This is a genomic window from Pseudomonas fortuita, from assembly GCF_026898135.2.
Lineage (GTDB): Bacteria > Pseudomonadota > Gammaproteobacteria > Pseudomonadales > Pseudomonadaceae > Aquipseudomonas > Aquipseudomonas fortuita.
The window spans coordinates 763,837-994,522 of record NZ_CP114035.2 but is presented as its reverse complement, the minus strand read 5'-3'; the positions used below and the strand labels follow the sequence as shown (position 1 = coordinate 994,522).

At 63.0% G+C, this 230,686-nt stretch carries 197 protein-coding genes, 3 tRNA genes, 2 pseudogenes and 1 riboswitch (2 of these 203 running past the window's edge); of the genes and pseudogenes, 85 read left to right on the top strand and 117 right to left on the bottom strand.

Features of this window, described 5'->3' with window-relative positions; all coding sequences use genetic code 11:
• On the top strand, window positions 1–963 hold the 3' portion of the coding sequence (locus OZ911_RS04510; RefSeq protein ID WP_016485003.1) for a peptide ABC transporter ATP-binding protein. It extends 6 nt beyond the left edge of the window; only the last 963 of its 969 coding nucleotides appear in the window; its start codon lies beyond the left edge, outside the window; it ends in the stop codon at window positions 961–963.
• A 223-nt stretch (window positions 964–1,186) separates the two neighbouring features.
• Here the strand turns inward: OZ911_RS04510 and OZ911_RS04505 are convergent, their stop codons facing one another.
• Complete coding sequence (locus OZ911_RS04505) at window positions 1,187–2,086, bottom strand: hypothetical protein (RefSeq protein ID WP_023048006.1); 900 nt, start codon at window positions 2,084–2,086, stop codon at window positions 1,187–1,189.
• A gap of 211 nt (window positions 2,087–2,297) precedes the next feature.
• Here OZ911_RS04505 and OZ911_RS04500 point away from each other — a divergent pair, with 211 nt between their 5' ends.
• The 4 genes from OZ911_RS04500 (at window position 2,298) to OZ911_RS04485 (ending at window position 6,076) form a co-directional block, all read left to right on the top strand.
• The gene (locus OZ911_RS04500; protein ID WP_024717618.1) at window positions 2,298–3,098 is read left to right on the top strand and encodes a helix-turn-helix domain-containing protein; all 801 of its coding nucleotides are present in this window, start codon (window positions 2,298–2,300) and stop codon (window positions 3,096–3,098) included.
• A 64-nt stretch (window positions 3,099–3,162) separates the two neighbouring features.
• Complete coding sequence (locus tag OZ911_RS04495) at window positions 3,163–4,569, top strand: NAD(P)/FAD-dependent oxidoreductase (protein WP_070086797.1); 1,407 nt, start codon at window positions 3,163–3,165, stop codon at window positions 4,567–4,569.
• A gap of 33 nt (window positions 4,570–4,602) precedes the next feature.
• Window positions 4,603–4,944 (top strand): cupin domain-containing protein, encoded by a 342-nt coding sequence (locus tag OZ911_RS04490; protein ID WP_016484999.1) that lies wholly within the window; start codon window positions 4,603–4,605, stop codon window positions 4,942–4,944.
• 52 nt (window positions 4,945–4,996) lie between these two features.
• Window positions 4,997–6,076: a polyamine ABC transporter substrate-binding protein gene (locus OZ911_RS04485; RefSeq protein ID WP_031311967.1), complete on the top strand. Its 1,080-nt coding sequence runs from the start codon at window positions 4,997–4,999 to the stop codon at window positions 6,074–6,076.
• A gap of 34 nt (window positions 6,077–6,110) precedes the next feature.
• Here the strand turns inward: OZ911_RS04485 and OZ911_RS04480 are convergent, their stop codons facing one another.
• Window positions 6,111–7,694 carry a peptide chain release factor 3 gene (locus OZ911_RS04480; protein WP_016484997.1) on the bottom strand — a complete coding sequence of 528 codons (1,584 nt, stop codon included), beginning with the start codon at window positions 7,692–7,694 and terminating at the stop codon, window positions 6,111–6,113.
• A 557-nt stretch (window positions 7,695–8,251) separates the two neighbouring features.
• On the opposite strand from OZ911_RS04480, the gene OZ911_RS04475 reads away from it, so the two are divergent.
• From OZ911_RS04475 to OZ911_RS04460, 4 genes are read left to right on the top strand one after another with little or no spacing between them, the layout of a single operon-like run.
• Complete coding sequence (locus tag OZ911_RS04475) at window positions 8,252–8,971, top strand: ABC transporter permease (RefSeq protein ID WP_016484996.1); 720 nt, start codon at window positions 8,252–8,254, stop codon at window positions 8,969–8,971.
• Window positions 8,972–8,978: 7 nt separating this feature from the next.
• Window positions 8,979–9,893, top strand: a complete 915-nt coding sequence (locus tag OZ911_RS04470) for a glycine betaine ABC transporter substrate-binding protein (protein ID WP_016484995.1) — start codon at window positions 8,979–8,981, stop codon at window positions 9,891–9,893.
• Window positions 9,890–10,543 (top strand): ABC transporter permease, encoded by a 654-nt coding sequence (locus tag OZ911_RS04465; protein WP_016484994.1) that lies wholly within the window; start codon window positions 9,890–9,892, stop codon window positions 10,541–10,543. The genes OZ911_RS04470 and OZ911_RS04465 overlap by 4 nt, the downstream gene beginning before the upstream one ends.
• Window positions 10,540–11,697, top strand: a complete 1,158-nt coding sequence (locus tag OZ911_RS04460; RefSeq protein ID WP_016484993.1) for an osmoprotectant ABC transporter ATP-binding protein OsmV — start codon at window positions 10,540–10,542, stop codon at window positions 11,695–11,697. The genes OZ911_RS04465 and OZ911_RS04460 overlap by 4 nt, the downstream gene beginning before the upstream one ends.
• A 141-nt stretch (window positions 11,698–11,838) precedes the next feature.
• On the opposite strand, the gene OZ911_RS04455 is transcribed toward OZ911_RS04460, so the two are convergent.
• The 3 genes from OZ911_RS04455 to OZ911_RS04445 form a co-directional block, all read right to left on the bottom strand.
• Window positions 11,839–14,268 carry a TonB-dependent siderophore receptor gene (locus OZ911_RS04455; RefSeq protein WP_023047859.1) on the bottom strand — a complete coding sequence of 810 codons (2,430 nt, stop codon included), beginning with the start codon at window positions 14,266–14,268 and terminating at the stop codon, window positions 11,839–11,841.
• 107 nt (window positions 14,269–14,375) lie between these two features.
• A complete protein-coding gene (locus tag OZ911_RS04450) occupies window positions 14,376–15,338 on the bottom strand; it encodes a FecR family protein (protein WP_031311966.1) in 963 nt (320 codons plus the stop codon).
• 20 nt (window positions 15,339–15,358) lie between these two features.
• Window positions 15,359–15,856 (bottom strand): sigma-70 family RNA polymerase sigma factor, encoded by a 498-nt coding sequence (locus OZ911_RS04445; protein WP_016484990.1) that lies wholly within the window; start codon window positions 15,854–15,856, stop codon window positions 15,359–15,361.
• A gap of 494 nt (window positions 15,857–16,350) precedes the next feature.
• Between OZ911_RS04445 and OZ911_RS04440 the strand changes: the two genes are divergently transcribed.
• Window positions 16,351–17,514, top strand: coding sequence for a type III PLP-dependent enzyme (locus OZ911_RS04440; RefSeq protein ID WP_012270610.1), 1,164 nt, complete (start codon window positions 16,351–16,353; stop codon window positions 17,512–17,514).
• Between the two features lie 51 nt (window positions 17,515–17,565).
• On the opposite strand, the gene OZ911_RS04435 is transcribed toward OZ911_RS04440, so the two are convergent.
• The 3 genes from OZ911_RS04435 to OZ911_RS04425 all read right to left on the bottom strand — a co-directional run bounded on the left by OZ911_RS04435 (window position 17,566) and on the right by OZ911_RS04425 (window position 19,603).
• Window positions 17,566–17,982 (bottom strand): hypothetical protein, encoded by a 417-nt coding sequence (locus OZ911_RS04435; RefSeq protein ID WP_054833427.1) that lies wholly within the window; start codon window positions 17,980–17,982, stop codon window positions 17,566–17,568.
• 169 nt (window positions 17,983–18,151) lie between these two features.
• Window positions 18,152–18,919 (bottom strand): tetratricopeptide repeat protein, encoded by a 768-nt coding sequence (locus OZ911_RS04430; RefSeq protein WP_016484988.1) that lies wholly within the window; start codon window positions 18,917–18,919, stop codon window positions 18,152–18,154.
• A gap of 3 nt (window positions 18,920–18,922) precedes the next feature.
• Window positions 18,923–19,603 (bottom strand): Fe2+-dependent dioxygenase, encoded by a 681-nt coding sequence (locus OZ911_RS04425; protein WP_019472663.1) that lies wholly within the window; start codon window positions 19,601–19,603, stop codon window positions 18,923–18,925.
• A gap of 221 nt (window positions 19,604–19,824) precedes the next feature.
• Here OZ911_RS04425 and OZ911_RS04420 point away from each other — a divergent pair, with 221 nt between their 5' ends.
• Both OZ911_RS04420 and OZ911_RS04415 read left to right on the top strand, forming a co-directional pair.
• The gene (locus OZ911_RS04420; protein WP_016484986.1) at window positions 19,825–22,116 is read left to right on the top strand and encodes a TonB-dependent receptor; all 2,292 of its coding nucleotides are present in this window, start codon (window positions 19,825–19,827) and stop codon (window positions 22,114–22,116) included.
• A gap of 97 nt (window positions 22,117–22,213) precedes the next feature.
• The gene (locus tag OZ911_RS04415) at window positions 22,214–24,769 is read left to right on the top strand and encodes a PepSY domain-containing protein (RefSeq protein ID WP_023047856.1); all 2,556 of its coding nucleotides are present in this window, start codon (window positions 22,214–22,216) and stop codon (window positions 24,767–24,769) included.
• Between the two features lie 128 nt (window positions 24,770–24,897).
• On the opposite strand, the gene OZ911_RS04410 is transcribed toward OZ911_RS04415, so the two are convergent.
• The 21 genes from OZ911_RS04410 to trmJ all read right to left on the bottom strand — a co-directional run bounded on the left by OZ911_RS04410 (window position 24,898) and on the right by trmJ (window position 43,596).
• The gene (locus OZ911_RS04410) at window positions 24,898–25,689 is read right to left on the bottom strand and encodes an amidohydrolase (protein WP_016484984.1); all 792 of its coding nucleotides are present in this window, start codon (window positions 25,687–25,689) and stop codon (window positions 24,898–24,900) included.
• Window positions 25,677–26,825: a pyridoxal phosphate-dependent aminotransferase gene (locus tag OZ911_RS04405; protein ID WP_016484983.1), complete on the bottom strand. Its 1,149-nt coding sequence runs from the start codon at window positions 26,823–26,825 to the stop codon at window positions 25,677–25,679. Before OZ911_RS04405 ends, OZ911_RS04410 begins: the two co-directional genes overlap by 13 nt.
• Before the next feature lie 210 nt (window positions 26,826–27,035).
• A complete protein-coding gene (gene der / locus OZ911_RS04400) occupies window positions 27,036–28,499 on the bottom strand; it encodes a ribosome biogenesis GTPase Der (RefSeq protein ID WP_016484982.1) in 1,464 nt (487 codons plus the stop codon).
• Between the two features lie 116 nt (window positions 28,500–28,615).
• A complete protein-coding gene (bamB, locus tag OZ911_RS04395) occupies window positions 28,616–29,758 on the bottom strand; it encodes an outer membrane protein assembly factor BamB (RefSeq protein WP_003248513.1) in 1,143 nt (380 codons plus the stop codon).
• Window positions 29,759–30,400, bottom strand: a complete 642-nt coding sequence (locus OZ911_RS04390) for a tetratricopeptide repeat protein (RefSeq protein ID WP_023047855.1) — start codon at window positions 30,398–30,400, stop codon at window positions 29,759–29,761.
• A 39-nt stretch (window positions 30,401–30,439) separates the two neighbouring features.
• Complete coding sequence (gene hisS, locus OZ911_RS04385; RefSeq protein ID WP_016484980.1) at window positions 30,440–31,729, bottom strand: histidine--tRNA ligase; 1,290 nt, start codon at window positions 31,727–31,729, stop codon at window positions 30,440–30,442.
• A 25-nt stretch (window positions 31,730–31,754) separates the two neighbouring features.
• Entirely contained in the window at window positions 31,755–32,864 is a 1,110-nt protein-coding gene (gene ispG, locus OZ911_RS04380; RefSeq protein ID WP_016484979.1) for a flavodoxin-dependent (E)-4-hydroxy-3-methylbut-2-enyl-diphosphate synthase, read from the bottom strand.
• 3 nt (window positions 32,865–32,867) lie between these two features.
• The gene (locus OZ911_RS04375; protein ID WP_016484978.1) at window positions 32,868–33,884 is read right to left on the bottom strand and encodes a RodZ domain-containing protein; all 1,017 of its coding nucleotides are present in this window, start codon (window positions 33,882–33,884) and stop codon (window positions 32,868–32,870) included.
• The gene (gene pilW / locus OZ911_RS04370; RefSeq protein WP_016484977.1) at window positions 33,881–34,642 is read right to left on the bottom strand and encodes a type IV pilus biogenesis/stability protein PilW; all 762 of its coding nucleotides are present in this window, start codon (window positions 34,640–34,642) and stop codon (window positions 33,881–33,883) included. The genes OZ911_RS04375 and pilW overlap by 4 nt, the downstream gene beginning before the upstream one ends.
• A 14-nt stretch (window positions 34,643–34,656) precedes the next feature.
• Window positions 34,657–35,802 (bottom strand): dual-specificity RNA methyltransferase RlmN, encoded by a 1,146-nt coding sequence (rlmN, locus tag OZ911_RS04365; RefSeq protein WP_016484976.1) that lies wholly within the window; start codon window positions 35,800–35,802, stop codon window positions 34,657–34,659.
• Between the two features lie 28 nt (window positions 35,803–35,830).
• The gene (ndk, locus tag OZ911_RS04360; protein WP_012316140.1) at window positions 35,831–36,256 is read right to left on the bottom strand and encodes a nucleoside-diphosphate kinase; all 426 of its coding nucleotides are present in this window, start codon (window positions 36,254–36,256) and stop codon (window positions 35,831–35,833) included.
• 88 nt (window positions 36,257–36,344) lie between these two features.
• Window positions 36,345–36,545, bottom strand: coding sequence for a Fe-S cluster assembly protein IscX (gene iscX / locus OZ911_RS04355; protein WP_016484975.1), 201 nt, complete (start codon window positions 36,543–36,545; stop codon window positions 36,345–36,347).
• Between the two features lie 10 nt (window positions 36,546–36,555).
• Window positions 36,556–36,897, bottom strand: a complete 342-nt coding sequence (gene fdx / locus OZ911_RS04350) for an ISC system 2Fe-2S type ferredoxin (RefSeq protein WP_016484974.1) — start codon at window positions 36,895–36,897, stop codon at window positions 36,556–36,558.
• 3 nt (window positions 36,898–36,900) lie between these two features.
• Window positions 36,901–38,763: a Fe-S protein assembly chaperone HscA gene (hscA, locus tag OZ911_RS04345; protein WP_023049496.1), complete on the bottom strand. Its 1,863-nt coding sequence runs from the start codon at window positions 38,761–38,763 to the stop codon at window positions 36,901–36,903.
• 42 nt (window positions 38,764–38,805) lie between these two features.
• Window positions 38,806–39,327 (bottom strand): co-chaperone HscB, encoded by a 522-nt coding sequence (gene hscB, locus OZ911_RS04340; protein WP_016484972.1) that lies wholly within the window; start codon window positions 39,325–39,327, stop codon window positions 38,806–38,808.
• A gap of 8 nt (window positions 39,328–39,335) precedes the next feature.
• Window positions 39,336–39,659 carry an iron-sulfur cluster assembly protein IscA gene (gene iscA / locus OZ911_RS04335; RefSeq protein ID WP_003248536.1) on the bottom strand — a complete coding sequence of 108 codons (324 nt, stop codon included), beginning with the start codon at window positions 39,657–39,659 and terminating at the stop codon, window positions 39,336–39,338.
• A 28-nt stretch (window positions 39,660–39,687) separates the two neighbouring features.
• Window positions 39,688–40,074, bottom strand: coding sequence for a Fe-S cluster assembly scaffold IscU (iscU, locus tag OZ911_RS04330; RefSeq protein WP_003248539.1), 387 nt, complete (start codon window positions 40,072–40,074; stop codon window positions 39,688–39,690).
• 46 nt (window positions 40,075–40,120) lie between these two features.
• Entirely contained in the window at window positions 40,121–41,335 is a 1,215-nt protein-coding gene (locus OZ911_RS04325; protein WP_016484971.1) for an IscS subfamily cysteine desulfurase, read from the bottom strand.
• A 46-nt stretch (window positions 41,336–41,381) separates the two neighbouring features.
• Window positions 41,382–41,873, bottom strand: a complete 492-nt coding sequence (gene iscR / locus OZ911_RS04320; RefSeq protein WP_008092572.1) for a Fe-S cluster assembly transcriptional regulator IscR — start codon at window positions 41,871–41,873, stop codon at window positions 41,382–41,384.
• 178 nt (window positions 41,874–42,051) lie between these two features.
• Complete coding sequence (gene cysE / locus OZ911_RS04315; RefSeq protein WP_016484970.1) at window positions 42,052–42,837, bottom strand: serine O-acetyltransferase; 786 nt, start codon at window positions 42,835–42,837, stop codon at window positions 42,052–42,054.
• 3 nt (window positions 42,838–42,840) lie between these two features.
• Window positions 42,841–43,596: a tRNA (cytosine(32)/uridine(32)-2'-O)-methyltransferase TrmJ gene (gene trmJ, locus OZ911_RS04310; RefSeq protein ID WP_023049495.1), complete on the bottom strand. Its 756-nt coding sequence runs from the start codon at window positions 43,594–43,596 to the stop codon at window positions 42,841–42,843.
• A 151-nt stretch (window positions 43,597–43,747) separates the two neighbouring features.
• On the opposite strand from trmJ, the gene suhB reads away from it, so the two are divergent.
• Complete coding sequence (gene suhB / locus OZ911_RS04305) at window positions 43,748–44,566, top strand: type III secretion system regulator SuhB (protein WP_019472646.1); 819 nt, start codon at window positions 43,748–43,750, stop codon at window positions 44,564–44,566.
• Between the two features lie 169 nt (window positions 44,567–44,735).
• Here suhB and OZ911_RS04300 read toward each other — a convergent pair whose 3' ends face one another.
• The 6 genes from OZ911_RS04300 to queA all read right to left on the bottom strand — a co-directional run bounded on the left by OZ911_RS04300 (window position 44,736) and on the right by queA (window position 50,803).
• Window positions 44,736–45,278: a glycine zipper 2TM domain-containing protein gene (locus OZ911_RS04300; protein WP_033732617.1), complete on the bottom strand. Its 543-nt coding sequence runs from the start codon at window positions 45,276–45,278 to the stop codon at window positions 44,736–44,738.
• Window positions 45,279–45,400: 122 nt separating this feature from the next.
• Window positions 45,401–46,309: a protein translocase subunit SecF gene (gene secF, locus OZ911_RS04295; RefSeq protein ID WP_016484966.1), complete on the bottom strand. Its 909-nt coding sequence runs from the start codon at window positions 46,307–46,309 to the stop codon at window positions 45,401–45,403.
• 10 nt (window positions 46,310–46,319) lie between these two features.
• Window positions 46,320–48,182: a protein translocase subunit SecD gene (gene secD, locus OZ911_RS04290; RefSeq protein WP_268968579.1), complete on the bottom strand. Its 1,863-nt coding sequence runs from the start codon at window positions 48,180–48,182 to the stop codon at window positions 46,320–46,322.
• A 63-nt stretch (window positions 48,183–48,245) separates the two neighbouring features.
• Complete coding sequence (gene yajC / locus OZ911_RS04285; protein ID WP_016484964.1) at window positions 48,246–48,581, bottom strand: preprotein translocase subunit YajC; 336 nt, start codon at window positions 48,579–48,581, stop codon at window positions 48,246–48,248.
• A gap of 42 nt (window positions 48,582–48,623) precedes the next feature.
• Complete coding sequence (gene tgt, locus OZ911_RS04280) at window positions 48,624–49,739, bottom strand: tRNA guanosine(34) transglycosylase Tgt (RefSeq protein ID WP_016501406.1); 1,116 nt, start codon at window positions 49,737–49,739, stop codon at window positions 48,624–48,626.
• 14 nt (window positions 49,740–49,753) lie between these two features.
• Window positions 49,754–50,803, bottom strand: a complete 1,050-nt coding sequence (gene queA, locus OZ911_RS04275; protein ID WP_016484962.1) for a tRNA preQ1(34) S-adenosylmethionine ribosyltransferase-isomerase QueA — start codon at window positions 50,801–50,803, stop codon at window positions 49,754–49,756.
• Window positions 50,804–50,910: 107 nt separating this feature from the next.
• On the opposite strand from queA, the gene OZ911_RS04270 reads away from it, so the two are divergent.
• The 4 genes from OZ911_RS04270 to OZ911_RS04255 all read left to right on the top strand — a co-directional run bounded on the left by OZ911_RS04270 (window position 50,911) and on the right by OZ911_RS04255 (window position 53,735).
• A tRNA-Leu gene (locus tag OZ911_RS04270) sits at window positions 50,911–50,995 on the top strand.
• Between the two features lie 308 nt (window positions 50,996–51,303).
• Window positions 51,304–51,951: a trypsin-like peptidase domain-containing protein gene (locus OZ911_RS04265; RefSeq protein ID WP_031312492.1), complete on the top strand. Its 648-nt coding sequence runs from the start codon at window positions 51,304–51,306 to the stop codon at window positions 51,949–51,951.
• A gap of 115 nt (window positions 51,952–52,066) precedes the next feature.
• Complete coding sequence (locus tag OZ911_RS04260) at window positions 52,067–52,546, top strand: GNAT family N-acetyltransferase (RefSeq protein ID WP_070086650.1); 480 nt, start codon at window positions 52,067–52,069, stop codon at window positions 52,544–52,546.
• 295 nt (window positions 52,547–52,841) lie between these two features.
• Complete coding sequence (locus OZ911_RS04255; RefSeq protein WP_016484959.1) at window positions 52,842–53,735, top strand: bestrophin family protein; 894 nt, start codon at window positions 52,842–52,844, stop codon at window positions 53,733–53,735.
• 16 nt (window positions 53,736–53,751) lie between these two features.
• On the opposite strand, the gene phnE is transcribed toward OZ911_RS04255, so the two are convergent.
• Genes phnE through OZ911_RS04235 form a run of 4 tightly spaced genes read right to left on the bottom strand, consistent with a single transcriptional unit; the run spans window position 53,752 to window position 56,997 of the window.
• A complete protein-coding gene (phnE, locus tag OZ911_RS04250) occupies window positions 53,752–54,519 on the bottom strand; it encodes a phosphonate ABC transporter, permease protein PhnE (protein WP_023049121.1) in 768 nt (255 codons plus the stop codon).
• Window positions 54,516–55,343, bottom strand: a complete 828-nt coding sequence (locus tag OZ911_RS04245; RefSeq protein ID WP_060517650.1) for a PhnE/PtxC family ABC transporter permease — start codon at window positions 55,341–55,343, stop codon at window positions 54,516–54,518. The genes phnE and OZ911_RS04245 overlap by 4 nt, the downstream gene beginning before the upstream one ends.
• Window positions 55,337–56,146: a phosphonate ABC transporter ATP-binding protein gene (locus OZ911_RS04240; protein ID WP_060517652.1), complete on the bottom strand. Its 810-nt coding sequence runs from the start codon at window positions 56,144–56,146 to the stop codon at window positions 55,337–55,339. Before OZ911_RS04240 ends, OZ911_RS04245 begins: the two co-directional genes overlap by 7 nt.
• Complete coding sequence (locus OZ911_RS04235; RefSeq protein WP_023047736.1) at window positions 56,143–56,997, bottom strand: putative selenate ABC transporter substrate-binding protein; 855 nt, start codon at window positions 56,995–56,997, stop codon at window positions 56,143–56,145. The genes OZ911_RS04240 and OZ911_RS04235 overlap by 4 nt, the downstream gene beginning before the upstream one ends.
• Before the next feature lie 126 nt (window positions 56,998–57,123).
• Between OZ911_RS04235 and selD the strand changes: the two genes are divergently transcribed.
• Both selD and mnmH read left to right on the top strand, forming a co-directional pair.
• A complete protein-coding gene (gene selD / locus OZ911_RS04230) occupies window positions 57,124–58,158 on the top strand; it encodes a selenide, water dikinase SelD (protein ID WP_016484954.1) in 1,035 nt (344 codons plus the stop codon).
• Window positions 58,158–59,270: a tRNA 2-selenouridine(34) synthase MnmH gene (mnmH, locus tag OZ911_RS04225; protein ID WP_023047737.1), complete on the top strand. Its 1,113-nt coding sequence runs from the start codon at window positions 58,158–58,160 to the stop codon at window positions 59,268–59,270. Before selD ends, mnmH begins: the two co-directional genes overlap by 1 nt.
• A 123-nt stretch (window positions 59,271–59,393) precedes the next feature.
• Here mnmH and OZ911_RS04220 read toward each other — a convergent pair whose 3' ends face one another.
• The 15 genes from OZ911_RS04220 to hmpA form a co-directional block, all read right to left on the bottom strand.
• Window positions 59,394–59,780 (bottom strand): lysozyme inhibitor LprI family protein, encoded by a 387-nt coding sequence (locus OZ911_RS04220; RefSeq protein WP_016484952.1) that lies wholly within the window; start codon window positions 59,778–59,780, stop codon window positions 59,394–59,396.
• Between the two features lie 20 nt (window positions 59,781–59,800).
• Window positions 59,801–60,340 carry a hypothetical protein gene (locus OZ911_RS04215; RefSeq protein ID WP_023047738.1) on the bottom strand — a complete coding sequence of 180 codons (540 nt, stop codon included), beginning with the start codon at window positions 60,338–60,340 and terminating at the stop codon, window positions 59,801–59,803.
• Between the two features lie 105 nt (window positions 60,341–60,445).
• The gene (locus tag OZ911_RS04210; RefSeq protein WP_016484950.1) at window positions 60,446–61,009 is read right to left on the bottom strand and encodes a GNAT family N-acetyltransferase; all 564 of its coding nucleotides are present in this window, start codon (window positions 61,007–61,009) and stop codon (window positions 60,446–60,448) included.
• 222 nt (window positions 61,010–61,231) lie between these two features.
• Window positions 61,232–61,483 (bottom strand): DUF3077 domain-containing protein, encoded by a 252-nt coding sequence (locus OZ911_RS04205; protein WP_023047739.1) that lies wholly within the window; start codon window positions 61,481–61,483, stop codon window positions 61,232–61,234.
• Window positions 61,480–61,701: a hypothetical protein gene (locus OZ911_RS04200; RefSeq protein WP_172455932.1), complete on the bottom strand. Its 222-nt coding sequence runs from the start codon at window positions 61,699–61,701 to the stop codon at window positions 61,480–61,482. Before OZ911_RS04200 ends, OZ911_RS04205 begins: the two co-directional genes overlap by 4 nt.
• Before the next feature lie 480 nt (window positions 61,702–62,181).
• A complete protein-coding gene (locus OZ911_RS04195) occupies window positions 62,182–62,565 on the bottom strand; it encodes a YkgJ family cysteine cluster protein (RefSeq protein WP_016501425.1) in 384 nt (127 codons plus the stop codon).
• A 126-nt stretch (window positions 62,566–62,691) separates the two neighbouring features.
• Window positions 62,692–63,819, bottom strand: a complete 1,128-nt coding sequence (locus tag OZ911_RS04190; RefSeq protein WP_060517657.1) for a hypothetical protein — start codon at window positions 63,817–63,819, stop codon at window positions 62,692–62,694.
• Window positions 63,820–63,934: 115 nt separating this feature from the next.
• Window positions 63,935–65,143 (bottom strand): alanine transaminase, encoded by a 1,209-nt coding sequence (alaC, locus tag OZ911_RS04185; RefSeq protein ID WP_019473730.1) that lies wholly within the window; start codon window positions 65,141–65,143, stop codon window positions 63,935–63,937.
• Between the two features lie 334 nt (window positions 65,144–65,477).
• A complete protein-coding gene (gene cyoE / locus OZ911_RS04180) occupies window positions 65,478–66,365 on the bottom strand; it encodes a heme o synthase (protein ID WP_016484944.1) in 888 nt (295 codons plus the stop codon).
• Between the two features lie 11 nt (window positions 66,366–66,376).
• Complete coding sequence (gene cyoD, locus OZ911_RS04175) at window positions 66,377–66,709, bottom strand: cytochrome o ubiquinol oxidase subunit IV (protein ID WP_016484943.1); 333 nt, start codon at window positions 66,707–66,709, stop codon at window positions 66,377–66,379.
• Complete coding sequence (gene cyoC / locus OZ911_RS04170) at window positions 66,709–67,335, bottom strand: cytochrome o ubiquinol oxidase subunit III (RefSeq protein WP_016484942.1); 627 nt, start codon at window positions 67,333–67,335, stop codon at window positions 66,709–66,711. The genes cyoD and cyoC overlap by 1 nt, the downstream gene beginning before the upstream one ends.
• A 3-nt stretch (window positions 67,336–67,338) precedes the next feature.
• Window positions 67,339–69,357 (bottom strand): cytochrome o ubiquinol oxidase subunit I, encoded by a 2,019-nt coding sequence (gene cyoB, locus OZ911_RS04165; protein WP_016484941.1) that lies wholly within the window; start codon window positions 69,355–69,357, stop codon window positions 67,339–67,341.
• A 3-nt stretch (window positions 69,358–69,360) separates the two neighbouring features.
• Window positions 69,361–70,302, bottom strand: a complete 942-nt coding sequence (cyoA, locus tag OZ911_RS04160) for a ubiquinol oxidase subunit II (protein ID WP_016484940.1) — start codon at window positions 70,300–70,302, stop codon at window positions 69,361–69,363.
• Window positions 70,303–70,862: 560 nt separating this feature from the next.
• Window positions 70,863–71,369: a disulfide bond formation protein B gene (locus OZ911_RS04155; protein ID WP_016484939.1), complete on the bottom strand. Its 507-nt coding sequence runs from the start codon at window positions 71,367–71,369 to the stop codon at window positions 70,863–70,865.
• A 388-nt stretch (window positions 71,370–71,757) separates the two neighbouring features.
• Window positions 71,758–72,936 (bottom strand): NO-inducible flavohemoprotein, encoded by a 1,179-nt coding sequence (gene hmpA, locus OZ911_RS04150; protein WP_023047741.1) that lies wholly within the window; start codon window positions 72,934–72,936, stop codon window positions 71,758–71,760.
• A gap of 154 nt (window positions 72,937–73,090) precedes the next feature.
• Here hmpA and norR point away from each other — a divergent pair, with 154 nt between their 5' ends.
• The 15 genes from norR to OZ911_RS04075 all read left to right on the top strand — a co-directional run bounded on the left by norR (window position 73,091) and on the right by OZ911_RS04075 (window position 112,890).
• Entirely contained in the window at window positions 73,091–74,647 is a 1,557-nt protein-coding gene (gene norR / locus OZ911_RS04145) for a nitric oxide reductase transcriptional regulator NorR (RefSeq protein ID WP_016484937.1), read from the top strand.
• 189 nt (window positions 74,648–74,836) lie between these two features.
• Entirely contained in the window at window positions 74,837–95,311 is a 20,475-nt protein-coding gene (locus OZ911_RS04140; protein WP_268968577.1) for a BapA/Bap/LapF family large adhesin, read from the top strand.
• A 63-nt stretch (window positions 95,312–95,374) separates the two neighbouring features.
• On the top strand, window positions 95,375–96,811 hold the full coding sequence (locus OZ911_RS04135; RefSeq protein WP_016484935.1) for a TolC family outer membrane protein: 1,437 nt from the start codon (window positions 95,375–95,377) through the stop codon (window positions 96,809–96,811).
• Window positions 96,808–98,976 carry a type I secretion system permease/ATPase gene (locus OZ911_RS04130; protein ID WP_070086937.1) on the top strand — a complete coding sequence of 723 codons (2,169 nt, stop codon included), beginning with the start codon at window positions 96,808–96,810 and terminating at the stop codon, window positions 98,974–98,976. Before OZ911_RS04135 ends, OZ911_RS04130 begins: the two co-directional genes overlap by 4 nt.
• A complete protein-coding gene (locus tag OZ911_RS04125; protein ID WP_023048372.1) occupies window positions 98,973–100,157 on the top strand; it encodes an HlyD family type I secretion periplasmic adaptor subunit in 1,185 nt (394 codons plus the stop codon). The genes OZ911_RS04130 and OZ911_RS04125 overlap by 4 nt, the downstream gene beginning before the upstream one ends.
• A 364-nt stretch (window positions 100,158–100,521) precedes the next feature.
• Window positions 100,522–101,421 carry a chemotaxis protein gene (locus tag OZ911_RS04120; protein WP_016484932.1) on the top strand — a complete coding sequence of 300 codons (900 nt, stop codon included), beginning with the start codon at window positions 100,522–100,524 and terminating at the stop codon, window positions 101,419–101,421.
• Window positions 101,422–101,509: 88 nt separating this feature from the next.
• Window positions 101,510–101,821, top strand: a complete 312-nt coding sequence (locus tag OZ911_RS04115) for a hypothetical protein (RefSeq protein WP_016484931.1) — start codon at window positions 101,510–101,512, stop codon at window positions 101,819–101,821.
• Entirely contained in the window at window positions 101,818–102,552 is a 735-nt protein-coding gene (locus OZ911_RS04110) for a YkgJ family cysteine cluster protein (RefSeq protein WP_016484930.1), read from the top strand. Before OZ911_RS04115 ends, OZ911_RS04110 begins: the two co-directional genes overlap by 4 nt.
• Before the next feature lie 256 nt (window positions 102,553–102,808).
• Window positions 102,809–103,972, top strand: coding sequence for an efflux RND transporter periplasmic adaptor subunit (locus OZ911_RS04105; RefSeq protein ID WP_016484929.1), 1,164 nt, complete (start codon window positions 102,809–102,811; stop codon window positions 103,970–103,972).
• Window positions 103,969–107,061 (top strand): multidrug efflux RND transporter permease subunit, encoded by a 3,093-nt coding sequence (locus OZ911_RS04100; RefSeq protein ID WP_060517664.1) that lies wholly within the window; start codon window positions 103,969–103,971, stop codon window positions 107,059–107,061. Before OZ911_RS04105 ends, OZ911_RS04100 begins: the two co-directional genes overlap by 4 nt.
• Before the next feature lie 9 nt (window positions 107,062–107,070).
• Window positions 107,071–107,745 (top strand): heavy metal response regulator transcription factor, encoded by a 675-nt coding sequence (locus tag OZ911_RS04095; protein WP_023047985.1) that lies wholly within the window; start codon window positions 107,071–107,073, stop codon window positions 107,743–107,745.
• Entirely contained in the window at window positions 107,720–109,123 is a 1,404-nt protein-coding gene (locus tag OZ911_RS04090) for a heavy metal sensor histidine kinase (protein WP_016484927.1), read from the top strand. Before OZ911_RS04095 ends, OZ911_RS04090 begins: the two co-directional genes overlap by 26 nt.
• Window positions 109,124–109,410: 287 nt before the next feature.
• Window positions 109,411–109,635: a hypothetical protein gene (locus tag OZ911_RS04085; protein WP_023047986.1), complete on the top strand. Its 225-nt coding sequence runs from the start codon at window positions 109,411–109,413 to the stop codon at window positions 109,633–109,635.
• A 206-nt stretch (window positions 109,636–109,841) separates the two neighbouring features.
• Entirely contained in the window at window positions 109,842–111,176 is a 1,335-nt protein-coding gene (locus tag OZ911_RS04080) for an OprD family porin (RefSeq protein ID WP_023047987.1), read from the top strand.
• 223 nt (window positions 111,177–111,399) lie between these two features.
• Window positions 111,400–112,890 carry a sensor domain-containing diguanylate cyclase gene (locus OZ911_RS04075; protein ID WP_016484924.1) on the top strand — a complete coding sequence of 497 codons (1,491 nt, stop codon included), beginning with the start codon at window positions 111,400–111,402 and terminating at the stop codon, window positions 112,888–112,890.
• Here the strand turns inward: OZ911_RS04075 and OZ911_RS04070 are convergent.
• Window positions 112,887–113,363, bottom strand: coding sequence for a ferritin-like domain-containing protein (locus tag OZ911_RS04070; RefSeq protein WP_016484923.1), 477 nt, complete (start codon window positions 113,361–113,363; stop codon window positions 112,887–112,889). The two genes, OZ911_RS04075 and OZ911_RS04070, sit on opposite strands and share 4 nt — an antisense overlap.
• A 201-nt stretch (window positions 113,364–113,564) precedes the next feature.
• Between OZ911_RS04070 and OZ911_RS04065 the strand changes: the two genes are divergently transcribed.
• Window positions 113,565–113,786, top strand: coding sequence for a DUF3820 family protein (locus tag OZ911_RS04065; protein ID WP_016484922.1), 222 nt, complete (start codon window positions 113,565–113,567; stop codon window positions 113,784–113,786).
• Between the two features lie 122 nt (window positions 113,787–113,908).
• Here the strand turns inward: OZ911_RS04065 and OZ911_RS04060 are convergent, their stop codons facing one another.
• The 3 genes from OZ911_RS04060 to ptsP are packed head-to-tail and all read right to left on the bottom strand — an operon-like array spanning window position 113,909 to window position 119,445.
• A complete protein-coding gene (locus OZ911_RS04060; RefSeq protein WP_060517665.1) occupies window positions 113,909–115,648 on the bottom strand; it encodes a PTS fructose-like transporter subunit IIB in 1,740 nt (579 codons plus the stop codon).
• Complete coding sequence (gene pfkB, locus OZ911_RS04055; protein ID WP_060517667.1) at window positions 115,645–116,592, bottom strand: 1-phosphofructokinase; 948 nt, start codon at window positions 116,590–116,592, stop codon at window positions 115,645–115,647. Before pfkB ends, OZ911_RS04060 begins: the two co-directional genes overlap by 4 nt.
• A complete protein-coding gene (gene ptsP / locus OZ911_RS04050) occupies window positions 116,593–119,445 on the bottom strand; it encodes a phosphoenolpyruvate--protein phosphotransferase (protein ID WP_070086867.1) in 2,853 nt (950 codons plus the stop codon).
• 284 nt (window positions 119,446–119,729) lie between these two features.
• Here ptsP and cra point away from each other — a divergent pair, with 284 nt between their 5' ends.
• Together cra and OZ911_RS04040 are read left to right on the top strand one after the other, a co-directional pair.
• Window positions 119,730–120,725, top strand: a complete 996-nt coding sequence (gene cra, locus OZ911_RS04045) for a catabolite repressor/activator (protein WP_024717667.1) — start codon at window positions 119,730–119,732, stop codon at window positions 120,723–120,725.
• A gap of 2 nt (window positions 120,726–120,727) precedes the next feature.
• Window positions 120,728–121,516, top strand: a complete 789-nt coding sequence (locus OZ911_RS04040) for a TatD family hydrolase (protein ID WP_023047699.1) — start codon at window positions 120,728–120,730, stop codon at window positions 121,514–121,516.
• 79 nt (window positions 121,517–121,595) lie between these two features.
• Here the strand turns inward: OZ911_RS04040 and ampE are convergent, their stop codons facing one another.
• The 3 genes from ampE to OZ911_RS04025 all read right to left on the bottom strand — a co-directional run bounded on the left by ampE (window position 121,596) and on the right by OZ911_RS04025 (window position 125,240).
• Entirely contained in the window at window positions 121,596–122,426 is an 831-nt protein-coding gene (ampE, locus tag OZ911_RS04035; protein WP_024717666.1) for a regulatory signaling modulator protein AmpE, read from the bottom strand.
• Window positions 122,423–122,995, bottom strand: a complete 573-nt coding sequence (ampD, locus tag OZ911_RS04030; RefSeq protein ID WP_016484915.1) for a 1,6-anhydro-N-acetylmuramyl-L-alanine amidase AmpD — start codon at window positions 122,993–122,995, stop codon at window positions 122,423–122,425. The genes ampE and ampD overlap by 4 nt, the downstream gene beginning before the upstream one ends.
• Before the next feature lie 88 nt (window positions 122,996–123,083).
• Window positions 123,084–125,240 (bottom strand): DUF1631 domain-containing protein, encoded by a 2,157-nt coding sequence (locus OZ911_RS04025; RefSeq protein ID WP_023047698.1) that lies wholly within the window; start codon window positions 125,238–125,240, stop codon window positions 123,084–123,086.
• Window positions 125,241–125,480: 240 nt separating this feature from the next.
• Here OZ911_RS04025 and nadC point away from each other — a divergent pair, with 240 nt between their 5' ends.
• Window positions 125,481–126,329 carry a carboxylating nicotinate-nucleotide diphosphorylase gene (gene nadC, locus OZ911_RS04020; protein WP_016484912.1) on the top strand — a complete coding sequence of 283 codons (849 nt, stop codon included), beginning with the start codon at window positions 125,481–125,483 and terminating at the stop codon, window positions 126,327–126,329.
• 59 nt (window positions 126,330–126,388) lie between these two features.
• Here the strand turns inward: nadC and trxB are convergent, their stop codons facing one another.
• On the bottom strand, window positions 126,389–127,351 hold the full coding sequence (trxB, locus tag OZ911_RS04015; protein ID WP_016484911.1) for a thioredoxin-disulfide reductase: 963 nt from the start codon (window positions 127,349–127,351) through the stop codon (window positions 126,389–126,391).
• Between the two features lie 331 nt (window positions 127,352–127,682).
• Here trxB and cysZ point away from each other — a divergent pair, with 331 nt between their 5' ends.
• Window positions 127,683–128,411 carry a sulfate transporter CysZ gene (gene cysZ / locus OZ911_RS04010; protein ID WP_016484910.1) on the top strand — a complete coding sequence of 243 codons (729 nt, stop codon included), beginning with the start codon at window positions 127,683–127,685 and terminating at the stop codon, window positions 128,409–128,411.
• A 176-nt stretch (window positions 128,412–128,587) separates the two neighbouring features.
• Here cysZ and OZ911_RS28925 read toward each other — a convergent pair.
• Window positions 128,588–129,001 (bottom strand): annotated as a pseudogene (locus tag OZ911_RS28925) (methyl-accepting chemotaxis protein); the annotation flags it as partial.
• Window positions 129,002–129,175: 174 nt separating this feature from the next.
• A pseudogene (locus tag OZ911_RS28920) lies at window positions 129,176–129,775 on the bottom strand (PAS domain-containing protein); the annotation flags it as partial.
• A 307-nt stretch (window positions 129,776–130,082) separates the two neighbouring features.
• Between OZ911_RS28920 and OZ911_RS04000 the strand changes: the two are divergent.
• Window positions 130,083–131,273: a glycosyltransferase family 4 protein gene (locus OZ911_RS04000; protein ID WP_016484908.1), complete on the top strand. Its 1,191-nt coding sequence runs from the start codon at window positions 130,083–130,085 to the stop codon at window positions 131,271–131,273.
• Between the two features lie 64 nt (window positions 131,274–131,337).
• On the opposite strand, the gene OZ911_RS03995 is transcribed toward OZ911_RS04000, so the two are convergent.
• Entirely contained in the window at window positions 131,338–131,820 is a 483-nt protein-coding gene (locus tag OZ911_RS03995) for a glutathione peroxidase (RefSeq protein WP_016484907.1), read from the bottom strand.
• 144 nt (window positions 131,821–131,964) lie between these two features.
• Complete coding sequence (locus OZ911_RS03990; protein WP_016484906.1) at window positions 131,965–132,450, bottom strand: FKBP-type peptidyl-prolyl cis-trans isomerase; 486 nt, start codon at window positions 132,448–132,450, stop codon at window positions 131,965–131,967.
• Here OZ911_RS03990 and OZ911_RS03985 point away from each other — a divergent pair.
• Both OZ911_RS03985 and pta read left to right on the top strand, forming a co-directional pair.
• Window positions 132,449–132,751, top strand: a complete 303-nt coding sequence (locus OZ911_RS03985) for a DUF3565 domain-containing protein (RefSeq protein ID WP_024717665.1) — start codon at window positions 132,449–132,451, stop codon at window positions 132,749–132,751. The genes OZ911_RS03990 and OZ911_RS03985 overlap by 2 nt on opposite strands.
• 31 nt (window positions 132,752–132,782) lie before the next feature.
• Window positions 132,783–134,870 carry a phosphate acetyltransferase gene (gene pta, locus OZ911_RS03980; RefSeq protein ID WP_016484905.1) on the top strand — a complete coding sequence of 696 codons (2,088 nt, stop codon included), beginning with the start codon at window positions 132,783–132,785 and terminating at the stop codon, window positions 134,868–134,870.
• A 117-nt stretch (window positions 134,871–134,987) separates the two neighbouring features.
• On the opposite strand, the gene OZ911_RS03975 is transcribed toward pta, so the two are convergent.
• The 8 genes from OZ911_RS03975 to OZ911_RS03940 all read right to left on the bottom strand — a co-directional run bounded on the left by OZ911_RS03975 (window position 134,988) and on the right by OZ911_RS03940 (window position 147,494).
• Window positions 134,988–135,710, bottom strand: coding sequence for a YiaD family glycine zipper/OmpA-like lipoprotein (locus tag OZ911_RS03975; RefSeq protein ID WP_016501466.1), 723 nt, complete (start codon window positions 135,708–135,710; stop codon window positions 134,988–134,990).
• 109 nt (window positions 135,711–135,819) lie between these two features.
• On the bottom strand, window positions 135,820–136,464 hold the full coding sequence (locus OZ911_RS03970; protein ID WP_024717664.1) for an MBL fold metallo-hydrolase: 645 nt from the start codon (window positions 136,462–136,464) through the stop codon (window positions 135,820–135,822).
• A 144-nt stretch (window positions 136,465–136,608) separates the two neighbouring features.
• The gene (locus OZ911_RS03965; RefSeq protein WP_016484902.1) at window positions 136,609–137,301 is read right to left on the bottom strand and encodes a sensor histidine kinase; all 693 of its coding nucleotides are present in this window, start codon (window positions 137,299–137,301) and stop codon (window positions 136,609–136,611) included.
• Complete coding sequence (locus OZ911_RS03960) at window positions 137,298–138,905, bottom strand: tetratricopeptide repeat-containing response regulator (protein ID WP_016484901.1); 1,608 nt, start codon at window positions 138,903–138,905, stop codon at window positions 137,298–137,300. The genes OZ911_RS03965 and OZ911_RS03960 overlap by 4 nt, the downstream gene beginning before the upstream one ends.
• A 159-nt stretch (window positions 138,906–139,064) precedes the next feature.
• The gene (locus tag OZ911_RS03955; protein WP_016484900.1) at window positions 139,065–141,782 is read right to left on the bottom strand and encodes a winged helix-turn-helix domain-containing protein; all 2,718 of its coding nucleotides are present in this window, start codon (window positions 141,780–141,782) and stop codon (window positions 139,065–139,067) included.
• A 420-nt stretch (window positions 141,783–142,202) separates the two neighbouring features.
• The gene (locus OZ911_RS03950) at window positions 142,203–143,567 is read right to left on the bottom strand and encodes a DUF1329 domain-containing protein (RefSeq protein WP_016484899.1); all 1,365 of its coding nucleotides are present in this window, start codon (window positions 143,565–143,567) and stop codon (window positions 142,203–142,205) included.
• Between the two features lie 25 nt (window positions 143,568–143,592).
• Window positions 143,593–145,479, bottom strand: coding sequence for a DUF1302 domain-containing protein (locus OZ911_RS03945; RefSeq protein ID WP_016484898.1), 1,887 nt, complete (start codon window positions 145,477–145,479; stop codon window positions 143,593–143,595).
• A 332-nt stretch (window positions 145,480–145,811) separates the two neighbouring features.
• On the bottom strand, window positions 145,812–147,494 hold the full coding sequence (locus OZ911_RS03940) for a fatty acid--CoA ligase (protein WP_016484897.1): 1,683 nt from the start codon (window positions 147,492–147,494) through the stop codon (window positions 145,812–145,814).
• A 161-nt stretch (window positions 147,495–147,655) separates the two neighbouring features.
• Between OZ911_RS03940 and OZ911_RS03935 the strand changes: the two genes are divergently transcribed.
• The 3 genes from OZ911_RS03935 (at window position 147,656) to OZ911_RS03925 (ending at window position 150,524) form a co-directional block, all read left to right on the top strand.
• Window positions 147,656–148,621 carry a 2-hydroxyacid dehydrogenase gene (locus OZ911_RS03935; protein ID WP_070086912.1) on the top strand — a complete coding sequence of 322 codons (966 nt, stop codon included), beginning with the start codon at window positions 147,656–147,658 and terminating at the stop codon, window positions 148,619–148,621.
• A gap of 52 nt (window positions 148,622–148,673) precedes the next feature.
• Window positions 148,674–149,672: a methyltransferase gene (locus OZ911_RS03930; RefSeq protein ID WP_023049459.1), complete on the top strand. Its 999-nt coding sequence runs from the start codon at window positions 148,674–148,676 to the stop codon at window positions 149,670–149,672.
• A gap of 39 nt (window positions 149,673–149,711) precedes the next feature.
• Window positions 149,712–149,852: riboswitch (yybP-ykoY riboswitch) on the top strand.
• An 87-nt stretch (window positions 149,853–149,939) separates the two neighbouring features.
• Window positions 149,940–150,524, top strand: coding sequence for a TMEM165/GDT1 family protein (locus OZ911_RS03925; RefSeq protein ID WP_016484894.1), 585 nt, complete (start codon window positions 149,940–149,942; stop codon window positions 150,522–150,524).
• Window positions 150,525–150,560: 36 nt separating this feature from the next.
• Here the strand turns inward: OZ911_RS03925 and OZ911_RS03920 are convergent, their stop codons facing one another.
• The 5 genes from OZ911_RS03920 to OZ911_RS03900 all read right to left on the bottom strand — a co-directional run bounded on the left by OZ911_RS03920 (window position 150,561) and on the right by OZ911_RS03900 (window position 154,352).
• Window positions 150,561–151,376 (bottom strand): M48 family metallopeptidase, encoded by an 816-nt coding sequence (locus tag OZ911_RS03920; RefSeq protein WP_016484893.1) that lies wholly within the window; start codon window positions 151,374–151,376, stop codon window positions 150,561–150,563.
• A 202-nt stretch (window positions 151,377–151,578) separates the two neighbouring features.
• The gene (locus OZ911_RS03915) at window positions 151,579–153,168 is read right to left on the bottom strand and encodes a M60 family metallopeptidase (RefSeq protein ID WP_083283754.1); all 1,590 of its coding nucleotides are present in this window, start codon (window positions 153,166–153,168) and stop codon (window positions 151,579–151,581) included.
• Window positions 153,169–153,273: 105 nt separating this feature from the next.
• Window positions 153,274–153,894 carry an SOS response-associated peptidase gene (locus tag OZ911_RS03910; RefSeq protein WP_016484891.1) on the bottom strand — a complete coding sequence of 207 codons (621 nt, stop codon included), beginning with the start codon at window positions 153,892–153,894 and terminating at the stop codon, window positions 153,274–153,276.
• 15 nt (window positions 153,895–153,909) lie between these two features.
• Window positions 153,910–154,170 carry a putative signal transducing protein gene (locus tag OZ911_RS03905; RefSeq protein ID WP_016484890.1) on the bottom strand — a complete coding sequence of 87 codons (261 nt, stop codon included), beginning with the start codon at window positions 154,168–154,170 and terminating at the stop codon, window positions 153,910–153,912.
• Window positions 154,170–154,352, bottom strand: a complete 183-nt coding sequence (locus OZ911_RS03900) for a CPXCG motif-containing cysteine-rich protein (RefSeq protein ID WP_023047680.1) — start codon at window positions 154,350–154,352, stop codon at window positions 154,170–154,172. Before OZ911_RS03900 ends, OZ911_RS03905 begins: the two co-directional genes overlap by 1 nt.
• 121 nt (window positions 154,353–154,473) lie before the next feature.
• On the opposite strand from OZ911_RS03900, the gene OZ911_RS03895 reads away from it, so the two are divergent.
• Entirely contained in the window at window positions 154,474–155,643 is a 1,170-nt protein-coding gene (locus OZ911_RS03895; protein ID WP_080640993.1) for a 1-acyl-sn-glycerol-3-phosphate acyltransferase, read from the top strand.
• A gap of 121 nt (window positions 155,644–155,764) precedes the next feature.
• On the opposite strand, the gene OZ911_RS03890 is transcribed toward OZ911_RS03895, so the two are convergent.
• Window positions 155,765–156,025 (bottom strand): hypothetical protein, encoded by a 261-nt coding sequence (locus OZ911_RS03890; protein ID WP_016484887.1) that lies wholly within the window; start codon window positions 156,023–156,025, stop codon window positions 155,765–155,767.
• A gap of 159 nt (window positions 156,026–156,184) precedes the next feature.
• On the opposite strand from OZ911_RS03890, the gene OZ911_RS03885 reads away from it, so the two are divergent.
• Complete coding sequence (locus OZ911_RS03885) at window positions 156,185–156,391, top strand: hypothetical protein (RefSeq protein WP_016501484.1); 207 nt, start codon at window positions 156,185–156,187, stop codon at window positions 156,389–156,391.
• Window positions 156,392–156,558: 167 nt separating this feature from the next.
• On the opposite strand, the gene OZ911_RS03880 is transcribed toward OZ911_RS03885, so the two are convergent.
• Window positions 156,559–157,143: a YajG family lipoprotein gene (locus OZ911_RS03880; RefSeq protein ID WP_016484885.1), complete on the bottom strand. Its 585-nt coding sequence runs from the start codon at window positions 157,141–157,143 to the stop codon at window positions 156,559–156,561.
• Between the two features lie 145 nt (window positions 157,144–157,288).
• Between OZ911_RS03880 and OZ911_RS03875 the strand changes: the two genes are divergently transcribed.
• Both OZ911_RS03875 and mqo read left to right on the top strand, forming a co-directional pair.
• Window positions 157,289–157,522: a hypothetical protein gene (locus OZ911_RS03875; protein WP_016484884.1), complete on the top strand. Its 234-nt coding sequence runs from the start codon at window positions 157,289–157,291 to the stop codon at window positions 157,520–157,522.
• 600 nt (window positions 157,523–158,122) lie between these two features.
• The gene (gene mqo / locus OZ911_RS03870) at window positions 158,123–159,631 is read left to right on the top strand and encodes a malate dehydrogenase (quinone) (protein WP_016484883.1); all 1,509 of its coding nucleotides are present in this window, start codon (window positions 158,123–158,125) and stop codon (window positions 159,629–159,631) included.
• 56 nt (window positions 159,632–159,687) lie between these two features.
• Here the strand turns inward: mqo and OZ911_RS03865 are convergent, their stop codons facing one another.
• From OZ911_RS03865 to OZ911_RS03855, 3 genes are all read right to left on the bottom strand, one after another.
• Entirely contained in the window at window positions 159,688–159,978 is a 291-nt protein-coding gene (locus OZ911_RS03865; RefSeq protein ID WP_016484882.1) for a PA4642 family protein, read from the bottom strand.
• A 68-nt stretch (window positions 159,979–160,046) separates the two neighbouring features.
• Entirely contained in the window at window positions 160,047–160,517 is a 471-nt protein-coding gene (locus OZ911_RS03860) for a hypothetical protein (protein ID WP_016484881.1), read from the bottom strand.
• Window positions 160,518–160,567: 50 nt separating this feature from the next.
• Window positions 160,568–161,125 carry a hypoxanthine-guanine phosphoribosyltransferase gene (locus OZ911_RS03855; protein ID WP_012270498.1) on the bottom strand — a complete coding sequence of 186 codons (558 nt, stop codon included), beginning with the start codon at window positions 161,123–161,125 and terminating at the stop codon, window positions 160,568–160,570.
• A gap of 160 nt (window positions 161,126–161,285) precedes the next feature.
• Here OZ911_RS03855 and upp point away from each other — a divergent pair, with 160 nt between their 5' ends.
• Both upp and OZ911_RS03845 read left to right on the top strand, forming a co-directional pair.
• Window positions 161,286–161,924, top strand: a complete 639-nt coding sequence (gene upp, locus OZ911_RS03850) for a uracil phosphoribosyltransferase (protein ID WP_016484880.1) — start codon at window positions 161,286–161,288, stop codon at window positions 161,922–161,924.
• A gap of 2 nt (window positions 161,925–161,926) precedes the next feature.
• Window positions 161,927–163,201 (top strand): uracil-xanthine permease family protein, encoded by a 1,275-nt coding sequence (locus tag OZ911_RS03845; protein WP_016484879.1) that lies wholly within the window; start codon window positions 161,927–161,929, stop codon window positions 163,199–163,201.
• 132 nt (window positions 163,202–163,333) lie between these two features.
• Here the strand turns inward: OZ911_RS03845 and hemH are convergent, their stop codons facing one another.
• Together hemH and OZ911_RS03835 are read right to left on the bottom strand one after the other, a co-directional pair.
• Window positions 163,334–164,350 (bottom strand): ferrochelatase, encoded by a 1,017-nt coding sequence (gene hemH / locus OZ911_RS03840; protein ID WP_070086764.1) that lies wholly within the window; start codon window positions 164,348–164,350, stop codon window positions 163,334–163,336.
• Window positions 164,351–164,363: 13 nt separating this feature from the next.
• Complete coding sequence (locus OZ911_RS03835; RefSeq protein WP_268968576.1) at window positions 164,364–165,269, bottom strand: TIGR01777 family oxidoreductase; 906 nt, start codon at window positions 165,267–165,269, stop codon at window positions 164,364–164,366.
• 187 nt (window positions 165,270–165,456) lie between these two features.
• Here OZ911_RS03835 and OZ911_RS03830 point away from each other — a divergent pair, with 187 nt between their 5' ends.
• The 5 genes from OZ911_RS03830 (at window position 165,457) to OZ911_RS03810 (ending at window position 170,529) form a co-directional block, all read left to right on the top strand.
• Window positions 165,457–166,443, top strand: coding sequence for an NAD(P)/FAD-dependent oxidoreductase (locus OZ911_RS03830; RefSeq protein WP_016484876.1), 987 nt, complete (start codon window positions 165,457–165,459; stop codon window positions 166,441–166,443).
• 100 nt (window positions 166,444–166,543) lie between these two features.
• On the top strand, window positions 166,544–167,512 hold the full coding sequence (locus OZ911_RS03825; protein ID WP_016484875.1) for a YbgA family protein: 969 nt from the start codon (window positions 166,544–166,546) through the stop codon (window positions 167,510–167,512).
• Window positions 167,502–168,401: a MerR family transcriptional regulator gene (locus tag OZ911_RS03820; RefSeq protein WP_070086763.1), complete on the top strand. Its 900-nt coding sequence runs from the start codon at window positions 167,502–167,504 to the stop codon at window positions 168,399–168,401. The genes OZ911_RS03825 and OZ911_RS03820 overlap by 11 nt, the downstream gene beginning before the upstream one ends.
• Window positions 168,392–169,819 (top strand): deoxyribodipyrimidine photo-lyase, encoded by a 1,428-nt coding sequence (phrB, locus tag OZ911_RS03815; RefSeq protein WP_197888474.1) that lies wholly within the window; start codon window positions 168,392–168,394, stop codon window positions 169,817–169,819. The genes OZ911_RS03820 and phrB overlap by 10 nt, the downstream gene beginning before the upstream one ends.
• Before the next feature lie 11 nt (window positions 169,820–169,830).
• The gene (locus tag OZ911_RS03810; RefSeq protein ID WP_023047683.1) at window positions 169,831–170,529 is read left to right on the top strand and encodes an SDR family oxidoreductase; all 699 of its coding nucleotides are present in this window, start codon (window positions 169,831–169,833) and stop codon (window positions 170,527–170,529) included.
• A 108-nt stretch (window positions 170,530–170,637) separates the two neighbouring features.
• Here the strand turns inward: OZ911_RS03810 and OZ911_RS03805 are convergent, their stop codons facing one another.
• The 6 genes from OZ911_RS03805 to hemA all read right to left on the bottom strand — a co-directional run bounded on the left by OZ911_RS03805 (window position 170,638) and on the right by hemA (window position 175,986).
• On the bottom strand, window positions 170,638–171,156 hold the full coding sequence (locus OZ911_RS03805; RefSeq protein ID WP_024717663.1) for an acyloxyacyl hydrolase: 519 nt from the start codon (window positions 171,154–171,156) through the stop codon (window positions 170,638–170,640).
• 104 nt (window positions 171,157–171,260) lie between these two features.
• Window positions 171,261–172,058, bottom strand: coding sequence for a glutamate racemase (gene murI / locus OZ911_RS03800; RefSeq protein ID WP_016484870.1), 798 nt, complete (start codon window positions 172,056–172,058; stop codon window positions 171,261–171,263).
• Window positions 172,051–172,806 carry a molybdopterin-synthase adenylyltransferase MoeB gene (locus OZ911_RS03795; RefSeq protein ID WP_016484869.1) on the bottom strand — a complete coding sequence of 252 codons (756 nt, stop codon included), beginning with the start codon at window positions 172,804–172,806 and terminating at the stop codon, window positions 172,051–172,053. Before OZ911_RS03795 ends, murI begins: the two co-directional genes overlap by 8 nt.
• The gene (gene prmC, locus OZ911_RS03790) at window positions 172,800–173,630 is read right to left on the bottom strand and encodes a peptide chain release factor N(5)-glutamine methyltransferase (RefSeq protein WP_016484868.1); all 831 of its coding nucleotides are present in this window, start codon (window positions 173,628–173,630) and stop codon (window positions 172,800–172,802) included. Before prmC ends, OZ911_RS03795 begins: the two co-directional genes overlap by 7 nt.
• On the bottom strand, window positions 173,630–174,712 hold the full coding sequence (prfA, locus tag OZ911_RS03785; protein WP_016484867.1) for a peptide chain release factor 1: 1,083 nt from the start codon (window positions 174,710–174,712) through the stop codon (window positions 173,630–173,632). The genes prmC and prfA overlap by 1 nt, the downstream gene beginning before the upstream one ends.
• Window positions 174,709–175,986: a glutamyl-tRNA reductase gene (hemA, locus tag OZ911_RS03780; RefSeq protein ID WP_016484866.1), complete on the bottom strand. Its 1,278-nt coding sequence runs from the start codon at window positions 175,984–175,986 to the stop codon at window positions 174,709–174,711. The genes prfA and hemA overlap by 4 nt, the downstream gene beginning before the upstream one ends.
• Before the next feature lie 1,002 nt (window positions 175,987–176,988).
• Here hemA and OZ911_RS03775 point away from each other — a divergent pair.
• The 9 genes from OZ911_RS03775 (at window position 176,989) to OZ911_RS03735 (ending at window position 184,960) form a co-directional block, all read left to right on the top strand.
• Complete coding sequence (locus OZ911_RS03775; RefSeq protein ID WP_016484864.1) at window positions 176,989–178,710, top strand: tetratricopeptide repeat protein; 1,722 nt, start codon at window positions 176,989–176,991, stop codon at window positions 178,708–178,710.
• A 4-nt stretch (window positions 178,711–178,714) separates the two neighbouring features.
• A complete protein-coding gene (gene lolB, locus OZ911_RS03770; protein WP_016484863.1) occupies window positions 178,715–179,332 on the top strand; it encodes a lipoprotein insertase outer membrane protein LolB in 618 nt (205 codons plus the stop codon).
• Window positions 179,333–179,336: 4 nt separating this feature from the next.
• The gene (ispE, locus tag OZ911_RS03765) at window positions 179,337–180,197 is read left to right on the top strand and encodes a 4-(cytidine 5'-diphospho)-2-C-methyl-D-erythritol kinase (RefSeq protein WP_023048694.1); all 861 of its coding nucleotides are present in this window, start codon (window positions 179,337–179,339) and stop codon (window positions 180,195–180,197) included.
• A gap of 20 nt (window positions 180,198–180,217) precedes the next feature.
• A tRNA-Gln gene (locus tag OZ911_RS03760) sits at window positions 180,218–180,292 on the top strand.
• A gap of 48 nt (window positions 180,293–180,340) precedes the next feature.
• Complete coding sequence (locus tag OZ911_RS03755; protein WP_003247410.1) at window positions 180,341–181,282, top strand: ribose-phosphate pyrophosphokinase; 942 nt, start codon at window positions 180,341–180,343, stop codon at window positions 181,280–181,282.
• Between the two features lie 118 nt (window positions 181,283–181,400).
• Window positions 181,401–181,994: a 50S ribosomal protein L25/general stress protein Ctc gene (locus OZ911_RS03750; protein ID WP_016484861.1), complete on the top strand. Its 594-nt coding sequence runs from the start codon at window positions 181,401–181,403 to the stop codon at window positions 181,992–181,994.
• A gap of 79 nt (window positions 181,995–182,073) precedes the next feature.
• The gene (pth, locus tag OZ911_RS03745; RefSeq protein ID WP_009686183.1) at window positions 182,074–182,658 is read left to right on the top strand and encodes an aminoacyl-tRNA hydrolase; all 585 of its coding nucleotides are present in this window, start codon (window positions 182,074–182,076) and stop codon (window positions 182,656–182,658) included.
• A 23-nt stretch (window positions 182,659–182,681) separates the two neighbouring features.
• Entirely contained in the window at window positions 182,682–183,782 is a 1,101-nt protein-coding gene (gene ychF, locus OZ911_RS03740; RefSeq protein WP_016484859.1) for a redox-regulated ATPase YchF, read from the top strand.
• Window positions 183,783–183,955: 173 nt separating this feature from the next.
• A complete protein-coding gene (locus OZ911_RS03735) occupies window positions 183,956–184,960 on the top strand; it encodes a SulP family inorganic anion transporter (protein ID WP_023048693.1) in 1,005 nt (334 codons plus the stop codon).
• A gap of 144 nt (window positions 184,961–185,104) precedes the next feature.
• Here the strand turns inward: OZ911_RS03735 and ppk2 are convergent, their stop codons facing one another.
• Window positions 185,105–185,923: a polyphosphate kinase 2 gene (ppk2, locus tag OZ911_RS03730; protein ID WP_023048692.1), complete on the bottom strand. Its 819-nt coding sequence runs from the start codon at window positions 185,921–185,923 to the stop codon at window positions 185,105–185,107.
• 105 nt (window positions 185,924–186,028) lie between these two features.
• Window positions 186,029–186,649 (bottom strand): isochorismate family cysteine hydrolase YcaC, encoded by a 621-nt coding sequence (gene ycaC, locus OZ911_RS03725; protein WP_016484856.1) that lies wholly within the window; start codon window positions 186,647–186,649, stop codon window positions 186,029–186,031.
• A gap of 268 nt (window positions 186,650–186,917) precedes the next feature.
• On the opposite strand from ycaC, the gene OZ911_RS03720 reads away from it, so the two are divergent.
• From OZ911_RS03720 to OZ911_RS03705, 4 genes are all read left to right on the top strand, one after another.
• On the top strand, window positions 186,918–187,307 hold the full coding sequence (locus OZ911_RS03720) for a YybH family protein (protein ID WP_016484855.1): 390 nt from the start codon (window positions 186,918–186,920) through the stop codon (window positions 187,305–187,307).
• A 93-nt stretch (window positions 187,308–187,400) separates the two neighbouring features.
• Window positions 187,401–188,900 (top strand): purine-cytosine permease family protein, encoded by a 1,500-nt coding sequence (locus OZ911_RS03715; RefSeq protein ID WP_268968573.1) that lies wholly within the window; start codon window positions 187,401–187,403, stop codon window positions 188,898–188,900.
• A 13-nt stretch (window positions 188,901–188,913) separates the two neighbouring features.
• On the top strand, window positions 188,914–190,344 hold the full coding sequence (locus tag OZ911_RS03710) for an aldehyde dehydrogenase family protein (protein WP_070087060.1): 1,431 nt from the start codon (window positions 188,914–188,916) through the stop codon (window positions 190,342–190,344).
• A 217-nt stretch (window positions 190,345–190,561) separates the two neighbouring features.
• Window positions 190,562–191,779, top strand: a complete 1,218-nt coding sequence (locus tag OZ911_RS03705) for a DUF3422 domain-containing protein (protein ID WP_070087059.1) — start codon at window positions 190,562–190,564, stop codon at window positions 191,777–191,779.
• A gap of 132 nt (window positions 191,780–191,911) precedes the next feature.
• On the opposite strand, the gene OZ911_RS03700 is transcribed toward OZ911_RS03705, so the two are convergent.
• From OZ911_RS03700 to OZ911_RS03690, 3 genes are all read right to left on the bottom strand, one after another.
• Entirely contained in the window at window positions 191,912–194,323 is a 2,412-nt protein-coding gene (locus OZ911_RS03700; RefSeq protein ID WP_016484851.1) for a DUF3772 domain-containing protein, read from the bottom strand.
• Between the two features lie 56 nt (window positions 194,324–194,379).
• On the bottom strand, window positions 194,380–195,432 hold the full coding sequence (gene ada, locus OZ911_RS03695; protein WP_016484850.1) for a bifunctional DNA-binding transcriptional regulator/O6-methylguanine-DNA methyltransferase Ada: 1,053 nt from the start codon (window positions 195,430–195,432) through the stop codon (window positions 194,380–194,382).
• Between the two features lie 135 nt (window positions 195,433–195,567).
• Window positions 195,568–196,194 (bottom strand): DNA-3-methyladenine glycosylase family protein, encoded by a 627-nt coding sequence (locus OZ911_RS03690; protein WP_070087041.1) that lies wholly within the window; start codon window positions 196,192–196,194, stop codon window positions 195,568–195,570.
• Between the two features lie 171 nt (window positions 196,195–196,365).
• Between OZ911_RS03690 and OZ911_RS03685 the strand changes: the two genes are divergently transcribed.
• Entirely contained in the window at window positions 196,366–196,881 is a 516-nt protein-coding gene (locus OZ911_RS03685) for a sigma-70 family RNA polymerase sigma factor (protein WP_016484848.1), read from the top strand.
• Window positions 196,874–197,824, top strand: a complete 951-nt coding sequence (locus OZ911_RS03680) for a FecR domain-containing protein (protein ID WP_016484847.1) — start codon at window positions 196,874–196,876, stop codon at window positions 197,822–197,824. The genes OZ911_RS03685 and OZ911_RS03680 overlap by 8 nt, the downstream gene beginning before the upstream one ends.
• 29 nt (window positions 197,825–197,853) lie before the next feature.
• Here OZ911_RS03680 and OZ911_RS03675 read toward each other — a convergent pair whose 3' ends face one another.
• The 3 genes from OZ911_RS03675 to OZ911_RS03665 form a co-directional block, all read right to left on the bottom strand.
• Complete coding sequence (locus tag OZ911_RS03675; protein ID WP_023049191.1) at window positions 197,854–199,014, bottom strand: MFS transporter; 1,161 nt, start codon at window positions 199,012–199,014, stop codon at window positions 197,854–197,856.
• Between the two features lie 83 nt (window positions 199,015–199,097).
• Window positions 199,098–199,235: a hypothetical protein gene (locus OZ911_RS03670; protein WP_016484845.1), complete on the bottom strand. Its 138-nt coding sequence runs from the start codon at window positions 199,233–199,235 to the stop codon at window positions 199,098–199,100.
• A 190-nt stretch (window positions 199,236–199,425) separates the two neighbouring features.
• A complete protein-coding gene (locus OZ911_RS03665) occupies window positions 199,426–200,640 on the bottom strand; it encodes an MFS transporter (protein WP_023049192.1) in 1,215 nt (404 codons plus the stop codon).
• A 191-nt stretch (window positions 200,641–200,831) separates the two neighbouring features.
• Here OZ911_RS03665 and OZ911_RS03660 point away from each other — a divergent pair, with 191 nt between their 5' ends.
• Window positions 200,832–201,755, top strand: a complete 924-nt coding sequence (locus OZ911_RS03660) for a FecR family protein (protein ID WP_016484843.1) — start codon at window positions 200,832–200,834, stop codon at window positions 201,753–201,755.
• A 95-nt stretch (window positions 201,756–201,850) separates the two neighbouring features.
• Window positions 201,851–201,927, top strand: a tRNA-Met gene (locus tag OZ911_RS03655).
• 107 nt (window positions 201,928–202,034) lie between these two features.
• On the opposite strand, the gene OZ911_RS03650 is transcribed toward OZ911_RS03655, so the two are convergent.
• Window positions 202,035–202,649, bottom strand: a complete 615-nt coding sequence (locus OZ911_RS03650; protein WP_016484842.1) for a LysE family translocator — start codon at window positions 202,647–202,649, stop codon at window positions 202,035–202,037.
• Window positions 202,650–202,895: 246 nt separating this feature from the next.
• On the opposite strand from OZ911_RS03650, the gene OZ911_RS03645 reads away from it, so the two are divergent.
• Entirely contained in the window at window positions 202,896–203,813 is a 918-nt protein-coding gene (locus tag OZ911_RS03645; protein WP_016484841.1) for a LysR substrate-binding domain-containing protein, read from the top strand.
• On the opposite strand, the gene OZ911_RS03640 is transcribed toward OZ911_RS03645, so the two are convergent.
• The 3 genes from OZ911_RS03640 to OZ911_RS03630 form a co-directional block, all read right to left on the bottom strand.
• A complete protein-coding gene (locus tag OZ911_RS03640; RefSeq protein WP_016484840.1) occupies window positions 203,753–204,328 on the bottom strand; it encodes a D-Ala-D-Ala carboxypeptidase family metallohydrolase in 576 nt (191 codons plus the stop codon). The genes OZ911_RS03645 and OZ911_RS03640 overlap by 61 nt on opposite strands.
• A gap of 65 nt (window positions 204,329–204,393) precedes the next feature.
• A complete protein-coding gene (gene rimI / locus OZ911_RS03635; RefSeq protein WP_016484839.1) occupies window positions 204,394–204,849 on the bottom strand; it encodes a ribosomal protein S18-alanine N-acetyltransferase in 456 nt (151 codons plus the stop codon).
• Window positions 204,846–205,631, bottom strand: a complete 786-nt coding sequence (locus tag OZ911_RS03630) for a hypothetical protein (protein WP_060517717.1) — start codon at window positions 205,629–205,631, stop codon at window positions 204,846–204,848. The genes rimI and OZ911_RS03630 overlap by 4 nt, the downstream gene beginning before the upstream one ends.
• A gap of 211 nt (window positions 205,632–205,842) precedes the next feature.
• On the opposite strand from OZ911_RS03630, the gene mksB reads away from it, so the two are divergent.
• From mksB to mksF, 3 genes are read left to right on the top strand one after another with little or no spacing between them, the layout of a single operon-like run.
• Complete coding sequence (mksB, locus tag OZ911_RS03625; protein ID WP_070086803.1) at window positions 205,843–207,132, top strand: Mks condensin complex protein MksB; 1,290 nt, start codon at window positions 205,843–205,845, stop codon at window positions 207,130–207,132.
• Entirely contained in the window at window positions 207,122–207,829 is a 708-nt protein-coding gene (mksE, locus tag OZ911_RS03620; protein ID WP_016484836.1) for an Mks condensin complex protein MksE, read from the top strand. Before mksB ends, mksE begins: the two co-directional genes overlap by 11 nt.
• A complete protein-coding gene (gene mksF, locus OZ911_RS03615; RefSeq protein WP_023048859.1) occupies window positions 207,826–210,657 on the top strand; it encodes an Mks condensin complex protein MksF in 2,832 nt (943 codons plus the stop codon). The genes mksE and mksF overlap by 4 nt, the downstream gene beginning before the upstream one ends.
• A 449-nt stretch (window positions 210,658–211,106) precedes the next feature.
• Here the strand turns inward: mksF and OZ911_RS03610 are convergent, their stop codons facing one another.
• The 5 genes from OZ911_RS03610 to rplU all read right to left on the bottom strand — a co-directional run bounded on the left by OZ911_RS03610 (window position 211,107) and on the right by rplU (window position 214,794).
• Window positions 211,107–211,568 (bottom strand): CreA family protein, encoded by a 462-nt coding sequence (locus OZ911_RS03610; RefSeq protein WP_016484834.1) that lies wholly within the window; start codon window positions 211,566–211,568, stop codon window positions 211,107–211,109.
• Window positions 211,565–212,683 (bottom strand): glutamate 5-kinase, encoded by a 1,119-nt coding sequence (proB, locus tag OZ911_RS03605; protein WP_016484833.1) that lies wholly within the window; start codon window positions 212,681–212,683, stop codon window positions 211,565–211,567. Before proB ends, OZ911_RS03610 begins: the two co-directional genes overlap by 4 nt.
• Before the next feature lie 85 nt (window positions 212,684–212,768).
• Window positions 212,769–213,995, bottom strand: coding sequence for an Obg family GTPase CgtA (gene cgtA / locus OZ911_RS03600; RefSeq protein ID WP_016484832.1), 1,227 nt, complete (start codon window positions 213,993–213,995; stop codon window positions 212,769–212,771).
• Between the two features lie 188 nt (window positions 213,996–214,183).
• Complete coding sequence (gene rpmA / locus OZ911_RS03595) at window positions 214,184–214,441, bottom strand: 50S ribosomal protein L27 (protein WP_003247464.1); 258 nt, start codon at window positions 214,439–214,441, stop codon at window positions 214,184–214,186.
• Window positions 214,442–214,479: 38 nt separating this feature from the next.
• A complete protein-coding gene (gene rplU, locus OZ911_RS03590; protein ID WP_003247466.1) occupies window positions 214,480–214,794 on the bottom strand; it encodes a 50S ribosomal protein L21 in 315 nt (104 codons plus the stop codon).
• A 244-nt stretch (window positions 214,795–215,038) separates the two neighbouring features.
• On the opposite strand from rplU, the gene OZ911_RS03585 reads away from it, so the two are divergent.
• The 3 genes from OZ911_RS03585 to OZ911_RS03575 all read left to right on the top strand — a co-directional run bounded on the left by OZ911_RS03585 (window position 215,039) and on the right by OZ911_RS03575 (window position 216,846).
• On the top strand, window positions 215,039–216,007 hold the full coding sequence (locus OZ911_RS03585; RefSeq protein ID WP_023048269.1) for a polyprenyl synthetase family protein: 969 nt from the start codon (window positions 215,039–215,041) through the stop codon (window positions 216,005–216,007).
• A gap of 167 nt (window positions 216,008–216,174) precedes the next feature.
• The gene (locus tag OZ911_RS03580; RefSeq protein ID WP_016484830.1) at window positions 216,175–216,516 is read left to right on the top strand and encodes a zinc ribbon domain-containing protein YjdM; all 342 of its coding nucleotides are present in this window, start codon (window positions 216,175–216,177) and stop codon (window positions 216,514–216,516) included.
• An 84-nt stretch (window positions 216,517–216,600) separates the two neighbouring features.
• Window positions 216,601–216,846, top strand: coding sequence for a PA4570 family protein (locus tag OZ911_RS03575; RefSeq protein WP_016484829.1), 246 nt, complete (start codon window positions 216,601–216,603; stop codon window positions 216,844–216,846).
• A gap of 136 nt (window positions 216,847–216,982) precedes the next feature.
• Here OZ911_RS03575 and bamJ read toward each other — a convergent pair whose 3' ends face one another.
• The 5 genes from bamJ to OZ911_RS03550 form a co-directional block, all read right to left on the bottom strand.
• Window positions 216,983–217,600 (bottom strand): BamJ family beta-barrel-assembly machinery protein, encoded by a 618-nt coding sequence (bamJ, locus tag OZ911_RS03570; RefSeq protein WP_016484828.1) that lies wholly within the window; start codon window positions 217,598–217,600, stop codon window positions 216,983–216,985.
• An 85-nt stretch (window positions 217,601–217,685) separates the two neighbouring features.
• On the bottom strand, window positions 217,686–217,991 hold the full coding sequence (locus OZ911_RS03565; RefSeq protein WP_016484827.1) for a DUF6482 family protein: 306 nt from the start codon (window positions 217,989–217,991) through the stop codon (window positions 217,686–217,688).
• Window positions 217,992–218,119: 128 nt separating this feature from the next.
• Complete coding sequence (locus OZ911_RS03560) at window positions 218,120–218,608, bottom strand: TIGR00645 family protein (protein WP_003247486.1); 489 nt, start codon at window positions 218,606–218,608, stop codon at window positions 218,120–218,122.
• 196 nt (window positions 218,609–218,804) lie between these two features.
• The gene (locus tag OZ911_RS03555; RefSeq protein WP_016484826.1) at window positions 218,805–219,143 is read right to left on the bottom strand and encodes a PA4575 family protein; all 339 of its coding nucleotides are present in this window, start codon (window positions 219,141–219,143) and stop codon (window positions 218,805–218,807) included.
• Between the two features lie 161 nt (window positions 219,144–219,304).
• The gene (locus OZ911_RS03550) at window positions 219,305–221,743 is read right to left on the bottom strand and encodes a Lon protease family protein (RefSeq protein WP_016484825.1); all 2,439 of its coding nucleotides are present in this window, start codon (window positions 221,741–221,743) and stop codon (window positions 219,305–219,307) included.
• A gap of 250 nt (window positions 221,744–221,993) precedes the next feature.
• Between OZ911_RS03550 and OZ911_RS03545 the strand changes: the two genes are divergently transcribed.
• The 4 genes from OZ911_RS03545 to OZ911_RS03530 all read left to right on the top strand — a co-directional run bounded on the left by OZ911_RS03545 (window position 221,994) and on the right by OZ911_RS03530 (window position 225,420).
• On the top strand, window positions 221,994–222,482 hold the full coding sequence (locus OZ911_RS03545; RefSeq protein ID WP_016484824.1) for a DUF3015 domain-containing protein: 489 nt from the start codon (window positions 221,994–221,996) through the stop codon (window positions 222,480–222,482).
• A 70-nt stretch (window positions 222,483–222,552) separates the two neighbouring features.
• Window positions 222,553–224,406 (top strand): Lnb N-terminal periplasmic domain-containing protein, encoded by a 1,854-nt coding sequence (locus tag OZ911_RS03540; protein ID WP_016484823.1) that lies wholly within the window; start codon window positions 222,553–222,555, stop codon window positions 224,404–224,406.
• A 91-nt stretch (window positions 224,407–224,497) separates the two neighbouring features.
• Complete coding sequence (locus tag OZ911_RS03535; RefSeq protein ID WP_016484822.1) at window positions 224,498–224,854, top strand: hypothetical protein; 357 nt, start codon at window positions 224,498–224,500, stop codon at window positions 224,852–224,854.
• Window positions 224,855–224,922: 68 nt separating this feature from the next.
• Window positions 224,923–225,420 (top strand): GreA/GreB family elongation factor, encoded by a 498-nt coding sequence (locus OZ911_RS03530; RefSeq protein WP_016484821.1) that lies wholly within the window; start codon window positions 224,923–224,925, stop codon window positions 225,418–225,420.
• A gap of 33 nt (window positions 225,421–225,453) precedes the next feature.
• On the opposite strand, the gene gdhA is transcribed toward OZ911_RS03530, so the two are convergent.
• The 3 genes from gdhA to OZ911_RS03515 form a co-directional block, all read right to left on the bottom strand.
• On the bottom strand, window positions 225,454–226,794 hold the full coding sequence (gene gdhA, locus OZ911_RS03525) for an NADP-specific glutamate dehydrogenase (RefSeq protein WP_016484820.1): 1,341 nt from the start codon (window positions 226,792–226,794) through the stop codon (window positions 225,454–225,456).
• 221 nt (window positions 226,795–227,015) lie between these two features.
• A complete protein-coding gene (gene ettA, locus OZ911_RS03520) occupies window positions 227,016–228,683 on the bottom strand; it encodes an energy-dependent translational throttle protein EttA (protein WP_016484819.1) in 1,668 nt (555 codons plus the stop codon).
• Between the two features lie 302 nt (window positions 228,684–228,985).
• Window positions 228,986–229,390 (bottom strand): hypothetical protein, encoded by a 405-nt coding sequence (locus tag OZ911_RS03515; RefSeq protein ID WP_016484818.1) that lies wholly within the window; start codon window positions 229,388–229,390, stop codon window positions 228,986–228,988.
• A gap of 216 nt (window positions 229,391–229,606) precedes the next feature.
• Here OZ911_RS03515 and OZ911_RS03510 point away from each other — a divergent pair, with 216 nt between their 5' ends.
• A protein-coding gene (locus OZ911_RS03510; protein WP_016484817.1) for a sensor domain-containing protein crosses the window boundary here: on the top strand, window positions 229,607–230,686 show its 5' end (the start). The gene runs 2,751 nt beyond the window's last position; 1,080 of the gene's 3,831 nt are visible here — the first part of the coding sequence; its start codon is at window positions 229,607–229,609; the stop codon falls past the right edge of the window.

Below are 230,686 nucleotides of genomic sequence, written 5' to 3'. Positions count from 1 at the left end.
GTCGTTCTATCTGCGCGCGAGCTTACCCGGCATTACGAAGTCTCCCGCGGCCTGTTCAAAGGGCACGCCCTGGTCCGTGCGCTGAATGGCGTATCGTTCGAACTGGAAGCCGGCAAGACCCTGGCGGTGGTCGGCGAGTCGGGCTGCGGCAAGTCCACCCTGGCCCGCGCCCTGACCCTGATCGAAGAGCCGTCGTCCGGCTCGCTGCAAATTGCCGGCACCGAGGTGAACGGCGCCAGCAAGGCTGAGCGCAAGCAACTGCGGCGCGACGTGCAGATGGTGTTCCAGAGCCCCTACGCCTCGCTCAACCCACGGCAGAAAATTGGTGACCAGCTGGCCGAGCCGCTGCTGATCAACACCTCGCTGAGCAAAGCCGAACGGCGCGAGAAAGTGCAAAAAATGATGGAGCAGGTGGGCCTGCGCCCCGAGCATTACCAGCGCTATCCACATATGTTCTCTGGTGGCCAGCGCCAGCGTATCGCCTTGGCCCGAGCGATGATGCTGCAGCCAAAAGTGCTGGTGGCGGACGAGCCGACCTCGGCATTGGATGTGTCGATCCAGGCGCAGGTACTGAACCTGTTCATGGATTTGCAGAAGGAGTTCAACACCGCCTACGTGTTCATCTCGCACAACCTGGCGGTGGTGCGGCATGTGGCCGATCACGTACTGGTGATGTACCTGGGGCGACCGGCAGAGATGGGGCCGAAAACGGATATTTACGAGCGGCCGCTGCATCCCTATACCCAGGCGCTGCTGTCGGCAACACCTGCCATTCACCCGGATCCGCTGAAGCCGAAGATCCGCATTGTCGGGGAGCTGCCCAACCCGTTGAACCCGCCAGATGGGTGTGCGTTTCACAAGCGCTGCCCGTATGCGACGGAACGCTGTGCCAAGGAGGTGCCGGCGTTGCGGCAGGTGAGTAGCCGGCAGGTGGCTTGCCACTATGCCGAGCAGTTCCTGTAGATGACCGGGGGCGCTCTGCGCCCCATTCGCAGCACAAGGCTGCTCCTGCAAGGGACCGCGATAACAGGGGATATCGCGGTCGTCTGTAGGAGCAGCCTTGTGCTGCGAATGGGCCGCAAAGCGGCCCTCTCGGTCAATGCATGAAAATGGCAATCAGGATGATGACCGGGATCGGTACACCAAGCATCCAGAGCAGTATCGAGCGCATGTCAGTTCTCCTTGCTTAACGTTGAATGGTGCGATGGGCTACGTATTCACCTTCCAGCCACTGCACCTGGTCACGGCGGCGACCACCGTAGAGCGCTGCAAGGCTGGCGAAGAAGGCGCCACACAGCAGCGCGACGAAGGTCCACAGCGCTGTCCAGGCAGCGACCTTGGCGGCGGTATCAGCGGCTTGCTTGGCCTTCAGCTTCAGCTGTTGCACCTGGCCCATCACCTGATCGACACGGGCTTCGGCTTCGGCCTGGGTCAAGCGCGTACGCTGGGCCACCAGCTGCGCCAGGTAGGTACGGTCTTCGGCAGGCAGCGCACCATCGCTGGCAATGCCTTTGGCCAGGATGCGTGCGGCCACGCCATTGGCTGCATCCTCGCTGACCGGCGCCGGGCCATCCCCACGGAACAGGCTATCGACGAAATAGCCCATCGAATCGTTCTTGTCACCGGACGCCGCGGCACCACCGGCAGCGGCCGATACGGTAGCCGCCTGCGAAGCTGCACTGGCACCAGCGCCCACCAGGTTGCCCGCAGCACCCAGCACCAACATGGCAGCCACCAGAGTTGCTACGGCCCAGGACAGGAAACCATGCGCGGTATCGCGGAAATACACTTCATCGCCATGCAGGTTGGCCCATTTCACCCGCAGCCGGCCGGCAATGTAGCCACCCAGGCCCGAAGCGATGATCTGCGTCAGCAGCAGCCATACGATGGTGGAAATGCCCAAGGCTTTTGCACTCGCCCCCTCGTCTGCCCAAGGTGAAGTGGCTGCAAAGCCAAGCCCTGCACCAAGGACCACCAGGATCAGAGACAAGGCAGCTGCAGTAGCGGCGCCAGCGAAGATCGCAGCCCAGGAAACACCTGAGCGGCTTTGTGAATCGACAGCGGGATAGTCGGCAGGGGTGATCATGATGTTTTCGCCTTAAGTGGTTAGCGACAAGTCCATTCGCGCAGTAACCTTTGCAGCGGCTGTGCCAGTTGTGACAAAAAATTAACCCATTGAAAAACAATGAGTTGGAAAAACGGATTAATTTTGAATCGTGCAAATTGCGCGACTGGGCCCTGTGCATCAGGTGTTCTGCATTCTTGTCGCAAACTTGGCGACGAGGCATCATTCACCCATGACGCTCCCTGATGGCCCTGCCCACACCCCGATTACCGCAGACACGGTGCTGCGCTATCACCTGTGCTGGAAGCACCGCGATCTAGACGGCGTGATGGCGCTCTACCACCCTGACATCCAGTACCACGACTTCTTCCAGAACCGCGTGCTCGGCTACCAGGAGCTGCGCGACTACGTCCGCGCCTGCCTGCCCCATGAGGCCGGCGAAGACATCGTCCACAGCGACCGCATCCGCGTCGACGGCTGCACAGCGTTCATCCAGTACCAGGTCACGGTCCAGGGCGGTGACGGCCTGGTAGCGTTCAAGTCCAGCGAAGCGATCACCGTCAAGGACGGGCTTATCTGGCAGGTCAACGAATACGCCACGCTGGTCCGCCACAACGGCACCCGCCACGCCAGCGCAGGCCCGCGCCCGGCAACCAGTCGCCTGGGCCTGTCACCCCGGCAGTTGTCGACCATGGCCCAGGACCTGGAGCACTACTTCCAGCGCAAGCGCCCCTACCTGGACGCAGAACTGAACCTGCAGCAAGTCGCCGACGCCAGTGGCTACAGCCGCAACCAGATTTCCTACCTGCTGAACCAGGTGCTGGGGCAAAGCTTCTACCGCTACGTCAACCAGGCCCGCCTGCAGCACCTGATGGCCAGCCTTGACGATGACAGCGTCGAAGCGACGATCGATGAGCTGGCCTTCAGCGCCGGCTTCAACTCGCTGTCGGCGTTCTACAAGTGCTTCCGTGAACACACCGGGTTCACACCCAAGGCTTACCTGAAGCAATTTTCCCTGCGTGCACGCACGTAAGACAGCGGCCGGCCCACATCACTAGGATCACCCACAGACCTTGACGGATGTGGAGTCGAACCCGATGCAACCCCTGCGCACGATAAGCCTGTGGATGGACCAGCTCGACGAGCCACTGTGCGCCCGCCCGGCCCTGCGCGAAGACCTGCACGCGGATGTGTGCATTATCGGCGCCGGCTACACAGGCCTGTGGACCGCCTACTACCTCAAGCGCCAGGCGCCACAGCAGAACATCGTGGTCATCGACGCCAACATTGCCGGTTTCGGCGCCTCTGGGCGCAATGGCGGCTGGCTGATGGGCAACCTGTTGGGCGAAGACCGCTTGCTGGCCACCCTGTCGCCCCAACAGCGCCGCGCCAGCATCGACCTGCTGCACGGCATACCCGATGAAGTACACGCCGTGCTGCAGCGCGAAGGCATCGACTGCGACTACCGCAAAGGGGGTGTGCTGTACTGCGCGGCACGCTACCCGGAGCAGGAGCGCAGCCTGCGCGCCTACCTCGACGACCTGTATCGCCAAGGCATGACCGAGGATGACTACCGCTGGCTACGCCCCGAGCAGTTGGGCAGCCAGCTGCGGGTCAGCAATGCGTTTGGCGCCATCTACAGCCCGCACACCGCAACCATCCAGCCGGCCAAGCTGGTGCGCGGCCTGGCGCGCGCGGTCGAAGCGCTGGGTGTGCCGATCTACGAAAACACCCCTGCAATCGATTGGCAGCCCGGCGAAGTGCGCACCCCGCTGGCACGCATTCGCTGCCAGTGGATGGTGCCCGCTGTTGAAGGCTATGCGGCCAGCCTGCCGCCGCTGGGCAAGCACCAGTTGCCTGTGCAGAGCTTGCTGGTGGCCACCGAACCGCTGCCGGAGGCCACCTGGGAGCAGATCGGCCTGAGCCAGGGCCAAGCCTTCAGCGAGAGCAGCAGGCAGGTCACCTACGGCCAGCGTACTGCCGATAACCGCCTGGTATTCGGCGCACGCGGTGGTTACCGTTTCGGTGGCCGCCTGCGCGAAAACTTCAACCTCCAAGCGCACGAAATCGAACTGCGCCGCTACCTGTTCAGCGAGCTGTTCCCCCAGCTCAAGCATGTGCGCATCACTCACTCCTGGGGCGGCAACCTGGGCATGGCGCGGCGCTTCCGCCCGCACATGCTCTGCGACCGCCAGCGCGGCATTGCCCTGGCCGGTGGCTACGGTGGCGAAGGCGTCGGTGCCACCAACCTGGGCGGGCGCACCCTGGCCGCGCTGATCCTTAACCAGCACAACGAACTGACGGCACAACCTTGGGTACTGGACAACCGCCCGGTTTCGAGCCTGGCCAGCTGGCCGCCCGAGCCCTGCCGCTGGCTGGGCTACAACGCGATCATCCAAAGCTTCGTCCACGAGGACCGCACCCTCGCCAACCCCGCCAGCGCGCCGTGGAGGCGGCGCCTGGCCAGCTCGCTTGCGGACTTCATGGAAGGCTTCATGCACTGACTTCCCTTATCAACTGCACAGGATCCACCGGTCATGAGCATCACCCAGTTCAAGAACACCGACAGCGCTGTGCTCGACAGCTCCAACCCGGTCGCGGTGCCACTTGGCGACCCCGTGGCTGTAACGTCTGTCACCTGCGTGGAGCGCAGTGATGGCGTCGAGACCGGCATCTGGGAGTGCACCCCCGGGCGCTGGCGGCGGCAGATCGTGCAACAGGAGTTCTGCCATTTCATCAAGGGCCGCTGCACCTTCACCCCTGACGGTGGCGAACCCCTGGTCATAGAAGCCGGAGACGCATTGATGCTACCGGCCAACAGCACAGGCACCTGGGACATCCAGGAGACCGTGCGCAAGACCTACGTACTTATCTTCTGATCCGCTGATCGCCTGCCTTCGATAACAACAGACAAAGCAAGGTAAACCCGACATGCGCACGCTCCTTCTCGCTCCTCTGATGCTGGCCGCCAGTGTGGCCAACGCCGCCGAAACGGTGAAAATCTACAACTGGTCCAGCTACGTCGCCCCCGACACGCTGAAGAACTTCCAGCAAGCCAGTGGCATCGTGCCCACCTACGATGTGTACGACAGCAACGAAACCCTCGACGGCAAGCTGATGACCGGCAACTCCGGCTACGATGTGGTGTTCCCCTCCAACCACTTCATGGCACGGCAGATCCAGGGCAAGGCCCTGAAGAAGCTGGACAAGTCGCAGCTGCCCAACTGGCAAAACCTCAACCCGGTGCTGCTCAAGGCACTGGAGGTAAACGACCCCGGCAACCAGTACGGCTTCCCGTACCTGTGGGGCAGTACCGGCATTGGCTACAACATCGACAAGGTCAAGGCGGTGCTCGGCGACAACGCGCCGGTGGATTCGTGGGACCTGATCTTCAAGCCCGAGTACATGAGCAAGCTGAAAAGCTGTGGCGTCGCCGTGCTGGACAACGGCCCCGAACTGCTGCCGATTGCCCTGCACTACCTGGGCCTGCCGCACCACAGCCAGAACCCGGCGGACTACGAAAAGGCCAAGGCCCTGCTGATGCAGGTGCGGCCGTACATCAGCTACTTCCATTCGTCCAAGTACACCGGCGACCTGGCCAATGGCGATATCTGTGTGGTGGTGGGCTTCTCGGGGGATGTGCTGCAAGCGAAAAACCGTGCCGAAGAAGCGAACAACGGGGTGAAGGTGGGCTACTCGATACCCAAGGAAGGCGCGCCCATGTGGTTTGACATGGTGGCCATGCCGGCCGATGCGCCGGACGAAAAAGCCGGGTATGCCTACATGAACTATCTGCTGCAACCAGAGGTGATGGCCAACATCAGCAACCATGTGCAGTACGCCAACGGTAACCTGAAGGCGGACGGGCTGGTGGAGCCGGCAATGAAGGGCAATACGATGATTTACCCGAGCGAAGACATGATGGGTAAATTGTATGCGCTGGAAGCGATGCCAGCGAAGATCGACCGCATTCGCACCCGGATCTGGACCAGTATCAAAGCCGGAAATTGAAATGGGGCCGCCTAGCGGCCCCCGATTTCAGGCCTTAATGGTGTTCGCGGGTCGCGCGGAATTTCACATCCGGCCAGCGCTCTTCCATCAGCGCCAGGTTGACCCGGGTCGGCGCCAGGTAGGTCAGGTGCCCGCCACCGTCGATAGCCAGGTTTTCCATGGCCTTGGTCTGGAATTCCTCGAGCTTCTTCTTGTCGTCACAGCTGATCCAGCGCGCCGACCACACGGTGATCGGCTCGTAGGCGCATTCGACTTTGTACTCTTCCTTCAGGCGGCTGGCGACCACATCGAACTGCAGCACACCCACCGCACCGAGGATGATGTCGTTGCTGCGCTCGGGGAAGAACACCTGGGTCGCGCCTTCTTCGGCCAGCTGCTGCAGGCCCTGGCGAAGCTGCTTGGACTTGAGCGGGTCCTTCAGGCGCACGCGGCGGAACAGTTCCGGGGCAAAGTGCGGAATCCCCGTGAAGCCCAGCGCCTCACCTTCGGTGAAGGTGTCGCCAATCTGGATGGTACCGTGGTTGTGCAGGCCGATGATGTCGCCGGCAAAGGCCTCATCCAGCTGCTCGCGCTCAGAGGAGAAGAAGGTCAGCGCATCACCGATGCGCAGGTCCTTGCCGGTACGCACGTGGCGCATCTTCATGCCCTTTTCGTACTTGCCCGAACAGATGCGCATGAAGGCGATACGGTCACGGTGTTTCGGGTCCATGTTCGCCTGGATCTTGAACACGAAACCTGTGAACTTTTCTTCCACCGGCTCCACGGTACGCTCGTGGGCGACCCGGGCCAGCGGCCGCGGCGCCCAGTCGACTACGGCATCGAGCACATGGTCGACACCGAAGTTGCCCAGCGCCGTACCAAAGAACACGGGCGTCAGTTGGCCGTTGATGAATTCGTCCTGGTCGAACTCATGGCATGCACCCTGTACCAGCTCAAGCTGCTCGAGGAAGCGATCATATTCGTCACCCAGGTGCGCGCGGGCTTCATCGGAGTCGAGCTTCTCGATGATCTTCACCTCGGTACGCTCATGGCCGTGGCCCGGGGTGTAGACAATGATGTAGTCACCGCGCAGGTGGTACACGCCCTTGAAGTCGCGGTAGCAACCAATCGGCCAGGTGATCGGCGCAGCCTTGATCTTCAGAACCGCTTCGATCTCGTCGAGCAGTTCGATCGGGTCGCGGATGTCACGGTCGAGTTTGTTGATAAAGCTGACAATGGGCGTATCACGCAGGCGGCAGACGTCCATCAGGGCGATGGTACGCGGCTCTACACCTTTACCGCCGTCGAGCACCATCAGCGCCGAGTCCACCGCGGTCAGGGTGCGGTAGGTGTCTTCCGAGAAGTCTTCGTGGCCGGGGGTGTCGAGCAGGTTGATCATGTGCTCGCGGTACGGGAACTGCATCACCGAGGTGGTAATCGAGATGCCGCGCTGCTTCTCCATTTCCATCCAGTCGGAAGTGGCGTGGCGGTCGGACTTGCGCGACTTCACGGTACCGGCGACGGCAATGGCCTTACCCATCAGCAGCAGCTTCTCGGTGATGGTGGTCTTACCGGCGTCGGGGTGGGAAATGATTGCGAAAGTGCGGCGCTTCGCGACTTCGGCGGCCTGGTTGGTCATGGGAAATCGCCTGACTGGGGGATTCAAAAAGGGGCGATATCATACCTGAAGTTGGGCTGGGACCAAAATCTGCTGAATCAGCGGCAGTTGCGCCGGCGTCTCGCGGGTGAACCCGCTCCCACAATGACCTGCGCTGTTTTCAAGCCTTGCGCAGACCTGTGGGAGCGGGCTTGCCGGCGACAGGGCCAGCCCAATGGCAAAAAAAACATCTGGCAATCGCTTTATCGCGACAAATGGCCAAAGCGCAGTTATTTCAACGCCTGCAGCGCATTAAGCTGCTGTTTTTTCTCGCCAAAATTCCTGACACCCAGTGATTAACGCTGGCCAAATGCCGCCTCAAATGGGAACCTTTACGCCCACGGAGACGTCCATTCCCCTGCAACCCGCTTCGGTTGGGGACTGGTTTCATCAGCATTTTCGGGCCCGACGGGGTTCGGCTCATGGCCTGATCGCAGCCTTCGGCGTGCGTCACGCTGCTACTCGCGAACACACCAACCGCCGCCAGGACTGGCCGGCAAAAAAGAAGTGTGCTCGCCGACAACACAAGGAGTCCGCCTGTGGCTAAACGCTACGGTAAAGGGCTGTTGGGATGCGCCACCGTGCTCGTCATCCTGGCCCTGCTGGTCCACTGGATCGGCATCGACACGATCGCGCGTTACCGCGACGATCTTGGGTTCTACCTGCAAGCGCACCTGGTTCTGGTGCTGGCTTCGATGGCGGCGGCGCTGGCCGTGGGCATCCCGGCTGGCATTGCCCTCAGTCGACCGCACCGGGTCGACAAAGCCGAACGCTTCATGCAATTTTTCAACGTTGGCAACACCATCCCTCCCCTGGCCGTTCTGGCCATCGCGCTCAGTATCCTGGGCATAGGCGCCGGGCCTGCGATCTTCGCGCTGTTCCTCGCCTCCCTCCTGCCCATCGTGCGCAACACCTACGAGGGCCTGAAAAACGTCCCCGCCTCGCTCAAGGAAGCCGCTACCGGCATCGGCATGACCCCGCGCCAGCAACTCTGGCAGGTGGAGCTACCGAATGCCGTGCCGATCATCGTCGGGGGTGTACGTGTGGCCCTGGCATTGAACGTGGGCACCGCGCCACTGGCATTCCTGATCGGCGCCAACAGCCTGGGCAGCCTGATCTTCCCCGGCATCGCCCTGAACAACCAGCCACAGCTGCTGCTGGGTGCCGCCTGCACCGCACTGCTGGCGCTGGTGCTGGACGCGGCGGTGAGTTTCTCCAGCAAGCGCTGGCTGGAACGTGGCCTGGCCCAACAAGGATAGGGAACCTATGAACAAGAGAATCGCCTTGCTGCTGGGCGCGGCCCTGCTGTTCGCAGGATTTGCCCAGGCAGCGGAAAAACCGCTGGTGCGCATCGGCGCGCGGGTGTTCACCGAGCAGACTGTGCTCGCCGAAATCACTGCGCAATACCTGCGCGCCAATGGCTTTGACGTGCGCGTCACCACCGGCCTTGGCAGTAACATCGCGCGCCAGGCCCAGGAAACCGGTCAGCTTGATCTGATGTGGGAATACACCGGTGTTTCGCTGGTGTCTTACAACCACATCGACGAGCGCATGCCCAGTGCCGAAGCCACCTTCGCCAGGGTCAAAGAGCTGGATGCAAAGAAGGACCTGATCTGGCTGACCCCGTCGAAGTTCAGCAACACCTACGCACTGGGCCTGCCCAAGCAAGTGGCCGACGCCTACCCGCAGGTCAACACCATCAGCGACCTCAACCAGGTACTGCGTGACGAAAGCCCGCGCAACCACCTGGTGGCGCTGGACACCGAGTTCGCCAACCGTCCCGACGGCCTGGTTGGCCTGCGCGAGATGTACGGCTTGCCGCTGGACCGGCGCAACATCCGCCAGATGGACGGTGGCCTGGTGTACACCGCCATGCGCAATAACCAGGTGTTCGCCGGTTTGGTGTACACCACCGATGGCCGCCTGAGTGCGTTCAACCTCAAGCTGCTGGAAGACGACAAGCACTACTTCCCCGACTACACCGCCGCGCCTGTGGTGCGCAAAGCCGTGCTCGACGCCAACCCGCAACTGGCCGCCCTGCTCAAGCCACTGGCCGAGCAACTGGACGACGAAACCATGCGCCAGCTCAACGCCAAGGTTGACGTCCAGCACCAGAACCCGAGCACCGTGGCCGCCACCTTCCTGCGCGAGCACCCACTGAACAGCGAGGGCCAGCCATGAACCTGATCGATACCTTCAGCCACCTGGACTGGGCCCAGGTGCTGCAACTGACCTGGCAGCACATCATGCTGGTGGGCGTTGCAGTGAGCCTGGCCATCCTCGTCGGCGTACCGTTGGGCATCTTGATGACCCGCTTCCCGGCTGTTGCCGGGCCGCTGCAAGCCAGCGCCACGGTGCTGCTTACCATCCCGTCGATTGCCCTGTTCGGCCTGCTGCTGCCGTTCTACTCCAAGTTCGGCCAAGGCCTGGGTCCACTACCCGCGATCACTGCAGTGTTCCTGTACTCGCTGCTGCCGATCATGCGAAATACCTACCTGGCCCTGACCAATGTCGAGCCCGGTATCCGGGAAGCCGCACGCGGCATTGGCATGACCTTCGGCCAACGCCTGCGCATGGTCGAGCTGCCTATCGCGGTACCGGTAATCCTCGCCGGTGTACGCACTGCCGTAGTCATGAACATCGGCGTTATGACCATTGCCGCCACCATCGGCGCCGGCGGCCTGGGCGTACTCATTCTTACCTCCATCAGCCGCAGCGACATGTCGATGCTGCTGGTCGGCGCCGTACTGGTCAGCCTGCTGGCGATCATCGCCGACCTGCTGCTGCAAACCCTGCAACGTGCCCTGACTCCAGAAGGACTGCGCTCATGATCGAACTGAAGAACCTCAGCAAAACCTTCAACGTCAACGGCAAGGACGTCAAAGCCGTCGACTCGGTGAACCTCACCGTCAATGAAGGCGAAATCTGCGTGTTCCTCGGCCCCTCGGGCTGCGGCAAGAGCACCACGCTGAAAATGATCAACCGCCTGATCACCCCTACCTCCGGCCAGGTGTTCATCAACGGCGAAGACACTACCGGGCTGGACGAGGTCACCCTGCGCCGCCGCATTGGTTACGTGATCCAGCAGATTGGCCTGTTCCCCAACATGACCATCGAGGAGAACATCACCGTGGTCCCGCGCCTGCTCGGCTGGGACAAGCAAAAGTGCCACGAGCGGGCGCGTGAGCTGATGCACATGATCAAGCTCGAACCCAAGCAGTACCTGCAGCGCTACCCGCGCGAGCTGTCCGGTGGCCAGCAGCAGCGGATCGGCGTGATCCGTGCCTTGGCGGCCGAAGCACCGGTATTGCTGATGGACGAGCCGTTCGGCGCGGTCGACCCGATCAACCGCGAAATGATCCAGAACGAGTTCTTCGAGATGCAGCGGGCGCTGAACAAGACCGTGATCATGGTCAGCCACGACATTGACGAGGCCATCAAGCTGGGCGACAAGATTGCCATCTTCCGCGCCGGCAAACTGTTGCAGCTGGACCACCCCGACACCTTGCTGGCGCACCCGGCGGACGACTTCGTGAGCAACTTCGTTGGCCAGGACAGCACCCTCAAACGCCTGCTGCTGGTACGCGCCGAGGATGCAGCGGACAACGCGCCATCGGTGAGCCCGGAAACGCCCGTGAGCGATGCGCTCGAGCTGCTGGATGAGCACGACCGCCGCTATGTCGTGGTGACCGATGCACAGAACAAGGCACTGGGCTATGTGCGCCGACGTGACATGCACCGCCAGCAAGGGACGTGTGGCGACTTCCTGCGTTCGTTCAATGCCACGGCGTCGCACGATGAACATTTGCGCATCCTGCTGTCGCGCATGTACGAGTTCAACCGGGCGTGGTTGCCGGTGCTGGATGCCGAGCAGGTGTTTTTGGGCGAGGTGACGCAGGAGTCGATTGCGGCGTACCTGAGTTCGGGCAGATCGCGCGGGGCCAAGACCAGCATCGTCTCGCCAGCCGAAGCGGTGGTTTCGTAGAAAGCCGGGGGGCGCTTCGCGCCCCATTCGCGGGACAAGCCCGCTCCCACAGGTACGGCGCAAGCCTTGAGACTGACACTGTACCTGTGGGAGCGGGCTTGTCCCGCGAATGGGGCGCAACGCGGCCCCAGCAATCTCCAGTCAGAACCCTACGCTGGCCTGCACATAAAAGGTCCGCGGCTCACCTACATAGAGGCCGGCGTTGTTGTCGCTGGAGCGGGTGAAATACTGCTTGTCGAACAGGTTCTTCACCCCCGCCGCCAGCTTCAGGTTGGACATCTCTGGCCCGAACTCATACCCGCCACGGGCATGCCAGGTCACGTAACCCGGGATATCACCATACTGCCCATCCGCACTCGGCTCGGTGATGTAGTCGCCGTTGAAGCTGCCATCGGCATTGATCCCGGTCCCCGGTGCGCGCTGCCTGGATTGGGCATAGGCGTCCAGGTTCCAGGTCCAGCGGTTAACCGCGTAACGCACGCCGGCGGTGGCCACCTGACGTGAATAGAACGGTAGGTCACGGCCCTTGAAGCCCGGGATTTCACCTTCATACGTGGCCCGGGTAAAGGTGTAACCACCATTCACCGAAAGCCCTTCCAGGCGCGGGTCCAGCCCAGCCAGGTCATAACGCAACGAAGCCTCGATACCCTGGTGCTTGGTCGCCCCGAGGTTGGTCCAGCCTACGTCGTTGCTGATGTACTGCAGTTCGTCATCAAAGTCGATGTAGAACGCGGTCAGTTCACCCGCGAAACCGCCATTGTCATAACGCGTGCCGATTTCGTAGGTCTTGGCCTTTTCCGGCTCCAGGCCATTGGCCGTGCTGTTGCCAGTACCGCCTTGGCCCAGCTGGAAGTACTGCAAACTCCCGAACGAGGTTTCGTAGTTGGCGAACACTTTCCACGCGTCGGAGATGTGGTACATCACGCTCAGGGCCGGCAGTGGCTCGTTACTGGTGATGCTGCGCTTCTTCTCCGCCACCGGGCGGTTGTTGGCATCCAGCACCGGGCGGTCGCGCCAGTCAGTATTGATGTGCTCGAAGCGGATGCCCGGCGTGATGGTCCAGTTGCCCACATCGATCTTGTCGTCGATGTAGTACGCGCTGGCCTCCGTGCCGCCGCTGCGGTCCTGGAACACATGGCCGTCAGAGGTCGGGGTCACGGTCGGCACGTTGTCGATCAGCGCCAGGCGGGTCGACTGTTCGCGCATCGCTTCCTTCAGGTAGCGATAGCCCACGCTGACTTCCTGAGTGGTGGGGCCGGCAAAGAAGATGCGCGACACCCGTGGCTCGATGGCGAAGGTGTGGTAGTTGCGCGGGTAAGAGGACAGGGTCTTCATGTCACGCGAGGCGATGGCGCTGCCGCGGAAGCTGTCGGTGTAATACGTCAGTACTTCGAACTGGGTGGCATCGTCGAGCTGGCGTTGCCACTTGAACGACACATCCTTGCGCCTGCCGGCGAAGTAGTCGTAGTCGCGCAGCGACTGATAAGGGTTGCTGTCGTACTGCGCCTGGGTCAGGCCGCCGGGCATGTCGGCACGGCCATCGTAATAATGGAAGTTGAGCCAGAACTCATCGACATCGGTGGGCGCCCAGTGGGTCTTGAGGATGACGTCGTCGATGTCGTTGCCATTATTGCTTTCACGGTAACCGTTGCCGTTCACCCCGGTGTACAGCAGCGCCACGCCCATGCCGTTGTCCGCCGTGCCGCCGACGAAGGCCGACTCGGTGTGCTTCCAGCCGCCGTGCTGGGAGGTTTCAAGGGTGGTGGACAGTTCCGCCGAGGCCTTTTCCGGAATCGCCCGGGTGACGAAATTGATCACCCCACCCACGTTCTGCGGGCCATAGCGCACCGAACCGGCACCACGCACCACATCGATGCTGTCCAGGTTGCCTGAGGAAATCGGCGCCATCGACAGCTGTGGCTGGCCATACGGCGCGAAGGCGGCCGGGATGCCGTCGATCAATACGGTGGAGCGTGGCGACAGGCGCGAGGTGAGGCCGCGTACGCCCACGTTCAGCGACAGGTCGCTGCCGCCGGTGCCGTTGGAGTCCTGCACCTGTACACCCGGGATGCCACGCAGTACGTCGCGCACGCTCATCGCGCCCTGCTCAACCATTGCCTCGCGGCGCACCACGGTGCGGGCGCCGGGGTGGTTCTGCACCACGCTTTGCTGGGCATCGCCCAACCAGTCACCGACCACCTTGATGTCGGTGGGCGCCAGCTCCAGGCTGCCGCTGCCCAGGTCGAGGGCCGTCGGCAGCGGCTTTACCACCACGGTGTCCTGGGACATCTCGAAGGTCAGCCCGCTGCCTTGCAGCAACTGTTGCAACGCCTGCACCGGCGCCAGGTTGCCGGACACCGCCGGGGCCTGTTTGCCCGCCACCAGCTCGGGGCTGAAGAACAGCTGCAGGTTGGTTTGCTGGCCGAGCTGGTTCAGTGCCGAACCCAGCGGTTGGGCCTGGATCTGGAGGGTTTTGCCCGCCTCTGCGGCCTGGCTGTTGACAGTCACGGCGCTGACCGCCAAGGCCAGCGACAGGGCGCGCAAGCGTACTAAAGGCTTGTTGTTGTTCACGTCGTCGAAACTTCCTGAATGCGGAATAAACGCCAACTGCATGCAAATGGAAATGCTTGGCAGTTGCAGCTGGCGAGGAAGACGAACGAGCGAAAAAAAACCTGAATCTATTTCGCGATTATTTCGCGGGAGCCATCTTCATGGGCCTTGATGGCCACCGGCAGGATGCTCGGCAAGGCCCGCAACAGTGCGTCGGTGTCGTCGGTGCTGAAGGTACTCGAAAGGCGCATCTGGGCGACTTTACCGGGGGCAACGCGCAACGGCTGGCTACGGTAGCGCGATGCTTCGGCCACCACTTCGGCGAGGGTGGCGTTGTCGAACACCAGCTTGCCCTGGCGCCACGCTGTGACGGCAGCCGTATTGACTGCGTAGGGGGCGGTCACCGCGCCTTGTGCATCTATGTGCGAACCCTGGCCAGCCGCAAGCTGCGCCAGGGCGGCGCCCTTGCCCTGCACACGCACCGAACCCTGCTCTACCGCGACACGGGTACTGGCCGGGTCCAGACGCACATCAAAGCGGGTACCGGTCACGGTCACACGGCCTTGAGCTGTGTCCACCACAAACGGCCTGGCACTGTCGTGGGCGACGCTGAACATCACCTCGCCGGCATTCAGGCGGATATGCCGCTGGCCAGCGCTGAACTCGACCTGCAACTGTGTACTGCCATTGAGCTCCAGTTGCGAGCCATCCGGCAATTCGACCTGGCGGCGCTCATTGAAGGCAGTCTGCACGCTGGCTTGGTGATTCAGTTGTTGATAGTGCCAGCCGCCCCAGCCCAGCCCCAGTGCCAACACCGCCACACTGGCGGCCAGGGCCTGACGCATGAAACGCCGACGTGGCAACTGCTGCACCGGGTCCGGTTGGCACAACGCTTCAAGGCGTTGGCGTGGAATGAAGTTGGCGGCCTGCCACACACGGCTGAGGTGCTGGTACTCCTGACGGTGGCGCTCGTCGCTGGCCAACCAGGCGCGCAACTGTTTTTGCAGCCCGGCATCCCGAGGCGCATCCTGCACGCGGGCAAACCATGCGGCCGCCTGCTCGCGGACGGTATCAGTACCGTGCTGTTTCATCGAAAAGGTCTCCTGACGCTTCATGCCGACACATCCAGGTGCTCACGCAAATGCCGGAGCGTGCGGATCATATACTTTTCGACCATGTTCTTGCTCAACCCCATGCGCTCGGCGATCTCGGCCTGGGTCAGGCCCTCGAGCTTCTGCCAGATGAACACCTGGCGGCAGTTCAGCGGTAACTCGGCCAGCGCCCGCTCGACGCTGTCGGCCAGTTCCAGCGCATGCACATAGGCCTCCGGGTCATCGCTGCCGGTGGTGCCATTGTCGATGGCTTCCAGCGCCAGCGCCTGGCGGCGGTCTTCGCGGCGCAAGCCATCTACGGCCAGGTTGCGTGCGGTCTGGTGCAGGTAGGCGCGCGGCTGCTCGACCTGCTCGCGCGGGTTTTCCAATACCCGGACAAAGGCATCGTGGGCGAGGTCCTCGGCCTGCTGACGACTGCGCAGTTTGCGCGTCCAGGTGCCGATCAGCTCATGATAATGATCGAGGAAGCCTTTGTGTCCGGACACGGTCTGGGTCATCAGGGAGGCGGATAAGGGTGCGAATAGTAATGTTTCGCATCAAAACCAGCAAATCCGCCAGTCGGTAACAAAAAATTTATGGAGGATTTCCTGTACGTGGGTACCAGGAAAATGTGGCCATAAATATGAACACCTGAGGCCCATTGGCAGGTGAACCCGCGCCTGCAGGCATTCCACAATCCCTATGGAAGCGGCTTCACCCGCCAAAGCGCCAATACGGTGTATTCCACAATATTTAACGCTTGAAACATCGCAGGGAACATCAGCCGGTCACACGAGTCGGTTATTCACATGGCTGGTCGTCGAGCCAGGTCGATCACGCCCGGATTGCCTGTTGATTCTGCATTCTTCACGCCCTAAAGTGCGCGCCGAACGTCCATGCTGGAAACGATCCATCCGGCTCAAGTACTGAGTAGGCGAACCAAAGTGGGGATACGGAGGACGTTCAGTTTGCAGCCACTTAAATTTTCAGTTTGCCCATGGAGTCCCTGAGCATGTCGATCCAGGTCGAAGATTATTTCGCGCGTGACACGTTCCAGAAAATGAAGGCGTTCGCCGACAAGCAGGAAACCCCGTTCGTACTCATCGATACCCAGATGATCAGCCAGGCCTATGACGACCTGCGTGCGGGCTTCGAGTTCGCCAAGGTCTACTACGCCGTCAAGGCCAACCCTGCCGTCGAAATCATCGACCTGCTCAAAGAGAAAGGTTCGAGCTTCGACATCGCCTCGATCTACGAGCTGGACAAGGTGATGGACCGCGGCGTCAGCGCTGACCGCATCAGCTACGGCAACACCATCAAGAAGTCCAAGGACATCCGCTACTTCTACGAGAAGGGCGTGCGCCTGTACGCCACCGACTCGGAAGCCGACCTGCGCAATATTGCCAAGGCCGCACCGGGTTCGAAAGTGTACGTGCGTATCCTGACTGAAGGCTCCACCACTGCCGACTGGCCACTGTCCCGTAAATTCGGCTGCCAGACCGACATGGCCATGGACCTGCTGATCCTCGCGCGTGACCTGGGCCTGGTGCCTTACGGCATCTCCTTCCACGTGGGCTCGCAGCAGCGCGACATCAGCGTGTGGGACGCCGCCATCGCCAAGGTCAAAGTGATCTTCGAGCGCCTGAAGGAAGAAGACGGCATCGAGCTGAAGCTGATCAACATGGGTGGCGGCTTCCCGGCCAACTACATCACCCGTACCAACAGCCTGGAAACCTACGCCGAAGAAATCATCCGCTTCCTCAAGGAAGACTTTGGTGACGAGCTGCCGGAAATCATCCTGGAGCCAGGCCGTTCGCTGATTGCCAACGCCGGTATCCTGGTCAGCGAAGTGGTGCTGGTGGCGCGCAAATCGCGCACTGCCGTCGAGCGCTGGATCTACACCGACGTGGGCAAGTTTTCTGGCCTGATCGAAACCATGGACGAAGCCATCAAGTTCCCGATCTGGACCGAAAAGAAAGGCGAAGCCGAAGAAGTCGTCATCGCCGGCCCGACCTGCGACAGTGCCGACATCATGTACGAAAACTACAAATACGGCCTGCCGCTGAACCTGGCCATCGGTGACCGCCTGTACTGGCTGTCGACCGGTGCCTACACCACCAGCTACAGCGCGGTGGAATTCAACGGCTTCCCGCCGCTGAAGGCTTACTACCTGTAATGCACAACGGGGCCGCAAGGCCCCGTTCTATCTGCAGCGATACCCCGTACATCACAGAGGCTTGTAATCGGCCAACGTAAAGTGCACCTCATCGCTCGTGACACTATGAGTGCTCAGATAGGCAATGAGGCTGAGCCCCGGGCCGTGGGTTTTGATCTTCACGGTATACCCCAGGCGATCTCGCAAAATGAATGCGGGACGAGCGTTCTCCCCTTCCCCATGCACACCAATCTCCTCGATCTTCCAGAACACATCGTCGGACACTGATCGGTAGAAACCAAGAAATCGATTGAGACTGGAATCCATTTGCCGCCCGAAGTAGTGCGAGCCCTCTGTAACGCAGGTAACCCGATAATGCCGACGGTTATCCCGTCGCTCGATGAAATCGAAGCGCAGCGTCACCGGCGTCGTATTTACTGTATCGAAGGATTCAGGCAGGCACAGCCAGCCAGAATCGGCCATGTCCATGAACGCACTCTCGATGATCATTACGGGCTTGATCGACGTGCCCCAATTAAGACAGTCCAGCTGGGCTGTAAAAGAAGTGTCCAAGTTTATTGCTGTCATACCATTCATCCCCCCGCCCGCACTACGTTTTGATTGAGGGCGAGGAGATTATCGAAGCGCAGGCATGTCTCTAAGCTGTGGACGTTTCCTCGGCAACTCGTTGCTGCAGTTCTTCGGCATAGGCTTGCACATAGGCTGCCATCGGTGCCCCGCCAGTCTGCAGTGTGGCCAGTGCGCTCTTGAGGAAGTTCACATTGCCCTCCTTTCGTGCACGCGCCAGCCAAGGCTCGGCCTCAGCAGCCTGCCCTCGCTCGAGCAGCACCGTCGCGAGGCTGAACATCCCACGAAAGTCTCCCGCCTGCGCCGAGCGCCGATACCAGCGCACGGCCCGCGCGGGGCCCGCCGCCGTGGCAATGCCGAGCTCAAGATAGCGCCCGTACAGGTTCATCGACTTGGCATGGCCCATCTGCGCGGCCTTCTCGTAACAGAGCAGGGCCTGGGCCTGGTTGGCCGGCACCCCACGCCCCGTGGCCAACAGGTTGCCTAAGTTGTAAAGGCCCCAGTCCAGACCGACATCGGCCGCGCGCGCATAGTGAATGGCTGCCTGGGCCACATCCTGATCACCACCCCAACCATGTTCCAGGCACCGGCCAAGCATGTTGTGCGCCATGGCACTGCCGCCCTGGGCGGCGATACCGAACCAGCGCCGCGCCACGGCCTCATCCGCCTCGATGCCACGCCCGTCGAGCAGGATCTGCCCGAGCAGCAACTGCGCCTCGACCACGCCCTGCCCGGCGGCCGCCAGGATCGCCTGGGCGGCTTGGCCGGGGCTGTGTTCGAGCATGGCCTTGAGGCCGGCGACATCCACCGCTTCTTCACGCCGCAATTGGTAAGACACGGCTCAGACCTCGGCCCAGCGGCGTAGCAGGTTGTGATAGGTGCCGGTCAGTTGTAGCAACGAAGGGTGCTCCGGTACATCGGCAGTCAGTTGCTGGATAGCATTGTCCATCTCGAACAACAGCGCCCGCTGGCTGTCCTCGCGCACCAGGCTTTGAGTCCAGAAGAACGCAGCATAACGCTGGCCCCGGGTCACCGGGTTGACCTTGTGCAGGCTGGTGCCGGGGTACAGCACCAGGTCACCGGCAGCCAGTTTGACCTGCTGCACGCCATAGGTGTCCTGGATCACCAGCTCACCACCGTCGTAGCTGTCCGGGTCGCTGAGGAACAGCGTGGAAGACAGGTCGGTGCGTACCCGCTCCGGGCTGCCCTTGGGCTGACGCAGGGCGTTATCGATATGAAAGCCGAAATTGCCACCCTCGCGGTAGCAGTTGATCAACGGCGGAAACACCTTGTGCGGCAGGGCCGCCGACATGAAGCGCGGGGTTTTCCACAGGCGGTCGATCAGCGCAGTGCCGATTTCCTTGGCCAACGGGTGCCCTTCCGGCAACTGCAGGTTGTGTTTGGCCTTGGCCGACTGGTAACCGGCAGTCACCTTGCCATCGGCCCAGTCGGCCTGCTCCAGCGCCTCGCGGATACGGGCCAGTTCGTCAGCGTCAAACAGGCCTGGGATGTGAAGCAGCATGGCGGCAGCACCGTTAGGAAATGTAAAGGCGCCAATGATATTGATTCCCTTTTGCGCTACACAAGCCCTTTCGCCGCTTAAGACGTTTCAGCTTGATGAAACCGTAAAGGCTAATTGTAAAGATTGTAAATTCCTCACGAATGGTAACGAATCTCAATTGTGAGTCACAATTGCTTACATTAAGATCCGCCGCCTCAACACCTTGGGGAAGGTCCTTAGCAATGCGCCAGTACGTACCATCTGCAGTGAGTTCGCCACGCCTGATCGTATCCGCCATCGGCGTCGCGCTTAGCGCCTCGTCGGTGTATGCCGCCGACCCGGCCGCCAGCAGTGCCATCACCCTCGATGCCACCAGCGTCAACGGCAAGGCTGAACAAGCCAGCACCGATTACAAGGTCGAAAAAGCCGCTTCGCAGAAGTACACCGCGCCGCTGGTGGACACCCCGCGCTCGGTCACCGTGATCCCGCAGCAAGTGATCAAGGACACCAATGCCCTGACCCTGCAGGACGCCCTGCGTACCGTGCCAGGCATCACGTTTGGCGCCGGTGAAGGTGGCAACCCGCAGGGCGATCGCCCGTTCATCCGTGGCTTCGACGCTCAGGGCGATACGTACCTGGACGGCGTGCGTGACACTGGCGCGCAAACCCGCGAAATCTTCGCCATCGAGTCGGTGGAAGTGGCCAAGGGCCCGAACTCGGCCATCGGTGGCCGTGGCGCCGCCGGCGGTACCATCAACCTGGTCAGCAAGCGCGCGCACCTGGGCAACTCGCTGGACGGTGCCTGGACCTGGGGCAGCGACCAGACCCAGCGCTACACCTTCGATGGCAACTACCAGTTCAGCGATACCGTTGCCGGCCGCCTGAACCTGATGACCCACGAAAGCAACGTTGCCGGCCGCGACAAGGTCAATTACGACCGCTGGGGTATCGCCCCGTCGCTGGCCTTCGGCCTGGGAACGCCGACCCGCGTCAACCTCGACTACTACCACCTGGAAAGCGATGACCTGCCGGATTCGGGCATTCCGTACACCATCCCGACCAACGGCAGCGCCGGGCGCACCTCGGCCCACCCGAGCAAGCCGAATGACGGCGGCGACAGCGACAATTTCTACGGCCTGACCGGTCGCGACTTCCGCAAGAGCCGTGTAGACATCGCCACCTTCGCGGTCGAGCATGACCTGACCGACTCGCTGACCATCAAGAACACCCTGCGTCACGGCAACAGCATGCAGGACTACATCCTGACCCAGCCTGACGACAGCAAGGGCAACGTCAACAACGGCAGCGTCTGGCGCCGTGCCAATACCCGCGTGGGCAACACCGCCACGACCACCAACCAGACCGACCTGTTCGGCGAGTTCTACGTCGGTGGCATGAAAAACAGCTTCTCGACCGGTATCGAACTGAGCCGCGAAGAGAGCGACCGTTCGTCCTACACCGTCGACACCGACACGGTCCCTGGCGGCGCTGCCAATACCAACTGCACCCCCGGCATGATCGGTGCCACCAGCGGCTACAACTGCACCTCGCTGAGCAACCCGAACCCGGATGACCCGTGGAACGGTGCCATTTCGCGCAACTACGCCGGCACCACCACCAACAGCAAGACCCGTGCACTGTACGTATTCGACACCCTGGAGCTGACCCCCGAGTGGCTGGTCAACATGGGCCTGCGCTACGACCACTTCGACACCGACTACAAGACCTACAACGCTGCTGGCACCACCACCGCCAAAGGCAAGGATGTCAGCGAGTTCGTGACCGGCCAACTGGGCCTGGTGTGGAAACCGGCGGAAAACGGCAGTATCTACGTTTCCTACGCCACTTCTGCAACGCCACCAGGCTCGATGCTCGGCGAAGGTACAGAAGGCAACCCGCTGGGTGGCACCCCTGACCGTACCGGCAACCTGTTGGCCAGTGACATGGAGCCAGAGGAAACCACCAACTACGAAATCGGTACCAAATGGGACCTGCTCGACCAGCGCCTGTCGCTGACCGCCGCGCTGTTCCGCACCGAGAAGGAAAACGCCCGCGTCCAGGTGGACACCACCACCTACGAAAACGTCGGCGAAACCCGCGTACAAGGCATCGAACTGTCGGCCAGCGGCAAGATCACCGACAAGTGGCAGGTATTCGCCGGCTACACCTACATGCAGGCTCGCCAGATCGACGGCGGCCCACTGGGCAAGGCCAACGATGGCAACCAGTTGCCGAACACCCCGAACAACAGCGCCAGCCTGTGGACGACCTACTCGATCACGCCAAAGCTGACCGTGGGTGGCGGTGCGTTCTACGTGGATGACGTGTACGGCAGCGTGGCCAACACCACCATGGTTGACAGCTACGTACGCTACGACGCCATGGCCGCCTACAAGCTGACCAAGAACGTCGACTTGCAGTTGAACGTGCAGAACCTGACCAACGAGGTGTACTACGACAAGGCCTTCTCTACCCACTTCGCCAACCAGGCGGCCGGGCGGACTGCACTGCTGACCACCAGCGTGCACTTCTAAAGCAACAACCAAGGGCCCCGTTCATTGAGCGGGGCTTTTGCGTATCAAGGCATAATGCACGCCGCGCAGTCTGCGGTAGCAACACAAGGTGATCGATGTGGTGAAGAAGACGCTGTTCCAATTGCACTGGTTCTTTGGCATCACCGCTGGCCTGGTGCTGGCCCTGATGGGCATCACCGGGGCCCTGTACTCGTTCCAGGAAGAACTGCTGCGTGCGTTCAATGCCGATGTACTCAAAGTAGAAGTGCGCGCCGAAGGCGTGCTGCCTCCGGCCGAGCTGGTGCAACGGGTCGAAGCCCAGCAGCATGACAAGGTGTCGATGCTGTGGGTGGACGTGCGTGAAGGCAACGCCGCACGTATCTTCTTCACGCCAGCACCGGGCGAGCGCCGAGGCGAGCTGCGCTATGCCGACCCGTATACGGGCGAACTCAAAGGTGAAGTGGCCGGGCAAGGCTTCTTCAACCTCATGCTCAACCTGCACCGCTTCCTGGCCATGGGCGACACCGGCCGGCAGATCACCGGTGCCTGTACCCTGATGCTGGTGTTCTTCTGCCTGTCCGGCCTTTACCTGCGCTGGCCGCGCAAGGCGCTGGACTGGCGCACCTGGCTGACCTTCGACTGGGCCAAGAAAGGCCGTGCCTTCAACTGGGACCTGCACGCCGTGGCAGGCACCTGGTGCCTGCTGTTCTATCTTCTGTTCGCCCTTACCGGCCTGTTCTGGTCCTATGAGTGGTACCGCGAAGGCCTGAACAAGCTGCTGGCCGACGCCCCGGCAGCCGGCCAGCAACAAAAACGCGGTGAAGGCCGTGGCCGCCACGGCCCGCAGAAAGTCGACAAGAACGCCCCGCCGCTGGTGGTCGACTATGACGCCATCTGGGCCAACCTCAAGGACGCCGCAGGCCCAGGCCTTGCCACGTACAACCTGCGCCTGCCACCGGTTGGCGGCCAGCCAGCCAACCTGTTCTACCTGCTGGACAGCGCCGACCACCCACGCGCCTTCAACACCCTGATGCTGGACCCGGCCACCGGCCAGGTAAAAAAACACGACCGCTACGCCGACAAATCCTTCAAGGCCCAACTGCTGCAGAGCGTCTACGCCCTGCACGTTGGCGAATACTTCGGCCTGCCAGGGCGCATCATCGTCACCCTCGCCAGCCTGACCATGCCGCTGTTCTTCGTCACGGGCTGGCTGCTGTACCTCGACCGCCGCCGCAAGAAGCGCCAGGTACGCGCAGCCCGTGGCAACGTTGCCAGCAGCAATGGCAGCGACGACAGCTGGTTGATCGGCTTCGCCAGCCAAAGCGGCTTTGCCGAGCAACTGGCCTGGCAAAGTGCCGGCCAGTTGCAGGCAGCTGGCTTGCCAGTGCAGGTACGTGCACTGGCCGAACTGCGTGAAGACGACTTGCGCCAGGCCCGCCGTGCGCTGTTCGTGGTCAGTACTTTTGGCGACGGCGAAGCACCCGACAGCGCCCGCGCGTTCGAGCGCAAGGTGCTCGGCCAGCCTTGGGCGCTGAACAACCTCAACTACGCCCTGCTCGCCCTCGGCGACCGTCAGTACCCGCACTTCTGCGGCTTCGCCCGCCGCCTGCAGGCCTGGCTGGGAGAGCGCGGAGCCAGCAGTGCATTCAGCCCAGTGGAGGTGGACAACGCCGACCAGGCCGCCCTGCAGCAATGGCAGCAGGAACTGGCACAACTGACGGGCGCCCAGCCGGTGGCCGCCTGGCAGCCGCCAAGCTTTGGCAACTGGTCACTGGTGCGTCGCGAACTGCTCAACCCGGGCAGCCAAGGCCAGCCGGTGTACTTGCTCGGCCTGCTGGCTGAAGAGCCTGCAAGTTGGGACGCTGGCGACCTGGTGGAGATACTGCCACTCAATGGGCAACCAAGGATCGACGCGTTCCTCAAAGGCATGGCGCAGGACGCCAGTGCACGGGTACACGTGAACGGTCTGGACGAAACCCTTGCCCAAGCCCTCGCTGGCCGCCAGTTGCCGGCGCGCCGTGATCACCTGATCGGCTTGCAGCCGCAAGCGCTGGTCGACGCTCTGGTGCCAATCGGCAGCCGCGAATACTCCATCGCCTCCATCGCCAGTGATGGCGTGCTGCAGCTGATCGTACGCCAGGAGCGCCATAGCGATGGCAACCTGGGCCTGGGCTCTGGCTGGCTCACCGAATACCTGCCACTAAACGGTACGCTGAGCCTGCGCCTGCGGCGCAACAGCGGCTTCCACCTGCCGGAGGCAGCTGCACCGATGATCCTGATCGGTAACGGCACGGGCCTGGCCGGCCTGCGCAGCCTGATCCGGGCCCGGGTGAACGCTGGCGAACAGCGCAACTGGCTGCTGTTTGGCGAGCGTAATCAGGCGCATGACCTGCTGTGTGGTGACGAGCTGCAAGGGTGGCTGCAAAGCGGCGACCTGGCACGCCTGGACCTTGCGTTTTCGCGGGATCAGGCCGAGAAAGTGTATGTGCAGGATGTGTTGCTGCAGCAGGCCGACGAATTCAAGCGCTGGGTGGCGGATGGCGCCTGTGTGTATGTCTGCGGCAGCCTGCAAGGGATGGCTGCGGGGGTAGATGCGGCGCTCAACGGCATGCTTGGTGAGGCCGCTGTGCAGCAGTTGATCGAGGATGGGCGGTATCGGCGAGATGTTTACTGATCATTCATTGATGTAGCCGGTACTGGCCTATCGCCGGCTAGCCAGCTCCCACAGGTACAGCACCGGGCCCGAGGGCAGTGGGTTACCTGTGGGAGCTGGCTTGCCGGCGATAGGGCCGGTACAGGCTGTCAGTGTAAATCGAAGGTATCGGCATCCAGGTTGGCCGGGAATTTGGCCCGGTACGCCGCCAGTTCCGCAGCGCTCAACACGGCGGTAAATACCCCGTCTGCCTCACCGGCACTGAGCAGGCTCTCGCCCTGGAAGTCCAGCACCTGGCTGTCGCCCGAATAAGCAAAGCCCTTGCCGTCCGTGCCCACCCGGTTCACGGCCGCCACATAGCACAGGTTCTCGATGCCCCGCGCCGGCAGCAGACGATTCCAGTGCTGGCGGCGCGCCGCCGGCCAGTTGGCGGTATACAGCAGCAGGTCCGTGTCCTGAGCGTCACGGCTCCACACCGGGAAGCGCAGGTCGTAGCAAATCAGCGGGCGGATCCGCCAGCCCTTGAGCTCGAACTGCACCTGGCGTTCACCGGGGGTGTAGTGCTTGTGCTCACCGGCCATGCGGAACAGGTGGCGCTTGTCGTAGTGCAGAATTTCGCCGTCCGGCCGGGCCCACAGCAGGCGATTGCGGTGGCTGCCATCGGCGGCCTGGATGATCACGCTGCCGGTAATCACCGCGTTGTACTTCTTCGCCTGGGCCTTCAGCCACTTATAGGTCGGCCCATTTTCCGGCTCGGCCAGGCTTTCGGACTGCATCGAGAAACCCGTGGTGAACATCTCAGGCAAGATCACCAGATCCACCTCCCCGACCTGTTCCAGCAGCACCTCGAAGTGCGCATAGTTGGCCTCGCGGTCGTGCCAGGCCAGGGTCGTTTGCACCAGGGCGACTTTCAGGTTGGGCAGTGTGCTCAGATCGCGCATAGTCGTTCCGCTGCCTGACGCAGCGTCTCCTCACGTTTGGCAAAGCACAGGCGTACCAGGCGTTGCTCGGGGATGGGTTGCTGGTAGAACACCGATACCGGGATGGTCGCCACACCGTGCTCGCGGGTGAGCCACAGCGACATGTCGACATCGTTCAGGTCCGGGCGGATCTGCGAGTAATCCACCAGCTGGAAATAAGTGCCCGCCGTGCGGGTAAAGTTGAAGCGTGAGCCCTCCAGCAAGCCGCAGAACAGATCGCGCTTGGCCTGATAGAAAGCCGGCAGTTCATCGATATGCTCAGGGTGCTCGGCCATGAAGTCGGCCAGGGCGCACTGCAGCGGCGTCACACCACAGAAGTTGACGTACTGGTGCACCTTGCGCAGCTCTGCACTCAACGCCGGGGGCGCAATCACATAGCCGGTCTTCCAGCCGGTCACGTGATAGGTCTTACCGAACGAGCTGACCACAAAGGCACGTTGATACAACTGCTCGTGGGCCAGTACGCTGGCGTGGTGGACGCCGTCGTACACCAGATGCTCGTAGACCTCATCGCTGACCAGGTAGATATCGCGGTCGGCAATCAGCATTGCCAACTGTTCAAGGTCTTCGCGGGTGATCAGGGCGCCACTGGGGTTGTGCGGCGAGTTGAGGATGACCATGCGGGTGCGCGGGCTCAGGGCATCACTGAACGTCTGCCAGTCGATACGGAAGTCGCCGTCGCTCAGTTGCACATGCACGCAGCGACCACCGGCCAGTTCCACCGAAGGTTCGTAGCTGTCGTAGCACGGGTCGAAGACAATGACCTCGTCACCGGCATGGACCACCGCCTGGATGGCACAGAAGATCGCCTCGGTGGCACCAGGGGTGATGGTCACTTCCTGGTCGGCATCCACCTGTGCGCCATACAGCCGCGCCACCTTGGCCGCCACCTGCTGGCGCAAAGCCGGCAGGCCGGTCATTGGCGAATACTGGTTGTGCCCGGCAGCCACATGCCGGCCCACTGCATCGAGCAGGGCCTGCGGGCCGTTGAAATCAGGGAAACCCTGGGACAGGTTGAGCGCGCCAGTCTGCACGGCGAGCTGGGACATGGTGGTGAAGATGGTCGTGCCGACATTCGGCAGTTTGCTGCGGATCATGGAGCCCTCTTTCCTGGGGTGTATCCGGCACGGGGTGGAGTCCGAGCATAGCGGATCAAGCAGTCAGGAAAAAGGTTGAAACAATAGGGGGATTGCTCTGGATCAAAGGGCCTCTTCGGGGTGAACCCGCTCCCACAGGTGCTGCACAATATTCAAAATCTGTGGAGGACCTGTGGGAGCGGGCAAGCCTGCGAAGAAGCTGACGCGGAATCAGCGCTTGTCGCGGCGCTTCTTCTCGGCCTTCTTGTGGTGCGACATCAAGCGGCGCTTCTTGTTGACCTGGCGGTCGGTGAGGGTGTTCTTCTTGCCCTCGAACGGGTTCTCCCCGCCCTTGTACTCGATGCGGATCGGCGTACCGACCAGCTTCAGCACCCGGCGGTAGGTGTTTTCCAGGTAACGCGAGTACGACTTGGGAATGCTCTCGGTCTGGTTACCGTGGATCACGATCAGCGGCGGGTTGGCACCACCCAGGTGGGCATAGCGCAGCTTGATGCGGCGGCCATTGACCAGCGGCGGCTGGTGCTCGCTGACCGCATCTTCGAGGATCTGTGTCAGGCGGCTGGTTGGCCAGCGGGTCACAGCCGAGGTGAACGCGGCCTGCACCGACTTGTACAGGTTGCCCACGCCGGTGCCGTGCAAGGCGGAGATGAAGTGGATGTCGGCGAAGTCGACGAAGAACAGCCGGCGCTCCAGCTCGGTCTTCACGTAGGCACGCTCACCCGGCTCCATGCCATCCCACTTGTTCAGCGCAATGACGATGGCGCGGCCGGCTTCGAGGGCGAAGCCCAGCAGGTTCAGGTCATGATCAACCACCCCTTCACGGGCGTCCATGACGAAGATGACGACGTTGGCGTCCTTGATCGCCTGCAGCGTCTTGACCACCGAGAACTTCTCGACTTCCTCGTGGATCTTGCCGCGCTTGCGCACCCCGGCGGTGTCGATGAAGGTGTACTTGTCACCATCACGCTCGAACGGGATGTAGATACTGTCTCGGGTAGTGCCCGGCTCATCGTAGACCACCACACGTTCTTCGCCGAGCATGCGGTTGACCAGGGTCGACTTGCCGACGTTCGGGCGGCCGATGATGGCGATCTTGATGCCATCCTTCTCGCTTGGGCCAGGAATGCGCACGGCCTCCTCGCCTTCTGCGACGTCCTGGTCGAGGGCTTCTTCCTCGGCATCACGCGGCAGGTGGCCGAGCACAGCTTCCATCAGGGCGCTGATACCACGACCTTGGGAGCCCGCCACCGGAATGGCGTTGCCCATACCCATCGGCGAGAACTCGGCGCGAGCCACGTCGGGGTCGATGTTGTCGATCTTGTTGGCGACCAGAATCGCCGACTTGTTGCGCTTGCGCAGGTGCTCGGCAATCATCTGGTCGGCGGCGGTCATACCGGCGCGGGCGTCGACCAGGAACAGCACGTAGTCGGCTTCTTCAATGGCCATGAGCGACTGCTCGGCCATTTTTTCATCCATGCCCACTTCGTCACCGGTAATACCGCCGGTGTCGATCAGGATGAAGGAACGACCCTGCCAGCTGGCATCACCATACTGGCGGTCACGGGTCAGGCCTGACAGGTCACCCACGATTGCATCGCGGGTTTTGGTCAGGCGGTTGAACATGGTGGATTTGCCGACGTTCGGGCGGCCCACCAGGGCAATTACGGGAACCATCGGCTCTCCACTCTCGAATTCTTGAAAATGCAAAGGCCGCTGCAAGGCAGCGGCCGGAGTTTGGGCGGCGTGTCCTACGCCGCAGCTTGAAACCCGCCAAGGTTTCAAGCATAGCTTCAGCGGATGGTCAGTGCCTCGAGCTTGCCGCTGTTGCCGAAGACATAGATGGTGTCGCCGACCACAAGTGGGCGGGCGCGCAGGCCATCGCTGTCGATACGCTCACGACCAACGAAGCGGCCATCCACCTGGCTCAGCAGGTGCAGATAACCTTCAAAGTCACCCACAGCCACGTAGCTGCTGAACACTTCAGGAGCGGTCAACTGGCGGCGAGCCATGCTGTCGTTGCTCCACAGGGCGCTGGAAGAGCGCTCATCCACACCTTCCACGGTACCCGAGGCTTCGCTGACGTAGACGTTACCGAAGCCCTGTGCGACACCTACATAGCTGGAAGCATCGCGCTGCCACAGCTCGCGGCCGCTTTCCAGGTCCAGGCCAGCTACACGGCCCTGGTAGGTGCTGACGTACAGGGTACCACCAGACAGCAGCAAGCCGCCGTCGATATCAACCACACGGTCCAGCTCGGAACGGCCCTTGGGGATGGCCACGCGGCTTTCCCACACCGGCACGCCGTTGTTGATGTCCACCGCGACCACCTTGCCGGTGGACAGGCCGGCGACGGCCAGGCGATTGGTGGCAATCGGTGCACCGGTGCCACGCAGGGTCAGCACGGCCGGGGAGTTCTCATAGATCCAGCGGCGGTCACCCGTGGCGGCATCCAGGCCGATCAGGCGGTCGTCCTGGGTCTGCACCACGACCACGTCACCGTTGTTGGCAGGCGGGGCCAGCACTTCGCTGGTCACGCGCGAGCGCCAACGCTCTTCACCGGTGCTGGAGTCCAGGGCGATGACTTCACCCTTGAGGGTGCCGAGCATGACCAGGCCATAGCCCACGCCAACCGCGCCGGAAACCTGCAGCTCCAAGTCCTTCTTCCACACCACATCACCGGTGATGCGGTCGAGGGCGAAGACTTCGCCGTTGACGTCGGAAGCGTAGATACGGTCGTTCTCGATGGCCGGTACCAGGGTGTTGTAGGTCTCACCCTGGCCGTCACCGATCGAACGGCTCCACTGCTTCTTCAGCACCACTTCCTCGGTGAACTTGGTCAGCTCGGCCGGGGGCAGTTCCTTCTTGCTGTTGCTGCTGCAACCGGCGGCCAGTACGGCCAGGGTCAGCACTGCTGCATGTTTCCAACCGATCACTTACGCGTCCCCTTTAGCCAGGTCATCCAGCTTCAATTGCAGGCCACCGACCGCCGCCTCATCCGACAGCGCAGCCTTGGCTTTCTCGTAAGCGCTGTGCGCGTCGTCGGCGCGACCCAGCTGCACCAGCAGGTCACCCTTCAATTCTTCACGGCTGGCCAGGAAAGCCTTGTCGGCGTCGCCGTCCAGCAGCTTGAGGGCATCCTCGGCCTTGTTCTGGGCTGCCAGCACGCGAGCCAGGCGCTGGCGCGCAATCTCGCCCAGGGTCACATCGGCCGGCTTGTCCAGCACGCCTTTGAGCTCGGCAGCGGCGTCGTCGAGCTTGCCGCTCTCGACCGCGACCTTGGCTACGAACAGGCTACCGTACTGGGCGTAAGCGGTGCCGCCAAACTCGCTCTTGAGCTTGCTGGCCAGTTCCGCGACCTTGGTGGCGTCTGGCTGGCCAGTCGGCGTCAGGCTGGTTTCAATCAACGCCTGATACAGCTGCGAGGCACCTTGGGACTGGTTGTTCTGGTACTTGTGCCAGGTATTCCAGCCCAACACCACCACGCCTGCCAGCAACGCGCCAGTCAGCAGCGGCTTGCCGTTGCGGTTCCACCAGTCCTTGACCCCTGCCAGGTCATCATCATCGGTACTCGACACCCCAATACTCCTTTTCGCCTATTCGCTTGTTGAACCGCGTTACGCTTGCGCGATCGCGGTTTCCAGGTGCTCTGCCAGAGCATCCCAGGCAATGTTCTGTTGTTCACCCTGGCCACGCAGGGGCTTGAAGCCGATTTCTTGCCTGGCCAGTTCCTCGTCACCGAGGATCAGGGCGAACAGCGCCCCGCTCTTGTCGGCTTTCTTGAACTGGCTCTTGAAGCTGCCACCGCCTGCGTTCACCGCCAGGCGCAGGCCCGGCAAGCGGTCGCGCAGGGTTTCGGACAGGCGCAGGCCTGCCAGCTCGGCCTGCTCACCGAAGGCGCACAGGTAGACGTCGATCTGGCGGCTGATGGATTCCGGGACCTTGCCCAGGGTTTCCAGCAGCAGGATCAGGCGCTCGATACCCATGGCGAAACCGACGCCGGTGGTCGGCTTGCCGCCCATCTGCTCGACCAGGCCGTCATAGCGGCCGCCGGCACACACGGTACCCTGGGCGCCCAGCTTGTCGGTGACCCACTCGAATACGGTCTTGCTGTAGTAGTCCAGGCCGCGCACCAGCTTGGTATTGATCACGAACGGAATGCCGGCGGCGTCCAGGCGGGCCTTGAGGCCTTCAAAGTGCACGCGCGACGCTTCGTCCAGGTAATCTTCCAGCTTCGGCGCACCCACCAGCACCGCCTGGGTGTTCTGGTCCTTGCTGTCGAGGATACGCAGCGGGTTGCTCTTCAGGCGGCGCTGGCTGTCTTCATCCAGTTGCTCCAGGCGCGCCGAGAGGAACTCGACCAGCGCGTCACGGTAGCGCGCGCGGGCTTCGCTGGTACCCAGGCTGTTAAGCTCCAGCTTGACCGCGTCCTGGATGCCCAGCAGGCCCCAAAGGCGCCAGGTCAGCATGATCAGCTCGGCGTCGATGTCCGGACCGTCCAGGTTGAACACTTCCACGCCAATCTGGTGGAACTGGCGGTAGCGGCCCTTCTGCGGGCGCTCATGGCGGAACATCTGGCCGATGTACCACAGTTTCTGCACCTGGCCGTTGCCGGTGATGCCATGTTCCAGCACGGCACGGACGCAAGCGGCGGTGCCTTCGGGACGCAGGGTCAGCGAATCGCCGTTACGGTCTTCGAAGGTGTACATCTCTTTTTCGACGATGTCGGTCACTTCACCGATCGAGCGCTTGAACAGCTCGGTGAACTCGACGATCGGCGTGCGGATCTGGCTGTACCCGTAGGTGTCCAGCAGACCGGCCACGGTGCCTTCGAAGTAGCGCCACAGTGGCGACTGTTCTGGCAGGATGTCGTTCATGCCACGGATGGCTTGCAGCGATTTGCTCACGAAAAGTCCTTACGAATTCTGTGTGTCAGCCACGGGCGATCAGCGCCGCGTCGGCTTCGACCTTTTCGGCCGCTTTCTGACGGATGAGCCTTTCCAGCTCATCGACCAGGTTGTCATTGGTCAGTTTCTGCGCCGGCTTGCCGTCGATGTAGATCAGGTTCGGCGTGCCGCCGGTCAACCCTACATGGGCTTCCTTGGCTTCACCGGGGCCGTTGACCACACAACCGATCACCGCCACGTCCAGCGGCACCAGCAGGTCTTCCAGGCGCCCTTCCAGCTCGTTCATGGTCTTGACCACATCGAAGTTCTGCCGCGAGCAGCTCGGGCAGGCGATGAAGTTGATACCACGCGAACGCAGGTGCAGCGACTTGAGGATGTCGTAGCCGACTTTCACTTCTTCGACCGGGTCGGCCGCCAGCGAGATACGGATGGTATCGCCGATGCCCTCGGCCAGCAGCATACCGAGGCCGACGGCGGATTTCACCGTCCCCGAACGCAGGCCACCGGCTTCGGTGATGCCCAGGTGCAGTGGCTGCACGATCTGCTTGGCCAACAGGCGGTAGGCTTCGACGGCCATGAACACGTCGGAGGCCTTGACGCTGACCTTGAAGTCCTGGAAGTTCAGGCGGTCCAGATGTTCGACATGGCGCAGGGCCGACTCGACCAGCGCCGCCGGGGTGGGTTCGCCGTACTTCTTCTGCAGATCCTTTTCCAGAGAACCGGCGTTGACACCGATACGGATGGGGATACCACGGTCGCGGGCAGCGTCGACCACGGCGCGTACACGGTCTTCGCGGCCGATATTGCCCGGGTTGATCCGCAGGCAATCGACGCCCAGTTCGGCCACGCGCAGGGCGATCTTGTAGTCGAAGTGGATGTCGGCAACCAGCGGTACGCTGACCTGTTGCTTGATCTTGCCAAACGCCTCGGCCGCGTCCATGTCCGGCACCGAAACCCGCACGATATCCACGCCGGCATCGACCAGGCGCTGGATTTGCGCCACGGTGGCGGCGACATCGTTGGTATCGGTGTTGGTCATGCTCTGCACCGCGATAGGTGCATCACCACCCACCGGCACATTGCCGACCCAGATTTTGCGGGATTCGCGACGTTTGATCGGAGATTCGCCGTGCATGACTTACTGTCCCAACTTCAGGCGAGCAGTCTCGCCACTGGTGAACGGGGCAACATCGACGGCCTGGCCGTTGTAGCTGACCTGGGCGCCCCGGGCAAAGCCCAGGCGTACCGCGAACGGCGGTTTGCCGGTCAGCTCGAGGTTGTCCCCCTTGCGCTTGACGGCGCTGAACAGCACCTTGCCGTTGCCATCGGACACCTGGGTCCAGCAATCGGCGGTGAACTGGATGGCGACCTTGGCGCTGCCTGCCGGTACTGCGGCGGGCTCGGCAGCGGCCACGGCAGCTGCAGGTGCTACAGGCGCAGCGGCGGCCGGTGCAGCTGGTGCTACCGGCGCAGGCGCTACGTTGGCTGCAGATTGCGCAGGCGCCTGCCGGGCGGGTGCGGCAGCAGCCAATTGCGCCGGGCTTGCCGGCGCCTGCTCGGCGGCAGCAGCAGGCTGCTCGGCAGTGCCCTGCTCCAGTGCCAGCGGCGCGCTCTCGGGCTGCTGGCCTGCGGTAACCGCCTGATCTTCAGGTTCGTCGAGCGGGTGAATCTGGGTGGTGCCGTCGGCACTTTCGACTTCGACGTGCTCCAGGGCGATCTTGGCCAGGTCCTTGCCACGCAGGCTGCCCTGGTCCTGCCACCAGACGAAGCCACCGCCGACCACAACCACCAACAACAGCAGGCTGACGCCGCGCAGAATATTGTGCGACAGGCGTACTGGCTCTTCGATACGCCCCAGCGAGTGCACATCGCTGCCTTTGGCGTGGGTACCGGTGTAGCGGTCGAAGGCCTCTACCAGGGTGGCCTGGTCAAGGTCCATCAATTTGGCATAGGCGCGAATATAACCACGGGCGAATGTATGACCGGGCAGCTTGTCGAAGGCGCCGGTTTCCACATGGTTCAACGAACTGACAGTGAGGTTGAGCTTGCGGGCCACCTCGGCTTGAGACCAGTCCCGTTTCTCACGGGCCAGGCGCAAAAGCTCACCGGGGTTCTGGCCAGGCGCTACTGCTACTTCGGGATGCGCGGCGTTCATCGTTGCTCCGACAGGTATTGCTGATATTCCGGCGTACCGGGATAAAGTCGTTGTAATTGCTGGCCCAGCTCGGCCAGTGTGCCCTGCTCGTCGAACACCCTGGCAAGGCGGCTACCCAGCAGCAGGCTACGGGCATCGTGGTCGCTCAACTGGCTGAAACGATCGTAGTAGTCCCGGGCCGGCACATAATGCCTGTTTTCGTAGGACAACTCAGCCATTTCCAGCAACGCTTTTGGTTGCCGCTGGTTGAGTTGCAACGCTTTGAGCAGATACGCGTGCGCCTGGTCGCGGCGTTCGAGCTTCAGGGCAGTCAGGCCCAGGTTCTCGTACACGCGTGAGCGCTCAGGATACAGGGTATCGCTACTGGCGAGGCGAAACATCTGCTGGGCCTCGGCAAATCGCCCCTGAGCATAAAGGAAACTGCCGTAATTGTTGCGAATTCGCGTATCGCCAGCGCGGGCCAACAAGGCCTTGTGAAAGTGCGCTTCGGCCAACAACGGCTCGCCTTCGGCCTGGAACACCATCGCCAGGGCGGCGTGCGCGTCGGCATCACGGCTGTCGAGGGCCAGGGCCTTGCCCAGCGGCGCCTTGGCCTGCCCGGTCAAACCCTGTTGCAAATAACCCAGACCTAGCTGCACATAAGCCCGCCCCGCTTCCACCCTGCCCTGGCGGCTGGCCAAGGGGTCGCCCGCGCCGCCCGACACGCAGCCGGCCAGCAGCGAAAGCGCAAGGATCGACAGCGCAGCGCGCAGGCTCATGGGCAAGGTCCCGGTCAGTGGCTGGCGGCGCTGTCTTGCAGCTCGACGTCCGCGGAAAGCTGGCGTACGGCGATGTAGCGCTCACTGCGACGGGTACGGTCGTTGACCTGGCCGACCAGCTGGCCACAGGCGGCATCGATGTCCTCACCACGGGTGGTGCGGGTGGTGACGTTGAAACCACCGTGGTGCAGCAGGTCCTGGAAGCGACGAATGGCGTTGTTGCTCGGCCGCTCGTAGCCCGAATGCGGGAACGGGTTGAACGGGATCAGGTTGATCTTGCACGGCACATCGCGCAGCAACTCGATCATTTGCGCGGCATGCTCAGGCTGGTCGTTGACGTCCTTGAGCAGGGTGTACTCGACGGTGAGCACGCGCTTGCCACCCAAGGTGGACATGTAGCCCATGCACGATTCCAGCAGCACTTTCAGCGGGTACTTCTTGTTGATCGGTACCAGCTTGTTGCGCAGCTCGTCATTCGGCGCGTGCAGCGACAGGGCCAGCGACACGTCGATGTGCTTGGCCAGTTCGTCGATCATCGGCACCACGCCCGAGGTGGACAGGGTGACGCGACGCTTGGAAATGCCATAGCCCAGGTCATCCATCATGATTTTCATGGCGGCAATGACGTTGTCGAAGTTCAGCAAGGGCTCGCCCATGCCCATCATGACCACGTTGGTGATCGCGCGGTCGACTTTGGCAGGGACGGTCCCGAAGGATTTGTTGGCAAGCCACACCTGGCCGATGACTTCAGCGGCAGTGAGGTTGCTGTTGAAGCCCTGTTTGCCGGTGGAGCAGAAGCTGCAGTCCAGGGCACAGCCGGCTTGCGACGATACGCACAGGGTGCCGCGATCGTCGGTAGGAATATAGACGGTCTCGACGCAGCTGCCGGAGGCAACGCGGATCACCCATTTGCGGGTGCCGTCGGCGGAAATGTCTTCACTGACCACTTCCGGTGGGCGAATCTCGGCAACGGCCTCGAGCTTTTCGCGCAAGGCCTTGCCTACGTTGGTCATGGCCGCAAAGTCGGACACGCCAAAATGGTGAATCCATTTCATCACCTGGCCGGCACGGAAGCGCTTTTCCCCGATCGAGTCGAAGAATTGTTCCATTTCCGGCTGGGTCAGACCCAACAGGTTGATTTTGCCAGTAGATGTCGTCATGGATTCACCCTCACCCGTAAGCTTTCGCTTAGCGAGTGGTTACCTCGGTAGCAGCGAAGAAGTAAGCGATTTCGCGAGCAGCAGCAGCTTCGGAGTCCGAACCGTGAACGGCGTTGGCGTCGATCGACTCGGCGAAGTCAGCACGGATGGTGCCGGCAGCAGCTTCTTTAGGGTTGGTAGCGCCCATCAGCTCACGGTTCAGAGCGATGGCGTTTTCGCCTTCCAGAACCTGTACAACGACCGGGCCGGAAGTCATGAAGGCAACCAGGTCACCGAAGAAGCCGCGCTCGCTGTGCTCAGCGTAGAAGCCTTCGGCTTCGGCTTTGGACAGCTGTTTGATTTTCGAGGCAACGATTTTCAGGCCGGCTTCTTCGAAGCGAGTGGTGATCTTGCCGATGACGTTTTTGGCAACTGCGTCAGGCTTGATGATCGAGAAAGTACGTTGAACAGCCATGGAAAACTCCAGAATATGAGTGTTACGAAAAATTAAACCCGCGAATTATACGCGGGTTTCAGGGGATTGCCTAACCTGCAAGTGACGCTTAGTCGGCTTCGTCGATCCAGGCGCCCTGGATTGCCTCGAGCACTTTCTCACCGCCGCGTGACGGATCGTCGCTGAAGTCTGGCAATGCCAGCACCCAACGGTGCAGGTCCACGAAATTCACATAACGAGGATCGACCTCAGGCTTGCTTTCTGCAAGCTGGATTGCGATCTCAAGTACATCAACCCATTTCAGACTCATGTACAGGCCCTCAGTGCGGTGCTTCGGCAGCGTGGTTGAGCGAATACTTGGGTATCTCGATGGTCAGGTCTGCATCACCTACGACCACCTGGCAACCCAGGCGCGACTGCGCTTCCAGGCCCCATGCCTTGTCCAGCATGTCCTCTTCAAGCTCGTCGGCCTCTTTGAGGGAATCGAAGCCCTTGCGCACGATGCAGTGGCAAGTGGTGCAGGCCTTGACGCCGCCGCAGGCGCTTTCCATCTCGATGTGATGGTCGTGTGCCAGTTCCAGGATATTGGTCCCCGGCTCGACCTCCACGGTCAGCCCTTCAGGGCAGAACTTCTCATGCGGCAGGAATGTCACCAGCGGCATCGGTTACTCCTCGATCTCATTCAGGTTGCGCCCGGCCAGTGCGGCTTTGACCGTCGAATCAAGGCGACGGGCGGCAAATGCGTCGGTCACCTGCGACAGACGCTTGGTCTGTTGCTCGATGGCTGCGCCATCGGTGCCGGTCAGCAAATCACGTAGTTCTTGCATCTGGAATGCAATGGCATCGCGCTCGTCACTGCTGAGCAAGCGGTCACCGTCGGCGTCCAGGGCGCCCTGTACTGCTTCGAGCAGGCGCTCGGCGTCCACCTGGTGCTCGCGCAACTGACGGGCCTGCTTATCGGTACCTGCGTGCTCGAAGGAGTCCTTGAGCATGCGGGCGATTTCGCCGTCGGTCAGGCCGTAAGACGGCTTGACCTGGATGCTTGCTTCCACGCCCGAACCCAGTTCGCGGGCCGCAACGCTGAGCAGACCATCGGCATCCACCTGGAAGGTCACGCGAATTTTGGCAGCGCCGGCAACCATCGCCGGGATACCGCGCAGCTCGAACCGTGCCAGCGAGCGGCAGTCGCTGATCAGCTCGCGTTCACCTTGCAGGACGTGGATCATCATGGCCGACTGGCCATCTTTATACGTCGTGAACTCCTGTGCACGGGCCACCGGAATGGTGGTGTTGCGCGGGATCACCTTTTCCATCAGTCCACCCATGGTCTCAAGACCGAGCGACAGCGGAATGACATCAAGCAGCAACAGTTCGCCACCTTCGCGGCGGTTGCCGGCCAGGGTATCGGCCTGGATGGCGGCACCAATGGCCACAACCTGATCAGGGTCGATCGAAGTCATCGGGGCGCGACCAAACAGCGCGCCCACGGCTTCACGCACCCGCGGCACACGGGTCGAACCACCGACCATGACCACGGCACTGACTTCTTCGAGCTCGACGCCACTGTCGCGCACAGCGCGACGGCAAGCCTTGAGGCTGCGGGCAACCAATGGCTCTATCATGGCTTCGAAGGCCGTGCGGCTCAGTTCGCCCTGCCAGCTGCCATGGCTGACGCTGACCACGTCGGCGTCGGTCAGGGCTTCCTTGGCAGCGCAGGCGGTTTGCAGCAACTCACGCTGAGTGGCTGGGTCCAGGTCGGACGACAGGCCAGCCTGCTCGATGATCCAGCCGGCAATGGCGTGGTCGAAATCGTCACCGCCCAGGGCGGTATCGCCACCGGTAGCCAGCACTTCGAATACGCCAGCGGTCAGGCGCAGGATGGAAATATCGAAGGTACCACCACCCAGGTCATAGATGGCCACCACGCCTTCGGCGTTCTGGTCCAGACCATAGGCCACGGCGGCTGCGGTTGGTTCGTTGAGCAGGCGCAGCACGTTCAGGCCAGCCAGGCGCGCAGCGTCCTTGGTGGCCTGGCGCTGGGCATCGTCGAAATAGGCCGGCACGGTAATCACCGCACCAACCAGCTCGCCACCCAGGGTCGCTTCGGCGCGCTCGCGCAGCACTTTAAGGATATCAGCGGACACTTCCACCGGGCTTTTCGGCCCCTGCACGGTGTCGATGAACGGCATGTGCGACTCGCCGCCGACAAAGCGGTATGGCAGCTGCTCGCCCAATTGCTTGACGTCGGCCAGACCGCGCCCCATCAGGCGCTTGACCGACAGCACGGTGTTCAGCGGGTCACTGGAAGCGGCATCACGCGCGGCCTGCCCCACTTCGTTGCGCCCTTCGAGGTAGCGCACCGCGGACGGCAGAATCACGTTACCCTGCGCGTCGGGCAGGGGCTCGCTACGGCCGCTGCGTAATGCGGCGACCAGAGAGTTGGTGGTACCCAGGTCGATCCCCACCGCCAGGCGGCGCTGGTGCGGCTGAGGGCTTTGACCGGGTTCGGCAATCTGCAGTAGGGCCATGCTTATCTGAATACCTTAGGTGCCATCACGGGCAGCACCGGGTTAATCGTCGAGGCGCTCTTCCAGCTGGCGCACTTCTTGGGCGAGCTTGTCGAGGAACTGCATGCGGCGCATCAGGCGCTCGGCCTTGTCGCGCTCGCCTGGGGCATCCCAGCAGGCGGCAAAGTCCTCGTTCAGCGTGTCCTGGGCGGCCTTCAGGCGCTTCTTGAACACGCCGACACCGTCAAGGTCGGCTTCGTCCTGCAACTCTTCGAGCTCTTCACGCCACTGCATTTGCTGCAACAGGAATTCCGGGTCATGGACCGTGACTTCCTGAGGCACTTCGTGGCCGCTGATGGCCAGCAAATAGCGGGCCCGACGCGGCGCACTGCGCAGGGTCTGGTAGGCGTCGTTGAGGGCTGCGGACTTTTCCAGCGCTACGCGCTGCTCACGCTCGGAGGCGTCGGCAAAGCGATCAGGATGGACTTCGCGGGCCAGCTCGCGATAGCGAGTGGCCAGCTTGTCCAGATCCAGGCGGAAGCTTGGCTGGAGGTCAAACAATGCGTAATGACAAGGAGTACCCACAGCCAGCCTCAAACGTTGAAGCTTTCGCCGCAGCCACACTCACCGCGCACGTTGGGGTTGTTGAACTTGAAGCCTTCGTTCAACCCTTCCTTGACGAAATCCAGCTCGGTGCCATCGAGGTAGACCAGGCTCTTGGGATCGATGATCACCTTTACGCCGTGGTTCTCGAACACCTGGTCTTCATCCGCCAGTTCGTCGACGAACTCCAGCACGTAGGCCAGGCCCGAGCAACCGGTGGTGCGCACGCCCAGGCGAATGCCCTCACCTTTGCCGCGCCCGTCAAGGGAACGGCGAATGTGGTTGGCGGCGGCTTCTGTCATGCTGATAGCCATCAGGACTCCTTACCTCGCAACAGGCGACTTAGATCAAGCCTTTCTTCTGCTTGTAATCGCGTACAGCTGCCTTGATGGCATCTTCGGCGAGTACCGAGCAGTGGATCTTGACCGGCGGCAACGCCAGTTCTTCAGCCAGTTGGGTGTTCTTGATGGTTTCGGCTTCGTCCAGGGTCTTGCCCTTCATCCACTCGGTGGCGAGGGAGCTGGAAGCGATGGCCGAACCGCAGCCGTAGGTCTTGAACTTGGCGTCTTCAATAACGCCCTGCTCGTTGACCTTGATCTGCAGGCGCATAACGTCGCCGCAAGCCGGGGCGCCGACCATGCCGGTGCCAACGTCCGGGTCTTCGGCATTCATCTTGCCGACGTTGCGCGGGTTTTCGTAGTGGTCGATGACCTTTTCACTGTATGCCATGGTGCAATTCCTTCCTCATCAGGGAGCCGCTCTTGCCGGCGACTGCTTAGTGGGCGGCCCACTCGATCTTGGAGATGTCAACGCCGTCTTTGTACATGTCCCACAGCGGCGACAGCTCACGCAGTTTGTTGACGGCCTCGCAGACTTTCTGCGCGGCATAGTCGACTTCTTCTTCGGTGGTGAAACGGCCGAAGGAGAAGCGGATCGAGCTGTGCGCCAGCTCGTCGTTGCGGCCCAGAGCGCGCAGTACGTAGGACGGTTCGAGCGATGCGGAGGTGCAGGCCGAACCGGACGATACGGCGATGTCCTTCAGCGACATCAGCAGCGATTCGCCTTCGACGTAGTTGAAGCTCAGGTTCAGGTTGTGCGGCACGCGGGCGGTCTTGCTGCCATTGACGTACAGCTCTTCAAGGTCCGAAACCTGCTTGAAGAAGCGGTCGCTCAGGGCCTTGATGCGCACGTTTTCGGCGGCCATTTCCTGCTTGGCGATGGCGAAAGCTTCGCCCATGCCGACAATCTGGTGGGTTGGCAGGGTGCCCGAACGCATGCCGCGCTCATGGCCACCGCCGTGAATGATGGCTTCAAGGCGTACACGCGGCTTGCGGCTGACATACAGCGCGCCGATGCCTTTCGGGCCGTAGGCCTTGTGCGCCGAGAACGACATCAGGTCGACTTTCAGCTTTTGCAGGTCGATTTCGACCTTGCCGGCCGACTGGGCGGCGTCGACGTGGAACAGGACGCCGCGTGCGCGGGTCAGTTCACCGATGGCGGCGATGTCGTTGATCGAGCCGACTTCGTTGTTCACGTGCATCAGCGAGACCAGGATGGTGTCGTCGCGCAGCACCGCTTCTACCATGGCCGGGGTGACGATGCCGTCTTCGCCCGGTTCCAGGTAGGTCACTTCGAAACCTTCACGCTCCAGCTGGCGAGCAGTATCCAGGACCGCCTTGTGCTCGATCTTGGAGGTGATGATGTGCTTGCCCTTGGTCTGATAGAAGTGCGCGACACCCTTGAGTGCGAGGTTGTCGGACTCGGTGGCACCGCTGGTCCAGACGATTTCGCGCGGATCGGCGTTGATCAGTTCGGCAACCTGACGACGGCCGTTCTCGACCGCTTCCTCGGCTTTCCAGCCGAAGACGTGGGAGCGCGAAGCCGGGTTACCGAAGTTCCCGTCGACCAGCAGGCAGTCGGCCATTTTCTGGGCCACACGTGGGTCGACCGGGGTGGTCGCAGAGTAATCGAGGTAGATCGGCAACTTCATTTGTCTCTCCTATCAGGCGGTGGCGTCGCTCGTCGTCCCAGGGGGATCAATCGACGGCTGACGTCTCAATCTTGTCCAGCTGGGCGGTTCGGCCTGCGACACGACGCAGGTCCTGGCGCTGGGCAACTTCCTGCACCTCACGGCGCATGACGAGGTCGGCCAGGCTGATGCCGCTGAGGAATTCATGGATCTGCTGGCTGAGGTCGCACCACAGGTGGTGAGTCAGGCAGGTATCACCGGCATGGCAGTCCCCAAGGCCCTGGCACCGGGTAGCATCGACCGATTCATTGACCGCATCGATGACCTGGGCCACCTGGATGGTTTCCATGCCCCGCGACAGCTGGTAGCCACCGCCTGGACCGCGCACACTGGAAACCAGGCTGCTACGGCGCAGCTTGGCGAACAGCTGTTCCAGATAAGAGAGGGATATGCCCTGGCGCTCGGAAATGTCGGCCAAAGACACCGGCCCATGCTGCGCGTGCAACGCCAGGTCAAGCATGGCAGTCACGGCGTATCGGCCTTTGGTAGTCAGTCGCATGGCTATTGGGTACCACGGGAGTTTCGGGATGTGTCGAGTATGCGATTCCCGAGCATTTAAGTCAACTATTAGACCTACTGCTTTAGTCGGGTTTGCATCAGGGAGGCGGGCGCGATTGTAGCAGACGAGGGGCGTGAGCACACGCCCCGTATGTCACCATGGGTTCAGTGCGGCGTAATCAATGCGACTGAGTGTCGCGCTGGACCACCTGGGCAACCTCGGTGAAATCATCTTCCGGCAGCGCGGGCAGCTCCTTGGCGCAGTAATCGCTACCCATCTTGGTCAGGGCGCCACACATGCCCTCCAGCCGCTCGTCGACCGCCTGTAGATGATCGAGCATCTGGCCGATGGCACGCGCCACCGGGTCGGGCATGTCACCACTGACACCGTAGGCATCGAAGCCTATCTTCTCGGCCATGGCCTTGCGCTTGGCCTCGACTTCGGTGTCCTCGCTCTTGACGATGATGCGCCCCGGGATGCCCACCGCCGTGGCGCCGGGCGGTACCGCCTTGGTCACCACCGCGTTGGAGCCGATCTTGGCCCCGGCGCCGACGGTGAACGGGCCCAGCACCTTGGCCCCCGCCCCCACCACCACGCCGTTCTCCAGGGTAGGATGGCGCTTGCCTTTATTCCAGCTGGTACCGCCCAGGGTCACGCCCTGGTAAAGGGTGACGTCATCGCCGATCTCGGCGGTTTCGCCGATGACGATACCCATGCCGTGGTCAATGAAGAAACGCCGGCCGATTGTGGCACCGGGGTGGATCTCGATACCGGTCAGCCAGCGCCCGAAGTTGGACACCAGCCGGGCCAGCCACTTGAAATCACGCTTCCACAGGGCATTGCCCAGGCGGTGCAGCCAGATGGCATGCATACCCGGGTAGCAGGTGAGCACCTCGAAGGCATTGCGCGCAGCCGGGTCACGGTGGAATACGCTTTGAATATCTTCACGCAGGCGTTCGAACATCTGTCAGTCCTTCCGTTTATGCGGCTCGCCCCGGACCACTTTCTGGGTCTCGGTGAGGATGCCGCGCAAAATGCTCATTTCCGAACGCTCGACCGCCACCCGCCCATAAAGCCGGCGCAAGCGCGGCATCAGGTGCTTGGGCTTTTCGGGGTCGAGGAAGCCGATGCCCACCAGGGTTTTCTCCAGGTGGTCGTAGAACAGCTCCATTTCGTCCATCGTCGCCAGCTCGCTGGCGTCAACCTTCTCGACTTTGCCCGGCGCTTCGCCGGCGGCCAGCCAGGCCATGCGCACCTCGTAAGAGAGCACCTGGACAGCGGCCGCAAGGTTCAGCGAGCTGAAGTCGGGGTTGGAGGGAATGTGCACGTGGAAGTGACATCGCTGCAGTTCTTCGTTGGTCAGGCCGGCGTGTTCACGCCCGAACACCAGGGCGATCTCTTCACCACCCTTGGCATGCTCCACCGCCTTGGCCCCGCACTCGCGCGGGCCAATCAACGGCCACGGGATGCTGCGCTCACGGGCGCTGGTCCCCATCACCAGGTTACAGCCGACCAGCGCCTGTTCAAGGCTGTCGACCACCTGGGCGTTATCCAGCACGTCGTCGGCACCCGAGGCGCGGGCACTGGCATCCAGGGCGGGGAATTCTTTCGGCTGTACCAGCACCAGGCGCGACAAGCCCATGTTTTTCATGGCACGCGCAGCGCCGCCGATGTTGCCGGGGTGGCTGGTATTGACCAGAACAACACGAATATTTTGCAGCAAGGTGTTGTGCTCACAGATGCAGGAATCAGGGCATCCGATCTTACAGAACCGACAGACGTAACGCCATGAAAGCAAATGTGACACTTCTGCCGACAAAGTTTTCTGCTAGAATGATCGGCTTTCTTCTTTAACATCTCCAGGTGACCCGCCCATGCAGCCTATGCTGAATATCGCCCTGCGCGCCGCTCGCAGCGCCAGTGAACTGATTTTCCGCTCCATCGAACGCCTGGATAGCATCAAGGTGGACGAGAAAGAGGCTAAGGACTACGTTTCCGAGGTTGATCGTGCCGCCGAGCAGAAGATCGTCGACGCGCTGCGCAAGGCCTACCCGAACCACTCCATCCAGGGTGAAGAGACGGGCATGCACGCGGGCACCGGCGAAGAAGGTAAAGACTACCTGTGGATCATCGACCCACTGGACGGCACCACCAACTTCCTTCGCGGCATCCCCCACTTCGCCGTCAGCATCGCCTGCAAATACCGTGGCCGCCTTGAGCACGCCGTGGTGCTCGACCCCGTACGCCAGGAAGAATTCACCGCCAGCCGCGGCCGTGGCGCCCAGCTCAATGGCCGCCGCCTGCGTGTAAGCTCGCGCACCAGCCTGGAAGGCGCCCTGCTGGGTACCGGCTTCCCGTTCCGTGATGGCCAGATGGCCGACATGGACAACTACCTGGGCATGTTCCGCGCCCTGACTGGCCAGACCGCCGGCATCCGCCGCGCCGGCTCCGCCAGCCTGGACCTGGCCTATGTGGCCGCTGGCCGTTTCGACGCCTTCTGGGAGTCGGGCCTGGCCGAGTGGGACATGGCAGCCGGCGTGCTGCTGATCCAGGAAGCCGGTGGCCTGGTGAGCGACTTCAACGGTGGCCACGACTTCCTCGACAAAGGCCACATCGTTGCAGGCAACATCAAGTGCTTCAAGGCCGTACTGACCGCTATCCAGCCACACCTGCCGGAAAGCATGAAGCGCTAAGCGCGGATTGCCAGAAAGCCAAAAGCACCCCTCGGGGTGCTTTTTTTATACCTGACAGCTTCGCATTGCCTGAGCCGGCCTCTTCGCGGGTAAACCCGCTCCCACAGGGATCGCATTACCTGTGTGGGAGCGGGTTTAGCCGCGAAGAGGCCGGCTCAGGCGACACCGATCACTGGGCAGCTTCGCTCAGGATCAACTTGCCATTCTTGTCCAGAGGAATGGTCGCCCCTGGCTCGCGGTCCATCTTCACCTTGCCTACCTGATCACCGATGGAGTAGGTCACGTTGTAACCCACCACCTTCTCGCTGATGTCGTTGACCGTGTTGCAGCGTGTTTGTGCGGTGGTATAGGTGTCACGCTGCTGCATGCCTTCTTGAACCTTGTTACCGGCATAACCACCACCGACCGCACCGGCCACGGTAGCGATCTTCTTGCCGGTGCCGCCGCCAATCTGATTGCCCAGCAAACCACCCGCCAGCGCACCGACCACGGTACCGGCAATCTGGTGCTGGTCCTTGACCGGCGCCTGACGCGTCACGGCCACGTCCTTGCACACTTCACGCGGGGTTTTCACCTGCTGCTTGATCGGCTGCACGTCCGTCACCTGGGCGACTTCGGGGCCTTTGTTCACCAAGCTGTAGGTCGCCACAGCACCTCCGGCAGTTACACCGACAGCACCCAGCACCGCACCCACCAGCATTGATTTGTTCACGTGAACCTCCTGATCGTACCAGCGGGTCTCAACCCGCGCTTCTCCCAGCCTTGGAGCAAAAAAAAAGGCGCGAGTTCAACACTCGCGCCTTTTTGCTCGCCGTACGGCGTAGGGACGGGGCCTTATGGGCGCTCGTCCACACCTTCAGCCTTGACTGGAGGGATCAGGTCTTCGCTGTTCAGGTTCAGCCAGATCAGTACCACGTTGGCGATGTAGATCGACGAGTAGGTACCGGCCATGACACCGATGAACAGGGCCAGCGAGAAGCCGAACAGGTTGTCGCCACCGAAGAACAGCAGCGCGGCAATGGCCAGCAAGGTCGAAACCGACGTGGCGATGGTGCGCAGCAGTGTCTGGGTGGTCGAAACGTTGATGTTCTCGATCAGCGAGGCCTTGCGCATGACGCGGAAGTTCTCACGCACCCGGTCGAACACGACGATGGTGTCGTTCAGCGAGTAGCCGATGATCGCCAGCACCGCCGCCAGCACCGTCAGGTCGAAGGTAATCTGGAAGAACGACAGGATACCCAGGGTAACCACCACGTCGTGGATCAGCGAAACGATCGCACCCACGGCGAACTTCCACTGGAAGCGGAAGGCCAGGTAGATAAGGATGCCGCCCAAGGCCATGAGCATGCCCATGCCGCCCTGGTCGCGCAGCTCTTCACCCACCTGCGGGCCTACGAACTCGACACGCTTGAGGGTAGCCGGGTTGTCGCCGCCGGCCTTCTGCAAGGCAGCGGCCACCTTGTTACCCAGCTGCGGGTCGTCGCCCGGCATACGCACCAGCAGGTCGGTGGTAGCGCCAAAGCTCTGCACCACGGCCTCGTGGAAGCCGGAATCGACCAGCTCGGCACGCACCGCCTTGAGGTCGGCCGGGCGCTCGTAAGTCAGCTCGATCAGCGTACCACCGGTGAAGTCCAGGCCAAAGTTGAGACCCTTCTGCCACCAGCTGAACAGCGCCAGTACGGTGAGGAGCACGGTAATGGCGAACGCAACATTGCGCACGCCCATGAAGTTGATGGTTTTCATCGCAGCTCCCTCAAACCCACAGCTTCTTGATGTCACGCCCGCCGCAGGTCAGGTTGACCATTGCACGGGTCACCATGACGGCGGTGAACATCGAGGTGAAAATCCCGAGGGACATGGTAACCGCAAAGCCTTTGACCGGGCCGGTACCCATGGCGAACAGGATGCCGCCGACCAGCAGGCTGGTCAGGTTGGCGTCGATGATCGCGGTGTAGGCGCGGTTGAAGCCTTCGTGGATGGCGCGCTGCACCGACATGCCGGCTTTCAGCTCTTCGCGGATACGCGAGAAGATCAGCACGTTGGCGTCCACCGCCATACCCATGGTCAACACGATACCGGCAATACCCGGCAGCGTCAGGGTAGCGCCCAGCAGCGACATCAGCGCCAGCAGCAATACCATGTTGCCCGCCAGGGCGATGGTGGCAATGACGCCAAAGCCGCGGTAGATGGCGATGATGAACAGCGAGACGAACAGCATGCCCCACAGCGAAGCATCGATACCCTTGGTGATGTTGTCGGCACCCAGGCTTGGGCCAATGGTACGTTCTTCGGCGAAGTACATCGGCGCAGCCAGACCACCGGCACGCAGCAGCAGGGCCAGCTCGGACGATTCGCCCTGGCCATTCAGGCCAGTAATGCGGAACTGGCTGCCCAGCGGCGACTGGATGGTCGCCAGGCTGATGATCTTCTTCTCTTCCACGAAGCTTTGTACGGCAACGTCTTTCTCGACGCCGTCGACGGTCTGCTTCACATAGCGGGTCACCGGCTTCTGCTCGATGAAGATCACCGCCATGCTGCGGCCAACGTTGCTACGGGTAGCACGGCTCATCAGCTCGCCACCGTGGCCATCCAGGCGGATGTTCACTTGTGGGCGGCCGTGCTCGTCAAAGCTGGCCTGGGCGTCGGTTACCTGGTCACCGGTGATGATCAGGCCGCGCTCGACCGGGGCAGAACGGCCGCCTTCACGGAATTCGAACACTTCGGTCGTGGCCTTGGACGCACCCGGTTCGGCACCAAAGCGGAACTCCAGGTTGGCGGTTTTACCGAGGATACGCTTGGCTTCGGCAGTGTCCTGCACGCCTGGCAGCTCGACCACGATACGGTTGGCGCCCTGGCGCTGTACCAGGGGTTCAGCCACGCCCAGCTCGTTGACACGGTTGCGGACGGTGGTGAGGTTCTGCTTGATCGAGTATTCGCGGATCTCGGCAACTTTTGCCTGAGTCAGCGCCAGACGCAGCACGGCGAGGTCGTTGCGCTCGGTGGTGGTCAGGTCGAAATCATTGAAATTCTTGCGGATCAGGGCACGTGCCTGTTCGCGGGTTGCATCGTCAGCAAAGCCCAGCATGATGCCGCCATCCTGCTGGGGCAGGCTGCGGTAGCGGACGCGCTCTTTACGCAGCAAGGTCTTGACCTCGCCTTCGTAGACTTTCATGCGGGCCGTCATGGCCTTGTCCATGTCCACTTCCAGCAGGAAGTGCACACCACCGGACAGGTCCAGGCCCAGTTTCATCGGGCTCGCACCCAGGTTGCGCAGCCATTGCGGGGTAGTCTGGGCCAGGTTCAGGGCCACGACATAATCATCGCCCAGTGCCTTGCGCACGACATCCTTGGCTGGCAGCTGGTCTTCCTGGTTGGTCAGGCGAATCAGCCCGCTGCCCTTCTCACCCAGGCTCGCGCCCTTGACGGCGATCTTGGCATCGAGCAGTGCCTTGCTGACGCGATCGAGGTCGGCCTGGTTTACCTGCAGCGCCGAACTGGCACCGCTGATCTGCACCGCCGGGTCATCCGGGTAGAGGTTAGGAGCGGAATAAATGAAACCGACCATCAGTACCAGCACGATCAGTGCATATTTCCACAGAGGGTATTTGTTCAGCATCACGCCGCCCGTTCAAGACGCGGGGCGCGTTGCGCGCCCCGACTGGAAAATAAAACCGGTAACTCAGATAGCCTTGAGCGTACCTTTTGGCAGGGTGGCCGCGATGGCGCCCTTCTGGAACTTCAGCTCGACAGTGTCGGAGACTTCCAGCACCACGAAATCATCGGAAACCTTGACGATCTTGCCGGCGATGCCGCCGTTGGTGACAACTTCGTCACCTTTCTGCAAGTTGCCGAGCAGGTTCTTCTGCTCTTTGGCGCGCTTGGCCTGAGGGCGCCAGATCATCAGGTAGAAGATGACCAGGAAACCGACCAGGAAAATCCACTCGAAGCCGGTACCGGCTGGGCCAGCGGCAGGTGCTGCAGCGTCCGCGTATGCGGCGGGGATGAAGAAGCTCATTGGGCACTCCTAATGTAATTTTCTAATAATGGATGCAGACAGTCAGTCCAAAGGCGGTACAGGAAGCCCGCGCTTGGCGTAGAAGGCGTCGACAAAGGCGGCCAATTTACCCTGTTGAATAGCCTCGCGTAAACCGGCCATCAAGCGCTGGTAATGGCGCAAGTTGTGGATGGTATTCAGCATGCTGCTCAGCATTTCGCCGCACTTGTCCAGGTGATGGAGATAGGCACGGGAGAAGTTGGTGCAGGTGTAGCAGTCACAGGTCGGATCCAGCGGCGATTCATCATGGCGATGGAACGCATTGCGGATCTTGATCACCCCTGTATCGACAAACAGATGGCCGTTACGTGCGTTACGCGTAGGCATCACGCAGTCGAACATGTCGACGCCGCGGCGCACACCCTCAACGAGATCTTCCGGTTTGCCTACCCCCATAAGGTAACGAGGTTTGTCAGCAGGCATCATGCCCGGCAGGTAATCCAGCACCTTGATCATTTCGTGCTTGGGTTCGCCCACCGACAGGCCGCCGATGGCCAGGCCGTCGAAGCCGATGTTTTCCAGGCCTTCCAGCGAGCGCATGCGCAAGTCCTGGTACATGCCACCCTGGACGATGCCAAACAGCGCCGCCGTGTTGTCGGCGTGGGCGTTCTTCGAACGCTGGGCCCAGCGCAGCGACAGTTCCATGGAAGTACGTGCCACGTCGTGCTCGGCCGGGTACGGGGTGCACTCGTCGAAGATCATCACCACGTCCGAGCCCAGGTCACGTTGCACCTGCATCGACTCTTCAGGGCCCATGAACACCTTCGAGCCATCGACCGGCGAGGCAAAGGTCACGCCCTCTTCCTTGATCTTGCGCATGGCGCCCAGGCTGAACACCTGGAAGCCACCGGAGTCGGTGAGGATCGGGCCTTTCCACTGCATGAAGTCGTGCAGGCCGTTGTGCTTCTTGATCACCTCGGTGCCCGGGCGCAGCCACAGGTGGAAGGTGTTGCCCAGGATCATCTCGGCGCCAATGGCCTCGATATCGCGTGGCAGCATGCCCTTGACCGTGCCATAGGTGCCCACCGGCATGAACGCCGGGGTTTCCACCGTGCCACGTGGGAAGGTGATGCGACCACGACGGGCCTTGCCGTCGGTAGCCAGCAGTTCGAAGGACATTCGACAGGTGCGACTCATGCTTGATCCTCGGGGCCGCGTGGCGCCGGATTGCGGGTGATGAACATGGCATCACCGTAACTGAAGAAGCGGTACCCGTGCTCGACCGCCGCCGCATAGGCGGCCATGGTCTCGGGGTAACCGGCGAAGGCCGAGACCAGCATCAGCAGCGTGGACTCCGGCAGGTGGAAGTTGGTGACCAGGGCATCGACCACATGGAACGGTCGGCCCGGGTAGATGAAGATGTCGGTGTCGCCGCTGAAGGCCTTGAGCACGCCATCGCGCGCCGCGCTCTCCAGCGAACGCACGCTGGTGGTGCCGACCGCGACCACCCGGCCGCCACGTGCGCGGCAGGCCTCGATGGCATCGACCACATCCTGGCCCACTTCGAGCCATTCTTTGTGCATGTGGTGGTCTTCGATCTTGTCGACCCGCACCGGCTGGAACGTGCCCGCGCCCACGTGCAGGGTAACGAAAGCCCGCTCCACACCTTTGGCAGCAATCTTTTCCAACAGCGCTTCGTCAAAGTGCAGGCCCGCAGTGGGCGCGGCAACCGCACCGGCGCGCTGGGCGTACACGGTCTGGTAGCGCTCACGGTCGGCGCCCTCGTCGGGGCGGTCGATGTAGGGCGGCAGCGGCATATGGCCGACGCGGTCGAGCAGTGGCAGCACCTCTTCGGTGAAGCGCAGCTCGAACAGCGTGTCATGGCGCGCGACCATTTCGGCCTCGCCACCGCCATCAATGAGGATGACTGCGCCTTCTTTCGGCGCCTTGCTGGCACGCACATGGGCCAGCACCCGGTGGCTGTCGAGCACGCGCTCGACCAGCACTTCCAGCTTGCCGCCAGAGGCTTTCTGGCCAAACAGGCGCGCCGGGATCACCCGGGTGTTGTTGAACACCATCAGGTCGCCGGGGCGCAGGTATTCGAGCAGGTCGGGGAATTGCCGGTGCGCCAGCGCGCCGGTCGGCCCATCGAGTACCAGCAGACGGCTGCCATGGCGCTCGGCCAACGGGTGGCGGGCGATCAGGGAATCAGGGAGTTCGAAGGAAAAATCGGCGACGCGCATGATGATGTTCGGTTCGGCAGGGCCGGGAAGTTTAGCCCAATGTGTGAAAATTGACCATGAAAGCCGATTGACCGACTAGCGGCAGCTCTCTATACTGCGCGCCACACGCCCTGATGGCGGAATTGGTAGACGCGGCGGATTCAAAATCCGTTTTCGAAAGGAGTGGGAGTTCGAGTCTCCCTCGGGGCACCAAGATCCGGAAAAAACCGACCTTACTGGTCGGTTTTTTTATGCCCGAATTTTGATCTGATGCAGAGCGTGCGGCTTGCACGGTCACGTCAGGAGCGGCACGAAATAATTGACGGCACCCTAATGACTCCGGGGCCTGTAGCCATGTCTGCATTCTATTGGCCGCAGTCAGGATTAATACTTAAGCTGTCATTCGTCGGATATATGCCGAAAGCATTGCTGGCGTAATGGCACTTAGCCATAGTTGCGTTCCCTTTTCTCCACGCCCCGTGTGACCCATGAAAACAATCGCGCCCTGCATGGCGGCAATGATGCTGCTCAGTGGGTGCAATGGAGTGCCAACGTCGTACGTTTCAGACCCCGTCTACAGCCAGGCTTTCGTGGTCACCTCGGGTGCGCCGCTGCCGATGTTGCTGATGGCCAGTGCCATCCAGTGGAACGAGGATTACGCAGTAACCGCCAAACACACCCCCTTCCTGCGCAACGTGGTCCACGAGGGCCTCGGCGATGTGGTGTTCTTCAAGCACAAGGCCAGCAGCGTGCCGCGCTGGCGCCAGTACGTGCCTGGGGAAGCGGTGACGGCGGTAGGTTTCAACAGCTTTATGATGCCGATGCAGGGCAAGGGCCATGCCTTGCCGTCATTGGTACGCCTTGAAGGCACGCCTGGCAGTGTCTTCTACTCGGTGCATGACGGCCCGATCACCAAGGGCATGTCGGGCGGGCCCGTGTTTGCGGATGACGGCACGGTAGTGGGCATCAACGTCGCCATCATACCCACCCGTGAGATCGACGCCGGCAAGCGTCCCGACCTGGCCGGCAAGGACCGTATCAGCGTGTTCATGTCGTTCAGCGAAATCGACAAGGAATGGCGGCGCTATCAGTACCTGCTGGCGCACAAGGCCAAGCCCCAGGCACCGGCTTCGGTCAAAGGCTACGTGGCGGTGGCCGCCAAGCCTTGAGTTGACTGGCGGCCCGCATCTGCGCCTGCAAAGGGGCTTATGATGCAAGGCTGATGGCCTCTTCGCGGGTTCACCCGCGAAAAGGCCCGATCCGCCAGCGCAAGAGGGACCTGCCATGCACCTGACCCACCGCCCCATCCACCCTGACGACATCCCCGTCATCTGCAACTTCCCGCAGGGCCCGGACGAACTGTTCTACATGTTCCCCAAAGCCACCTATCCCTTCACCCCTGCCCAGCTGAGCGACGCCATAGCCCAACGCAGCGGCTCCACGGTGGTGGAAGGCAACGGTACTGTCCTGGCCTTTGCCAACTTCTACAAAGCCGAACACGGCGGCGCGTGTGCCCTTGGCAATGTGGTCGTGGCCCCTGCCGCCCGCGGCCATGGCGTAGCGCGTTACCTGGTAACCACCATGATCGACTTCGCCCGCCAGCACTACGCTGCTCGGGAGGTGTGGGTGTCATGCTTCAATCACAACACCGCGGGCCTGCTGCTTTATCCACAGCTGGGCTTCACACCGTTCGGCATCGAGGAGCGGCAGGCGTGGGACGGCACGCGGGTAGCGTTGGTGCAGATGAAGCAAATACTGACTTAACCGAGCTGGATCAGCGGGCCATTGCATGTGGCTGAACGAGAAGGTCCACCCCCAGGGCACGAATGACCCTCAAGACAGTGTCAAAACGACGTATTCTTATGGATACACCCATTCAAGGATTGAAGCGACCTACCCTGTCGTTTTTCCGCTGAATCAGGAATTCAGGCAAATCCTCTAATTTGGTCAGACTTTTCTCTTCACGTCAGCTTCTAAATCCCTTGCAACATTCGGCACGCGAACCTTCGCCCCCCCTCGACGTCCCATCCTCCATCACCCACGCCTTGAGGTTACCCGCGTGAAAGACATCATCACCCGCAAGTACCGCCTGGTCGTGAAGACCATCGGCTACATCGGCTGGTCGCTGTTCTGGCTGCTGATCTGGGATGTGCTGGTCACCATCGACTTCATGCTGTTTCTCAACAGCAAGTTCACTCTACCGCTTATCCCGCTGACCCTACTGGGCTCGGCGCTGGTGGTGCTGGTGAGTTTTCGCAACAGCAGCGCCTACAACCGCTGGTGGGAGGCACGCACGTTGTGGGGGGCGCTGGTGAACGGTTCGCGCAGCTTCGCCCGGCAGACGCTGACCCTGATCGACGACCCGGATGATGGCCTGAACCCGGTCAAGGCTACCCTGCTGCGCCGCCATATCGCCTACGTGAACTGCCTGGCGGCGCACTTGAAGGGGGAACGCTGCCCCGAGGAGCTGATGGCATTCATCCCGCCCGCAGAGTTCGAACGCCGCAACCGTTCAAACAACTTCGCCAATGACATTCTCGGCGGCTCGGCGGCCTTGCTGGCGCGAGAATACAAAGCCGGGCGGCTGGACAGCATTCGCCTGGCCCGGCTGGAGTCGACCCTGGTGGACCTGTCCAACGCCCAGGGTGGCATGGAGCGCATTGCCAACACACCGTTGCCCTACCCTTACGTGTATTTCCCGCGGCTGTTCATTACTTTGTTCTGCCTGATCGTGCCGGTGGGGCTGGTGGAGTCGCTGGGCTGGTTCACACCGCTGGCATCGACGGTGGTGGGGTTCATGCTGCTGGCTATCGAGCGGATCGGCACGGATTTGCAGAGCCCGTTCCGTTTCAGTGAGCACCAGATCCAGATGGATACCATTTGCGAGACGATCGAACGTAATCTGGAGTCGATGCAGCGGGAAGCGCAGTGTGCCGAGGCAGTGGATGCGTGAGGGATTTTGCTAGGTGTCAGGCCCGTACATAACGCTGGCGCACCACGTCGCTCAACACATCCACCAGCAACACCAGCACCAGCATCCCGATGATCACCGTGCTGGCCTGGGCCTCCTGGAACAGGCTCAAGGTGGTGTACAGCATCTGCCCCAAGCCACCCGCCCCGACAAACCCCAGCACACTGGCCATACGGATGTTGTTTTCCCAGCGATACAAGCTGTAGGCCAGCAACTGCGGCCACAGGTTAGGCAAGGTGCCAAAACAGAACGCCGCCACCTGGCTGCCGCCCTGCAGGCGGATAGCCGCTGCCGGCTCCGGTGGTGCGTTCTCCAGCGCCTCGGCAAACAAGCGCCCCAGGACGCCAGCGGTATGCAGCGCCAGGGCCAGGGTGCCCGCATTGGGACCGAGGCCTGCCGCCAGCACTGTCAACGCCGCCCACACCAGTTCCGGGATGGCCCGCAGGGCGTTCAGCAACAGCCGCGCCGCGCCTTGTAACGGCCAGCCGAAACGCCCCGCCGCCGGCAGCGCCAGCAGCATCCCAAGCATCATTGCCAACAAAGTCCCCAGGCCTGACATGGCCAGTGTCTCCAGTGCCCCACGCCAGACCGCCTCAAGGTGCCCGGCAGACACATCTGGCTGCAGGAAACGCCCGGCATATTCGCCCATCTGCCCCAACCCGCCGTTGCCGACCAAGGCGCGCAAGTCCAGTTCCAGGAAGGCGAACGAGGCCACTACCGCCACCGCGATGGCGCCAAGCAGCAGCAGGTTGATGGCGCGGTTCATGCCAGCCTCCAGCGCAGCAAGCGGCTGAGCAGGTCGGCCAGCATCACCAGCAGCAAGAACGTCAGCAGCATGCTCGCCACTTGCGCACCATCGAACATACGCATCGACAGGTCGATCTGTTGGCCCAGCCCGCCCGCCCCGACAAAGCCCATCACCACCGACGCCCGTACCGCACACTCCCAGCGGTACACGGTGTAAGACACCACTTCCGATGCAGCATTGGGCAGGATGCCGTAGAGAAACGCCGCCAGCCGGCCACTGCCCGCCTGCAACAAGGCATGCGCAGGGCGCTGGTCGACCGACTCGAAGATTTCGGCGTAGACCTTGCCAAGCATGCCGCTGTAGGTAATGGCGATCGCCAGTACGCCCGCCGTCGGCCCCAGCCCCACGGCGCGCACAAACAGCAGCGCCCAGACGATCTCTGGCACGCTACGCAGGAAAATCAGAAGCCCGCGCACCGGCAGGCGCAGCAGCCGCGACCAGAAGCCGGCCCGCCCGCCGCGTGAAGCGGCACGCAAAGACAACGCACGGCTGGCCAGCAAACCCGCCGGAATAGCCAACACCAACGCCAGCGCCATACCGGCAGTCGCCACGGCCAGGGTCTGCAAAGTGGCCTCATACAGTAGCGCAAGAAAATCGGCATCATGTGCCGGAGGCCAGAAGGCGCCAGTGAAACTGGCTATCTGCTGCCGGTTCTCGGCCTGCAGCAGTACCCACGGGTTCAACTCGCTCAAGCGGATGCCAGGCCACAGCACGGCCACTGCCAGCAAGGCCAGCAGCAACCGCGGCAGCAGGGCCGGGTCGCGGGTATCGGCCTTCAGCACCGCGGTATCTGCACGGTCAGGGTCGGCCCCTGGGTTGGCGGCGAAACGAGTTGTTCGTTGGCGTATAGCGCTTCCAGCAATTGCTCGGTAACGGCCTGTGCCGGGCAGTCGAACACCACCTGCCCTTCGCGGATACCGATTACCCGCGGAAAATGTGCCAGCGCCAGCTCAACGGCATGCAGGCTCGCCACCAGCGTCACGCCGTTGGCCTGGGCATGGCGGTTGAGCAAGGCCAGGCTGTGGTCGGCCAGTACCGGGTCCATGGCCGACACCGGTTCATCGGTCAGCAGCACCTGCGGTCGCTGGTACAGCGCCCGGGCAATGCCCACGCGCTGCAACTGGCCACCGGACAATTGCCCACACTGCACGAACAGTTTGTCGGCCAGCCCCAGCTCCGCCAAAACCTGGCGCACGCCCGGCACATCGCCGGGGTATAGCAGGTTGAGCAAACCGCGCATCACCCCCCACTGCCCCAGGCGGCCGGCCAGTACCGCTGTCACCACCCGCTGGCGTGGTGGCAAGGGCGGCGCCTGATGCACCAGGCCAACCCGCGCCCGCAGGCGCTGGCGTGCCCGGGCCGACAACGCCCAAGGCTGCTCGCCGAGCAGTTCCAGGCGCCCGCCGCTGGGCTGGATGGCCGTGGCCATCAGGTGCAGCAAGCTGGACTTGCCCGCCCCCGACGGCCCGATGATGGCAACCCGCTCGCCCTGCTCAATGCGCAGGCTCACCGCGTCAAGCGCGCGGACCTGGCCATGGCGCAGGCTGGCACCGTGCAGATGGATGGCTACATTCGAAGCGGTCACTTGAGCAGGCCGGCCTCACGTGCAGCTTGCTCGGTGCCCACGTAGTTCTCAGGCTTGGTTTCGATGAAGCGGCTGGCGGCCTGCAGGTCCAGAATCGCCTTGTGCTCCGGGTTGGCCGGGTCGAGTTCAAGGAAGGCTTTCTTGATCTTGTCCTTCAACGCAGGGTCCATGTTGCCGCGCACGGTCCAGTTGTAGTCGAAGTAAGTCGGGGTGGTGGCGAACACCTTCACCTTGCTGGTATCCACCTTGCCGGCATCCACCAGCTTTTGCCACACACTGGCGTTGAGCACGCCACCATCTACCTTGCCAGCCTGTACCCAAGCCACGGTGGCGTCATGGGCCCCCGAGTAGGCCACGCGGCTGAAGTACGCTTCAGGCTTGATGTTGTCCTGCTTGAGCATGAAGTAGCGTGGCATCAGGCTGCCCGACGTGGACGAAATGGAACCGAAGGCAAACGACTTGCCCTTGAGGTCGGCCAGGCTCTTCACGTCGGGGTTGGCAGTAATGAACTTGGAGGTGAACTGCGCGTCCTGCTCACGCTGCACCAGCGGCGTGGCGGACGGGTCCTTCAGGTGAACCTGCACAAAGGTGAAGCCACCCAGCCAGGCCAGGTCCAGGCGGTCGGCGGCCAGCGACTCGACCACCGCCGGGTAATCGGCCACCGGTACGAACTTCACTTCCATGCCCAGCTGCTTGGCCAGGTATTCACCCAATGGCTTGAACTTGCGCTGCAGTTCGGTAGGCGCTTCGTCGGGAATGGCGCTGACCCGCAGGGTTTCAGCGGCCTGAGCGGCAACGGCACAGCAAGACAGCACGAGACCGGCGGCGAGCGCCAGGGGGCGTTTGAGCATGGGTATTCTCCGGTTCAATAGCGGGGAAATGCCGACAAATCCGCCGACAACGTGAATTATAAGAGGCAAGGGCCCAAAGGCCAGCTTTGCTACAATCGCGCGACAATTTGACCTGCTGAGGTACACATGAGCGAGCCGATTCGCCTGACCCAGTACAGCCATGGTGCCGGCTGTGGCTGCAAGATCTCCCCCAAGGTGCTGGACGTGATTCTCGCCGAAAGCGGCACCCAGGCCCTGGACCCGAAACTGTGGGTCGGCAACGCGTCGCGCGACGATGCCGCAGTGTACGCGCTCGACGATGAGCGCGGCGTGGTCTCGACAACCGACTTTTTCATGCCCATCGTCGATGACCCCTACGACTTCGGCCGCATCGCCGCCACCAACGCCATCAGCGACATCTACGCCATGGGCGGCGACCCGCTGATGGCCATCGCCATCCTCGGCTGGCCAGTCAACGTACTGCCACCGGAAGTGGCACGGGAAGTGATACGTGGCGGCCGTGCCGTGTGCGCCGAAGCCGGCATCCCGCTGGCTGGCGGCCACTCCATCGACGCGCCTGAGCCAATCTTCGGCCTGGCCGTCACCGGTGTGGTCAGCAAGCGCCACCTCAAGCGCAACGACACCGCCACTGCCGGCTGCCAGCTGTACCTGACCAAGCCACTGGGCATCGGCATCCTCACCACTGCCGAGAAAAAGGCCAAGCTGCGCGAACAAGACCAGGGCCTGGCCCGCGACTGGATGTGCACCCTCAACACCCCCGGCAGCCGCTTCGGCAAGCTCGACGGGGTCATGGCCATGACCGACGTGACCGGCTTCGGCCTGCTCGGCCACCTGGTCGAGCTGGCCGAAGGCAGCGGCCTTACCGCGCACCTGGACTACGCCGCTGTACCACGCCTGCCCAGTGTCGACCACTACCTGGCGGAGGGCTGCATCCCCGGTGGAACCCTGCGCAACTACGACAGCTACGGGCACAAGATCGGCACCCTCACTGATGACCAGAAGCACCTGCTGTGCGACCCGCAGACCAGCGGTGGCCTCCTGGTGGCCGTTACCCCGGAGGGTGAAGCCGGGTTCCTCACCGTGGCGGCCGAACTGGGCCTGCAACTGTCGCCAATCGGCAAGCTGGTCGAGCGACAGAGCCACGCGGTCGAGGTGATCTGATGCGCCCCGACTGCACCGACTTCCGTCAGCTGTTCCTCGACGATGTGCCGATGATGGACATGCGCGCCCCCGTGGAATTCGCCAAAGGCGCCTTCCCGGGCGTGGTCAACCTGCCATTGATGAACGACCAGGAGCGGCAGAAGGTCGGCACCTGCTTCAAACAGCAGGGCCAGGCCGCCGCCATCGCCCTTGGCCACCAGTTGGTCAGCGGCACCACCAAACAGGCACGGATGGACGCTTGGGTGGCGTTCACCCAGGCCAACCCGCAAGGCTATCTGTACTGCTTCCGGGGCGGCCTGCGTTCGCAGATCGTGCAAGGCTGGCTACGCGATGAGGCGGGTATCCAGTACCCGCGTGTCAAAGGGGGCTACAAGGCCATGCGCACCTTCCTGCTGGAAACCACCCAGCAGGCTGTAGCGCAATGCGATTTCGTGCTCGTAGGTGGCCTGACCGGTACCGGCAAGACCGATGTGCTGCACCAGCTGGACAACGTGCTCGACCTGGAAGGCCATGCCAACCATCGCGGTTCCAGCTTCGGCAAACGCGCCACTGCACAACCGGCACAGATCGATTTCGAAAACCAGCTGGCCATCGATGTGCTTAAAAAGCGCGCCCGCGGCTGCGAGCAGTTCGTGCTGGAAGATGAAGGCCGCATTGTCGGCAGCTGCACGGTGCCACTGGAGTTGTACCAGGGTATGCAGCAGTACCCGCTGGTGTGGCTGGAAGACAGCTTCGCCAACCGCGTGGAGCGCATCTTGCGCGACTATGTGGTCAACCTGAGTGCCGAGTTTATCGCCGTGCATGGCGAAGAGGATGGCCGTCGGTTGTTTGCCGAGCGCATGCTGCAAAGCATGGCCAACATCTACAAGCGCTTGGGTGGAGAGCGCTATCAGCGGCTTTCGGAGATCCTGCGCCTCGCCCTTGAAGAGCAACAGCGCAGCGACGCAGTGGACCTGCACCGGGGCTGGATCGAAGGCTTGCTGAACGAGTATTACGACCCGATGTATGCCTACCAGCGTGCGGCCAAGGCAGAGCGTATCGAGTTTGCCGGGGATGCGGTGGAAGTGCGCGAATACCTCAAAGCTCGGGTGCTGCGCGAACCGCGCAAGTAAAAGCGGGGCCGCTTCGCGCCCCATCGCCGGCAAGCCAGCTCCCACAGGTTGAGTGCCATCTTCTGCCTGTGAGCTTTACCTGTGGGAGCTGGCTTGCCGGCGATGAGGCCGGTACAGGCATCGTCATTGCCCCGGGCTGAGCACCCGTTCCAGCTCTGCCGCCCGGTCGCGGGTCATGTCCATCATGCATGACCCTCCCTCCAGCTGCGCCATGGTCCCGCCACTGGCCTGCACATGGAACTGGCAATTGCCATCGCGGTAGGCCAGCCATTTACGCTGCACATCCCGCAGGCTTTTCTGCTGCCCGGCATCCAGCTTGCCCATCAACTGCTTGTACACCCGGTTCAGGCGCTGGTCCTGCACGTGCGTCTCGGCCTGGATGCACTGGCTCATGGCCACGGTGCTGGAGGCCTTGTCCATGCACTGGCCGTAGGCCGGCGTGTAATCGTCCGCCACGGCCAGCGGCAAAATGCCGGCCAGTGCCAGGCCTGTCAGGCAATGCTTGATCATGCAAACCCTCCTTGCGGGTATCAAAACGACTGCGGCTGTTCCGGCGGCATCAGTACCTTGCCTGGCTGGAAGCGCAACGATGGCATCTGCGTTGCCGAATAAAGCGCCACGCCCAGCGCCGCAATCAACGCCACATCCAGCCAGTTCCAGCCCGGCATGTCGTCGGCGCTACGTGCCTTCCAGCAATGCCAGGCCTGCCCCAGGCAAAACACCCCAATGGCCGTCAGCCATAGATAAAAGCCAGCACCAAAACCGGTCAGGTCGTGGAACTCATAGCTCTGGTTGTCCGGAAGGCGGGTGATGCCGAAACTGCTGGCCGCCAGGTACGCCGCCACCAACCCGGCCAGCAATGCCAGGCGGCGGAACCGTCGATGGGCAAGAATGGCCAGGGCCAGCAGCGGGTTGGCAAACCATTGGTACAAGCCGAACGGCATACCCCATGGCCCGTACAGCAACATTTGCAGGGCCGGCATGTGGCGATCGCCACTCATCAGCGCGCCATCGAAAAACAGGGCGAGCAGATACAGCAGCAGGCTGATGCTAAGGTAGAAAACGGGCAAGGGGCACACCTGGAGGAAACGGGACAGCCTACGACCTTAACCCAGGCCCTGCCCCGCTTCCAGACCCTGGACGGTTGCCGCACGGAGACACCATGCGGCGCAAGACTATGCAACGGGTGGCTCAAGCAACAAGCCATAGATACCCGAGTCAGACAATTCACCGGCCACACACCAGCGTGCCCGCAGGGTGCCCTCCAGCACGAAGCCCTGGCGCTCGAGTGTGCGCGCCGAGCCTTGGTTGCGGGGGTCGATTTCGCCTTCCAGGCGGCGCAGGTGCAGGGTGTGGGCGAGGTAATCGATGAAGCAGGTCAATGCTTCGTCCATGTAGCCCCTGCCCTGCACGGCACTGGCCAGGCAGTAGCCGATTTCGCCACGGCGGGACACATCGTCGATGTTGAACAGCTGCACCATGCCGATGAGTTCGCCATTGTCACGGCGGTACATGCCAAGCTTCAGCTGGTCGCCATTGGCGTAGGCTTCGCGGTCGGCGGCCAGGGCGCTTTCGGCTTCGGCCAGGTCTTGCCAGGGGGCATGGTGCCAATAACGCATGACCTCGGGGTCAGCCATGATCGCTAGCCACTGCGCGGCATCGGCATGGCGCATGGGGCGCAATTGCAGACGCGGGCTGTCGAGGCAGAGGTCACTGGGGAAACTGCGGGGTGGGGTCACGCCGGATCTCCTGTCCATTGCTGGGGAGATGACAGTTTAACGTCAAGTGGCGTGACTGGGGCAGGTCTATGGAGTGTGTTTGAGGAGGCTTGGCTTGGGATTTTTAGTGGCGCGCCAATCGAGCGCCGCCCGCGCGGCGCTCGGTCTCAAAGGCGACGGACAACTCAAGGGATACACTTGCCAGCCGCAACTGGCCCGCCGGACAGGCACACCAAGCCTTACTCAATTTCCCCTGTTCATGCCCATTTCCATGTCATTGATCAGCGCCTTGGCCATGGCACTGAGAATCCGCGCCGCGCTGCCGGCGACCTTGTCGCCCTCCATCTCGGCCTCCTCGTTCAGGTGTTTGATGCAGCCGATCAGCACCGACAATTCATCGAATGCCAGATCAAGCGGTACACCTGGCTCTACCCGGTACAGCTCAAGGAATTTTTCCACGCCTGCGGTGCTGCGGGATGTGAGGTGGTTGGTCATGCCTTTGCCTCCAGCGCTTTCATATGGGCTAGCAGGGCATGCAGCTGGCTGGTCTGGGCCGACATGGCTTCGAGCAATGAAGCACGCAAAACCGGAGCTTCGGCGTCGAGATACTGGATGATGATGCTGGAAAGGGTGTCCATGACCTGTGTGGCCTGGGACTTGGCGGCTTGGTAGGTAAGGTCTGTAACGGGTGGATCAGGGACAAGTTTTTTCATGATTGACTCCAATAGGTTCAAAGGAGCAACCACCTGAAATCCTTCTCACAGATTTGGGCGGCAGCCGTGCGCGAGGTGAGAAGCCCGTGTTGGAGTCACCACGGTCAGACCGAAGCCTGCACGCGCACAGCTGCCATGAACTGACAGGAAGACTACCAACGACGAGTTCTCACACTCGCTCGCCTTTTGGGCGAGCAATGAAGTTACCGCTGGAGCATTTCCCCGTATGTCAGACGGCATCCGACTGAGGTCGTAGGATAAATCCCAATCCTTGGCAACCTGAAGCATTTGGTTTCAGGTTCAGAATTTTCTTACAGCTGATGGCTAGCGCGATCCCTGTGGGAGCGGCCTTGTGCCGCGAAAGGGCCGCACAGCGGCCCCTAGGTATCAGCGGCGCTGCGGGAATTGCCGGGGCTGCTGTGCAGCCCTTTCGCGGCACAAGGCCGCTCCCACATTGACCGCGTCAGGCTGATCAATACTTCAGGCCACCTCAGCCCCATCATCCGGCCAATGCGGCTCGTTGGCGCCTGGCGGCGTCAGTGGTGGCAGCCCATACGCCGCCCGCGCATCGTCGCAGCTGGGGTTGTGCACCCCACCCTCCCACGATGCTTCGAACTCGCGGCAAGGGCTGGAGCGGTTGGCGTAAATGGTACAAGCAACTTCCTTACCGATCTCGCCTTCAAGGCTGACGCAACGGCAGGGCTTGGCATCGGTGCCGATCATGGCAACGCGGGTGGGGTTGATCTGTACCACCAGATCGTCCGGCACAACGCCCCCGGCAGACTGGCATTCGCCCCAGAAGAAGGACACACGGAAGTACCCGCAGCAGGCGCCGCAGTCAAGGCAAGGGTTATATTCAGACATGATGCCACGGAGGGAAGGTTGTTGTTATCGGGGCTGGCCCGCCGCGCCATTTTCAATCGAACCGAGGGCGGCTGGATAGAGGGCACATGCAAAAAATTTTGCCACTGATCCGGCCGCCTGCTTCATTCAGCGCAATGCCTTGTAGGTGGAGGCATCCCAACGCTGCAGCGCCAGGCCTTCGGTCGGGTCATAGGCATCACCACACACCTTGCTGAAGTGCGTGCGGGCTTCGCCGCAATGCACCAACCGGTCGTGCTTCTCCCCCTCGGTCAGCACCGTATACGATTTGCTGCGCATGGCTTGGTACTGCGTTTCGGCTGCGGCCATGGCCTGGTGATATTCCATCACCTGGCGGTCATCCAAGGCCAGTCGCTTGCCCAGTTGAACACCCCAGCGGGTCAGGCAGACTTCGGCGAAATGGCGAACGATAAGCCCGGGTTCCTTGAGCACCTTGCCATCGCCGGCACCATCGACCGATGCATTACCCACCAGCGTGGCATGACGCCCCGGCATTGGATAAATGCAGATTTGCGTGCCACTGGCGACGGTAGGAATTACGCAGGCAAACCCTTTGGACCGCTCATCCCGCGAATAGAAGCCGACGTATTCACGCACGTTCTGCGCTAGCGCGATGCGCTCGGCCTGCACATTACCAACACCCGGCACCGGGTCGATGGCGAAGATATTCACCGGCACCTCCCGCAGTACCGGGTCATTTGCCATGGCGTTGGCCAGCATGTGGCAGCTGATACCACCCCGGCTCCAGCCCACCAGGTTCACCTGGGTTGGAATGCGCGGCTTGCGGAACATGCTGATGATGCGCTCTTGCAACGCCTGCGGGGTTGGCTGGCGATCACCGTAGTCGTAGGTGCGCCAGAACCACGAGGCCGTGGAGGAAACGTCCGGTACAGGTACACCAGCGTCCTTCAGCCGCTGGTATTCTTCCTCGCTCAGCTTGGTGCGCTGCCAACTGCTTTCGCCTTTGATCACCTGCAGCACATGGTTGACGTTTTCTTCCCAGCCGCGGCCGAACAATTGGCCGGTCCAGTTGAAGTAGCCACCGGGTTCTACGAACAGGTTGTCATCCTGAAGGTTGCCGCTGCCTGGGCCGTCTACGGCAATCCAGTGGGCAAATTCGCGGCCCTCGTCATTTGCGGCCAGGGTCGAGACCAGCTCGCCGTTCCAGAAGTTGGGGTTTGCGTCGTCGAAACGGTGAGAACCGGTACCGCAGAAATAGGCGGTGAACACACTCATTGGGGAGTCTCTGTGGTGAGAAATGAGTGCTGAAGATAGGTAGGCAGATCGGGGAAATGCAGGCGGAAAGCTCGCCCTGGGGTAGATATGGGGCTGCCAGGCAGCCCCAACTGGCTTATTTGCGAGCCAGCCCATCAGCCCGGAACATCTGCCGGATCCCGCGGATGGCCTGGCGTATGCGGTCCTGGTTCTCGATCAGGGCAAAGCGCACATGGTCATCACCATATTCGCCAAAACCGATGCCCGGCGACACGCACACCTTGGCCTCGGCCAGGAGTTTTTTGGCAAACTCCAGCGACCCCATATGTGCATATTGCTCAGGGATCTTCGCCCACACGTACATCGACGCCTTGGGGTTCTCAACCATCCAGCCCAGTTCGTGCAGCCCTTTCACCAGCAGGTTGCGGCGCTGGCGATACTGTTCGGCGATGTCGCGCACGCACTGCTGATCGCCTTCCAGCGCGGCAATGGCAGCCACCTGCAACGGGGTGAAGGTGCCGTAGTCGTGGTAGCTCTTGATGCGCGCCAGGGCGCTGACCAGTTCGGGGTTGCCGACCATGAAACCGATCCGCCAGCCCGCCATGTTGTAGCTCTTGGACAGGGTAAAGAACTCTACGGCAATGTCCTTGGCACCAGGCACCTGCATGATCGACGGGGCCTTCCAGCCGTCGTAGACGATGTCGGCGTAGGCCAGGTCATGCACCACCAGCACGTCGTACTGCTTGGCCAGGGCCACCACGCGCTCGAAGAAGTCCAGTTCCACGCACTGAGCAGTGGGGTTGGACGGGAAGCCGAGGATCATCATCTTCGGCTTGGGGATCGACTCACGGATCGCCCGCTCGAGTTCGTTGAAGAAGTCCACACCCGGTACCAGCGGCACTGAACGCACCTGGGCACCGGCGATGACCGCACCGTAGATGTGGATGGGGTAGCTGGGGTTGGGCACCAGCACCGTGTCGCCCTGGTCGAGCGTGGCCAGCATCAGGTGGGCCAGGCCTTCTTTGGAGCCGATGGTGACGATGGCTTCGCTTTCCGGGTCGATGTCGACCTCGTAGCGTTCCTTGTACCAGTTGGAAATGGCCCGGCGCAGACGCGGGATACCGCGAGAGGTGGAATAGCCGTGGGTGTCTTCCCGCTGGGCAACCTGCACCAGCTTCTCGACGATGTGCGGCGGTGTAGCGCCGTCGGGGTTGCCCATGCTCAGGTCGATGATGTCTTCGCCACGGCGGCGGGCAGCCATCTTGAGCTCGGCAGTGATGTTGAAAACGTAAGGGGGGAGACGATCAATGCGCGCAAAGCGGCGCGGCGAACCTGGGTTAGCCATGGCTTCCTCTGAGGACGTAAGCGCCCGGAACCGTCCGAGCGACGTTGGCCGATGTGGCGGCCTGACTCAGAAGATAATGCCGAAACATAAAATATGTAAAGGACATTTTCCTGTTTTGCCATATATTTTCAGACGTATTATTTGAAAAGCCAGATTTCATGTTTCCTGTGCTGGCCTCTTCGCGAGCTCGCCCGCTCCCACAGGGTTACTCACAGCCCTGGGACCTGCGCCCGACCTGTGGGAGCGGGCAAGCCCGCGAAAGGGCCGGCACAGGAAGACAGGCATAAAAAAACCCCGGCACATGGCCGGGGTTTTCGTGAAACAGGCAGCAGTTTCAGCGTGCGTAGGTCATCAGCACGTCCGCAGCGGTTTGGCTGTCCACGCCCATCATCACGCTCAGGGCAGTGACGGTGAGGATCGAGAAGCCGAACACCTTGCGGGCCCACTTGCTGTCGTCCTCTGCCTTGTAGCCACCCCAGGCCATGTACAGCCAGTACAGGCCCATGGCAGCTGCCACGGCCAGGTAGCCGAGGCCGGCGTAACCGCCGAGGGTAAGCATCAAGGTGGCGAGCACGAAGGCCAGCACGTACAGCACGATCTGCTTCTTCGCCGCGAGGATGCCACGTGCCACCGGCAGGACCGGGATGTTGGCAGCGCTGTAATCCTTGAAGCGGAAGATGGCGATGGCAAAGCTGTGCGGCATCTGCCACAGGCTGAACATCACCAGCAGGGTTACCGCAGCCAGGTCGAAGCTGTTGCTTACGGCGCAGTAGCCGATCACCGGAGGCATGGCACCCGACAGGCTGCCGACCAAGGTGCCGTGCACCGATTTACGCTTCAGCCACAGGCTGTAGAAACCGACGTAGACGATGAAGCCTACAGCTGCGCAGAACGCCGACAGCGGGTTGGCCTGGACATACAGCAGGCTGAAACCCGCCACCCCGAGCAGGGTGGCGTAGATCAGCGCGAGGGGCAGCGACATGCCGCCCTGCACCATGACGCGGTTCTTGGTGCGCTCCATCTTGTGGTCGATGTCACGGTCGATGCAGTTGTTGAACACGCATCCGGACGCAACCACCAGCGAAGTACCGATCACCACCGCCAGGAACAAGGCGAAGTCCACATGGCCCTTCGAGGCAAGGAAGAAACCGCCTGCCACGGAAAGCACGTTACCGAAAATGATCCCCGGTTTGGTGATTTGGATAAAGTGCTTAACGGACATGCAGTCTTACCTCACTTGGCCATCATTTCGATGTGGATGTTGAACATGATCCACAGCGACAGGCCGACCAGCAGTGCAATTACCAGTACGGTGAACAGGAACGTCGACACGTTGTTGCGTTGCTCTTTCGAGCGGTCCATGTGCAGGAAGTACACCAGGTGTACAACTACCTGGATCACGGCCATGGCAACAATGATCAGAACGGTCAGGTTCTTCGGCAGGCTGGCGGTCATGGCCAGTGCGAACGGGATCGCAGTCAGGATGATCGACAGGACAAAGCCGATCATGTACGACTTGACGCTGCCGTGGTTACCTTCGTGATGAGTGTCGTGTGCGCTAGCCATTACAGAACCCCCAGCAGGTAGACGACGGTGAACACGCAGATCCAGACCACGTCCAGGAAGTGCCAGAACAGGCTCAGGCAGCTCATGCGGGTCTTGGCGGTCGGCGTGATGCCATGCTTGTTGATCTGGTACATCATGATTGCCATCCAGATCAGGCCGGCAGTCACGTGCAGACCGTGGGTACCTACCAGGGCGAAGAACGCCGACAGGAAGCCACTGCGCTGCGGGCCGAAGCCCTCGCTGATCAGGTGATGGAATTCATAGATTTCCATCGCGATGAAGCCTGCACCGAACAGGAAGGTCACAGCCAACCAGCCCAGTACACCGGCTTTCTTGCCATCGAACATCTTCAGCATGGCGAAGCCGAAGGTGATCGAGGACAGCAGCAGGAACAGCGTTTCAACAGCTACGAAATCGAGCTGGAAGATGTCATGACCCGACGGGCCGCCGGCAAAACTGCCGGACAGCACCGCGTAGGTGGCGAAGAGCGACGCAAACAGGATGCAGTCGGTCATCAGGTACAGCCAGAAACCCAGTACGGTCATCTGGCCCGAGTCGTGGTGGTGGTCGTCATGCCCATGGTCGTGACCATGAGCAGCGCCGCCGTGCATTACTTGACTGGACATTGATTACACCCGCTCAAACGATTCGACACGTGCGCCGGCAGGCAGAGCACCTGCTTTGGCCAGCGCTTTCATACGCTCGCCTTCGATGCGCGCCACTTCTTCGGCCGGAACCATGTAGCCCTGGTCGTCACGTGCAGCGTGGCGAACGAAGACTGCGATGGTTGCCAACAGGCTCGCGCCCACCAGCCACCAGATGTGCCAGATGAAGGCGAAGCCGAACACGGTCAGGAACATACCCATGAACAGACCGGTGGAGGTGTTGCTCGGCATGTGGATCGCTTCGTACTTGGCCGGGACCTTGTACGCAACACCGGCTTCCTTGGCTTCGTGCCAGGCGTCCAGACCAACTTTCTCAGGCATGTGAGCGAAGTTGTAGAACGGCGGTGGCGACGAAGTGGACCACTCGATGGTACGGCCGCCCCATGGGTCGCCAGTGACGTCCATGTTGTCTTTGCGGTCGCGAACCGACACGAAGATCTGGATCAGCTGGCAAGCGATACCGAACAGGATCAGCACGGCGCCGACAACGGCTACGTACAGGTAGGGTTCCCACAGTGGGTTGTCGGAGTGGTTCAGACGACGGGTCATGCCCATGAAGCCCAGGGCGTACAGCGGCATGAACGCAACGTAGAAGCCCGACAGCCAGAACCAGAAGGCAGCTTTGCCCCACTTCTCGTTCAGGGTGAAACCGAAGGCTTTCGGGAACCAGAAGGCGAAACCGGCGATGTAGCCGAATACCGCGCCACCGATGATCACGTTGTGGAAGTGCGCAATTACGAACAGGCTGTTGTGCAGAACGAAGTCAGCACCCGGAACGGCCAGCAGTACGCCGGTCATGCCACCGATGGAGAAGGTGACCATGAAGCCCAGGGTCCAGAGCATCGGTGCGGTGAAGCGCACACGGCCTTGGTACATGGTGAACAGCCAGTTGAACAGCTTCACACCGGTCGGGATGGAGATCAGCATCGTCGCCAGGCCGAAGAAGGTGTTGACGCTGGCGCCGGCACCCATGGTGAAGAAGTGGTGCAGCCATACCGCAAAGCCAAGGATGGCGATCGCGCCCGATGCGTAAATCATCGAGTGATGGCCGAACAGGCGTTTGCCAGAGAACGTCGAGGTAACTTCCGAGAACACGCCGAAGGCCGGCAGGATCAGGATGTAAACCTCAGGGTGACCCCACGCCCAGAACAGGTTGACGTACATCATCGGGTTCCCACCAAGCTCGTTGGTGAAAATGTGGAAGTCCAGATAACGGTCAACAGTCAGCAGAGCGAGTGCAGCAGTCAGAATCGGGAACGAAGCAACGATCAGTACGTTGGCCCAGGTGCAGGTCCAGGTGAAGATCGGCATGTCCATCAGCTTCATGCCAGGTGCGCGCATCTTCATCACGGTGACGAGGAAGTTCACGCCGGTAAGCGTCGTACCCAGTCCGGATAGCTGTAGCGCCCAGATGTAGTAGTCGACACCCACCCCAGGGCTGTACTGAATGCCTGCGAGCGGCGGATAGGCAACCCAGCCGGTCTTGGCGAATTCACCAACGCCCAGCGAGATGTTGACCAGCAGCACGCCTGCCAGCAGCAGGTAGAAGCTCAGGGAGTTCAGGAACGGGAAGGCAACGTCACGTGCACCGATCTGCAGAGGAACCGCCAGGTTCATCAGGCCGGTGAAGAACGGCATCGCCATGAAGATGATCATGATCACACCGTGAGCGGTGAAGATCTGGTCATAGTGTTCAGGCGGCAGGTAGCCTTCGGAGCCACCGGTAGCGGCAGCCAGCTGGGTACGCATCATGATGGCGTCGGCAAAGCCGCGCAGCAGCATGACCATCGCGACGATGATGTACATCACGCCGATCTTTTTGTGGTCGACAGTAGTCAGCCACTCGCTCCACAAGTAGGTCCACTTGCGGAAATAGGTGATAAGACCGACGACAGCGATACCGCCGAGCGCGATCATGGCAAGCGTCACCATGACTATCGGCTCGTGATAGGGTATCGCCTCCAGGCTTAATTTACCGAACATCTCTTACTCCTCTGCACCGGCAGCTGGTTGCATACTCGATTCCACACCCTTGGTTGTGGCCAGATCTTTGCTGCCTGCTTCTTCGTGGCTACGACCGCGGTTCATGCCTTCGTACTTGTCGACGATCAGCTGGAACTGCTCTGGCGAAGCCTCGCTATACAGCGCGACCGGGTTGTTTTCGCTTGGTTTGGCCAAGGCGTCGTATTCAGCCTTGTCCAGCTTCTTCGGCGACTGCTTGACTTCAGCGACCCACTTGTCGAAGTCTTCCTGAGAGGTGGCAGTAGCCTTGAATTTCATGCCGGTGAAGCCAGCACCGCTGTAGTTGGCGCTGATACCGTCAAACACACCGTTTTCGTTGGCGATCAGGTGCAGCTTGGTGGTCATGCCGGCCATGGCGTAGATCTGGCCGCCCAGGCCCGGGATGAAGAACGAGTTCATCACGGCGTCGGAAGTGACGCGGAAGTTGACCGGGGTGTTAGCCGGGAAGACGATCTTGTTGACCGTGGCAATGCCCTGTTCCGGGTAGATGAACAGCCACTTCCAGTCCAGTGCGACAACGTCGATCTGGATCGGCTTCACGTCCGAGTCCAGCGGACGGTACGGGTCCAGCTTGTGGGTGGAGTGGTAAGTGACGTAACCCAGGGCGATGATGATCAGGATCGGGATGATCCACACCGCGGCCTCGATCTTGGTCGAGTGCGACCAGTCAGGGGTGTAGGTGGCTGCCTTGTTGGAAGCACGGTACTTCCAGGCGAACGCCAAGGTCATGATGATCACAGGGATAACCACCAGCAGCATCAGGCCGGTAGCGATCAGGATCAGGTTCTTTTGCTCAATGCCGACCTGTCCCTTCGGGTCGAGCAGGGTCCAGTTGCACCCACTGAGTAAAAGCATGCCTAAAAAGGGCAATATGCCAAACAGTCTGGGGTAACGCTTTTTACTCATCTCACGACCTCTAGATCAGCTTGCTTCAATGCAATTTGTGTTTTGGTAGCCAACACTTCGTCCTGCCAAGTGAGGCATTTTGCGCCCGTACTCGCTCCTGCCTGGGGTCCGACTGCAGGACCTTGGCTTCAAGCGTTGTTAGCGGTGCTTATGGTTTCGTAGGCAACAGGCCTGTACTTCAGACCAAGTCCATTTGGTGCGGGAAAACGCGGAGGGGGGTCCGCCCGGTATCGCCGTTGGGCGAAACTTGACGAAGTCAGCAAAAAGGAGCGCTGGGGCTTCCTTCAATCCTGCGACTCGCAAGCAGTGCCGAACGGAAATTGGGGGCGATTGTAGTGAGGTCGCCAACCCTTGACTATGACTTATTGAGCAACAGTCTTTTACAGAATGTGCAACAATGCTGCTCGATAATTCAACTTCGCGACAGTTTGTCGCACCCCGCTTGCCAGGCCTCAAAGCCGCATTCTACAAGGCTTTGTGATTGATCTGGATCAAGCGGTGAGCGACTTTTCCCTCTTCACATGCGCTGTAAAAGACCCTATGCGATTCGGGACTTTTGTCTAAGCCTGGCGTCGGTTGCGGTAGATCCCGAGCGGCACCAGGATGGCGGTGAGCACGAACGCCACAAGCGCCCATTGCGCCAGCGACAAACCGAGGAGTGGCGGGTACGGGGTGCTGCAGAAGCCGTCGACCTGGAATGCCAGCGGCCACAGCTTGGCCAGCGGCAGGTCATCCACGATCGGCTGGAGGGTGTCGATGCCGCAACTGACCATGGGGTTGGCGAGTATATACACATGGTTGCCGGCCGCAATGATTCCGCCAATCGCGCTGAGCACAACCAGCGCTTCGAAGAAGGTCAGGCTGCGGCGCCCGGGCATCGCTGCGGCGATGAAGGCAAACACGGCAATGAACAGCAGCGCGTAACGCTGCAGGATACACAACGGGCACGGTGCCTCGCCCAGTACCACTTGCATGTAGAGGGCGCCGCCAATCAGCGAAAGGCAGATCAGGCCCAACAGCACCAGAAAGCGCCGTTCCCGATTCAGGCGCGATGTTTGTTCGTTCATTGCCGGTTCCTTCGATGGATAGTGGCAGCGTGGTCCGCCTGCCTGGGCGCAAGTCTACACGCTGGGCAGGGCCTTTGAGCGTGCCGAGGAAGCGGCGTGACAGCACTGCGAGGGCTATCCGGTGTGGCTGAGACCGGCCGCAACAACGTCGGTTCAACGCCGGGCGGCAAAAAAACGGCTGCACGGGTACCGCGCAGGGGCAAGCCCCTCGACACCCGGGAGTGAAGGATACCGTGATTAAAGGAGGATTAAAGATGAAAGCTGAGCAGGCGCTTTTCATCTCTCCTTATATATAGGCAGGAAGGAGTACTGTGGCTGGGATACATATTTGTGCCTGTACCGGCCCCTTCGCGGGCAAGCCCGCGAAGGGGCCGGTACAGGCGTTGCATCAATCCAGGGCAGCCGCCGGCCCGAAGAACTCGTAGCGGCTCTGCTGCTCCGGCACACCCAGGCCCTTCAACTGGCGCTTCACCGCCGCCATGAACGCCTTTGGCCCAAGGAAGTAGGCATCCACATCCCGCTCCTGCGGCAGCCACTCGGCCAGCAGGTCCTCACTCAGCAGGCCGACGGCATCGGCCTCGGCGCCCTCCGCAGGCTCCGCATAGCAGTAGAAGCGCTTAAGCTGCGGATAACGCGCCGCCAGGCCATCGACCCAGTCACGGAAGGCATGCACCGCACCGTTACGCGCACAGTGGATGAAGTGCACCTCACGCCGGGTTTGCAGCGCGGCCTGCAACATCGCCAGGGTCGGTGTAATGCCTACGCCGCCACTGATCAGCACCAGCGGCTTGTCGCTGGCTGCCAGGGTAAAGTCACCCGCAGGCGGGAACAGTTGCAGGGTCTCGCCCACCACCAGCTGATCGTGCAGGTAATTGGAAACCTTGCCGCCCGCCTCGCGCTTGACGCTGATGCGGTACTCCTTGCCATCGCACAGCGCCGACAGGGAGTAGTTGCGGCGCTGTTCGGCTCCGTCAATGTCCAGTTTCAGGCCGATGTACTGGCCTGGCTCGGCCTTGAGCACGGGCTTGCCATCCACCGGTACAAAGTAGAACGAGACGATCTCGCTGCTTTCCTGCTCGCGGCGTACCAGGCGGAATGCGCGGGTACCGCGCCAGCCGCCCTCGGCCTCTTCCTTCTGTTTATAAAGGTTTTCCTCTGCACCCATCAGGATGTCGGCCAGCTGACCATAGGCCGCGGCCCAGGCATCGATCACTGCCGGGGTGGCAATTTCCTTGCCCAACACTTCTTCGATGGCGCGCAGCAGGCAACTGCCGACGATCGGGTAGTGCTCCGGCAGAATCTGCAGGGCAACATGCTTGTTGATGATCTGCCCAACCAGGCCGCCCAACTGCTCCAGCTGGTCGATGTGGCGGGCATACATGAGCACGCCGTTGGCCAAGGCGCGTGGTTGGTCACCACTGGCCTGGTGGGCCTGGTTGAACAGTGGGCGTACCTCTGGGTACTCGTTGAGCATCATCTTGTAGAAGTGGGTGGTCAGTGCTTCGCCGCCGCTTTCCAGCAGGGGGACAGTGGCCTTGATGATTGCACGTTGTTCGGCATTGAGCATTGCAGCAACTCCTGAGCCTGTGGCTTCAAATGACTGCCCTTGCCGTTTCAGCATTCGTGCCAACTTTCACAGCCAGCAAAATCAAGGGTTTGATGCAGCCCATGTCAAAATGACTCGGCTCGATGTATAGTCATATGGACCTACAGGAGTCAATATGACTACAAAGCCGTTGCTAACCGCCCTGCTGCCCCTCGTCAGTGATCTGTCCCGCGATTTGCCCGATCAGGAGCGCTACCGCCGCCTGCTGCAGGCCATGCGCAGCCTGCTGCCGTGCGACGCCGCTGCGCTGCTGCGCCTGGACGGTGAATGGCTGGTACCCCTGGCTGTGGACGGCCTGAGCCCCGACACCCTGGGCCGCCGATTCCGGGTCAGTGAGCATCCGCGGTTCCAGATTTTGCTCAGCCGACCGGAACCCACCCGGTTTGCCAGCGACTCCGAACTGCCCGACCCCTACGATGGCCTGGTCAACGCCGCAGATGCCGACCTTGAAGTGCACGACTGCATGGGCTGCCCATTGATGGTCGATGAACGCCCGTGGGGCCTGGTCACCCTCGACGCCCTCACCCCCGGGCAATTCCAGAGCCTGGAGCTGGATGCCCTGCAGGCCTTCGCCAGTTTGGCGGCCGCCACCGTTACCGTGGCCGAGCGCATCGAGCACCTGGCCCTGCGTGCTGAAGACGAACACCTGCGCGCCGAGATCTACCGCCAGGCCAGCGGCCAGGACAAAGAGCTGATTGGCCAGAGCGCCGCACACAAGCGCCTGGTAGAAGAAATCCGCCTGGTCGGCGGCAGCGACCTCACCGTGCTGATCACCGGCGAAACCGGGGTTGGCAAGGAACTGGTGGCCCAGGCCCTGCACCAGGCCAGCAGCCGCGCCGACAAGCCGCTGGTCAGCCTCAACTGTGCCGCCCTGCCCGACACCCTGGTCGAGAGCGAACTGTTCGGCCATGTACGCGGTGCCTTCACCGGTGCGCACGGCGAACGCCGTGGCAAGTTCGAACTGGCCAACGGTGGCACGCTGTTCCTCGACGAAGTGGGCGAACTGCCACTCACCGTGCAGGCCAAGCTGCTGCGGGTGCTGCAAAGCGGCCAGCTGCAACGCCTGGGCTCGGACCGCGAGCACCGGGTGGACGTGCGCCTGATCGCCGCTACCAACCGCGACCTGGCTGCCGAAGTGCGCAATGGCAACTTCCGCGCCGACTTCTACCACCGCCTCAGCGTATACCCGCTACACGTGCCGCCCTTGCGCGAACGTGGTCGAGATGTACTGCTGTTGGCTGGCTATTTCCTTGAACAGAACCGATCGCGACTTGGCCTGAACAGCTTGCGCCTGAGCCACGACGCCCAAACCGCGCTGGTCGCCTACGACTGGCCAGGCAATGTGCGCGAACTGGAACACCTGATTGGCCGTTCGGCACTCAAGGCGCTCGGCCAGCACCCTGACCGGCCACGTATCCTCACCCTCGAAGCCATCGACCTGGACCTGCGCGTTACCCCCCCGACAACGGGCTCACAACCCTCCTCTGCAGCCCCGCTGCAGGTGGCAGCATTGCCTGAAGGCGGCTTGCGCGAAGCGGTCGATATCTACCAGCGCCAGGCGATCGAAGCCTGCCTGCAACGGCATCAGGACAACTGGGCGGCGGCCGCCCGTGAGCTGGGCCTGGACCGCGCAAACCTGAGCCGATTGGCCCGCCGGCTGGGGCTTCGCTGAGGTTCACCTACAAAAGGATTAACCCAGAAAGCCATCTGGTTGCTTCCTGCCCGGCTGCTATATCTCCCTAACCACCCGTTTTTCGACTGCCTGGTCGAGACTGCGCCTAACAACCCTGAAAGGGTGTGTTACGCCGGTTGTGGCCCGAACAGTCGGGCCGGGGGATCCGGATACCAGCAGGGAGCATCCATGGACAACATCGTCGTCGCCGATAAGCAATCCGAAGTCGCCACGCAGAGCGCCTGGGGCAATATCAATCTCAAAGGGCCAGGCGTCGTGCAGATGCCGGTATCTCCCGACAAGGTGGCTACCGTTACCCAGCGCGGGCAGGACCTGATCGTCACCCTCAAGTCGGGTGAAAAGGTCACCATCGGCAACTTCTTCGCCGTGGACCAGGCCGGGGTCGGCAGCGACATGGTCTTCGTCGGCGAAGACGGCACCCTGTGGCATGCCCAGTACGATGCGGCAGCGTTCACCGGCTTTACCTTCGAAGACGTGGCCTCGCTGGACGAACTGGTAGCGGGTATCGGCACCGCCGGCAGTGCCATGCCGACCTGGGCGATTGCCGGGCTCAGCCTGCTCGGCGTGGGCGGCGCAGCGGCAGCGGCAAACAACGGCGGCGGTGGCAGCAGCGGCGGTTCCGACCCCGACACCGCCGCACCGGCCACGCCTATCGACCTGCTGGTGTCGCCGGATGGCCTGCGCCTGAGCGGCCGCGGTGAAGCGGGCACCACGGTTAACATCCGCGATGCCGCTGGCAACCTGATCGGCAGCGGCACCGTGGGTGCCGACGGCAGCTTCAACGTGACGTTGAACCCGCCGCAGGTCAACAGCGAGAACCTTGAAGTCACCCTGACCGATGGCGCCGGAAATGTCTCGGCGCCAGGCACCGTCACCGCCCCGGACGCAACCGCGCCACTGGCACCGACCGACCTCGCGATCAATGAACAGGGCGCCAACCTTACCGGTCGCGGCGAACCCGGCGCCACCGTGCAGGTGCGCGATGCCGCCGGCAACCTCATCGGCAGCGGCCTGGTGAACGCCGACGGTACCTTCAGCCTCACCCTTTCGCCCGCCCAGGCCAATGGCGAGGTACTGGACATCCGCCAGGTCGATGCCGCTGGCAACAGTTCGATACCACTGGAATTCACAGCCCCGGACATCACCGCCCCGGGTGCCCCGACCGAGCTGGCCGTCAGCGCGGATGGCACCGTCCTGACCGGCCGTGCCGAACCGGGCAGCACTGTGCGGATCGTGGCTGCCGATGGCACCGAACTGGGCACGGCTGTAGTCGGCCCAACCGGCGTGTTCAGCATCAACCTCAACCCACCGCAGGTTGACGGCGAAGTCCTGCAAGCCACCGCGACCGATGCCGCTGGCAATACATCCGTAGCCAGCGCGGTCACTGCGCCGGATATCGACGGGGGCGACACCACGCCGCCTGAGGCCCCGACCAACTTGGTCATCGGCCTGGCCGGCAGCCAGCTGAGCGGCCGTGGCGAAGCCGGCACCACCGTGCAAGTGCGTGATGCCGCAGGCAACATCATCGCGACGGGTACCGTTGGTGCGGATGGCACCTTCGTCATCGCCCTGGCCCCTGCCGTGAACGACGGCAGTGCCCTGCAAGTGACCCTGACCGACGCTGCTGGCAACGTGTCCCAGCCGAGCTCGGTCACCTCAGCCGACCTGCTGCCGCCGGCTCAACCAACTGACCTGGCCCTGGCCGACGGCGTGACCTTCACCGGTCGCGGCGAACCGGGCGCTACCGTGCAGGTGCGTGATGCCGGTGGCAACCTCATCGGCACGGGTGTAGTCGGCGCCGATGGTCTGTTCAGCTTGACCCTGAACCCTGCGCAGGCCAACGGCGAAGCCTTGGATGTGCGCCTGGTGGATGCCGCCGGCAACACCTCGGCGCCGCTGCAGTTCGATGCCCCGGATATCACGCCACCTGACGCAGTAAGCAATATCGTGGTCGGCCCTGATGGCCTGGCCCTGAGCGGCCGCGGCGAACCGGGCGCCACTGTCGAGGTGCGCGATGCCAACGGCACCGTGATCGGTACCGCTGTGGTCGGTGCCAACGGCACCTTCCTGATCAACCTCGACCCGGCTGTGCAGCCAGGTGAGCAACTGAGCCTGGTGCAGACCGACCCAAGCGGCAACGCTTCCGTGGCAGTTGAGTACGACGTACCGCTGACCACCGCGCCGGACAGCCCGAGCAATCTGGCCGTCGATGCCGACGGCACCACCCTCACTGGTTCCGCCCCTGCGGGGACGCGCGTGGAGGTGCGTGACGCCAACGGCACCCTGATCGGCAGCGCCATCGCCAATGCCGATGGCACCTTCAGCATCGAGCTGAGCCCGGCCCAGGCCAACGGCGAACTGCTGGATGTGGTCGCCATCGATGACAGTGGCGTTTCCTCGTTGCCCGCACAGATCACCGCGCCGGACATCACCGCGCCGGCCGCACCGACCGAACTGGCCGTCAGCGCTGACGGCAGCGTCATCACCGGCCGTGCCGAACCCGGCAGCACTGTGCGTATCGTTGCTGCCGATGGCACCGAACTGGGCACGGCTGTAGTCGGCCCAACCGGCGTGTTCAGCATCAACCTCAACCCCCCACAGGTTGACGGCGAAGTCCTGCAAGCCACCGCGACCGATGCCGCTGGCAATACATCCGTAGCCAGCGCGGTCACTGCGCCGGATATCGACGGGGGCGACACCACGCCGCCTGAAGCCCCGACCAACTTGGTCATCGGCCTGGCCGGCAGCCAACTGAGCGGCCGTGGCGAAGCCGGCACCACCGTGCAGGTGCGTGACGCAGCGGGTAATCTGCTGGCTACAGGAACCGTCGGCCCGGATGGCACCTTTGTGATGTCCTTGAGCCCTGCCGTGAAAGACGGCAGCGCTCTGCAAGTGACCCTGACCGATGCCGCTGGCAATGTCTCGCCACCCGCTTCGGTCATCTCGCCAGACCTGCAGGCCCCTGCCCAGCCTACCGAGCTGGCCCTGGCTGACGGCGTGACCCTCACCGGTCGCGGCGAACCGGGCGCTACCGTGCAGGTGCGTGATGCCGCAGGCACTCTCATCGGCACTGGCACTGTGGGCGCCGATGGCCTGTTCAGCTTGACCCTGAACCCTGCACAGGCCAACGGCGAAGCCTTGGATGTGCGCCTGGCGGATGCCGCCGGCAACACCTCTGCACCGCTTCAGTTCGATGCCCCGGATATCACGCCACCTGGCGCAGTAAGCAATATCGTGGTCGGCCCTGATGGCCTGGCCCTGAGTGGCCGTGGCGAGCCGGGCGCCACTGTCGAAGTACGCGATGCCAACGGCACCGTGATCGGTACCGGTGTGGTCGGTGCCAACGGCACCTTCCTGATCAACCTCGACCCGGCTGTGCAGCCAGGTGAGCAACTGAGCCTGGTGCAGACCGACCCAAGCGGCAACGCTTCCGTGGCAGTGGAGTACGACGTACCGCTGACCACCGCGCCGACTAGCCCAAGCAACCTGGCCATCGATGCCGACGGCACCACCCTCACCGGCTCCGCCCCTGCGGGTACTCGCGTGGAGGTGCATGACGCCAACGGCACACTGATCGGTAGCGCCATCGCCAATGCCGATGGCACCTTCAGCATCGAGCTGAGCCCGGCCCAGGCCAACGGCGAACTGCTGGACGTGGTCGCCATCGATGACAGTGGCATTTCCTCGTTGCCCGCACAGATCACCGCGCCGGACATCACCGCGCCGGCCGCACCGACCGAACTGGCCGTCAGCGCTGACGGCAGCGTCATCACCGGCCGTGCCGAACCCGGCAGCACTGTGCGTATCGTTGCTGCCGATGGCACCGAACTGGGCACGGCTGTAGTCGGCCCAACCGGCGTGTTCAGCATCAACCTCAACCCCCCACAGGTTGACGGCGAAGTCCTGCAAGCCACCGCGACCGATGCCGCTGGCAATACATCCGTAGCCAGCGCGGTCACTGCGCCGGATATCGACGGGGGCGACACCACGCCGCCTGAAGCCCCGACCAACTTGGTCATCGGCCTGGCCGGCAGCCAGCTGAGCGGCCGTGGCGAAGCCGGCACCACCGTGCAGGTGCGTGACGCAGCGGGTAATCTGCTTGCTACAGGAACCGTCGGCCCGGATGGCACCTTTGTGATGTCCTTGAGCCCTGCCGTGAAAGACGGCAGCGCTCTGCAAGTGACCCTGACCGATGCCGCTGGCAATGTCTCGCCACCCGCTTCGGTCATCTCGCCAGACCTGCAGGCCCCTGCCCAGCCTACCGAGCTGGCCCTGGCTGACGGCGTGACCCTCACCGGTCGCGGCGAACCGGGCGCTACCGTGCAGGTGCGTGATGCCGCAGGCACTCTCATCGGCACTGGTACTGTGGGCGCCGATGGCCTGTTCAGCTTGACCCTGAACCCTGCACAGGCCAACGGCGAAGCCTTGGATGTGCGCCTGGCGGATGCCGCCGGCAACACCTCTGCACCGCTTCAGTTCGATGCCCCGGATATCACGCCACCTGGCGCAGTAAGCAATATCGTGGTCGGCCCTGATGGCCTGGCCCTGAGCGGCCGCGGCGAACCGGGCGCCACCGTCGAGGTGCGCGATGCCAACGGCACCGTGATCGGTACCGCTGTGGTCGGTGCCAACGGCACCTTCCTGATCAACCTCGACCCGGCTGTGCAGCCAGGTGAGCAACTGAGCCTGGTGCAGACCGACCCAAGCGGCAACGCTTCCGCTGCCCTCGAATACGACGTACCGCTGACCACGGCGCCGACTAGCCCAAGCAACCTGGTCATTGATGCCGACGGCACCACCCTCACCGGCTCCGCCCCTGCGGGTACTCGCGTGGAGGTGCATGACGCCAACGGCACGCTGATCGGTAGCGCCATCGCCAATGCCGATGGCACCTTCAGCATCGAGCTGAGCCCGGCCCAGGCCAACGGCGAACTGCTGGATGTGGTCGCCATCGATGACAGTGGCGTTTCCTCGTTGCCCGCACAGATCACCGCGCCGGACATCACCGCGCCGGCCGCACCGACCGAACTGGCCGTCAGCGCTGACGGCAGCGTCATCACCGGCCGTGCCGAACCCGGCAGCACTGTGCGGATCGTTGGCGCCGACGGCACCGAACTGGGTACGGCCGTGGTCGGCCCGACCGGCGTGTTCAGCATCAACCTTGCTCCGCCACAGGTAGACGGTGAAGTCCTGCAAACCACTGCGACTGATGCTGCTGGCAACACGTCCGTGGCCAGCTCCGTCACTGCACCGGATATCGACGGTGTGGATACCACACCGCCTGAAGCCCCTACCAATCTGGTAATCGGCCTGGCCGGCAGCCAACTGAGCGGCCGTGGCGAAGCGGGCACCACGGTGCAAGTGCGTGATGCCGCAGGCAACATCATCGGCACGGGTGTAGTCGGCACCGATGGCCTGTTCAGCCTGACCCTGAACCCTGCGCAAGCCAACGGCGAAACACTGGACGTACGCCTGGTGGACGCGGCCGGCAACAGTTCGATACCACTGGAATTCACAGCCCCGGACATCACCCCGCCCAATGCCGTAACCGACATCCTGGTCGGTGCGGGTGGCGCGGCCCTGAGCGGTCGTGGCGAACCGGGCGCCACGGTCGAAGTGCGCGATGCCAACGGCAGCGTGATCGGCACTGGCGTAGTCGCTGCCAACGGTACCTTCCTGATCGACCTCAGCCCAGCTGCGCAGCCTGGCGAACAGCTGAGCCTGGTGCAGACTGACACAAGCGGCAACGCTTCCGTGGCAGTGGAGTACAACGTACCGCTGAGCACCGCGCCGGACAGCCCGAGCAATCTGGCCGTCGATGCCGACGGCACCACCCTCACCGGCTCCGCCCCTGCAGGGACGCGCGTGGAGGTTCATGACGCCAATGGCACCCTGATCGGCAGCGCCATCGCCAATGCCGACGGCACCTTCAGCATCGAGCTGAGCCCGGCCCAGGCCAACGGCGAACTGCTGGATGTGGTCGCCATTGATGACAGTGGCGTTTCCTCACTACCTGCGCAGATCACCGCGCCGGACATCACCGCGCCGGCCGCACCGACCGAACTGGCCGTCAGCGCTGACGGCAGCGTCATCACCGGCCGTGCCGAGCCGGGCAGCACTGTGCGTATCGTTGCCGCCGATGGCACCGAGCTGGGTACGGCCGTGGTCGGCCCGACCGGCGTGTTCAGCATCAACCTCGCGCCGCCACAAGTCGATGGTGAAGTGCTGCAAGCCACCGCAACAGATGCCGCCGGCAACACATCGCCCACCAGCGTGGTTACCGCACCGGACATCGACGGTGTCGATACCACGCCACCGGTAGCCCCGACCGACCTGGTAATCGGCCTGGCCGGTAGCCAGCTTAGCGGGCGCGGCGAGCCTGGCACCACTGTGCAGGTACGCGATGCGGCAGGTACTGTGCTGGCCACCGGCACTGTCGGCACCGATGGCAGCTTTGCAGTTACCCTGACCCCTGCCGTGAACGACGGCAGCGCCCTGCAAGTGACCCTGACCGATGCCGCTGGCAATGTCTCGCCACCCGCTTCGGTCACCTCGCCAGACCTGCAGGCCCCTGCCCAGCCTACCGAGCTGGCCTTGGCTGACGGCGTGACCTTCACCGGTCGCGGCGAACCGGGCGCTACCGTGCAGGTGCGTGATGCCGGTGGCAACCTCATCGGCACGGGTGTAGTCGGCGCCGATGGTCTGTTCAGCTTGACCCTGAACCCCGCACAGGCCAACGGCGAAGCACTGGACGTACGTCTGGTGGATACCGCCGGCAACAGCTCTGCACCGCTGCAGTTCGATGCACCGGACATCACTCCGCCGACGGCGGTCAGCAACATCGTGGTCGGCAACGGCGGCCTGGCCCTGAGTGGTCGTGGCGAAGCCGGCGCCACTGTCGAAGTGCGTGATGCCAACGGCACCGTAATCGGCACCAGTGTGGTAGCCGCCAACGGCACCTTCCTGATCAACCTCGACCCGGCTGTGCAGCCAGGTGAGCAACTGAGCCTGGTGCAGACCGACCCAAGCGGCAACGCCTCCGAAGCGCTGCAGTTCGAAGTGCCGGTCACCACTGCCCCGGCAAGCCCCAGCGACCTGGTGTTCGCCGAAGACGGCAGCAGCATCAGCGGCACGGCACCTGGCGGCACCCGCGTGGAAGTGCATGATGCCAACGGCACGCTGATTGGCAGTGTCGTGGCGAGCCCCGATGGCAGCTTCACCGTGACCCTCGACCCGGCCCAGGCCAATGGGGAACTGCTGGACGTGGTGGCCATCGACGATGCTGGCGTAGCGTCCCTGCCAACGCAGGTCACCGCACCGGACATCACCGCACCTGCCGCCCCGAGCGACCTGGCCGTCAACGCTGACGGCACAGTAGTCACCGGCCGTGCCGAACCGGGCAGCACCGTGCGTGTGCTGGCCGCCGATGGCACCACCGTGCTGGGTAGCGCGGTGGTGGGCGCCACGGGCAGCTTCAGCATCACCCTGGACCCGGCACAGGTCGACGGCGAAGTGCTGCAAGTCACCGCCACCGATGCGGCAGGCAACACCTCGACAGCTGGCTCGGTCACCGCGCCAGACATCGACGGGGGCGATACCACGCCACCTGACGCACCGACCAACCTGGTGATCGGCCTCGCCGGCAGCCAGTTGAGCGGGCGTGGCGAGGCCGGCACCACCGTACAGGTACGCGATGCGGCAGGCACTGTGCTGGCAACCGGCACTGTCGGCCCGGATGGCACCTTCGCGGTAACCTTGTCCCCTGCCGTGAACGACGGCAGCACGTTGCAAGTCACCCTCACCGATGCCGCTGGCAACGTCTCGCAACCGGGCTCGGTCGCCTCTCCAGACCTGCAAGCCCCGACACAACCGACCGAACTGGCCCTGGCCGATGGCGTCACCTTCACCGGCCGCGGCGAACCTGGCGCCACGGTGCAGGTGCGCAATAGCGCCGGCAACGTGATTGGTACCGGCCTGGTCAACGCAGACGGCACCTTCAGCGTCACCTTGTTCCCGGCCCAGGCCAATGGCGAGGCGCTGGACGTGCGCTTGGTGGATACCGCTGGCAACAGCTCTGCACCGCTGCAGTTCGATGCACCGGACATCACCCCGCCTGCGGCGGTCAGCAATGTCGTGGTCGGTACCGGTGGCCTGGTGCTCAGCGGTCGCGGCGAGGCCGGTGCCACTGTTGAAGTGCGTGATGCCGGCGGTACCGTCATCGGCACTGCCACGGTCGGCGCCAACGGCACCTTTGTGGTCAATCTCGACCCGGCAGCCCAACCGGGCGCCGCACTGAGCCTGGTACAGACCGACCCGAGCGGCAACGCGTCCGAAGCCTTGCAGTTCGAGGTGCCCGTTACCCCTGCCCCCGCCAGCCCAAGCGACCTGGTAGTGGCCGCGAATGGCACCAGCATCACGGGGTCTGCACCGGCCGGCAGCCGCGTGGAAGTCCACGATGCCAACGGCACGCTGGTGGGCAGTGTGGTAGTGGGCGCTGAAGGCACCTTCACCGTCATCCTCAACCCGGCCCAGGCCAACGGCGAGCTGCTGGATGTGGTCGCCATCGATGGCACGGGTGCATCGTCCCTGCCGGTGCAGATCAGTGCGCCGGATATCACCGCCCCGGCCGCCCCGAGCGAACTTGCGATCAACGCCAACGGTACCGTCGTCACTGGCCGCGCGGAAGCGGGCAGCACCGTGCGCGTGCTGGCCGCCGATGGCACTACCGTGCTGGGTACGGCGGTGGTAGGCGCCACCGGCAGTTTCAGCATTACCCTCAGCCCCGCGCAAGTGGACGGTGAAGTGCTGCAAGTCACCGCCACCGACACCGCCGGCAATGCCTCCAGTGCCGGTAGCGTCACGGCCCCAGACATCGACGGTGTCGATACCACGCCACCCCAGGCGCCGACCAACCTGGTCGTCGGCCTGGCCGGTGGCCAACTGAGCGGCCGTGGCGAAGCGGGCGCCAGCGTGCAAGTGCGCGATGCCCAAGGTAACGTGCTGGCCAGCGGTACGGTCAACCCGGATGGCACCTTCCAGGTCAGCCTGGCCCCGCCGGTGAACGATGGCAGTACCCTCCAAGTGGTGCTGACCGATGCCGCCGGCAATGCCTCCACTCCGGGCACGGTGGCCACCCCAGACCTGCAGGCCCCCGCCCAGCCGACCGGTCTGGAGCTTGCCGGCGGCGTTACCTTGACCGGTAGCGGTGAGCCTGGCGCTACCGTGCAGGTGCGCGACGCCTCGGGCAACGTGATCGGCAGCGGCGTGGTCAACCCGAACGGCAGCTTCAGCGTTACCCTGTCCCCTGCCCAAGCCAATGGCGAGGTCCTCGACATCCGAGTGGTGGACGCCGCGGGTAATGTCTCCACCCCATTGCAGTTCGATGCGCCGGACACCACGCCCCCAGCCGTAGTCGGCAACATCGTGGTCGGTACCGGCGGCCTGACCTTGAGCGGTCGCGGCGAAGCCGGTGCTACCGTTGAAGTACGCGACGTCAATGGCACCGTGATCGGCACTGGCACGGTGACCGCCAACGGCACCTTCCTGCTCGACCTGGACCCGGCCGCGCTGCCGGGCGAGCGCCTGAGCCTGGTGCAGACCGACGCCAGCGGCAACGCGTCCGGGGCCTTGACCTTCGATGTACCGCTGGTGCCCACGCCGGCCAGCCCGAGCGACCTGGTAGTCGCTGCGGATGGCACAAGCGTCAGCGGCTCCGCGCCGGTCGGCAGCCGCGTGGAAGTGCAGGATGCCAATGGCGCGGTGGTGGGCAGCATCGTGGTCGGCGCCGAGGGCACCTTCACCGTTGTGCTCAACCCGGCCCAGGCCAACGGCCAATTGCTGGACGTGGTCGCCATCGACAACAACGGGGCTTCGTCACTGCCGGTACAAGTGACCGCGCCGGACATCACCGCACCTGCCGCCCCCAGCGAACTCGCTGTCAGCGCCAATGGCAGCGTGGTGACCGGGCGCGCCGAAGCCGGCAGCACCGTACGCGTGCTGGCAGCCGACGGCACTACCGTGCTAGGCAGCGTCGTGGTGGGGGCCGGCGGTACGTTCAGCATCGGCCTTACCCCGCCTCAAGTGGCCGGCGAGCAATTGCAGGTAACCGCCACCGATACCGCAGGCAATGCCTCCGCAGCCGGCACCGTCACTGCCCCGATCGTTGATAACGGTGGTGATACCACACCGCCAGCGCCTGCCACCCAACTGGTCATCAGCGTCGATGGCCGCACGGTCTCCGGCCGGGGTGAAGCAGGCACCACTGTGGAGGTGCGCAACGACCAGGGCCAGGTGCTGGTGAGCGGCACCGTGCAACCGGATGGCAGCTTCAACGTGCAACTGCCAACCCCGGTGGTGGATGGCTCGTCCCTGCAAGTGACCCTGACCGATGCCGCCGGCAACGTCTCGACACCTAGCCCGCTGACAGCGCCGGACCAGGTGGCACCGCTGCAACCAACCGACCTGGTGCTGAGCAATGGTGACAGCCTGGTCGGCACTGCAGAAGGGGGCGCCCGGGTGGAGGTGAAAGATGCCTTGGGCAACCTGATCGGCAGCGCCATTGCCGGGCCCGATGGCAGCTTCAGCCTGACCCTCGACCCGCCTCAGGCCAATGGCGAAACCCTGTCCATCACTGTGACCGATGCGGCCGGCAACACCTCGGTGCCGCTGAGCTACACGGCGCCAGACATCACCGCACCGGCGATCGTCACCGACGTGGTGGCAGGCGATGGCAGCCTGGCCGTGTCTGGCCGTGGTGAGCCCGGTGCCACGGTGCAAGTGCGTGACACCCAAGGTGTCGTGCTCGGTTCCGGCATCGTGGCGCCCAATGGCACCTTCGTGGTTGACCTGGAGGCACCGCTGGCCGCAGGTGAGAACATCGTCCTGGTGCAGACCGATGCCGCCGGCAATACCTCGGCAGGGGTCAGTGTGACCGTTGCCGATACCCCGCTGCCCGAGAGCCCGAGCGGCGTGCTGGTGGCCGGCGACGGCTCCAGCGTTTCCGGTACCGCACCGGCCGGTACGCAGGTGCAGGTGCGTGACGCACAGGGCAATGTCCTGGGCAGCGTCCAGGCTGGCCAGGATGGCAGCTTCACCATCGGCCTGAGCCCGGCCCAGGCCAATGGCGAGACCCTGGATGTGGTGGCGGTTGATGGCGCTGGCAACAGCTCGCTGCCGACCCAGATCACCGCCCCTGACATCACCCCGCCCAATGAAGCCAGCGAACTGCAACTGAGTGCCGACGGCGGCCTGCTCACCGGCCGCGGCGAACCGGGCACCACCGTGCAGGTCATCAGTGCCGACGGCACTGTGCTGGGCAACGCCCAGGTCGGTAACGATGGTGTGATCAGCGTGGTCCTGAACCCACCGCAGACAGACGGCCAGGAACTGGACGTGGTACTGCGCGACCCCGCTGGCAATACCTCGACCGCCACCATCGTGGCGCCCGATACCGATGGCCCGCTGCAACCCTCGGGGCTGGCCATCGATACCGCTGGCATTCACCTCACCGGCCAAGGCCAGAACGGTTCCATCGTCACCGTGCGTGACGCCGATGGCAACGTGCTGGGCACCGCCACCGTAGGCGCCGACGGCCGCTTCGATGTCACCCTCAATGCACCGCAGCGCAATGGCGAAAGCCTCACAGTCGAAGCCACTGACAACCTGGGCAACAGCGCAGGGCCCGTAGACTTCACTGCACCCGACTCCACCCCTCCGCAAGTGGTCACCACCCCGGCCATCGATGGCACCGGCACCACGGTCACCGGCAACGGCGAACCCGGTGCCACCGTCACCGTGCGCGGGCCGGACGGCAGCGTGCTGGGCAGCACCGTGGTCGGCACTGGCGGCGCATTCGAAATCACGCTCGACACGCCTCAGACCAACGGCCAGGCACTGACCGTGGAGCAACGCGACCCGGCTGGCAACCTGTCAGCGGCGGTCGACTTGCCAGCACCGGATACCCAGGCACCCGATATACCCACCGGCCTGATTCTGGCTGGCGACGGCAGCAGCCTGAGCGGCAGCGGCGAGCCTGGTGCGCAGGTGACCGTGACCGGCGCGGGTGGCGCAGTACTGGGTACCGCAACGGTCCAGCCCGATGGCACCTTCCAGGTGACAATCGACCCGCCACAGCTCAACGGCCAGACCCTGTCCGTCACCCAGACGGACAACGCCGGCAACGACTCACCAGCCGGCACCGTCACCGCACCTGACTTCGAGGCACCGCTGCCGGCGCAAGGCCTGGGCCTCGACCCTACGGGCACGCTGCTCAGCGGCCAGGGCGAAGCCGGGAGCACCGTCGAGGTTCGCAACGCCGCCGGTGACCTGCTGGGCACCATACCGGTGGCGGCAGACGGCACCTTCGAAGTTCTACTCACCCCCGCCCAGACCAATGGCGAGGTGCTGTCGGTGGTGCTGATCGATGGGGGCGGCAATGCCTCGCCGTCGGCTACTTTTACCGCCGACGACAGCACTGCACCGGCCGCACCGACCGGCCTCACCATCACCCCGGGCGGCAACGCCATCCAGGGTACGGGTGAAGCTGGCTCTACGGTGGAAGTGCGGCTGGCAGACGGCACCGTGGTCGGTACCGTAGTCGTGCCGGCAGGCGGCAACTTCACGGTACCGCTGTCGCCTGCGCAACTGGACGGCCAGGCCCTGAACGTGACCTTGACCGACGCGGCGGGTAATGAGTCCCTGCCCGGCCAGATCACTGCGCCGGACATCACGCCACCGGCTGCGCCCACAGGTGTGCTTGTCAGCGACGACGGCACCACGGTCACCGGTAACGCACCTGGCGCGGACTCGGTCACCGTAAGCGATGGGGCTGGCAATGTGATCACTGTCCCGGTCAACCCGGACGGCAGTTTCAGCGTGCCACTGGATACAGCGCAGAACAACGGCCAGACCGTGACCGTGGTAGTGACCGACGCTGCCGGTAACGACTCGGCACCGGTCTCTGTCACCGCCCCGGACACCACTGATCCACTGCCGGCCACCGGCATTAGCGTGAGCCCGGACGGCGGCACGGTCGGCGGCACCGCCGAACCCGGCAGCACGGTAGAAATCCGCAACCCGGATGACACCGTGCGCGGCACAATCACCGTAGGGCCGGACGGTACCTTCGTGGTGCCGGTCGACCCGCCACTGACAACCGGCGAAACTGTCGCTGTGGTGGTGATCGACCCTGCCGGCAATGAGTCACCCCAGGTGCCAGTAGCAGGCCCGACTGGCACGGAAGTGGCCACACCGTCGGCCCTTGCCATCAGCGCCGACGGCTTCCTGCTGACCGGCCAAGGTACGGTCGGCTCGCTGATTACCGTGACCTCCGGGGGCACTACCCTGGGCACCGCCACGGTCGGCAGCGACGGCACCTTCCGGGTGTTCTTCCAGAACGCCCAGCTCAATGCCCAGACCTTGCAAGTCAGTGCCAAGGCTACTGTCGACGGCCAGCCTTCGGTGCCGGCCATCGTGGTGGCCAATGACACCACGGCACCGAACGCGCCGGCCCAGGTAACCCTCAACGCCACCGGCAGCACACTGACCGGCCAGGGCGAAGTGGGCGCAACCGTGCGCGTGACAGACGCTCAAGGCACGCTGCTGGGGACTGCCACCGTCGGCAGCAATGGCCTGTTCAGCGTCAGTTTCTCACCGGCCGTGGCCAATGGGCAGAACCTGATCGTGACCCAGGCCGATGCTGCGGGTAACGTTTCGCTCGCGGCCACGCTGCAAGCACCTGACCTGCAAGCACCGCTGGCGGCCAGCAACCTCAGCCTCAACAGCGCGGCCACCGTGCTCAGCGGCCAGGGTGAAGCCGGCGCCAGCGTCACCGTCCGCGACGCCAGTGGCGCCATCCTGGCCACCGGCACCGTCAACCAGAGCGGCCAGTTCCAGATCACCCTGCCCAGCGCGCAAACCACCGGCAGCCCGCTGCAAGTCACCCTCAGCGATGCTGCCGGCAACGTCTCCGGCCCGGCCAGCCTGGCCACGCCCGACCGCACGCCACCCGCCGCCATCACCAACCCGCTATTGAGCCAGGACGGCCGCCAGCTGTCCGGCAGCGGTGAAGTGGGCGCTACCGTGCAGGTGCGCAACGCCGCCGGCACCGTGCTGGGCACCGCCACCGTGGGCGCCGACGGCCGCTTCACGGTGACCTTCGACACCCCGCAAGCCAATGGCCAGGCCATCGGCGTCACGCAGGTGGATGCCGCCGGCAACACGTCGCCAGCCATCAACGTGTCGACCCCGGACCTGACCCCACCCGCGCCGCTGACCAATGTGGTGCTGAACAACAACGGCCTGACCCTGACCGGCCTGGGCGAAGCCGGCGCCACAGTCACCGTGCGCGGCCCGGACGGCACCATCATCGGCAGCGGCCTGGTGGCGGCCAATGGCAGCTTTACCCTGACCCTGAACAGCGCCCAGCTCAACGCCCAGCACCTGAACGTTACGCAGACCGATGCGGGCAACAATACCTCAACCGCCGTGCCGGTCACTGCGCCGGACTTCACCCCGCCTGCGGCACCGACCACACTCGCCCTGTCCGGTACCGGGCTGCAACTGACCGGGAACGCCGAAGCCGGCAGCACCGTGACCGTACGCGATGCCAGCGGCAACGTGTTGGGCACGGCGGTGGCCGGCAGCAACGGCACCTTCCAGGTCACCCTGAACAGCGCCCAGACCAATGGCCAGACGCTGCAGGTGACCGCCACCGACGCCGCCGGCAACGTGTCGCCGGCCGCGCCTTACAGCGCAGCCGACACCACGCCGCCAGCGGCCGTGACCAATCTGGCGGTCTCCGCCAATGGCGCGACCCTGACAGGCAATGGCGAAGCAGGCGCAACAGTCACTGTGCGGGCACCCGACAATACCGTGCTGGGCACCGCCACGGTCGGGGCCGACGGCCACTTCAGCGTGGCCCTGTCGCCGGCCGCGATCACCGGTGAAAGCCTGAGCGTGATTCAGGCGGATGCCGCACAGAATGTCTCCCCTGCGCAAAACGTCACCGCGCCGGGTGTTCTGGCACCGGCAACCCCGGACAACCTGGTCCTGGCCGCTGACGGCCTGTCGGTGACCGGCACCGCAGCGGCGGGCAGCACAGTCAAGGTGTATGGCCCCAATGGCGTCTTGCTGGGCAGCAGCCCGGTCGCCAACGACGGTACCTTCACTGTCAACCTGGGCAGTGCACAGGCCAATGGTGAAGTGCTGCAGGTCAGCGCAACGGGCACCGATGGCAGCGTATCGCTGCCTGCCACCTTGCAGGCACCGGACACCACGGCACCGCAACCACTGACCAACCTGGTGCTGTCCAACGACGGCCTTGTCCTCAGTGGCCGCGGCGAGGCAGGTGCCACCGTTACCGTGCTAGGCGAAGGCGGTATCGAGCTGGGTACTGCCGTGGTCGATGCCAGTGGCAACTTCAGCGTCAACCTGAGCGCGCCGCAGATCAATGGCGAACAGCTCAACGCCAGCCAGTCCGATGTGGCCGGCAACGAGTCCAACAGCGTCAGCTTGATCGCCCCTGACCGCGTCGCCCCGGATGCTGCCGGCAACCTGGCCTTCGCAGGGGGCGGCAGCTTGCTGAACGGTACCGGCGAAGCAGGTGCCGGCGTGCGCGTGCTCGCCGCCGACGGTTCGGTGCTGGGCAGTGCAACGGTGCGCGCGGACGGCACCTTCCAGGTCAACCTTGCATCGCCTCAGGCAAACGGCCAGCAAGTGCAAGTGGTACTGACCGATGCGGCTGGCAACCAGTCCGCCGCCAGCGCCATTACCGCACCCGATACCACGCCGCCAACGGCACCAGCCGAACTGGCCGTTTCCGGGGATGGCGTCACCCTCACCGGCCGCGGCGAAGTTGGCGCGCTGGTGACCGTGACCAACCCGGCCGGCGACGAAATCGGCAGCGCCACCGTCGATGCCAGCGGCCACTTCACCATCACCCTGAACCCGGCACTGGGCAACGCCGAGCTGCTTAGCTTTACCCAGGCCGACGCAGCCGGCAACGTGTCGGCAGTGGCAACCCTGCAAACCCCGGACTTCACCCCACCCGCCCCGCTCACCCAAGTGGTGATCAACGCAGACGGCAGCGTTGTCAGCGGCCTGGGCGAAGCCGGCGCGACCGTCATCGTAAGCAATGCCGCCGGCACGGTGCTGGGTACTGGCACGGTGCTCGCCGATGGCAGCTTCCGTGTCGAACTTACGCCTGCGCAAATCAACAACCAGTTGCTGTCGGTACTGCAGGCCGACCCACCCGGCAACGTCAGCCTGCCGGTCAGCGTACTGGCGCCGGACCACACGCCGCCTGCTGCGGCAACCGAGCTACGGCTCAATGCGGCGGGTGACGAACTGGGCGGTGTCGGCGAAGCAGGCGCCACGGTGCGGGTCTACGTTGGCACCACGCAGGTCGGTACCGGTACGGTGGGAGCCAGCGGCACCTTCGTGGTCGAGCTGGATACCGCAAAACTCAATGGCCAAGTGCTGCAAGTGACCCTGACCGATGGTGCCGGTAACATCTCGCCAATCAGTTCGGTCACGGCGGTGGACACCACGCCACCGGCCACCGTGATCGCCACCATCAACGACAGCGGCACCCAGGTGATCGGTACCGCCGAAGCCGGCACCCGCGTCACCGTGGTCAACAACAACGGCGACCTGCTGGGCCAGGTGACGGTCGATCCGGACGGCACCTTTGTCCTCAACCTGAACAACCCGCAGATCAACGGTGAAGTCCTCACCGTCATCGCCCAGGACGCCACGGGCAACCCGTCGGCGCCCCTGCAGGTGAACGCGCCAGACCTTACGCCGCCAGTGCAACCCGATAACCTGTTGCTCAACCCGGCAGGTACGTCGATGACCGGTACGGCAGAAGCCGGCACCACCATCACGGTGCGTGACCCGAACAACAACGTCGTAGGCACCGTGGAAGTGGGTGCAAACGGCCAGTTCACCGTGCCGATCAACCCGCCGCAAAACAACGGCCAGTTGCTCACAGTGGTGTCCACGGACGATGCCGGCAACGCCTCGGTGGTTGTGCCCTATCAGACCAACGACACCTCACCGCCTGGGGTGGTCACCGACATGGCCATCAACAACACGTTCAACGTGTTGACCGGCAAGGGCGAGCCGAATGCCACCGTCACCATCAGCCGCGGCGGATTGGTTATCGGCACGGGTACGGTAGATGCCGCGGGTAACTTCCAGATAACCCTGGTGCCGGCGGCGGGCTCGCTCGCCACTTTGGCAGTGACGCAATCCGACGGCATCAATACCTCTGCGGTCGCCACGTACATCACACCACTGATCGCGCCACCAGTACCCCCCACCAATGTGACGCTGGGCAGCGACGGGCTGACCTTGGCCGGTAATGCGCCAAGTGGCGTGGGCATTCGGGTCTACGATGCCGCAGGCAACCTGATCGGCACAGGCGGCGCTACCCTGAACGGCACCTTTACCCTGACGCTGAACACAGCGCAGCTCAACGGCCAGCATATTTCGGTGACAGCTGTAGCACTGGTAGGCGGTGAATCGCAGCCAACCTTCCTGCAAGCCGCCGACATCACACCACCGGCCAACCCGCTGGTGACCGGGCTGTCTCTGAACGGCCTGGTGCTGACCGGTACCGGTGAAGCCGGCGCCACGGTGACCGTGCGCGACGCCAGCAACAACGTGCTCGGCACGGCGGTGGTGAATGGCGGTGGCGTGTTCACCGTCAACCTGAACGCCGCACAGCTCAACGGCCAGGTACTGGGCGTGAGCCAGGCCGACGCTGCGGGTAATGTGTCCGGCAGTACCAGCTACACCGCCACGGACGTGCAACCACCTGCAACACCGACCAACGTCACCATCAACGGCGCGGGTACCGTGCTCACCGGTAACGGTGAAGCGGGCGCCACCGTGACGGTGCAAGGCCCGAACGGCCAGGTCGGTACCGGTGTGGTGCAAGCCGACGGCACCTTCACCATCACCCTGACCTCGCCACAGAACGACGGGCAACTGCTGGTGGTGCGCCAGGCCGATGCTGCCGGCAACCTGTCCGGTAGCACCAGCCTGACCGCGCCCGACACCACCCCGCCAGCCGCCCCGCTGGCCACCATCAACGCCAACGGCACCTCGGTCAGCGGTTCTGGCCAGATCGGCAGCACGGTCACCGTGCGCAACAGCGCCGGCACCGTGCTGGGGACAGCAACGGTGGGCAGCAACGGCCTGTTCGTGGTCAGCCTGACTGCGGCGCAGATCGACAACCAGGCGCTCAGCGTCACCCTCACCGACAGCGCCGGCAACGTCTCCACCGGCACTACGCTGACCGCACCAGACCTGACCCCACCTGCGGCTGCCGGCAACCTGCTGATCAGTGCCGACGGCGGTACCCTGACCGGTACTGGCGAAGTGGGCGCCACCGTGACCGTGCGCAGCGCCAACGGTACCGTGCTGCAAACCGCGACGGTGCAGCCGGGCGGCACCTTTACCGTGACCCTGAGCCCGCCTCAGGACAACGGCCAGATCCTCTCGGTGACCCTCAGCGACCCGCGCGGCAACGTGTCGGGCAACGTCAACGTCACCGCGCCGGATGTGGATGCCAACGCGCCGGTCATCGCCAGCGACAACCTGGCCACGGCCACGGTCAACCTGGCAGCGGTCAGTGCCACCAAGACCTACACCGACAGCTTCACCACGCTGCTGTCGGGCTTCTCCAAGACCTACACCTGGACGGTGGCGGCAGGCACCACGGCCGACCCGACCCTGACACTGACCACCAACAGCGTGCTGGCACTGCTCAACAACACCAGCTTCACCCTGCAGGTAAAAGACGCCAGCGGCGCCTGGGTGACCCTCGCCACCGGCAACACGCAGGGCCTGCTCGACCTGATCGTGCTGCCGATCGGCTTGCAGGTGGACATCGGCGTGCTGCAAGCCGGTGACTACCGGTTGACCGTGGGCAGTGGCGGCATCGGCCTGGTCACCAACGTGAGCACCGCGCTGGACATCACCTCCACCAGCCTGACCCAGTTCACCGGCACCGGCACTGCCACCACCGGCAACGTCATCACCGACGTGGGCACCGATGGCGCGGTGGATGCCCGCGGCCCGGACAGCGCCGCCGTGCTGCAAGTGCTGAAAAACGGCAGTTATGTCTCGGCCGGTACATCGACCACGGTTCAGGGCCAGTACGGCACCCTGGTGATCAGTGCGGATGGCAGCTACACCTACACCCCGAACGGCAGCCCGAACAGTGTCGGCAAGGTGGATGTGTTCAGCTACCAGCTGGTGCACCCGAACGGCCTGTCCGACACCGCCAACCTGTACGTACGCATCGACAGCCCGCAAGCCACGGAGGTCTGGAGCAACACCAACTACGCTGCACCGGCCACGGTGGTCGACGCGGTCAACGATGTCGGGACCAGCCATGTCACCCTGGCCAACCGTGTTGACACCAGCAGCAGTGCGCTGGGCTCGCTGAGCCTGCCGGTGATCGGTACCCGCCAGGCCACCTACACCACCACGGTTGCCGCCGATACCACGGCCAACCTGCAGGTGGTGGTCAACTCCGCCAACCTGTTGAGCCTGCTCAACGGCACCACCATCGAACTGCTCAAGCTCAACCCGGCCACCGGCCAGTACGTACTGGTGCAGTCGGTACCGGGGGGGTCGCTGATCAGCCTGCTAGGTGGCGGCGCGGGCTATACCTTCCAGAACCAGGGCGCCGGCACCTACCACGTACGTGTCACCGCCGGCGGCATCGGCCTGCTCAGCTCCATCACCACCAGCCTCAACGCCACCACCACGCACCTGACCGAGTTCGTGGTCAGCGGCGCGACGGCAGCCACCGGCAACCTGCTGAGTGACGACAACGTCGGTTCGGCACTGACCGTGCTGAGCGTGCTGACAGCGGCCAACACCTACACCATCCCGGGCTACAACGGGGTGAGTGTGGCCGGCACCTACGGCACGCTGCTGGTGCATGCCGACGGCAGCTACACCTACACCCTCAACCCAGGGCTTACCTCGGCGGTGGTCGGCCAGCACGACACCTTCACCTACGAGCTGACCCACCCGAACGGCACCACCGACACCGCCACGCTGACCGTCAACCTGGACAATGCTGCCGGCCTCACCACCTTCACTTCGCTGCAGGCCGACACCGGTGACGAGGCGGTAGCGCTGGCCAGCCTGGCAGCCGCCACCGATGTCATCGCCGGCACCGACGGCAACGACCACCTCGATGGCAGCCAGGGTGGCCACATCACCCTGCAGGGTGGTGCGGGTAACGACACGCTGGTGGTGGTCGACCAGAACTTCGCCAGCGTCGAGGGCGGCACAGGTACCGACACCCTGCTGTGGGGCGGCGGCGATGCCAGCATCGACCTGGGCAACCTGGCCGGGCGCGTGCACGACATCGAAGTCATCGACCTCAACGACACCAGTTCGGTGGCGCTGACGCTCAACCTGGCGGACGTGGTGGCAATCACCGAAACCGGCACCGACACACTCATCATCAAAGGGGACAACAAAGACTCGGTTCACATGACGGACAACTGGACGCTGGTCGGGAACCAAACTGCCGACGGTATCGACTATAACCAATACACGGCCCAGGAGGATCCAAGCCATCACCTGTGGGTACAGAACGGTATCCATGTGGTCTGAGGCCGCTGCAAACCCGCCGGGCAAATGCCCGGCGGCAAGGACGACCAGCAGTAAGGGAACTATGTGAAGCGAAGCAGTCCGCTGTCACCGCTGTTGCTGGGAGCCTTCGGGCTCCTGGCCCTGAACTTCCACCCGGTTGCCCTGGCAGCCGATGACATAGACCCCCAACTGCGCCAGATCGGGCCATCGCTGCTACGCGATGCGCCCGAAGCAGTGCCCGCACGCCCCGCCACCGGCATGGCCCCGGTCGCCAGTGGCGAGCGGCTGGGGCTGACCGACGCGGTGCTGCAGGCCGCTCAATGGCACCCCAGCATCGCCGAGGCCATCGGCAACCTCTATAAGCAGGGCGAAGGCATCAACGTTGCCCGCGCCGGGTATTACCCGCAGATTTCCGGCGGTATCCGCACCGGTTATGACACCGGTTATGGCGGCGACCGCAACAGCCAGGCGCTGAACCTGTCGCTCAAGCAGATGCTCTACGACTTCGGCAAGGTCGACAGCGCCGTCAGCGCGGCACAAGCTGCTGCCGCCCGCGCCCAGGCCAATATCCTGCTGGTGGTCGACGACCTGGCCCGCGACACGGCTTATGCCTGGATCGAAACCCGCCGCTACGAGCAACTGATGACCATCGCCCGCGACCAGATTCGCGGGGTCGGTGACATTGCCGGCATGGCCCGCCAACGCAGCGACATGGGCGCCAGCACCCGTTCCGACGTGGTGCAGGCCGAGTCCCGTGTGGAAAGCGCCCGCGCCACGCTGGAGGAATACCAGTCGCAGTACGAGCGCTGGCGCTCGACCCTGGCGGCACTGATGGGGCGCATCACTCCACCGGCGCTGGCCGAGGATTCGCCAGCAGCGCTGAACCAGGCCTGCAAGCGGCCCTCGCAAGGCGATGACCGCCTGCCTGCCGTGCTCATGGCCCTGGCCCAGCGCGCCCAGGGCCAGGCCGAGCTGGCCCAGGCCAAGGCCGAGGCCTACCCGACACTGTCGTTGCAACCACAGGTCAACCACTACCTGGACAACGACTACAACCGCGATAACTCACGGATGGACCGCACCCAGGCAGGCATCTACCTGAACGTCGAGGTACCTATCTATCAAGGGGGTGCCATCAGCGCCCGCAGCCGCGCTGCCGGCCACGCCCTGACCGCCGCCGACTCCGCCGAAGACGCGGCCCGCCTGCAAGCCCGTCGTGGCCTGGCCGAGGCCATGGCACAAACCTCCGGGCTAGGCCGCCGGCTGACTTCGCTGGAAGCCCGCCAGGTCAGCATTCAGGAAGCACGCATGCTTTACGGGCGCCAGTACCTGGACCTGGGCACGCGGCCCCTGCTCGACCTGCTCAACGCCGAGCAGGAGATCTACCAGTCACGCTTCGAACTCGCCGGCACCCGCTCCGACCTGCTGCGCCTGGATGTCGACTGCCTGTACAACACCGGCGCCCTGCGCACGGCCTTTGGCCTTGAGGGGCGCAACCTGCAAGGGGTGGAGATCCAGCCATGACCGATCCGATCAATGTGACCCTGCCTGAACAGCCCACTGCCCCCGCGGCCGAAGCGCCTCATCGACCGGACCTTGGACCGTGGCTGGAAGTAATGCTGCAGGTGGCGCACCACTACCGCCTGGACGTGTCGCCCCAGCGTATTCGCCTGGCCGCCGTCGAGGACGCCCGCCCGCTGGATGAAATCCTTCGCCACATGGCGCGCCAGGCCGGCCTGGCCCTGCGCTTCGTGCGCTTCGACGCCAAGGGCTTGCGACAGTGGCGTACACCGCTGGTACTGGAACTGGATGATGGCCAGTTGGCGGTGGTCGAGTCGGTCACCGAAGAGGACGACCTGGCGGTGGTGTTTGCCGGTGACCAGGGCCTGACCTCTCGCCTGCCCCGCGACAGCCTCAAGGGCCGCATCAACCGCGTTGCGCTGCTGCGCCCGGCACGGCCGCTGCGCGATGTGCGCACCGATGACTACACCGCACCCTACGACCGCCACTGGTTTGCCCGCATCGTGCTGCGCGACCTGCGCCCGTATGGGCAGGTGATGGTCGCCTCGCTGGTAGCCAACGTCTTGGCCCTCGCGGGGGTTTTGTTCTCGATGCAGGTGTACGACCGGGTGATCCCGGCCGAGTCGCTGCCCACCCTGTACGTGCTGTTCGGGGGGGTAGTGCTGGCGCTGGTGTTCGACTTCAGCATGCGCCTGCTGCGGCTGAAGGTGACCGACCTGCTGGGCAAACGCGCCGACCTGCGGGTGAGCGACCTGGTCTACGGGCATGCCTTGCGCCTGCGCAACTCGGTGCGCCCTAAGTCCACCGGGTCGTTCATCTCGCAACTGCGCGAGCTGGAATCGATCCGCGACCTGATCACTTCCAGCACCGCCACGGCGCTGGCCGACCTGCCGTTCTTCCTGTTGTTCCTGTTCGTGTTCTGGCTGATCGGCGGCGTGCTGGTGTTCATCCCGCTGGTCGCATTGCTGGCCATGGTGGTGCCTGGGGTACTGGCCCAACGGCGCCTGGCGCGGCTGGCCAATGCCTCCATGCGCGAGTCGGCGCTGCGCAACGCCATGCTGGTAGAAAGCATCCAGGGCCTGGACGAAATCAAGGCACTGCAGGCCGAAGCACGCTTCGAACGGCAGTGGAACCAGTACAACGCCGCCTGCGCCCATACCAACCTGCGCCTGCGCACCCTCACCAACGGCCTGGTGACCTGGACCCAGAACGTGCAAGGCGCTGTGTTTGCTGTGGTCATCGTGGTCGGCGCACCGATGGTCATCGCCGGCGACCTTACGACCGGTAGCCTGGTGGCGGCGTCGATGCTGTCGTCACGGATGATGGCGCCGCTGGCGCAACTGACCCATGTGCTGACCCGCTGGCAGCAGGCCAAGGTGGCCCTGCAAGGGCTGGACAAGCTGATGCAGTCACCGGTCGACCACCCCGAAGGCGAAGCCCGCGTACACCTGCCGGCGATTCGTGGCGAGTACCGCCTGCGCCAGGCCAACTTCCGCTACAGCGAGGAGTCCCCGCCAGTGCTGAACATCGGCCAGCTGGATATCCAGCCGGGCGAGCGCATTGCCGTGCTCGGGCGCAACGGCGCCGGCAAGTCGACCCTGCTGCAAGCGCTGGGAGGGGCCATGGACCTGGTGCAAGGCGAGGTCAGCCTGGACGGCATCGCCATGGGCCACCTCGACCCTGCCGACCTGCGCCGTGACGTGGGCCTGCTGCCACAGTACGCGCGCTTGTTCCACGGCACCCTGCGGGAAAACCTCACCCTCGGTGCCGGCCAGGCCAGCGACCAGGAACTGGTGGCCGCACTGGCTGCCACGGGCGCGCTGGACTTCGTCCGCCGTCTGCCCAAGGGCATGGACCACCTGATCCTGGAAGGCGGCCTGGGCTTGTCTGGCGGCCAACGCCAGGCCCTGGTGCTGTCGCGCCTGCTGGTGCGCCAGCCGCAAGTGTTGCTGCTGGACGAGCCGACTGCGTCGCTGGACGACATGACCGAGCGCAAGCTGCTGGATAACCTCGAACGCTTCTGCCAGGGCCGCACCCTGGTGATCGCCACCCACCGCCTGAGCGTGCTGCAACGGGTCGACCGCATCCTGGTGCTGGACGGCGGGCGCATCGTCATCGATGACACCCGCGATGCTGCGCTGGCCAAACTGCAAGGAGCCCAGGCATGAGCAACCATGAACTCCCGGCCTCCTACCTGGATGGGCAGGACGACCAGGCGGTGTTCCGCGCCGGCCGCATCATCACCATCTGTGCCTTGATGCTGGCCGCATTCCTGGCCTGGGCCGCCTGGTTCGAGGTGACCGAAGTGTCCACCGGCACCGGCAAGGTGATCCCCAGTTCGCGGGAGCAGGTGATCCAGTCGTTCGAGGGCGGCATCGTCGCGCAGATGAGCGTGGCCGAAGGCGACCTGGTCGAGCGCGGACAGGTGCTGGCCCAGCTCGACCCGACCAAGACCGCCTCCAGTGTCGGCGAGAGCGAAGCCAAGTACCGCGCTGCCAAGGCCAGCCAGGCCCGCTTGCAGGCAGAGGTCACTGGCAGGCCGCTGACTTTCCCGGACAGCCTGCGCGACTCACCCGACCTGATCGACGCCGAAACCGCGTTGTACCAGACCCGCCGCCGCGGCCTGGAGCAGACCCTGGCGGGTATCCAGGACTCGCTGCAACTGGTGCGCAGCGAGCTGAAGATCACCGAGAACCTGGCAAAGATGGGCGCCTCCAGCCGGGTCGAAGTGATCCGCCTGAACCGCCAGCGTTCAGAGCTGGAGCTCAAGGCCAACGAAGCCCGCTCCGACTACCTGGTGCGTGCCCGGGAAGAACTGGCCAAAGCCAGCGCCGAGGCCGACAGCCTGTCAGAAGTGGTCCGCGGGCGCAGCGACTCGCTTACCCGCCTGACCTTGCGCTCACCGGTGCGTGGCATCGTCAAGGACATTGAGGTCAACACCCTGGGCGGCGTGGTGCAGCCCGGTGGCCAGGTCATGAAGATCGTGCCGATGGACGAACGCCTGCTGATCGAAACCCGCATCGCCCCGCGCGATATCGCGTTCATCCACCCCGACCAGGCGGCCAAGGTCAAGATCAGTGCCTATGACTATTCGGTGTATGGCGGACTGGATGGCAAGGTGGTGGGGATTTCGCCGGATACCCTGCAGGATGAGGTGAAACCGGAAATCTACTACTACAGGGTGTTCATCCGCACCGAGCAGGACAGCCTGCAGAACAAGGCCGGCAAGCACTTCGCGATCGTGCCGGGGATGATTGCCACGGTGGATATCCGCACCGGCGAGAAGACCATCCTCGATTACCTGATCAAGCCGCTGAACCGGGCCAAGGAGGCACTGCGCGAACGGTAGTGCATGCCGGAAGATTTGCGGCGCCGGTGAGATCGCGCGCCGCCCGCGCGGCGCATCGCGAGCTGCGCTCGCTCCTACGTTTGTTTCGGGCCAGTTACGCCTGTGACAGGCGCGCGCGACCGCCTTGTTTGTACGACGCGATATCGTGCCATGCGCCAAGGGGGGCGCGTGCAAATCCCACAGAAATAATTGGCCCGAAACAAACGTAGGAGCGAGCGCAGCTCGCGATGCGCCGCACGGGCGGCGCGCGATCTCACCGGCAACGAAAAAACCAAGGTCACCCCATCAACTATTCTCACCACCCTAAAGCCAGACGCCAAAGAGCCGATAACCGGTTATCCCCTGTTCCCCACCGAAGGTCACCATGGCCACGCAAAATGCCCGCGCGGACTCGTTGTCCCTGCTGCTGTTCACCCTGCGCAGCGGCAAGTTGATGGCAATCAACCTGCTCAAGGTCAGCGAAATCATCCCCTGCCCGCCGCTGACCAAGCTGCCGGAGTCGCACCCCAACGTGAAGGGTGTGGCGACCCTGCGTGGCCATTCGCTGTCGGTCATCGACCTGTCACGCGCCATCGGCGAGCGGCCCCTGGAAGACCCGCAAGGCGGCTGCCTGATCGTCACTGAAATCAGCCGCTCGCGCCAAGGCCTGCATGTGCAGGCGGTCAGCCGCATCGTGCATTGCCTGAGCACCGACATCAAACCGCCACCCTTTGCTTCGGGCAACCGCTCGTTCATCACCGGCGTGACCCGGGTCGACAACACCCTGGTGCAGGTGCTGGACATCGAAAAAGTCATCCACTCCATCGCCCCACCGCCGGCCGAACCCGCACACGGCACCTTGAGCGAAGAAGACGCCAGCCTGCTGGCCGCCGCCAACATCCTGGTGGTGGACGACAGCCTGGTGGCCCTGCAGCAGTCGGTGCACACCCTGCGCAACCTGGGCATCGAATGCCACACCGCGCGCAGCGCCAAAGATGCCATCAACGTGTTGCTGGAGCTGCAAGGCACCGCGCAGGAGATCAACATCATCGTCTCCGACATCGAAATGAGCGAGATGGATGGCTACGCCTTCACCCGCACCCTGCGCGAAACCCCTGATTTCCAGCACCTGTACGTGCTGCTGCACACCTCGCTGGACAGCGCCATGAGCAGCGAGAAGGCAACACAGGCCGGGGCCAACGCCATCCTCACCAAGTTCTCCTCGCCAGAGCTGACCGATTGTCTGGTGGTGGCCGCGCGTACCGTGGTATTTGCCGAGCACTGATATATTAAGCGACAAACTCCCCGGCTTGCCGCCGGGGGTGAGTCGGGCATAATTCGCGCCCCTCGCAAGCAAATTGCCGGAATCGCGTATGAAGTTTTTCAGCTCTATCCTGATCACCTGCGCCCTCCTCAGCGGTATCGCCCAGGCCTCCAGCAGCCAGGCCTGGAACGAGCAGCGCCAACAGATGCTCAAGGCCTGCCTGGCCGCCAGCCAGTTCAAGGATGCCCACGCCCGCGGCAAGCCCGCCGAGTTCGATGACCAGGTCGGCATGAGCGCCCTGCTGGTCGAAGGCGTCTACCCGCAGAAGCACATGCAGCAACGCACCGGCACCGAGCTGTGCCTGTACGACCGCCAGCACCAGCGTGCCTTCATCAGCGAGTGGAGCCCGGAAGCCAAGTGACCGACAACTTGCGATTCGGTTGTACCGGCTGCGGCAAGTGCTGCACCGGGCACCACGTGCCCCTGACGCTGGCTGAGGCACGCCGCTGGGCAGATGATGCCGGCCAGGTGATAGTGCTGATCGAAGCCTTCGTGGCCGATGGCCCCGGCATGCCGCCTGAGCAGCGCGAACATGTGCTGCGCCGCTCGTATCCGGTGGCCTGCGGCGACGGTGAGGCACGCGTGTCGGTGACCTTTGCCGCGTTCAACCCCGGGCGCTGCCGCAACCTGGACGACAACGACCTGTGCACCATCTATGAACAGCGCCCGCTGGTCTGTCGCATCTACCCGGTGGAAATCAACCCGCACATTCCGCTGCGCCCGGACAGCAAGGACTGCCCGCCGGAGGCCTGGCAGCAAGGGCCGGAACTGATTCACGGCACGCAACTGGTCGATGCGGAACTGCAAGCGCTGGTGCAAGCGTCACGGCAAGCCGACCGCGATGACATAGCTGCCAAGGTGGCGGTGTGCCAGGCGCTGGGCATGACCACCAGTGCGCTCAAGGGCAATGGCTTTACCGCCTACCTGCCAGACATGGGCGCGTTTGCCACGGCGCTGGCGCAGGAGCCCATACCTGACGCTGCACAGTGGACCTTGCATGTGCAGGATGAACCGCTGGTCGCGAGCTTGCAGGGGCTTGGTTTGCGCACTACCCACGAAACCCCGGTGTACTACGCCTTCATAGGCTTTTAGCCTGAGCGACTTCAGCAAGCATTCCACGGTAACCTGTGGGAGCGGGCGCGCCCACGAACACCGGCGCAGCCGGTGCCATCCACCGCGTCGTCTTCTTCGCGGGCACGGCCGCTCCCACAGTGGTCCCCTGTCGCATGCCACCCGGTGAAACTGACAGCGCTGTCAGCCAGCCGTCACGCTGCCGACCCGGTGCGGGGGCTATAAGATTGAGTACAGACAACCGTTTCCCTCCCACCTGGCCAAGGTGCCCGCACCGATGCGACGTCCGTCCCGCTCTGCCTTCCTCGCCGCACTGGCGCTCCTGGCCCTGGTGGTAGCAGGCACCTGGTTCAGCCAGCACCAACCCGCACCGGCCGCCCGCGCGCAAACCGCCGTACCGGTGCGCGTGGTCAGCGTCGCCCAGCAGGACGTGCCACGCTATGCCAGCGCCATCGGCTCGGTATTGTCGCTGCACAGCGTCGAGGTCCGGCCCCAGGTCGAGGGGATACTCACTCAAGTGCTGGTCAAGGAAGGCCAATGGGTCAAGGAAGGTGATCTGCTCGCTACCCTTGACGACCGCAGCATCCGCGCCAGCCTCGATCAGGCCCGTGCACAACTCGGCCAAAGCCAGGCCCAGATCCAGGTGGCCGGCGTCGACCTCAAGCGCTACCGCCTGCTCAGCAGCGATGACGGCGTGTCCAAGCAAACCCTCGACCAGCAACAGGCGTTGGTCAACCAGCTGCAAGCCACGGTCAAGGGCAACCAGGCGGCCATCGCCAACGCCGAGGTGCAACTCTCCTACACACAGATACGCTCACCGGTAACCGGGCGCGTGGGCATCCGCAATATCGACCCGGGCAACCTGGTGCGCACCAGCGACACCCAGGGGCTGTTCAGCGTGACCCAGATCGACCCGATCGCTGTGGAGTTCTCGCTGCCGCAACAGATGCTGCCAACCCTGCAAGGCCTGCTCAAGGCGCAAACGCCGGCGCTGGTCGAGGCCTACATGGATGCCGATGGTGAGCGCAACCTGCTCGGCGCAGGCCACCTTGCCCTGATCGACAACCAGATTTCGGCCAACACCGGCACGGTGCGCGTCAAGGCCGAGTTCGACAACAAGGACGGCCTGCTATGGCCGGGGCAACTGGTCACCGTGCGCCTGCGCACGGCGATGGACCAAGACGCCCTGGTGGTGCCGCCCCCCGTGGTGCAACGCAGCATCGATGGCCACTTCGTCTACCGCGTCGACGGCGACAAAGTCACCAACGTGCCGGTCAAGGTACTGTATCAGGACAGCACGCTGAACATCGTCGCCGGGGTCAAGGCCGGCGACCAGCTGGTACTCGATGGCCAATCGCGCCTCAAACCCGGCTCCAGGGTCGAGATCACCCCTGACGCCCCGCCGCCTGCCGAGATGGCCGAGCGCAGGAGCCAGCCATGAACACCCGCAATGGCGTCTCGGCGTGGTGCATCGACCACCCTATCGCCACCCTGCTGCTGACCTTCGCCTTGGTCCTGCTCGGCGCCATCGCCTTCCCGCGCCTGCCGGTGGCACCCTTGCCAGAAGCGGACTTCCCGACCATTCAGGTCACCGCCCAGTTGCCCGGTGCCAGCCCGGAAACCATGGCCTCGTCGGTGGCCACGCCGCTGGAGGTGCAGTTCAGCGCCATCCCCGGCATGACCCAGATGACCAGCAGCAGCGCGCTGGGCTCGACCACGCTGATCCTGCAGTTCACCCTGGACAAGAACATCGACACCGCCGCCCAGGAAGTGCAGGCAGCGATCAACACGGCCACCGCCCGCCTGCCCCAGGACCTGCCCAGCCCGCCCACCTGGCGCAAGGTCAACCCGGCCGACAGCCCGGTGGTAATCCTCACCGTCAGCTCCGCACAGATGCCCGGCAACGAGCTCAGCGACTACGCCGAAACCCTCTTGGCGCGCCAGCTCAGCCAGATCGACGGGGTCGGCCTGATCAACATCACCGGCCAGCTGCGCCCGGCCATACGGGTGCAGGCACAACCCGAGAAACTCGCGGCCATCGGCCTGACCCTGGCCGACGTGCGCCTGGCTATCCAGCAGACCAGCCTGAACCTGGCCAAAGGCGCGCTGTACGGCGAGCACAGCGTGTCGACCATCGCCGCCAACGACCAGCTGTTCCACCCCGAAGACTATGCGCAGCTGATCGTCAGCTACCGCAATGGCGCCCCGGTGCACCTGAAGGACGTGGCCAAGGTAATCAATGGTGCCGAGAACGCCTATGTAAGTGCCTGGTCAGGCAACCAACCGGGGCTGAATCTGGTGATCTTCCGCCAGCCTGGCGCCAATATCGTCGACACCGTGGACCGGGTGCTCGACGCCTTGCCGCGCTTGCAAGAGATGCTGCCGGCCTCGGTCGAAGTGTCGGTGCTGCAGGACCGCACCCAGACCATCCGCAGTTCGCTGCACGAGGTCGAGCTGACCCTGATGATCGCCGTGGCGCTGGTGATCGGGGTGATGGCGCTGTTCCTGCGTCAGTGGTCGGCCACCTTCATCGTCTCCAGCGTGCTCGGCGTCTCGCTGATCGCCACGTGCGCGCTGATGTACGTGTTCGGCTTCAGCCTCAACAACCTGACCTTGGTGGCTATCGTCATTGCCGTCGGCTTCGTGGTCGATGATGCCATCGTTGTGGTGGAGAACATTCATCGCCATCTGGAAGCCGGCGACGATAGCCGCACCGCTGCGCTCAAAGGCGCCGGCGAGATCGGCTTTACCGTGGTGTCGATCAGTTTCTCGCTGATCGCCGCGTTCATTCCGCTGTTGTTCATGGGCGGTGTGGTGGGCCGGCTGTTCAAGGAGTTCGCCCTGACCGCCACGGCCACCATTTTGATCTCGGTGGTGGTATCGCTGACCCTGGCCCCCACCCTTTCGGCGCTGTTCATGCGCCGCCCACCCGGCGACCACCAGGGCGGTTTCGGCCAGCGCCTGCTGGGTTGGTACGAAAAAGGCCTGGACCGCGCGCTGGCCCACCGGCGGATCACCCTGGGGGTGTTCGGCATTACCCTGGCGCTGGCCGTGGCCGGCTACGTGGGCATCCCCAAAGGCTTCTTCCCGCTGCAGGACACCGGCTTCATTCTCGGCACCACCGAGGCAGCTGCGGACGTGTCCTACCCGTCGATGATCGACAAGCACCTGGCGCTGGCGAAAATCATCGGTGACGACCCGGCAGTGCGCGCCTATTCGCACTCGGTGGGGGTGACTGGCAGCAACCAGACCATCGCCAACGGCCGTTTCTGGATCTCGCTCAAGCCCCGCGGCGAGCGCGATGTCTCGGCCAGCGAATGGATCGACCGGATTCGCCCGAAACTCGCCCAGGTGCCGGGCATCGTCCTGTACATGCGCGCCGGCCAGGACATCAACCTCAGCTCCGGCCCGTCACGCACCCAGTACCAATACGTGCTCAAGAGCAACGACGGCGTCGCGCTCAACCTGTGGACCCAGCGCCTTACCGACCGCCTGCGGGAAAACCCGGCGCTGCGTGACCTGTCCAACGACCTGCAACTGGGCGCCAGCGTCACCCGCATCGATATCGACCGCCAGGCCGCGGCGCGTTTCGGCCTGACCACCACCGACGTCGACCAGGCCCTGTACGATGCCTTCGGCCAGCGCCAGATCAGCGAATTTCAGACCGAGACCAACCAGTACAAGGTCATCCTCGAACTGGACGCGCAACAGCGCGGCAAGGCTGAAAGCCTCAACTTCTTCTACTTGCGCTCACCGCTGACCAACGAGATGGTGCCGCTGTCGGCCCTGGCGCATGTTGCCGCGCCAAGCACCGGGCCGCTGTCGATCAGCCACGACGGCCTGTTCCCGGCCGCCAACCTGTCGTTCAACCTGGCGCCCGGCGTGGCCTTGGGCGATGCGGTGCAGATCCTGGAGCGTGCGCAGCGCGAGCTGGGCATGCCCGACTCGATCACCGGCAACTTCCAGGGCGCCGCCCAGGCGTTCCAGAGCTCGCTGTCGAGCCAGCCCTACCTGATCCTCGCCGCGCTGGTGGCGGTTTACATCATCCTCGGTGTGCTCTACGAGAGCTTCGTTCACCCGCTGACCATCATCTCCACCCTGCCCTCCGCAGGCCTGGGCGCGATCATCCTGCTGTGGGCCAGCGGCCAAGACTTCAGCATCATGGGGCTGATCGGCGTGGTACTGCTGATCGGCATCGTCAAGAAGAACGGCATCCTGCTCATCGACTTTGCCCTCGAAGCCCAGCGCCACCACGGCATGACACCCGAACAGGCGATACGCCAGGCATGCCTGGTGCGCTTCCGTCCGATCATCATGACTACCCTGGCCGCGCTACTGGGCGCGGTGCCGCTGATGTTCGGCTTTGGCACCGGCGCCGAGCTGCGCCAGCCACTGGGCATCGCCGTGGTGGGTGGCCTGCTGGTGAGCCAGGCCCTGACGCTGTTTACCACCCCGGTCATATACTTGGCCCTGGAGCGCCTGTTCCATCGCCGCCAGGCTGCCCGCGCGGCAGCGCCAAGTGCCAGTTAGGACAAGACCATGCGTGTGCTGATCATCGAAGACGAAGAAAAAACCGCCGACTACCTGCATCGCGGCCTGAGCGAACAGGGCTTTACCGTTGACCTGGCACGGGACGGTATCGATGGCCTGCACCTGGCCCTGGAGGGCGACTACGCGGTGATCGTGCTGGATGTGATGCTGCCTGGCCTGGACGGCTATGGCGTGCTGCGCGCCTTGCGCGCACGCAAGCAGACGCCGGTGATCATGCTGACCGCCCGTGAACGGGTCGAAGACCGCATTCATGGCTTGCGTGAGGGCGCCGACGACTATCTGGGCAAGCCGTTCTCGTTCCTTGAACTGGTCGCCCGCCTGCAGGCCCTGACCCGGCGCAGCAGCAACCATGAACCGTTGCAGGTGCAGGTGGCAGACCTGTGGATCGACCTGATGGCCCGCAAGGCCACACGCGCCGGGCAGCGCCTGGACCTGACGGCCAAAGAGTTCTCGCTGCTCAGCGTGCTGGCCCGGCGGCAGGGTGAAATCCTGTCGAAAACGGCTATTGCCGAACTGGTCTGGGACATCAACTTCGACAGCGACGCCAACGTCGTGGAAGTGGCAATCAAACGCCTGCGCGCCAAGCTCGACGGGCCCTTCGACAACAAGCTGCTGCACACCATCCGAGGCATGGGCTATGTCCTGGAAAACCGCGCGGGGTAATTCCATCGCCCTGCGCCTGTCGGCGCTGTTCATCCTGGTGGCGCTGGGCGTGTTCCTGCTGATCGGCTCGGCGCTGTACCGCCAGGTCGACCGCAGCCTGGACCTGCTGCCGCAGGCGGAACTGGATGCGCGCTTCAGCGTGCTCGAATCTACCCTCAACCGCTTCGGCACACAGGAACACTGGGCCAAGATCAACAACAAGCTCAACCTGCTCAGCGAAGAAGACAAGCGCATCCGCTTCTGGGTAGTCAGCAGCAACCCGGCCTACGAATACGGCCACCCCAGCGAGCTGGTCCGTGCCTTTGCCGAAGGCCCGCAGGGTATGCGCGACCTGCGCCTGCCCGACCGGCCCTACCCTTACAAGGTGCTGGTCAGCGAGCTACCGGGCCTGGGCGAGCGGCCACCGCTGCGGTTTTTGATTGGCATCGACACCGAAACGTTCTGGCAGGCCCAGCACAGCCTGCTGCTGGCGATTGTCGGGCTGGCGGTGCTTGGCGTGCTGCTGGCTTCAATGCTGGGGTACTGGGTCGCGCGCATTGGCCTGCGCCCGCTGCTGGCGTTGTCCAACGAGGCCCAGGCCCTGGCCCCGCCACGCCTGGACGGGCGTTTGCAAACCCACGCCCTGGCCCCGGAACTGGCACAGTTCGCCGGCGCCTTCAACGCCGCGCTCGACCGGGTCAGCCAGGCCTACTCACGGCTGGAAGCCTTCAACGCCGACGTCGCCCACGAACTGCGCTCGCCGCTGACCAACCTGATCGGCCAGACCCAGGTAGCGCTTACCCGTGGCCGCAGTGCCGAGCATTACTTCGAAGTGCTGCAATCAAACCTGGAAGAGCTGGAGCGCCTGCGCAGCATCATCAACGACATGCTGTTTCTGGCCAGCGCCGACCAAGGCAGCAAGGCCACCGCCCTCACCCAGGCCTCGCTGGCCGAAGAAGTGGCAACCACCCTCGACTACCTGGACTACATCCTCGAAGACGCCCAGGTCAGCGTGAGCGTGATCGGCGACGCCCAGGCGCCCATCGAAAAGGCCCAGTTACGCCGGGCGCTGATCAACCTGCTGAACAACGCCGTGCAGCACACCGCGCCGCACCAGGTGATCCAGGTGCAGATCGATGCCGGGCCCGAGCAGGTCAGCATTGCCGTGAGCAACCCGGGGCCGGCGATTGACGATGAACACCTGCCGTTGCTGTTCGAACGCTTCTACCGCGTGGATGCGGCGCGCAGCAACAGCGGTGGGGGCAACCATGGGCTGGGGTTGGCGATCGTCAAGGCGATTGCGCTGATGCATGGGGGGGAAGTGTTTGTGCGCAGTGGGGCCGGGCTCAATACCTTTGGTATCCAGTTGCCGACCTTGAGGCCTGCGCGCTCTGTCTAGGAGCGGCCTTGTGCCGCGAAAGGGTCGCGAAGCGGCCCCAGACGCTTTGGCAGGGCCAAGATTGCCGGGGCTGCTGCGCAGCCCATTCGCGGCGCAAGGCCGCTCCTACAAGGACCGCGCAGGCTCTCTAGCGCGGGAGTTTGCGGCCAAAGTCCTATTGCTTTTTCTTGGATCGTTACCTTTTGCGCAACAGTGCTTATCGCACTTCGCTCTGTTTCAAGTGCACTGAAAGGACTAACTTTACCCCCGTCCTCATTAGCACTTGCACCGCAAGAAGGTAGTTTCAAATGTCCAACAGTATGGGTATTGCCAGCGTCTTCGTTCTGTCTTCCCTGTTGTTGTCGCCCCTGGCCATGGCCGAAGAATCCAGCGCTTTCGTCACCCGTAATGCAGAGCTCGCCGCCGTCCATCAAGAGGCCCGCGACGCTGTAGCAGCAAACAAGGCAGAAGCCGCCAAATCCCCAGAACAGACCGCTTCCAAAGTTTCTGTCGATGCCAATGCCGACAGCTGATCAAGCGCTGTTGCTGCTCCCGATTTCCCTTGGCTACACCATGGGCACCACCGGTGCCGATATGTTAGCCTTTTAAAGCCGCTGCCGATCAGCGGCTTTTTTTATGTGCTTTAAACCTCAGCCCGGCTGTAACGTCTACCTAAAAAAAAAGACGCACATTCAAAAATAAAAACTGCCCCACCGTCAGACCAAAGGAGCTAGTACCGGTGCCTTCCGCGTTTCGCTTTACCCCGCTGTTCATTGCGTTGACTGCAACGATCCCTGTCGCCGCCCAGGCAGATGAAGACAAGGCTGATGGCTTCATTGAAGGGTCGTCCTTCAACCTGCACTTTCGTAATGCCTACTTCAACCGCGACAACCACAACGCTGGCGTGCGTGACACCCGCGAGTGGGGCCAGGGCGCGGTTGCGCGCTTCGAGTCGGGCTACACCCCAGGCGTAATCGGCTTCGGCCTGGATGCCCACGCCATGCTGGGCCTCAAGTTGGACGGCGGTGGCGGCCATGCCGGCACCAGCATCCTGCCCGAGCACATCAAGGACGACGGTGAGCTGGGCGCTGCCCCGCATTCGTTCTCCACTGCCGGTGCTGCGGTCAAGCTCAAGGCATTCGACACCGAGCTGAAAGCCGGTGACCTGTTCCTCACCAACCCGGTGATCGCGGGCGGCGAAACCCGCATGCTGCCGCAGACCTTCCGTGGTGTGAGCCTGACCAACACCAGCATCGACGGCCTGCTGCTCGAAGGCGGCCAGGTGAGCTTTACCCACCCGTACAACCAGAGCGGCCACCGCCGCATCGACACCTACTACGGTTCGCTGGACGAGCACGACAACAGCAAGCACCTGAACTGGGCCGGCGCGTCATGGAGCGGTACCGAGAACATCACCAGCAACCTTTACGCCGCCGAGCTGAAGGACATCTGGAACCAGTACTACGCGGACTTCGACTACACCTACGTGGTCAACGACCTGGTCAGCCTGAACCCGGGCGTGCACTTCTACCACACGCAGGACACCGGCCAGGCCCTGCTGGGCAAGATCGACAACAACACCTACAGCGTGCACTTCACCGTCAATGCGGGCTTCCACAGCGTCACCGCCGCCTACCAGCGGGTCAATGGCAATACGCCATTCGACTACATCAACCTGGGCGACAGCGTGTACCTGGACAACTCGCGCATGTACTCGGACTTCAACGCGCCAAACGAGCGCTCGTGGAAGCTGCAGTACGACTATGACTTCGCCGGAGTAGGCGTGCCTGGCCTGACCACCTCGCTGTCGTACTCGCGCGGCGAGGCCGATCTGACCAAAGCCACCCAGGACACCAGCCACTACGACTACTACCGTGAAGATGGCAAGAACGCCATGCACTGGGAACGTGACCTGGACGTGAAGTACGTGTTCCAGGAGGGTGACCTGAAGGACCTGTCGGTACTGGTGCGCTATGCCACTCACCGTGGCAGCCAGGGATATGCGTCGATCGACAGCAACAGCGACAACGATGAAGTGCGGGTGATCGTCGACTACCCACTGAACGTGTTCTGATCCAGGACCGCTAGCGAGGGCTGCGCCCTCGATCGCCGGCAAGCCAGCTCCCACAGGTACTGCATAACCGCTAAGCCTGATGCTGTACCTGTGGGAGCTGGCTTGCCGGCAAAGGGCTGCGCAGCAGCCCCAGACGTGATTCCGTCGGACAAATCTTGTCCGACAATCACTGCTTCCCTAGAATATCGCCGCCGCGAATGGCCCTGCCCACGCAGTAGCGAGCATGCCCACCCGATTACCGCGTTTCGCATTTCTCAGGTCGCACCCCGAGCTGGCCCTCAACCTGGGCAGTTGCCTTGCCGTGCTCGCCATCGTGGCCATCGTCAGCTTCCTGCTGGCGCGTGAACGTGACAGCGTCGAGCTGTCAGCCATTCGCTCGTCAAGCAACATTGTCCAGCTGATCGAAAGCGACATCCTGCGCAACGCCGAACTCTACGACCAGTCACTGCAGGGCCTGATCTGGGCCGTCGGGCGCAAGGAGCTGCCGGAAATACCCGGCCCGCTGCGCCAACGCCTGCTGTTCAATGAAGCCTTCGTCGACCGCAAACGCGGCGACGTGCTGTGGCTGGACAAGCAAGGCAATGTGGTGGGCGACTCCACCAGCAGTGTGCCGCGCAAGGCCAACTTTGGCGAAACCGGGGTGTTCAAGGCACACCAGGCCAACGCCAATCTGGGCTTGCTGGTAGGCCCGCCATTCAAGGCCAAGCTCGGCGACCTGGACTGGTGTATCAGCTTCAGCCGGCGTATCTCCGGCCCTGATGGCGAGTTTGCCGGACTGGCAGCAGGCGCATTGCGCCTGTCGTATTTCAGTGAGCTGTTCCAGCGCCTGGACATCGGCGCCGACAGCAGCATCAACCTGTTCAATACCGACGGGCAGCTCCTCGCCCGTCAGCCCTCACGCCCGCAAGACCCGCTGATCGGTTCAAACTATGCCGAGCGGCCCAACTTCAAGCGCATTCTCAGCGAACAGAGCGGTAACTTCACTGCCCGCTCTGGCAGCAACGGCAATCCGCAGATCTACACCTTCGCCCGGGTCGCGCAGCTGCCACTGATCGTGCTGGTGGTGCACTCGGCCGACGAGGTGTTCCAGTCCTGGCGCCGCACTGCGGTTCTGGTCAGCGTCGCCACGGGCGTGCTGTGCGTGGGCATCCTCTGGCTGACCCTGCTCCTGGGCCGCGAACTGCGTCGCCGCCAAGAGGCCGAACAAGGTCTGGCAACGTTGGCCGCCACTGATAGCCTGACCGGCCTGGCCAACCGTCGCCGTCTGGACCAGGTGCTGCGCCAGGAGTGGGCGCGTGCGCAGCGCAATGGCAAGCCGCTGGCGGTACTGATGGTGGATGTGGACCATTTCAAGGCGTTCAACCAGCGCCATGGGCATGCCGGTGGCGACCACGCGTTGCGGGAGGTAGCCAAGACCATCGAGGCGAGCATCCGCCGGCCGGCAGATCTGGCTGCTCGTTATGGTGGGGAGGAGTTTCAGGTGGTGCTGCCGGAAACCGATCTGGCCGGCGCGCGGCTGCTGGCCGAGCGCATTCGTACAAGTGTAGAAGCGCTGGCACCTTTTGCCGATGACGCCCACGCGGTAACAGTGAGCATCGGCATCGGCCTGTCCGGCACCCAGCACGAACTGAGCAGTGTGCTGGGCGCTGCGGACGAAGCCCTCTACCGGGCCAAGGCCAAGGGCCGCAACCGGGTAGAGGGGCCCGACGCTTAAGAGCGGGCGCGGGCGGCGTTGCGCAGGGCTTTGACCTGGTCATGGTTGCGCTGCACGCCTTGCAGCTGTTTTTCCACCAGGCCATAGGTCATGTCGCTGGCGCTGCGGCCCAGCTTTACCAGCTTCTCGCGGGCTTCCTTGTAGGCTTTGAGGGCGTGGTCTTCACCGCGTTCGACCTCGTTCAGCACCGCTTCTTCATCCTTGCCGGTGACCAGCGACTTCAGGTTCACCCAGCCGCGATGCAAGTCGCCGCTGATGCTGGTGGATGTTTCCGGGTCGCCGCCCAGCCGGCGCACTTCGCTTTGCAGTTCGCCGGCAGCGTTGGCGCATTCACCGGCACGCTGAACGAAGAACGCTTTGAGCTCGGGATTCTTCACATCATCGGCCGAGGCTTTGAATCCTTTCTCGCCATCCTTGCTGTATTCGATCAGGTCGTTGAGTACGTCAATCACGTCTTTGTTGGGGTTGCTCATGGTCGAACTCCTTGGCAGGTGATAGTCATCTACAGAGTTGCAGCGTTCGTGCCATGCTTTCGAGTAAAATAAATCCTTTGTTTTTCAATTACTTATCTAATATTCAAGAATGGCTGATACCGGCGTTCTGCATGATCGCCGCTTGGGGCTTCGTGCAGATTGCAGTATGGTCGGCACTTTTCCACTCAAGGCGCGCCGAAGATGAAGCCGGAAATGCTCGAATTGCTGGTGACCCGCAGCATGCCGTTCGGCAAGTACCAAGGGCGCATCATTGCCGACCTGCCGGGGGACTACCTGGCCTGGTTTGCGCGCAAGGGTTTCCCCACGGGTGAGCTGGGCGGGTTGCTGGCGTTGATGCATGAAATCGACCACAACGGGCTGGGGGATCTGCTGGTACCGTTGCGCAACAAGCATGGGCGTTGACCTGCGACGGCCCTATCGCCGGCAAGCCAGCTCCCACAGGATCACGCAGGCCTCAAAATCTGCGCTATCCCTGTAGGAGCTGGCTTGCCGGCGATTAGGGCCAGCGGGGCCAACCAAAAGCTCTAGCCTTTCACTGGCGTCACGGCCAGCTCTACCTGCTCGCTCTTCTTGATCACGGCATACACCACCGCCGTCAGCAGGCTACCCGCCACGATCGCCAGCAAATACAGCAACGCATGGTTAATGGCATTGGGGATCAACAGCACGAACAAGCCGCCGTGCGGCGCCATCAGCTTGCAACCGAAGTACATCGACAATGCCCCGGTCAGCGCACCGCCGGCCACGCTGGCGGGGATCACCCGCAGCGGGTCTTTGGCAGCAAACGGAATAGCCCCTTCGGAAATGAAACAAAGCCCCAGGGCCAATGCGGCCTTGCCCGCCTCGCGCTCACTCTGGGCGAACTTGCGCCGGGCCAGGAAGGTGGCGATACCCAGGCCGATCGGCGGCACCATGCCAGCGGCCATGGTCGCCGCCATCGGCGCGTAGCTCGACGATGCCAGCAGCCCCACCGAGAAGGCGTAGGCGGCCTTGTTGATCGGCCCGCCCAGGTCGACACACATCATGCCGCCCAGCAACAGCCCCAGCAGAATGGCATTGGTGGTGCCCATGCTGTCGAGGAAGTGCGTGAGGCCTTCGAGCATGGCTGCCACCGGCTGGCCGACCACGTAGATCATCACCAGGCCGGTGACCAGGCTGGCCAGCAGCGGAATGATCAAGATCGGCTTGAGCGCTTCCAGGCTGCTGGGCAAGCGTGCCCAGCGGGCAATGGCCTTGGCGCTGTAACCGGCAATGAAGCCGGCAACAATGCCACCGATGAAGCCGGCCCCCAAGGTACTGGCCAGCAGGCCACCGATCATGCCCGGCGCAAGCCCCGGGCGGTCGGCGATGGACCAGGCGATATAGCCGGCCAGCAGAGGCACCATAAGCTTGAACGCCGCCTCACCGCCTATCTGCATCAACGCTGCCGGCAAGGTGCCCGGCTGTTTGTAGGCCTCAATACCGAACACGAACGACAGCGCAATCAGCAGGCCGCCAGCCACCACCATGGGCAGCATGAACGACACGCCGGTGAGCAGGTGCTTGTACACACCGGTCTTTTCACCCTTCGCCGTGGTAGCAGCCGCTGCGGCATCGGCGCTGTTTTCCACCTTGGCCTCGGCCAGGGCCTTGTCCAGGGTGGCACGTGCCTGCTTGAGTGCAATGCCGGTGCCGCATCGGTAGATGCGCTTGCCGGCAAACCGCGCGGTCGGCACTTCAATGTCAGCAGCTAGCAGCACCACATCCGCTTCAGCAATGGCCTGGGCAGACAACGGGTTACGCGCACCGACCGAGCCTTGGGTCTCGACCGTGAGCTGATAACCCATTAGTTGCGCGGCTTGCTGCAAGGCCTCCGCCGCCATGAACGTGTGCGCGACGCCCGTCGGGCAGGCGGTGACCGCGACAATGCGTGCGCCCGTGCTGCCAACCTCGGGCGGCGCACCTGCTGCGGCCAACAGCGGTTGGGCGTTGGCCGCCGCTTCATCGAGGAAGCCCTCGCGGTCGGCCAGTGCCTGGGCGGGCGTGCTCTGGTAAACCCGCTTGCTGACGAAGCGGGCCAGGTCCACCGGGCCGGTGCTGACCACCAGCACCCAGTCGGCCTCGGCGATCTGCGCGGCACTCAGTTGCCGTTCGGGGTGCCCGGCATCCTGCACTTCTACACGGGTGCTCCAGCCGCGCCGCTGGGCAGCGGCAGACAGCAAGCGCGCGCTCAGCACGCTCGACACCTGGCCGTTGGGGCAGGCGGTGACAATGGCAATGTTCATCGGCAACCCTCTTGTTGTTCTGTCAGTTGCACGGCAGCTTCCAGACACGTCAGTTGCTCACGGTCATGGATGCCGAAGCCAACCTGGGTGACGGCCTGGGCGGCAATCGCGGTGGCGCGGATCAAGGTCTGCGCAGGCGCCTCGCCCTGCAGCAGGCCATGGACCATGCCAGCCACCAACGAATCCCCCGCCCCCACTGTACTGGCAACCCGCACGCTGGGCGGGCAGGCATGCAGGGCCAGGTCGCGGGCGAACCAGCTGACGCCCTGCTCGCCGGCAGACACCACCACGTGTTCCACGCCGCTGGCCAGCAACTGCTCGGCGGCGACGCGTTGCTGCGCCGGGTTATCCACGGCCTGGCCAAGCACTTCGCCAAGTTCTTCGGTATTGGGTTTGACCAGCCAGGGCGCGCTTTGCAGGCCGGCGCGCAGGGCTTCGCCGCTGCTGTCCAGCGCCACCTTGAGGCCAAGGGCCTTCAACTGGTCAAGCAACTGGCGGAACCAGTCGGCGCTGATCCCTCGCGGCAGGCTGCCCGCCACCACCACGGCATCGTGGCCCGGGGCGACCTGCTCCAGCCGCTGCATCAAGGCAATGCATGCCGCTTCGTCGACCTCGGGGCCTTGGCCATTGATGTCAGTCACGCGGCCATCGGCTTCTACCAGCTTGATGTTGCTGCGGGTTTCGCCGGGGACGCGAACAAAGCAGTCGGTAAAGCCACGCCATTCAATCAACGATTCAAACGGCTGCAGGTTATCGCGCCCGAGGAAACCGCCAACGGTCACGCGGTGCCCCAGGTCGGCCAGTACCTGGGCAACGTTCAGCCCTTTGCCCGCCGCGTGGCTCTGTTGTGCATGGCTGCGGTTGACCTGCCCCGGGCGCAGGGTATCAAGGCCGATGGTGATATCCAGCGCCGGGTTCAGGGTGAGGGTAAGGATCTTGGCCATTCAGTAACGCTCCACCAGCGCGCGAACCGCTGCGGCGCTGTCTTGTTGCAGGGCCTCTCGCGCCAGGGCGCGGGCCGTCTGATGATCGGCCTGGCGAACCAGGGCCTTGACTTCGGCAATGCTGCGCGCAGACACGCTGAGTTCGTCCACGTCCAGCCCGAGCAGCACAGGCACCGCCTGCGGATCTGCCGCCAGCTCACCGCATACGCCCACCCACTTGCCGTGGGCATGGGCGGCGCGCACGGTCATGTCGATCAGGCTCAATACTGCCGGGTGCAGGCCGTCGGCCTGGGCCGAAAGGCTGGGGTGGCCACGGTCGATGGCCAGGGTGTATTGGGTCAGGTCGTTGGTGCCGATACTGAAGAAGTCCACTTCGCGCGCCAGTTGCCCAGCCAACAGGGCCGCCGAAGGCACCTCGACCATGATGCCCAGCTGCAGGTCGGCCACGGGAATTTCTGCCCGCAGGCGCTCGACCATGGCCCGCGCCTCGCGCCACTCATGCACCTGGCCCACCATGGGGAACATGATGCGCAGCGGGCGCTGGTCGGCAGCCCTGAGCAAGGCGCGCAGCTGGTCCTCCATCACTTGCGGCCGTTGCAAGGTCAGGCGTACGCCACGCACGCCGAGGAACGGGTTTTCCTCAGCGGTAATCGGCCAGTACGGCAGCGGCTTGTCGCCGCCGACATCGAGGGTGCGCACCACCAGCGGTCGTCCGTCCAGGCCATCGAGCACGCGACGGTACTCAGCCTCCTGGGTGGAAACGTCCGGGGCCTGGGGGTGGGCCATGAAAATCAGTTCGGTGCGCAGCAAGCCGACACCTTCGGCGCCCTGCTCCACCACCTTGGCGATACCGCTGCTCTCACCGATGTTGGCGAACACCTCCACGGCGTGGCCATCGCGGGTGACGGCCGGTTCAAAACGGTTGGCCCAGGCGGCCTGCAAACGCTGTTCGCGCGCATCTCGCTCGGCCAGGGCGCGCTGCAATTCATCCTCCGGCGGTGCCACGCTGACCACGCCGCGCTGGCCATCAAGCAGTAACGGTGTGCCTGCTTCCAGCAGCAAGATCGCCGCACCCGCCCCCACCACAGCCGGGATGCCCAAGGCACGGGCGACAATGGCGCTGTGTGCAGTGGCGCCACCCTGAGCAGTGACGATACCGGCGACCCGGCCTGGGTCCAGCCGGGCAACATCGGACGGGCCGACTTCGGTCATCACCAGTACGTAGGGTTGCTCGGGCTCAGCCTGGGCCTGGACACCGCACAACTGCGCCAGCACGCGGCGGCCAACATCGCGCAAGTCAGCGGCGCGCTCGGCCAGCAGGGCATCGTGCAACGCCTCTTGCTGGCGCGCCGCGGCCTCGATCACGGCCATCCACGCTGCCGCAGCGCTCTCCCCCTGGGCAAGGCGCTGCTCGACATCATCGGTCAAGGCCGGGTCGGCGAGCATTTCCTGATGCGTGACGAATATCTCGCCAATGGCCTTGTCGCTGCGCTGTACCAGCGCCTGAAGCTCGCTGGCCACCGTTGCCAAAGCCTGGTGCAACTTTTGCCGTTCCTGGGCGCAGGATTCGCCGCGCAGTGGGTAGTCGAACTCGCGCTCGACACACACATGGGCAGGTCCACTGGCAATGCCGGGCGCAGCGCCCACGCCCTGAACACGGCTACCGGCGGCGGGGGCTTGCAGCACCTGGGCCGCAACAGTGGCAATGGGCTCCATGCTCTGCGGCAGCGGCTCTACCTCTTCACCCAGGCCCTGTTCAATGGCAGCCAACAGCACCGGCAAGGCGTCGGCGGCAATACCCGGCTCGGCCACCAGTTCCAGGAGCTGGCCACGACGGGCGCCAAGGCTGAGCAGCTTGCTCAGGCTCTTCACCGACACCGCCGGCTGCGCGCTGTCGACCAGGCGTACACGGATTTCCCCGTCGAAGCCTTTGGCCAGTTGCGCCAGCACCTTGGCCGGGCGGGCATGCAAGCCATGTGGGTTGGCCAGCACGATGCGCGCGCTGGGCCAATCCGCCGGCGCCTCGCCCCCCAGCACTGCCAGCACAGCTCGGCTGCTGGTGGCCTGATAGAGCATCTGCCCGCGGCCTTCGATCAGCACTTCGCACAGGCGCTCAAGCAGGGCCTGGTGAGCGGCGCCAAGGCTGGCCAGGCAGAACAGGCCATTGAGCGGCTGGTCGCGATAACGCAGGGGCTGCTGTGGAGTAACGAAGGCCAGGCCCGGCTGGCGCACCTGGCGCTCGCTGTGCAGCCACCACAGGCCCTCGCCCAGCGGCAGCGGCTCGGCCTGCTGCAGCACCGCGGCAAAACCACTGTCGACGCAGTCGGCACGCTGCAACAGGCGGGCGCCGCGCCAGGCCAGTTCGTCAAAGTCTTCAGCCGGCAGGTTCAGGCCGACCAGTTGTGCATCCAGTGCCAGCTCCTGTGGCGCGCCTTGCAGCAGCTTGAGCAGCGCTTCGGCGGAACTGGCCCGGCGCAGCGCTTCGGCCAGGTCGGTTTCGCCCAAGGCGCGGGTCAGCAGCTGCAGCAAGCGCAGGTGTTCGTCGGAACGGGCGGCGATGCCGATGGCCAGGTAGACCATTTGCCCATCGCCCCAGTCTACGCCCTCGGGAAACTGCAGCAGGCGCACGCCGGTGGCATAAACCAGGTCACGGGTTTGCGGCGTGCCATGGGGAATGGCGATGCCCTGGCCAAGGAAGGTGGAGCCTTGCCCCTCGCGGTCCTGCAGCCCTTGCAAGTACCCCTGTGCGACCAGGCCATCAGCGACCAGCCGGTCCGCCAGCAGGCGCAACGCCTCGGCCTTGTCGGCGGCCGTCTGGCCCATGGCTATCTGCTCCTTGGCGAGTTCGAGCATGACCTTCTCCTTTTGCAGTTCCCGGTCGGGTACTGGAGTATTGTTGTGAAATTCACATGAAGGGCCAGTTCAACAGCCTTGCACAGATGGCAGCCGAGGCAGAAAATTCGGCAGCTGAAACGTTTAATCTGACCAGGCGGCCACGTTACTCGATAATCTGCCCGGTAAAAAGCCCCATCCTGTCGGACAATTGCGACAATGGTCGTCTGCGCATGGCGCCAGTACCGGGTCAGAATACCCGGTCCGGCCTCACAGCCAGCCCCGGAAATAACAAGGAAAATTCGGTGAAACTCAGCGATATCGCCCGCCTGGCCGGTGTGTCCGTGACCACTGCCAGCTACGTCATCAACGGCAAGGCTGAACAGCAACGCATCAGTAACAGCACTGTAGAACGGGTACGCGCGGTGGTTGAAGCCCACGGCTTTACCCCCAACCCGCAGGCTGCGGGCCTGCGCAGCCGGCACACGCGCACCCTGGGCTTCATTCTCCCGGATCTGGAGAACCCCAGCTACGCCCGCATCGCCAAGCAGCTGGAACAAGGTGCCCGCGCCCGTGGCTATCAGCTGCTTATCGCCAGCAGCGATGACCAGCCCGACAGCGAGCGCCAGTTGCAGCAACTGTTCCGCGCGCGCCGTTGTGATGCCCTGTTCGTCGCCAGCTGCCTGCCGCCGGAAGACGACAGCTACCGCGAAATGCAGGACAAAGGCCTGCCGGTGATAGCCATCGACCGCCGCCTGGACCCTGCGCACTTCTGCTCGGTTATCAGCGATGACCGCGATGCCAGCCGCCAACTGGCCGCCAGCCTGCTCAGTGCAGCCCCGCGCAGCATTGCCCTGATTGGCGCACGCCCCGAGCTGTCGGTCAGCCAGGCACGTGCCGGCGGGTTCGACGAAGCCCTGCAAGGCTATGCCGGTGATGTGCGTCGCTACCAGGGCGAGGCATTCAGCCGTGAGTGCGGCCAGCGCCTGATGCAACAGCTTATCAATGACCTGGGCGGCCTGCCGGATGCCCTGGTGACCACCTCGTACGTGCTGCTGCAAGGGGTGTTCGACACATTGCAGGCGCGCCCTGCCGACTCGCGCCAGCTGCAGTTGGGCACCTTTGGCGACAACCAGTTGCTCGACTTCCTGCCGCTACCGGTCAATGCCATGGCGCAGCAGCATGGCCTGATTGCCGCCACTGCGCTGGAACTGGCGCTGGCCGCAATCGAGGAAAAACGCTACGAACCTGGCGTGCATGCTGTCGGCCGCACCTTCAAGCAGCGCATCACGGCAGCCTGAGCATGCGCCTGATCGACACCCACACCCACCTGGACTTCCCCGAGTTCGACGCCGATCGCCCGCGCCTGTTGGCCAACGCGGCGGCGCGCGGGGTGGAACGGATGGTGGTGCTGGGGGTTTACCAGGCAAATTTCCAACGGGTGTGGGACCTGGCCTGCGCCGATCAGCGCCTGTTCGTGGCACTGGGCCTGCACCCGGTGTACCTCGACCAGCATCGCCCGGAGCATTTGACGCAATTGCGCGAATGGCTGGAACGCCTGCACGGCGACCCACGGCTCTGCGCCGTGGGTGAGTTTGGCCTGGACTACTACCTCGAAGACCTGGACAAAACGCGCCAACAGGACCTGTTCGAAGCGCAACTGCAAATGGCCTGCGACTTCGAGCTGCCCGCGCTGTTGCACGTACGCCGCAGCCATGCCCAGGTGATCGCCACGCTCAAGCGCTACAGGCCGGCGCGGGCGGGAGTGATTCATGCGTTTGCCGGCAGTTACGAAGAGGCGCGTGAATATATCAAGCTGGGCTTTCGGCTTGGGCTTGGCGGTGCCGGCACCTGGCCACAGGCGCTGCGGCTGCGCAAGACGCTGGCGCGGCTGCCACTGGAGAGTGTAGTGCTGGAGACCGATGCGCCGGATATGGCGCCGGTGATGTATGCGGGGCAACGGAACAGCCCGGAGCATCTGCCGGACATTGCCGGGGCGCTGGCCCAGGTGATGGGAGTGGATGTAGAGGCGCTGGCGCAGGCCAGTAGCCGCAATGCTTGCGAATTGTTTGGCTGGTGCTCGCCTTTGTAGTTGCTGCGCCTGGCAGATCGAGCGCCGCCGGGGCGGCGCTCGATCTGCCAGGCGACGCAAATAGCAAGGCGACCCTAGGTCAGACCAGCACGGTCCACAGCGCAAACCCGGCATACCACAGCACTGCGCAGCGCAGCAGCAGCTCCCAAAGGCTGTCCAGCCGCCCCAGGCCACGCTGACTGTCTTCTTCCTCGGGAATGTCATCGGCAATACGCCCCACCCGCGCCACCAGGTGTGCAGCGCTGATGTGCCAGTTGAGCACCTCGTGCAGCATCACCCGGGTCACTGCGAGGAAGTTGCCCACCAGCGCAAAGCTCATTGCCATCAAGCGCACCGGTAGCCAGTCCATGATGTGCCGCAGCTGTTCGGCACGCGCCTTCAGCGCAGGCTGCTGGCTGTGCTCGCCGCACAGCGCCACCAGTCGATAAGCCAGCGCCGCACCAGGGCCTAGCACGAAATACCAGAAGATCACCGCAAAAAACCCTTGGTACACCTGCCACAGCAAGTTGCCCTGCACACGCACCAACAGGCTGTGCGGCTCATCCGCCACCACGCCCAGGTCGCGCTCTGCAACATGCAGCGTCGCTTGGTCGTCACCCCGCCGCCAGGCATCACGGAACGGGCCCAACGACGCCTTGGCATCGCCACGGCCCAGGCTATAGACCAGCACCAGCAAATGCACCGGCAAGGCCAAAAGCCCATAGGCCACCGGTTCCAGCACATGCAGCAGCAACACCAGCAGCGCTACCGGTGCCAGCACCACGACGGCCAGCGTCCACCAGGGGTGTACCTTGCCGCTGCGCTCCAGGCGAAGCAGCTCGCCAAGGAAGAACCCGTCACGCTGCACTTGATGCCGCAGGGCCGAAAACTTCTCGACCCACAGCGCCAGCAACAACACCAGAAAACTCATGCCTTGTCCTCGTTGTGCAACAACGCTTCGCGGTAGCGCGGCCAATCGAAAGACGGGCCGGGGTCGGTCTTGCGTTGTGGGGCAATGTCGCTGTGGCCCTGAATACGGCCCAGGTCGATGGCCGGCCAGGCGCTACGAATGTGCCGGGTAAGCTGCTCCAGCACGGCGTACTGAGCATCGGTATAGGGCAGGTCGTCGGTGCCTTCCAGCTCTATGCCGATGGAAAAATCGTTACAGCCTTCACGCCCGTCGAAGCACGACACACCCGCGTGCCAGGCACGCTCGAGCAACGAAACGAACTGGGTCACCGCGCCGTCACGCTCGACGAACAGGTGCGCCGAAACGGTGAGGTGGCTGATGCTGGCGAAATAAGGGTGTTCGTTGGGGTCCAGGCGGTTCTGGAAGAACTGCTGCACCTTGCCGGTACCAAAACAGGCCGGCGGCAGGCTGATGTTGTGGATCACCAGCAGGGAAACCGATTCGCCTTCGGGGCGGGCATTGAAGTTCGGCGAGGGGCAGTGGGTGATTCCGATTCCGTGGAACCAGCCAGTGGCACGGTCCAATTGCATGGGGCAAATCCTGAAAGCGCCTTGAACAGACCCACAGTATGCCCTGCCGCCAACACCGTTTGCATGTGAATGATTGTAATGTTGCCGCCTACCTCACCGGTGGCTGCCGCAGCCCATCGAGCACCGCTTCCAGCGCCCGCTCGAACAACAACCCGTCATCCAGCAGCCGCACGTCCCCTCGCTGTAGCGCCTGGGCCAGGCCGGCACCGTTCCACTCTCTCACCTTCATGCCGGTGCGGTTGGCAAACACCAGCCTGTCGCTGCTGCCGATACGCGCCACCAGTTTGCAGCGCAACGGTTCGTCGTCATCAAGTACTTCGACCCAGTTACCGATGCGCAAGCGCTGCACCTGCCGCAACGCGGCTGCCTGGCCTTCGGCAACGTGCAGCGGCGCGCAGGACGGTTCTTCGGCAATCGCCAGCACAATATCTTCGTCCACCCGCACTTCGGCCAAGGGTTGCTCATGGCCAACCGGTAACTCAGCGCCTGTGCAGGCACGCAAGTGCAATTGCTCCAGTTGCAGGAAGAACTCGCGGGTTGCCGCCGAGTTCAGGGCCACACTGGCCAACCCATCGCGCAGCGCCTTGAGCAGCCCAGGTACCTGCTGCAACAGCGCTTGCGGTTCATGCCCAGGGGTGATGCTGGCCAATAGCGTGTCCAGCGTGTGCAGGGCATCCCGCCAAGCCTGGGAGGCCTCACCATGCTTGAGCCAGGCCAGCAGCAGCACCTGGCTCCAGGCCTGTACCAGCATTTGCACCACCACCAAAGGCAGTACCCGGCCCCGCAGGCGCTGGTTGAGCACCCGCTGCACCTGCTGCCGGGCCTGCAGGGCACGGGCGCGTCCTTCTTCGGCGTCGCGAGTGCGCTGCTCAAGCAACTCGTTGCGCCGCCGCTCCTCCTGGTTGAACGCAAGAAACTCGTCGAGCAGGTCGGTGAAAATGCCGACATCTTCGGCAAAATCATTGATCAAGCGCTGGACCACGCGCTCTACCCGTAAGTGCAGGCTGTCGCGCAGACCTTCGCCGCTGCACTCCCAGCCAATAGCTGCGCCAGCGATTTCGTTAAGCAGCCGGCGTGCAGGGTGGCTGGCCCGACTGAACAGCCCCTTGTCCAGCAGTGCCACCTTTAACAATGGGATATGCAACCGCGCGATCAACGCACGCAGGCTGGCCGGCAGGTTGTCATCGCCCTGAATACAGGCGAACAGCAGGCCAACCAGGTTGATCGTGTCTTCGTCGGCCACGGCTATGCGCCGCCGGGTGCCGCTGCGCACGCTGACCCTCAGCAGCAATTGTTCAAGCTGTTGGCCGAGTTCAAAATCCTCAGCCTCGCCGGCAGCGGGTACGTAGTGCTGCAAATGCGAAAGCAGGCGGACCAGGTCTGCGGTGCTGATGGACTGGGCGGCAGCCACCGCCTGCAATCGGGGTGCGAACTGCCCACGCGCCGGGGCCAGCAAGGTTTGCAAAGAGGCAAAGAACGCCTGCCCTGCCGCATCTGCGCTCGCTCCCTGGCCTTGGCTTGCCACCCGCTGGCTTGCCATCATGCGCTGATCCTCGGCGCGACGGCGCGGGGCCGGTTGCAACTCGGGCAGCACACCGGCGACGGCCAGCAATTGATTGGCTTCGGCATAGATGACGTCCAGATCGCGCAAGACATAACGCTCGAACAGCTTGAGCAGGACCAGTTTGACCCTCAGGCCAACCCCCAGGTTCCGGCCAGCCTCAAGGAAGTAGCCGCACAGCGCGGCAGGGCCCAGTGGGCTGCATTGCTCATGCACGGGGCGATCGAGCAGGGCCTGCAACCGCAGGCCCAGTTGCTGCAGGGCAATGCCATCACGCGACAGCACCCGCGCAACCATGCATTCGATGGCCGCAGCCCGCTCGAGTTGCATCTTGTTGCGCAGGTTGCCCGGTTCGGCGAGAGGCGCCAGCAGGTCGACATGGCCGATGCGGGAATAGGTGTCATAAAACGTATCAAGGAAGCCGCGTTCGATACTTTTTCGCTTCAGACGCAGATCGCGCATGGCCTCGAAATACAGATTCTGGTCACAACGGTCCACGGCCTTGTCGGCCATTCCGAACAAGGTGTCATCGGCATTGTCGAACAGCGCCTGCAAGCCCTGACGCAGTTGCAACGCAGCCTTGTCGCGCACTTGCAGGAGCAATACCGGAAGGCAAGGAAGAGGCGTGCGCCCCCCTCGGTCGATGGCTGCCGCCAGGGGCACCACCTTGCCTTCGTTTTGCATCCTGGACTCCTTGCAGGTTGTCATGCCCGAAAGGGCTGAAAATCGTCAAAGCTATGACGCCAAATACTGGTCGCCATTATCGGTAAAAAATCTCACAGCTGCCAGCGCCGATTCATGGGCGGTCAACGCCCTCATTTGCAGTCATCGCCCAGCAAGACCGACCAAGGGTCATCGCCCAGGCAGCTGTACACATCTGGCCCCTGCCCTATAATCGCCGGCATCTTGCTTGTGGAGCCGACCATGCCGAACCTACGCCTTGCCGACCTGACCGCTGAAATCGAAGCCAACGTGCGCCGCGCACTGTTGGAGGACATCGGCAGTGGCGATATCACCGCGCAGCTGATCCCGGCCGAGCGCCTGGCCAAGGCGACCATCATCACCCGCGAGGACTGCGTGATTGCCGGCACTGCCTGGGTCGACGCCGTGTTTCGCCAGCTCGACCCGCGCGTTGCAGTGCACTGGCAGGTGGCCGACGGTGAACGGGCTACTGCCAATCAGCCGCTGTTCCACCTGGAAGGCCCGGCCCGCTCGCTGCTCAGTGGTGAACGCAGTGCGCTGAACTTCCTGCAGTTGCTGTCGGGCGTGGCCACCCGCGCGCGCGCGCTCGCCGACCTGGTGGCAGGCACGCAAGTGCGCCTGCTGGACACCCGCAAAACCCTGCCAGGCCTGCGCCTGGCGCAGAAGTACGCGGTGACCTGCGGCGGTTGCGACAACCACCGCATTGGCCTGTACGACGCCTTCCTGATCAAGGAAAACCACATTGCCGCCAGCGGCGGCGTAGCCCAGGCAGTGGCAGCGGCGCACCGCATTGCGCCGGGCAAGCCGGTGGAAATCGAGGTGGAAAGCCTGGATGAACTACGCGAGGCGCTGGCCGCTGGCGCGGATATCATCATGCTCGACGAGCTGAACCTGGACGAAATGCGCGAAGCGGTACGCATTACCGCTGGCAAAGCCAAGCTTGAGGCCAGTGGCGGGGTGAACGAGACGACCTTGCGGGTGATTGCCGAGACTGGGGTGGACTACATCTCGATTGGCGCCATGACCAAGGATGTGAAAGCCGTGGACCTGTCCATGCGGTTGAGCCTGTGAGCTGACCGCAGGCAATAAAAAACCGGCCTTTCGGCCGGTTTTTTTGGGGCGCTATCTGATCAGAACGAGGCGTTGGCCAGCCCGTCCAGGTAACGCTCCACGTCAAGGGCCGCCATGCAGCCAGCGCCGGCCGAGGTAATGGCCTGACGGTAAACGTGGTCAGCCACGTCACCCGCAGCGAACACACCTTCAACGTTGGTGGCGGTGGCGTTGCCTTCACGGCCGCCGTTGACTACCAGGTAGCCGTCCTTGAGGGTCAGCTGGCCTTCGAACAGCGACGTGTTCGGGGTGTGGCCAATGGCAATGAATACGCCGTCGACCTTGATTTCGTCACTGCTGCCGTCGTTGTTCTTCAGGCGCGCACCGGTCACACCCATGTTGTCACCCAACACTTCGTCCAGGGTGGCGTTGAGCTTGAGCTCGATCTTGCCTTCGGCCACACGGGCGTTGAGTTTGTCGACCAGGATCTTCTCGGCGCGGAAGGTCTCGCGGCGGTGCACCAGGGTTACCTTGCTGGCGATGTTGGCCAGGTACAGCGCCTCTTCCACGGCAGTGTTGCCGCCGCCAACCACGGCGACTGGCTTGTTGCGGTAGAAGAAACCGTCGCAGGTGGCGCAGGCCGAAACGCCCTTGCCCATGAAGGCCTCTTCCGACGGCAGGCCCAGGTAGCGGGCGCTGGCACCAGTAGCGATGATCAGTGCGTCGCAGGTGTACTTGCCGCTGTCACCCTGCAGGGTGAACGGCTTGTTGGCCAAGTCGACGGCGTTGATGTGGTCGAAGACGATTTCGGTTTCGAAGCGCTCGGCGTGTTCCTGCATGCGCTGCATCAGGGCCGGGCCGGTCAGGCCGTGTGGGTCGCCCGGCCAGTTGTCGACTTCGGTAGTGGTAGTCAGCTGGCCGCCGGCCTGCATGCCGGTGATCAGCAGCGGCTTGAGGTTGGCGCGGGCCGCATAGACCGCAGCGCTGTATCCGGCAGGGCCGGAACCGAGAATGATGACGCGCGAATGACGTACTTCAGACATGTCGAACTCCTGTCGAGCCGGCCGCTCGGGCCGGCATCGGTGTACCGGCTGCGCCAGCTGGAAAATTAAAACGGACCCACGCAGCACTTGGGGAAGGCTACAACGCGCAGGCCCTGAAAGCGAAAAGTTGAGCGCACTGTAGCGAGGTCGCAAAGATTAAGGAAATATCCTTAGACAATCCACCTCATAGGCACCGTCTATTCACTGTTTTCATCGATAGCCCAGACCCCGGCGCTTTTGTTACAGCCCGTGTCCGGCTTGCCAGCCACCTTTCGTCGGCGATGCAAACTCGGTAAGGTCAGCGCGTTTCCCTTCTCTGCGGAGTCTCCCGATGCAAGCCCCTGTCCTCTCCGGCCCCCAATACCTGCGCGAAGGCCTGAAACTGGTGCTGAGCCCCAACCTGCGGCTGTTCGTGCTGCTGCCGCTGGCGATCAACCTGCTGCTGTTCGGTGGCATGGTCTACTTCGCCGGCCACCAGTTTGCCCTTTGGCTCGATGCCCTGATGCCGACGCTGCCAGACTGGTTGAGCTTCCTCAGCTACATCCTCTGGCCGCTGTTCGTTGCCTTGCTGGTGCTGATGGTGTTCTTCACCTTCACCCTGGTGGCCAACATCATTGCCGCGCCGTTCAATGGCTTTTTGGCGGAAAAGGTCGAGGTTGTGGTACGGGGCGAAGACACCTTCCCGGCGTTCAGCTGGGGCGAGCTGGTGGCCATGGTGCCACGCACCTTCAGCCGCGAAATGCGCAAGCTGGGCTACTTCCTGCCGCGGGCAGTCGGCCTGTTCATTCTGTCGCTGATCCCGGTGGTCAACGTCGTCGCCGCGCCACTGTGGCTGATGTTCGGGGTATGGATGATGGCCATCCAGTACATCGACTACCCGGCGGACAACAACAAGATGAGCTGGCAGGACATGCTGGCCTGGCTGCGCAGCAAGCGCTGGCAGTCGCTGGGCTTTGGCGGCATCACCTACCTGGCGTTGATGATTCCGGGGGTGAACGTGCTGATGATGCCGGCGGCGGTGGCCGGGGCTACGTTGTTCTGGGTGCGGGAGCGCAACTGATCCCGGAGCGCATGCGAGATTCTCTGCAGGAAATCGCTCGTCCTTTGAGGTGCCCTGTGGGAGCGCCCGCGAATGGGGGCACGCGACGCCTGGCACCGGCTTTGCCGGTGTTCGCGGGACAAGCCCGCTCCCACAAAGTGGACTGCTCACAGAAAAGAACCAAGCTGGCCTGGGGCTTACTGCCCCAACCGGCTGGAGAACTGCCCCACCACATCCACCACCCGTTTCGCCCCGTCCTGGATCTCGACAATCACGCTACCTGTCTCGTCAGCCAGCGCCAGCCCCTGCTCGGCCTGGCGCTTGCTGGTGTCGATGATCGCTACTGCCGCCTGAGCCAGCTGTTCGTTCTGCTGTACCACCCGGGCAATTTCCTCGGTGGCGGTACTGGTGCGCGATGCCAGCTGGCGCACTTCGTCGGCAACCACGGCAAAGCCCCGCCCTTGCTCGCCCGCGCGGGCCGCTTCAATGGCCGCGTTAAGGGCCAGCAGGTTGGTCTGCCCGGCAATGTCGCTAATGGTCTTGATGATCGAACCGATCACCCGCGACTGGGTGTCCAGCGCCTGGATGCCCTCGGCCGCCTCTTGCATCGAGGCCTCCAGGCCACGCATGACGCTGACGGTCTGGGTGACCACCTCGGTGGCTTTGCGGGCGCTGACATCGGTACCCAGCGAGGTGCTGTAGGCGACATCTGCTGCCTGGGCCACGGCCTGCTCCTGGTTGACCTGGTCGGTGATGACAGTGGCGAACTTGACCACCTTGTACAGGACGTCGTGGGCATCGAAGATCGGGTTGTAGGAAGCCTCCAGCCAGATCACCCGGCCATGGGCATCGATACGCTTGAAGCGTTCGGCGACATATTCACCACGGCGCAGCTTGTCCCAGAACGCCTGGTAGCCGGCCGAGTGGGCCTCCTCCGGCTCGCAGAACATGCGGTGATGCTTGCCGCGAATCTGCTCCAGGCGGTAACCGACAGTGGCCAGGAAACGCTCGTTGGCCGTGAGGATGGTGCCGTCGAGGTCAAACTCGATGACAGCGGTAGAACGCATCAGCGCCTTGATCAGGCTTTCATGCTCGCGGGATGCCTCGATAGTGCGGGTAAGGTCGCTGGAATGCAGGGTGAAATACTTGATGCGCCCCTCGCCGTTCTTGACCGGCTGCAGAATCGAGCGCAGCCAGGCTTCCTGGCCGTTGCCGCGCAGCAGGCGGAAGGCACCATTAAGGTGCTCGCCCCGGCTGATAGCGCTCTTCATGCGTTGATAGAAATCCAGCGACTTCACATGGGAAGGGACGATGTCCTCGATGTTGCGTCCAAGCAATTGTTCGGAACGGTAAAACATTTCGCTCTCGAAATTACCGTTGACCATCTCGATCCGTCCCTGGGGGTCGAGCTGAAGTACCAGCATCTCGCTGTCGAGACTGCTCTTGACCTGTTCCACTGACATCAGGTCTTCGCGCAGCTGCCGGATTTCTTGCTTGAGCTTGCTGTTGAACATCACCGCACTCCTGGAGCGCATCATCTAATCGAATGCATCTTCATCGGCTGCCGGTTGCACCTTCTTGAGCACCGGGCAACGAAATATTCATGAAGGCAAAAGCGTCAGTGGTCAGGCGTCATCTCTACGTCACATAACCGTCAAATTGGCGCAACCCGGCAGGCGGAAACTTTTTGTCATGAATACAGCCGCCCTGCGCATCACCCTGGTCAGCGAGACCTTCCCACCCGAAATCAACGGCGTGGCCAACACACTTGGCCGCCTTGGTGAAGGGCTGCGTCAACGCGGCCATGAGGTCGAGGTGGTACGACCGCGCCAGGCCGGCGAAGCACCTGTGCACAACGACCCGCATCTGATGCTGTGTCGTGGCTGGGCACTGCCCGGCTACCCGGGTTTGCAGTGGGGCGAAGTGTCCATGCACACGTTGCTACGCCGCTGGCGGCGGCAGCGCCCGGACGTGCTGTACATCGCCACCGAGGGGCCGCTGGGGCTCAGCGCCCTGCGCGCCGCCAAACGCCTGGGAATCGCGGTCGTCAGCGGTTTCCACACCAACTTCCCGCAGTATTCCGGTCAGTACGGGCTGGGTTTGCTGGCGCGCCTGCTCACCCACTACCTGCGCTGGTTCCATCGCCGCACGGCAATCACCTTGGTGCCCAGCCTCAGCCAGCGCCTGGAGCTGGAACGCCGTGGTTTCGAGCGCCTGGAACTGCTGGCCCGGGGTGTCGATGCCTGCCTGTTCAACCCCGCCCGGCGCAACCAGGCGTTGCGCGAAAGCTGGGGGCTGGGCCCGGACGATATCGCCGTGTTGCATGTCGGACGGCTGGCAGTGGAAAAAAACCTCGGACTACTACGCCCATGCGTTGAAGCATTGCAGAAGACTTATCCACAGAAACGCCTGCGCCTGATCCTGGTGGGTGACGGGCCACAGCGCGCCGCCCTCCAACAGCAGATACCGGATGCCATGTTCTGCGGCGCCCAGCGCGGTGAGGTGCTGGCCGAGCACTACGCCAGCGGTGACCTGTTCCTGTTCCCGAGCCTGACCGAAACCTTTGGCAATGTGGTGCTCGAAGCCATGGCTTCGGGGTTGGCGGTGGTTGCTTATGACGAGGCAGCCGCAGCGCAGCACATACGCCACGGTCACAGCGGCGTGCTGGCGATGCCGGGGGACCAGGCGGGGTTTGTCGACGCGGCCTGCTGGCTGCTGGAGGAAGAGGAAACGTTGCGCCGGGTGCGCCTTAATGCTCGCCAGCATGCCAGCCGTCAGGGTTGGCCGGCGATTGTCGAAGAATTTGAGGGGTACCTGTGCAACGCTTGCAGGCAACCAGGTGTTGCGGCTGGGCGTTCTGCGCCATTTTTGCAGCGCCTGTGAGATCGAGCGCCGCGCGGGCAGCGCTCGATCTCACAGGCGCCAAACGTTTCGCGACAGGCACTCTTCAGGCCAACGCCTTCTCGATCGCCTGCACCACCGCCGGGTCATCCGGCGCCGTGCGCGGCGAAAAACGCGCCAGCACCCGCCCATCCTTGCCCACCAGAAACTTCTCGAAGTTCCAGGTGATATCACCGGGGAACTCGGCCCCCTCACCCGCCAACAGGCGGTACAACGAATGACGTTGCGGCCCGTTGACCTCCAGCTTGCCGCCCAGCGGGAAGCTCACCCCGTAGTTGAGGCTACAGAATTCCTGGATTTCCTTTTCGCTGCCCGGCTCTTGGCCGGCAAACTGGTTGCACGGCAGGCCAAGCACGTTGAAGCCCTTGTCCTTGTAAACCTGGTAGAGGTTTTCCAGGGCCTTGTACTGCGGCGTGAGACCACATTTGGAGGCAACGTTGACCACCAGCACCACTTGGCCCTTGAACGGTGCGAGGGACAGCTCCCCGCCGTTCAGCGCCTCCAGTTTCAGGTCGTGAAATGCACTCATGACGAATCCCCTCTCAGGTTCCCGGTTGCCGCACAGGCGAATTGCGCCCACTAAAAAGGCGCCCGTTCAAACCGTCCACCTCCCGTAGGAAGGCAAATCGGCTTGCCCGAGCGCCTGGCGACTTTCTGAGCTTAGCGCAGAAAATCAGTGGTGATGGCCACCCTCACCGTGGATGTGGCGGTGAGCGATTTCTTCTTCGCTGGCGTCACGCACGTCGACTACCTTGACCTGGAAGGTCAGGCGCTGGCCGGCCAGCGGGTGGTTGCCGTCAACGGTGACGTCGTCGCCGTCGAGGTCGCGGATGGTCACGATCTGCATCTGGCCGTCCGGCGCCGAAGCGTGGAACTGCATGCCCACTTCCAGCTCGTCAACGCCTTCGAACAGGCTGCGGTTCAGGGTGCTGACCAGCTCGGCCAGGTATTCGCCGTAGGCGTCTTCCGGCTCGATGGTAACGTTCAGCTCGTCACCGGCCTGTTTGCCTTCCAGGGCTTTTTCCAGGCCCGGGATGATGTTGCCGGCACCGTGCAGGTAGACCAGCGGCGCGCCACCGGCGGAGCTGTCGATGGTCTCCCCGGCGTCGTTGGTCAGGGTATAGTCGATGGAGACAGCCTTGTTGGCGGCGATCAGCATGGGGCAAGACCTTTTGCAAAAGTATGTAGAGCGGACAAGTGTAACCAAGCCATCGTCCGATTGCGAACGCACTGCGGACGAGCAACGGCCCATCAGTCGGATCACCGGCTTCCACCAGGACGAAGAAGGCCACTGGGTGGTCGAGCTTTCGTGCGGTCACACACAGCACCTGCGCCACCAACCGCCGTGGCAGGCACGCCCCTGGGTGCTCGATCCGGCACAACGTACGCAGCGCATAGGCCAACCTTTTAGTTGTGGCTGGTGCGCACAAGGGACCGATAGCGCTACCCTTGGCCGTTAATTTCTTGCACCGCTTATTTCGAGAAGCACGCATGCAGACATTTTTCATTGCGCCGACCGACTTTGGTGTCGGCCTGACCTCCATTAGCCTGGGCCTGGTGCGCACCCTGGAGCGCGCCGGCCTGAAAGTCGGTTTTTTCAAGCCGATCGCCCAGCCCCACCCGGGCGACACCGGCCCCGAGCGCTCGACAGAACTGGTGGCGCGCACCCACGGCATCAAGCCACCCGTGCCTCTGAGCCTGGCCCAGGTCGAGCGCATGCTTGGCGACGGCCAGCTGGACGAATTGCTCGAAGAAATCATCCGCCTCTACCAGCAAGCCTGCGTTGGCAATGACGTGGTGGTGGTCGAGGGCATGGTGCCCACGCGCCACGCAAGCTACGCGGCGCGGGTCAACCTGCACCTGGCCAAGAGCCTGGATGCCGAGGTGATCCTGGTGTCGGCGCCGGAAAACGAAGTGCTCAGCGAACTGTCCGGCCGGGTTGAACTGCAGGCACAGCTGTTCGGCGGCCCACGCGACCCGAAGGTACTCGGAGTAATCCTCAACAAGGTGCGCACCGACGAAAGCATGGCGGACTTTGCCACCCGTCTGCGCGAGCACTCGCCCTTGCTACGCGGCAACGACTTCCGCCTGCTCGGCTGCATCCCCTACCAGCCAGAGCTGAACGCCCCGCGCACCCGCGACGTGGCCGATCTGCTCGGCGCCCAGGTGCTCAACCCCGGCGACTACGAGCAACGGCGCATGAGCAAGATCATCATCTGCGCACGCACCGTGGCCAACACGGTGCCGCTGCTGACGTCGGGTACCCTGGTGGTCACCCCGGGCGATCGCGACGACATCATCCTCGCCGTCAGCCTGGCCGCAATCAATGGCGTACCACTGGCCGGGCTGCTGCTAACCAGCGACAGCAAGCCCGACGCGCGTATCCTCGGCCTGTGCCGCGGCGCGCTGCAGGCAGGCTTGCCGATCCTGTCGGTCAGCACCGGCTCGTACGACACTGCCAACCAGCTCAATTCGCTGAACCGCGAAATCCCGGTCGACGACCGCGAGCGCGCCGAGTTCATCACCGACTTTGTCGCCAGCCACCTCGATGCAGCCTGGTTGCACCAACGCTGCGGTACGCCGCGCGAAATGCGCCTCTCGCCAGCGGTGTTCCGCTACCAGCTGATTCAGCGGGCGCAGCAGGCCAACAAGCGCATTGTCTTGCCAGAAGGTGCCGAGCCGCTGCTGGTGCAGGCCGCAGCTATCTGCCAGGCGCGCGGCATTGCCCGCTGCGTGCTGCTGGCCAAGCCCGAAGATGTCGAGGCCGTAGCCCGTGCGCAAGGCATTACCCTGCCGCCTGGCCTGGAAATTCTCGACCCCGAGCTGATTCGCGGGCGCTACGTGGAGCCGATGGTCGCCCTGCGCAAGAGCAAGAACCTCAACGCGCCAATGGCCGAGCAGCAACTGGAAGACCCTGTGGTGATCGGCACCATGATGCTGGCCCTGGACGAGGTGGACGGCCTGGTCTCGGGCCTGGTGCACTCCACCGCCAACACCATCCGCCCAGCCTTGCAGTTGATCAAGACCGAGCCGGGCTCCAGCCTGGTGTCATCCGTGTTCTTCATGCTGTTCCCCGAACAGGTGCTGGTGTACGGCGACTGCGTGATGAACCCTCACCCGAGCGCTTGCGAACTGGCCGAGATCGCCCGGCAGAGTGCTGAATCGGCGCAGGCCTTCGGCATCGCGCCGCGGGTGGCGATGATCAGTTATTCAAGCGATTCGGCCAGTGATGAAGAGGTTGGGAAAGTGCGCGAGGCGACACGCCTGGCACAGGGTGCAGCGCCGCAGCTGCTGATTGATGGGCCGCTGCAGTATGACGCGGCAGCCAATCCGGCGATTGCACGGGAGCTGGCGCCAGGTAGCCCGGTGGCAGGGCGTGCCACGGTGTTCGTGTTCCCCGACCTCAATACCGGCAACACTACGCACAAAGCAGTGCAACGCAGTGCCGACGGGGTCAGCCTGGGGCCAATGCTGCAGGGGTTGCGCAAACCGGTGAACGACTTGCCGCGCGGGGCTCAGGTTGACGATATCGTGCATACCATCGCCCTGACGGCGATTCAGGCCAGCGTAGCGCGCTAAAAGCTGGGGCTGCTTTGCAGCCATTCGCGGCACAAGGCCGCTCCTACAGGGATCGTGTAATGCCCGTGGGAGCGGCCTTGCGTCGCGATAGGGCCGCAAAGCGGCCCCGGGGGTCAATCAGGGATACTGCTGAACCTGGCCTTGCTGCTGGTCATATTGCTGACCCGGAATCGGCTTCAGGTTCACTTCCACCCGGCGGTTCTGCGCACGGCCATTGGCATCGGCGTTGCTGGCGATCGGCTGGTCCGGGCCCATGCCACGCACCGAGATACGCGAAGCATCCACACCCTGCGAGGTCAGGTAGGTGCTGACCGCCTGCGCACGGCGCTGGGACAGGTCCATGTTGTGCTGGCGGCTGCCAGTGCTGTCGGTGAAGCCGACCACTTCGATGGTGTTCTGGTTGAACTGCTTGAACGAGCCTGCCAGGTTGTTCAGCGGCGAGTAGAAGCTTGGGGCAATGTTGGCCGAGTCGGTAGCGAAGGTGATGTTGCCCGGCATGATCAGTTTGATCTGGTCGCCCTGGCGTTGAACTTCAACCCCAGTGTTGGCCATCTGGGCGCGCAGCTCGGCCTCTTGCTTGTCGGCATAGTAGCCATAACCTGCGGCTGCAGCACCTACCGCAGCGGCACCGATCAGCGCACCCTTGCCACGGTTGTTGTGGTCGATGGCAGCACCGGCGATGGCACCAGCCAGCGCGCCCAGGCCGCCGTATTTGGCAGTCTTGCTCATCCCCGTTGAGCCCTGCGCCTGACCTTGGTTGTCATAAGGGTTCTGGCCGGCGCAGCCGGTCATCAGGGCCGCGGCAGTTGCGACGATAATCAGACGACGCATGGTGAACATGGACAAGCTCCTACTGAAATTCATAAATGCGGCAGATCACAAGCGGATCTATGCCAGCCTTGGATTGCATCGGCAATGAAAAATTCCATGAAAGAGCCTTCATGTGCCTTCAGGCACGGACAAAGGGGTTTTCACGCATCTCATCGCCCAGTCGGGTATCGGGCCCGTGGCCGGTCACCACGATAGCCTCCTCGTCCAGCCGGTACAGCCGCTCCTTGATGGAACGCACGATAGCCCGCTGGTCCCCCCCCCACAAATCAGTGCGGCCAATGCCACGGCGGAACAAGGTATCGCCGGCAATCAACAGCTTGGCGTCGGCGAACCAGAAGCTCATCGAGCCTGGGGTATGCCCTGGCGTATGCAAGGCCACGCCACAGCCGCAGGCCAGTTCTTCGTCATCGCCCAACCAGCGATCGGGAGCCGGCACCGGCGTGTAGGGAACGCCGAACATCTGGCACTGCATCTCCAGGTTGTCCCACAGTACCTGGTCGTCCTTGTGCAGGTGCAAGGTGGCGCCGGTCAGCTCCTTCAATTTGCCCGAGGCAAGAAAATGGTCGAAGTGCGCGTGGGTGTGGATGATGCTCACCAGCGTCAGGCCGTGGGCCTGCAGGCGCGCGAGGATCTTGTCCACATCCCCACCTGGGTCGACGACGATGGCGTTTTTGGTCAGCGGGTCGCCGATCAGTGTGCAGTTGCACTGCAGGGGGCCTACGGGGAAGGTTTCGCGGATGAGGGCAGGTGGGGTCTGGGTCATGATGAGCTCTAAAGCAAAGCCTGGGTCTTTGAAGAGCGTGACAGGAAAATGGGGTGGGCGCACGCGGTTCATGCCTTGCGAGGTGTGGCGCCTGTGAAATCGAGCGCCGCGCGGGCGGCGCTCGATGTATGCACGCCACATATCCTAAGGCAGGAACAACCTGAACAACCCGCCACCCAGCGCGCCGCCATTGGAAATCTCGATCCGCCCCCGCACCCCGCCACTTTCATGCAGCGCTGCAATGCGCGCCGCAAAATACAGCCCCAGGCCAGTACTGCCGCTGGTCGAGTCAATGCCCTGGATGTACTCCTCCTGGCGCTCGAGCATGTGCTTTGGGTAACCCGGGCCGTCATCGTTGACGCAAATGGCCAGCTGGTTGTCGGCCTCTTCAATGGTGATCAGCAAGGCGTGCCCGGCAAAGCGGGTGGCGTTGGTGATGACGTTGGCAATCACCGAGGCCACCAGTTCGCGGTCGAAAAAGCCCAGCGGGTTGTCGGTGTCGATGCGCCAGGTGGCGAGGATGTCGTTGTGTTTCAGTACTTCCTGGTGCGCCGCCAGCTGGGCTTCGATGAAGTCATCCAGCTCGTGATAGTCCGGGCATACCGGCAATTGATTCACACCCAGTTTGTACAGCCCCAGCAACTGCACCAGCATGCCGTTGAGGTGACGAAACTCGTGCTCCATGATCCCCTGTTCGGCACCACCGCGCAGCTCTTCAGGCAAGCGTTCCACCCACTGGTTGTGGGACTGGATCAGCGCTGCCAAAGAGCTTTTGAGGTCGTGCACGGTGGAGGCGATCACCGTGGAAAAATCCAGCCCCTGATTGTCTTGATTCATGCGCCGAACACTCGGATGTGCAGTTTGCGGTAACGGTCATAGCGATTGTCGCTGGCAGGGATACCGGCCACGCTGGTCAAGGCGTCCTGGCATTCCTGCATGATCGCGGGCTGAGGGTTTTCACCGCCAATGCGCAGCAGCGCCTGGGCGGTGTTAAGGGCGATGCTGATGTTCTTCGGCTGCATACCCAGCGCCTTGCGGAACAGTTGCAACGCCTCGCCAAGCTGCCCTCCCTGGTAACTGCGCACACCCTGGCGATTGAGGGTGACCGCTTCGGTAATGGCGTTGAGCACGCTGGGGTCGTCCGTCAGCTTGCCGACTTTTTCCATGACCTTGGGGTCATCGCCATAACTTTCCACACAGTTCTTCAGCACACCGAGGGCGGCGGTTTCCTGCCCCATTGCCTGCAACTGCGCGGCAACGGTCAGGGCCGCATCGACCGAGAAGAACTGGTTCATCTTGTCCAGGCGCTGGATCGCCTGTTCGGTCAGCTTGCCGGCTGTTTCCGGGTCGCCCGCCTGCTGCAGGCTGGCCGCCTTCATCATCCGCGCACGCACCTGCAAGCCTTGGTCTTCGGGGTTTTCCTTGGCCACTTCGCTGAGCGTGGTGTTGATTTCGACCCGGGTACGGGCGTCCAGGCCAAAGCCTGCGTTCTTGCTCATCAGCGCCTGCACCAGGCCAAGGTTGTTTTCAGCATCCTTGTAGCGCGAGCTCTGCCCCTGATTCACGGCATGGCGGAACGCCTTCGACGCGCTCTCGAAGTCTTGGTTTTCCAGCGCCAGCTTGCCCAGCGTCGACTGCCGACGGACCGACAGTGGTGAGAGGCGTACGGCTTCTTCAAGCAGGTTTTGTGCGCGCCTGGTATCGCCCTGAGCCACCAGCACTTCGGCCATGCCGTCGTAAAGGCCGGGCATGATCGGGAACGCCTTGAGCGCCTGCTCGTACACGCCCTGGGCCTGGGCATTCTGGCCACGCTTGTGCATCAGGGCGCCCAACGCGGCATACACCCAAGGCTGCGGGCGGCTGGCCAGGATGGCCTTGAGGAACTTTTCCAGTTCCTCGAAGCGGTTGAGGTTGCGTAGGGCGTCGGCCCGATAACGCAGGCACAGCGGTGCCAGGCGCGGGTCCTTCTTGCACAGTTCGGCACAGGCAGCCAGCACTTCGGCCGGGCGGTTGCGGTCCAGTGCCTGCAGGATCGGCTTGAGCAGCGTCTTGCGCTGGAACAGTTTCTCGACGCGCTGGGCCAGGCCAACGCGGTTGAACGGCTTGGTCAGGTAGGCATCGGGCTCGTGCTCGATGGCGCTGAGGACAATGGCCTGGCTGCTCTCGGCCGTGACCATGATGAACACGCACTCATGGCTGATGTGCTTGTCGATGATCAGGTCTTCGAGCACCTGTTGGCCGTTCTTCTTGCCGTCGCCCAGGTGGAAGTCCTGCAAGATGAAGTCATAGCGCTTCTGTGCGCACATGCGCAGCGCCTGCTCGCCGCTGTCGGCGGTATCCACGTCGCGCACGCCCAACTCGCGCAACATGGAACGAGTCGACGTGCGAAAGTCGGTAAAGTCGTCGACGATCAGAAAGCTCTTTTGCCCGTACTGCAGCATCAACACGACCTGCCTTGGAATGATTGAAAAATCGCGCGAGGCGATGCCACCGATCGCTGTATCGGCAGCTGGTCGGGAAAGATGAGGGTAGAGCATTGCCGGCCACAATCCATGGCCTCAGGCCATCACTTTAGCGGGCAAAGACCTCAAGGGCCAGTATCACGCCAGCAGCCCCAGAGATTTGGCCTTGGCCACCGCCTGGGTGCGCCGCTCGACCCCCAGCTTGCTGTTGATATGGCTGGCGTGGGTCTTTACGGTGTGCAAGGAAATGAACAACCGCTCGCTGATCTGCTGGTTGGAACAGCCTTGGGCAATCAGTTCGAGCACTGCCATTTCGCGGCCACTCAGGGCTTCACCGGTACCGGTGTTAGCGCTCGGCAGTTGCGGCAGGCGCTTGAGCAGCTCGGCCTGAACCGGGCAGGCGGCACCTGCCTGCAATTGCTCATGAAGCCATTGCGGATGCTTTTGCAGCAGGGGTTGAAACGGTTGCAGCACTCCGCCCCGCGCAGATTCCAGCAGGCTGGGTAGCAACTGCGCGGCCTGCCCTTCCCGGCCTTCGTCCAGCAGCAGGGAAAGCCATTGGCACAGGGCGCTGACGGTGAGCATCATGCCGCCACTGGCCCGGCCGCACTCGACCAGGCTTGCCAGCCGTTGCACGGCATCGTCGCCACGTAACTGGATGCGCTCGAGCAGCGCCTGCTGCAACGCAATGTGCAACGGCAGCAGCGGGTGGAACTCCGGTGCTGCTGCCGGCTGCTCGCCGCCGTAGGTCTGGCCCAGTCGCAGCAGCCAGGACTCGGCCAGGTCGGTACGCCCCTGGGCCAGCCAGAGTTCGCATTTGACCAGGGTAATCATGGCCAGGTAGTAGACCGGGGGCACGTCCCAGATATGCATCAGGCGCTCGGCCTCGGCCAACTCGGCAAAGGCCTCGGCAAAGTGCCCTTCCCGGCCATCGAGGGTCGCTATGACGCAATGGCCGATAAGCACACTGATATCCCGACAGGCCCGCGCCTCGCCCAGCCCCGCGCGCAAACGCGCACGGCCCTGGGCCGGCTGCAGGCGCGAGACCAGCAGGTAACCTTCGTAAAGCGTCAGGCGCGCACGTACGGCATACAGCCGCTGCGCCGAGAGCCCTTGCAGGCGCTGAAGCCCTTGGCGCACTTCGTCCAGCGCCCGCAGTACCTCGCCGCGGGCGTGCAGCACACGTGCCCGGTCGTAATGGGCCAGCGCCTCGAACAACGGGTTGCCAACCCGCTGGGCCAGCTCCAGCGCTTCGCGGTTCCAGCCCCTGGCCCGCCAGAAGTCGCCATCGGCAATGGCCAGATTGGACAGCGTCGACAAGCACACCAGGCGTTGGCCATAGCGCTTGCTCGGCAGGCTCTGCAGCGCTTCGCCGCAATAAGCCAGGGTGCGTTCGCGGTCGCCTCGGCCACGGGCGATGACCCCACTCAGCGCCAGCCATTGGGCCAGCATCGATTTTTGCGCGGTCGCCGAAGGCGCGGGCAGAAAGCGGCTGAGGTAGCCGGCCAGTTCCTCGGCTGCGTCCAGCTGGCAAGCCAGACCCAACGCCCAGCTGTACAGCACGATCAAGCGCGGTGTGCTGATCAGAAGACTGTCGGGCAGGTCCATCTTCCAGCGCAGCAACATGCCGACGTTCTGTTCAGCCAGCAGTTGCTCCTCGGACAGGCTCTGCACCAGGTCGGCCGCGACATCGAGGTGGCCGGCACGCAACGCCTGCTCCACCGCTTCGTCCAGCAGGCCCTGGCTTTCAAACCAGCGACAGGCACGCAGTTGCAGGCCGGCCAGTGGTTCATTGGCTTGCCGGCTGCGCAGCAGATCGGAGAACAGGTGATGGTAGCGGAACCAGTGGCCATGCTCGTCCAGCGGCACCAGGAATACCTGGTGTGCCTGCAGGAAGCGCAACACTGCGGCGCTGTCGTGGCGGCCACGCAAGGCATCGCACAACGGGGCGCAGAAACGCTCCTGACAGGCCGTGTCATACAAGAACGCCTGCACGTCGGCGGGCAGCATATCGATGACTTCTTCAAGCAGGTAGTCGCGGATCAGGCCTTCGCCGCCATGCAAGGCCTGGGGCAAAGCTTGCTCGTCCGCCGATTCGCTGGCGGCCAGTTGCCAGAAACGCAAACCGGCCACCCAACCGTCGCTGCGCTGGATCAGATTGTCCAGTGCCTGCCCGCGCAGGCCCGGTGGCTGCCGGCCGATCACCGCCAGCGACTCTTCGGCGGTGAGGCGCAAATCCTGTTCGTTCAGTTCGACAAGCTGGCGCGACAGCCGCAAACGCGCCAGGTGCCAATCCGGGCGCTGGCGACTGGTAACCAGCAACACCAGGCCGGCAGGCAGGTGGTTGAGGAAGAACTGCAGGCAGCGGTCGAGCACGGGCCCCTGGGCCAGGTGATAGTCATCCAGCACCAGCAGCAAAGGGGTATCGGTTTGCAGGTAAAGCGCCAGCTCGTCGAGCAGGCCGTCGATCCACTCCTCGAAGGCGAACGGCTGGTGACGCTGGCGCATTTTCAGCAAGCCCATGGCCTGCCCGCCCAGTGCCGGGCAGTACTGCTGCAGGCCTTCGAGCAGGCGCTCGAGGAAGCGGCCAGGGTCGGCATCACGTTGGCTCAGGCCCAGCCACAGGCTGCGCCAGTGCTCAGGTAGCGCTTCGCAAAACTCGATGGCCAAGGAGCTTTTGCCGAAACCCGCCGGGGCATTGACCAGCAGCAAACGACCGCCCAGCCCGGCGTGCAAGCGCTGACACAGGCGCAGGCGCGGCACATGGCCGTCCGGCAGCGGTGGCCGGAAGAAACGCCCGTCCAGCAGGCCCAAGGCCTGGCTGGCGAATCCATGCGTACGGGACAAGTCTGTCATGGCCGGCTCGTTCTGGGTGGAAGACTACGGCGGTATGGATGCTTGCGAGACTAGCCGGTAACGCAGCGCATTTGAAGATGATGGGCACAATTGCCCCGGAAAAGACTGCGACAAAAAGCAACATGGCTGATGGACAGGAGGCTGGGGCGGGGTTTGGGTGGGTATTCAGCAGATTGATTGCCCGCTCACACAGGGATTGCACAGCTTTCAAGGCCAGTGCAGTACCGGTAGGAGCAGCCTTGTGCTGCGAAGAGGCCATTGCAGCCGAAGATAGTCTTTAGCCTTACCGGCCTCTTCGCAGCACAAGGCTGCTGCTACAGGGCCTGTGTTTGACTGGAAATTATCGCCGGAGCAGGAAACAGAAACGCCCCGGGCAGGCCGGGGCGTTCTGGAGATCACATGCAGTGGGGAGTGTTCAGATCAACGAATACCCGACTGGCGCAACGCCGCAGGCTGGAAGTCCGCCTTGCTGGCACTGAAGCCAAAATCGTAGGCGCGCTTCTCTTCGTTTTTCATGCCCAGGGCCAGGTAACGACCCGACTGCAGGTCGTAGATGGTTTCCAGGGTGTACCAAGGCACCTCTTTGTTGTAATACGGCTGGGAATGGGCTTCGGACACGCGCCACAGTTGGCCACGACCGTCGTACTGGTCGATCACTGCGGCCTGCCAGGTGTCTTCGTCGATGTAGAAGTCACGCTTGGCGTAGATGTGCCGCTGGCCCGGCTTCAGGGTTGCGACCACATGCCAGACGCGGCGCAGTTCGTAACGGGAAAGGTCCTGGTTGATGTGCCCGGCCTTGATGATGTCGGCGTACTTCAGCTTGGGGTCATCCAGCTTGAAGGCGTTGGAGGCGATGTACAGTTCCTTCTTGCCTTCCAGCTTCCAGTCGTAGCGGTCCGGCGCACCGTTGAACATGTCCAGGTTGTCCGAGGTACGCAGGCCGTCGGCGGCGGTACCCGGGCCGTCGTACGACACTTGCGGCGCCTGGCGCACGCGACGCTGGCCGGCGTTGTAGATCCACGCCTTGCGCGGCTCCTTCACCTGGTCGAGGGTTTCGTGCACCAGCAGCACGGTCCCGGCCAGGCGCGCTGGCGCGGTCACTTCCTGCTTGAAGTAGAACAGGATGTTGCCCGGGTTTTTTGGGTCGTAATCCTTCATCCTGTCGCGGAACACGAACTGGTCGGAGAAGTAAACCGGGCTGAAAGAGCCGTTCTGCTGCGGCGTGGCCTGGATCACCAAGCGGCTGACACTGCCCCCCCGGTAACGGGTGATGTGGTTCCAGATCACTTCCAGGCCGTTTTTCGGGATCGGGAACGGCACCGCCGTGTCGAAGTTGTTCAAACCGTTGCCGCCTTCCGTCAGCGTGGTCTGGGTGGCGTTTTTCTTGATGGCAGCGAACACGTCCGCAGGTACCGTGGAGCCGCGATGGGTTTTGAATACAGGGATCTTGAAGGTATCCGGGTAGCGCTTGAGCATGGCCATCTGGCCCGGCGAAAGCTTGTCCTTGTACTGCTCGGCGTTTTGCGCAGTGATGGTGAACAGCGGCTTTTCACTGCCATACGGGTCGGCCAGGAAACCCTTGCCGTCGACGCTGCCCGCACTCTTCGACAGCGGCTCCCAAGGGCCGATCGAGCCATCGGCATTGCCAGCCTTTTCAGCCCCCATCGGGGTCAGGGTACTGCCCAACTTGGCCGCTTCGTCGGCGGATACCGCAGCCATGACGCTGGTCGCCAGCAGGGACAGGCCCAGTACACCGGCTTGCAGCAGACTTCTGGTCTTGTTCATGTCGTGTCGTCCTGGATCTGTGTGCTTAGAAGTTCACGCCGAAGCTGAGCGCGACGAAGTCACGGTCATCCACGGTGCTGTACTTGCCATCGAAGAAGTTGGTGTACGACAGGCTCGCCGTGTAGGTGTTCTGGTACTCGGCGTCCAGGCCCAGGCTGACTGCCTTGCGCCCTTCCTCGAAGTTGGCACCAGGGCCTGGCGAATAGCCGGAAACGTCATGCGACCAGGCCACGCTGGGCTTGAGGTTGACCCCGGCGAAGACGTCGTTGTAGTCCCAGATGACCCGGGCGCGATACCCCCAGGAGGTGCTGGTGGTATAGCCGTCGTTCTCGCATTTGCGATTCAGGTTGGTGGTGGACGCCCCGGCCCCTGCGCCGGCGATGGTGCTGGTATTGAGTGCCTGGCAGGTGTCCGCGCCGCCGGTGGCAGGCAGCGGGCCGGGCCCGAAGACCGGGTCGCGGCCATAGCGGGTCTCGCGGGCGTTCTCCAGGCCACCCACGTGGGTGACCCCCACTTCGCCCACCACTGTCATGCGGCTGGCGCCCATGACCTGGTCAAAGAAGTGCGTCAGAGTGGTCTGGAACTGAGTGATTTCCTTGCGACGGTAGCCGTGCAGGTCTTGCCCGGGGGTACCGGTGAGCAGCGAAGCGTTGCTCAGTGCGCCACCAATCGGACGCACACCCGCGAACAGGATATCGGTGGTATTCAGCTGCACGGGGGCGTTGGGGCGATAGCTGACTTCACCGCTCCAGGCCGTACCCGTGGGCAGCGTAGTGGAGAAGCTCAGGCCGTACAGGCGAATGTCCTCGGGGTACTCGACGAAGTATTCGGAGTTACCGGCCACAATCAGCGGAGCCAGCGCCCGCAACTGTGCAGGCAGCGCGCTCAGGCCGGCGAACACCGACGGTGGGGCACCGGTGGCACTGAAGATCGGCGCGCGGCTGTGGTAGTTCATGAAGTAGGCACCGAACTCGGTGTCCAGCGGGTCGAACATATAGCGCAGTGCCACGCCGAACTGGCCGCTGTCGCGGGCATCACGGTCGGCCCCGCGGCGCACCATTACCCCTTCCTCGTTGATGTTCACACCCCGCGTGGCGAGGAACTGCTGGGCCGCACCAGGCACCGTACGGCTGCTGTTGAGCACACGCAGGTTGTCGGTGCAGCCGTCGGCAATGATGTCCGGCTGGGAGAAGAACGTACCGCAGTTATCAACAACCGTCTGGTCCCACTCGATCTGGTAGAAGGCCTCTGCCGACAGGTTGTCGGTCAGGCTCTGCGAGATGTAGAACATGTTGACCGGGATAAGGCCTTCCTTGATCTCGGCCCCCGGGCGGCGGAACGCCGACACGTCGATGGGGTTGATCGAGTTGATGCCGCCGCCGATGAAGGTACTCTCACCCCAGCTCACCACCTGCTTGCCCAGGCGCACCGAGCCCGGCTGATCGCCGATGGAATAGTTGTGGTAGACAAAGGCGTCGAGCAACTGGGCCCCGGACGACTTGGCGCCCTCCTTGCGGCCAGAGTCGCTGATGTCCTTGAACTCGCGGCCTTCGTCCTTCAATTCGAAGTCGTACCAGTACTTGCCCCGCACGAACACGCCAGTATCGCCGTACTTGAGTTCAAGGTCGTGGATGCCCTTGAAGATCTTGGAGAAGGTTTCGCCCTTCTTGAAGTTCAGGTGGCCATCGTCAGAGGTCTGCGACAGGCCCTTGCCGCCGTTGTTCACCCCGATCAGGTTCTTGTTGGGGTTGGCCGTCGACCAGCTGGCGCCGATGGAGAGCGACGAGTCGAACTGCCCTTCGATTTCACCAATGTTGAAACTGACAGCGAAAGCAGGACTTGCGAGCGTGGAAGCAAGGCTGACGGCCAAGGGCAACTTGGCCCGGCGCCAGAACAGGTTTGCAGATTTCATCGACGCTACTCCATGTACTTTATTGTTATGGCAGTGAGTCCTTTCAAGAACGGCCCGAGCGACCGGTTTGCAGGTTTTCACCTGCGGCGACACGGCTTGCGCGTATCGCCCTCCCCCATTCCTGAAAATCCCCTGGCCCCGACTATAGCCAGCAAGGCACAGGCGCTTGATCCCTCTAAAGTGTGATTTGCGCTCCATGCCGCCAACTCGCTGCAGTGTTGTCCCGGTTGCGGGCTGGCAGAGCTCAAGGATGGCGCATTTCTGCCATTTGGCAAGGTGCCGAGGCCTCTAGCGTGCGGGTCGCGTTCTGACGCGCGCGACCCGCACGGCGTTTACAGCGTGGACAGGAACGCGCTATTGCTGGCCTGCCACTGGACGATGTCCTGGCGGATGCGTTTCTTGTCGAGCTTGCCGACACTGGTCTTGGGAATTTCAGTAACAACGGCGATCTGGCTAGGAATCGCCCACTTGTTGATGTGCCCTTGCTCGACAAATGGCTTGAGATGGTCCTTGAGCGCCTTGGCATCGATGGCCTGGCCGTCGCGCAGCACCAGCAAGGCGAACGGGCGCTCGCCCCACTGCGGGTCGGCCACCCCCACCACCGCCACTTCGCGCACGGCCGGGTGACGGCTGATCAGGTCTTCCAGGTCGAGCGAAGAAACCCACTCGCCACCGGTCTTGATCACATCCTTGATGCGATCACGAATGTCGATGTAGCCCATGCCGTCGAGGGTGGCGACATCGCCGGTGTGCAGCCAGCCCCCCTGCCACAGCTCCTTGCTCTTTTCCGGCTCCTTGAAGTAGCCCATGGTCAGCCACGGCGCGCGCAGCACCAGCTCGCCCTGGGTTTCGCCGTCTGCCGGCAGGAAGTTGCCGTCGCCATCGACAATGGCCGCCTCGACCAGCGGCACAGGCACACCGGCCTTGATGCGGTAGGTGACGCGCTCATCCTCGCTGCCGGCCTGCAGCTCGTCGTTCAGGTGCGCAGCGGAGATCAGCGGGCAGGTTTCGGACATGCCATACGCGGCAGTCAGCTGGATGCCACGCGCCAGGGCAGCCTGGTAAAGCGAACGGTTGAGCGAGCTGCCGCCAATGATGATCTTCCAGCCGCCGAAGTCCTGCCCTTGCGAGGTCGGGCAGTTGAGCAGCATCTGCAAAATGGTCGGCACGCAGTGGGAGAACGTGACCTTTTCTTCGCGCCACAGCTTGACCAGCATGTCTGGCTCGTAGCGCCCCGGGTATACCTGTTTCATGCCAAGCATGGTGGCAGCGTAGGGAATGCCCCAGGCATGTACATGGAACATCGGCGTGATGGGCATGTACACATCGTTGCTGCCCAGCAGGCGTACGCTGTCGATGCTGCCGGTGACCGAAGCTTCGGCCAGGGTGTGCAGTACCAGCTGCCGGTGGGTGAAGTACACACCCTTGGGGTTGCCGGTGGTGCCGGTGGTGTAGAAGGTGGTGGCCACCGAGTTTTCATCGAAATCCGGGAAATCGTAGCGGGGGCTGGCGGCTGCCAGCAGCTGCTCATACTCACCCACCAGGCCGGGCAGCTCGGCAGTCTTGTCCGGGCCATCGGTCAGCAGCAGGGTCTTGTCAACGGTGGTCAGTTGCCCGGCAATGGCCTGGTAGAGGCCGACAAAATCGCTGTTGACCAGCACCACGCGGTCTTCGGCGTGGTTCATGGTGTAGAGGATCTGCTCGGGCGACAGGCGCACGTTGATGGTGTGCACAATGGCGCCGATCATCGGGATGGCGAACATGCACTCCAGATAGCGGTGGCTGTCCCAGTCCATTACCGCCACAGTGTCACCGGCCTTTACCCCGGCCTCGGTCAGCACATTGGCCAGGCGCGCGATGCGTTCGTTGAGCTGTAGGTAGGTCAGGCGCAACTGGTCGCGGTAGACGATTTCGCGGGTTTTTTCATAACGGCTGCCGGACATCAAAAGGCGTTTGATCAGCAGCGGGTAGTCGTAGGCGCCCTCGGTGGGCTTGATGATGCGGGTCTGCAGCATGGGTATCCCTTTTCTGAAAAGCGGGCCGGAAAAGTCTGGGAACTACTGTAGTTCGCGAATGTGACGGCTAAATCAGCCGAAGGAATGATTTGGCTGCGCGGGGTATGAGTGGCATTGTCCGGGGGATGGATCATCCCTGCCCTGCCAACGGAGCCTTACTGATGCCCAGCCCGCGTCGCGCCGTGTTTCTCGATCACCAGTCCCTGGACCTTGGTGACCTCGACCTTTCCCCGCTACGAAGCCAGTTCGATGAACTCGAGCTGTTCGATGCAACCCGCCCTGACCAGGTAAGCCAGCGTCTGCAGGGCGCCGTGGCGGTGGTCAGCAACAAGGTCATGCTCGACGCCGCGACCCTGGCCGCCAACCCACAGCTCAAGCTGATTCTGGTCGCTGCCACCGGCACCAACAATGTCGACCTGGCAGCAGCGCGAGCCCAAGGCATCACGGTATGCAACTGCCAGGGCTATGGCACACCGTCCGTCGCGCAGCATACCCTCGCCCTGCTGCTGGCCCTGGCCACTCGCCTGTGCGACTACAACCAGGCGGTAGCCGACGGCCAGTGGGCCAAGGCCAGCCAGTTCTGCCTGCTGGACTTCCCCATCGTCGAGCTGGAAGGCAAAACCCTCGGCCTGCTCGGCCACGGCGAACTGGGCGGCGCAGTGGCGCGGCTGGCCGAAGCGTTCGGCATGCGCGTGCTCAGCGGGCAAATACCTGGCCGCCCGGAGCGCGCCGACCGCCTGCCGCTGGACGAACTGCTGCCACAAATCGATGCCCTGACCCTGCACTGCCCGCTGAACGAGCACACCCGGCACATGCTCGGCGCCCGCGAACTGGCCCTGCTCAAGCCCGGTGCCCTGGTGGTCAACACCGCCCGTGGCGGCCTGATCGACGAGCAGGCACTGGCCGATGCCCTGCGCAGTGGCCACCTGGGCGGCGCGGCCACCGACGTGCTGAGCGTGGAGCCGCCGGTCAACGGCAACCCGTTGCTCGAACCCCGCATCCCGCGGCTGATCATCACCCCGCACAGCGCCTGGGGGGCAGTGGAGTCGCGCCAACGCATCGTCGGCCAGCTCAGTGAAAACGCCCAAGCCTTCTTCGCCGGTCAGCCGCGCCGCGTGGTCAGCTGAGCGGGGCGCCCGCCTCTGCTACACTGCGCCACTTTTTCAGGAGGCGTCGTCCATGGACCCGCGCAGTGAAGTATTGCTCCGCCAGGCAGAGCTGTTCCAGGGCCCGCTGCTGATCGCCGGCGCCCCCGCTGATGGCCTGCTCGGCCAATTGCCGCAGGCCCAGGCCTGGACATGGCATGCGGGCGATCACGCCATGCTCGAAAGCCGCTTTGCCGGTCGCAGCCACTATGGTGTCGAGCCACCCGAGGTGGCCTTCGACAGCGCCGTGCTGTTCCTGCCCAAGTCCCGTGAACTGGCTGCCTACCTGCTCAATGCCCTGGCGTCGCGCCTGGCCGGCGGTGAGCTGTACCTGGTTGGCGAAAAACGCGGCGGCATCGAAGGCGCGGCCAAACAGCTGCAGGCCTTTGGCAGACCGCGCAAGCTGGACAGCGCCCGGCACTGCCAGCTGTGGCAAGTCACGATCGAGCAGGCGCCCGTGGCCAAACCGCTGGAAAGCCTGGCCGAACGCTTCGAGCTGGCCCTGGAGGACGGCCCGTTGCAAGTGGTCAGCCTGCCTGGCGTATTCAGTCATGGGCGCCTTGATCGCGGTACGGCCCTGCTGCTCAAGCACCTCGACGGCCTGCCGAGCGGGCATGTACTGGACTTTGGCTGTGGCGCCGGGATATTGGGCGCAACGGTCAAGCGCCGCTATCCGCAAAGCCGGGTCACGCTGCTTGACGTGGATGCCTTCGCCGTCGCGGCCAGCCGCCTGACGCTGGCTGCCAACGGCCTGGAAGGCGACGTTATCAGCGGTGATGGTATCGACGCGGCCCCCACCGAACTGAGCCTGATTTTGAGTAACCCGCCGTTTCACACCGGGGTGCACACCAACTACCAGGCTTCGGAAAATCTGCTGAAAAAATCGGCCGTTCATCTGCGAAAAGGCGGTGAAATGCGCCTTGTTGCCAACAGCTTCCTGCGCTACCAGCCGCTGATCGAAGGGGCGCTGGGCAACTGCCAGGTGCGCGACGACGCTGACGGTTTCCGTATCTATCAGGCAACACACGGATAAAAACAGCGCTTGCCGAAAGCGTTTTGCCTAGGCAGAATCCGCACCGTCCTAGGGGAGTAGTCTCCCGCGAGCACCCTGCTCGCCCGGTACGCGTCAACATACTTGGTCAACAGACCATGGCGCGTGCGACCCACCATGCCAGCACGCATGGAGAGATCCGCAAAGACGGATCCAGGGTTTGACAAGACCTATGACACGCACACCTTACCCGGGGCGGGGAGGCTGTACGTGTCATAGCCGTGTCGACCCGCCCCCGTAGGAATCCTGATGCTGGAATCTCTGTTGGTCCCCACCGCTATCGTTGCCCTCGCCGAAATCGGCGACAAGACGCAACTGCTCGCGCTCATTCTCGCTGCCCGCTTCCGCAAGCCGTGGCCGATCATCGCCGGCATCATCGCCGCCACCCTGGCCAACCATGCTGCGGCCGGTGCCGTGGGCGCCTGGTTCGGCAGCTTTTTCAGCGACTCGGCATTGCACTGGATCCTCGCCGCGAGCTTCACCGCCACTGCGCTGTGGACCCTGGTGCCGGACAAGATGGATGATGACGAGAACCCGGCGCGCCGCTTCGGGCCGTTCCTGACTACGCTGATCGCGTTTTTCCTGGCCGAAATCGGTGACAAGACCCAAGTCGCCACCGTCATGCTGGCGGCGCAGTACCCGCACCTGATCATGGTCATTATCGGCACCACGCTGGGCATGCTGATTGCCAACGTGCCGGTGGTTCTTGCGGGTAACTTTGCAGCAGACAAACTGCCGTTGACCCTGATCCGTCGCCTGGCGGCCACAGCGTTCTTCGTGCTGGCAATTGTGGCCGTGTACTCGGCGATGAAAGCCAGTGGCTGGGTTGGCTAAATGCTGAAGGGGCTGCAAAGCAGCCCCCTTGCGGTCTTACTGCTTTGCCGCCTGATACAGCGGCATCACCTTCGGAATCGCCGCCTGCAGCGAAGCAATACGGCTCGCGGATGCCGGGTGAGTACTCATGAACTCGGGCGGTGCACCTTCGGAAGCCTTGCTCATCTTGTTCCACAAGGTGATCGCGGCATTCGGGTCGTAACCGGCACGCGCCGACAGCTCCAGGCCGATCAGGTCGGCCTCGTTCTCGTTGGCCCGGCTGTTGGGCAGGGTCATGGCGTAGTTCACCACCGTGTCGGCCATGGCCATGCTGCCTTGGCCGAGGCCGAAAATGGCGCCGGCACCCTGGCGGGCCATTTCCACGCCATACGCCTTGGACATGGCCTCGCGGCTGTGCTCACGCAAGGCGTGGGCAATCTCGTGCCCCACCACTGCGGCAATTTCCGCATCGGTGAGCTTGAGCTGATCGATCAGCCCGGTGTAGACGATGATCTTGCCGCCCGGGCCGCAGTTGGCGTTGAGCTCGTCGCTTTTGATGACGTTTACCTCCCAGTTCCATTGCGCGGCATCCGGGCGGAACTTGGGCGCCTGGGCGATCAGGCGGCTGGCGATCGCCTGCACACGCTTGGCATCGGCGCTGGACTTGTCGAGCACACCCTTGCTCGATGCCTCACCCAGGGTCTGCTGGTAAGACTGGGCGTACATCTGGTTGACCTCATCGGTCGAGAGCATGCTGAACATGTACTGCTGGCGCTCGACGCCAACGGCACCGCCGCTGGTGGTGTTCACTGCCTGGCAGCCGGCCAGCAGGATGCCAGCACTGAGCAGGCTGACGACAAAAGACTTACGCATGAAAACACTCCCTTTTTACATGCGCCGTATCCTAGGCCGAGTCGCCAGTGCCCGCTATAGCCGTAGGGAAGATTCTTCACATCCGGGTACACCTGCGCCCACACCCGATCGCGCGTAGGCAGCTTGTCTTGTAATGCATCACACCGGCGTTTCGCTGGCGTGATGACTGCCACTAGCCCCAGTTATCGACTATCACCGAAAGTCAATGATCGGCACCGGTTTCATGTTCCGTACAGCAAGAGAATTCCGCAGCCGTGCCCTGCAGGTTCACTGGCACATGGTTCGACTCGCCCAACGCCTCTCCTGTTTGCGGGTCATAGGATTTGACCACTGCGTTGCCATCGACCAACCTTCGAGTGACCACAGAAAAATCGCCTGAAGCGTTGGCGTAGGTAATCCCGCCTTCTGGGTCATACCAACCCATATCAGGATCATTGGTGGTTTTCAGGCGGCTCCCAGGGCGGGCAACCCCCCTTATTTCGATACCATCTGAATGCGGTTCAACTGCGTCGATCTGCGTTTCGGCCTTCACGTGGAGGGTGGACGGGTCCGGCTCTGGCATAGGCAGCCTCAAATCTCGGATCGCATCAAGTGTGCGCGAGGTTGGATGCCAACCCCATCGAGTGAAGAATGTTGTGAGATCGTGCTGCGCAGCCCATGCGCTGGTGACCATGAAGTAATGACGGTATTGAGCGTCACCCTGGCCAGGTTCATGGTTGCCATGACTACGGCTTTCACGATGGAGCCGATGAAAGAACGCGTCGCCGTAAGCTGTCCTCAATTGCTCCCACATGATGAGGCGGACAAACTCGTCATTGTCTTCAAACTTCTTATTCGGATCGGAACTATTCAAAAAGGCATGCGCTTCACGGTCGTAAGGCACCACCCTTGAATATTTTTTTTGCGCGCGCTGCACTGCAAGGGAAAATATATTAACGGAGTTCTCAGTCAACGCATTTGCGCTCCATGAAATTTGGTGCTGCATATGACCCAACTCATGCCAGATTCCCCAGTCGCCGCGCACACCGTCGGGAGTCAATAGCGACCTGCCGTATTGCGGTAGACTTATTCGATAGTGAGTGGCATTAGGGTTGCCACTTTCCTTCTCCGAGACCAATATGCGCAGCGGACTGGGTGGTTCTTGTTCCGCACCATAACCAATTGCACCGATTTCATTTTCAACTCTTAGAATTTCTTTGTACTCGTCTAATACAGCCGAGGGATCGTGACTCTTATAGGCATAAGCCGTCTCCCACCACGCGGTGATAACAACTTTATCACTCATGAGCTGCACTGGCGCTCGCCCATGCTCCTTGGCAGCCTCAAGCATCTGGCCCCACTGATCTACGGACGTTTCGCCTTGTATAAATACAGGTACTCGATGTGAGTTAGCAATGCATTCAAAATTAATCGTTACCTCCTCGACGGTCGGGCCCACCCCATCAGGTATTACCCGCACCCATAATAACCCGCCTTCCGGATCAGTGACGATTCCAGGGTATTCTGGCATTTCATGGGTACGAGGGCATTCAGTCTCGGAGCCTTGTGTATTGAAGCCGGGAGTTCCGACGAGGAGTTGCATCTTCACGTTTGCCCTAGGCGGCAGCGAGAATTGATACCGGACATAACCTCCGGGCTCGAGGAAGATGCCCGTGGGCTGAAAATCAGCATAACCGAACCAACGGCCAAAGACTCTTGTATCTGAATCCGTCGAAGGTAAAACCCTGAATGCCGTGAGCGCAGACGAAACAGCAAGTTTTTCCTGGCCTGACAATGCATTATTTTTCATCATCAATCCCCTCAACAGCTGCACCAAGTAGGTACGATCAACCTTATGGCGGGCCCTGGAGGTGGTCAACTAGCAGAAATACTAGGCGTTATAGGCAGTCCACTACAGTCATAACGGCGTCAAACACTCCGGCGCATCCAGTTTCGGGTCATTGACGAAATTGGCCAAGGCCCGCTCTCGCAATATTGCCGAGGGGCTGGCCAGCAACTCGTGCAAGCGGGTGATCGGCGTATCCGGGTCAAGCCACGCCGCCTGCGCGGCCTCGTCCAGTATCAGCGGCCGACGCTGGTTCATGGCTGCCTGGGTCACCACAGCACAGCTCAGCCACACTTGGTCCTGCACCGGATAGGCCTCCCACACCGCTGCAAAATACAGCGACGAGCCCTCCCCCGGGGTCAACCAGTACGGGCGTTTACGCACGCTGCCACGCCACTCGTAAAAGCCGTTGGCCGGCATCAGGCAGCGACGCTGGCGAAAGGCATCGCGAAACATCGGCTGCTCGGCCAGGGTTTCGGCGCGGGCGTGGGCAGGTGTGCGGGACAGGTCAGTGAGCCAGGCCGGGGTAAGCCCCCAGCGCGCCTTGGCCACTTGCTGCTGGCCCTCGAGCTGGCGCTGGATCAGCACCGAAGCCCCGGGGGAAATGTTCCATTGGGCCGGCTGGCCTTGGGGGAAGCCAGGCAGGCTGGCAAGCGCCTGGGGCCAGCGAAACAGGGCATAACGTCCACACATGGGCGAATTCAGAACCTAGCAGATCAAGGTACCGGGGAAGCTCTCCGGTTCGTCGCCAACCAGTGGCTGGGCATCATTGTACGCATCGATCAGCTGCCGTGCGTACTCGGCCTGCTCATCCGCCACCGCAAGCCCCAACAGACCTTGCAGGGGCAGTTCGCCTACGCCCCCCATCAAGTCACGGCCCACCAGCTGCACGTTGATGCCCTCACTGGCCAGCATACCGAGCAGCATTTCGGCCTCGAGCAGGTTTTCAGGTTCGTAGATCCGTCGCATCAGTCATTCTCACCGAAGACATCCAGCATCCATTCCTCGCCATGCACCTGCAGCAAGAAGCGGACAGGCTTGCAGCACACCTGACAGTCCTCGAAGTACTCCTGATCGCCACCGGACAGGTCCACCGTGGTTTCGATTTCTTCGCCACAATAAGGGCAATCGTAGTTGGCAGTTTCCAGCATCGCGGCCTCCGGGGTGACTTATGCGTATAATTGCCGGTCTGTTTACAGGGCCTGTGTGTGTCCGAGCCGTTTTTCGGAGCCCGCCCCTACCTATTACCCTAGCCGTTTCCAACAAGAGAGCATGATGGGCGAATTCGATGCCATCCGACCGTACGACGACGCTGAGGTCCCTGCCGTCCTGGCACGCCTGCTCAGCGACCCGGCATTCCTCGATATCCTCACCCACTTCCGCTTCCCGCGTGCGGCCGGTGCTCTCGGCTGGTTGCTCAAGCCGCTGATTGCCCGCCGCCTGCGCAAGGAGTTTGCCGGCGTCACCTGCGTTTCGACCTTGCAGGACAAAGTCGAGTACTACGTCGACCAGACCATCGACCGCGCCACCGACGGCGTTACTTATTCGGGCGTGGAACAGCTCAAGGCAGGCACCGCCTACCTGTTCCTGGCCAACCACCGTGACATCGTCATGGACCCGGCCTTTGTCAACTACGCGGTGTACCACGCAGGCCTGCCCACCCCGCGCATTGCCATTGGTGACAACCTGCTGCAAAAGCCCTTTGTCAGCGACATGATGCGCCTGAACAAAAGCTTCATCGTGCACCGCTCGATCAGCGGGCGCCGCGAGAAGCTGGCGGCTTACCAGTTGCTCTCGGCCTACATCAACCACTCGATCCGCAACGACGCCACGTCGATCTGGATTGCCCAGGCCGAAGGCCGCGCCAAGGACGGTGACGACCGTACCGATTCGGCGATCCTCAAGATGTTCCACATGAGCCGCAAGGACGAGCCGTTCGGTGCGGTGATCCAGAGCCTCAACCTGACGCCGGTGTCGATCAGCTACGAATATGATCCGTGTGACCAGGCCAAGGCCCGCGAGCTGTACATCCGCGCCACTACCGGTACCTACACGAAGGCACCAGGCGAGGATGACAACAGCATCGCCAAGGGCATTACCGGCTACAAGGGTCGCGTGCACATCAACTTCACCGCGCCGGTGACCGCGTACCACGAGGATACCAAGCAGCTGGCAGCGGAAATCGACCGGCAGATCCTTGGCGGTTACCGCCTGTTCCCGGTGCACTACCTGGCCTATGCGATGTGGGAAGGCAAGGACGAAGCGTTGCAGGTGCCGAGTGCCGAGAAGGTGTTCCCGGCGGACGAGCTGGCCAAGGCCAAGGAAGAATGGCAGCGTCGGCTGGATGCCTGCCCCGAAGAGCAGCGGCCTTACCTGGTGCTGCAGTATGCGACGCCAGTGCGTAACCAGTACCAGGTCAGGCAGCAGGCACCTGTAGCCTGATCGATCCCGGGGGCTGCGTTGCAGCCCAATCGCGACACAAGGCCGCTCCCACAAGGAGTACGCAATTCCCTGTGGGAGCGGCCTTGTGTCGCGATGGGCCGCAACGCGGCCCCAATGGTTCTCAGACCCAGGTACTGAACCAGGACAACAGCAACGCCATCGCCAGGCACGAAAAACCAAGAATGTAGAAGTAGCGTGGCACCCGCAGGTCGAACGCGTCCACCACCCCCTCCTCCACAGCCATGTATTCGCGGGTCTCGGCCTCGCGTCGCCGGGCACTGTGCAGCAGCAACCCGCCTGGGCAGGTCAGCAGCAGCGCCAGCAGGTTGATCAACTTGGTGGGATGGGCGGCCAGAAACCCCCAGAGCACTTGCAAGGACATCACGCAACCTCGGTGTGAGAAGCGGCAAAGGCCCGCATTCTACCCAACTCGCTGCCCCGCGCCCGGTATGGGCGACAAACTGTCATTAAATTTCATCTGTCATCCGCTCGTCATCTGAACAGGCCACCCTGGCGGCCTTTCATGACCCGGAGCTTGTTCATGTTGCACGCCGAAAACCAGGACCGCCTCTACCTCGTTGCCCAGAGCGATGAACAACAGGCTTTGATCGATGGTTTTGCCATCAATGTGCAGGACCGCCAGTGGCTGGTCTACTGTGCGTTGGGCGGGCATGTGCATGAAGATTTGCCGGAGGTGGATGCCGGGACGGGCTTCAGCTTGCTGGATTTCTACGTAGAAGCAGCGTAAGCCTGAACCGGCCTCTTCGCGGGTGAACCCGCTCCCACAGGGACCGCACCGGATCCGAGGCCTGCGCTGGACCTGTGGGAGCGGGTTTACCCGCGAAGAGGCCAGCACAGGCAACAAAAAACCCGCTACCTGACACAGGGAGCGGGTTTTTTCATGCAGCCAAACGCTTACTGGCCCAGTACCTGCCCGATGGTCGGGTCTTTGAACAGGCGGGTCAGGGCATCGCTCAGCACATCGCCCACCAGCTGGGTGTTGGTGTCCTGGTTCGGCGCCATGCCGAAACGCTGGTCCAGCGAAGCGCCGTAACGGCCGCTGTAGCTACGGCCGCCATTGCGCACGTCGGCACGGAACGTGGCGCCGATGGTGGCCTCGGTCACGTACAGGTTGTCTTTGGGCGACTGATATTTCAGCTCGGCCAGGGTCACGGTCAGCTGGGGTGCACCAGAGGCGTTCGGCGTAGGGGTGAAGCCGAGCAGACGCACAGCAGCTTCGGCCTGGGCCTGCAGCTTGGGCACCACGTCATTACCGCTGACGCTGATGGTGCTGGTCTCGGGGTACATGCCACCACGGGTACCCAAGGATTGCGAAGGCCGGCCGTCAACCACCCGGACCACGACCGGCTGGCCGTGGCCCACCGGGGCGAGCTGAGCCTTGAGCGTGGGTTGCGGGTTAAGTTGTTGCGGGCTGTGGGCACAACCGACCAGGCTGAGGCTGGCCACGGCGATCAAACCGAACAACAGACGTTGCAACATGCGCGTTTCTCCAGAAAATGCGGCAAAGGCCCACAGTATACCTAGCCAGGCACAGACCAGTCATCGGCCCGACCCGCTTGTCACAATCGTTTCATGGCCACGCCCTTATCCTTGCGCCAAGCCCTCACGCAAAGGACTCGCCGCCATGGCCTCGCTCTGGACTCTGCTCTTCCAACGCCCGCGCCACACCGCCTACGCCCGCCTCGATGCCCAAGGCAAATGCCTGGCCTTCAAGCAATGCAGCCAGGTACCGAGCGGCAGCGGCTGGGTTCAGGTCAGTGAAATCCAGCTGGCCTGGCTGGGTCGCGAACTGCCCGCCGACGCCAGGGTTTGCGCCCGCGCAAGCCGCCGCTGGCACCATCGCATCCTCGCGGCCTGACAAACGCTGCAATAAAAACCACGAATGGCGACATTTCTGCCCGCGACATCGCTATAATCTCCCCCCGATTATAAGGACGTCTCCTGATCGGGCCCCGCACTCGCCGATTGACCCCGGCAACTTCACCGCTTCGCCCACAGAGAGCCTTCCACTCAGGTCTTGCATCGGCTGTCGTGCCTGCTTTTCCGGCCCTTCACACTGCATGAACCTGCGGGTTGCCATCGCGCAGTCCCCTTTTGAGGTTCACGTCTCCAAAAGAGCGTGAAAAAACGGTTTTCACAACTTCACAAGAGTGTGGCGAGCAAATGAACAGTCTGGCATGTGCAAAAGCGGCAGATGTGTCCCGAACAGCCCTGAACAGGCGGCAACTGCGCTCATCCCGTATGAGTGTCTGAACCGTTCCATAACGCACGCACGACACCTTGACCATAAGTCGAATTGCCGCACCCGTGGCAAACGGCGTTCAATAGCTGAACCCGAAGACTGATTGGCGGTGTCCGCGGAAGTTGCAAGAACTGCGAAAAGTCGGACATGGCGACCCTGGCTACCCCAGGTCCTATGCTGTCAATTAGGTAGCTGTAGATTGTGGAGACGCGTTAAATGGCGCAGAACGAATCGGTTGATGTAGTACTGGTAGGCGCGGGCATCATGAGTGCCACCCTGGCCGTACTGCTGAAGGAGCTTGACCCGACCCTGAAGCTTGAGGTCGTCGAGGCGATGGACTCCGGAGCCGCGGAAAGCTCCAACCCCTGGAACAACGCAGGTACCGGCCACGCTGGTCTGTGCGAGCTTAACTACACGCCCCAGGCCGCCGATGGCAGCATCGACATCAAGAAGGCCGTGCACATCAACGCCCAGTTCGAGGTTTCGCGCCAGTTCTGGGCTTACCTGAGCAAGAAGGGCAACTTCGGCTCGGCGCGTGCATTCATCAACCCTGTCCCGCACCTGAGCTACGTCGAGGGTGACAAGGGTGTTTCCTTCCTCAAGAAGCGCTTCGAGCTGCTCAAGCAGCACCATGCCTTCGCCGAGATGGAATACACCGAAGACAAGGCGGTGATGAACGACTGGATGCCGCTGATGATGCCTGGCCGCCCAGCCGACCAGCACATTGCAGCTACCCGTGTAGCCAAAGGCACCGACGTCAACTTCGGCGCCCTGACCAACAAGCTGCTCAAGCTGCTGGGCGACTCGCCGGACGCGCAGGTGAAGTACAGCAAGAAGGTCGTCGGCCTACGCCGTAACGGCAGCGGCTGGACCGTGAGCATCAAGGACGTCAACAGCGGCGGCAGCCGCGAAGTCGACGCTCGCTTTGTCTTCCTCGGTGCCGGTGGCGCGGCCCTGCCGCTGCTGCAGGCGTCCGGCATCCCGGAAAGCAAAGGCTTCGGCGGCTTCCCGGTCAGCGGCCAGTGGCTGCGTTGCGACAACCCGGAAATCGTCAAACAGCACCAGGCCAAGGTCTACAGCCAGGCCGCCGTGGGCGCCCCGCCGATGTCGGTACCGCACCTGGATACTCGCGTTGTGGACGGCAAGACTTCGTTGCTGTTCGGCCCGTACGCCGGTTTCACCACCAAGTTCCTCAAGCACGGTTCGCTGATGGACCTGCCGCTGTCGGTGCGCATGGGTAACATCGGCCCGATGCTGGCCGTGGCCCGTGACAACATGGACCTGACCAAGTACCTGGTCAGCGAAGTGATGCAGTCGATGGAGCAGCGCCTGGAAGCCCTGCGTCGCTTCTATCCGCAGGCCAAGGCCGAAGACTGGCGCCTGGAAGTGGCTGGTCAGCGCGTGCAGATCATCAAGAAGGACCCGAAAAAAGGCGGTGTGCTGCAGTTCGGTACCGAGCTGGTCTCGGCCCAGGACGGCAGCCTGGCCGCACTGCTAGGTGCCTCGCCAGGCGCTTCGGTGACCGTGTCGATCATGCTGGAACTGATCGAACGCTGCTTCCCCGAGCAGGCCAAGGGTGCCTGGGCTGCCAAGCTCAAGGAAATCTTCCCGGCGCGCGAGAAAACGTTGGCAACCGATGCTGCCCTGTACCACAAGATCAGTGCCGAAAACGACGTGGCGCTGGACCTGGTGGAAAGCAGCCCGGCGGCCAAGCATTACGCCTGAACCGACCGGTAACGAAAAAACGCCCCTCGGGGCGTTTTTTTGTGCCTGGATCTCTATCAACCGCGGGCGCGGTCGATGATCTCGATGTACTCAGGCGCATTGCGCTGGTCGGCGATCTGCTCAACGAAGGTTTTACCGTGCTCGTCCTTGCCATCCAGGTCCAGGCCAGCTTCGACAAAGAAGCCGACAAAGCGCTCGAAATCGTCTACGCGCAGCCCACGGTAGGCCTTGACCAGCTTATGCAGCGACGGCGAGGTCACACCATCGGCCGGTTCGAACTGAAGGAACGACTTGATGTAGTCGTCGCTGATTTCGTCGCCGATTACCTGTTTCTTGTCTTTACGCATTGCCGACTCCAACTGGACCATCACGGGATTTCGAAGGCCGGCAGTTTACCCCTCGCAGGCCGCGTGCCTCAACGCGTACGTACGGTACCAGTGTGCAGGTCGGCCCAGATGTGACCATTGCCGTAGGTGAGAAACTGCACATACAAGGTTTCGTTGCGTAGCAGGTCCATGATCACCCGGTAGTCACTGACCGGGTAATTCAGGCTCAAGGTGCGGCTTTTTTCGTCATACACAGGCTTCTTCAGGCTCTTGGCCGCTTCGCCATCGAAGGTCAGCAGCACCTGGGCGATGGTCGCACCTTTGCTCAATGGCTTTCCCTTCAGGCGCACCTGCAACGAAGAGGTGATCGGGATAGGCTGCTGGTCGGACTGGCGCTGGGCCCCCACCACCACCGAGTAATCGGTCACTTGCAGCAGTTGCTGGCCGGTCGGCGCTTCCTGGCGCAGTGACTGGTCGTCAGGCGGCAGGAACTGGCTGTGCAGCGGTGCGGCGGCCAGTGGCAGGCTGACCGCCAACAGGAGGGGAAGAATCGCACGCATGTGAGGCTCCTTGAATGAAGGAGCACTCTAGCATGCAGGGCGGCGCTTGATTACAGCCCCTTGACGGCGAAAATGCCGTTGGCATTGCGCCAGTAGCCTTTGTAATCCATACCGTAACCGAAGATGTAGCGGTCGACACACGGCAGGCCCACGTAGTTGGCCTTGAGGTCCGGGCTGGCCTTGCGGTCGTGGTCCTTGTCGATCAGCACCGCGGTGTACACCGAGCGTGCGCCGGCATGCTTGCAGAACTCGATGATGGCGCTGAGGGTGTGGCCTTCGTCGAGGATGTCGTCGACGATCAGCACATCACGGTCGATGAACGACACTTCCGGCTTGGCCTTCCAGAACAGCTCACCGCCGCTGGTCTGGTTGCGGTAGCGGGTGGCGTGCAGGTACGAAGCTTCGAGCGGGAACTGCAAGTGGGTCAGCAGTTTGCCGGAGAAGATAAGGCCACCGTTCATCACGCAGAACACCACCGGGTTCTTGTCGTGCAGGTCCTTGCAGATCTGCTCGCCGACGTTGGCGATGGCCGCTTCGACTTCGGCTTCGGTGTACAGGCAGTCAGCTTCACGCATGACTTGACGGATGTGCTCGAGATCGGCGGACATGGCGCTCTCCGGGGGTGCATTTTGGAAAAGCGGGCAAAGGTACGCATCCGCTCGTCCCAGATCAAGCATTTATGGACTAACGTCCAAAATGACCAGACGACAGCACAGGTTGAATAGATTAATCTAGCGCGGTTTTTTTGCCCGCCTTTCGGAGCCCCCTATGCCCACTCGTGAGATCCGCCACCCGCTGATCCGCCACAAGCTCGGCCTGATGCGCCGTGCCGATATCAGCACCAAGAATTTTCGCGAACTCGCCCAGGAAGTCGGCGCGCTCCTGACCTATGAAGCCACCCAGGACCTGCCACTCGAAACCTACGAGATCGACGGCTGGTGTGGCAAGGTGCAAGTTGAAAAAATTGCCGGCAAGAAGATCACGGTAGTCCCCATCCTGCGCGCCGGCATCGGCATGCTCGACGGCGTGCTCAGCCTGATCCCGGGTGCCAAGGTCAGTGCCGTCGGCGTTGCCCGCAACGAAGAAACCCTCGAAGCCCATACCTACCTGGAAAAACTCGCGCCGGACATCAACCAGCGCCTGGCCCTGATCATCGACCCGATGCTGGCCACCGGCGGTTCGATGGTCGCCACCATCGACCTGCTGAAAAAGGCCGGCTGCAAAGAGATCCGGGCCATGGTCCTGGTCGCCGCGCCAGAAGGCATCGACGTGGTGGAAAAAGCCCACCCGGACGTGAAGATCTACACCGCCTCGATCGATCAGCGCCTGAACGAACACGGCTACATCGTGCCGGGCCTGGGCGATGCCGGTGACAAGATCTTCGGCACCAAGCAAAAGGACGCCTGACCATGCAGGACGGCTTCAACGACCCGCTCTGGCGCCAGGTCGTTTCGGGCGCGCAGATGCTCTTCGTGGCATTTGGCGCGTTGGTGCTGATGCCACTGATCACCGGCCTCGACCCGAACGTCGCGTTGTTCACCGCCGGCATCGGCACGCTGCTGTTCCAGCTGGTTACCGGCCGCCAGGTACCGGTTTTCCTGGCCTCCAGCTTTGCCTTCATCACCCCGATCATCCTCGCCAAGGGCCAGTTCGGCCTGGCCGAGACCATGGGCGGCGTGATGGCTGCAGGTTTCGTGTACACCTTCATGGGCCTGATGGTAAAAATCAAAGGCACCGGTTTTATCGACCGCATGCTGCCGCCTGTGGTGATCGGCCCGGTGATCATCTCCATCGGCCTGGCCATGGCACCGATTGCCGCCAACATGGCAATGGGCAAGGGTGGGGACGGCGTTGCGTTGATGCCCTACAAGACCGCCATGCTGATCTCCATGCCAGCCCTGCTGACAACCTTGATCGTCGCCGTGTTCGGCAAAGGTATTTTCCGCCTGGTCCCGATCATCTCCGGCGTGCTGGTGGGCTTTGCCCTGTCGTTCGCCTTTGGCGTGGTCGACACGGCCCGGATAGCCGCCGCACCGTGGCTGGAAATCCCCAATTTCACCGCACCGGCGTTCAACTGGCAGGCCATCCTGTTCATCGTCCCGGTTGCCCTGGCGCCGGCCATCGAGCACATCGGCGGGGTGATCGCGGTCGGTAGCGTGACCGGCCGTGACTACCTGAAAAAGCCTGGCCTGCACCGTACCTTGCTAGGTGACGGCCTGGCCACCACGGCGGCCGGCCTGTTCGGCGGCCCGCCAAACACCACCTACGCCGAAGTGACTGGCGCGGTGATGCTGACCAAGAACTACAACCCGAAGATCATGACCTGGGCGGCGGTCTTCGCCATTACCCTGGCGTTCATCGGCAAGTTCGGCGCGCTGCTGCAAAGCATCCCGGTGCCAGTGATGGGCGGTATTCTGTGCCTGCTGTTTGGTTCGATCGCGGCGGTGGGCATGAACACCATGATCCGCCACAAGATCGACCTGGCCGAAGCGCGCAACCTGGTGATCGTGTCGGTAACCTTGGTGTTTGGTATCGGCGGCGTGCTGATCGGCAGCGGTGACGGCCCGGACGACTGGGGCCTTAAGGGCATCGCCCTGTGCGCCATCGTGGCGATTGCCCTGAACCTGATCCTGCCGGGTAATGATGGATGGAAGCACAAGCAGCTGGATGATCACTTGCCTTGATCCGGCTTTAACCCGAACCGCCCCTATCGCCGGCAGGCCCGCCCCCACAGGTACACCACAGGCTTCAGATACTGTGTTGCTCCTGTGGGAGCGGGCTTGCCGGCGACAGGGCCGGTACAGGCAGCCGCAATGTCAGGCCTTTTCGCACATCTGCGCCAGCACCCTCACCCACTCCGGGTGATCATTCAGGCATGGCACCAGCACCAGCTCCCGCCCGCCAGCCTCGACGAACTGTTCGCTGCCCCGCATACCGATTTCTTCCAGCGTCTCGATGCAATCGGCCACGAACGCCGGGCACATCACCAGCAACTTTTTCACACCGGCCTTGGCCAGCTCATCCAGCCGGGTCTCGGTGTACGGTTCGATCCACTTGTCCCGACCCAGCCGTGACTGGAACGATACCGACCATTTGCCATCCGGTATGCCAATGCTCTGCGCAAAGGCTTTGGCCGTAGCCAGGCATTGCCCGCGGTAACACACCGCACGCACCTCGGCGGATGCACCGTGACAGCAATCGGCGGTACGCAGGTCGTGCTTGCTGCCCTTCGGAAACAGCTTCTTCAAGTGCCGCTCGGGCAAGCCATGGAAGCTCAGCAACAGGTGGTCGTAATCCTGTTCCAGGTAAGGCCGGGCGCTGGCAGCCAGCGCCTCGATGTATTCAGGGTGCTCGTAGAACGGCTGCAGCACGCGCATCTGCAGCGGCAGCTGGCGTTCGTTGACCACCTGTTTGGCCAGCTCGACCACAGTGGTCACGGTACTGTCGGCAAACTGTGGATAAAGCGGTGCCAAGGTCACCTTGCGCACGCCTTGAGCTGCCAGGCGTTCCAGCACTTCGGGCAAGGCTGGCTGGCCATAGCGCATGGCAATCTCCACCGGGCCATGGGGCCAGTGCTCGACCATTGCGGACTGTAAACGGCGGGTCAGCACCACCAGCGGCGAGCCTTCCTCCCACCAGATCGAGCCGTAGGCATGCGCCGACTGCTCCGGGCGTTTGAGCAGTATCAGCGACACCAGCAAGCGCCGCACCGGCCAGGGCAGGTCGACAACATACGGGTCCATCAGAAACTGGTTGAGGTAGCGGCGCACATCGGCAACCGAGGTGGATGCCGGAGAACCCAGGTTGACCAGCAGCAGGGCGTGATCGGTCATGCAGCGTCCTATGTCAGAGGCGGCTGGACAGGTCGTCCAGGGCCGATTGCAGATCGTTGAAACGGAAGGTGAAGCCAGCCGCCAGCAAGCGTACCGGGCGTGCCCGCTGGCCGCCCAGCAGCAAGGTCGACATCTCCCCCAGGCCAGCCTTGAGCAACAATGACGGCACCGGCAGCAGCGCCGGCCGATGCAGGGCCCGGCCCAGGCGCCTGGCGAACTCACGGTTACGCACCGGCTCCGGGGCGCAGGCATTATAAGGACCGCTGGCATCCTTTTGCTGCAAGAGAAAATCAATCAGGGCGACCTGATCGTCTATATGGACCCACGGCATCCATTGCCGCCCATCACCCAATGGCCCGCCCAGCCCCAGCTTGAAGGGCACGCGCAGGCGCGACAAAAAGCCGCCATCGCTGGCCAGCACCAGCCCGGTGCGCACCAGCACCACGCGGATCCCCTGTGCCAGGGAGCGCTGGGCCGTTTCTTCCCAGGCAATGCACAACTGGCTGGCGAAATCTTCGCGTACCGGTGGCGAAGCCTCGGTCAGCTCGCGTTCGCCACCGTCACCGTACCAGCCCACCGCAGACCCGGAGATCAGCACGTCCGGGCGTTTCTCACGGGTGCCCAACCAGGTCAGCAATTGCTCGGTCAGGGTGACCCGGCTAGCCCACAGCAGGTTGCGCCGGGCAGCCGTCCAGGGCCGATCGGCAATCGGCGCACCGGCCAGGTTGACCACCGCATCAAGGTGATCGTCCGCCTCCAGTTGCTCCAGCCGGGCGATGCCACGCACGCCACTGCCACATATTTTCGCCACCTGTTCAGGTCGCCGGCTCCAAACCGTAAGCCGGTGCCCCTGGCCAAGCCAGTACTGGCAAAGATGCTTGCCAATCAACCCGGTGCCGCCTGTCAGCAATATATGCATGGCTGTGTCCTCGCAGAATGCGGCGGTGGTCTATTTTTAACATCAAGGCACTTTTTTGACCCGACGCTCTCGGATAAACATAGGCCAACCTGACCGCCAAAGCGGTATAACCTTATACAGGATTTCTGGATTGTACAGGTTTGCCTGACAGCGTAGTCTGCTAACAGCAAGGTTTGAAGAGGCCATCATGACAGTACCTATTGCCATCATCGGGGCCGGTATCGCCGGCTTGTCAGCCGCCCAGGCCCTACAAAAGGCCGGGCAATCCGTGCATCTGTTCGACAAAGGCCACGGCAGTGGCGGGCGCATGGCCAGCAAGCGCAGCGAGGCCGGCGCGCTGGACCTCGGCGCCCAGTACTTCACTGCCCGGGACCGGCGCTTCGTCGAGCAGGTGCAACAGTGGGTTGCCGCCGGCTGGGCCGAGCAGTGGAAGCCACAGCTGTACAACTACCGTGATGGCGAGCTCACTCCCTCCCCTGACGAACAGACCCGCTGGGTAGGCGTGCCACGCATGAGCGCCATTACCCGTGGCCTGCTCAAGGATGTGACGGTGAACTTCGGCTGCCGTATCGCCGAGGTGTTCCGTGGCAAGCAATACTGGCACCTGCAAGACACCGAAGGCTGCAGCCATGGCCCTTACAGCCGGGTGGTGATTGCCGTGCCGGCACCGCAGGCCACGCCACTTCTGGCCTCCACCCCAAAACTTGCCGCGGTGGCTGCGGGCGTGCAAATGGAACCTGTGTGGGCGGTCGCCCTGGCCTTCCAGACACCTTTGGACACCCCGATGCAAGGCTGCTTCGTGCAGGACAACCCGCTTGACTGGCTGGCCCGTAACCGCAGCAAGCCCGGCCGCGATGAGCAACTCGATACCTGGGTGCTGCACGCCACGTCTGACTGGAGCCGGCAGCACATCGACCTGCCCAAGGAAGAAGTGATCGAACAGCTGTGGGGCGAGTTTGCCGAGCTGGTCGGCTGCGTGGTGCCGGCGCCTAACTTCGCCCTGGCCCACCGCTGGCTCTATGCGCGCCCCAGCAGCAATCACGAGTGGGGCGCACTGGCCGATGCTGACCAAGGCCTGTATGCCTGCGGCGACTGGTGCCTGTCCGGGCGAGTCGAAGGCGCGTGGCTCAGCGGCCAGGAAGCGGCGCGCAGACTGCTCGAACACCTGGAATGATTTAGCGCCATACACAAATTCTAGTTTGCATAACTTCCGGGCTGTGCTGGAATAAACCTGTACAAGATTTTAGACTCGTACAGGTTTACGGGAGACAGCCATGCACGACACTTCAGCCCACAGCAAGCCGCGTATCGCCATCAGCGCCTGCCTGACCGGGCACAGCGTGCGTTACAACGGCGGCCATAAGGCCTCAGACCTGTGCCGTACGCAACTGGACGCCCATTTCGACTGGCTGCCGGTGTGCCCGGAAGTTGCCATCGGCCTGGGCATACCGCGCGACCCGATCCGCCTCGTCGGCAATCCCGAACGACCGGAAGTGGTCGGTACCCGTAACCCAGGCATGGACCTGACCGGCCCGCTACGCAACTATGGCGAGCAGATGGCCGCCGAGCTCGACAGCATCTGCGGCTATATTTTCATGCAGAAATCGCCCTCTTGCGGCCTGGAGCGGGTCAAGGTGTATCAGGACAATGGCCACCCGGCCATCCAGGGGGGGCGCGGCGTGTATGCCCAAGCGTTCTGCGCAAGACGCCCGGACCTGCCTGTGGAAGAAGAAGGTCGCCTGCATGACCCGGTGCTGCGCGAGAACTTCATCAGCCGCGTGTACGCCTACGCCGACTGGCAGCGCCTGCTGGCCGAGGGCCTTAGCCGTGGAAGCCTGGTGCGCTTTCATTCGCGTTACAAATACCTGGTGATGGCCAACAACCCCCAGGCCTACCGCACCTTGGGCCGCCTGCTCGGCAGCATGAGCAAGGATGACGACCCACAAACCATCGGCCCACGCTACTTCAGCCAGCTGATGCAGGCCCTGAGACGCTGTGCCAGCCGCGGCACCCATTGCAATGTGCTGCAGCACATCAGCGGCTATTTCAAGGACAACCTCACGCAGCAAGACAAAGCCGAGTTGCAGACAATCATCAGCCAGTACCAGCAAGGCGTAGTGCCGCTGGTGGTGCCGCTGACCCTGCTCAAGCACCACTTGCGCAAGCATCCAGACCCGTACCTGCTGCAACAGGCCTACCTGCAGCCGCACCCGGAAAGTCTGGGCTTGCGCAATGCAGTCTGAAACCTTGCTGCCCATCGGCGAACTTGCCCGTCGCACTGGCGTGAATCCGGTCACCCTGCGCGCCTGGGAGCGCCGGTATGGCCTGCTCAAGCCGCAGCGCACCGCCAAGGGGCATCGCCTGTATCCGCTGGATCAGGTGGGTCGGGTCGAGGCAATCCTTGGCTGGTTGCAGCGTGGGGCATCGGTCGGCCAGGTACGCGAGCTGCTCGACAAACCCTCCGGCACACCGCCCAAAGGTGACTGGCAGGCCCGACAATTCCAGCTGATCGAGGCCATTGCCAACCTGTCCCAGCGCGCCCTTGACCAGCAGCTCAACCAGGCCATGGCCCTGTACCCGGCCGTTACCCTGTGCGAACAACTGCTGCTGCCGCTGCTCGACCTCCTCGACCTGCGCTGGCGTAGTTACTTCAATGCGCAGCTGGAACAGGCGTTTTTCCACAGTTGGCTACGCAGCAAGCTAGGTGCCCGCGTCTACCATGACAACCAGCTGCTGCAGGGCCCTGCGGTGTTGCTGGTGGAAGACAGTGAACGTGTCTTCAGCCCCGGTTTATGGCTTTGCGCCTGGCTGTTCACCAGCAACGGGTTCCCGGTCGAGGTGCTGGAGCGCCCCGTTGCCGGCCCGCACCTTCAACGCGCCGTCAGCACGCTCAGCCCCCGCGCCGTACTTCTGCACCTGGGGCCCCGCATCGATGGCAAGGCACTGCAACGCACCCTGCACAACCTGCCCATGCCAATCCTGGCCGGCGGCCCGACGCTGTTGCTGCATGAAGCGCAGCTGCGTGCCCTCAAGTTGCCCAACCTCGCCCTGTTCGACACCCCGCAAGTGGCATTGAGCTTGCTTCAAGCCCATGACCGCCTGCCTGTAGAGATGAATGCCCCATGCACCTGACCTGGCTGCGCAGTGACCTGCGCATCGATGACAACACCGCGCTCAGCGCCGCCACCGAGCGCGGGCCCACCATCGCCCTGTGGCTGATCAGCCCCGGGCAATGGCAGGCCCATGATGACGCCGCCTGCAAAGTCGATTTCTGGCTGCGCAGCCTGCGCGACCTGCGCCAATCGCTGGAAGGCCTGAATATCCCCCTGCTGATCCGCAAGATAGACACCTGGGAGCAGGCACCACAAGCCGTGCTGGAGGTATGCCGCCAACATCAGGTGGCAAGCGTTCACTGGAACGAAGAGTACGGCATCAACGAGCAGCGCCGCGATGATGCCACCCGCGCCCTGCTAGAAAAGTCGGGCATTCAGGCACACAGCCACCTCGACCAGCTGTTGTTCCGCCCGGGCACCATCCTCACCCGCAGTGGCGATTATTTTCAGGTTTTCAGCCAGTTCAAGAAAACCTGCCTGGAGCACCTGCATCGCAGCCTGCCCGCGTTGGCCCACCGGGTTAAGCGGCAGGCACCGCTGCACATCCCTGCCGACCCTGTTCCGCAACACGTGGACGGTTTTGAAACACCCGCCCGCGCTCTGCGTGAACACTGGCCAGCGGGTGAAGCGCAGGCGCAGGGGCGGCTGTCCCGCTTTCTCGACGAAGCCATTGATGACTACCAGCAACTGCGTGACCTGCCTGCCAAACCTGGTACCAGCCAGCTTTCGCCTTACCTGGCCGCCGGCGTGATATCGCCTCGCCAGTGCCTGCACGGTGCACTGGCCAGCAACCGGGGCGAATTCGACAGTGGCAGTACGGGCGTGCAGACCTGGATCAACGAGCTGCTCTGGCGCGAGTTCTACAAGCACATCCTGTGCGGTTACCCTCAGGTCTCGCGACACCGTGCCTTCCGCGCCCAGACCGAAGCCCTGCCCTGGCGTGATGCACCGGCCGACCTTGAAGCCTGGGAACAGGGCCGTACGGGTTTCCCGATCATCGACGCCGCCATGCGCCAGTTGCTCCACACCGGATGGATGCATAATCGGCTGCGCATGATCGTGGCCATGTTCCTCAGCAAGAACCTGCTGATCGACTGGCGCAAGGGCGAGCGGCACTTCATGCGCCACTTGATAGACGGTGACCTGGCGGCCAACAATGGCGGCTGGCAGTGGAGCGCGTCCACCGGAACGGACGCAGTGCCCTACTTCCGTATCTTCAACCCGATTTCACAGTCTCAGCGTTTCGACCCTCAGGGGCATTTCATTCGGCACTGGCTGCCGGACCTACGTGACATAGATGAGAAAAATATCCATGAACCGATGAAATCCAGGGATCTATTTGCTACTAATTTGTATCACAGTCCTATGGTCGATCTCAGCAGCAGTCGCCAGCGTGCAATAGAAGCTTTCAAGGGCCTTCCCCGCCGGCAGGATTAGAGGACAACGTCTTGACTAACTCACGCAGTTTTTGGGTTACGGGCGCCAGCAATGGGCTAGGTCTGGCTTTGGTGGAACGCTTGCTCGAACAGGGCCACCGCGTTGCCGCCAGTACGAAGGAAAGCGATGAACTGGAAAGATTGGCAGCACAACATGGTCGGCGATTCTTGCGCCTGCCCTGGCAGTTGCATGCCGAGCCAAATGCAGCGGATGCCTGCCAGCAGATAGGCCATGCCTGGTGCTCGCTGGATGGTCTGATCATCAATGCCGGTACCAGCGATTATCTGCCAGACGACGTAGCGGACAGCGACCTGTTCGAGGCGATCGTCACAAGCAACCAGCTGGCGGCTGAGCAGTGCCTTGGCCATGCCTTGCCCCTGCTGGCCAAGGGGGATTCACCGCAGGTGTTGGCAGTGTTCAACCGCTATTCGGCATTGCAATTGTATGCCCCGACGCAGGTAACTGCAGGCTGGAACAACCTGCCGCAGTGGATGCGTGAGCAGCGCCAGGCCTTGAAAGCTCAAGGGGTAGGCCTGACCATAGTAGGGCCACAGTCGCTCAAGGTAGCGGTGACGTCGGCGCAGGCGATACCGGAGCAATGGACGCCACAGAGCGTTGCTGAAGCGTTGTTGCGTCGGTGGCCGCAAGCTGAACCGGAACTGGTTCTGGAGGCGCTGGAACTCAGCAGCCTATGGCCGTTGACGCGCTAAGCCCCTGAAATCGGCGTTAGCCCCGCCCCCACAGAACGCACACCCTTTGAGGATCGTGCATTCCCTGTGGGAGCGGGTTCACCCGCGAAAAGGCCTGTGCAGGTGAACTCAGAGCGCCATGCGGTAGTGCAAGCTATAGCTCTCCACACCATCGTTAGGCTCTTTGATGCCCGCATTGGAATAATGGATCGCCCGCACCCCGATCTCATGCCCCCCTGCAAAGCGCAAACCAAAGCCGATGCGGTCCTCGAACTGGAATGCCGAGCCCAGCTCGTTGCTTTCCAGCTCGGTGCTGGAGAACGCGGCTACACCGATCCCCGCTTCGATGTAGGGCTTCACCGACTCCCCGGCAAATTCGTAAACGAACACTGGCGCGAACGACAAGCTATGGTTGCTCGCCGTCTCGTCGCCGTCCCAATACGTATAGGCCCCATCCCAATATCCGGTCAGCCGACCAACACTGGTCTGCCACCAGCTTGCGTCCCAGTTCGATTGCAGCCCTAGCCGGTAGACCATGGTCGAGTCACCGGTCTGCCCCACCGAAACCGAAATGTCGGCAGCCTGTGCCGACATTGCTTGACCCAAAGTAAAGGCGGCAGCCGCCGCCAAGCCGAGCAGTTTCCTCATGAGAAACATCCTTCTTCCTGATGCTGTTATTAGTGTCCGCCTCAATCAGGCAAGCGGTAGAAAGCAGAAGTGGAACGATAGTTCAGCTGTTTTTCACGTTTTTTTCACAACGCAAAGCTTTGCACATCGTCGGACTTATGCCACAGCACAGGCAGGATTTTTCGGAGGAATTCTGGGTCAGCGCTGGTCCAGAAGCGGGTGTCGCCGGCCGGGCCTTCGGCTAACAGGTCATTGGCACCCAGCAGCCTTTGCAGTTGACGCGCCACAGCGGCGCCGGTGTCGATGATCGCCACGTCCGCTGGCACCAGGTCGGCCAGTAACGGGCGCAAGAAGGGGTAATGCGTGCAACCGAGGATCAGCGTATCGCAGCCGGCGGCCAGCAACGGCTGCACATAGCCAAGCAGCATCTGGCGAAGCGCCGGGCTGGCCAGGTCACCGGTCTCGATCAGCTCGACCAGCCCAGGGCATGGCTGAGTAATCACCTGGACGTCATTGGCGAAGCGGTCCAGCAGCGCTGCAAACTTGGCACTTTGCAAGGTACCGGTAGTTGCCAGTACACCGACCACGCCCGAGCGGGTGGCGGCAGCAGCAGGCTTCACGGCCGGCTCCATGCCCACCAGCGGCCAAGTCGGGTACAGCTCGCGCAAGTCAGCCACCGCCGCCACCGTGGCGGTGTTACAGGCCAGGACCATGGCTTTGGCGCCTTGTGCCTGGAAGAACCCGGCAATATGCCGGCAGCGCTCGCGTATATAGTCCGGCGACTTCTCACCGTAAGGCACATGGCCGCAGTCGGCCACATACAGCAGCGTCTCGTTGGGCAGCAGGCGCTGGATTTCGGCGAGTACCGACAAACCGCCGACCCCCGAGTCCATCACGCCGACCGGCGCCGAACGCTCAGCCATCGCGCTTGCCGCAAACTGCGCAAGCCGGGTCGCGCTTGACGCGCAGCTCACGGATACGGGTGCCGAGAGCATCGATCAACAGCAGACGACCCACCAGCGGTTCGCCGAAGCCGGCCAGCAGCTTCATTGCCTCCAGCGCTTGCAGGCTGCCCACCAAACCCACCAGCGGGCCGATCACGCCAGCTTCGCTGCAGGTCAGTTCATCGTCACTGCCATGCCCGTACAGACAGTGGTAGCAGGGGCTGTAGTCGCGCCGAGGGTCAAACACCGACAACTGCCCTTCAAGGCGGATCGCCGCGCCGCTCACCAGTGGTTTGCCAGCAGCCATACAGGCCGCGTTGACCGCTTCACGAGTAGCGAAATTGTCGGAGCAGTCCAGCACCAGGTCGACTGCCGCCACAGCGGCAGCCAGCGAATCTTCGTCCAGGGCTTGGCGATGGGCAACCAGACCGATCTCCGGGTTTATTGCCTGCAAGCGCTGCAAGGCCGAATCGACCTTGCTCATGCCGACGCTGGCACTGTCGTGAATCACCTGGCGTTGCAGGTTGGTCAGGTCGACGGTGTCGAAGTCGGCCAGGTGCAGCTCACCCACCCCGGCGGCAGCCAGGTACAGTGCCACCGGGGAGCCCAGGCCGCCAAGGCCGACAATCAGTGCCTTGCTCTGCTTGAGCCGTAACTGGCCGTCGATGTCGATCTGGGCCAGCAATACCTGCCGGCTGTAACGCAGAAGTTCCTGATCACTCAGCATGGCAGGCGCCCCAGGGTAATGCGTTCATGGCCGCCCAGGTCCGTTCGGCTGGCGACCTCGATAAAGCCTTGCTCAGCCAGCAAAGCGCGTACCGCCGCTGCCTGGTCGTAGCCATGTTCCAACAGCAACCAGCCACCGGGCAACAGGTGCGCGGGGGCCTGGGCAACGATCACGCGCAGGTCGTCCAGGCCATCGGCACCGGCCACCAGTGCACTGCTGGGCTCGAAGCGCACGTCACCGGCCACCAGGTGTGGGTCTGCGGCGGCAATATAGGGGGGGTTGCTGACAATCAGGTCGAAACGCTCGCCGGCCAGGCTGTCGAACCAGTGGCTTACCCGCACCTGCGCGTTGCTCAGACCCAAACGTTGGCGGTTGCGCTCGGCCAGGGCAGCGGCTTCTTCCACCCGGTCAACTGCAGTCAGCTGCCAGGCCGGGCGATCGCTGGCCAGGGCCAGGGCAATCGCACCGGTACCGGTGCCCAGGTCAAGGACCTTGGCCGGCGAGGCGGGTTGCAGCTCAAGGGCAGTCTCGACCAACAGCTCGGTATCCGGCCGCGGGATCAGGGTATGCGGCGCCACTTCCAGGTCGATCGTCCAGAAGCCCTGCTGCCCGAGGATGTAAGCGACCGGCTCGCCGCCACGGCGGCGCTGAAGGTAACCGGCGTAAGTCTGGGCATCTTCGCTGCTGACGATTCGCTCGGGCCAGGTGTGCAGGTAGCTGCGCGACTTGCCGATGGCAGCAGCCAGCAGCAATTCGGCATCCAGCCGCTCGGTGGGCGACTCGGGCAGCTGCGCGTTGCGCAGCAAGCTGGCGATGATGGTCATCAGTCCCCCAGGGCAGCCAGTTGATCGGCCTGGTATTCGGCCAGCAGCGGTTCGATCACTGCGTCCACGCCACCGCTGAGGATGTCGTCCAGCGAGTACAAGGTCAGGTTGATACGGTGATCGGTTACCCGACCCTGTGGATAATTGTAGGTGCGGATGCGCTCGGAACGGTCACCGGACCCCACCAGCAGTTTGCGCTCGCTGGCAATGGCATTCTGTGCTGCGCTGGTCTGCATGTCGTTGAGCTTGGCCGACAGCCAGGACATGGCACGGGCGCGGTTCTTGTGCTGCGAACGCTCTTCCTGGCACTCGACCACGATACCGGTGGGCAAGTGGGTAATACGGATCGCCGAGTCGGTCTTGTTCACGTGCTGACCACCCGCGCCCGATGCACGGTAGGTGTCCACGCGCAGATCGGCCGGGTTGATTTCGATGGCTGCTTGTTCGTCCGGCTCGGGCAGCACCGCCACTGTGCAGGCGGAGGTGTGCACGCGGCCTTGGGATTCGGTTTCCGGCACGCGCTGAACACGGTGTGCGCCAGACTCGAACTTGAGCTTGCCGTACACGTGCTCACCCTCGACACGGGCGATGATTTCCTTGTAGCCGCCGTGCTCGCCTTCGTTCTCGGACAAGATCTCCAGGCGCCAGCCGCGTTTTTCGGCGTAGCGCGAATACATGCGGAACAGGTCGCCAGAGAAGATGGCCGCCTCGTCGCCACCCGTACCGGCGCGAATTTCGAGGAACACGTTGCGGCCGTCGTTGGGGTCTTTGGGCAGCAGCATGCGTTGCAGCTTCGCCTCCAGCGTCAGCAGCTGTTCCTTGGCTTCACGCACTTCTTCCACGGCCATTTCACGCAGGTCCGGGTCGCTGTCCTTGAGCAATGCCTGGGCGCCCTCAAGGTCACCCTGGACTTTGCACCACTCTTTATAAGCAGCGTAGACCGGCTCGACCTCGGCATATTCACGGGAATACGCGCGAAAGCGCGTCTGGTCGGAAATGACCTCAGCATCACCGAGCAGTGCGGTGAGCTCTTCGAAGCGGTCCTGGAGGATATCCAGTTTGTTCAGCAGCGACGCTTTCATTGCGGGGATTTGTCCGTGGAGCCCTCGTTGAGGGCAAAGAGTTCCTGGGCCATGGCCAGCGCATCAAGGCGGCCCTCGGCCGAGAGCTTTTTCAACTGCACGCTGGGCGCATGCAGGAGTTTGTTGGTCAGCCCCCGGGCCAGTTGGGCCAGTACGTCCTCGGGGTTGCCGCCGTTGGCCAGCAGGCGCTGGGCCTTTTGCAATTCGTCGTCACGCAGGCGCTCGCTCTGCTGGCGGTAGGCCTTGAGCACGTCCACCGCCGCCAGTTCACGCAGGCGCAGCATGAAATCCTCGGCGCCCACCGAGACCAGTTCTTCAGCCGCCTGGGCTGCGCCCTGGCGGCTCTTGAGGTTTTCCGCCACCACGTCATGCAGGTCATCGACAGTGTACAGGTACACGTCGTCCAGCTCGCCGACTTCAGGTTCGATGTCGCGCGGCACGGCAATGTCGACCATGAAGATCGGCTTGTGCCGGCGCTGTTTCAGCGCACTCTCGACCGCGCCCTTGCCCAGGATGGGCAACTGGCTGGCGGTGGAACTGATGACGATGTCGCTGTTGGCCAGTTCCTGGGGGATGTCGGCCAGCAGTACGGCGTGTGCGCCAAACTGCTCGGCCAGGGTACTGGCCCGCTCCAGGGTACGGTTGGCCACGACGATACGCCGCACGCCTTGCTCATGCAGGTGGCGTGCGACCAGGGTGATGGTTTCGCCGGCACCGATCAACAAGGCCTGGCTGCGGCCCAGGTCGCTGAAAATCTGTTTGGCCAGGCTGACTGCGGCAAACGCCACCGATACCGGGTTTTCACCAATGGCGGTGTCGGTGCGCACCTGCTTGGCGGCGCTGAAGGTGGCCTGGAACAGGCGCCCGAGCAACGGGCCGACGGTGCCGGCCTCCCGCGCCACGGCGTAGGCTGACTTCATCTGGCCGAGGATCTGCGGCTCGCCGAGCACCAGCGAGTCCAGGCCCGAAGCCACGCGCATCATGTGCTTAACGGCATCATGCTCTTCATGCACGTAGGCACTGGCGCGCAACTCGTCCAGGCTGAGGCGGTGATAGTCGGCCAGCCATTGCAGCACGGCGTCGGCAGACAAGTGGTCCTGCTCTATATAGAGCTCGCTGCGGTTGCAGGTCGACAGGATCGCCGCTTCGCGGCTGGAAGTCAGCCGGCAGAGCTGCTGCAGGGCGTCTACCAGCTGCTCTGGGGTAAACGCCACGCGCTCGCGTACGTCTACCGAGGCAGTCTTATGGTTGATACCAAGTGCAAGAAAGGCCATGCAAGGTCGCTGGTTGTGACGGGAAGCCGATAATTGTCCTCTTTCACAGGTATTAGAACAACCACCGTTCGCTATTGCGCTGATAGCGCTGCGGCTATCGCCGCTCGCGGGCAAGGATGAGCGTTGATTTCAGCTTTCACTCCCGCTTTTGATCTGCTTTTGATCTGGCTTTTGATCTGCTTTTGATTTTCGCGACTTCAGGAGGCCGAACGCAGGCCTTGCGAAGGGAGGTGACGGGCATGGATGCCCGTCAAGCGCTGGGCCCCAGGATGGGGCCTGCAGCGCGGTCCTCCCGGGAGCAAGGCCGGAGTGAGGGAACCCCGGAGCGAAGCGCAGGGGCCGGATGATGGGAGCGCAGCGTTTTTTGGTTACTTTTTGTCGCGTTTGACAAAAAGTGACTCGCCGTAAGGGCGAAAAGGTGAGTCAGCGTCGCCATCGCAAATGGACTGTTCGCTGAACCAAAACAGCCAGATCCGCTTTTCGCTTCTTGCGATGTGGGCCTTAGCACAGTGTAGACATTCGTTCGCGCAGGTGGCGCCAAGTCACCTTTCCGCCCTTCCGGCGGGTTACTTTGGTCTTGGCCAAAGTAACCAAAGCCGTCCGCTCCCATCATCCGGCCCCTGCGCTTCGCTCCGGGGTCCCCTCGCTCCGGGCTTGCTCCCGGGAGGACCGCGCTGCAGGCCCCATCCTGGGGCCCAGCGCTTGACGGGCATCCATGCCCGTCACCTCCCTACGCAAGCCCTGCGCTCGGCCTCCTGAAGTCGCAATCTGCGTCGCTTGAACTATCGCGCGCTTAGAAGCAGAAGCAGAAGCAGAAGCAGAAGCAGAAACAAGAGCGTGAGCGCGCGCGAGCGCTGGGCATCGTGGCAATGCCCGGGCGAACGCTGCGCGCGCTGCGCGGTCTGCATGTGCTGAGCGTAGCTTCATACCTTCGCAGGTGGGTTTGCCCCCGCGCTTGTGTCATCATGCTCCGACCGCCGGTGAGTCCTCCTAAAGCCTTCTATGAACAAACCATACGCATTGCTGCTTGCCTTCGCCCTGCTCCAGGGCTGCCAGAACCTGGCCCCGCAAAAGGCCGAGCCTCCCATCGCCGAAGCCGGCAAGGGCGAGGCGGAAAAGCCCGTGGTGTATGGCTCGTTCAAGCAGGACACGCTTTACAGCCTGCTGGTCGCGGAACTGGCTGGCCAGCGCAACCGCTTCGATATCGCCTTGGCCAACTACACCGACCAGGCAGCAAAAACCCAGGACCCCGGGGTTTCCGAGCGTGCCTACCGCATTGCCGAATACCTCGGCGCCGACGAGCCGGCGCTGGATAACGCGCTGGTCTGGGCCCGCAATGACCCGCAGAACCTCGACGCCCAGCGCGCCGCCGCCATCCAGCTAGCCCGCGCCGGCCGTTATGACGACGCCATGGCCTACATGGAAAAAGTGCTGCAGGGCCAAGGCGACACTCACTTCGACTTCCTCGCCTTGTCAGCCGCCGAAACCGACCAGAGCACCCGCGACGGCTTGCTGCAAAGCTTCGAGCGCCTGCTGGTGAAATACCCCGACAACGGCCAGCTGATATTCGGCAAGGCACTGCTGCTGAACCAGGACGGCAAGGCTGAAGAGGCGCTGGAGCTGCTCGAATCGCACCCGACGCAAAACGGCGAAATTGCCCCGATCCTGCTGCGCGCCCGCCTGCTTCAGGCCCTGGACCGTGGCCCCGAGGCCCTGCCGCTGCTGCGCGGCGCGATCCGCGACAACCCGGATGACAAGCGCCTGCGCCTGACCTATGCCCGCACCCTGGTCGAACAGGACCGCATCGGCGATGCCAAGGGCGAGTTCCTCAGCCTGGTCCAGCAATACCCCGACGATGACGAGCTGCGTTACTCACTGGCCCTGGTGTGCCTGGAAAACAAAGACTGGGATGAAGCCGAAGGCTACCTGCAGGAGCTGGTCGAGCGCGACAGCAACGTCGACGCCGCACACCTGAACCTGGGCCGCATCCGCGAAGAACGCCACGACCCCGCTGGCGCCCTGCGCGAGTACGCCCTGGTCGGCCCTGGCCCCGATTACCTGCCGGCGCAGCTGCGCCAGGCCGACATCCTGATTGCCAACGGCCGCGGCACCGAGGCTTCACGCCTGCTCGCCGAGGCCCGCGAAGCCCAGCCGGACTACGCCATCCAGCTGTTCCTGATCGAATCGGAAAGTTACAGCAACAACAACAAGGACGCCCAGGCCAGCCAGGTGCTGCAGCAAGCCATCCAGCGCTACCCGGACGACCTCAACCTGCTGTACACGCGCGCCATGCTGGCCGAAAAGCGCGACGACCTTGGCCAACTGGAAAAGGACCTGCGCGCCATCATCGCCCGCGAGCCGGAAAATGCCATGGCCTTGAACGCCCTGGGCTACACCCTGGCCGACCGTACCACCCGCTACACCGAAGCCAAGGCGCTGATTGACAAGGCCCACCAGCTGACCCCGGACGACCCGGCGGTACTCGACAGCCTGGGCTGGGTCAATTACCGTCTGGGCAACCTCGACGAGGCTGAAACCTACCTGCGCCAAGCCTTTGCCAACTTCCCCGACCACGAAGTGGCCGCCCACCTGGGCGAAGTGCTGTGGGCTAATGGCAAGCGCCGCGAAGCCCGCCAGGTATGGGCCAAGGGCTTCGAAGCCCAGGCCGACAGCCCCATCCTGCGCAAAACCCTTTTGCGCCTGACCGGATCCGAGACCCTTTAACGCCATGTTCCTGCGCCATTGCATCACCTTCACCCTGATCGCCCTGCTGGCTGGCTGTGCCGGCTTCGGTAGCCGCGAGGCCCTGCAAGGGCACGGCGACCCGCAGCAGTGGCGCGCCCATAAAGCGCAGTTGAGCAGCCTTGATGGCTGGCAGATCAACGGCAAAGTCGGCATCCGCGCGCCGCGCGATTCAGGTAGCGGCACGCTCTTCTGGCTGCAGCGCCAGGACTATTACGACATTCGCCTGGCTGGCCCACTCGGCCGTGGTGCCGCACGACTGACCGGCCGCCCCGGTGGCGTTGTGCTCGAAGTGGCCAACCAGGGCCGCTTCGAGGCCACCAGCCCGGAAGCCCTGCTGGAAGAGCAGCTCGGCTGGCAGCTGCCAGTATCGCACCTGGTGTGGTGGGTCCGCGGCCTGCCCGCCCCCGACAGCAAGAGCAAGCTGACTCTGGACGGCGACAGCCGCCTGGCCAGCCTTGACCAGGATGGCTGGCAGGTGCAGTACCTGAGCTACACCGAACAGAATGGCTATTGGTTGCCCGAGCGCCTGAAACTGCACGGCAAGAATCTGGACGTGACCCTGGTGGTCAAGGACTGGCAGCCACGCCAGCTGGGGCACTGATTTCATGCACACGCTCACCCTGCCCGCCCCGGCCAAGCTCAACCTGTGGCTGCACATCATCGGGCGTCGCGCTGATGGCTATCACGAGCTGGAAACCGTATTCCAGTTTCTCGACCATGGCGACGAACTGAGTTTCGCCGTACGTGACGATGGCGTGATCCGCCTGCACACCGAGATCGAGGCAGTACCGCACGACAGCAACCTGATCGTGCGTGCTGCGCGCAAGCTGCAGGAACAGTCCGGCAGCCCATTGGGTGCCGATATCTGGCTGACCAAAGTGCTGCCCATGGGTGGCGGCATCGGCGGCGGCAGCTCGGACGCCGCAACCACCCTGCAGGCCCTCGCCCACCTGTGGCAACTGGACTGGGACGAAGACCGCCTGGCCGCACTGGGCCTGAGCCTGGGTGCCGACGTACCGGTATTCGTGCGCGGCCATGCGGCGTTCGCCCAGGGTGTGGGCGAACAGTTGACCCCGGTCGACCCTGAAGAGCCTTGGTATGTCGTGCTGGTGCCGCAAGTGTCTGTCAGCACAGTAGAAATTTTTTCACATCCGCAGTTGACACGTGATTCCCTCCCCCTTAATATGCGCCCCGTTCCCGAGGGAAACAGTCGAAATGACTGCCAACCGGTGGTAGAGCAGAGTTACCCAGAAGTTCGCAATGCGTTGAATTCACTGGGTAAATTCACTGAGGCTCGACTAACCGGCACTGGAAGTTGTGTGTTTGGGGCCTTCCCAAGCAAAGCCGAAGCTGATAAAGTTCTGGCCCTTCTTTCAGCGACCCAAACAGGGTTTGTGGCGAAAGGAAGCAATATTTCGATGTTGCATCGCAAGCTGCAAAGTCTGGTCAAGAAGTCGAGCGCATAAGCGTTCGCAGCAACAGATACAGGGGCGTCGCCAAGCGGTAAGGCAGCAGGTTTTGATCCTGCCATGCGTTGGTTCGAATCCAGCCGCCCCTGCCATTTTCCTTATACTCATCCAGGTATACCCTCAGCCTTCAGGTACTGCGCGTGTCCAAGATGATGGTCTTTACGGGGAACGCTAACCCCGATCTGGCTCGGCGTGTCGTACGTCAGCTGCATATCCCTCTCGGTGACGTCTCTGTCGGTAAGTTCTCCGACGGCGAAATCAGCACTGAGATCAATGAAAATGTTCGCGGTAAAGACGTTTTCATTATTCAGCCGACTTGTGCCCCGACCAACGATAACCTGATGGAACTGGTAGTGATGGCCGACGCCTTCCGCCGCTCCTCAGCATCCCGAATCACCGCCGTGATTCCTTACTTCGGATATGCCCGCCAGGACCGCCGTCCGCGTTCGGCACGTGTAGCCATCAGCGCCAAAGTTGTCGCTGACATGCTCACTGTCGTGGGTATCGACCGTGTTCTCACCGTCGACCTGCACGCTGACCAGATCCAAGGCTTCTTCGATATCCCCGTCGACAACATCTACGGCTCGCCCGTACTGGTAGACGATATCGAAGACCAGCGTTTCGAGAACCTGATGATCGTCTCCCCGGACATTGGTGGTGTCGTGCGTGCACGTGCAGTCGCCAAGTCCCTGGGTGTCGACCTGGGTATCATCGACAAACGCCGCGAAAAGGCTAACCACTCCGAGGTTATGCACATCATCGGCGACGTCGAAGGGCGCACCTGCATCCTGGTAGACGACATGGTCGACACCGCCGGCACCCTGTGCCACGCGGCCAAAGCCCTGAAAGAACACGGCGCTGCCAAGGTTTACGCCTACTGCACGCACCCTGTCCTGTCGGGCCGCGCGATCGAGAACATCGAGAAGTCGGTACTGGACGAGCTGGTGGTGACCAACACCGTTCCGCTGTCCGCCGCTGCTCAAGCCTGTGACCGTATCCGCCAGCTGGATATCGCACCGGTTGTCGCTGAAGCGGTACGCCGCATCAGCAATGAAGAATCGATCAGCGCGATGTTCCGCTAAGCGGAACGCGTGTTGATGTGAAGCGCCCCGCCCCAACATGTGTTGGGGCGGGGCTTTTTTGCCATCCCCGTTGGCGCTGGTCGCAAACGCTCTCGGGGGGCTATTTTGGAGAAACAAAATGACTGATTTTATCCTGAACGCCCAAGCGCGTACTGACCTGGGGAAAGGTGCGAGCCGCCGCCTGCGTCATGCGCTGAGCATCCCTGCCGTTGTCTACGGTGGTGACAAAGAAGCTCAATCCCTGACCATCCTGGCCAAGGAAATCACCAAGCTGTTCGAAGACGAAGCTGCCTTCAGCCACGTGATCGAGCTGAACGTTGACGGCGTCAAGCAAAACGTCATCGTCAAGGCCATGCAGCGTCACCCGGCCAAGCAGTTCATCATGCACGCTGACTTCATCCGCGTCGTTGCTGGCCAGAAGCTGACCGCTGTTGTTCCAGTGCACTTCATCAACGAAGAAGCACCGGTCAAGAAAGGCGGCGAGATCTCGCACGTTGAATCGCAGATCGAAGTTTCCTGCGAAGCCAAAGACCTGCCTGAGTTCATCGAAGTTGACCTGGCCAACGCTGAAATCGGCACCATCATCCACCTGTCGGACCTGAAAGCTCCGAAAGGCGTAGAGTTCGTAGCTCTGGCCCACGGTGATGACAAAGCTGTTGCCAACGTTCACGCTCCACGCGTTGCTCCAGAAGCAGAAGGCGCTGCCGAGTAATCCACTCGCACGCCGGCGTTGATCGGGTTACAGTGCCGCGCGCACTGTGACCCACCAACTCCAAGGAAGAGCCCCTGACGTGACCGCCATCCAGTTGATCGTTGGCCTGGGTAACCCCGGCCCCGAATACGAACAGACCCGGCATAACGCAGGGGCTCTTTTCGTTGAACGCATTGCCAGCGCCCAGCGTGTATCGCTGACTGCTGACAAAAAATATTTCGGCCTGACGGCTAAGTTCAGCCATCAGGGCAACGACGTTCGTTTGTTGATCCCCACCACCTACATGAACCGCAGCGGCCAGGCCGTGGCGGCCTTGGCCAATTTCTTCCGCATCAAGCCGGAAGCAATCCTGGTGGCGCACGACGAACTCGACCTGCCTCCGGGCGTTGCCAAGCTCAAGCGCGGCGGCGGCCATGGTGGGCATAACGGCCTGCGCGACATCATCGCGCAGCTCGGCAACCAGAACGACTTCCACCGCCTGCGGCTTGGCATTGGCCACCCGGGTGACGCCAAACTGGTATCCAACTTCGTCCTGGGCCGCGCGCCGCGCGCCGAGCAGGAGAAGCTCGACGCCAGCATCGATTTTGCCCTCGGCGTGCTGCCGGACGTGCTTGCCGGCGACTTTGCCAAGGCGATGCGCGAGCTGCACAGCCAGAAGGCCTGATTCCTTTAGAGAGGGGAATACCCATGGGTTTCAATTGCGGCATCGTCGGCCTGCCCAACGTCGGCAAGTCCACCCTGTTCAACGCCCTGACCAAGTCTGGCATCGCGGCGGAGAACTTCCCTTTCTGCACCATCGAGCCAAACAGCGGCATCGTGCCGATGCCTGATGCTCGTCTGGCTGCGCTGGCTGAAATCGTCAAGCCAAACCGCATCCTGCCGACCACCATGGAATTCGTCGATATCGCCGGCCTGGTTGCCGGTGCCTCGAAAGGCGAAGGCCTGGGCAACAAGTTCCTCGCCAACATCCGCGAGACCGACGCCATTGCCCACGTGGTGCGCTGCTTCGAAGACGAAAACGTGATCCACGTTTCCAACAGCGTCGATCCCAAGCGTGACATCGAGATCATCGACCTCGAACTGATCTTCGCCGACCTCGACAGCTGCGAAAAGCAACTGCAGAAAGTAGCCCGCAACGCCAAGGGCGGCGACAAGGAAGCCTTGGCGCAAAAGGCCATTCTGGAAAAGCTGATCCCGCACTTCACCGAAGGCAAGCCTGCGCGCAGCCTGATGAAGAACATGGCTGACGACGAAAAAGCCGTCATCCGTGGCTTCCACCTGCTGACCAGCAAGCCGGTGATGTACATCGCCAACGTCGCCGAAGACGGCTTCGACAACAACCCGCACCTGGACGTGGTCAAGGCCATTGCCGAGGAAGAGGGCGCGGTCGTTGTACCGGTGTGCAACAAGATCGAAGCAGAAATCGCCGAGCTGGACGACGGCGAAGAGAAGGACATGTTCCTCGAGGCCCTGGGCCTGGAAGAGCCTGGCCTGAACCGCGTGATCCGCGCCGGTTACGAGCTGCTGAACCTGCAGACCTACTTCACTGCCGGCGTGCAGGAAGTACGTGCCTGGACCGTACGCGTCGGCGCCACTGCACCACAGGCTGCTGGTGTTATCCACACCGACTTCGAAAAAGGTTTCATCCGCGCTGAGGTGGTGGCCTATGACGACTTCATCCAGTTCAAGGGTGAAGGCGGTGCGAAGGAAGCCGGCAAGTGGCGCCTGGAAGGCAAGGATTACATCGTCAAGGATGGCGACGTGATGCACTTCCGCTTCAACGTCTGATTCAGCAGACGTTCACAGCGTCTCAAGAGACGACCCAGCCCTGAAACAGGCGAAATGTCTGTTCAGGACGGGTGACTCAACACGAAGAAGCCGCGCACCTGCGCGGCTTCTTCGTTTCTAGGGGCATAGCATCTAAGCTGAAACTCAGCACCCTCCTCCCCTGAGCCCGCACCATGCCCGAACCAACGCGCTTCGACTGGCAACGCTGGCTACCCGGCCTGGTGACCCTGCTCCACTATCAACGCGCCTGGTTAGCCAAGGACATCGCCGCCGGCCTGGTGCTGACCACCATGCTGGTACCGGTGGGCATTGCCTACGCCGAAGCGTCCGGCGTACCCGGAATCTACGGCCTGTACGCCACCATCATCCCGTTGCTGGTCTACGCCCTGTTCGGCCCCAGCCGAATCCTGGTGCTGGGCCCGGATTCGGCGCTGGCCGCGCCGATCCTGGCGGTGGTGGTGCAGCACGCCGCCAGCGACCCACAGCGGGCAATCGCCATCGCCAGCATGATGGCGCTGATCGCCGGGGCGTTCTGCGTGATTGCCGGGCTGCTGCGCCTGGGCTTCATCACCGAGTTGCTGTCCAAGCCGATCCGCTATGGCTACATGAACCGCATGCAACAGTGGGAGTTCTGGCTGTCGTTCACCTGCTTCGTCGGTGTGGCGGTGTTTGGGGCCATTCCCGGTATCTGCATTGCGGTGGCAATCGCGGTGATCGAGTTTCTGTGGGACGGCTGGCGGCCACACCATGCAGTGCTGGGCCGGGTGGATGGCACCCGGGGCTACCACGATGTGCAGCGTTATCCACAGGCTCGACGTATTCCGGGGCTGGTGCTGCTGCGTTGGGATGCGCCGCTGTTCTTTGCCAATGCCGAGCAGTTCCAAAGTACCGTGATGGCGGCCGTGGACGAGTCGCCGACGCCGGTGCAGCGGCTGATAATAGCGGCGGAGCCAGTGACCAGTATCGACATCACCTCGGCAGACATGCTGGCCGAACTGGACCGGGCACTGGAGGCTCGAGGGGTGGAATTGCAGTTTGCCGAGATGAAGGACCCGGTGAAGGACAAGATGCGGCGGTTCGAGTTGTTTCAGCATATGGGGGAGACGGCCTTTCACCCCACAGTGGGTGCCGCTGTGGATGCTTATCTGGAAGAAAGTGGGGTTGATTGGCAGCCTTAGGTTCCTTGTACTGGCTGCTTCGCGGATTCCCCCCCTCCGAAAAACTCACGCCGACTCCGAAGGCGGTCCCACCACCGTCGCCTGCAGCAGGCTGCCGTCCTGTGGCATGAGCGCTAACCCTCGCAGCGCCCCACAGGGAGGGGTTCAAAAACGTTCTTCGACGACCTTGAACGGGTAGGCCACGGCCTTGTACTTGCCGACCTTGCCGCGTTTGGGCAGCTTCACCACCCGGTCACGGGTGATGTCCTTGTACGGAATACGGCTGAGCAAATGGCTGATGATGTTCAGGCGGGCACGACGTTTGTCGTCCGAGTGCGCCATGAACCACGGCGCCCAGGCTGTATCCGAGGCCTGGAACATGTCGTCCCGTGCCTGGGTGTAGTCATCCCAACGGGTATACGATTTGAGGTCCATGGGCGAAAGCTTCCACAGCTTGCGACCATCGTTGATGCGATCCTCCAGGCGGCGGGTCTGCTCCTCGGCGCTGACCTCGAGCCAGTACTTGATGAGGATGATGCCCGACTCGACCATGACCTTTTCGAACACGGGCACCCCGGCGAGAAACTTGTCGACAAGGTTGCCGGAGCAAAAGCCCATGACCCGCTCAACCCCCGCACGGTTGTACCAGCTGCGATCGAAGATCACCACCTCGCCCGCGGCGGGCAAATGCCCCACATAACGCTGCAGGAACATCTGGGTTTTTTCCCGATCGGTCGGTGCCGGCAGCGCCACCACGCGAAACACCCGCGGGCTGACCCGCTCGGTAATGGCCTTGATGGTGCCGCCCTTGCCGGCGCCATCACGGCCTTCGAAGACAATGCATACCTTCAGCCCCTTGGCCACCACCCACTCCTGCAGCTTTACCAGCTCTACATGCAGATGCTTGAGCGCTTTTTCGTAGGCCTTGCCGCCCAGTTTTTCTGGCTGTTGCTGGGTGGATTTCTTCCTGGACGGCTTCGACATGACACTCTCCTGAGGGCGAATGAAGAGTCAGTATGGTCGATTCATACCGGTTTGCCGCTTCGCTTGCAGGTTGAGGCGGGGCTGCGGTGCAGCCCCGAGGAGGCGCTACTTGGCCAGCTTGTTGTAACTGGTCATCAGGTTGCGGTAGTCCGGTATATGGTTGGAGAACAGGGTACCCAAGCCCTCGACGTCGTTGCGCCAGTCGCGGTGCAGCTCGCAAGCCACGCCGAACCAGGTCATCAGCTGCGCCCCGGCAGCCTCCATGCGCCGCCACGCCGAGTCACGGGTCAGTTCGTTGAAGGTGCCAGAGGCGTCGGTGACGACGAACACCTCAAAGCCCTCCTCCAGCGCCGACAGGGCCGGGAAGGCCACGCACACTTCAGTGACCACACCGGCAATCAGCAGCTGCTTCTTGCCGGTGGCTTTTACGGCTTTGACAAAGTCTTCGTTGTCCCAGGCATTGATGTTGCCGGGGCGCGCAATGTAGGGGGCGTCGGGGAACTGCTCTTTCAGTTCCGGCACCAGCGGGCCATTGGGGCCGGTCTCGAAGCTGGTGGTAAGGATGGTCGGCAGCTTGAAGTACTTGGCCAGGTCGGCCAGGGCCAGTACGTTGTTCTTGAAGCGGTCGGGGTCGATGTCCCTTACCAGCGAGAGCAGGCCGGCCTGGTGGTCGACCAGCAGTACGGCGGCGTTGTTCTTGTCCAGACGCTTGTATTGGAAGGTCACGGTGAACTCCTTGCTTCAGCGGGTTGGGAGTATCAGCGTAGGCAAGGATGAACGGTGGGACAGACCGTCAGTCGGTTCGCCTGTTGTTGCCTGTACTGGCCTCATCGCCGGCAAGCCAGCTCCCACAGAGTGGCGCCCGGGCAGAACCTGCGCCCCGCCATCACTTCACAAATTCCTGAACTGATTATTTGCCTTCAGCGATTTGTCCCCTCGCCAACCGCCACCAGAATCGCTTCACCATAATCACAAAAACCGTGAGGCCACTCCCGTGGACCAGACACTTCAGGTGCGCCAAGCCGCCGCCGACCTCGTTGCCGCGTTCGCCAGCAACGACACCGCCCGCTATTTCGCCTGTTTCAGCGAAGACGCGACGTTCCTTTTCCACACCTTGCCGCAACCGCTGCTGTCGCGCCGTGCCTACGAAGACCTCTGGGCCCAGTGGCAGGCCGAAGGGTTTGCAGTGCTCGCCTGCGAATCGGCCAATGCCCACGTGAGCCTGCAAGGCGATGTGGCGATCTTCATGCACGATGTGGCCACGCATATCCGCATCGCCGGTGAAGAACACCGCATGAGCGAGCGCGAGACTATCGTCTTCCGCCGCCAAGGTGACCAGTGGCTGGCCTGCCACGAGCACCTGTCGGTCGTCTCGCCGGCCTGATCACTTTTTTACGCGGCCCTGCCGCCCTGCCATCGCACCCACAAGAAGGCCCGCGCACTGCGCCGGCTACAACAACCGCGCTGGAGCATCACCATGAGCCACTCGACCGGTATCGAGACCAACGGCGTCGAACAGATCCCTGATGATCAACGCGACGCCTCCCCGCTGGACCTCTTCCGCCTGATCTTCGGCGGCGCCAATACCTTCGCCACCGCAGTGCTGGGCAGCTTCCCTGTGCTGTTCGGCCTGTCGTTCCAGGCGGGCGTTTGGGCCATTCTGCTCGGCGTTGGCGTGGGCGCCCTGATTCTTGCGCCGATGGGTTTGTTCGGCGCACTCAACGGTACCAACAACGCCGTGTCGTCGGGCGCGCACTTTGGTGTGCACGGGCGTATCGTCGGCTCGTTCCTGTCGCTGCTCACGGCCGTGGCGTTCTTCTCGCTGTCGGTGTGGAGCTCGGGCGACGCTCTGGTCGGCGGTGCCAAGCGCCTGGCCGGCCTGCCGGAAACCGACCTCACCCTGGGCCTGTCCTACGGGCTGTTCGCGGTGCTGGTGCTGGTGGTGTGCATCTTTGGCTTCCGCTTCATGCTGTGGGTGAACAAGATTGCCGTGTGGGCTTCAAGCCTGCTGTTCCTGCTGGGAATCGTGGCCTTTGCCGGGCCGTTCGATGCCGGCTACGCAGGCAGCGTCAACCTTGGCCAGGCAGGCTTCTGGGCGGCGTTCGTCGGTGCGGCGATCCTGGCCATGAGCAACCCCGTGTCGTTCGGCGCTTTCCTGGGCGACTGGTCGCGCTATATCCCGCGTGAAACACCCAAGGCGCGCATCATGCTGGCGGTGATAGCAGCCCAGGGCGCAACGCTGATTCCTTTCCTGTTCGGCCTTTGCACCGCCACCTTGGTAGCGACCCAGGCACCGGACTACATCGCCGCCAATAATTATGTGGGTGGCCTGTTGGCGGTGGCGCCAAGCTGGTTCTTCCTGCCGGTGTGCCTGATTGCGGTGATCGGCGGCATGTCCACCGGCACCACTGCGCTGTATGGCACCGGCCTGGACATGTCCAGCGTGTTCCCGCGCCTGCTCAGCCGCGCCGGCGCCACGCTGCTGATCGGTGTGCTGGCAATCGGCTTCATCTTTGTCGGCCGCTTCACTTTCAACCTGGTGCAAAGCGTGTCGACCTTCGCGGTACTCATCATCACCTGCACAAGCCCATGGATGGTGATCATGATCCTCGGCCTGATCACTCGCCGCGGCTTCTACCACGCCGATGACCTGCAGGTATTCACCCGCGGCCAGCGTGGTGGCCACTACTGGTTCCAGCATGGCTGGAACTGGCGCGGCATGGGGGCGTGGCTCCCCAGCGCGGCGGTCGGCCTGTGCTTCGTCAACCTGCCCGGGCAGTTCGTCGGCCCGCTGGGCGACCTGGCCGGCGGCATCGACCTGAGCCTGCCGGTCACCCTGGGGCTGGCTGGCGTGCTGTACCTGCTGCTGCTCAACCTGTTCCCTGAACCTGCGGGCGTGTATGGCCCCCAGGGCCCGCGCTGGGTGCGGTGCAAAAGCACCGCGCACACGCCTGTGACCACTGCCGAAATGGCCTGACTGGAAACCGACCATGACCAACTCCCACTACATCGCCGGCCGCTGGGTCGAAGGCCAAGGCAACGACTGCATCAGCGTCAATGACCCTGCGCTGGGGCAACCGTTCGCCGAGTTCATGGCTGCCAGCGTGGCCCAGGTCGACCAGGCCGTAGCCGCTGCCCGCAGCGCCCTGCCCGCCTGGAAAAGCACCAGCGCCAGCGAACGTGCAGCTTTCCTGCGCGGCTTTGCCGAGCAGCTCGGGCAGCGCCGTGAAGCGCTGATCGCCTTGCAGATGCGCAACAACGGCAAGCCCCGTCACGAGGCGGAAATCGACCTGGATGACGCCATCGCCACCTTCTGCTACTACGCCGAGCTCGCAGAGCAGTTGCCTGCGAAGCATCGCGACGTCCCGCTGGCCGCCCCAGGCTTCACTGCGCGCACCCGCCTGGAGCCGGTGGGTGTGGTCGGCCTGATCGTACCGTGGAACTTCCCGCTGGTGACCAGCGCCTGGAAGCTCGCGCCGGCCTTGGCTGCCGGGTGCACCGTGGTGCTCAAGCCATCGGAGGTCACCCCGCTGATCGAGCAGGCCTACGGCCAGATTGCCGACGCTCTGGGCCTGCCGGCGGGGGTGCTGAACATCGTCAACGGCAAGGCCGAGACCGGTGCCGCGCTGAGCAATCACAATGGCCTGGACAAACTGTCGTTCACCGGCAGCAACAGCGTCGGCAGCCAGGTGATGCGCAGTGCGTCGGCACAGTGCCGGCCGGTGACGCTGGAGCTGGGCGGCAAGTCGGCGATCGTGGTGTTTGACGATTGCGATGTCGATCAGGCAGTGGAGTGGATTGTCGCCGGTATCAGCTGGAACGCGGGGCAGATGTGTTCGGCCACCTCGCGGCTGCTGGTGCAGGACGGTATTGCCGATGCACTGCTGCCACGCTTGCAGGCGGCACTGGAAAACCTGCGGGTTGGCAACCCGCTGACCGAGGAGGTCGACATGGGCCCGCTGACCAGCCAGGCCCAGTGGCTGAAGGTGGCCAGCTACTTTGCCACGGCGCGCGAAGAAGGCTTGCAGTGCCTGGCCGGTGGCAAGGCGTTGGACCGCGACGGCTGGTTCGTCAGCCCTACGCTGTATACCGATGTGCCGAAACACAGCCGCCTGTGGACCGAAGAAATCTTTGGCCCGGTGCTGTGCGCACGCCGGTTTGCCAGTGAAGAGCAGGCGATTACCGAGGCCAATGACAGCCGCTTCGGGCTGGTGGCGACCGTGTGCTCTGCCGATTTGGACCGCGCCGAGCGTGTGGCCGATGCGCTGGAGGTTGGCCATGTGTGGATCAACTCGGTGCAGGCGGTGTTCGTCGAAACCTCGTGGGGCGGTACCAAGGGTAGCGGCATCGGCCGTGAGCTGGGGCCTTGGGGGTTGTCGGCCTACCAATCGGTCAAGCATGTGACGCGTTGCCTCGGCTGATATCGCAAGGGGCCGCGTTGCCGCCCATTCGCGGGTAAACCCGCTCCCACAAGTACGGTGCTGTCCTTGAAAATTGCACTGAACCTGTGGGAGCGGGTTCACCCGCGAAGAGGCCGGTACAGGTAGAACAAAACTCCGCCCCGCGTGACTTTCTCCGCCCGCTGCAAAGTCCCACTTCCTGGTACCCCAACAATCACAACACCAGGCCGGACCACCCATGCACCCTCAACGCACCGCCTTGCACAACGAACTGCACGCCCGCCCGTCGCTGTACTTCGACGGCCCGGCGCATGTCTTCCACCTGGCCTTGCTCGGCGGTGATGCTGCCTGTGCAGCGCTGCTGCAACGCTGCTGCCCGGAGGCCCTGGACACCGCTGCCGCGCAAGGCATCACCTGCCTGGATGGCCACCCGTTCAAGTGGGAACGCCACACCGAGTTCTTCACCCTGACACTGGTGGTGCCGTGCGCTGCCACCGACACCGAATGGCGGCCCCTGCCTCCCGTGCTGGCCGAAGCCATCGCCCCGCAGGTGGCGCAGGTGATCAACGCCGTGCAGGTGCTGGTGCGTGACGAACAGGGGCTTGACCTGCCTCGCTATGGTTTCAAAGATCCGTGCGGCTCGTGCGTTGGCGGGGGCGATGCGGTGGTGTGGAGCGATTTCCGCCTGACCGAAGATGGTACCAACCGTTTCCTGTTCATCAACCGCCGCCTCAATGCCTACCGCCAGGGCCGCATGATCCGCCGTCTGCTGGAAATCGAGACGTACCGCATGATGGCCTCGCTGACCCTGGCCACGGCCAAGGCTCTGAGCCAAGAACTGGATACTTTCGACAAGACGTTGGTCAGCCTCTCGGAGCGCAGTGCCGGGGGGGACGGCCATGACTCCAAAGGGTTACTGGACGCCATTGCCCACTTGTCACGCCAGGTGGTCAGCCACACGGTAAAAACCCGCCACCGCTTCGGCGCCACCCAGGCCTATGCGCAACTGGTGTTCGAACGCCTGGGCGAGCTGCGGGAAAGCCATGTAGGCGACTGCCAGCGCCTGGGGGTGTTCATCGAGCGTCGGTTCAAGCCGACTGTGCGCTATTGCGCGGCGACCGAGCAGCGGCTGGAGCAATTGGCGAAAAACGTGGCAAACCTGGGCGACCTGTTGCAGGCGCGTGTTCAGGTAGAAATGGAAGAACAGAACGCCGAGATCCTGCGCAGCCTCAATGCCCGGGCCGATGCCCAGGTGAAGATCCAGCGGGCGGTAGAGGGGCTGTCGATCATTGCCATCACCTACTACCTGCTGAATTTGTTCAAGCTGCTGTATGGCGGGCTGAATGTGCTGGGGTTGGGGCTGACGGCGCGGGATGGATTGCTGGCCATGGCGCCTCCGGTGCTGCTGGTATTGTTGGTGATTCTGCTGAGGATCAAGCAGGCCAAGCAGCATTGAATTCGGGGGCGCTATGCGCCACTTTCGCGGCACAAGGCCGCTCCTACAAGGGATCGCGTGCCCTGATAGCGTTCGCATTCCCTGTAGGAGCGGCCTTGTGCCGCGAAAGGGCTGCGCAGCAGCCCCCGCTCTTTACACCGACTCGTCAGCGGGGCGCGTACCCTCCTGCACCAGCACCATGCTCTGCGGCGAAGACAGCGGAATGCCTTCATCACGCAGCCGCCCAAGAATGGTGAACAGCAAGTCGCTACGGGTACCTGACACCTGCCGCGGCCCCGCCACGTATCCACTGACGCCAATCACCATGCCACTGGCGGTCAGGTCCTTGAACGACACCGAAGTGGCGGGCGCATCCAGAATCGCCTCATGCTCGTGGTACGCCGTCAACAACAGCTCGCGTACCCGGTTGGCGTCGGTCTCCAATGGCAGGGTCAAGGTAATGCCGACCACGCCCAGCGCATTGCCCATGGTCACGTTGCGCACGTTCTGCGAAATGAACTGGGAATTAGGCACGATCACCGTCGAGCGGTCGGACATCTGAATTTCGGTGGCGCGCACATTGATGCGGCGGATATCCCCCTCGACGCCCGCCAGGCTGACCCAGTCGCCCACCTTGACGGGGCGCTCGGTGAGCAGGATCAGGCCGGAGATGAAGTTCTGCACGATTTGCTGCAAGCCAAAACCGATACCCACCGACAGGGCACTGACCACCCAAGTCAGGCTGGTGAGGTTGATGCGCAGGGTCGACATTACCAGCATGGCCAGGAACAGGAAGCCCAGGTAGCCCACCAGTGTCACCAGCGAGGCACGCATGCCGGCGTCCATGTCGGTTTCCGGCAGCAGGCGGTCACTCAGCCAGCGCTTGACCACGCGAATGGCGAACAGGCCACCGAAGAAGATCGCCAGGGCCAGCAGGATATCCTGCGGCACGATGTTGAGGTTGCCAAGCAGCTTGCCGCCGGTGCCGTCCCAGTCGCCCAGGCTCATCAGCAGCTCGCTGGGGCTGGTGCCCGACGGCATCAGCACCAGCAACAGCGCCAGGAACAGGATGACGGTACGGCCGATGCCGGCCAGGACAGTGCTGGCCTGTGCCTGGTGGCGAGGCGCCAGGCCCAGGGTCGAGGCCAGCGCCAGACCACCTGGCTGACGTGGCGACAGCAAGGTTTCGCACAGGTCACCGAAGAAGGTGGTCAGCAAGTAGGCACAGGTGACCACCAGGCTGACCCACAGCAATTTGGCGGTGAGGAAATAGGCGAGTGTCAGATAGCCGGTGAGCAGGGCCAGCAAGATCAGCGTCAGCCAGATCACCATCACGAACGGGATCAGCCCGGTCAGGCCAGTGGGGCGCTCCAGATCATGCTTGCGCAGGGTTCGGCGATAACCTAGCAATGCGCCGGCAAAGATAAGCGCCACCACCAGCGCGGTGAGGCCATTGACCGCCACAGTCAGTGCCAGGCTGGCGCCGATGACGCTGTTGATGCGCTCCATGGTCATCATGACCATCAGCGCCAACGCCAGTACCTTCGGGAACCAACCGAGCGCACTGGCCACTTCGTCATGGATCGGCGGCAGGCGCCAGGACGGGCGCTGCAGCATCAGCATGGCGCGGCCCAGGCCGGTGATGAAGGCGCTGAACACCACCAGGGTAAGGATGTGGTTGACCAGGCTTGCGATATCGGAGCCCAGCTGTGCGCTGCTCTCCAGGCCCCAGCGCAGCAGCGATACAGAGCCGGCAATGGTACCCAGGGTTGCCAGGCTGACGCCAAGCGCCAAGGCGCTGCGGCGCAAGCGGCCCTCGGGCAACCAGCCGACCATGGCACTGGCCAGCAGACGCTCGAGCACACGGCGCACCAAGGTCCAGACCAGAATCGCCGCCACCAGGCTGGTAATGAACAGCCAGCGGTTTTCGGCGCTGAGGGCACTGCCAATGGCATCGGCCGCCTCGCCGCGCAGGTCACGCACACGCGCCACGTCGTCCTGGGTAGGGCGGATGATGCTTTGCCAGAACGCCGGGCTTAGTGGCGAAGCCGCACGGCTGGTGATTTGCGAATTGAACTGGCTACGGCGCAGGTTGACTATTTGCGTGGAAAGGTCGCGAGCCGACTGATTCAGCTTGGTGGCCTGATCCTGCTGGGCTACCAGCGCCTTTTTTTCGGCCTCCAGCGCTTTGCGCTGCTGCGTGAGGGTGGCGGCCTCGTCCGGCTGGGCCGGGCCGATGACCTTCAGCTTGTCCTCGAGTTTTTCCAGGTCGGCGGTGCGCTGGGTACTCAATGCATCAGCCTGGCGCTGAACCTGCATCGCCGCCAGGCGCAATTGCGACAGCAGGTCGTCGTTGGCCTCGCTGGTGACGCCCTGGCGGATCAGGTCCAGCCGGTCGCTCAGCTGTTCGATGCTGGCGTTTTCATCCAGCGCTGGCGCATCGGCAGCCACCAGATTGGACAATGGCGTGGCCGGGGCCGACCAGGCCGGGCTGGCAATGGCCAGCATCAGGGCCAACAGGACCATCAGGCCTGGGCAAAAACGGGCAAGGCTGACACGCCTCATCGAAGTATCCTCTTTACAACTCGATTTGGCGGGGGATTCTACGCGGCTTCAGGCTATCAGGAGAGTGCCGTCTCTCGCGTGAGCAGTTGCTGTTTGCGCTCGACACCCCAACGGTAGCCACTGATATCGCCGTCCCGACGCACCACCCGATGGCAAGGGATGGCCACGGCGATGTGGTTGGCCGCACAGGCCATGGCCACCGCGCGCACCGCTTTGGGCGCACCGATTCGTTCGGCAATGTCGGTGTAGCTGACCCGGCTGCCGGCCGGCACCTCGCGCAGGGCCTGCCACACCCGCTCCTGAAACGCCGTACCTTGCACATCCAGTGGCAACGCCAGGCCCAGTGCCGGGGCTTCGACAAAGCCCACCACTTCGGCGACCAACTGTTCGTAGGCGCTGTCGCCACCGATCAGGCGGGCCTTGGGGAACTGGTCCTGCAGGTCGTGCAACAGGGACTCGGGGTCGTCGCCCAGCAAAATCGCGCAAATGCCCTTCTCGCTCTGGGCCACCAGGATCGCCCCCAGCGAACACTGGCCGAGGGCGAAGTGGATGGTGGCCCCTGCGCCACCGGCACGGTACTGGCGGGGGAGCATGCCCAGGCGCTGATCGGCGCTTTCGTAGAAGCGGCTGTTGGAGTTGAACCCGGCATCGTAGATGGCGTCGGTGACTGAACGCTGGCCATCTTCCAGGTGCTCACGCAGGCGCCGGGCACGGAAGGCAGTGGCATAGGCCTTGGGGGTAACGCCGGTTTCGGCCTTGAACAAGCGGTGCAGGTGGAAGGGGCTTACGGCCAGTTGCGCACTGAGCTGGTCGAGGCTGGGCGCAGGGTCGATGGTTTCGATCAGGCGGCAGGCGCGGGTGATCAGTTGGCTATGGCGGGCGGCGCTGGCCTTGCTGATACAACGTTTGCAGGCACGATAGCCCGCGGCTTCGGCAGCAGCCGGGGTGTCGTAGAATTCGACATTGGTGCGCTTGGCCATGCGAGATTTGCAGCCGGGGTGGCAGTACACGCCCGTGGTACGTACGGCGTAGACGAAGTGGCCTGTGGCGGTGGAGTCGCGGGACGCCACGGCTTGCCAGCGTTGGTCGGGGGTGGTGTAGAGATTCATGGGTTAGCATCCAGATAAGTTGTCGCCTGTACGGGCCTCTTCGCGGGCACGCCCGCTCCCACAGATCCTCTGCAGGGTTCGAGCCTGTGGGAGCGGGCATGCCCGCGAAGGGGCCCGTACAGGCGATGCAAAACTTCAGGCCCGCCACAGGTACCAGGCCGCCACGGTCCGAAACGGCCGCCAGGCGCCGCCCAGGGAGCGCATCTGCGCCGGTGTCGGCGCTTTGTCCAGGCCCTTTAGCCGTCGGTATCCCTCGCGAACGCCAAAATCGTCCACCGGCAGAATGTCCGAACGCTCCAGGCTATAAATCAGCAGCATCTCCACCGTCCATCGCCCTACCCCACGCAAGGCTACCAGGCGTTCGATCAGTGCTTCGTCGGCCATGGTCAATGCCTCTTCACGCGTTGGTACCAGGCCTTCCAGCCGCGCCTGGGCAATGCCCTGAATCGTCGCCAGCTTGTTCGCCGAAAAGCCGCAGGCACGCAGGATTTGCGGGCTGACCGTCAGCAATTGCTCTGCCGTCGGGAACGCACTCTCCGGGAACAACGCCAGCAACCGGCCAAGGATTGCTTCGGCAGCACGGGCATGCAGTTGCTGGTAGGCAATGGCCCGCACCAACGCCTCGTAAGGCTCCCGCCCCGGCGTGGCCTGGTGCAGGCAAGGCCCGGTCGCAGCAATGTGCCGCGACCAGTCCGGGTCGAGTGCTGCCAGGTATTCAGTGGCCTTGCGGTAGGTCTCGGGTGAAAGGTCGGCCAGTATCATGGCGCCTCCAACAGGTTGAATGCAGGGCCAGCTTAGCCCAACCATTCATCGGTTAAACGCCGGTTCTTGCGCGGCGAATTCCTGGCATACCATTGCCCTGTGCTGTTATCCCCGCATAGAATTGAGAACTATTCACAATCGCACAGTTCACAGGACCGGGCCCTCGTTACGATGCAGATCAACGACACGTTCAAGCCGACCGAGGTCGCTCTGCTCTATCAGGCCCACCATAGCTGGCTTCGCGGCTGGTTGCGCAACCGGGTGGGGTGCAGCGAGCATGCGGCCGACCTGGCCCAGGACACCTTCGTGCGGCTATTGCGGGCCCGCCAGGTTTCGCCGCTTAAAGAGCCACGCGCCTATCTCAGCAGCATCGCCCGTGGCCTGATGATCGACCAGTTCCGCCGTCGCGCACTGGAACACGCCTACCAGCAAAGTCTGGCCCACCTGCCCGAAGCCGAGGCACCCAGCGAAGAGCACCGGCTGGTCATTCTCGATGCCCTGGACCGCCTCGACCGTGCCCTGAACCAGCTCAAGCCGCGTGTTCGCCAGGCGTTTCTGCTGGCTCAACTGGACGGCTTGAGCATCGTGCAGATCGCCCAGCAGCTGGAAGTGTCGCGGGCCACCGTCGAGCGGGACCTGGCCAAAGCCTTGGGTGTCTGCTACCGGTTGCGTTACGCCGATGCATGAGCACGCCCCGGCACAGGCACAGGTCGACCAAGCCATCGACTGGCTGGTGAAGCTGCGCTTCGACCGCCCCACCCCCCGTACTGAGCAGCAATTCCAGCACTGGCTGGCCAGCCACCCGCACAACCCGCTGGCCTGGCAACGGGTCAGCCAACTGGGCGACGAACTGGCCGGGCTGCCCAAGGACCTGAGCCGGCGCACCCTGGACGGCAGCCAGCGCCAGCGCAGCAGCCGACGAGACCACCTCAAGCTACTGGCGCTGCTGGCCGTGAGCGGCAGCCTGGGCTGGGCCATGCGCGAACCTATGGGCCTGCCGCAACTGCTGGCCGACAGCAGCACCGCCACAGGTGAACGGCGCCAGTGGCAAGCCAGCGATGGCAGCCACATACAGCTCAACACAGCCAGCGCTATCGACCTGCATTACAGCGCCGGGCAACGCCAGCTGGAACTGGTACGTGGCGAGGTCAGCCTGGACAGCAACCCCAACGACACTCGCCCGTTCCACATCGACACCCGCGTCGGGCCGCTGACCACCCTCAACGGCCAGGTGCTGCTGCGCGAAAACAGCCAGGGCCTGCTGCTGGCGGTGCGCCGTGGTGCAGTCACGCTGTTCCCCACATCGCCCTCGCCGCGGCAGGTGCATTCGGGCGAAACCGTGCAGGTGGGGGCCAATGGCAGTATTCACGCGGTGACGCTGCACAGCGACCCGTGGGGCTGGACCGACGGGGTGCTCAGTGTGCAGCAAATGCCACTGGCCGAGTTTGCCGCAGAGCTCGCCCGCTACCGCCCCGGCCTGTTGCGCTGCGCCCCTGAGGTGGCGAATTTGAAGGTGTCAGGTACCTATCAGTTGGGCGACACCCGTCAGATTTTGCAGCTGCTCACCCGCAGCCTGCCGGTGCGTATCGACTACCGCACGCGTTATTGGGTAAGCATCGGCGCGGCGTGAACGTCTGTCTGACCGGCTACCTCCTGCAGTTATCGGTCCGCCACTGGCCGCATCCGCCCATGGCGCCGGTATGACTGCCTGGCAAAGCACACGAACAGCCCGGCCATCAGCGCCAGCGCCATGGGCAGGCCATGCGGGGCCACATCCATCGCAGCGCCACTGACCAGCGGTCCGATCAGGCTACCCACCCCCCACAGCAAACCCACGCTGGCATTGGCAGTGACCAGGTCCTGGCCCTTGAAACGTTGCCCGATCAGCACCAGCGCCAGGGTATAGATGCCCCCCGCAACCGCTCCAAGCACCACCAGCAGCGGCCACAGCAGCCAGGTCATGTTCAGCAGCCACGGCAGGCCGATGCCAATCGACATCGCCACCAGCCCGCACGCCAGGTGCAGCCCGGTGCGCTCCACCCTGTCGGCCAACCAGCCCAGCGGCAACTGGAACAGCATGTCGCCGGCAAACACCACGGTCACCATCAGCGCCGCCACGCCCACGGCAAAGCCATGGCTGGAGGCGTACACCGGCAACAGCGACAGCACCACCGCATCGAAGAACGAGAAGAACAGCACCGCCACACACAACGCCGGTGCCACGCGGAAGAACCCCGCCAGGCCGAAGCTCTTGTCGCCCTCTTCATGCTCGACATGGTCATTGGGTACGGTCAGCACGATGCACAGCAACGCCAGGCCATAGCAGGCGGTGACCACACCGGTGATCCACGGGCTGTTGGCGCCCAGTACCGCGAGCATGGCCGGGCCGAGTACCTGGAAGCCGGTAAAGCTGGTGGCATAAAGGGCCATGATCTTGCCGCGATTGTGATCAGGGCACAGTTCGTTGACCCACGACTCGCCGAGGATGATGGCGATGCCCATCCCCAGCCCCAGGCCCAGGCGCAGCAGCCCCAGCAGCCACAGCGAGGCGAAAGCCGACTCGAGCAAGGCGATGCTGACGGTGCACAGGCTGAAACTCAGCAGGTAGATGGTGCGCCGGGTGAGGTGGCGGCAGCAGGCGTCGACCAGGAACGCCGAGAGCATCATGCCCGCAGCGGGAATGGCCGAGATGATGCCGATTTCCAGGGTACTGGCCCCGGCCTCATGCAGGCGCAACGACACCAGTGGCAGGCTGGCCCCCAGGCTGAAGCCCACGACAGAAACGGCGAACAACAGGCCCGCCAGCAAACGCATGTTCATGTACCACTCCTTGCAAACCGAAAAGACGTGCAGACACAGGCGCGCACGCCGGGGCGGCGAGCGACGCAAAAGCGCAGATCAGTTCAGGCGAGGTGTGGCGAGAAGGTGAAGGCAAACAGCACGCTGCGGCGACGCTTGAGCACCGTGTCGCTCGGCCAGGCACGACGCAGGGCCTGGAGGGCAGGCTGGCGGGCATGTGGGAGGGACGGGTTACGGCGCATTGCTTTGGCTACTACGCAGGTGGTGGGTAAAAAGAGGCGGCACTCTAGCTACCTCAAGGGGGGGTAGTCAATCGGCCAGGGGCCTCTACGAGGCCCATTCGCAGCACAAGGCTGCTCCTACAACGAGCGCGTGCTGCCTGTAGGAGCAGCCTTGTGCTGCGAATGGGCTGCAAAGCAGCCCCCAGCAATTTCAGCGTTTACCTGTAGACGGCAAGAACACCGCCAGCAACCCGAACAACGGCAGGAACGAGCACAGCCCGTACACATACTCGATACCGCGCAGGTCCGCCACATACCCCAGCAGCGCCGCCCCAATGCCGCCAAAGCCGAACATCAGCCCGAAGAAAATGCCGGCGATCATGCCCACGCTACCCGGCACCAGTTCCTGCGCATACACCACGATCGCGGAAAACGCCGAGGCCAGGATAAAGCCGATCACCACGCTCAGCACGGTGGTCCAGAACAGGTCCGCATACGGCAGCGCCAAGGTGAACGGCGTCACCCCCAGGATCGAGAACCAGATCACGGCCTTGCGCCCGATGCGGTCCCCGATCGGGCCGCCAAAGAACGTGCCCGCCGCCACTGCCCCCAGGAACAGGAACAGGTGCAACTGCGAGCTGGCCACCGACACATCGAACTTCTCGATCAGGTAGAAGGTGAAATAGCTGGTGAAGCTGGCCATGTAGAAGTACTTGGAGAACACCAGCAGGCCCAGCACGATCAGCGCCGCGATCACCCGGTTGCGGGAAATGCCATGGGTGGCCTGCACCGCCTTGCGCGCCTTGGCCTGGTTGAGGTGTTCCTTGTACCAGCTGCGCAGCATCAGGGTTACACCGAGGAAGAACAAACCGGCCAGGCCGAACCAGGCCACGTGGGTCTGGCCGAACGGAATGACGATGGCCGCCGCCAGCAGTGGGCCCAGAGCAGAACCGGTGTTGCCACCAACCTGGAAAGTCGATTGGGCCAGGCCGAAGCGCCCGCCAGAGGCCAGGCGCGCAATACGCGAGGTTTCCGGGTGGAACGTCGACGAGCCGATGCCCACCAGCGCCGAAGCCAGCAGAATCATCGGGAAGCTGCCGACGAAGGCCAGCATCACGATCCCCACCAGCGTGCACAGGGTGCCCATCGGCAACAGGTTCGGCGTTGGCCGGCGGTCGGTAAAAAAGCCGACCCAGGGTTGCAGCAGCGAAGCGGTGATCTGGAACGTCAGGGTAATCAGACCGATCTGGGCGAAGCTCAGGTCGTAATTGGCCTTGAGCATCGGGTAGATCGCCGGCAGCACCGACTGGATCAGGTCGTTGATCAAGTGCGCCAGGGCGCAGAAGCCGATGATGCGCATTACCAGCGGCGTCGCTTGGCTCGCCGCTGCGCTGGTGGACGCCGGGGAGGCGCTACTGGTGGCCATGTGCCTGAATCTCCGTCCGCAGTTTGGGATCCGATTATCGGGAAACAAATAGATACATAGCTACCTTTTTTATCCCTCTGTCGCAACGTACTTGAAAATGGTTCTCAATATAATTAGCATCCTCGACTTATATCCCTGTCATCGTTGGGCGAAACGGCCCCTATCGTGAGCAGACCGACCCCATGAGCCCGATGCCCGCCAAGCAGCTGCAGCCCGACCCACAGCAGGAAGCGCTGGAGTGGTTCTCGCTGTTGCGCCAGCCCGGTTGCGACGACACCCAGCGCCAGGCATTTGCAGCCTGGTGCCAGCTACCAGACAACGCCCATGCCTATGCCGAGCTGGAGACTTTCTGGCAACAGCTGCAACCACCCCCCGCCCGCCCCCGCCCACGGCACGTAAATGAACGCCGCAGCCACCAGGGCAAATGGTTGGCGCTTGTGTTTCTGCTCGGGTTGGGCGCTGCGGCCTACCTCTACTGGCCGCTGATGCAGCGCCTGGCCAGCGAGCTGCACACCGATGTGGGCGAGCGGCGCAGCACACGCCTGGCTGATGGCACGACCCTGAACCTGGACAGCGCCAGCGCAATGAACGTCGACCTGCGCGGCCGCACCCGTCAGCTGCACCTGGTGCAGGGCCAGGTGTTCCTGGAAGTCGTGCTCGACGGGCGGGCCATGGAAGTGGAAGTGGGCAACGCCCGCATCCAGGTGTTCGGTACCCGCCTGCAGGTAGCCCGCCATGCCGGTCATGATGAACTTGTCGTACTCAGTGGCAAGGCCATGGTTATCCAAGGGGGTGAACAGCGCATGGTATCGGCCGGTGAGCAGGTCACCTTCGATGACACCCGCATTGGCCCGGTGCACAAAGCTGACCTGAAAACCGCTGACAGCTGGCGCACCGGCCGCCTGACAGCCACCGACATGCCTTTGGGGCAGGTGCTAAAGCGCCTTGCCGCCTACCAGGGGCAGCGGGTATGGATACTGGATGAACAAATGGCCCATCGGCGCGTGAGCGGCAATTTCAACCTCGACCGGCCTGGCGAAAGCTTGCAAACTCTGGCGGCGGCCCAGCATCTGCAGCTTCAAGGCGTGCTCGGGCACTGGCTTGTGGTGCGCTGAAACCACGCCCGGCGGCTAAGTTTTTGAAAGCGTGCAAATTTTTTTTGAAATGAGTGTTGACAGAGGGTCCGTTCAAGAGAATAATGCGCGCCATCGGCTACATAGCTCAGTTGGTTAGAGCATAGCATTCATAATGCTGGGGTCCGGGGTTCAAGTCCCTGTGTAGCCACCAAACAAGACGAAGGGCTTACCGCAAGGTAAGCCCTTTTTCTTTGCCTGCGAAAAAGCTGACACGCTTTCAGTTGGAGCAAGCAGTTACCCTCAACATGCAATCGCCCTTCAACGAATCCCCGTCACCGCCACCGCCAGCCCAAGGCCGATCAACGCCAGGCCGATGACTCGGTCCACCAGCGCTTGCCGGTCGATCATCGCCTTGCGCAAAACGGCACTTGAGAAAAACACCGCCACCAGGCTGAACCACAACCAGTGGGCAAAGGACATGAATGCGCCGTAGGCGAAATCAAGTGCCAGGGGGCTGCCTGGTTGCACCACCTGGGTGAAAGCACTGATAACGAACAGCATGGTCTTGGGGTTCAGGGCATTGGTCAGAAAGCCAGTGCGCAGGGCTTGCAGCACGCTGGCGGTCGATTGACTGCCACCCTCGAGGTTGATGCGCTGAGTGTTGGTGAGCGACTTGTAGCCCAGGTAGATCAGGTACCCCGCCCCCAGCACTTTCATGGCCAGGAACAGCGCGGGGCTCTGGCTGATGATCACGGCAATGCCCAGCACCGTGTACAACACGTGCACCTGGACACCCAACGCGATACCCATCGCAGCGGCCAGCCCGGCCTTGCGGCCTTGTGCATAACTGCTACGGGTGACCATGGCGAAATCGGCGCCAGGGCTGATGACGGCGAGCAAGGTGAACAGGGCGACGGCGATGATTTCGGTCATGCTGATGGCTCTCGATAGGCTATGAAAATGCACAGGCCTGGGGATTATCGAGGGCTTATGAACCAGGAAAAATCGATTTATAGTGAGGCATATCTGATAGTTTTTTTCACAGAAAAATATCGCCTGTGCCGGCCTCTTCGCGGGCACGCCCGCTCCCACAGGGACCCCACCACACCTGAGAAAAGCACATTACCTGTGGGAGCGGGCATGCCCGCGAAGAGGCCGGCACAGGCCAAAAGGGATGCCATGAAACTGCCGCCGCTCAACGCCTTGCGCTACTTCGACATCGCCGCCCAGACCGAGAGCTTCGTGCGCGCCGCCGAGCACTTGCACGTCACCCACGGCGCGGTCAGCCGGCAAATACGCCTGCTTGAAGAAAGCCTTGGCGTGGAGCTGTTCGAGCGCCGTAACCGGGCCATCTTCCTCACCCCCGCCGGCCGTGCCCTGCAAGGCACCACCCAGGCGATTTTCGAACAGCTCGAAGGTGCCGTGCAGCGCTTGCAACAACAGGCCCGCGACAATGTGCTGGTGTTGTCCTGCGAGCCGACCATCGCCATGCGCTGGTTGATCCCGCGCCTGCCCCGCTTCCATGCCGACCACCCCGACCTGCAGCTGCACCTGGTGGCCGCCGGCGGCCCACTGGACTTCGCCCGCAGCGGTGTCGACCTGGCCATCCGCCGCGATGATTTCCACTGGGACAACCAGCTGTATAACCAGAAAATCTGTGATGAATGGATCGGCCCGGTGTGCCACCCCACCGCCTCCACTCAGCTCGACGGCCAACGCCTGCTGCACAGCGCCACCCGCCCTGGCGCCTGGCGCACCTGGCTGCGACACAGCGGCCAACAGGCGCGGCGTAACGAACGCAGCGACTACGAGCACTTCTACCTGTCTATCCAGGCCGCCAGCGCTGGCCTGGGCCTGGCCATGGCCTCAGCCCTGATGGTGCGCGACGAACTCGACAGCGGGCAGTTGCAGGCACCGTTCGGTTTTGTGCGTGATGGCTCGGCCTACCACCTGCTCAGCCCACAGCCTCTGAACGACAGCGGCAAGCGCCAACGCTTCACAGAGTGGGTAATGGGCGAATGCCAGCGTTGCCTGGCTCACTTGGGCTTGAGGCAGAACGACGACCCCGCGCTACCATCGCCGCCCCAGGTGCGATAGCCAGCGGTATCCAGATGGATCCGCCCGGACGGGTAGCGCCCCAGGCCCATGCTCCAGGCCTGGCCATGCTGCTGCCAGAAACGGCAGAGCGGATTGGGGTCGGTCCAGGCCGGCAGCAGGATATCGACGGCGAAGGCGCGGGTATGGGCGCTGTTGGCAGCACCGCCTGCGCACGTATTCAGACGAGGGTCGCGGTAGGCCGAAACCACCTCGAACTGGCGCAGGATGCCTTGGTCGTTCAGCATCTTGATCAGCGAAAGGGTGGAGCGCACAGCCGGCCAGTTGCCGGTAGGCGGTACGGCAAAAGGAGACGCTCTACACAGCTTCCAGTCCGAGGCCGAACGCAGCAGTTGATGGATAGGCACAACACCGTAAAGACGGGCATCCACCAGCATTTCACGGAAGGGACGGGTTTGATGGTCGCCGGCCCACTGGGCGAACATCCACAGGTCGCGTTCGTCGGCGTGGGCAGCACCCGCTATCAGCAGGCCTGCCGCCAGAAGCAGTTTTTTCATTCTTCATCCATCCCTGCATAGAGAACAAACAAAGCTACGCGGTGGATGGCACCGACTACGCGAGGTCAATCCTCAAGCAGGGTGCAAGCCATCACCAGGGCGTCTTCACGGCCGCCGGCAATCGGATAATAGTCGCGGCGGCGGCCGATTTCGTTGAAACCGTAGCGCTCGTACAAACGATAGGCCGACTGGTTGCTGGCGCGCACCTCAAGGAAACACTCGCGGCCATTGAGCTGGTAGGCCCTGGCCATCAGGTGCTCCAGCAAGCGCAGGCCCAGCCCGCGCCCCTGGTTTTCCGGTTTGACGGTGATGTTGAGCAGGTGCGCCTCGTCGATGATCACGTTGATCACCCCATGGCCAACCTGCTGCTGGCCATCGAACATCAGCCAGACTTCGTAGGACTTCAGCGCATCCTGAAAGATCCCGCGGGTCCAGGGGTGACTGAACGCGGCATATTCGATCTTAAGTACGGCTTCCAGATCCGCCTCGGTCATCGGGCGGAAACTGATCGATTCACTCATTCAACGCTCTTCCAGCGCGCCATCAGCTGGCGCATGGCTTTCCAGACCTCCGCCTTGCGCTGCGGCTCGTCCATCAACAGTTCAAGGCCCGGCAGCGCCCAGGCGTCGCCCAGGCCGTCCAGCTTGAGGGTTTGGTAATAGGCCGCAGCATCGGCGTTGCCGGCAAAGCGCAGCGCCGGCATGCCAATCAGCCACAGGCAGGTACTCGGTGCATCTTCCAGGCGCGCCTGGACAAAGCCCTGAACGAAATCGCGCGCGGCTTCGGGGCCCTGGTCCATGTTGCCGCGGACCAGCAACGGCCAGCGCACCGGCTCGCCGATGATCTGCGGGGCGTCTGGCAGGCCGGCGGCGCGCAGCATGTCCTTGAGCAGCAGGTAGGACGGGTCACGGCTCTGGAAAGGCTGGCCGGTGGCCAGTTCCACCAGCAGCAGGCAGCTGCCAGCGCGCAACAACTGCAACGAGAAGCGCGGTGGCGGCACAGGGGCCGGGCGTGGTGGTACGGGCTGCTCTTCGGCCTCCACGGGCTTGGCGGCAGGCTTGGGCACGCTGCCTGGGCGCGGGATCTCGATTTTCGGCCGCTCACCGGAACGGGCCTGAGGAATCGCGGGCGCTTCGGTTGCAGCCGGTGCCGGCATGACCTCGAAATCGATGTCCTCGACCTGCGCCACCGGCATTAGCAGCTCGGGGCGCGACGGTGCGGCGAACGGCAGTTCGGCGCGCGGCAGCCAATGCACCACTTGCATGGCGGAAAGGTAGGCGCGGCGACGGGGTTCGGTCAGCAAGGGGCGGGTATCCGAGGGGCTCAAGGCAGTTGGGCATTCTAACGTGTACGCCGTGGTTTTTGCAGCGCCTATCAGACCGAGCGCCACCACAAAAACAACGCCATACACACACAAGCAAAAAGGTTATCCCCCATTACAGACCAAGGGGTGAAAACCTCCCCCCCGTATGCAGTACAATCGCCCCCTTTTTCTTGGCAACGAGTCGAAGCCAATGATCGAACCCAAGCGCGTCCTGCGCGCCCTAGCCGAACACTGGGCCCTGATCGAGCCGCTGTGCGAGCGTTTCGACCAGGGCACCCTGAGCCTGGTAGAACTGCGCCAGCATGTGGCCCGCCAGCAGCTCGAAAGCACGCCGCAGGACATCACCCAGCTACTCGACGTGTGGATCCGCCTGGATATCCTGGTCCCGGTGGCCAAAAGCCCGAACCGCTTCGAGCTCAACGCGCAGATCCACGACTTCCTTGCGTACCTGCGCCGCGAACACCGGCTGGGCCTGTGCCTGGAGATCGAAGCCTACCTGCGCCACCTTGAACGCCTGGCCGGCCATATCCAGGACGCCTTCGACAACCGCGACAGCGACGACCTGGCGCGCCAGCTGCGCCTGCTCGACATGCGCGTGCGCGATGTGCTGAAAAAGCTCGATAACGACGAACAGGCCCTGGTAGCCGTGGCCGAGCGGGCCAAGACCAGCAACCGGCAGATCCCGCTGCGCCAGCGTTACGCCGAAGTACTGGCCACCTGGGACGAATACGTCGAGCCGATGATCCAGCTGGTGAACGCTGACGGCGCCTTCGAACAAGGCGTGCGCAAGGTCGAGACCGTGCTGCTGAAGCTGCTGGGCGAACAGGCGCGCCTGGGCCACCTGGTCGACGACGACATGCTGCTGCGCACCCACGCACGCATCCTGGAAATGCAGACCAGCGCCCAGCTGACCCTGCGCCACGCCCGTGAACTGCTGCTGCCGCTGCGCGAAGAAGCCCGCCGTCACAACGCCGTGACCCGTGGCGCCGCGCTGGCCCTGTCGGTGATCCGGCGCAAGGGCATCGACGCCGTGCCGCAGGCGGCCATGCCGATGTTCACCCGCCCGCAGAGCACTTTCCTCGGCAGTGCCAGCCAGGTCGAAGCCTATGTGTACGCCCTGGCGCGCTTCGAGCCCAAGCCGGCGCGCTTCCCCAAGGCCCACAAGACCCAGTCCGGCGACTTGCCCCGTGCACCGCGCACGGTCAAGGAAATGGCCGAACGCTGCGAACAGGCCCTGCCGCTGCCCGACCTGATGGCCTGGCTGCTGGAACAGGAACCCGAAGGCGCCACCGACGAACTGCTGTACTGGTTCTCGCGCCTGTCGCGGGAAAAGCGCTTCAAGCGCGAACGCCTGGAACGCCGCGAGTACACCACTCAGGAACACTTGGTCAGCCTGCGCTCGTTCGCCCTGACCTCCAGCCGCGAAGACGCCACCAGCGCGCCTACCGAACCCAACGCGAGCCCAGCCCATGCATCTTGATCTTTCCGAACTGTCCCAGCTCGCGCCGATCTTCCGCGAGCTGTTCAAAGGCTTCCACGTCAGCCGCCGCGACCCCGAGCTGTACGCCCAGCTGTCGAACTTCCAGGACCAGTACCGCACCCTGTTCAAGGCCCTGGGCTTCGAGCTGGTGTGCGACACCCGCGGCTTTTATTACTTCGTGCCGGACATGACCGCCGCGCAGGTCAACAAGACCGCGCAGCGCCTGTCGCTGTTCACCTTCATCCTGGTTGAGCACCTGGCCGACCAGGGCCGTGACCCGATGGCGGTGCTCGACGGCGGCAGCATCGGTCGCGACGAACTGCCCTCGCTGCTGGACAAGTACCGCGACCTGTTCCTGCAGGCCGAAGTGCAGACCGTAGACGAGCTGGAAGAAAAAATCCTGCGCCGCATGACCCAGCTCGGCTTCGCCCATGAAGAAGGCGGCATCTACCGCTTCCTGCCGCCGATGCACCGCTTCCTCGATGTGTGCCTTTCGGTCCAGCAGGACCGCGACCTGGCCGCCACCCTGCACAGCGTCCTGCCGCTGCCGACCCCGGTGCTGGTCGAGGAAGAAAGCCCCGAAGAACTCAACCGCACCGACGACCCGCTCGACCTCACGCCTTTCGAGGGCGAGGAAAGCGAAGAGGACGCCCTGGCCCGGGCCATCCGCGAAGAGCAACAGGAGATTGACGCATGAGCCAGGAACGCTACGGCATCCGCCGCTTCGCACTGCTCAACACCGCTGGCTACAGCCTCGGCCTGTTCCCGCTGGAGCATCCGCTGTCGGTATACGGTGCCAACAACCTGGGTAAGTCGGCGTCGATCAACGCCCTGCAGTTCCCGATCCTGGCGCGTATGTCGGACATGAGCTTCGGCAAGTACAGCCTCGAGCAGTCACGCCGCTTCTACTTCGCCAGCGATACCTCGTACATTCTCTGCGAGCTGAGCCTGCCCCACGGCCCGCACGTGATCGGCGTGGTTGGCCGCGGCCCGGGCGGCGGCTTCGGTCACCAGTTCTTTGCCTACAAAGGTGAACTGGACCTGGCCCACTACCAGAAAAACGACACCTGCCTGCGCCAGAAAGAGCTGTTCACCAACCTGGAACGGCTGGGCATCAAGGCCTACGAGCTGAAGCCGGACGAACTGCGCCGCCTGCTGGTTGGCGGCCACACCTCGGTGCCGCTGGACCTGACCATGATCCCGCTGCGCTCCACCAGCGAGCAAAGCCTGAAAACCTTCCGCGCGCTGTTCATCAACCTGCTGCACATGCGCGAAATCACCGCAGCCAAGCTCAAGCAGCTGTTCCTTGACGCCTTCGAGCACAGCCTGCGTTCGGGCAGCGTCGACTATATCGCCGCGTGTGAGGAAGCCTTCCGCGACGTGCGCCGCATGGAACAGGACTACAACGCCCTGGTGGCTGCCGGCCCCCTGGTCGAGGCCCTGGCCGGTGGTGTGGCCCAGCGCGACATACTGCGCGGCAAGCTGCACCGCATTTCGCCGGTGCTCGATACCCTGCTGGGCACCTGGCAGGAATACGCCATGGCGCGCAAGGAAGAGCTGGTTATCCAGTCCGAGCACTACCGCGGCGAGCAGGACCGCCTGCAGAACGACCAGCGCGGTGGCACTCAGGAGCTGATGCGCCTGGAGCGCGAAATCACCGGTATCCAGCGCTGGCTGGGCGAGCTGTCGGTGCTCAAGCACCGCTTTGCCTTGGTCGATGACGTCAAGGTGCTGGAGCAGCAACTGCTGGCGGCCAAGGATGCCCACGACGAACTGGCCGGCGCCCTGGCACAGTCGCGCCAGTTCTCCGCCGAAGACCTGGATGAGCGTGTACGCGACCTGGAAAAACGCCTGAAGCAGGTCAAGCAGCAGCTGGACCACGCTGACAACAACAGCTACGCCCGCCTGCGCGAGGAGTTCTCGCAACAGGACGTCGACCGCCTGATGCGTCTGTTCAACGGTGCGCTGTTCAGCCTGCCGCTGGGCGACCGTGGCATCGAACTGGACGAGAGCGACCTGTGGGTAAAATCGCTGGAAGCGGTACTGGACGGCTTCAAGGGCGAACGCTTCGAAGCGCCGGGGCTGTCCATCGACCTCACCCACATCGATCCACCCGCGCTGCAGGCCCTGGCCGACCGCGCCGCCCTGCGCGACCAGAAAGAGCGCCTGGAAAAAGAGCTGAAACAGCTCAAGACCCAGCAGGCGGTCACCGCCGACCGCTCCGCCTCCAAGGCGCAAACCGAAACCCTGTACCAGCAAGTGCTGGACGCGCAGAAGGCGCTGGAAGATTTCCGCCGCAGCGAAACCCTGGCCGCCGAAGAGCCCGAGAAGCTGGAGCAGCTGTCGCAACTGGAAGCCGCCCAGGACGAACTCAAGCGCTCCAGTGATGCCTTCACCGAGCGCGTCCAGCAGCTGTCGGCCAAGCTGCAGCTGGTCGGCCGACAGATCGGCGACCTCGAGTCCAAGCAGCGCACCCTGGAAGACGCCCTGCGTCGTCGCCAGCTGCTGCCGGCCGACCTGCCCTACGGCACCCCCTTCATGGAAGCCATCGACGACTCGATGGACAACCTGCTGCCGCTGCTCAACGACTACCAGGACAGCTGGCAGAGCCTGCAGCGGGTAGACAACCAGATCGAGGCGCTTTACGCCCAGGTGCGCCTCAAAGGCGTGGCCAAGTTCGACAGTGAAGACGACATGGAGCGCCGCCTGCAACTGCTGGTGAACGCCTATGCGCACCGCACCGAAGAAGCCCTGACCTTGGCCAAGGCACGCCGCGCGGCGGTCACCGACATCGCCCGGACCCTGCGCAACATCCGCAGCGACTATGACAGCCTCGAGCATCAGCTGGCCCTGTTCAACCGCGAGATCAACAAGCGTCAGGTCTCCAACCTGGAAAGCTTCCGCGTGGTGCTGGCGCCGAACAAGGAAGCGCTCAAGCACATCGACCAGATCATCCACAGCGCCGGCCAGTACGAAGAAGGCGAAACCCTGTCGGTGTTCGACCTGACCCAAAGCGCCGATCAGGACAACAAGAACGAAGAGGCCAAGGAGTACCTGGCACGCCTGGTGGCGGCCAACCACAACCAGCTGGGCCTGAAAGACCTGTTCGAGCTGGCGTTCGAAATCACCAAGGTCAACGGCCAGCCGATCATCCACGCCGACATCGACGGCGCTGCCTCCAACGGCACCACCATGACCATCAAGGCGCTGACCAACATGTACTTGTTGCTGCACCTGATGGACCGCGACCTGGCCGGGCGCATCCGCCTGCCCTACTACCTGGACGAAGCAGCAGACATCGACGAACGCAACCAGGCGGCACTGCTGGAGACCAGCTTGCAGCTGGGCTTCGTACCGATTCTGGCGAGTGTGAAGCCACAGGTATCGGCGCACGTGGCGATCGACCTGGAGGGCGGCAGCGGGCCGAACGGCATCTACATCGACGAGGCGGACTGGAAGTTCATCAGCCGGCTGGATGAGGTGAAGGCGATTGTGCGTGAGGATCAGGCCGAGGAACTGGCCTGACATCGGGGTATTGGGGCCGCTTTGCGGCCCATTCGCGGGGCAAGCCCGCTCCCACAGGTACTGCACAGAGCTTGAACCTTGTGCAGTACCTGTGGGAGCGGGCTTACCCCGCGAATCGAGGCCGCAGGCCTCCCACAATCTACCAGGCTATCAATGCGCCCAAGGCAGGATCGGAATTGCGGTCACCGCGTTCTGCTGCCTGCCTTAAATCACTTACGAGGCGGACTGGAAGTTCATCAGCCGGCTGGATGAGGTGAAGGCGGTTGTGCGTGAGGATCAGGCCGAGGAACTAGCCTGACATCGGGGTATTGGGGCCGCTTTGCGACCCATTCGCGGGGCAAGCCCGCTCCCACAGGTACTGCACAGAGCTTGAACCTTGTGCAGTACCTGTGGGAGCGGGCTTGCCCCGCGAATGGAGGCCGCAGGCCTCCCGGCAATCTACCAGGCTATCAATGCGCCCAAGGCAGGATCGGAATTGCGGTCACCGCGTTCTGCGGGCTGCCTTCGATCATGCGGTCGCTGTACACCAGGTACACCAGCGTGTTGCGCTTCTTGTCGAGAAAGCGCACCACCTGCATGGTCTTGAACACCAGCGAGGTGCGTTCCTTGAACACTTCCTCGCCATCTTTCAACTCCCCCTTGAAGTTGATCGGCCCGACCTGACGGCAGGCAATCGACGCCTCCGCACGGTCCTCCGCCAGCCCCAAGCCACCCTTCATGCCGCCAGTCTTGGCCCGGGACAGGTAGCAAGTCACGCCCTCGACCTTGGGGTCGTCAAACGCTTCGACCACGATGCGGTCGTTCGGCCCCAGGAACTTGAAGACAGTGGACACCTGGCCGACTTCTTCGGCCCCTGCCAGCATTGGCAGCACCAGTGCCGCCACGCCAATCACCCGCTTGAACATGCTCATACCAGCACCAGATTGTCGCGGTGCACCAACTCGGGCTCCGCACTATAGCCAAGGATGGACTCGATGGTATCGGACGACTGACCAATGATCTTCTGCGCCTCCAGGGCGCTGTAGTTGGCCAGCCCGCGTGCCACTTCAACACCGTCCGGGCCAACACACACCACCATCTCGCCACGGCGGAAGCTGCCCTGCACGGTCTTCACGCCAACCGGCAGCAGGCTCTTGTTGGCCTGGCGCAGTGCCTGCACGGCACCGGCATCCAGCACCAGGGTGCCACGGGTCTGCAGGTGGCCGGCCAGCCACTGTTTGCGCGCGGCCAGCATGCCACGCTCGGGCGACAGCAAGGTACCCAGGCGCTCGCCTGCCTTGAGGCGGTCCAGCACGCGTTCGATGCGGCCACCGATGATGATGGTGTGGGCACCGGAACGGGCGGCCAGGCGCGCGGCGCGCAGCTTGGTCTGCATGCCGCCACGGCCCAGGGCACCACCGGTACCACCGGCCACGGCATCCAGCGTCGGGTCGTCGGCACGGGCTTCGTAGATCAGCTGGGCTTCGGGGTTGTTGCGCGGGTCGGCGTCAAACATGCCATCGCGGTCGGTGAGGATCACCAGCAGGTCGGCCTCGACCAGGTTGGCCACCAGCGCCGCGAGGGTGTCATTGTCGCCGAAGCGGATTTCGTCGGTGACCACGGTGTCGTTCTCGTTGATCACCGGCACCACGCCCAGGTCGACCAGGGTGCGCAAGGTGCTGCGGGCGTTCAGGTAACGCTTGCGGTCGGACAGGTCGTCATGGGTCAGCAGGATTTGCGCGGTGTGCTTGCCATGCTCGCCGAAGCTCGACTCCCAGGCCTGCACCAAACGCATCTGGCCAAGCGCGGCAGCCGCCTGCAGCTCGTTCATCGCGCTCGGTCGCGTGGTCCAGCCCAGCTGGCTCATGCCGGCAGCCACGGCCCCGGATGAGACCAGTACCAACTCCACACCTGCCTCACGCAGCGCGACCATCTGCTCAACCCAAACGGCCATGGCGCCGCGGTCGAGGCCTTTGCCATCGGCGGTCAGTAGAGCACTGCCAATCTTCACGACCCAGCGCTTGGCGCCCGTCACCTTGCTTCGCATCTTCTTCCAACCTATGTCGAATCTGTAGATACCGTGGATACAAAAACGCCGCTCCAGAGAGCGGCGTTTAGTGTACTGCAACCGGTCAGTCGCGCACGTAAATGATTTCCGGACCGTCTTCGTCGTCCTCGAAATCATCATCCCAACCGTCATCGTCGCCGATGTCGTGCACGCTCTTGACGCCAGTACGGCGCAAGGTACGCGCGTCGTCCAGGGCCTGCAGCTGGGCGCGGGCTTCGTCTTCGATGCGCTGGTCGAGGTCGGCCAGTTCTTCGGCGTAAGCCGGGTCGTTGGCCAGGCGGTCGGCGCGGTCTTCGAGGTAGCGCATCAGGTCGTGGCTGAGCTTGTCGGTACCCTGCTTGGAGATAGCCGAGATCACGTAGACCGGGCCTTCCCACTCCAGGCGGTCGATCACCTCCTGAACACGCGCATCGCGCTCGTCGTCCATGACCATGTCCGACTTGTTCAGTACCAGCCAACGCTCACGCTCGGCCAGCGACGGGCTGAAGCGGGTCAGCTCGTTGACGATCACTTCGGCAGCATCGGCCGGGCTGCTTTCGTCCAGCGGCGCAATGTCCACCAGGTGCAACAGCACACGGGTACGCGCCAGGTGCTTGAGGAAGCGGATACCCAGGCCGGCACCTTCGGACGCGCCTTCGATCAGGCCGGGGATGTCGGCAATGACAAAGCTCTTCCAGCGGTCGACGCTGACCACGCCCAGGTTTGGCACCAGGGTGGTGAACGGGTAGTCGGCCACTTTCGGCTTGGCGGCCGATACCGAGCGGATGAAGGTACTCTTGCCGGCGTTCGGCAGGCCCAGCAGACCAACGTCGGCCAGCACTTTCATTTCCATCTTCAGGTCGCGCTGGTCACCCGGCTTGCCTGGCGTGGTCTGGCGGGGTGCACGGTTGGTGCTGGACTTGAAACGGGTGTTGCCCAAGCCGTGCCAGCCGCCCTGGGCGACCATCAGCTTCTGGCCAGGGGTGACCAGGTCACCGATCACTTCCTGGGTGGAAGCATCAATCACGGTAGTACCGACCGGCACGCGCAGGAACAGGTCTTCACCCTTCTTGCCGGTGCAGTCGGTGCTGCCGCCATTGGAGCCGCGCTGGGCTTCGTGGTGACGGGTGTAGCGATAGTCGACCAGGGTGTTCAGGTTTTCGTCGGCGACCATGTACACCGAGCCGCCGTCACCGCCGTCACCGCCGTTAGGGCCACCGTTCTCGATGAATTTTTCGCGACGGAAGCTCATGCAACCGTTGCCGCCGTCACCGGCCTTGACCCGAATGGATACTTCGTCAACAAACTTCATTAAAACCGCCTCTCGTCGGTAGACGAGTTGAATGACTCAAAAACATGAGGCTCTTGCAAAAATGAGCGCGGCGGCCCCGTACGACCGTAGAAACCAACGCCGGCAACCCAGACAAACAGCTTTGCAAGAGGCTCACCACAAACGAAAAAGCCCCGTCGCATGACGGGGCTTCTGGAGCGACGTCGCGATTAAGCGGCGACGATGCTCACGTAACGGCGCATGAACTCGCCTTTCTTCTCGAACTTGATCACGCCTTCGATCTTGGCGAACAAGGTGTGGTCCTTGCCCATGCCAACGCCGTAGCCAGCGTGGAATTCGGTGCCGCGCTGACGGACGATGATGTTGCCTGGCTTGATAACCTGGCCGCCATACATCTTCACGCCAAGGCGTTTAGATTCTGAGTCGCGACCGTTACGAGTACTACCACCAGCCTTCTTGTGAGCCATGGTTCAATTCTCCAAATAAATTCAGGGGATCTAGGGGATTAAGCCTGGATGCCGGTGATTTTGATCTCGGTGAACCACTGGCGGTGGCCCATACGCTTCATGTGGTGCTTACGACGACGGAACTTGATGATGCGAACCTTGTCGTGGCGGCCTTGCGAAACGACTTCGGCCACTACTTTAGCGCCAGCAACAACTGGAGCACCGATGGTGACTTCTTCACCGTTGGCGACCAGCAGAACGCGATCGAAAGTCACGGATTCGCCAGTGGCGACTTCCAGTTTTTCGATCTTGAGGAATTCACCTTCAGCGACTTTGTACTGCTTGCCGCCGGTAACGATTACTGCGTAAGACATGGTATTTCTCCGATAATCCTGCTCACCCAGCGCTTTATATGATGAGTATTGGCTGGCATGGCTGCACAAGGCTGGAACGGCCCGGCGCAATTGCGTAAGGCAGGTGCTGCCCAGGAAGTTAGGGTGCGCGATTGTACGCAACCCTGGTTTTGCTTGCAAGTGCCGCCCCCGGCCCGCTGGCACCGCGCCTTGACACACCGGTACCCGCGACCTAGCATGCCGCGCAACCTCACTGGAGCAGCCGATGCAACCCCAAACCTTCTACCGTGCGGTGGCTGATGATTTCAGCGCCGTCGACGAGATCATCAAGAAGCAGCTGACCTCGCGCGTGCCGCTGGTATCGAAGATCGGCGACTATATCACGTCCGCCGGTGGCAAGCGCCTGCGTCCCCTGCTGGTACTGCTGTGTGGCAAGGCCCTGGGCCGCGAAGGCGACGACCTGCGTCTGCTGGCCGCCACCATCGAATTCCTGCACACCGCCACCCTGCTGCACGACGACGTGGTCGACATGTCGGGCATGCGCCGTGGCCGCTCCACCGCCAACGCCCTGTGGGGCAACGCGCCGAGCGTGCTGGTGGGCGACTTCCTTTATTCGCGCTCGTTCGAAATGATGGTCGAACTGGGTTCGATGCCGGTCATGCAGATCCTGTCCAAGGCCACCCGTGTGATTGCCGAAGGTGAAGTGCTGCAGTTGTCGCGGGTACGCGATGCCAGCACCACCGAGGAAATCTACATGGAGGTGATCCGCGGCAAGACCGCGATGCTGTTCGAAGCCTCGACCCACAGCGCCGCCGCGCTGGCCGAAGCCACCGACGAGCAGCGCGAAGCCCTGCGCACCTTCGGTGACCACCTGGGCGTGGCCTTCCAGCTGGTCGACGACCTGCTGGACTACAAGGGCGACTCGCAAACCCTGGGCAAGAACGTCGGTGACGACCTGGCCGAGGGCAAGCCTACCCTGCCGCTGATCTACACCATGCGCGAAGGCACTGCCGAGCAGGCGGCGCTGGTACGCCAGGCGATCCAGAAAGGTGGCCTTGAGGATCTGGAGCAGATTCGCGTGGCGGTCGAAGCGTCGGGCGCACTGCAGTACACCGCCGAACTGGCGCGCGACTATGTGAAGCGCGCCATTGCCTGCCTCGAAGTGCTGCCAGCCAGTGAATACCGGGATGCCCTGGTTGAGCTGAGCGAGTTTGCGGTCGCGCGCACTCACTGACAGGCCGAGTCGTCTTCATTCGCGGGCAAGCCCGCTCCTACAGGATTGCGTCGCCTGTGGGAGCGGGCTTGCCCGCGATGCGTTTTGTCCGGACATAATCACTTCTGGGAAAATACCTTTTACAATGTGGGTTTTTAACCGCCCGTCTGTTTGTTTGAGGAACCGAAGTGAGCACTCTGCCACCCTGCCCAAAATGCAATTCCGAGTACACCTATGAGGATGGCACTCAACTGATCTGCCCTGAATGCGCTCACGAGTGGTCAGCCAGTGGCGACGCCGAAGCGGCCAGCGACGAGGCAGTGAAGAAAGACTCGGTCGGCAACATCTTGCAGGACGGCGACACCGTCACCGTGATCAAGGACCTCAAGGTCAAGGGTTCATCTTTGGTGGTGAAGGTTGGCACAAAGGTCAAGAACATCCGCCTGTGCGACGGCGACCACGATATCGACTGCAAGATCGACGGCATCGGCGCCATGAAGCTGAAGTCCGAGTTCGTTCGCAAAGTCTGATTACACAAAAAAAGGCCAATAGGCGCTTGCTATTCTGATAATAAGAATTATTCTCATTGGAACTGGTATCCAAGGAGAATAGCCATGACTTATCTGATTGACGCCTGGCTTGACCGCCCTCACCCCTACCTGCGCATTCTTCACCGCGAAACCGGCGAAGTGTGCGCGGTGCTTGAAGAAGAAGCACTCGACGAACTGCGTGACCAGGGCGACCTGGACATGAGCGGGCTGAATTCGAGTGAACCTGGGGTGCTCAAGGAGCTGGTGCGCAACCTGTTTCTGTTCTGCTATGCGCGGGCATTGCGCCCGATGGGAACAGACTGGAACTGACAGATCTGGCGAGGGCTTCGCCCTCGTTCGCGGCACAAGGCCGCTCCTACAGGGGTACGCATTTTCCCATGGACATGCATACCCCTGTAGGAGCGGCCTTGTGCCGCGAATGGGCCGCAACGCGGCCCCAGCGGTGTTACAGAACGTCGAGCAGCTCGACGTCGAACACCAGCACGCTGTGCGGCGGGATGCTGCCAACGCCTTGGGCGCCGTAGGCCAGCTCGCTTGGCACGTACAGGCGCCATTTGCTGCCAGCGTTCATCAGCTGCAGGGCTTCGGTCCAGCCAGCAATCACGCCACCCACCGGGAATTCAGCCGGCTGGCCACGCTCGTAGGAGCTGTCGAACACGGTACCGTCGATCAGGGTGCCGTGGTAGTGCGTACGCACGTTGTCTTCGCGGGTCGGCTTGGCGCCTTCGCCTGCGGTCAGGACTTCAAACTGCAGGCCAGAGGCCAGCGTGGTGATGCCATCACGCTTGGCGTTTTCAGCCAGGAATTCCTTGCCAGCGCCAGCTGCGGCTTCAGCCTTGGCAGCCGCTTCGGCTTGCATGATGTCGCGGATCACTTTGAAGCTGGCCGACAGGTCGGCTTCGCTGACACGGCTGTCGGCGCCATTGAAGGCGTCGGTCAGGCCGGCCAAGATGGCTTCCAGGCTTACACCTGGTGGCGGGTTGTCGCGCAGCTGGCCGCCCAGCTGACGGCCGATACCGTAGCTGACGCGCGTTTCGTCGGTAGACAGATTGAGTTCGGACATTGTCGTGCTCCACTGCAGGGCGCAGTGCAGCCGCGCCCTTGATGAAAAGGGCGAGCAGCCTAGCACACTGGGCAGCTGCGAGCAGCTACCACGCCGAACGCTGGGAAATCGGCACCTTGAGGTCTTCTTCCGGGTGTGAACCCATGCCGCACATTTCGTCCTGCACCGACCAGTGCACCAGGTTCATCGAGACCAGGGGAATGGTTTGCAGCAGCTTGCGGGCATCTTCCACCGAGTGCACGCGCAAGCGCTCGCCACGGGTGTCAGACAGGGGATGGGCGTGCCCTTTGAGCCGGGCTTCAATGAGATAATCGCCGCCTTCGATGGCGATCAGGTTCACTTCGTCGACATGGCCAGCCCTGGCCTCGAGATTAAGCTGATGCAGGTTCATGTAAGCACCTCGCGATGAGAACCAGGCATGAGCGCTCATTTTTTGTACAGGCGGGCTGAAAGCACAAGCCAGAAACGACACCGCCCGTCCGTTTTGCAACAGACGGGCGGTGCATGCAGCAACCGGACTCAGTGCTTGGTCAGCTTGTCCAGGTAGCCCATGCAGAATGCCGAAACCACAAAGGTCATGTGGATGATCACGTACCACATCAGGTAGTCGGTGGAAATGTTCTGCGCATCCATGAACACCCGCAGCAGGTGAATGGAAGAAATCGCCACGATCGACGCAGCAACCTTCATCTTCAGTGACGAAGAATCCATCTTGCCCAGCCAGTTGAGCTTTTCCTTGCTCTCGTCGATGTCCAGTTGGGAGACGAAGTTTTCGTAGCCGGAAATCATCACCATCACCAGCAGGCCACCCACCAGCGACATATCGATCAGCGACAGGATCACCAGGATCAGGTCAGCTTCGCTCAGGGCGAATACGTTGGGCAGGACGTGGACCACTTCCTGGAAGAATTTCAGCGCCAGGGCCAGCAGGCCGAGTGACAGGCCGAAGTAGATCGGTGCGAGCAGCCAACGCGAGGCATACATCGCGTTTTCGAGAATACGTTCCATGGAGGGTTTTGGACTCGTCAGGTGACTAAAAAAACGACAGCGAGTATAGCCAGCCACCTGTTACAGCAAAAGCCCGGTGAATGCGGGCTGCTTTGCCGCCCATTCGCAGCACAAGGCTGCTCCTACAAGCGACCGCGATCTCCTGTAGGAGCAGCCTTGTGCTGCGAATGGGCGCAAAGCGGCCCCCCGGCATCAATCAGGTCTCAGGATGAAACTGATAATCCCCCAGATTTCGGCACCGCTCGCCATTGATCCGCCGCAACTGGGCCTGCAGGTGCAAACACCAGATCTGCGGGTCTTCGGATACCTGGTAGCCATGCAAGGTCAGGCTGTCGACAATGGCGTTGAGCACCGATTCGGCCACCAACGGCCCATGAAACGGCCCTTGAGCCTTGATCGCGGAAGGTTGCTCACCGGCCATGCCGGCGGCGAACAGTAACGTCCACATGCCGTTGTCACCGGCCAGTGGGCGGATGCTGCATTCGATGCGGGTCACCAGGCCCAGGCACTGGCGTGTGAGGCTGAGGTTGCGCATGGCCGCGTCCCCTCCAATAAGCCTTGTTCAGCCTGACCACCAGGCTGTTTCCATCCTGAACGCTGATACTGTCCTTAAGTTCCAGCATAGAATAACCGTATCGAAAGATGGAAAACCGGCGCTGAACGGTAGCACATCGCCGCCAGCGCCGATTTATTGACTCAGGCCGGCTTGGCCTGTGCAATTACCTCTTCGAGGCGTTCCTTTTCTGCCTTCTCGATGTCTTCCTCGCTGATCATTTCGGCAATTTCCCGCAGGCGTTCCACCACGCGGGCATTGACGCTGCCCTCGGCAAACTGGCCTTGCTCATCGAGCACCCCGGCCTCCTCGCCCACCAGCAGGCTCAGCGCCTCATCAGCCTGGCTGACTGCGTAGACGTGGAACATGCCATTCTCCACGGCCTGCAGCACGCGCTCGTCAAGCATCAGCGTGGCCACGTTGGCACGCGGAATGATCACCCCCTGCTCGCCGGTCAGGCCACGAGCCTCGCACAGGCGGAAGAAACCTTCGATCTTCTCGTTGACCCCACCCACCGCCTGCACTTCACCAAACTGGTTGATAGAACCGGTGATGGCGAAGCACTGCTTGAGCGGCGTGCGCGACAAGGCTGAAATCAGCGTGCAGGCTTCGCCCAGCGAGGCGCTGTCACCGTCTACATAACCGTAGGACTGCTCCAGGGCAATGCTCGCGGAAATCGCCAGCGGGAACTCCTGGGCATACCGGCTGCCCAGGTAACCGGTGAGGATCATCACACCCTTGGAGTGGATCGGCTGGCCAAGGTTGACCTCACGTTCGATGTCGACGATGCCGCTGCCGCCCGGGTACACAGTGGCAGAAATACGCGCCGGCATACCGAACGCCGAGTCGCCCACTTCCAGCACGGTCAGGCCGTTGCACTTGCCAATGGCCGCACCCTCGGTGTCGATCAGGATGATGCCGGCCAGCATGTCGTCCAGCACCCGTTGCGAAACGCGCCCGGTGCGGGTGGCCTTGGCTTTGAGCGCACGTTCGATGTGCCCGGCGTCGGTCATTTCGTCACTGGCCAGCTGACGGATGAAGTCGGCTTCGCTGACCAGCTGGAACAGGTCGCCGATGCGCGCCGACAGGCGTGACTGGTTCTCTGCCAGGCGGGCGCTGTAGGTGGCCAGGCGTGCGACCGCGTCACTGGTCAGCGGCGCCATGCCCTCCTCGTTGGTGCGGGTGCGCAACAGCTGGGCGAACTGCTCCAGGTTTTCGTCGACCATGGGCATGTCTTCGTCGAAGTCCACCAGCACGCGGAACATCTCCTGGAAGTCCGGGTCGTGGTCCTGCAGTGCGTAGTACAGCTGGCGGGAGCCGATAATCACCAGCTTCACGTTGAGCGGAATCATCTGCGGCTGAAGGCTGACGGTGGCAACACGGCCCAGCTCGCCGATCGGGGATTCCATCTTCAGCTTGCGCGACTGCAGGGCACGCTTGAGCGCATCCCACACGAACGGCTCGCCCAGCATCTTCTCCGCTTCAAGAATCAGGAAGCCGCCGTTGGCCCGGTGCAACGCGCCTGGGCGCAGCTGCCGGTACGAAGTGTACAGCGCGCCCTGGTCGGTGCTGTATTCGATACGGCCGAACAGGTTGTCGTAAGTCGGGTGCGGCTCGAACACGACCGGCGCGCCGCCGGCGGCATGGTGGCCGACCACCAGGCTTGGGGCGTACTGCTCTTCAAGCAGCTTGCGTGCGGCGGCGTCGGTCTTGCTGTCGTCGACCAGTTGCTCGACCACGGTGCGCAGCAGGTTCAGCTGCACCGACTGCAGGTAGGCGCACACCGCTGCGTTCTCGGCGTACTTTTCTGACAGCGGCGCCAGCAAAGGCTGCAACGCGAGGGTGATGGTTTCTTCGTTGAGCTGGCGCAGCTGGTTGTTCGACTCACGCTTCCATTGCGGCAGGCTGGCCAGCTCTTCGTTCAGCTGTTCCTCCAGCAAGGCAATGTCTTCGTGAAACTGCTCGCGCACCGCTTCGGGCAACTGGGCGAACTCGGCTTCGTCCAGCGCCTTGCCATCGGCCATCGGCGTAAAGGCGACGTTGCTGGCATCGCGGTACAACGCAACGTCCTTTTCCAGCGAGGCCCGCTCGATCACATCCAGGGCGCGGTCATAGCGCTGGTTGAAGGCACGGTCGATGGCACCTTTTTTCTGCTGATACGACGGGTGCTCGAACACGGCCGGGAAGGTCGACAGCAGGTTGTCGATCAAACCGCCCATATCGCTGATGAACTCGGCGGCGCTTCCAGACGGCAACTCCAGCGCGCGTGGTTCCCGAGTGTCGTCGAAGTGGTTGACGTAAACCCAGTCGGCCGGGGTCTGCTGGCGCTTGCCCTCAGCCTTGAGGTAGCGCTTGACGAACGAGAAGCGCCCGGTGCCGGGCTCGCCCATCACATACACGTTGTAACCGGGGCGCGGCATGGCCACGCCGAACTGCAGGGCCTCGACAGCACGTTCCTGGCCCAGGACTCCGCGAAACGGCTCCAGATCGTCGGTGTGGGTAAAAGCAAACTGCTCGGGGGAGAAACGCCGGGTCAGGGCTTCAGGCGCGAGACGCAGGCGCGCAGCGACAGGATCGGGCATTGGGTTTCCTTACTTCGGCGGGCAGATGAGCAGCATTCTGGCGCTGCCCGCGCGCGCCTTGCAAGGCTCCACAGGACTTTATGTCGCAGCCGGTGCAGGTCATGTAGCAGCAAATTTTTCGCAATCAACAACGCAACCTTTAGATCGTGCCTAAACTCCAAGCTGCGCGGGTGGGTGAAAAGCTTTCCCGACCTGGCAACCGAGTTGCCAGAAACCCTGACCCTTGGTTAAGACAAAGAGAACAAATGCTATGAAACGGATTCTTCTGGGTACTCTGTTCACCGTGGTCTCGCTGAACGCCATGGCAGAAGCGCCAGGCGGCCCGAACTGCGGCTGGGGCAACATGCTGTTCGAAGGCCAGCGTGGCACGCCGGCACACTTCCTTGCTTCTACTACCAACGGCACCTCCGGTAACGCCACCTTCGGCATGACCTCCGGTACCAACGGCTGCTCCACCAAGGCTTCGCTGACCTACGGCGGCAAGTCCTGGTTTGCCATGAACGGCATGATGAACGAGCTGTCCGAAGACATGGCCATGGGCCAGGGCGAAGCGCTGACCACCTATGCCGTAGTGCTCGGCGTGGCCCCGGAAGACCGCGTCTACTTCAACTCGGTTACCCACCAGCACTTCAACCAGATCTTCAGCAGCGCCGATGTCACTGCCGAAACTGTCCACAGCAACACCCTGGCGGTTCTGAAGAGCGACCCACGCCTGGCCAAATACGCTACCGAGGCCTAAGCACTGCTGTTCCCGCCCCCACGGGGGCGGGTTTCGCCTTTTCGGCATCGTGAAGAAGTAGTTGCCCGATATGCTCAAACGCCTCGCTTCCCTGGCGCTGTGTGCCTGCGCCCCTGTTCATGCCGCGCCCGTGCTGGATCAAGGCCGTCTCCAGCAACTGGCCAATACCCCTTACTGGCTCGCCATTGGTCACTACGAAACCGCCAAGCTCGGCGGCTGGCGTAGCTATGTGGACGACGATGCGTTCTTCCTCGCCGCAGACGGTGCGCACCACCCGGATCAAGAACTCAAGGCTACGGTCGATGCGCTGTATGCCCCGGCCAGCCTAGGCGACAAGCACGCGCAGTGCGTGTTCCCCGCGCGCACCCGCTGGCTGCGCGAACAGCTCGACCTGCCAGGGTTGCCGCAGCCGGACTGCCAGGAATTCAAGACCTGGTACCAGTCGATCGACCCGCACAGCGCCGCGCTGATCTTCCCGGCGGCCTACCTGAACAGCCCGTCGTCGATGTTCGGCCACACCCTGCTGCGCATCGACCAGTCCAGCACCCGCAACGACGACACCACGCTGCTGAGCTACGCAATCAACTTCGGCGCCTACATCGAAGGCAGCGACAACAGCATCCTGTACGCCTGGAAGGGCCTGATGGGCGGCTACCCGGGGCTGTTCGCCCTGATGCCCTACCAGGAAAAACTGTCCGAATACCGCAGCCTCGAAAACCGCGACCTGTGGGAATACCAGCTGGACCTCACCCCCGAAGAAACCGGGCGCATGGTCGAGCATGTGTGGGAGTTGAAGCAGATCCAGTTCGACTATTTCTTCTTCGACGAAAACTGCTCGTATCGGTTACTGGAGCTGCTGCAAGTGGCTCGGCCGAGCCTGGACCTGACCTCGCAGTTCCCGCTGACCGCCATCCCCACCGATACGGTGAAGGCCGTGAAGCAGTCCGGCCTGGTCGCCAGCGAGGTTTACCGCCCCTCTCGCGAACGTGAGTTGCTCGCCCGGGCGGAGCCGCTTGATCACAATGAAAAGCATCAGGTGCTGGCCGTGAGTGCCAATACCGCACAGTTGCAGAGCCCCGAATTCAAGGCCCTGCCCCGTGAACGCCAGGCGTTGGTGCAGGACGCCGCATATCGCCTGGAGCGCTACCGGGCCAACGGCCAGGAGCGCGACCCCGGCCAAGCGAAGCGCAGCTTCGAACTGCTGCGCGCGATCAACAGCAACCCGCCGCCGCCCTTGCAGATCGAGCGCCCCGGCCTGCCCGAGGATGGCCATGACTCTCGCACCTGGCAGCTGGGCGTAGGCACCCGTGAAGACCGCGCTTACGCCGAGTACGGCCTGCGCATGGCCTACCACGACCTGAACGACAATGCCTATGGCTTCCCGCTGGGTGCGCAAATCGAGATCCTGCAGCTGAAGGTACGCCAGTACGAGGGTAATGACTGGCAGGTGCAGCGCCTGGACCTGGCCACCATTCGCTCGCTGACGCCCCGCAACGAACTGCTCAAACCCTGGTCGTGGCAAGTGGCCGGCGGCCTGGAGCGGGTGCCAGGCAAACATGATGACGAGGTGTTGGTCAGCCACGTGAACGGCGGCGCCGGCGGCACCTGGCAATTGGCCGACGGGTTGCTGGGTTTTGCTCTGGGTACGGTGCGGGTCGAGCATCACAACGACTTCGCCCAGTTCATCGCTCCGGCGGCAGGGTTCAATGGCGGCCTGCTGTGGCGCAACGGCTTGGGCAACATGACGCTGGAGGCCAAGGGTGATTACTTCACCAATGGCGAGGTGCGGCGCAAAGTGAGCCTGAACCAGCAGTGGGAAATCAGCCAGAACCTGGGGTTGAGGTTGAGTGCTTCGAGAGAGTTCAGCCACCTCGCTACTGCGCAGAACGAAGTCATGCTCGAATTGAAGTGGTACCACTACTGAGTGATCCAATCGACTCTTTGACACTGTTTTGACAGCTCCTCGACAAATGGCCACCTAGACTTTCCACCATCAACTGGAGGGTTTTGTGGTCATGTCGCGGTACTGGTTCGGCGTGTGCATTGCGTTGTTGCTGTCAGGTTGCGAAACCACCCACGAGCAGATGCTCACCCATGGTTATCCCCCTGCCTATGCCGATGGCTTTCAGGACGGTTGCAGCAGCGGCCGCCAGGCGGCCGGGCTGATGGTGGGCGGCTTCAGCAAAAACGTGCCGCGCTACCTGCACGAGCGCCAGTACGAAACCGGTTGGGACGACGGTTTCCGTCAGTGCCATGCCATGCAGAACAGTGAAGAACAGCGCGCGTACCACGAACGCTTCTGGGACCAGCGCGACCGCGAGTGGGAGCAGGAAAAGGACCGAGGCGCTGCCAAGGCTTATCGCCACAACTGAGTCGCAAACGGACATCCCTTGAAACCGACGGCCTGCCATGATGGTCTCCTGCACACAGGAGGCCCCGCATGAGCCGAGCATTCGTCAACGAAGACCAAGCTGCCGCCCAGGCCGACCAGCCGGTGGAGCGACGCGTCAGCGAACAACCCAACTACGTCACCGCCAACGGCCTGCACCTGCTGCAAACGCGCGTGGCCGGGCTGAATGCCTTGCGCAGCGAACTGCAGGCGCAGGGCGAGCGTGGCGACAAGCAGCGGCTGGCCGATACCGAGCGGGACCTGCGTTACTTCAGTGCACGGGTGCAGAGTGCCCAGGTGGTGCCGGCAGCCACTTCACGCAGCAAGGTGCAGATTGGTAGCCGCGTACGGTTTGTCGATGCGCAGGACCAGGAGCAGGTGGTGCAGCTGGTAGGCGAGGATGAAGCGGATGCTGGGCGGGGGCTGATCAACTGGGGTTCGCCGCTGGGACGGGCGTTGCTGGGCGCGCGGCCTGGGGATGAGGTGGTTTGGCGGCGGCCGGCGGGGGATCAGGTGATTGAAGTGGTCGAGATCGAAGGTGAGCCCTGAAGGGGCCGCTATGCGGCCCCAAAAAACTTCAGGTCAGACTACGCCTTGGGCCAGCATCGCATCAGCCACTTTCACAAAGCCTGCGATATTCGCACCTTTGACGTAGTTGATACGGCCATCCGCCTCTTCACCGTAGTGCACGCAAGCATGGTGAATCGACTGCATGATGTTGTGCAGCTTGCTGTCCACTTCACCGGCAGTCCACAGCAGGCGCATGGCGTTCTGCGACATCTCCAGGCCCGACACGGCCACGCCGCCGGCGTTGGAGGCTTTACCCGGGGCATAGAGGATGCCGGCGTCCAGGAAGATATCCACAGCTTCGAGGGTGGTCGGCATGTTGGCACCTTCGGCCACACAGATGCAGCCATTGCGCAGCAGGGTGCGGGCGTCTTCGGCGCCCAGCTCGTTCTGCGTGGCGCACGGCAACGCGATGTCGCACTGCAGGCTCCACGGGGTCTGGCCCTTGCGGAACTCAAGGCCGAACTGCCCGGCCAGCTCGCTGATGCGGCCACGCTTGACGTTCTTCAGTTCCATCAACGCGTCCCACTGGGCATCGGTCAGGCCGGCTTCGGCGTACAGCGTGCCTTCGGAGTCGGACAGCGAGATCACCTTGCCGCCCAGGTCCATCACTTTGCGCGCCGCATACTGGGCCACGTTGCCCGAACCGGAAACTGCCACGCGGCGGCCGTCGATACGCTTGCCTTGGCGCTTGAGCATTTCTTCGGCGAAATACACGCAGCCGTAGCCGGTGGCTTCCGGGCGGATGAGGCTGCCGCCGTACGTCATGCCTTTACCGGTCAACACCGAGGTGAACTGGTTGGCCAAGCGTTTGTACTGGCCAAACATGAAGCCGATTTCGCGGGCACCCACGCCAATGTCACCGGCCGGCACGTCGCAGTCAGCGCCAATGTGGCGGTACAGCTCGCTCATGAACGCCTGGCAGAAGCGCATCACTTCGGCGTCGCTCTTGCCTTTAGGGTCGAAGTCCGAGCCACCCTTGCCGCCGCCCATGGGCAGCGAGGTGAGGGAGTTCTTGAACACTTGCTCGAAGGCCAGGAACTTCAGCACGCTGAGATTCACCGACGGGTGGAAGCGCAGGCCGCCCTTGTAAGGACCGATGGCGCTGCTCATCTGGATGCGGTAGCCGCGGTTGACCTGCACCTTGCCCTGGTCATCGACCCAGGAAACGCGGAACAGCACCGCGCGCTCAGGCTCAACCATACGCTCGAGAATGCCCGATTGCAGGTAGTGAGGGTTGGCTTCAAGGAATGGCCACAGGGTGCGCAGCACCTCTTCCACCGCCTGGTGGAATTCCGGTTGGCCAGGGTCACGCTGCTGCAGGCGTGCAAGGAAATTGTCGACAGATTCGATCATGGTAGACATCTCACCAAGAGGATTAGACTTATTGGTTTTTTCTCGAATGTACCAAGAAGCAATCGCACTGGAATAGGGCGAAATGTCGTTTTTTTGAAATTATTTGGTGCGTTTTATATAAGTGTATACAAAGAACCCGCCCCATAAGCTGTTTACCCGCGTATGGCAGGCACAAAAATGGGGCCCCGAAGGGCCCCATTCTTGTGCATCAGAACGCCGGCTTACTGGGCCAGTTTCTTGTGCCGTACACGGTGCGGCTGGGCAGCAGCATCACCCAGGCGCTTCTTGCGGTCGGCTTCGTACTCGGTGTAGTTGCCTTCGAAGAACACCACGTTCGAGTCGTCTTCGTACGCCAGGATGTGGGTAGCCACACGGTCCAGGAACCAACGGTCGTGGGAAATCACGATCGCGGCGCCCGGGAAGTCCAGCAGGGCTTCTTCCAGCGAACGCAGGGTTTCGACGTCGAGGTCGTTGGACGGTTCGTCGAGCAACAGGACGTTACCGCCCTCCTTCAGGGTCAGGGCCAGGTGCAGGCGACCGCGCTCACCACCGGACAGGTCCTTGACGAACTTCTGCTGGTCGCCACCCTTGAAGTTGAAGCGGCCAACGTAGGTACGCGACGGGATCTCGTAGTTGCCGATGCGGATCTGGTCGGAACCGTCGGAAATCTGCTGGAACACGGTCTTGGCGCCGTCCAGGTCTTCGCGGCTCTGGTCCACGCAGGCCAGTTGCACGGTTTCACCGATCTCGATGCTGCCCGAGTCCGGCTGCTCCTTGCCCATCAGCATGCGGAACAGGGTCGACTTACCAGCACCGTTACCGCCGATCACGCCGACGATGGCGCCTTTTGGCATTGAGAACGACAGGTTGTCGATCAGCACGCGGTCGCCGTAGCCTTTGGATACGTTCTTGAACTCGATGACCTTGTCGCCCAGGCGCGGGCCAGCCGGGATGTAGATCTCGTTGGTTTCGCTGCGTTTCTGGAATTCCTGCGACTGCATTTCTTCAAAGCGCTGCAGACGGGCCTTGGATTTGGACTGGCGAGCCTTGGCGCCTTTGCGCACCCACTCCAGTTCCTCTTTCATGGCCTTTTCGTGGGCGCTCTGCTGCTTGGATTCCTGCGCCAAGCGGTCCGACTTGGCTTCCAGCCAGCCCGAGTAGTTGCCTTCGTACGGAATGCCGGCGCCGCGGTCCAGTTCCAGGATCCAGCCAGCAACGTTGTCGAGGAAGTAACGGTCGTGGGTAATGGCTACCACGGTGCCCGGGAAGTCGTGCAGGAAGCGCTCAAGCCACGCCACCGAATCGGCATCCAGGTGGTTGGTCGGTTCGTCGAGCAGCAGCATGTCGGGGGCCGACAGCAGCAGGCGGCACAGGGCCACACGGCGCTTTTCACCACCGGACAGGTGTTCGATTTTTGCGTCCCAGGCCGGCAGGCGCAGGGCGTCGGCGGCCACGTCCAGCTGGCGCTCCAGGTTGTGGCCGTCAGCGGCCTGCAGGATGGCTTCCAGCTTGGCCTGCTCGGCGGCCAGCTTGTCGAAGTCGGCATCCGGGTCGGCGTAAGCGGCGTAGACCTCGTCCAGACGGGCCTGGGCGTCCTTGATCACGCTGACCGCTTCCTCGACCACTTCGCGCACGGTCTTGGTCGGGTCCAGTTGTGGCTCCTGCGGCAGGTAGCCAACGTTGATGTCGGGCATCGGACGGGCTTCGCCGTCGAATTCCTTGTCGACGCCCGCCATGATCCGCAGCAGGGTCGATTTACCGGCGCCGTTCAAGCCGAGCACGCCAATCTTGGCGCCTGGGAAGAACGACAGGGAAATGTTCTTGAGAATTTCCCGCTTCGGCGGCACGACCTTGCTCAGCCGATGCATGGTGTAGACGTATTGAGCCAAAACCAAGCCCTCTAATTCAGATAGGTAAAGACATCGACGATCGCCCAGGCAGCATGGCCAGGGGGATGCGTGTTCGGGTGTCATTGGACAAAGACGACCATTCTACGCCAACGCGCGGCGTTGCATAGGAGGGGCCGTGGGTGGGGTGGGATCGGTGTTGTCCCTGGGGGGCATTTGTTGGCTTTGCCGGCCTCTTCGCGGCTAAAGACGCTCCCACAGGTACTGCATTGCCCTTGAAGGCAGTGATACCCCTGTGGGAGCGGCTTTAGCCGCGAAGAGGCCGGCACAGCAGCCGAGATGGCTCAGACGTGGCGCTGTTTGGCCTTGCCCCGCGGCAACCGGCAACGGTCGCCCTGCTCGGCCAGGCGCGCGGCCCAGGCGGACTTCACGCTGAAGCCGCCGCTGCGGGCAGGTTGCTGCTCGGCCACATGAGCCGGCCTGGCAGCCGCAGGCGCAGTGCCGACCACCTTGGCAGCAGCCTTGGCCGTAGCCACTGCCGGCGCTGGCGCTGCTGCCGCTTTGGCGGTCTTGCGCAGTTCAGCCAGCGATGGCGCTTTGCTCTTGGCGCTGGCGCCAGCGTCAGGTTTGACCAGCGAGCGCTGGCAAGACTTGCAGGATACGTCCTCGGTCACGGCAGTGCTGACAAGGGTCTGACTGCTGCGCCCGCAGGCGGAATCGAGGCCATTGGAGGAAAAGTGAGTAACCAAAACCGAACATCTCCGATGCGTTGTCATGTGAAGCGGCGGCTATTCTCGCACAGGTTGCAGGGGCTTGCCGAACCACCGGGCAGGCACCATCGGTCAACATGGCTGGCACTTTGCCATAATCCTAGGCATGCTAGCCGGTTTCGGGTGTCCGGCTTATAGTGCGCCACCGTGCATGATCCTTCCCTGCCATCGCCAGCCCAATCGCAGGATCAACGCTTGACCAACCTTACTCATCCGTCGACATTGCGTACCGCGCCACAGGCGCCCGCCGCTACCCTGCGCGGGTCGGTCAAGGGTGCGCTGGCGATGCTTGCCCTGATCCTGCTGGGCCTGCTGCTGTGGCAGCTTTTCGCCCAGTTCAACCACACCCAGGCCGACCTGCGCAAACAAAGCCTGGATGCCACTGCAGAACTGGCCGACCACCTGAGCCTGAACATGGCGTTCAAGGCGCAGCAGGCGGTGAATGTGCTGCAGCCTTACGTAAATGCGCCGCAGCCTGCCGCCCTGCCGAGCCTTCTGCATACCCTGCGCGAGCGCCTGCCTGCGCTGCAGAGCGTGGCCTGGCTGGACAACGCAGGGCAACTGCGCGCCGACAGCCTGCCCGGCAGCCCCGACCGCCAGTTGCTCGGCGAGTTGCTCACGCTGAACCTGGGCCGCCCGTACTTCTTCACCAATTCAGCCGACAACCGTACCCTCTATCTGCTGCTGCGCCAGTCCCCCGAGCAGGACCGTGGCTACTGGCTGCTGCGCCTGTCGCCAGACTATTACAGCACCCTCACCACCCACCTTGATGGCGCCGGCCACCCCCTGTGGCTGCTGGAAAACAGCCGCAGCGGCGAGGTACTGCAGCGCCACGCGCCAACCGACACCGGCAGCGAGCCGCTGCAGAGCGTGATGCTGGCCTTTATAGACAACAGCACCTGGCAACTGCGCGGCCTGTTCGACGCGCAACTGACCCAGCAGAAACTGCTGCCTGCACTGATCGGCAAGTGCCTGCTGGTGCTGTTCTGCGCCCTGCTGCCGGTGCTGGCCCTGATCAACATGCGCCGCCGCCAGCGCGCGCTGCAGGAGGACCGCCGGCGTTACCAGGAAATTTTCGAAGGCACCGGCGTGGCCTTGTGTGTGCTCGATCTGTCCAGCCTGCCTGGCCAGCTCGACCGCTACCATCTGCGCAACCGCGCCGCGCTCAAGCACAGCCTGGCGCTGGACCCAAACCTGCGTCGCTCGCTGCTGCTGGAACTGAAAATCACCGAGGTCAACCAGGTCGCGCGCCAGCTGCTGAACATCGACTGCCAC

What these genes read in the sequence shown, in the direction of transcription:
- OZ911_RS03875 (WP_016484884.1), top strand. Translation starts at nt 157,289, where the DNA reads ATGGCCTCGCTCTGGACTCTGCTCTTCCAACGCCCGCGCCACACCGCC.
- secD (WP_268968579.1), bottom strand. Translation starts at nt 48,182, where the DNA reads ATGCTGAACAAATACCCTCTGTGGAAATATGCACTGATCGTGCTGGTA.
- OZ911_RS04265 (WP_031312492.1), top strand. Translation starts at nt 51,304, where the DNA reads ATGCTGCTCAGTGGGTGCAATGGAGTGCCAACGTCGTACGTTTCAGAC.
- ppk2 (WP_023048692.1), bottom strand. Translation starts at nt 185,923, where the DNA reads ATGTCGAAGCCGTCCAGGAAGAAATCCACCCAGCAACAGCCAGAAAAA.
- OZ911_RS04410 (WP_016484984.1), bottom strand. Translation starts at nt 25,689, where the DNA reads ATGCGCGATCTGAGCACACTGCCCAACCTGAAAGTCGCCCTGGTGCAA.
- OZ911_RS04130 (WP_070086937.1), top strand. Translation starts at nt 96,808, where the DNA reads ATGACCGATCCGATCAATGTGACCCTGCCTGAACAGCCCACTGCCCCC.
- OZ911_RS03665 (WP_023049192.1), bottom strand. Translation starts at nt 200,640, where the DNA reads ATGGCCACCAGTAGCGCCTCCCCGGCGTCCACCAGCGCAGCGGCGAGC.
- rimI (WP_016484839.1), bottom strand. Translation starts at nt 204,849, where the DNA reads ATGAGTGAATCGATCAGTTTCCGCCCGATGACCGAGGCGGATCTGGAA.
- OZ911_RS04125 (WP_023048372.1), top strand. Translation starts at nt 98,973, where the DNA reads ATGAGCAACCATGAACTCCCGGCCTCCTACCTGGATGGGCAGGACGAC.
- OZ911_RS03910 (WP_016484891.1), bottom strand. Translation starts at nt 153,894, where the DNA reads ATGTGTGGACGTTATGCCCTGTTTCGCTGGCCCCAGGCGCTTGCCAGC.
- OZ911_RS03540 (WP_016484823.1), top strand. Translation starts at nt 222,553, where the DNA reads ATGCTCAAACGCCTCGCTTCCCTGGCGCTGTGTGCCTGCGCCCCTGTT.
- OZ911_RS03775 (WP_016484864.1), top strand. Translation starts at nt 176,989, where the DNA reads ATGAACAAACCATACGCATTGCTGCTTGCCTTCGCCCTGCTCCAGGGC.
- mqo (WP_016484883.1), top strand. Translation starts at nt 158,123, where the DNA reads ATGGCGCAGAACGAATCGGTTGATGTAGTACTGGTAGGCGCGGGCATC.
- phnE (WP_023049121.1), bottom strand. Translation starts at nt 54,519, where the DNA reads ATGAACCGCGCCATCAACCTGCTGCTGCTTGGCGCCATCGCGGTGGCG.
- pta (WP_016484905.1), top strand. Translation starts at nt 132,783, where the DNA reads ATGCAGACATTTTTCATTGCGCCGACCGACTTTGGTGTCGGCCTGACC.
- OZ911_RS04465 (WP_016484994.1), top strand. Translation starts at nt 9,890, where the DNA reads ATGAACCTGATCGATACCTTCAGCCACCTGGACTGGGCCCAGGTGCTG.
- OZ911_RS03545 (WP_016484824.1), top strand. Translation starts at nt 221,994, where the DNA reads ATGAAACGGATTCTTCTGGGTACTCTGTTCACCGTGGTCTCGCTGAAC.
- OZ911_RS03685 (WP_016484848.1), top strand. Translation starts at nt 196,366, where the DNA reads ATGCAGATCAACGACACGTTCAAGCCGACCGAGGTCGCTCTGCTCTAT.
- OZ911_RS03705 (WP_070087059.1), top strand. Translation starts at nt 190,562, where the DNA reads ATGCACCCTCAACGCACCGCCTTGCACAACGAACTGCACGCCCGCCCG.
- ada (WP_016484850.1), bottom strand. Translation starts at nt 195,432, where the DNA reads ATGAATCTCTACACCACCCCCGACCAACGCTGGCAAGCCGTGGCGTCC.
- fdx (WP_016484974.1), bottom strand. Translation starts at nt 36,897, where the DNA reads ATGCCGCTGGTGACATTCCTGCCGCATGAGAAGTTCTGCCCTGAAGGG.
- OZ911_RS03670 (WP_016484845.1), bottom strand. Translation starts at nt 199,235, where the DNA reads ATGCGCCGTAACCCGTCCCTCCCACATGCCCGCCAGCCTGCCCTCCAG.
- OZ911_RS04480 (WP_016484997.1), bottom strand. Translation starts at nt 7,694, where the DNA reads ATGACCAACCAGGCCGCCGAAGTCGCGAAGCGCCGCACTTTCGCAATC.
- ychF (WP_016484859.1), top strand. Translation starts at nt 182,682, where the DNA reads ATGGGTTTCAATTGCGGCATCGTCGGCCTGCCCAACGTCGGCAAGTCC.
- OZ911_RS03585 (WP_023048269.1), top strand. Translation starts at nt 215,039, where the DNA reads ATGCAACCCCAAACCTTCTACCGTGCGGTGGCTGATGATTTCAGCGCC.
- OZ911_RS03865 (WP_016484882.1), bottom strand. Translation starts at nt 159,978, where the DNA reads ATGCGTAAAGACAAGAAACAGGTAATCGGCGACGAAATCAGCGACGAC.
- OZ911_RS04405 (WP_016484983.1), bottom strand. Translation starts at nt 26,825, where the DNA reads ATGATCCGCAGCAAACTGCCGAATGTCGGCACGACCATCTTCACCACC.
- OZ911_RS04235 (WP_023047736.1), bottom strand. Translation starts at nt 56,997, where the DNA reads ATGCTCAAACGCCCCCTGGCGCTCGCCGCCGGTCTCGTGCTGTCTTGC.
- ampE (WP_024717666.1), bottom strand. Translation starts at nt 122,426, where the DNA reads ATGAGTTTTCTGGTGTTGTTGCTGGCGCTGTGGGTCGAGAAGTTTTCG.
- OZ911_RS04155 (WP_016484939.1), bottom strand. Translation starts at nt 71,369, where the DNA reads ATGAACGAACAAACATCGCGCCTGAATCGGGAACGGCGCTTTCTGGTG.
- OZ911_RS03575 (WP_016484829.1), top strand. Translation starts at nt 216,601, where the DNA reads ATGACTTATCTGATTGACGCCTGGCTTGACCGCCCTCACCCCTACCTG.
- OZ911_RS03960 (WP_016484901.1), bottom strand. Translation starts at nt 138,905, where the DNA reads ATGCTGCAGTACGGGCAAAAGAGCTTTCTGATCGTCGACGACTTTACC.
- OZ911_RS03835 (WP_268968576.1), bottom strand. Translation starts at nt 165,269, where the DNA reads ATGCATATATTGCTGACAGGCGGCACCGGGTTGATTGGCAAGCATCTT.
- gdhA (WP_016484820.1), bottom strand. Translation starts at nt 226,794, where the DNA reads ATGATCGAATCTGTCGACAATTTCCTTGCACGCCTGCAGCAGCGTGAC.
- OZ911_RS04060 (WP_060517665.1), bottom strand. Translation starts at nt 115,648, where the DNA reads ATGAACATTGCCATTGTCACCGCCTGCCCCAACGGCCAGGTGTCGAGC.
- prfA (WP_016484867.1), bottom strand. Translation starts at nt 174,712, where the DNA reads ATGAAAGCGTCGCTGCTGAACAAACTGGATATCCTCCAGGACCGCTTC.
- OZ911_RS03690 (WP_070087041.1), bottom strand. Translation starts at nt 196,194, where the DNA reads ATGATACTGGCCGACCTTTCACCCGAGACCTACCGCAAGGCCACTGAA.
- OZ911_RS03950 (WP_016484899.1), bottom strand. Translation starts at nt 143,567, where the DNA reads ATGAACAAGACCAGAAGTCTGCTGCAAGCCGGTGTACTGGGCCTGTCC.
- OZ911_RS03650 (WP_016484842.1), bottom strand. Translation starts at nt 202,649, where the DNA reads ATGACCGAAATCATCGCCGTCGCCCTGTTCACCTTGCTCGCCGTCATC.
- OZ911_RS04425 (WP_019472663.1), bottom strand. Translation starts at nt 19,603, where the DNA reads ATGCTGCTTCACATCCCAGGCCTGTTTGACGCTGACGAACTGGCCCGT.
- hemH (WP_070086764.1), bottom strand. Translation starts at nt 164,350, where the DNA reads ATGACCGATCACGCCCTGCTGCTGGTCAACCTGGGTTCTCCGGCATCC.
- OZ911_RS04140 (WP_268968577.1), top strand. Translation starts at nt 74,837, where the DNA reads ATGGACAACATCGTCGTCGCCGATAAGCAATCCGAAGTCGCCACGCAG.
- OZ911_RS03675 (WP_023049191.1), bottom strand. Translation starts at nt 199,014, where the DNA reads ATGAACATGCGTTTGCTGGCGGGCCTGTTGTTCGCCGTTTCTGTCGTG.
- lolB (WP_016484863.1), top strand. Translation starts at nt 178,715, where the DNA reads ATGTTCCTGCGCCATTGCATCACCTTCACCCTGATCGCCCTGCTGGCT.
- OZ911_RS04460 (WP_016484993.1), top strand. Translation starts at nt 10,540, where the DNA reads ATGATCGAACTGAAGAACCTCAGCAAAACCTTCAACGTCAACGGCAAG.
- OZ911_RS04105 (WP_016484929.1), top strand. Translation starts at nt 102,809, where the DNA reads ATGCGACGTCCGTCCCGCTCTGCCTTCCTCGCCGCACTGGCGCTCCTG.
- OZ911_RS04070 (WP_016484923.1), bottom strand. Translation starts at nt 113,363, where the DNA reads ATGAGCAACCCCAACAAAGACGTGATTGACGTACTCAACGACCTGATC.
- OZ911_RS03830 (WP_016484876.1), top strand. Translation starts at nt 165,457, where the DNA reads ATGACAGTACCTATTGCCATCATCGGGGCCGGTATCGCCGGCTTGTCA.
- proB (WP_016484833.1), bottom strand. Translation starts at nt 212,683, where the DNA reads ATGCGAAGCAAGGTGACGGGCGCCAAGCGCTGGGTCGTGAAGATTGGC.
- OZ911_RS04435 (WP_054833427.1), bottom strand. Translation starts at nt 17,982, where the DNA reads ATGGACATGGCCGATTCTGGCTGGCTGTGCCTGCCTGAATCCTTCGAT.
- OZ911_RS03885 (WP_016501484.1), top strand. Translation starts at nt 156,185, where the DNA reads ATGTTGCACGCCGAAAACCAGGACCGCCTCTACCTCGTTGCCCAGAGC.
- OZ911_RS03945 (WP_016484898.1), bottom strand. Translation starts at nt 145,479, where the DNA reads ATGAAATCTGCAAACCTGTTCTGGCGCCGGGCCAAGTTGCCCTTGGCC.
- OZ911_RS03610 (WP_016484834.1), bottom strand. Translation starts at nt 211,568, where the DNA reads ATGAGCATGTTCAAGCGGGTGATTGGCGTGGCGGCACTGGTGCTGCCA.
- queA (WP_016484962.1), bottom strand. Translation starts at nt 50,803, where the DNA reads ATGCGCGTCGCCGATTTTTCCTTCGAACTCCCTGATTCCCTGATCGCC.
- iscU (WP_003248539.1), bottom strand. Translation starts at nt 40,074, where the DNA reads ATGGCATACAGTGAAAAGGTCATCGACCACTACGAAAACCCGCGCAAC.
- OZ911_RS03820 (WP_070086763.1), top strand. Translation starts at nt 167,502, where the DNA reads ATGCAGTCTGAAACCTTGCTGCCCATCGGCGAACTTGCCCGTCGCACT.
- OZ911_RS04205 (WP_023047739.1), bottom strand. Translation starts at nt 61,483, where the DNA reads ATGACCAACCACCTCACATCCCGCAGCACCGCAGGCGTGGAAAAATTC.
- OZ911_RS04450 (WP_031311966.1), bottom strand. Translation starts at nt 15,338, where the DNA reads ATGAAACAGCACGGTACTGATACCGTCCGCGAGCAGGCGGCCGCATGG.
- OZ911_RS03560 (WP_003247486.1), bottom strand. Translation starts at nt 218,608, where the DNA reads ATGGAACGTATTCTCGAAAACGCGATGTATGCCTCGCGTTGGCTGCTC.
- phrB (WP_197888474.1), top strand. Translation starts at nt 168,392, where the DNA reads ATGCACCTGACCTGGCTGCGCAGTGACCTGCGCATCGATGACAACACC.
- OZ911_RS03825 (WP_016484875.1), top strand. Translation starts at nt 166,544, where the DNA reads ATGCACGACACTTCAGCCCACAGCAAGCCGCGTATCGCCATCAGCGCC.
- selD (WP_016484954.1), top strand. Translation starts at nt 57,124, where the DNA reads ATGAGCGAGCCGATTCGCCTGACCCAGTACAGCCATGGTGCCGGCTGT.
- cyoD (WP_016484943.1), bottom strand. Translation starts at nt 66,709, where the DNA reads ATGGCTAGCGCACACGACACTCATCACGAAGGTAACCACGGCAGCGTC.
- OZ911_RS03700 (WP_016484851.1), bottom strand. Translation starts at nt 194,323, where the DNA reads ATGAGGCGTGTCAGCCTTGCCCGTTTTTGCCCAGGCCTGATGGTCCTG.
- pfkB (WP_060517667.1), bottom strand. Translation starts at nt 116,592, where the DNA reads ATGGCCAAGATCCTTACCCTCACCCTGAACCCGGCGCTGGATATCACC.
- cgtA (WP_016484832.1), bottom strand. Translation starts at nt 213,995, where the DNA reads ATGAAGTTTGTTGACGAAGTATCCATTCGGGTCAAGGCCGGTGACGGC.
- OZ911_RS03535 (WP_016484822.1), top strand. Translation starts at nt 224,498, where the DNA reads ATGTCGCGGTACTGGTTCGGCGTGTGCATTGCGTTGTTGCTGTCAGGT.
- ndk (WP_012316140.1), bottom strand. Translation starts at nt 36,256, where the DNA reads ATGGCTGTTCAACGTACTTTCTCGATCATCAAGCCTGACGCAGTTGCC.
- OZ911_RS04375 (WP_016484978.1), bottom strand. Translation starts at nt 33,884, where the DNA reads ATGAACGCCGCGCATCCCGAAGTAGCAGTAGCGCCTGGCCAGAACCCC.
- OZ911_RS04075 (WP_016484924.1), top strand. Translation starts at nt 111,400, where the DNA reads ATGCCCACCCGATTACCGCGTTTCGCATTTCTCAGGTCGCACCCCGAG.
- cyoA (WP_016484940.1), bottom strand. Translation starts at nt 70,302, where the DNA reads ATGAGTAAAAAGCGTTACCCCAGACTGTTTGGCATATTGCCCTTTTTA.
- OZ911_RS04440 (WP_012270610.1), top strand. Translation starts at nt 16,351, where the DNA reads ATGTCGATCCAGGTCGAAGATTATTTCGCGCGTGACACGTTCCAGAAA.
- OZ911_RS03905 (WP_016484890.1), bottom strand. Translation starts at nt 154,170, where the DNA reads ATGCGACGGATCTACGAACCTGAAAACCTGCTCGAGGCCGAAATGCTG.
- OZ911_RS03995 (WP_016484907.1), bottom strand. Translation starts at nt 131,820, where the DNA reads ATGAGTGCATTTCACGACCTGAAACTGGAGGCGCTGAACGGCGGGGAG.
- OZ911_RS03710 (WP_070087060.1), top strand. Translation starts at nt 188,914, where the DNA reads ATGACCAACTCCCACTACATCGCCGGCCGCTGGGTCGAAGGCCAAGGC.
- OZ911_RS03915 (WP_083283754.1), bottom strand. Translation starts at nt 153,168, where the DNA reads ATGATGAAAAATAATGCATTGTCAGGCCAGGAAAAACTTGCTGTTTCG.
- OZ911_RS03750 (WP_016484861.1), top strand. Translation starts at nt 181,401, where the DNA reads ATGACTGATTTTATCCTGAACGCCCAAGCGCGTACTGACCTGGGGAAA.
- mksB (WP_070086803.1), top strand. Translation starts at nt 205,843, where the DNA reads ATGATCGAACCCAAGCGCGTCCTGCGCGCCCTAGCCGAACACTGGGCC.
- OZ911_RS04420 (WP_016484986.1), top strand. Translation starts at nt 19,825, where the DNA reads ATGCGCCAGTACGTACCATCTGCAGTGAGTTCGCCACGCCTGATCGTA.
- cyoC (WP_016484942.1), bottom strand. Translation starts at nt 67,335, where the DNA reads ATGTCCAGTCAAGTAATGCACGGCGGCGCTGCTCATGGTCACGACCAT.
- mksF (WP_023048859.1), top strand. Translation starts at nt 207,826, where the DNA reads ATGAGCCAGGAACGCTACGGCATCCGCCGCTTCGCACTGCTCAACACC.
- trxB (WP_016484911.1), bottom strand. Translation starts at nt 127,351, where the DNA reads ATGTCTGAAGTACGTCATTCGCGCGTCATCATTCTCGGTTCCGGCCCT.
- secF (WP_016484966.1), bottom strand. Translation starts at nt 46,309, where the DNA reads ATGAAAACCATCAACTTCATGGGCGTGCGCAATGTTGCGTTCGCCATT.
- OZ911_RS04495 (WP_070086797.1), top strand. Translation starts at nt 3,163, where the DNA reads ATGCAACCCCTGCGCACGATAAGCCTGTGGATGGACCAGCTCGACGAG.
- OZ911_RS03550 (WP_016484825.1), bottom strand. Translation starts at nt 221,743, where the DNA reads ATGCCCGATCCTGTCGCTGCGCGCCTGCGTCTCGCGCCTGAAGCCCTG.
- OZ911_RS03965 (WP_016484902.1), bottom strand. Translation starts at nt 137,301, where the DNA reads ATGAATCAAGACAATCAGGGGCTGGATTTTTCCACGGTGATCGCCTCC.
- OZ911_RS03660 (WP_016484843.1), top strand. Translation starts at nt 200,832, where the DNA reads ATGCCCGCCAAGCAGCTGCAGCCCGACCCACAGCAGGAAGCGCTGGAG.
- pilW (WP_016484977.1), bottom strand. Translation starts at nt 34,642, where the DNA reads ATGAGCCTGCGCGCTGCGCTGTCGATCCTTGCGCTTTCGCTGCTGGCC.
- OZ911_RS03880 (WP_016484885.1), bottom strand. Translation starts at nt 157,143, where the DNA reads ATGTTGCAACGTCTGTTGTTCGGTTTGATCGCCGTGGCCAGCCTCAGC.
- nadC (WP_016484912.1), top strand. Translation starts at nt 125,481, where the DNA reads ATGCCGAACCTACGCCTTGCCGACCTGACCGCTGAAATCGAAGCCAAC.
- OZ911_RS03795 (WP_016484869.1), bottom strand. Translation starts at nt 172,806, where the DNA reads ATGCTGAGTGATCAGGAACTTCTGCGTTACAGCCGGCAGGTATTGCTG.
- murI (WP_016484870.1), bottom strand. Translation starts at nt 172,058, where the DNA reads ATGGCTGAGCGTTCGGCGCCGGTCGGCGTGATGGACTCGGGGGTCGGC.
- OZ911_RS03955 (WP_016484900.1), bottom strand. Translation starts at nt 141,782, where the DNA reads ATGACAGACTTGTCCCGTACGCATGGATTCGCCAGCCAGGCCTTGGGC.
- OZ911_RS03565 (WP_016484827.1), bottom strand. Translation starts at nt 217,991, where the DNA reads ATGAACCTGCATCAGCTTAATCTCGAGGCCAGGGCTGGCCATGTCGAC.
- OZ911_RS03680 (WP_016484847.1), top strand. Translation starts at nt 196,874, where the DNA reads ATGCATGAGCACGCCCCGGCACAGGCACAGGTCGACCAAGCCATCGAC.
- OZ911_RS04000 (WP_016484908.1), top strand. Translation starts at nt 130,083, where the DNA reads ATGAATACAGCCGCCCTGCGCATCACCCTGGTCAGCGAGACCTTCCCA.
- iscR (WP_008092572.1), bottom strand. Translation starts at nt 41,873, where the DNA reads ATGCGACTGACTACCAAAGGCCGATACGCCGTGACTGCCATGCTTGAC.
- OZ911_RS04445 (WP_016484990.1), bottom strand. Translation starts at nt 15,856, where the DNA reads ATGACCCAGACCGTGTCCGGACACAAAGGCTTCCTCGATCATTATCAT.
- OZ911_RS03645 (WP_016484841.1), top strand. Translation starts at nt 202,896, where the DNA reads ATGAAACTGCCGCCGCTCAACGCCTTGCGCTACTTCGACATCGCCGCC.
- OZ911_RS03920 (WP_016484893.1), bottom strand. Translation starts at nt 151,376, where the DNA reads ATGCGTAAGTCTTTTGTCGTCAGCCTGCTCAGTGCTGGCATCCTGCTG.
- alaC (WP_019473730.1), bottom strand. Translation starts at nt 65,143, where the DNA reads ATGGCTAACCCAGGTTCGCCGCGCCGCTTTGCGCGCATTGATCGTCTC.
- cysE (WP_016484970.1), bottom strand. Translation starts at nt 42,837, where the DNA reads ATGTTCGAACGCCTGCGTGAAGATATTCAAAGCGTATTCCACCGTGAC.
- OZ911_RS04220 (WP_016484952.1), bottom strand. Translation starts at nt 59,780, where the DNA reads ATGATCAAGCATTGCCTGACAGGCCTGGCACTGGCCGGCATTTTGCCG.
- iscX (WP_016484975.1), bottom strand. Translation starts at nt 36,545, where the DNA reads ATGAGTCTGAAATGGGTTGATGTACTTGAGATCGCAATCCAGCTTGCA.
- suhB (WP_019472646.1), top strand. Translation starts at nt 43,748, where the DNA reads ATGCAGCCTATGCTGAATATCGCCCTGCGCGCCGCTCGCAGCGCCAGT.
- ampD (WP_016484915.1), bottom strand. Translation starts at nt 122,995, where the DNA reads ATGCAATTGGACCGTGCCACTGGCTGGTTCCACGGAATCGGAATCACC.
- OZ911_RS03925 (WP_016484894.1), top strand. Translation starts at nt 149,940, where the DNA reads ATGCTGGAATCTCTGTTGGTCCCCACCGCTATCGTTGCCCTCGCCGAA.
- OZ911_RS03930 (WP_023049459.1), top strand. Translation starts at nt 148,674, where the DNA reads ATGGACCCGCGCAGTGAAGTATTGCTCCGCCAGGCAGAGCTGTTCCAG.
- OZ911_RS03555 (WP_016484826.1), bottom strand. Translation starts at nt 219,143, where the DNA reads ATGCGCAACCTCAGCCTCACACGCCAGTGCCTGGGCCTGGTGACCCGC.
- OZ911_RS04500 (WP_024717618.1), top strand. Translation starts at nt 2,298, where the DNA reads ATGACGCTCCCTGATGGCCCTGCCCACACCCCGATTACCGCAGACACG.
- hmpA (WP_023047741.1), bottom strand. Translation starts at nt 72,936, where the DNA reads ATGCTCAATGCCGAACAACGTGCAATCATCAAGGCCACTGTCCCCCTG.
- cysZ (WP_016484910.1), top strand. Translation starts at nt 127,683, where the DNA reads ATGCAAGCCCCTGTCCTCTCCGGCCCCCAATACCTGCGCGAAGGCCTG.
- OZ911_RS04085 (WP_023047986.1), top strand. Translation starts at nt 109,411, where the DNA reads ATGTCCAACAGTATGGGTATTGCCAGCGTCTTCGTTCTGTCTTCCCTG.
- yajC (WP_016484964.1), bottom strand. Translation starts at nt 48,581, where the DNA reads ATGAGCTTCTTCATCCCCGCCGCATACGCGGACGCTGCAGCACCTGCC.
- OZ911_RS03975 (WP_016501466.1), bottom strand. Translation starts at nt 135,710, where the DNA reads ATGTTCACCATGCGTCGTCTGATTATCGTCGCAACTGCCGCGGCCCTG.
- OZ911_RS04065 (WP_016484922.1), top strand. Translation starts at nt 113,565, where the DNA reads ATGAAGCCGGAAATGCTCGAATTGCTGGTGACCCGCAGCATGCCGTTC.
- OZ911_RS03970 (WP_024717664.1), bottom strand. Translation starts at nt 136,464, where the DNA reads ATGACCCAGACCCCACCTGCCCTCATCCGCGAAACCTTCCCCGTAGGC.
- mksE (WP_016484836.1), top strand. Translation starts at nt 207,122, where the DNA reads ATGCATCTTGATCTTTCCGAACTGTCCCAGCTCGCGCCGATCTTCCGC.
- OZ911_RS03845 (WP_016484879.1), top strand. Translation starts at nt 161,927, where the DNA reads ATGCAGGACGGCTTCAACGACCCGCTCTGGCGCCAGGTCGTTTCGGGC.
- OZ911_RS03860 (WP_016484881.1), bottom strand. Translation starts at nt 160,517, where the DNA reads ATGCGTGCGATTCTTCCCCTCCTGTTGGCGGTCAGCCTGCCACTGGCC.
- OZ911_RS04260 (WP_070086650.1), top strand. Translation starts at nt 52,067, where the DNA reads ATGCACCTGACCCACCGCCCCATCCACCCTGACGACATCCCCGTCATC.
- prmC (WP_016484868.1), bottom strand. Translation starts at nt 173,630, where the DNA reads ATGACCATCATCGCCAGCTTGCTGCGCAACGCGCAGCTGCCCGAGTCG.
- OZ911_RS03890 (WP_016484887.1), bottom strand. Translation starts at nt 156,025, where the DNA reads ATGTCCTTGCAAGTGCTCTGGGGGTTTCTGGCCGCCCATCCCACCAAG.
- OZ911_RS04485 (WP_031311967.1), top strand. Translation starts at nt 4,997, where the DNA reads ATGCGCACGCTCCTTCTCGCTCCTCTGATGCTGGCCGCCAGTGTGGCC.
- bamJ (WP_016484828.1), bottom strand. Translation starts at nt 217,600, where the DNA reads ATGTCCGAACTCAATCTGTCTACCGACGAAACGCGCGTCAGCTACGGT.
- OZ911_RS03935 (WP_070086912.1), top strand. Translation starts at nt 147,656, where the DNA reads ATGCCCAGCCCGCGTCGCGCCGTGTTTCTCGATCACCAGTCCCTGGAC.
- ptsP (WP_070086867.1), bottom strand. Translation starts at nt 119,445, where the DNA reads ATGCTCGAACTCGCCAAGGAGCAGATAGCCATGGGCCAGACGGCCGCC.
- OZ911_RS03895 (WP_080640993.1), top strand. Translation starts at nt 154,474, where the DNA reads ATGATGGGCGAATTCGATGCCATCCGACCGTACGACGACGCTGAGGTC.
- OZ911_RS04490 (WP_016484999.1), top strand. Translation starts at nt 4,603, where the DNA reads ATGAGCATCACCCAGTTCAAGAACACCGACAGCGCTGTGCTCGACAGC.
- OZ911_RS04090 (WP_016484927.1), top strand. Translation starts at nt 107,720, where the DNA reads ATGTCCTGGAAAACCGCGCGGGGTAATTCCATCGCCCTGCGCCTGTCG.
- OZ911_RS03640 (WP_016484840.1), bottom strand. Translation starts at nt 204,328, where the DNA reads ATGAAAAAACTGCTTCTGGCGGCAGGCCTGCTGATAGCGGGTGCTGCC.
- tgt (WP_016501406.1), bottom strand. Translation starts at nt 49,739, where the DNA reads ATGTCCTTCGAACTGCTGGCTACCGACGGCAAGGCCCGTCGTGGTCGC.
- OZ911_RS03940 (WP_016484897.1), bottom strand. Translation starts at nt 147,494, where the DNA reads ATGCTGCAGACCCGCATCATCAAGCCCACCGAGGGCGCCTACGACTAC.
- OZ911_RS03990 (WP_016484906.1), bottom strand. Translation starts at nt 132,450, where the DNA reads ATGCTGATCGCCGCCAACAAGGCTGTCTCCATCGACTATACCCTGACC.
- rlmN (WP_016484976.1), bottom strand. Translation starts at nt 35,802, where the DNA reads ATGACGACATCTACTGGCAAAATCAACCTGTTGGGTCTGACCCAGCCG.
- OZ911_RS03855 (WP_012270498.1), bottom strand. Translation starts at nt 161,125, where the DNA reads ATGTCCGCCGATCTCGAGCACATCCGTCAAGTCATGCGTGAAGCTGAC.
- hemA (WP_016484866.1), bottom strand. Translation starts at nt 175,986, where the DNA reads ATGGCCTTTCTTGCACTTGGTATCAACCATAAGACTGCCTCGGTAGAC.
- OZ911_RS04100 (WP_060517664.1), top strand. Translation starts at nt 103,969, where the DNA reads ATGAACACCCGCAATGGCGTCTCGGCGTGGTGCATCGACCACCCTATC.
- OZ911_RS04190 (WP_060517657.1), bottom strand. Translation starts at nt 63,819, where the DNA reads ATGAGTGTGTTCACCGCCTATTTCTGCGGTACCGGTTCTCACCGTTTC.
- OZ911_RS04200 (WP_172455932.1), bottom strand. Translation starts at nt 61,701, where the DNA reads ATGAAAAAACTTGTCCCTGATCCACCCGTTACAGACCTTACCTACCAA.
- cyoE (WP_016484944.1), bottom strand. Translation starts at nt 66,365, where the DNA reads ATGTCCGTTAAGCACTTTATCCAAATCACCAAACCGGGGATCATTTTC.
- ispG (WP_016484979.1), bottom strand. Translation starts at nt 32,864, where the DNA reads ATGCACGGCGAATCTCCGATCAAACGTCGCGAATCCCGCAAAATCTGG.
- OZ911_RS03735 (WP_023048693.1), top strand. Translation starts at nt 183,956, where the DNA reads ATGCCCGAACCAACGCGCTTCGACTGGCAACGCTGGCTACCCGGCCTG.
- der (WP_016484982.1), bottom strand. Translation starts at nt 28,499, where the DNA reads ATGGTTCCCGTAATTGCCCTGGTGGGCCGCCCGAACGTCGGCAAATCC.
- OZ911_RS03805 (WP_024717663.1), bottom strand. Translation starts at nt 171,156, where the DNA reads ATGAGGAAACTGCTCGGCTTGGCGGCGGCTGCCGCCTTTACTTTGGGT.
- OZ911_RS04505 (WP_023048006.1), bottom strand. Translation starts at nt 2,086, where the DNA reads ATGATCACCCCTGCCGACTATCCCGCTGTCGATTCACAAAGCCGCTCA.
- mnmH (WP_023047737.1), top strand. Translation starts at nt 58,158, where the DNA reads ATGCGCCCCGACTGCACCGACTTCCGTCAGCTGTTCCTCGACGATGTG.
- OZ911_RS03985 (WP_024717665.1), top strand. Translation starts at nt 132,449, where the DNA reads ATGGGGCAAGACCTTTTGCAAAAGTATGTAGAGCGGACAAGTGTAACC.
- ispE (WP_023048694.1), top strand. Translation starts at nt 179,337, where the DNA reads ATGCACACGCTCACCCTGCCCGCCCCGGCCAAGCTCAACCTGTGGCTG.
- rpmA (WP_003247464.1), bottom strand. Translation starts at nt 214,441, where the DNA reads ATGGCTCACAAGAAGGCTGGTGGTAGTACTCGTAACGGTCGCGACTCA.
- OZ911_RS03530 (WP_016484821.1), top strand. Translation starts at nt 224,923, where the DNA reads ATGAGCCGAGCATTCGTCAACGAAGACCAAGCTGCCGCCCAGGCCGAC.
- OZ911_RS04025 (WP_023047698.1), bottom strand. Translation starts at nt 125,240, where the DNA reads ATGCAAAACGAAGGCAAGGTGGTGCCCCTGGCGGCAGCCATCGACCGA.
- norR (WP_016484937.1), top strand. Translation starts at nt 73,091, where the DNA reads ATGACTACAAAGCCGTTGCTAACCGCCCTGCTGCCCCTCGTCAGTGAT.
- OZ911_RS04325 (WP_016484971.1), bottom strand. Translation starts at nt 41,335, where the DNA reads ATGAAGTTGCCGATCTACCTCGATTACTCTGCGACCACCCCGGTCGAC.
- OZ911_RS04095 (WP_023047985.1), top strand. Translation starts at nt 107,071, where the DNA reads ATGCGTGTGCTGATCATCGAAGACGAAGAAAAAACCGCCGACTACCTG.
- hscA (WP_023049496.1), bottom strand. Translation starts at nt 38,763, where the DNA reads ATGGCCCTACTGCAGATTGCCGAACCCGGTCAAAGCCCTCAGCCGCAC.
- OZ911_RS04195 (WP_016501425.1), bottom strand. Translation starts at nt 62,565, where the DNA reads ATGTCTGAATATAACCCTTGCCTTGACTGCGGCGCCTGCTGCGGGTAC.
- iscA (WP_003248536.1), bottom strand. Translation starts at nt 39,659, where the DNA reads ATGGCTATCAGCATGACAGAAGCCGCCGCCAACCACATTCGCCGTTCC.
- upp (WP_016484880.1), top strand. Translation starts at nt 161,286, where the DNA reads ATGCCCACTCGTGAGATCCGCCACCCGCTGATCCGCCACAAGCTCGGC.
- OZ911_RS04120 (WP_016484932.1), top strand. Translation starts at nt 100,522, where the DNA reads ATGGCCACGCAAAATGCCCGCGCGGACTCGTTGTCCCTGCTGCTGTTC.
- OZ911_RS04470 (WP_016484995.1), top strand. Translation starts at nt 8,979, where the DNA reads ATGAACAAGAGAATCGCCTTGCTGCTGGGCGCGGCCCTGCTGTTCGCA.
- OZ911_RS04040 (WP_023047699.1), top strand. Translation starts at nt 120,728, where the DNA reads ATGCGCCTGATCGACACCCACACCCACCTGGACTTCCCCGAGTTCGAC.
- OZ911_RS03900 (WP_023047680.1), bottom strand. Translation starts at nt 154,352, where the DNA reads ATGCTGGAAACTGCCAACTACGATTGCCCTTATTGTGGCGAAGAAATC.
- OZ911_RS03715 (WP_268968573.1), top strand. Translation starts at nt 187,401, where the DNA reads ATGAGCCACTCGACCGGTATCGAGACCAACGGCGTCGAACAGATCCCT.
- rplU (WP_003247466.1), bottom strand. Translation starts at nt 214,794, where the DNA reads ATGTCTTACGCAGTAATCGTTACCGGCGGCAAGCAGTACAAAGTCGCT.
- cyoB (WP_016484941.1), bottom strand. Translation starts at nt 69,357, where the DNA reads ATGTTCGGTAAATTAAGCCTGGAGGCGATACCCTATCACGAGCCGATA.
- OZ911_RS04115 (WP_016484931.1), top strand. Translation starts at nt 101,510, where the DNA reads ATGAAGTTTTTCAGCTCTATCCTGATCACCTGCGCCCTCCTCAGCGGT.